Source organism: Pseudomonas sp. 1L-C-7-B-C1, from assembly GCF_057291635.1.
In genome coordinates this window covers 1-230,686 of the sequence record NZ_JBXAWH010000008.1, presented here as the reverse complement: position 1 = coordinate 230,686, position 230,686 = coordinate 1, and the positions used below count along the sequence as shown (strand labels likewise).

Annotated in this window: 212 protein-coding genes and 4 tRNA genes (1 of these 216 cut by a window edge); 87 read left to right on the top strand and 129 right to left on the bottom strand. The window is 58.0% G+C overall.

The features are described from left to right. The 4 genes from AC0Z8Z_RS14640 to AC0Z8Z_RS14625 all read left to right on the top strand — a co-directional run. On the top strand, positions 1-771 hold the end of the coding sequence (locus AC0Z8Z_RS14640; protein ID WP_485619578.1) for a retention module-containing protein. The gene continues 9,558 nt to the left of window position 1, outside the view; 771 of the gene's 10,329 nt are visible here — the last part of the coding sequence; the start codon falls outside the window, past its left edge; its stop codon occupies positions 769-771. Positions 772-854: 83 nt separating this feature from the next. Further along, positions 855-1,193, top strand: a complete 339-nt coding sequence (locus tag AC0Z8Z_RS14635) for a tryptophan synthase subunit beta (protein WP_122536948.1) — start codon at positions 855-857, stop codon at positions 1,191-1,193. Between the two features lie 196 nt (positions 1,194-1,389). Further along, a complete protein-coding gene (locus tag AC0Z8Z_RS14630) occupies positions 1,390-2,505 on the top strand; it encodes a glycosyltransferase family 2 protein (RefSeq protein ID WP_485619577.1) in 1,116 nt (371 codons plus the stop codon). Continuing rightward, positions 2,495-2,896, top strand: coding sequence for a GtrA family protein (locus AC0Z8Z_RS14625; RefSeq protein WP_485619576.1), 402 nt, complete (start codon positions 2,495-2,497; stop codon positions 2,894-2,896). Before AC0Z8Z_RS14630 ends, AC0Z8Z_RS14625 begins: the two co-directional genes overlap by 11 nt. Positions 2,897-2,932: 36 nt before the next feature. Here the strand turns inward: AC0Z8Z_RS14625 and lapD are convergent, their stop codons facing one another. Together lapD and lapG are read right to left on the bottom strand one after the other, a co-directional pair. Further along, the gene (lapD, locus tag AC0Z8Z_RS14620; RefSeq protein ID WP_485619575.1) at positions 2,933-4,879 is read right to left on the bottom strand and encodes a cyclic di-GMP receptor LapD; all 1,947 of its coding nucleotides are present in this window, start codon (positions 4,877-4,879) and stop codon (positions 2,933-2,935) included. A gap of 8 nt (positions 4,880-4,887) precedes the next feature. Continuing rightward, entirely contained in the window at positions 4,888-5,583 is a 696-nt protein-coding gene (lapG, locus tag AC0Z8Z_RS14615; RefSeq protein WP_485619574.1) for a cysteine protease LapG, read from the bottom strand. A 223-nt stretch (positions 5,584-5,806) separates the two neighbouring features. Here lapG and rfbC point away from each other — a divergent pair, with 223 nt between their 5' ends. After that, a complete protein-coding gene (rfbC, locus tag AC0Z8Z_RS14610) occupies positions 5,807-6,352 on the top strand; it encodes a dTDP-4-dehydrorhamnose 3,5-epimerase (RefSeq protein ID WP_485619573.1) in 546 nt (181 codons plus the stop codon). 81 nt (positions 6,353-6,433) lie between these two features. Here the strand turns inward: rfbC and rfbA are convergent, their stop codons facing one another. The 3 genes from rfbA to rfbB are packed head-to-tail and all read right to left on the bottom strand — an operon-like array spanning position 6,434 to position 9,299. After that, complete coding sequence (gene rfbA, locus AC0Z8Z_RS14605; RefSeq protein ID WP_485619572.1) at positions 6,434-7,324, bottom strand: glucose-1-phosphate thymidylyltransferase RfbA; 891 nt, start codon at positions 7,322-7,324, stop codon at positions 6,434-6,436. Next, positions 7,321-8,226: a dTDP-4-dehydrorhamnose reductase gene (rfbD, locus tag AC0Z8Z_RS14600; RefSeq protein WP_485619571.1), complete on the bottom strand. Its 906-nt coding sequence runs from the start codon at positions 8,224-8,226 to the stop codon at positions 7,321-7,323. The genes rfbA and rfbD overlap by 4 nt, the downstream gene beginning before the upstream one ends. Next, entirely contained in the window at positions 8,223-9,299 is a 1,077-nt protein-coding gene (gene rfbB, locus AC0Z8Z_RS14595) for a dTDP-glucose 4,6-dehydratase (RefSeq protein WP_485619570.1), read from the bottom strand. Before rfbB ends, rfbD begins: the two co-directional genes overlap by 4 nt. Positions 9,300-9,591: 292 nt before the next feature. On the opposite strand from rfbB, the gene AC0Z8Z_RS14590 reads away from it, so the two are divergent. Continuing rightward, on the top strand, positions 9,592-10,752 hold the full coding sequence (locus tag AC0Z8Z_RS14590) for a glycosyltransferase family 4 protein (RefSeq protein ID WP_485619569.1): 1,161 nt from the start codon (positions 9,592-9,594) through the stop codon (positions 10,750-10,752). 11 nt (positions 10,753-10,763) lie between these two features. On the opposite strand, the gene AC0Z8Z_RS14585 is transcribed toward AC0Z8Z_RS14590, so the two are convergent. Genes AC0Z8Z_RS14585 through AC0Z8Z_RS14575 form a run of 3 tightly spaced genes read right to left on the bottom strand, consistent with a single transcriptional unit; the run spans position 10,764 to position 15,305 of the window. Then, positions 10,764-12,176, bottom strand: coding sequence for a TolC family outer membrane protein (locus tag AC0Z8Z_RS14585; RefSeq protein WP_485619568.1), 1,413 nt, complete (start codon positions 12,174-12,176; stop codon positions 10,764-10,766). Then, positions 12,173-13,498 carry an HlyD family type I secretion periplasmic adaptor subunit gene (locus AC0Z8Z_RS14580; protein ID WP_485619567.1) on the bottom strand — a complete coding sequence of 442 codons (1,326 nt, stop codon included), beginning with the start codon at positions 13,496-13,498 and terminating at the stop codon, positions 12,173-12,175. The genes AC0Z8Z_RS14585 and AC0Z8Z_RS14580 overlap by 4 nt, the downstream gene beginning before the upstream one ends. 13 nt (positions 13,499-13,511) lie before the next feature. Next, positions 13,512-15,305, bottom strand: a complete 1,794-nt coding sequence (locus AC0Z8Z_RS14575; protein ID WP_485619566.1) for a type I secretion system permease/ATPase — start codon at positions 15,303-15,305, stop codon at positions 13,512-13,514. Positions 15,306-16,261: 956 nt separating this feature from the next. Here AC0Z8Z_RS14575 and AC0Z8Z_RS14570 point away from each other — a divergent pair. From AC0Z8Z_RS14570 to AC0Z8Z_RS14500, 15 genes are all read left to right on the top strand, one after another. Beyond that, the gene (locus AC0Z8Z_RS14570; protein ID WP_485619611.1) at positions 16,262-17,083 is read left to right on the top strand and encodes a hypothetical protein; all 822 of its coding nucleotides are present in this window, start codon (positions 16,262-16,264) and stop codon (positions 17,081-17,083) included. 19 nt (positions 17,084-17,102) lie between these two features. Then, on the top strand, positions 17,103-18,509 hold the full coding sequence (locus AC0Z8Z_RS14565) for a DUF4214 domain-containing protein (protein WP_485619565.1): 1,407 nt from the start codon (positions 17,103-17,105) through the stop codon (positions 18,507-18,509). Positions 18,510-18,659: 150 nt separating this feature from the next. Continuing rightward, the gene (locus AC0Z8Z_RS14560; protein WP_485619564.1) at positions 18,660-21,140 is read left to right on the top strand and encodes a glycosyltransferase; all 2,481 of its coding nucleotides are present in this window, start codon (positions 18,660-18,662) and stop codon (positions 21,138-21,140) included. Next, positions 21,140-23,524 carry a glycosyltransferase family 2 protein gene (locus AC0Z8Z_RS14555; RefSeq protein ID WP_485619563.1) on the top strand — a complete coding sequence of 795 codons (2,385 nt, stop codon included), beginning with the start codon at positions 21,140-21,142 and terminating at the stop codon, positions 23,522-23,524. The genes AC0Z8Z_RS14560 and AC0Z8Z_RS14555 overlap by 1 nt, the downstream gene beginning before the upstream one ends. Before the next feature lie 119 nt (positions 23,525-23,643). Then, positions 23,644-24,882 (top strand): hypothetical protein, encoded by a 1,239-nt coding sequence (locus AC0Z8Z_RS14550; protein WP_485619562.1) that lies wholly within the window; start codon positions 23,644-23,646, stop codon positions 24,880-24,882. A 74-nt stretch (positions 24,883-24,956) separates the two neighbouring features. Continuing rightward, positions 24,957-26,285, top strand: coding sequence for a hypothetical protein (locus tag AC0Z8Z_RS14545; protein ID WP_485619561.1), 1,329 nt, complete (start codon positions 24,957-24,959; stop codon positions 26,283-26,285). A gap of 11 nt (positions 26,286-26,296) precedes the next feature. After that, positions 26,297-28,162 carry a rhamnan synthesis F family protein gene (locus AC0Z8Z_RS14540; RefSeq protein WP_485619560.1) on the top strand — a complete coding sequence of 622 codons (1,866 nt, stop codon included), beginning with the start codon at positions 26,297-26,299 and terminating at the stop codon, positions 28,160-28,162. Positions 28,163-28,174: 12 nt separating this feature from the next. Then, positions 28,175-29,185 carry a glycosyltransferase family 2 protein gene (locus AC0Z8Z_RS14535; RefSeq protein WP_485619559.1) on the top strand — a complete coding sequence of 337 codons (1,011 nt, stop codon included), beginning with the start codon at positions 28,175-28,177 and terminating at the stop codon, positions 29,183-29,185. Between the two features lie 50 nt (positions 29,186-29,235). Beyond that, entirely contained in the window at positions 29,236-30,402 is a 1,167-nt protein-coding gene (locus tag AC0Z8Z_RS14530) for a nucleotide sugar dehydrogenase (protein WP_485619558.1), read from the top strand. 455 nt (positions 30,403-30,857) lie between these two features. Next, entirely contained in the window at positions 30,858-32,300 is a 1,443-nt protein-coding gene (locus AC0Z8Z_RS14525) for a mannose-1-phosphate guanylyltransferase/mannose-6-phosphate isomerase (RefSeq protein ID WP_485619557.1), read from the top strand. A 309-nt stretch (positions 32,301-32,609) separates the two neighbouring features. Next, a complete protein-coding gene (locus tag AC0Z8Z_RS14520) occupies positions 32,610-33,404 on the top strand; it encodes an ABC transporter permease (protein ID WP_192174580.1) in 795 nt (264 codons plus the stop codon). Continuing rightward, positions 33,401-34,618 carry an ABC transporter ATP-binding protein gene (locus tag AC0Z8Z_RS14515; RefSeq protein ID WP_485619556.1) on the top strand — a complete coding sequence of 406 codons (1,218 nt, stop codon included), beginning with the start codon at positions 33,401-33,403 and terminating at the stop codon, positions 34,616-34,618. Before AC0Z8Z_RS14520 ends, AC0Z8Z_RS14515 begins: the two co-directional genes overlap by 4 nt. A gap of 162 nt (positions 34,619-34,780) precedes the next feature. Further along, on the top strand, positions 34,781-36,223 hold the full coding sequence (locus AC0Z8Z_RS14510; RefSeq protein WP_485619555.1) for a class I SAM-dependent methyltransferase: 1,443 nt from the start codon (positions 34,781-34,783) through the stop codon (positions 36,221-36,223). Further along, positions 36,223-39,966 (top strand): glycosyltransferase, encoded by a 3,744-nt coding sequence (locus AC0Z8Z_RS14505; RefSeq protein ID WP_485619554.1) that lies wholly within the window; start codon positions 36,223-36,225, stop codon positions 39,964-39,966. Before AC0Z8Z_RS14510 ends, AC0Z8Z_RS14505 begins: the two co-directional genes overlap by 1 nt. 83 nt (positions 39,967-40,049) lie before the next feature. After that, a complete protein-coding gene (locus AC0Z8Z_RS14500) occupies positions 40,050-41,621 on the top strand; it encodes a DUF6311 domain-containing protein (RefSeq protein ID WP_485619553.1) in 1,572 nt (523 codons plus the stop codon). Positions 41,622-41,671: 50 nt separating this feature from the next. On the opposite strand, the gene AC0Z8Z_RS14495 is transcribed toward AC0Z8Z_RS14500, so the two are convergent. Continuing rightward, positions 41,672-42,508 (bottom strand): class I SAM-dependent methyltransferase, encoded by an 837-nt coding sequence (locus AC0Z8Z_RS14495; RefSeq protein ID WP_485619552.1) that lies wholly within the window; start codon positions 42,506-42,508, stop codon positions 41,672-41,674. A gap of 348 nt (positions 42,509-42,856) precedes the next feature. Between AC0Z8Z_RS14495 and gmd the strand changes: the two genes are divergently transcribed. The 3 genes from gmd to AC0Z8Z_RS14480 all read left to right on the top strand — a co-directional run bounded on the left by gmd (position 42,857) and on the right by AC0Z8Z_RS14480 (position 46,041). Further along, the gene (gene gmd / locus AC0Z8Z_RS14490; RefSeq protein ID WP_485619551.1) at positions 42,857-43,888 is read left to right on the top strand and encodes a GDP-mannose 4,6-dehydratase; all 1,032 of its coding nucleotides are present in this window, start codon (positions 42,857-42,859) and stop codon (positions 43,886-43,888) included. After that, positions 43,888-44,784: a GDP-mannose 4,6-dehydratase gene (locus tag AC0Z8Z_RS14485; protein WP_485619550.1), complete on the top strand. Its 897-nt coding sequence runs from the start codon at positions 43,888-43,890 to the stop codon at positions 44,782-44,784. Before gmd ends, AC0Z8Z_RS14485 begins: the two co-directional genes overlap by 1 nt. 135 nt (positions 44,785-44,919) lie before the next feature. Beyond that, positions 44,920-46,041, top strand: coding sequence for a glycosyltransferase family 4 protein (locus AC0Z8Z_RS14480; protein WP_485619549.1), 1,122 nt, complete (start codon positions 44,920-44,922; stop codon positions 46,039-46,041). Positions 46,042-46,357: 316 nt separating this feature from the next. On the opposite strand, the gene rhlE1 is transcribed toward AC0Z8Z_RS14480, so the two are convergent. From rhlE1 to AC0Z8Z_RS14455, 5 genes are all read right to left on the bottom strand, one after another. Next, on the bottom strand, positions 46,358-47,695 hold the full coding sequence (gene rhlE1 / locus AC0Z8Z_RS14475; RefSeq protein ID WP_485619548.1) for an RNA helicase RhlE1: 1,338 nt from the start codon (positions 47,693-47,695) through the stop codon (positions 46,358-46,360). A 60-nt stretch (positions 47,696-47,755) separates the two neighbouring features. Further along, positions 47,756-48,655, bottom strand: coding sequence for a drug/metabolite exporter YedA (gene yedA / locus AC0Z8Z_RS14470; RefSeq protein ID WP_485619547.1), 900 nt, complete (start codon positions 48,653-48,655; stop codon positions 47,756-47,758). Between the two features lie 732 nt (positions 48,656-49,387). Then, positions 49,388-50,014: a 3'-5' exonuclease gene (locus AC0Z8Z_RS14465; protein ID WP_172609799.1), complete on the bottom strand. Its 627-nt coding sequence runs from the start codon at positions 50,012-50,014 to the stop codon at positions 49,388-49,390. Between the two features lie 74 nt (positions 50,015-50,088). After that, on the bottom strand, positions 50,089-50,568 hold the full coding sequence (locus AC0Z8Z_RS14460; protein WP_108121635.1) for an NYN domain-containing protein: 480 nt from the start codon (positions 50,566-50,568) through the stop codon (positions 50,089-50,091). A 273-nt stretch (positions 50,569-50,841) separates the two neighbouring features. Continuing rightward, on the bottom strand, positions 50,842-51,651 hold the full coding sequence (locus AC0Z8Z_RS14455; protein ID WP_485619546.1) for a DUF2076 domain-containing protein: 810 nt from the start codon (positions 51,649-51,651) through the stop codon (positions 50,842-50,844). Positions 51,652-51,840: 189 nt separating this feature from the next. Between AC0Z8Z_RS14455 and AC0Z8Z_RS14450 the strand changes: the two genes are divergently transcribed. The 3 genes from AC0Z8Z_RS14450 to AC0Z8Z_RS14440 all read left to right on the top strand — a co-directional run bounded on the left by AC0Z8Z_RS14450 (position 51,841) and on the right by AC0Z8Z_RS14440 (position 55,289). Then, the gene (locus AC0Z8Z_RS14450) at positions 51,841-52,494 is read left to right on the top strand and encodes a YciC family protein (RefSeq protein ID WP_485619545.1); all 654 of its coding nucleotides are present in this window, start codon (positions 51,841-51,843) and stop codon (positions 52,492-52,494) included. A gap of 4 nt (positions 52,495-52,498) precedes the next feature. Further along, positions 52,499-53,593: an endonuclease/exonuclease/phosphatase family protein gene (locus AC0Z8Z_RS14445; RefSeq protein WP_485619544.1), complete on the top strand. Its 1,095-nt coding sequence runs from the start codon at positions 52,499-52,501 to the stop codon at positions 53,591-53,593. An 85-nt stretch (positions 53,594-53,678) separates the two neighbouring features. After that, entirely contained in the window at positions 53,679-55,289 is a 1,611-nt protein-coding gene (locus AC0Z8Z_RS14440) for a diguanylate cyclase domain-containing protein (RefSeq protein ID WP_485619543.1), read from the top strand. A gap of 82 nt (positions 55,290-55,371) precedes the next feature. Here AC0Z8Z_RS14440 and AC0Z8Z_RS14435 read toward each other — a convergent pair whose 3' ends face one another. Beyond that, positions 55,372-56,361, bottom strand: coding sequence for a hypothetical protein (locus AC0Z8Z_RS14435; RefSeq protein ID WP_485619542.1), 990 nt, complete (start codon positions 56,359-56,361; stop codon positions 55,372-55,374). 578 nt (positions 56,362-56,939) lie between these two features. Then, positions 56,940-59,471: an ATP-dependent helicase HrpB gene (gene hrpB, locus AC0Z8Z_RS14430; RefSeq protein WP_485619541.1), complete on the bottom strand. Its 2,532-nt coding sequence runs from the start codon at positions 59,469-59,471 to the stop codon at positions 56,940-56,942. 144 nt (positions 59,472-59,615) lie between these two features. On the opposite strand from hrpB, the gene AC0Z8Z_RS14425 reads away from it, so the two are divergent. Together AC0Z8Z_RS14425 and AC0Z8Z_RS14420 are read left to right on the top strand one after the other, a co-directional pair. Next, positions 59,616-60,041: a polyribonucleotide nucleotidyltransferase gene (locus tag AC0Z8Z_RS14425; protein WP_122536914.1), complete on the top strand. Its 426-nt coding sequence runs from the start codon at positions 59,616-59,618 to the stop codon at positions 60,039-60,041. Between the two features lie 25 nt (positions 60,042-60,066). After that, the gene (locus AC0Z8Z_RS14420) at positions 60,067-60,972 is read left to right on the top strand and encodes a cation diffusion facilitator family transporter (RefSeq protein WP_485619540.1); all 906 of its coding nucleotides are present in this window, start codon (positions 60,067-60,069) and stop codon (positions 60,970-60,972) included. 552 nt (positions 60,973-61,524) lie between these two features. Here AC0Z8Z_RS14420 and AC0Z8Z_RS14415 read toward each other — a convergent pair. After that, the gene (locus AC0Z8Z_RS14415; protein ID WP_122624016.1) at positions 61,525-62,208 is read right to left on the bottom strand and encodes a DUF6515 family protein; all 684 of its coding nucleotides are present in this window, start codon (positions 62,206-62,208) and stop codon (positions 61,525-61,527) included. Between the two features lie 63 nt (positions 62,209-62,271). Between AC0Z8Z_RS14415 and AC0Z8Z_RS14410 the strand changes: the two genes are divergently transcribed. The 3 genes from AC0Z8Z_RS14410 (at position 62,272) to AC0Z8Z_RS14400 (ending at position 63,840) form a co-directional block, all read left to right on the top strand. Further along, complete coding sequence (locus AC0Z8Z_RS14410; RefSeq protein ID WP_485619610.1) at positions 62,272-62,721, top strand: hypothetical protein; 450 nt, start codon at positions 62,272-62,274, stop codon at positions 62,719-62,721. 409 nt (positions 62,722-63,130) lie between these two features. After that, a complete protein-coding gene (locus AC0Z8Z_RS14405) occupies positions 63,131-63,610 on the top strand; it encodes an Lrp/AsnC family transcriptional regulator (protein WP_074893299.1) in 480 nt (159 codons plus the stop codon). A 23-nt stretch (positions 63,611-63,633) separates the two neighbouring features. After that, positions 63,634-63,840, top strand: coding sequence for a DUF2788 domain-containing protein (locus AC0Z8Z_RS14400; RefSeq protein WP_485619539.1), 207 nt, complete (start codon positions 63,634-63,636; stop codon positions 63,838-63,840). 1 nt (position 63,841) lies between these two features. Here the strand turns inward: AC0Z8Z_RS14400 and AC0Z8Z_RS14395 are convergent, their stop codons facing one another. From AC0Z8Z_RS14395 to AC0Z8Z_RS14380, 4 genes are all read right to left on the bottom strand, one after another. Further along, the gene (locus AC0Z8Z_RS14395) at positions 63,842-64,474 is read right to left on the bottom strand and encodes an rRNA large subunit pseudouridine synthase E (RefSeq protein WP_485619538.1); all 633 of its coding nucleotides are present in this window, start codon (positions 64,472-64,474) and stop codon (positions 63,842-63,844) included. Positions 64,475-64,557: 83 nt separating this feature from the next. Continuing rightward, positions 64,558-66,021 (bottom strand): AMP nucleosidase, encoded by a 1,464-nt coding sequence (amn, locus tag AC0Z8Z_RS14390; protein ID WP_485619537.1) that lies wholly within the window; start codon positions 66,019-66,021, stop codon positions 64,558-64,560. Between the two features lie 93 nt (positions 66,022-66,114). Further along, on the bottom strand, positions 66,115-67,761 hold the full coding sequence (locus AC0Z8Z_RS14385; RefSeq protein WP_485619609.1) for an acyl-CoA dehydrogenase family protein: 1,647 nt from the start codon (positions 67,759-67,761) through the stop codon (positions 66,115-66,117). Between the two features lie 386 nt (positions 67,762-68,147). Next, positions 68,148-70,103 (bottom strand): sensor histidine kinase, encoded by a 1,956-nt coding sequence (locus AC0Z8Z_RS14380; RefSeq protein WP_485619536.1) that lies wholly within the window; start codon positions 70,101-70,103, stop codon positions 68,148-68,150. A 354-nt stretch (positions 70,104-70,457) separates the two neighbouring features. Here AC0Z8Z_RS14380 and AC0Z8Z_RS14375 point away from each other — a divergent pair, with 354 nt between their 5' ends. The 4 genes from AC0Z8Z_RS14375 to AC0Z8Z_RS14360 all read left to right on the top strand — a co-directional run bounded on the left by AC0Z8Z_RS14375 (position 70,458) and on the right by AC0Z8Z_RS14360 (position 74,011). Next, a complete protein-coding gene (locus tag AC0Z8Z_RS14375; protein ID WP_485619535.1) occupies positions 70,458-71,255 on the top strand; it encodes a hydroxymethylpyrimidine/phosphomethylpyrimidine kinase in 798 nt (265 codons plus the stop codon). Positions 71,256-71,278: 23 nt separating this feature from the next. Further along, positions 71,279-71,905, top strand: a complete 627-nt coding sequence (gene thiE / locus AC0Z8Z_RS14370) for a thiamine phosphate synthase (RefSeq protein ID WP_485619534.1) — start codon at positions 71,279-71,281, stop codon at positions 71,903-71,905. Positions 71,906-71,962: 57 nt separating this feature from the next. Continuing rightward, positions 71,963-73,246 (top strand): glutamate-1-semialdehyde 2,1-aminomutase, encoded by a 1,284-nt coding sequence (gene hemL, locus AC0Z8Z_RS14365; protein ID WP_485619533.1) that lies wholly within the window; start codon positions 71,963-71,965, stop codon positions 73,244-73,246. Positions 73,247-73,444: 198 nt separating this feature from the next. Further along, positions 73,445-74,011: a tetratricopeptide repeat protein gene (locus AC0Z8Z_RS14360; protein ID WP_485619532.1), complete on the top strand. Its 567-nt coding sequence runs from the start codon at positions 73,445-73,447 to the stop codon at positions 74,009-74,011. A gap of 6 nt (positions 74,012-74,017) precedes the next feature. Here the strand turns inward: AC0Z8Z_RS14360 and AC0Z8Z_RS14355 are convergent, their stop codons facing one another. Further along, on the bottom strand, positions 74,018-74,344 hold the full coding sequence (locus AC0Z8Z_RS14355) for a DUF1820 family protein (protein ID WP_081569306.1): 327 nt from the start codon (positions 74,342-74,344) through the stop codon (positions 74,018-74,020). Positions 74,345-74,475: 131 nt separating this feature from the next. Here AC0Z8Z_RS14355 and miaB point away from each other — a divergent pair, with 131 nt between their 5' ends. From miaB to lnt, 5 genes are all read left to right on the top strand, one after another. Beyond that, complete coding sequence (gene miaB, locus AC0Z8Z_RS14350) at positions 74,476-75,804, top strand: tRNA (N6-isopentenyl adenosine(37)-C2)-methylthiotransferase MiaB (RefSeq protein ID WP_172609812.1); 1,329 nt, start codon at positions 74,476-74,478, stop codon at positions 75,802-75,804. A gap of 263 nt (positions 75,805-76,067) precedes the next feature. Next, entirely contained in the window at positions 76,068-77,084 is a 1,017-nt protein-coding gene (locus tag AC0Z8Z_RS14345) for a PhoH family protein (RefSeq protein ID WP_485619531.1), read from the top strand. Then, a complete protein-coding gene (ybeY, locus tag AC0Z8Z_RS14340; RefSeq protein WP_485619530.1) occupies positions 77,077-77,592 on the top strand; it encodes an rRNA maturation RNase YbeY in 516 nt (171 codons plus the stop codon). The genes AC0Z8Z_RS14345 and ybeY overlap by 8 nt, the downstream gene beginning before the upstream one ends. Positions 77,593-77,597: 5 nt before the next feature. Then, positions 77,598-78,440: a CorC family transporter gene (locus AC0Z8Z_RS14335; RefSeq protein WP_065988361.1), complete on the top strand. Its 843-nt coding sequence runs from the start codon at positions 77,598-77,600 to the stop codon at positions 78,438-78,440. Positions 78,441-78,466: 26 nt separating this feature from the next. Next, positions 78,467-79,987: an apolipoprotein N-acyltransferase gene (gene lnt, locus AC0Z8Z_RS14330; protein WP_485619529.1), complete on the top strand. Its 1,521-nt coding sequence runs from the start codon at positions 78,467-78,469 to the stop codon at positions 79,985-79,987. 218 nt (positions 79,988-80,205) lie between these two features. Here the strand turns inward: lnt and AC0Z8Z_RS14325 are convergent, their stop codons facing one another. Together AC0Z8Z_RS14325 and AC0Z8Z_RS14320 are read right to left on the bottom strand one after the other, a co-directional pair. Then, the gene (locus tag AC0Z8Z_RS14325; RefSeq protein WP_485619528.1) at positions 80,206-80,967 is read right to left on the bottom strand and encodes a YdcF family protein; all 762 of its coding nucleotides are present in this window, start codon (positions 80,965-80,967) and stop codon (positions 80,206-80,208) included. Between the two features lie 85 nt (positions 80,968-81,052). Further along, positions 81,053-81,424, bottom strand: coding sequence for a hypothetical protein (locus AC0Z8Z_RS14320; protein WP_485619527.1), 372 nt, complete (start codon positions 81,422-81,424; stop codon positions 81,053-81,055). A 300-nt stretch (positions 81,425-81,724) separates the two neighbouring features. Between AC0Z8Z_RS14320 and leuS the strand changes: the two genes are divergently transcribed. From leuS to AC0Z8Z_RS14295, 5 genes are all read left to right on the top strand, one after another. Then, positions 81,725-84,331, top strand: coding sequence for a leucine--tRNA ligase (leuS, locus tag AC0Z8Z_RS14315; protein WP_485619526.1), 2,607 nt, complete (start codon positions 81,725-81,727; stop codon positions 84,329-84,331). 85 nt (positions 84,332-84,416) lie between these two features. Continuing rightward, entirely contained in the window at positions 84,417-85,022 is a 606-nt protein-coding gene (locus AC0Z8Z_RS14310; protein ID WP_122624008.1) for an LPS assembly lipoprotein LptE, read from the top strand. Positions 85,023-85,063: 41 nt separating this feature from the next. Further along, on the top strand, positions 85,064-86,101 hold the full coding sequence (gene holA, locus AC0Z8Z_RS14305; RefSeq protein ID WP_485619525.1) for a DNA polymerase III subunit delta: 1,038 nt from the start codon (positions 85,064-85,066) through the stop codon (positions 86,099-86,101). 95 nt (positions 86,102-86,196) lie between these two features. Then, entirely contained in the window at positions 86,197-86,355 is a 159-nt protein-coding gene (arfA, locus tag AC0Z8Z_RS14300) for an alternative ribosome rescue factor ArfA (protein ID WP_037017982.1), read from the top strand. An 86-nt stretch (positions 86,356-86,441) separates the two neighbouring features. Further along, positions 86,442-87,779 carry a lytic murein transglycosylase gene (locus AC0Z8Z_RS14295; protein ID WP_485619524.1) on the top strand — a complete coding sequence of 446 codons (1,338 nt, stop codon included), beginning with the start codon at positions 86,442-86,444 and terminating at the stop codon, positions 87,777-87,779. Between the two features lie 82 nt (positions 87,780-87,861). On the opposite strand, the gene lipA is transcribed toward AC0Z8Z_RS14295, so the two are convergent. From lipA to AC0Z8Z_RS14235, 12 genes are all read right to left on the bottom strand, one after another. Next, positions 87,862-88,923 (bottom strand): lipoyl synthase, encoded by a 1,062-nt coding sequence (gene lipA / locus AC0Z8Z_RS14290; protein WP_485619523.1) that lies wholly within the window; start codon positions 88,921-88,923, stop codon positions 87,862-87,864. Position 88,924: 1 nt separating this feature from the next. Continuing rightward, positions 88,925-89,572, bottom strand: coding sequence for a lipoyl(octanoyl) transferase LipB (gene lipB, locus AC0Z8Z_RS14285; RefSeq protein ID WP_485619522.1), 648 nt, complete (start codon positions 89,570-89,572; stop codon positions 88,925-88,927). After that, a complete protein-coding gene (locus tag AC0Z8Z_RS14280) occupies positions 89,572-89,847 on the bottom strand; it encodes a DUF493 domain-containing protein (protein WP_122536890.1) in 276 nt (91 codons plus the stop codon). Before AC0Z8Z_RS14280 ends, lipB begins: the two co-directional genes overlap by 1 nt. 98 nt (positions 89,848-89,945) lie before the next feature. Next, on the bottom strand, positions 89,946-91,106 hold the full coding sequence (locus tag AC0Z8Z_RS14275) for a D-alanyl-D-alanine carboxypeptidase family protein (RefSeq protein WP_122536889.1): 1,161 nt from the start codon (positions 91,104-91,106) through the stop codon (positions 89,946-89,948). A gap of 195 nt (positions 91,107-91,301) precedes the next feature. Further along, entirely contained in the window at positions 91,302-92,345 is a 1,044-nt protein-coding gene (locus AC0Z8Z_RS14270; RefSeq protein ID WP_172609821.1) for a septal ring lytic transglycosylase RlpA family protein, read from the bottom strand. Continuing rightward, positions 92,345-93,355 (bottom strand): lytic murein transglycosylase B, encoded by a 1,011-nt coding sequence (mltB, locus tag AC0Z8Z_RS14265; RefSeq protein WP_122536887.1) that lies wholly within the window; start codon positions 93,353-93,355, stop codon positions 92,345-92,347. Before mltB ends, AC0Z8Z_RS14270 begins: the two co-directional genes overlap by 1 nt. Before the next feature lie 17 nt (positions 93,356-93,372). Beyond that, positions 93,373-94,476 (bottom strand): rod shape-determining protein RodA, encoded by a 1,104-nt coding sequence (gene rodA / locus AC0Z8Z_RS14260; protein WP_163022102.1) that lies wholly within the window; start codon positions 94,474-94,476, stop codon positions 93,373-93,375. Between the two features lie 31 nt (positions 94,477-94,507). After that, a complete protein-coding gene (gene mrdA, locus AC0Z8Z_RS14255; protein ID WP_485619521.1) occupies positions 94,508-96,406 on the bottom strand; it encodes a penicillin-binding protein 2 in 1,899 nt (632 codons plus the stop codon). Between the two features lie 31 nt (positions 96,407-96,437). Next, positions 96,438-96,905 (bottom strand): 23S rRNA (pseudouridine(1915)-N(3))-methyltransferase RlmH, encoded by a 468-nt coding sequence (gene rlmH, locus AC0Z8Z_RS14250; protein ID WP_485619520.1) that lies wholly within the window; start codon positions 96,903-96,905, stop codon positions 96,438-96,440. A 9-nt stretch (positions 96,906-96,914) separates the two neighbouring features. Continuing rightward, a complete protein-coding gene (rsfS, locus tag AC0Z8Z_RS14245; protein WP_065988378.1) occupies positions 96,915-97,334 on the bottom strand; it encodes a ribosome silencing factor in 420 nt (139 codons plus the stop codon). A 66-nt stretch (positions 97,335-97,400) separates the two neighbouring features. After that, positions 97,401-98,045 carry a nicotinate-nucleotide adenylyltransferase gene (gene nadD, locus AC0Z8Z_RS14240; RefSeq protein ID WP_172612982.1) on the bottom strand — a complete coding sequence of 215 codons (645 nt, stop codon included), beginning with the start codon at positions 98,043-98,045 and terminating at the stop codon, positions 97,401-97,403. Between the two features lie 82 nt (positions 98,046-98,127). Beyond that, the gene (locus tag AC0Z8Z_RS14235) at positions 98,128-99,402 is read right to left on the bottom strand and encodes a glutamate-5-semialdehyde dehydrogenase (protein ID WP_485619519.1); all 1,275 of its coding nucleotides are present in this window, start codon (positions 99,400-99,402) and stop codon (positions 98,128-98,130) included. A 550-nt stretch (positions 99,403-99,952) separates the two neighbouring features. Here AC0Z8Z_RS14235 and AC0Z8Z_RS14230 point away from each other — a divergent pair. Together AC0Z8Z_RS14230 and AC0Z8Z_RS14225 are read left to right on the top strand one after the other, a co-directional pair. After that, a complete protein-coding gene (locus tag AC0Z8Z_RS14230; protein WP_485619607.1) occupies positions 99,953-100,636 on the top strand; it encodes a DNA-3-methyladenine glycosylase in 684 nt (227 codons plus the stop codon). Positions 100,637-100,640: 4 nt separating this feature from the next. Further along, positions 100,641-101,957 carry a bifunctional DedA family/phosphatase PAP2 family protein gene (locus AC0Z8Z_RS14225; RefSeq protein ID WP_485619518.1) on the top strand — a complete coding sequence of 439 codons (1,317 nt, stop codon included), beginning with the start codon at positions 100,641-100,643 and terminating at the stop codon, positions 101,955-101,957. Positions 101,958-102,021: 64 nt separating this feature from the next. Here AC0Z8Z_RS14225 and AC0Z8Z_RS14220 read toward each other — a convergent pair whose 3' ends face one another. Genes AC0Z8Z_RS14220 through AC0Z8Z_RS14210 form a run of 3 tightly spaced genes read right to left on the bottom strand, consistent with a single transcriptional unit; the run spans position 102,022 to position 103,698 of the window. Further along, positions 102,022-102,612 (bottom strand): LON peptidase substrate-binding domain-containing protein, encoded by a 591-nt coding sequence (locus tag AC0Z8Z_RS14220; RefSeq protein WP_122536881.1) that lies wholly within the window; start codon positions 102,610-102,612, stop codon positions 102,022-102,024. A gap of 10 nt (positions 102,613-102,622) precedes the next feature. After that, positions 102,623-103,333, bottom strand: a complete 711-nt coding sequence (locus AC0Z8Z_RS14215) for an LrgB family protein (RefSeq protein ID WP_485619605.1) — start codon at positions 103,331-103,333, stop codon at positions 102,623-102,625. A gap of 2 nt (positions 103,334-103,335) precedes the next feature. Then, positions 103,336-103,698, bottom strand: a complete 363-nt coding sequence (locus AC0Z8Z_RS14210) for a CidA/LrgA family protein (RefSeq protein ID WP_108121576.1) — start codon at positions 103,696-103,698, stop codon at positions 103,336-103,338. A gap of 287 nt (positions 103,699-103,985) precedes the next feature. Between AC0Z8Z_RS14210 and AC0Z8Z_RS14205 the strand changes: the two genes are divergently transcribed. From AC0Z8Z_RS14205 to AC0Z8Z_RS14195, 3 genes are all read left to right on the top strand, one after another. Then, positions 103,986-104,441, top strand: coding sequence for a MaoC family dehydratase (locus AC0Z8Z_RS14205; RefSeq protein WP_122536879.1), 456 nt, complete (start codon positions 103,986-103,988; stop codon positions 104,439-104,441). A 172-nt stretch (positions 104,442-104,613) separates the two neighbouring features. Further along, a complete protein-coding gene (locus AC0Z8Z_RS14200) occupies positions 104,614-106,308 on the top strand; it encodes a C13 family peptidase (protein ID WP_485619517.1) in 1,695 nt (564 codons plus the stop codon). A gap of 237 nt (positions 106,309-106,545) precedes the next feature. Then, positions 106,546-107,187: an oxidoreductase gene (locus AC0Z8Z_RS14195; RefSeq protein ID WP_485619516.1), complete on the top strand. Its 642-nt coding sequence runs from the start codon at positions 106,546-106,548 to the stop codon at positions 107,185-107,187. A gap of 253 nt (positions 107,188-107,440) precedes the next feature. Here the strand turns inward: AC0Z8Z_RS14195 and AC0Z8Z_RS14190 are convergent, their stop codons facing one another. The 4 genes from AC0Z8Z_RS14190 to AC0Z8Z_RS14175 form a co-directional block, all read right to left on the bottom strand. Further along, positions 107,441-107,728, bottom strand: a complete 288-nt coding sequence (locus AC0Z8Z_RS14190; protein WP_122536988.1) for a YceK/YidQ family lipoprotein — start codon at positions 107,726-107,728, stop codon at positions 107,441-107,443. After that, positions 107,721-108,350 carry a flavin prenyltransferase UbiX gene (gene ubiX / locus AC0Z8Z_RS14185; protein ID WP_065988388.1) on the bottom strand — a complete coding sequence of 210 codons (630 nt, stop codon included), beginning with the start codon at positions 108,348-108,350 and terminating at the stop codon, positions 107,721-107,723. Before ubiX ends, AC0Z8Z_RS14190 begins: the two co-directional genes overlap by 8 nt. Continuing rightward, positions 108,347-109,696: a UDP-N-acetylmuramate:L-alanyl-gamma-D-glutamyl-meso-diaminopimelate ligase gene (mpl, locus tag AC0Z8Z_RS14180; RefSeq protein WP_122536876.1), complete on the bottom strand. Its 1,350-nt coding sequence runs from the start codon at positions 109,694-109,696 to the stop codon at positions 108,347-108,349. The genes ubiX and mpl overlap by 4 nt, the downstream gene beginning before the upstream one ends. Positions 109,697-109,989: 293 nt before the next feature. Continuing rightward, positions 109,990-111,900, bottom strand: a complete 1,911-nt coding sequence (locus tag AC0Z8Z_RS14175; protein WP_485619514.1) for a sigma-54-dependent Fis family transcriptional regulator — start codon at positions 111,898-111,900, stop codon at positions 109,990-109,992. A gap of 312 nt (positions 111,901-112,212) precedes the next feature. On the opposite strand from AC0Z8Z_RS14175, the gene exaC reads away from it, so the two are divergent. The 9 genes from exaC (at position 112,213) to AC0Z8Z_RS14130 (ending at position 119,456) form a co-directional block, all read left to right on the top strand. Beyond that, positions 112,213-113,733 (top strand): acetaldehyde dehydrogenase ExaC, encoded by a 1,521-nt coding sequence (gene exaC, locus AC0Z8Z_RS14170; protein WP_205486628.1) that lies wholly within the window; start codon positions 112,213-112,215, stop codon positions 113,731-113,733. Between the two features lie 253 nt (positions 113,734-113,986). After that, positions 113,987-114,634, top strand: a complete 648-nt coding sequence (locus AC0Z8Z_RS14165; RefSeq protein ID WP_122536874.1) for a DedA family protein — start codon at positions 113,987-113,989, stop codon at positions 114,632-114,634. Positions 114,635-114,638: 4 nt separating this feature from the next. Then, a complete protein-coding gene (locus AC0Z8Z_RS14160; protein WP_485619513.1) occupies positions 114,639-115,457 on the top strand; it encodes a M90 family metallopeptidase in 819 nt (272 codons plus the stop codon). A gap of 106 nt (positions 115,458-115,563) precedes the next feature. Then, positions 115,564-116,091 (top strand): inorganic diphosphatase, encoded by a 528-nt coding sequence (ppa, locus tag AC0Z8Z_RS14155; protein WP_065988394.1) that lies wholly within the window; start codon positions 115,564-115,566, stop codon positions 116,089-116,091. A 441-nt stretch (positions 116,092-116,532) separates the two neighbouring features. Continuing rightward, a complete protein-coding gene (locus tag AC0Z8Z_RS14150; RefSeq protein WP_485619512.1) occupies positions 116,533-117,264 on the top strand; it encodes a S24 family peptidase in 732 nt (243 codons plus the stop codon). After that, positions 117,261-117,503: a hypothetical protein gene (locus tag AC0Z8Z_RS14145; protein WP_205486624.1), complete on the top strand. Its 243-nt coding sequence runs from the start codon at positions 117,261-117,263 to the stop codon at positions 117,501-117,503. The genes AC0Z8Z_RS14150 and AC0Z8Z_RS14145 overlap by 4 nt, the downstream gene beginning before the upstream one ends. Positions 117,504-117,631: 128 nt before the next feature. Then, positions 117,632-118,141 (top strand): TIR domain-containing protein, encoded by a 510-nt coding sequence (locus AC0Z8Z_RS14140; RefSeq protein ID WP_485619511.1) that lies wholly within the window; start codon positions 117,632-117,634, stop codon positions 118,139-118,141. Beyond that, positions 118,141-118,992 (top strand): macro domain-containing protein, encoded by an 852-nt coding sequence (locus AC0Z8Z_RS14135; RefSeq protein WP_485619510.1) that lies wholly within the window; start codon positions 118,141-118,143, stop codon positions 118,990-118,992. Before AC0Z8Z_RS14140 ends, AC0Z8Z_RS14135 begins: the two co-directional genes overlap by 1 nt. Next, the gene (locus AC0Z8Z_RS14130) at positions 118,989-119,456 is read left to right on the top strand and encodes an HIT family protein (RefSeq protein ID WP_485619509.1); all 468 of its coding nucleotides are present in this window, start codon (positions 118,989-118,991) and stop codon (positions 119,454-119,456) included. The genes AC0Z8Z_RS14135 and AC0Z8Z_RS14130 overlap by 4 nt, the downstream gene beginning before the upstream one ends. A gap of 23 nt (positions 119,457-119,479) precedes the next feature. Here the strand turns inward: AC0Z8Z_RS14130 and AC0Z8Z_RS14125 are convergent, their stop codons facing one another. From AC0Z8Z_RS14125 to AC0Z8Z_RS14115, 3 genes are read right to left on the bottom strand one after another with little or no spacing between them, the layout of a single operon-like run. Beyond that, entirely contained in the window at positions 119,480-119,812 is a 333-nt protein-coding gene (locus AC0Z8Z_RS14125) for a hypothetical protein (RefSeq protein WP_485619508.1), read from the bottom strand. Between the two features lie 37 nt (positions 119,813-119,849). After that, a complete protein-coding gene (locus AC0Z8Z_RS14120) occupies positions 119,850-120,695 on the bottom strand; it encodes an RNase A-like domain-containing protein (RefSeq protein ID WP_485619507.1) in 846 nt (281 codons plus the stop codon). Positions 120,696-120,706: 11 nt separating this feature from the next. Further along, the gene (locus AC0Z8Z_RS14115; protein WP_463580783.1) at positions 120,707-121,201 is read right to left on the bottom strand and encodes an Hcp family type VI secretion system effector; all 495 of its coding nucleotides are present in this window, start codon (positions 121,199-121,201) and stop codon (positions 120,707-120,709) included. A gap of 646 nt (positions 121,202-121,847) precedes the next feature. Between AC0Z8Z_RS14115 and fic the strand changes: the two genes are divergently transcribed. After that, positions 121,848-122,969: a protein adenylyltransferase Fic gene (gene fic, locus AC0Z8Z_RS14110; protein ID WP_485619506.1), complete on the top strand. Its 1,122-nt coding sequence runs from the start codon at positions 121,848-121,850 to the stop codon at positions 122,967-122,969. Positions 122,970-123,149: 180 nt separating this feature from the next. Here the strand turns inward: fic and AC0Z8Z_RS14105 are convergent, their stop codons facing one another. From AC0Z8Z_RS14105 to AC0Z8Z_RS14075, 7 genes are all read right to left on the bottom strand, one after another. Next, positions 123,150-124,205 carry an ADP-ribosylglycohydrolase family protein gene (locus tag AC0Z8Z_RS14105; RefSeq protein WP_485619505.1) on the bottom strand — a complete coding sequence of 352 codons (1,056 nt, stop codon included), beginning with the start codon at positions 124,203-124,205 and terminating at the stop codon, positions 123,150-123,152. A gap of 129 nt (positions 124,206-124,334) precedes the next feature. Further along, positions 124,335-124,997 carry a DUF6933 domain-containing protein gene (locus tag AC0Z8Z_RS14100; protein ID WP_485619504.1) on the bottom strand — a complete coding sequence of 221 codons (663 nt, stop codon included), beginning with the start codon at positions 124,995-124,997 and terminating at the stop codon, positions 124,335-124,337. A 193-nt stretch (positions 124,998-125,190) separates the two neighbouring features. Beyond that, a complete protein-coding gene (locus AC0Z8Z_RS14095) occupies positions 125,191-125,487 on the bottom strand; it encodes a LysE family transporter (protein ID WP_485619503.1) in 297 nt (98 codons plus the stop codon). Further along, positions 125,429-126,367 (bottom strand): LysR family transcriptional regulator, encoded by a 939-nt coding sequence (locus AC0Z8Z_RS14090; RefSeq protein ID WP_485619502.1) that lies wholly within the window; start codon positions 126,365-126,367, stop codon positions 125,429-125,431. The genes AC0Z8Z_RS14095 and AC0Z8Z_RS14090 overlap by 59 nt, the downstream gene beginning before the upstream one ends. Positions 126,368-126,425: 58 nt before the next feature. Further along, the gene (locus tag AC0Z8Z_RS14085) at positions 126,426-127,178 is read right to left on the bottom strand and encodes a maleate cis-trans isomerase family protein (protein WP_485619501.1); all 753 of its coding nucleotides are present in this window, start codon (positions 127,176-127,178) and stop codon (positions 126,426-126,428) included. A gap of 341 nt (positions 127,179-127,519) precedes the next feature. After that, complete coding sequence (locus AC0Z8Z_RS14080) at positions 127,520-128,905, bottom strand: MFS transporter (RefSeq protein ID WP_485619500.1); 1,386 nt, start codon at positions 128,903-128,905, stop codon at positions 127,520-127,522. A 133-nt stretch (positions 128,906-129,038) separates the two neighbouring features. Beyond that, a complete protein-coding gene (locus AC0Z8Z_RS14075; protein WP_122536861.1) occupies positions 129,039-129,980 on the bottom strand; it encodes a LysR family transcriptional regulator in 942 nt (313 codons plus the stop codon). 121 nt (positions 129,981-130,101) lie between these two features. Here AC0Z8Z_RS14075 and AC0Z8Z_RS14070 point away from each other — a divergent pair, with 121 nt between their 5' ends. After that, a complete protein-coding gene (locus tag AC0Z8Z_RS14070) occupies positions 130,102-131,277 on the top strand; it encodes a fumarylacetoacetate hydrolase family protein (RefSeq protein ID WP_485619499.1) in 1,176 nt (391 codons plus the stop codon). Positions 131,278-131,325: 48 nt separating this feature from the next. After that, a complete protein-coding gene (locus AC0Z8Z_RS14065) occupies positions 131,326-133,110 on the top strand; it encodes an IlvD/Edd family dehydratase (protein WP_122536859.1) in 1,785 nt (594 codons plus the stop codon). 177 nt (positions 133,111-133,287) lie between these two features. On the opposite strand, the gene AC0Z8Z_RS14060 is transcribed toward AC0Z8Z_RS14065, so the two are convergent. Further along, positions 133,288-134,193 carry a LysR family transcriptional regulator gene (locus AC0Z8Z_RS14060; protein WP_485619498.1) on the bottom strand — a complete coding sequence of 302 codons (906 nt, stop codon included), beginning with the start codon at positions 134,191-134,193 and terminating at the stop codon, positions 133,288-133,290. 116 nt (positions 134,194-134,309) lie between these two features. Between AC0Z8Z_RS14060 and AC0Z8Z_RS14055 the strand changes: the two genes are divergently transcribed. The 6 genes from AC0Z8Z_RS14055 to AC0Z8Z_RS14030 all read left to right on the top strand — a co-directional run bounded on the left by AC0Z8Z_RS14055 (position 134,310) and on the right by AC0Z8Z_RS14030 (position 142,246). After that, positions 134,310-135,317, top strand: a complete 1,008-nt coding sequence (locus tag AC0Z8Z_RS14055; RefSeq protein ID WP_485619497.1) for a zinc-binding alcohol dehydrogenase family protein — start codon at positions 134,310-134,312, stop codon at positions 135,315-135,317. A 56-nt stretch (positions 135,318-135,373) separates the two neighbouring features. Further along, on the top strand, positions 135,374-136,567 hold the full coding sequence (locus AC0Z8Z_RS14050) for an L-dopachrome tautomerase-related protein (RefSeq protein WP_485619603.1): 1,194 nt from the start codon (positions 135,374-135,376) through the stop codon (positions 136,565-136,567). A gap of 552 nt (positions 136,568-137,119) precedes the next feature. Next, entirely contained in the window at positions 137,120-137,362 is a 243-nt protein-coding gene (locus AC0Z8Z_RS14045; protein ID WP_062384761.1) for an exodeoxyribonuclease VII small subunit, read from the top strand. Continuing rightward, entirely contained in the window at positions 137,359-138,246 is an 888-nt protein-coding gene (gene ispA / locus AC0Z8Z_RS14040) for a (2E,6E)-farnesyl diphosphate synthase (protein WP_172609849.1), read from the top strand. Before AC0Z8Z_RS14045 ends, ispA begins: the two co-directional genes overlap by 4 nt. A gap of 159 nt (positions 138,247-138,405) precedes the next feature. Next, entirely contained in the window at positions 138,406-140,295 is a 1,890-nt protein-coding gene (gene dxs, locus AC0Z8Z_RS14035; RefSeq protein WP_485619496.1) for a 1-deoxy-D-xylulose-5-phosphate synthase, read from the top strand. Between the two features lie 67 nt (positions 140,296-140,362). Continuing rightward, positions 140,363-142,246 (top strand): TonB-dependent receptor domain-containing protein, encoded by a 1,884-nt coding sequence (locus AC0Z8Z_RS14030; protein WP_485619495.1) that lies wholly within the window; start codon positions 140,363-140,365, stop codon positions 142,244-142,246. Between the two features lie 17 nt (positions 142,247-142,263). On the opposite strand, the gene AC0Z8Z_RS14025 is transcribed toward AC0Z8Z_RS14030, so the two are convergent. From AC0Z8Z_RS14025 to nrdR, 11 genes are all read right to left on the bottom strand, one after another. After that, entirely contained in the window at positions 142,264-143,064 is an 801-nt protein-coding gene (locus tag AC0Z8Z_RS14025) for a cobalamin-binding protein (protein WP_485619494.1), read from the bottom strand. A gap of 43 nt (positions 143,065-143,107) precedes the next feature. Continuing rightward, positions 143,108-143,725 carry a GTP cyclohydrolase II gene (gene ribA / locus AC0Z8Z_RS14020; protein WP_163022095.1) on the bottom strand — a complete coding sequence of 206 codons (618 nt, stop codon included), beginning with the start codon at positions 143,723-143,725 and terminating at the stop codon, positions 143,108-143,110. Between the two features lie 106 nt (positions 143,726-143,831). Continuing rightward, positions 143,832-144,623 carry a substrate-binding periplasmic protein gene (locus AC0Z8Z_RS14015; RefSeq protein WP_485619493.1) on the bottom strand — a complete coding sequence of 264 codons (792 nt, stop codon included), beginning with the start codon at positions 144,621-144,623 and terminating at the stop codon, positions 143,832-143,834. An 11-nt stretch (positions 144,624-144,634) separates the two neighbouring features. After that, positions 144,635-145,144, bottom strand: a complete 510-nt coding sequence (locus AC0Z8Z_RS14010) for a phosphatidylglycerophosphatase A family protein (RefSeq protein ID WP_122536850.1) — start codon at positions 145,142-145,144, stop codon at positions 144,635-144,637. Next, positions 145,141-146,106 (bottom strand): thiamine-phosphate kinase, encoded by a 966-nt coding sequence (thiL, locus tag AC0Z8Z_RS14005; RefSeq protein WP_485619492.1) that lies wholly within the window; start codon positions 146,104-146,106, stop codon positions 145,141-145,143. Before thiL ends, AC0Z8Z_RS14010 begins: the two co-directional genes overlap by 4 nt. A gap of 37 nt (positions 146,107-146,143) precedes the next feature. Next, a complete protein-coding gene (gene nusB, locus AC0Z8Z_RS14000) occupies positions 146,144-146,644 on the bottom strand; it encodes a transcription antitermination factor NusB (protein WP_172609855.1) in 501 nt (166 codons plus the stop codon). Further along, positions 146,641-147,117, bottom strand: coding sequence for a 6,7-dimethyl-8-ribityllumazine synthase (ribH, locus tag AC0Z8Z_RS13995; RefSeq protein ID WP_485619491.1), 477 nt, complete (start codon positions 147,115-147,117; stop codon positions 146,641-146,643). Before ribH ends, nusB begins: the two co-directional genes overlap by 4 nt. Before the next feature lie 147 nt (positions 147,118-147,264). Beyond that, positions 147,265-148,356, bottom strand: a complete 1,092-nt coding sequence (gene ribBA / locus AC0Z8Z_RS13990) for a bifunctional 3,4-dihydroxy-2-butanone-4-phosphate synthase/GTP cyclohydrolase II (RefSeq protein ID WP_485619490.1) — start codon at positions 148,354-148,356, stop codon at positions 147,265-147,267. 17 nt (positions 148,357-148,373) lie between these two features. Continuing rightward, positions 148,374-149,045 carry a riboflavin synthase gene (locus AC0Z8Z_RS13985; protein ID WP_485619489.1) on the bottom strand — a complete coding sequence of 224 codons (672 nt, stop codon included), beginning with the start codon at positions 149,043-149,045 and terminating at the stop codon, positions 148,374-148,376. A gap of 46 nt (positions 149,046-149,091) precedes the next feature. Further along, positions 149,092-150,231 (bottom strand): bifunctional diaminohydroxyphosphoribosylaminopyrimidine deaminase/5-amino-6-(5-phosphoribosylamino)uracil reductase RibD, encoded by a 1,140-nt coding sequence (gene ribD / locus AC0Z8Z_RS13980; protein WP_485619488.1) that lies wholly within the window; start codon positions 150,229-150,231, stop codon positions 149,092-149,094. 2 nt (positions 150,232-150,233) lie between these two features. Continuing rightward, a complete protein-coding gene (gene nrdR, locus AC0Z8Z_RS13975) occupies positions 150,234-150,698 on the bottom strand; it encodes a transcriptional regulator NrdR (protein ID WP_065988433.1) in 465 nt (154 codons plus the stop codon). 174 nt (positions 150,699-150,872) lie between these two features. Here nrdR and AC0Z8Z_RS13970 point away from each other — a divergent pair, with 174 nt between their 5' ends. The 3 genes from AC0Z8Z_RS13970 (at position 150,873) to trxA (ending at position 152,954) form a co-directional block, all read left to right on the top strand. Beyond that, positions 150,873-151,325: a hypothetical protein gene (locus AC0Z8Z_RS13970; protein ID WP_485619487.1), complete on the top strand. Its 453-nt coding sequence runs from the start codon at positions 150,873-150,875 to the stop codon at positions 151,323-151,325. Next, positions 151,322-151,978 carry a class I SAM-dependent methyltransferase gene (locus tag AC0Z8Z_RS13965; RefSeq protein ID WP_485619486.1) on the top strand — a complete coding sequence of 219 codons (657 nt, stop codon included), beginning with the start codon at positions 151,322-151,324 and terminating at the stop codon, positions 151,976-151,978. Before AC0Z8Z_RS13970 ends, AC0Z8Z_RS13965 begins: the two co-directional genes overlap by 4 nt. Positions 151,979-152,081: 103 nt before the next feature. Further along, positions 152,082-152,954 (top strand): thioredoxin, encoded by an 873-nt coding sequence (gene trxA / locus AC0Z8Z_RS13960; RefSeq protein ID WP_485619485.1) that lies wholly within the window; start codon positions 152,082-152,084, stop codon positions 152,952-152,954. A gap of 89 nt (positions 152,955-153,043) precedes the next feature. Here the strand turns inward: trxA and AC0Z8Z_RS13955 are convergent, their stop codons facing one another. After that, positions 153,044-153,397: a hypothetical protein gene (locus tag AC0Z8Z_RS13955; protein ID WP_485619484.1), complete on the bottom strand. Its 354-nt coding sequence runs from the start codon at positions 153,395-153,397 to the stop codon at positions 153,044-153,046. A 174-nt stretch (positions 153,398-153,571) separates the two neighbouring features. Between AC0Z8Z_RS13955 and AC0Z8Z_RS13950 the strand changes: the two genes are divergently transcribed. The 5 genes from AC0Z8Z_RS13950 (at position 153,572) to AC0Z8Z_RS13930 (ending at position 157,689) form a co-directional block, all read left to right on the top strand. Continuing rightward, positions 153,572-154,150, top strand: coding sequence for a DUF2796 domain-containing protein (locus AC0Z8Z_RS13950; RefSeq protein ID WP_172609863.1), 579 nt, complete (start codon positions 153,572-153,574; stop codon positions 154,148-154,150). 63 nt (positions 154,151-154,213) lie between these two features. Next, positions 154,214-154,924, top strand: coding sequence for an ABC transporter ATP-binding protein (locus AC0Z8Z_RS13945; RefSeq protein WP_485619483.1), 711 nt, complete (start codon positions 154,214-154,216; stop codon positions 154,922-154,924). 1 nt (position 154,925) lies between these two features. Continuing rightward, entirely contained in the window at positions 154,926-156,191 is a 1,266-nt protein-coding gene (locus AC0Z8Z_RS13940) for an ABC transporter permease (protein WP_108121501.1), read from the top strand. Positions 156,192-156,216: 25 nt separating this feature from the next. Next, complete coding sequence (locus AC0Z8Z_RS13935) at positions 156,217-156,726, top strand: DUF3299 domain-containing protein (protein ID WP_485619482.1); 510 nt, start codon at positions 156,217-156,219, stop codon at positions 156,724-156,726. A 276-nt stretch (positions 156,727-157,002) separates the two neighbouring features. Next, positions 157,003-157,689, top strand: a complete 687-nt coding sequence (locus AC0Z8Z_RS13930) for an OmpW/AlkL family protein (RefSeq protein WP_485619481.1) — start codon at positions 157,003-157,005, stop codon at positions 157,687-157,689. A gap of 82 nt (positions 157,690-157,771) precedes the next feature. Here AC0Z8Z_RS13930 and AC0Z8Z_RS13925 read toward each other — a convergent pair whose 3' ends face one another. Continuing rightward, positions 157,772-158,701, bottom strand: coding sequence for an NAD-dependent epimerase/dehydratase family protein (locus AC0Z8Z_RS13925; protein WP_172609866.1), 930 nt, complete (start codon positions 158,699-158,701; stop codon positions 157,772-157,774). Further along, positions 158,694-159,578, bottom strand: a complete 885-nt coding sequence (locus tag AC0Z8Z_RS13920) for a sugar nucleotide-binding protein (RefSeq protein WP_172609867.1) — start codon at positions 159,576-159,578, stop codon at positions 158,694-158,696. The genes AC0Z8Z_RS13925 and AC0Z8Z_RS13920 overlap by 8 nt, the downstream gene beginning before the upstream one ends. Positions 159,579-159,767: 189 nt before the next feature. Between AC0Z8Z_RS13920 and AC0Z8Z_RS13915 the strand changes: the two genes are divergently transcribed. Beyond that, entirely contained in the window at positions 159,768-164,081 is a 4,314-nt protein-coding gene (locus tag AC0Z8Z_RS13915) for a DEAD/DEAH box helicase (protein WP_485619480.1), read from the top strand. 51 nt (positions 164,082-164,132) lie between these two features. Here the strand turns inward: AC0Z8Z_RS13915 and AC0Z8Z_RS13910 are convergent, their stop codons facing one another. Beyond that, the gene (locus AC0Z8Z_RS13910) at positions 164,133-166,286 is read right to left on the bottom strand and encodes a mechanosensitive ion channel family protein (RefSeq protein WP_485619479.1); all 2,154 of its coding nucleotides are present in this window, start codon (positions 166,284-166,286) and stop codon (positions 164,133-164,135) included. A gap of 217 nt (positions 166,287-166,503) precedes the next feature. On the opposite strand from AC0Z8Z_RS13910, the gene AC0Z8Z_RS13905 reads away from it, so the two are divergent. The 3 genes from AC0Z8Z_RS13905 to AC0Z8Z_RS13895 are packed head-to-tail and all read left to right on the top strand — an operon-like array spanning position 166,504 to position 170,023. After that, on the top strand, positions 166,504-168,858 hold the full coding sequence (locus tag AC0Z8Z_RS13905; RefSeq protein ID WP_485619478.1) for an FdhF/YdeP family oxidoreductase: 2,355 nt from the start codon (positions 166,504-166,506) through the stop codon (positions 168,856-168,858). A gap of 57 nt (positions 168,859-168,915) precedes the next feature. Then, complete coding sequence (locus tag AC0Z8Z_RS13900; RefSeq protein ID WP_205487250.1) at positions 168,916-169,494, top strand: TetR/AcrR family transcriptional regulator; 579 nt, start codon at positions 168,916-168,918, stop codon at positions 169,492-169,494. A 49-nt stretch (positions 169,495-169,543) separates the two neighbouring features. Further along, entirely contained in the window at positions 169,544-170,023 is a 480-nt protein-coding gene (locus AC0Z8Z_RS13895; protein WP_172609871.1) for a nuclear transport factor 2 family protein, read from the top strand. A gap of 490 nt (positions 170,024-170,513) precedes the next feature. Here the strand turns inward: AC0Z8Z_RS13895 and AC0Z8Z_RS13890 are convergent, their stop codons facing one another. Beyond that, positions 170,514-170,804, bottom strand: coding sequence for a helix-turn-helix domain-containing protein (locus AC0Z8Z_RS13890; protein WP_485619477.1), 291 nt, complete (start codon positions 170,802-170,804; stop codon positions 170,514-170,516). A gap of 581 nt (positions 170,805-171,385) precedes the next feature. Between AC0Z8Z_RS13890 and AC0Z8Z_RS13885 the strand changes: the two genes are divergently transcribed. From AC0Z8Z_RS13885 to AC0Z8Z_RS13875, 3 genes are all read left to right on the top strand, one after another. Further along, positions 171,386-171,598, top strand: a complete 213-nt coding sequence (locus tag AC0Z8Z_RS13885; protein WP_139272526.1) for a hypothetical protein — start codon at positions 171,386-171,388, stop codon at positions 171,596-171,598. A gap of 691 nt (positions 171,599-172,289) precedes the next feature. Further along, positions 172,290-172,679: a hypothetical protein gene (locus AC0Z8Z_RS13880; protein ID WP_485619476.1), complete on the top strand. Its 390-nt coding sequence runs from the start codon at positions 172,290-172,292 to the stop codon at positions 172,677-172,679. A gap of 319 nt (positions 172,680-172,998) precedes the next feature. Beyond that, positions 172,999-174,126, top strand: coding sequence for a hypothetical protein (locus AC0Z8Z_RS13875; RefSeq protein WP_485619475.1), 1,128 nt, complete (start codon positions 172,999-173,001; stop codon positions 174,124-174,126). 209 nt (positions 174,127-174,335) lie between these two features. On the opposite strand, the gene AC0Z8Z_RS13870 is transcribed toward AC0Z8Z_RS13875, so the two are convergent. The 6 genes from AC0Z8Z_RS13870 to AC0Z8Z_RS13845 form a co-directional block, all read right to left on the bottom strand. Then, positions 174,336-175,181, bottom strand: a complete 846-nt coding sequence (locus tag AC0Z8Z_RS13870; protein WP_485619474.1) for a hypothetical protein — start codon at positions 175,179-175,181, stop codon at positions 174,336-174,338. Between the two features lie 129 nt (positions 175,182-175,310). Then, positions 175,311-176,933 (bottom strand): type I restriction-modification system subunit M, encoded by a 1,623-nt coding sequence (locus tag AC0Z8Z_RS13865; RefSeq protein WP_048359424.1) that lies wholly within the window; start codon positions 176,931-176,933, stop codon positions 175,311-175,313. Continuing rightward, positions 176,930-178,129 (bottom strand): AAA family ATPase, encoded by a 1,200-nt coding sequence (locus tag AC0Z8Z_RS13860; protein ID WP_485619473.1) that lies wholly within the window; start codon positions 178,127-178,129, stop codon positions 176,930-176,932. Before AC0Z8Z_RS13860 ends, AC0Z8Z_RS13865 begins: the two co-directional genes overlap by 4 nt. Then, positions 178,126-179,415 carry a restriction endonuclease subunit S gene (locus tag AC0Z8Z_RS13855; protein WP_485619472.1) on the bottom strand — a complete coding sequence of 430 codons (1,290 nt, stop codon included), beginning with the start codon at positions 179,413-179,415 and terminating at the stop codon, positions 178,126-178,128. Before AC0Z8Z_RS13855 ends, AC0Z8Z_RS13860 begins: the two co-directional genes overlap by 4 nt. Next, a complete protein-coding gene (locus AC0Z8Z_RS13850) occupies positions 179,405-182,413 on the bottom strand; it encodes a type I restriction endonuclease subunit R (protein WP_485619471.1) in 3,009 nt (1,002 codons plus the stop codon). The genes AC0Z8Z_RS13855 and AC0Z8Z_RS13850 overlap by 11 nt, the downstream gene beginning before the upstream one ends. An 830-nt stretch (positions 182,414-183,243) precedes the next feature. Then, positions 183,244-184,406, bottom strand: a protein-coding gene (locus AC0Z8Z_RS13845; RefSeq protein WP_485619470.1) for an IS3 family transposase whose coding sequence is annotated in 2 segments (ribosomal slippage) — positions 183,244-184,154 and positions 184,154-184,406 — 1,164 coding nt in all. Because the reading frame shifts where the segments join, the coding sequence is not laid out codon by codon here. Between the two features lie 431 nt (positions 184,407-184,837). Between AC0Z8Z_RS13845 and AC0Z8Z_RS13840 the strand changes: the two genes are divergently transcribed. Both AC0Z8Z_RS13840 and AC0Z8Z_RS13835 read left to right on the top strand, forming a co-directional pair. Then, the gene (locus tag AC0Z8Z_RS13840) at positions 184,838-185,740 is read left to right on the top strand and encodes a hypothetical protein (protein WP_485619469.1); all 903 of its coding nucleotides are present in this window, start codon (positions 184,838-184,840) and stop codon (positions 185,738-185,740) included. Positions 185,741-185,935: 195 nt separating this feature from the next. Beyond that, positions 185,936-186,556 carry a hypothetical protein gene (locus AC0Z8Z_RS13835; protein ID WP_038858169.1) on the top strand — a complete coding sequence of 207 codons (621 nt, stop codon included), beginning with the start codon at positions 185,936-185,938 and terminating at the stop codon, positions 186,554-186,556. A gap of 202 nt (positions 186,557-186,758) precedes the next feature. Here AC0Z8Z_RS13835 and AC0Z8Z_RS13830 read toward each other — a convergent pair whose 3' ends face one another. The 6 genes from AC0Z8Z_RS13830 to AC0Z8Z_RS13805 all read right to left on the bottom strand — a co-directional run bounded on the left by AC0Z8Z_RS13830 (position 186,759) and on the right by AC0Z8Z_RS13805 (position 194,230). Beyond that, positions 186,759-187,250, bottom strand: a complete 492-nt coding sequence (locus AC0Z8Z_RS13830; protein ID WP_485619468.1) for a protein kinase — start codon at positions 187,248-187,250, stop codon at positions 186,759-186,761. A 2-nt stretch (positions 187,251-187,252) separates the two neighbouring features. Continuing rightward, the gene (locus AC0Z8Z_RS13825; protein ID WP_485619467.1) at positions 187,253-189,235 is read right to left on the bottom strand and encodes an integrase; all 1,983 of its coding nucleotides are present in this window, start codon (positions 189,233-189,235) and stop codon (positions 187,253-187,255) included. Continuing rightward, complete coding sequence (locus AC0Z8Z_RS13820) at positions 189,235-190,854, bottom strand: tyrosine-type recombinase/integrase (protein WP_485619466.1); 1,620 nt, start codon at positions 190,852-190,854, stop codon at positions 189,235-189,237. Before AC0Z8Z_RS13820 ends, AC0Z8Z_RS13825 begins: the two co-directional genes overlap by 1 nt. Then, on the bottom strand, positions 190,847-192,076 hold the full coding sequence (locus AC0Z8Z_RS13815) for a tyrosine-type recombinase/integrase (RefSeq protein ID WP_485619465.1): 1,230 nt from the start codon (positions 192,074-192,076) through the stop codon (positions 190,847-190,849). The genes AC0Z8Z_RS13820 and AC0Z8Z_RS13815 overlap by 8 nt, the downstream gene beginning before the upstream one ends. Before the next feature lie 210 nt (positions 192,077-192,286). After that, complete coding sequence (locus AC0Z8Z_RS13810) at positions 192,287-192,826, bottom strand: single-stranded DNA-binding protein (RefSeq protein ID WP_122536829.1); 540 nt, start codon at positions 192,824-192,826, stop codon at positions 192,287-192,289. A gap of 9 nt (positions 192,827-192,835) precedes the next feature. Beyond that, positions 192,836-194,230, bottom strand: a complete 1,395-nt coding sequence (locus AC0Z8Z_RS13805; protein ID WP_485619464.1) for an MFS transporter — start codon at positions 194,228-194,230, stop codon at positions 192,836-192,838. 189 nt (positions 194,231-194,419) lie between these two features. Between AC0Z8Z_RS13805 and uvrA the strand changes: the two genes are divergently transcribed. Next, positions 194,420-197,254, top strand: coding sequence for an excinuclease ABC subunit UvrA (gene uvrA, locus AC0Z8Z_RS13800; protein ID WP_485619463.1), 2,835 nt, complete (start codon positions 194,420-194,422; stop codon positions 197,252-197,254). A gap of 72 nt (positions 197,255-197,326) precedes the next feature. Here uvrA and bfr read toward each other — a convergent pair whose 3' ends face one another. The 47 genes from bfr to birA all read right to left on the bottom strand — a co-directional run bounded on the left by bfr (position 197,327) and on the right by birA (position 230,451). After that, positions 197,327-197,791, bottom strand: coding sequence for a bacterioferritin (bfr, locus tag AC0Z8Z_RS13795; protein WP_485619462.1), 465 nt, complete (start codon positions 197,789-197,791; stop codon positions 197,327-197,329). A 253-nt stretch (positions 197,792-198,044) separates the two neighbouring features. Then, positions 198,045-198,431: a 50S ribosomal protein L17 gene (rplQ, locus tag AC0Z8Z_RS13790; RefSeq protein ID WP_074891753.1), complete on the bottom strand. Its 387-nt coding sequence runs from the start codon at positions 198,429-198,431 to the stop codon at positions 198,045-198,047. A 42-nt stretch (positions 198,432-198,473) separates the two neighbouring features. Further along, a complete protein-coding gene (locus tag AC0Z8Z_RS13785; RefSeq protein WP_007970428.1) occupies positions 198,474-199,475 on the bottom strand; it encodes a DNA-directed RNA polymerase subunit alpha in 1,002 nt (333 codons plus the stop codon). Between the two features lie 22 nt (positions 199,476-199,497). Further along, a complete protein-coding gene (gene rpsD, locus AC0Z8Z_RS13780) occupies positions 199,498-200,118 on the bottom strand; it encodes a 30S ribosomal protein S4 (protein WP_037017742.1) in 621 nt (206 codons plus the stop codon). Between the two features lie 18 nt (positions 200,119-200,136). Beyond that, on the bottom strand, positions 200,137-200,526 hold the full coding sequence (gene rpsK, locus AC0Z8Z_RS13775) for a 30S ribosomal protein S11 (RefSeq protein WP_002555466.1): 390 nt from the start codon (positions 200,524-200,526) through the stop codon (positions 200,137-200,139). Positions 200,527-200,556: 30 nt separating this feature from the next. Further along, complete coding sequence (gene rpsM / locus AC0Z8Z_RS13770; protein WP_037017739.1) at positions 200,557-200,913, bottom strand: 30S ribosomal protein S13; 357 nt, start codon at positions 200,911-200,913, stop codon at positions 200,557-200,559. Between the two features lie 131 nt (positions 200,914-201,044). After that, positions 201,045-201,161, bottom strand: coding sequence for a 50S ribosomal protein L36 (rpmJ, locus tag AC0Z8Z_RS13765; RefSeq protein ID WP_002555468.1), 117 nt, complete (start codon positions 201,159-201,161; stop codon positions 201,045-201,047). Between the two features lie 28 nt (positions 201,162-201,189). Continuing rightward, positions 201,190-202,521: a preprotein translocase subunit SecY gene (gene secY / locus AC0Z8Z_RS13760; protein WP_065988454.1), complete on the bottom strand. Its 1,332-nt coding sequence runs from the start codon at positions 202,519-202,521 to the stop codon at positions 201,190-201,192. After that, positions 202,522-202,953 carry a 50S ribosomal protein L15 gene (rplO, locus tag AC0Z8Z_RS13755; protein WP_037017733.1) on the bottom strand — a complete coding sequence of 144 codons (432 nt, stop codon included), beginning with the start codon at positions 202,951-202,953 and terminating at the stop codon, positions 202,522-202,524. 3 nt (positions 202,954-202,956) lie between these two features. Next, positions 202,957-203,133 carry a 50S ribosomal protein L30 gene (gene rpmD, locus AC0Z8Z_RS13750; protein WP_028621547.1) on the bottom strand — a complete coding sequence of 59 codons (177 nt, stop codon included), beginning with the start codon at positions 203,131-203,133 and terminating at the stop codon, positions 202,957-202,959. 2 nt (positions 203,134-203,135) lie between these two features. Further along, positions 203,136-203,636 carry a 30S ribosomal protein S5 gene (gene rpsE / locus AC0Z8Z_RS13745; protein WP_037017729.1) on the bottom strand — a complete coding sequence of 167 codons (501 nt, stop codon included), beginning with the start codon at positions 203,634-203,636 and terminating at the stop codon, positions 203,136-203,138. 3 nt (positions 203,637-203,639) lie between these two features. Beyond that, positions 203,640-203,990 carry a 50S ribosomal protein L18 gene (gene rplR / locus AC0Z8Z_RS13740; protein WP_037017727.1) on the bottom strand — a complete coding sequence of 117 codons (351 nt, stop codon included), beginning with the start codon at positions 203,988-203,990 and terminating at the stop codon, positions 203,640-203,642. A 10-nt stretch (positions 203,991-204,000) separates the two neighbouring features. Beyond that, entirely contained in the window at positions 204,001-204,534 is a 534-nt protein-coding gene (gene rplF, locus AC0Z8Z_RS13735) for a 50S ribosomal protein L6 (protein WP_122536825.1), read from the bottom strand. A gap of 12 nt (positions 204,535-204,546) precedes the next feature. Continuing rightward, positions 204,547-204,939, bottom strand: a complete 393-nt coding sequence (gene rpsH, locus AC0Z8Z_RS13730; RefSeq protein ID WP_037017722.1) for a 30S ribosomal protein S8 — start codon at positions 204,937-204,939, stop codon at positions 204,547-204,549. 214 nt (positions 204,940-205,153) lie between these two features. Beyond that, positions 205,154-205,459, bottom strand: coding sequence for a 30S ribosomal protein S14 (gene rpsN / locus AC0Z8Z_RS13725; RefSeq protein WP_003186042.1), 306 nt, complete (start codon positions 205,457-205,459; stop codon positions 205,154-205,156). A 13-nt stretch (positions 205,460-205,472) separates the two neighbouring features. Beyond that, complete coding sequence (rplE, locus tag AC0Z8Z_RS13720; protein WP_172609875.1) at positions 205,473-206,012, bottom strand: 50S ribosomal protein L5; 540 nt, start codon at positions 206,010-206,012, stop codon at positions 205,473-205,475. Between the two features lie 20 nt (positions 206,013-206,032). Further along, positions 206,033-206,347, bottom strand: a complete 315-nt coding sequence (rplX, locus tag AC0Z8Z_RS13715; protein WP_002555478.1) for a 50S ribosomal protein L24 — start codon at positions 206,345-206,347, stop codon at positions 206,033-206,035. 11 nt (positions 206,348-206,358) lie between these two features. Beyond that, positions 206,359-206,727, bottom strand: a complete 369-nt coding sequence (gene rplN / locus AC0Z8Z_RS13710) for a 50S ribosomal protein L14 (RefSeq protein WP_002555479.1) — start codon at positions 206,725-206,727, stop codon at positions 206,359-206,361. A gap of 23 nt (positions 206,728-206,750) precedes the next feature. Continuing rightward, entirely contained in the window at positions 206,751-207,017 is a 267-nt protein-coding gene (gene rpsQ / locus AC0Z8Z_RS13705) for a 30S ribosomal protein S17 (protein ID WP_003194644.1), read from the bottom strand. Positions 207,018-207,019: 2 nt separating this feature from the next. Next, the gene (gene rpmC / locus AC0Z8Z_RS13700; RefSeq protein ID WP_002555481.1) at positions 207,020-207,211 is read right to left on the bottom strand and encodes a 50S ribosomal protein L29; all 192 of its coding nucleotides are present in this window, start codon (positions 207,209-207,211) and stop codon (positions 207,020-207,022) included. Continuing rightward, entirely contained in the window at positions 207,211-207,624 is a 414-nt protein-coding gene (gene rplP / locus AC0Z8Z_RS13695; protein ID WP_003186052.1) for a 50S ribosomal protein L16, read from the bottom strand. The genes rpmC and rplP overlap by 1 nt, the downstream gene beginning before the upstream one ends. A 12-nt stretch (positions 207,625-207,636) precedes the next feature. Then, positions 207,637-208,323 (bottom strand): 30S ribosomal protein S3, encoded by a 687-nt coding sequence (rpsC, locus tag AC0Z8Z_RS13690; protein ID WP_003176422.1) that lies wholly within the window; start codon positions 208,321-208,323, stop codon positions 207,637-207,639. Positions 208,324-208,336: 13 nt separating this feature from the next. Further along, positions 208,337-208,669 carry a 50S ribosomal protein L22 gene (gene rplV, locus AC0Z8Z_RS13685; protein ID WP_003210077.1) on the bottom strand — a complete coding sequence of 111 codons (333 nt, stop codon included), beginning with the start codon at positions 208,667-208,669 and terminating at the stop codon, positions 208,337-208,339. 13 nt (positions 208,670-208,682) lie between these two features. Continuing rightward, positions 208,683-208,958, bottom strand: coding sequence for a 30S ribosomal protein S19 (gene rpsS / locus AC0Z8Z_RS13680; protein ID WP_002555486.1), 276 nt, complete (start codon positions 208,956-208,958; stop codon positions 208,683-208,685). A gap of 16 nt (positions 208,959-208,974) precedes the next feature. Then, positions 208,975-209,799, bottom strand: coding sequence for a 50S ribosomal protein L2 (gene rplB / locus AC0Z8Z_RS13675; protein ID WP_003176423.1), 825 nt, complete (start codon positions 209,797-209,799; stop codon positions 208,975-208,977). A gap of 14 nt (positions 209,800-209,813) precedes the next feature. Further along, positions 209,814-210,113, bottom strand: coding sequence for a 50S ribosomal protein L23 (gene rplW / locus AC0Z8Z_RS13670; RefSeq protein WP_065988457.1), 300 nt, complete (start codon positions 210,111-210,113; stop codon positions 209,814-209,816). Next, on the bottom strand, positions 210,110-210,712 hold the full coding sequence (rplD, locus tag AC0Z8Z_RS13665) for a 50S ribosomal protein L4 (RefSeq protein ID WP_037017717.1): 603 nt from the start codon (positions 210,710-210,712) through the stop codon (positions 210,110-210,112). The genes rplW and rplD overlap by 4 nt, the downstream gene beginning before the upstream one ends. A gap of 12 nt (positions 210,713-210,724) precedes the next feature. Beyond that, entirely contained in the window at positions 210,725-211,360 is a 636-nt protein-coding gene (gene rplC, locus AC0Z8Z_RS13660; RefSeq protein ID WP_065988459.1) for a 50S ribosomal protein L3, read from the bottom strand. A gap of 81 nt (positions 211,361-211,441) precedes the next feature. Continuing rightward, a complete protein-coding gene (rpsJ, locus tag AC0Z8Z_RS13655; RefSeq protein WP_003186070.1) occupies positions 211,442-211,753 on the bottom strand; it encodes a 30S ribosomal protein S10 in 312 nt (103 codons plus the stop codon). Positions 211,754-211,891: 138 nt separating this feature from the next. Beyond that, a complete protein-coding gene (gene tuf, locus AC0Z8Z_RS13650; protein ID WP_024646116.1) occupies positions 211,892-213,085 on the bottom strand; it encodes an elongation factor Tu in 1,194 nt (397 codons plus the stop codon). A gap of 31 nt (positions 213,086-213,116) precedes the next feature. Continuing rightward, complete coding sequence (fusA, locus tag AC0Z8Z_RS13645) at positions 213,117-215,222, bottom strand: elongation factor G (RefSeq protein ID WP_122536824.1); 2,106 nt, start codon at positions 215,220-215,222, stop codon at positions 213,117-213,119. 30 nt (positions 215,223-215,252) lie between these two features. Further along, positions 215,253-215,723: a 30S ribosomal protein S7 gene (gene rpsG, locus AC0Z8Z_RS13640; RefSeq protein ID WP_002555493.1), complete on the bottom strand. Its 471-nt coding sequence runs from the start codon at positions 215,721-215,723 to the stop codon at positions 215,253-215,255. Between the two features lie 116 nt (positions 215,724-215,839). Next, entirely contained in the window at positions 215,840-216,211 is a 372-nt protein-coding gene (gene rpsL, locus AC0Z8Z_RS13635) for a 30S ribosomal protein S12 (protein WP_002555494.1), read from the bottom strand. A 202-nt stretch (positions 216,212-216,413) separates the two neighbouring features. Further along, positions 216,414-220,613 carry a DNA-directed RNA polymerase subunit beta' gene (rpoC, locus tag AC0Z8Z_RS13630; RefSeq protein ID WP_108121483.1) on the bottom strand — a complete coding sequence of 1,400 codons (4,200 nt, stop codon included), beginning with the start codon at positions 220,611-220,613 and terminating at the stop codon, positions 216,414-216,416. Between the two features lie 63 nt (positions 220,614-220,676). Beyond that, complete coding sequence (gene rpoB, locus AC0Z8Z_RS13625) at positions 220,677-224,750, bottom strand: DNA-directed RNA polymerase subunit beta (protein ID WP_074891745.1); 4,074 nt, start codon at positions 224,748-224,750, stop codon at positions 220,677-220,679. A gap of 221 nt (positions 224,751-224,971) precedes the next feature. After that, a complete protein-coding gene (gene rplL, locus AC0Z8Z_RS13620) occupies positions 224,972-225,337 on the bottom strand; it encodes a 50S ribosomal protein L7/L12 (RefSeq protein ID WP_485619461.1) in 366 nt (121 codons plus the stop codon). 78 nt (positions 225,338-225,415) lie between these two features. After that, positions 225,416-225,916, bottom strand: coding sequence for a 50S ribosomal protein L10 (gene rplJ, locus AC0Z8Z_RS13615; protein WP_065988463.1), 501 nt, complete (start codon positions 225,914-225,916; stop codon positions 225,416-225,418). 197 nt (positions 225,917-226,113) lie between these two features. After that, a complete protein-coding gene (gene rplA, locus AC0Z8Z_RS13610) occupies positions 226,114-226,809 on the bottom strand; it encodes a 50S ribosomal protein L1 (protein ID WP_122536823.1) in 696 nt (231 codons plus the stop codon). After that, positions 226,809-227,240 (bottom strand): 50S ribosomal protein L11, encoded by a 432-nt coding sequence (gene rplK, locus AC0Z8Z_RS13605; RefSeq protein ID WP_037017696.1) that lies wholly within the window; start codon positions 227,238-227,240, stop codon positions 226,809-226,811. Before rplK ends, rplA begins: the two co-directional genes overlap by 1 nt. A gap of 119 nt (positions 227,241-227,359) precedes the next feature. Continuing rightward, the gene (gene nusG, locus AC0Z8Z_RS13600) at positions 227,360-227,893 is read right to left on the bottom strand and encodes a transcription termination/antitermination protein NusG (protein ID WP_003317113.1); all 534 of its coding nucleotides are present in this window, start codon (positions 227,891-227,893) and stop codon (positions 227,360-227,362) included. Between the two features lie 9 nt (positions 227,894-227,902). Then, complete coding sequence (gene secE / locus AC0Z8Z_RS13595; protein WP_122536821.1) at positions 227,903-228,271, bottom strand: preprotein translocase subunit SecE; 369 nt, start codon at positions 228,269-228,271, stop codon at positions 227,903-227,905. Between the two features lie 44 nt (positions 228,272-228,315). Then, positions 228,316-228,391 (bottom strand) — tRNA-Trp (locus AC0Z8Z_RS13590). 175 nt (positions 228,392-228,566) lie between these two features. After that, positions 228,567-228,642: transfer RNA gene (locus AC0Z8Z_RS13585), tRNA-Thr, on the bottom strand. Between the two features lie 26 nt (positions 228,643-228,668). Further along, positions 228,669-228,742 (bottom strand) — tRNA-Gly (locus tag AC0Z8Z_RS13580). Between the two features lie 27 nt (positions 228,743-228,769). Next, a tRNA-Tyr gene (locus AC0Z8Z_RS13575) sits at positions 228,770-228,854 on the bottom strand. A 147-nt stretch (positions 228,855-229,001) separates the two neighbouring features. Next, complete coding sequence (locus AC0Z8Z_RS13570; protein ID WP_485619602.1) at positions 229,002-229,433, bottom strand: hypothetical protein; 432 nt, start codon at positions 229,431-229,433, stop codon at positions 229,002-229,004. A gap of 61 nt (positions 229,434-229,494) precedes the next feature. Beyond that, the gene (gene birA, locus AC0Z8Z_RS13565) at positions 229,495-230,451 is read right to left on the bottom strand and encodes a bifunctional biotin--[acetyl-CoA-carboxylase] ligase/biotin operon repressor BirA (protein WP_485619460.1); all 957 of its coding nucleotides are present in this window, start codon (positions 230,449-230,451) and stop codon (positions 229,495-229,497) included. Positions 230,452-230,686 lie beyond the last annotated feature (235 nt).

The window sequence follows — 230,686 nt, the reverse complement described above, 5'->3', positions numbered from 1 at the left end:
AATCACTACGACAGCGACGGCCACGCGCAAACCAACGTTGATGCGGACGATCTGGCACAAGCGGTACTGGGCAGCCAGAAACCGACCGCGCCGGGCAGCGACACCCTCAACGGTGGCGACGGCAATGACATCCTGTTCGGCGACACGATCAGCTACGGCACCAAGGAAGGCATCACCGCCCTGAAGGCGTTCGCTGCCGACACCTTGCACGTCGATGTCTCGAAGATCGATGGCGCAACGCTGCACTCGTTCGTGACCAACCACCTCGGTGCCGTTGCCGACCTCGCCAACACCTCCAACAAGTCGTCGACATTGCTGGACGGCAACGACACCCTGCTGGGCGGCAATGGCAATGACATCCTGTTCGGTCAGGGTGGCAATGACGTGCTCGTCGGCGGCAAAGGCAACGACATCCTCTTCGGCGGTGCCGGTGCGGACACGTTTACCTGGAAAGCCGGCGACACCAACAGCGGTGGCGTTGACGTGATCAAGGACTTCAACAAGGACGCTGGCGACCGCATTGACCTGCGTGACCTGCTGCAAGGTGAAGACACCGACACCCTCAGCAAGTACCTGCAGGTCAGCAACGATGGCCATGACACCATTCTGCAGGTCAGCACCACCGGGCAGTTCGCGTCGAATGTCTCTGCGGCTGCCGCGGCGACCACGGCCGATGTGCACATCAAGGTAGAAGGCGTGACCTGGAGCAATGCCATGGTCAACTCGCTGGTGAGCGGTGCGGATCCGACCATCAAAGTCGATCACCACTGATAGCTGAGTCGCGAGAGCTGTTGTACTGTGCTGGCAGCCGTCCCTGACGGTTGTCAGCGCAGTTACTCCCTGAGGAATGAGCCATGTTTTACGTTCAGCGCGATGCCGATGGAACGCTAGTTCGCGTGGAAGCGACGGCCTTTGCCGAAGCGAGCGAGCAACTGCCGCCCGATGACCATCAGGTGCAAGCCTGGTTTGCCAACGAAGTGGTCGAGAAGAGCCTGATCCAGCTCAAGTCCAGCGACATGGACATGATCCGGGTGCTGGACGACTTGATTCAGGTCCTGACCAGTAAGGGTATCCTCAACATCACCGACCTCCCCCCCGCCGCACAGGCGAAATTGATGGATCGTACCCAGGCCCGGGAAACACTGGGCGGCCTGAGCGACTTGATCAATGATGATGAACAACGGCTGATCTGAAGGCCACCGTACCGTAAATACGTTTCTGCAACAAAGTGCATGCCCGATTTCGACTACACCCTTATCCGCGTCCGCTCTGCGGCCGATCACGGCCAAGGCATGGTAGGCTATGCGCCAAAATTTTAGGGAGGGTCCGAAAGTTTTCAGGGCCCAACGATGTATTGAGAAACATCTACACTAACAGGACGAAATGAGCATGGCAGGTGGCACGGACACAACGACGAATGAGAGCGTAAACGCCGAAATTATTGCTTCAAACTCGCAGTCCAGCGGCGCTGCAACTCAATATTCCCATGTCCAGCAACCACAAGGGTTGTCACTAGCGCCCGAGGATGCCCAATCCTCCCCCGTCAGCAAGCCTCAGAGGAAACTGGTCTCGATCATTATTCCTTTCTACAACGAGGAAGATAATGTTGCGGCGACGCTCGAAGAGATCGGTCGATGCGTCAATCACGAGCTGTACGACTGGGAAGTTATCGCGGTTAACGATGGTAGCAGCGATGCGACGCTTGATGTGCTTGAAGCCAGTCGGCCCTATAACGTCTCACTGGTGATCGTCGATCTGTCGCGCAACTTTGGTAAAGAGGCCGCCCTGTCGGCAGGGCTCGAGAGAGCTCGAGGCGCCGCGGTTATACCGCTGGATGCCGACTTGCAAGACCCGCCCGAGCTGTTGGCCGAGATGCTGGTGCTCTGGGAAAGTGGCTTTGACGTCGTCCTCGCCAAACGCATCGACCGATCCAGTGATGGCGCGCTCAAGCGCATGACCGCCAGGGCTTTCTACAAAGTAATTAATCGTCTGTCCGACGTTGAAATCCCTAACGATGTTGGCGATTTCCGTCTCATGGACCGACGTGTTGTGGACGTTCTGTGCTCTCTTCCTGAAACCCGCAGGTTCATGAAAGGCCTGTTCGCCTGGGCAGGCTTTCGCACCACTACTGTCAATTACACCCGTCCAGAACGCGCACTCGGCACCACTAAGTTTTCAGGTTGGAAGCTCTGGAATCTGGCGCTCGAAGGCATTACATCCTTCTCCATCGCTCCATTGAAGATCTGGACCTACATCGGATTCGGGGTCGCATTACTGTCTTTCATGTACGGCGGCTTCATCGTCATCACCACTCTGATGTTCGGCGCCGACGTACCGGGCTACGCATCGTTGGCCTCAATGATGCTGTTCATGTCAGGGTTACAGATGATGGGCCTGGGAGTTCTGGGCGAGTATGTCGGCAGGACTTATCTGGAGTCCAAGAACCGTCCGCCGTATGTCATTCGCTCGGTCCGAAACCGCAAGGCGCAAAAACATGACGACTAATGGCGACCTGCATAAATTCATCAAATTTGCGATGGTGGGCCTGCTCAACACCGGTATTCATATCGCAGCGGTCTATCTGCTGGTAGAACAGGCAGCGGTCGAACCGCCACTTGCCAATGCGATCGCGTTTTTATGCGCCAACGCATTTTCGTACCTGATGAACTCTATGTGGACCTTCAAGGCGCGCAAGGAATTGAAGGTTTACTTAAAGTTCCTGACGGTGAGCACGGTAGGGTTGGCCATTTCGTGGACGTGCGTGTATTACACGCGCTTCTTCGATATCAACTACATGTACGGTGTCGTCGCGTCCGTATTCGTTGTTGCCATCGCCAGCTATTGGCTAAACAGCCGTTTCGTTTTTGTCGAATCCCAAGCCAACCCATTGAACTAAGCGCTTTATATCCCGGCTACAGCAGGCCGGGATCATTCACTCCCATGGCGCCGGATTACCCACAAGTCGCCCTTGCACGCCCTCGATACCCATTTCAGCAATCACCTGACGTTCGCCCTCGGTTTCTACTCGCTCGGCAATTAGAGGTAGATCGATACTATGCGCGGCACGTTGCACCGCTTCTATGAACAGACGCTTGTGGCTTTCCTCGTCAATGGAGCGAATGTAGCTTCCGTCGATCTTCAGATAAGCCAGGCCCAGATGCGCCAGATTCCCGATCATGCTGAAGCGCCCGCCGAATCGTTGTAGTGCCAGCGAAAAGCCATGTGCGTGAAGCCGTCGGGTAAGCTGCTCCAGCACTGATTGTTCAGGTAACTGCTCTTCGCCGATTTCAAAGGTCAGGCGGGGGCCGAGCTTTGCATGCTGTCGCAACAAGTCGAAGATGTCTTCAAGCGCTCGCGCATCGGCCAGCGTAGCGGCGGAAAGGTTCAAGGCCAGGGACCGGTCATGCTGGCGTAGATCCGACAGCACGTTGCGCAACACCCACAAGTCCAGGCGACTGGACCAACCAAATCGCTCGATCCACGGTAGGAAGCGTCCAGCCGGAATTGCCTGGCCCTGCTCATCGACCAATCGGGAAAGTACTTTGTAATGCATCACCCGAGTGATATCGCTCGTCCTGACGACTGGCTGGAAAAAAAGCTTAAAGCCACCCTCAGTGAGCGCCTGATCAAGCACGCGATGCCACGTGTGCTGGTCATCACCGGCACTAACGACTGCACCGTTCTCGGCATAACTCCAGGTTTGCTCACCCTGGGTTTCAGCCAGCGACAAAGCCTGATCCGCAAGGCCTAGCAAGGTGAGCGTCGCCTCCCCCGGTATGTAAGCTGCCAAGCCCATATGTGCCACAGGAGAAATGTCAGAAACCCCTCTTGCGCCAAGGTCTTTGAGAGCTTTCTCAAGATCCTCAACCAGCTCCAGCGTTTCCGCTCGCCCCATCCCCGGCGCAAGCACTGCAAACTCGCCGCCCCGAGAACGACTGATCAGGTGGCGGATCTTGGGGTACTTCTCACAGTGGCTAACGAGTAGCTGCGCCACCGCGACAAGTAATGCATCAGTGCGCTTGCCACCAAGGCGCAGGTTGAGCCCGGCAAGATCCTGAACCCGTAACAGCAGCAGGTGCCCTGCAAGCTCCTCTTCCGGATTGCTCACGTGCATTTTGAGCTGCATGTCGAAATAACGGCGGTTTGACAGCCCGGTCAGGCTGTCCTGATACGACTCGATACGCAGCTTCTCACTGCGCTCGGTGCTTTCCTGAAACAGCGCCTTGAGCTTCTCGACCATCTGGTTCATCGCCTGCACCACCCGGCGCAGCTCCGGCGTGCGCGGCAGTTCGGGCAGAACGAGAAACTCGCGACGACCAATCGCCTGGGACTGCGCCACCATGTAATCCAGCGGCTTGAGCTGCCGGCGCAACAACATCGCGCCCAGAATCGCACTGACCACGCCGCACACCAACAACCACCCCAGGCTGCCCAGCGCGCTCTGCCACAACTTGGCCAGCGCGAACATCGGGTGGCTCACCACCTCAACCCGCGCCGTCTGCTGCCAGCCACGGCTGACAATCGCCTCGCCGCCTGCGGGCTCAAGCCCGATGGCGTTGATGAACCACTGCGGCACACCCTGATTGTCCGGCGTCGCACTGCGCTCGACGATCGCGTCGCCACTCGCCAGGTCCACCACCCGGATGCTCGCGTAGTAACCGCTGTCGAAGATCGACGCCACCATCAGCTCGACCATCGCCGGGTCGTCGATATTGGACGTCAGCGACAGCGCTAGCGAGGTCGCGGCGTCTTGGGCGTGGGAGCGCAACTGATTGACGTACTGCGCCCGCGAGCTTTCCAGGCTGACGACAAAACTCCCCGCAAAGGCAACCACCATGAACAGACAGATCGCGATCAACAGCTGTTTGAACAGAGACATCAGTACTCCTAATTCTCGGGCTCGGTGGGGAAGCCTTCTGCAGTCATTTTTTTCAGCACGTCCTGCCACCGGGACAGACGTTTGGTGTCGCTCACTTTCTTGTTGCCCTGCGCGCCAGGCAGCCACAGTCCTTCAGCGTTGAAGGCATACACCGGCAACAGGTCCGTTCGTTGGCTGGCAGGTTTGATGTCGTCGATCAGGCTGTCGAGCACCAGCGGCATGGCGTTCGGGCTCGAATAATAGGTCAGCACCATGTGTGCGCGGTTCAGGCGCAGCGCCTTGACGTAGGTGATCAGCAGCTTCTCGCTGGGCACACCCAAGCGGCGCAGGCTGAAATACTTGGCGATCGCATAATCCTCACAATCCCCCGCGCCCTTGATCAGCGACTCGACCGGGGTCGCCCAGTAATCGACCTCGTGCCACAGGTCGATGTCCTCGGCGTAGCGCATCTGCTTGTTGAAGAACAGATTCACGACCTTCAGCTTGTCGAGCTCGCTGACCTGCTTCTCGGTCGCCAGCAGGTTCTGCCAGGCATCGATGCGCTGCTTGCCGGCGCCCAAGGGCCCATACAACGCTTCGGCACGACGGCTGATCAGCGAAAAATCCCAATCCGCGTTCAGATAGCCGACACACGCCGTGCACGTCAGTGCAAGCGCCAGAAGCAACCATAATCCAGGGCGCTTTTGAGCCGAGCGTGCTGCCAATTTGTCTAGTCCATCGGGCAATGGATAACGGAAAGCGATGGTGAGGGGTTGGGGCAGGAAACGCAATGGCGCGGTGAGATCATGACGACCTCAGGACCGGTCTGTATCAAGCTAACCAGCCAGGCTGATTACCCACAACATCCTGGCCGATGACGACCGCACTCAGTGCGGTTAAAGTGTGCCGCATGTTCTATTCGCCGTTCTTATGAGAGATAAAGAAAACATGCACGCGACCCCACTCGCCATCTCCGATGTGATGGTTTTTGAGCCCAAGGTGTTTGGCGACGAACGTGGATTTTTCTTCGAGAGTTTCAATCATAAAGTTTTCGAAGAGGTACTCGGACGCCAAGTGAGTTTTGTTCAGGACAACCATTCGCGCTCGGTCAAGGGCGTGCTTCGCGGGCTGCACTATCAAGTCAAGCAGCCTCAGGGCAAGCTGGTGCGTGTGATCAGTGGAGAGGTGTTCGACGTCGCGGTCGACTTGCGCAGGCGTTCTCCTACCTTTGGCCGGTGGGTGGGCATTCACCTGAGCGCAGAGAACAAGAAGCAGCTATGGGTTCCGGAAGGGTTCGCCCATGGGTTTGTGGTGCTGTCCGAAGTGGCGGAGTTCGTTTACAAAACCACCGACTACTGGGCGCCTGAGCATGAGCGCAGCCTCGCCTGGAACGATCCGACAATAGCAATCGACTGGCCGCTGGACCATGCACCGAGTCTCTCGGGCAAAGATCAGCAAGCGGTCAGTCTCACTGGCGCAGACGTATTCGAATAAAGGTAGCGCGAACGCGCCGTCAGCTCTATCGGTACGCGTGGGCTACCCCTTGGCCGCCCACACGTAGATATTGCCGATACGTTAGCGCGGCTGACCGTCCAGCAGCCCGCGCAGGTACTGGCCGTAGCCTGTTTTCTTCAACTTCTCGGCCTGTGCCGCCAGAACTTCGGCGGAAATCCAGCCGTTGGCATAACCGATCTCTTCCAGACACGCCACCTTCCAGCCTTGGCGCTGTTCGATGGTGTGAACGAAGTGGCTGGCCTCGAGGAGCGACTCATGAGTACCGGTGTCGAGCCAGGCAAAGCCGCGCCCGAGCATCTGCACTGTCAGGCTTTTCTGCTCAAGATAAGCGCGGTTTACGTCAGTGATTTCCAGCTCGCCACGTTCGGACGGCTTGATGTTTTTGGCGATCCCGACGACCTGATTATCGTAGAAGTACAAGCCAGTCACTGCGTAGCTGGACTTCGGTTCGGCGGGTTTTTCTTCGATGCTCAGTGCGCGGCCGTCCTTGTCGAACTCAACCACACCAAAACGCTCCGGATCGTTGACGTGATAACCGAACACGGTGGCGCCTTCCGTCTGCTCGCACGCAGCGCGCAGATTGTCCGAGAAGTGTTGGCCGTAGAAGATGTTGTCGCCCAGGATCAGGCAGCATGGGTCTTTGCCGATGAACTCTTCGCCAATGATAAAGGCTTGGGCGAGGCCATCCGGGCTAGGCTGTTCGGCGTAGGTCAGTTCAATGCCGTATTGACTGCCATCGCCGAGCAACTTGCGGAAGCTGGGCAAGTCTTCTGGCGTGGAGATGATCAGTATCTCGCGCATCCCGGCCAGCATCAGAACCGACAGCGGGTAGAAAATCATCGGTTTGTCATAGATCGGCAGCATCTGCTTGGAAACGCCCAGGGTCAGCGGGTGCAGACGTGTGCCCGAACCGCCGGCCAGAATGATTCCTTTACGATTGGTCGTGTTCATTTATTGAGAGCTTCCATAAGCATGCGGGTTACGCCACTTTGCCAATCCGGCAAGTGTAGAGAAAAGGTATCGCGAAGCTTGTCCGTCGCAAGACGGGAATTCAACGGACGGCTGGCGGGTGTCGGGTAGTCGGTGGTCGGAATCGGATTGATCGTCTCCACCGCCAGCACTTCACCGTTGGCGCGCGCGAAATCGATAACGTAACTCGCGTAGGCGTGCCAAGACGTTTCACCTGTTGGCGCCAGGTGGTAGATGCCGCACAGCTCCGGATTCATCAGGGTTTTCTGCAAGGCCGCAACGGCCACGTCCGCCAACAGATCAGCGCCTGTCGGCACGCCGATCTGATCGGCAATCACCTTCAGGGAAGCGCGATCCTTGGCCAGTCGCAGCATGGTTTTGGCAAAGTTGTTGCCCCGTGCCGCATACACCCAGCTGGTGCGGAATATCAGGTGCTTGCAGCGCGAAGCGACAATCAACTGCTCGCCTTCCAGCTTGGTGGCGCCGTAGTAATTGACCGGCGCGACGGCGTCGGTCTCTTTCCACGGCTTCATGCCACTGCCGTCGAACACGTAGTCGGTCGAGTAATGCACCAGCAGCGCGTCGAGACGCTTGGCTTCTTCGGCCATCACCTGGCTCGCCAATGCGTTGATGGGGTGTGCCAGTTCGCGCTCGCTTTCGGCTTTGTCCACTGCAGTGTAAGCAGCAGCATTGACGATGACCTGCGGCGACACGCTACGGATGGCTTCGCGCAGACCGGCGAGGTCCGACAAGTCGCCCACCAGCGTGCCGTAGGGAGTGGCGGCCGGATGGCGATCAAGTGCAATCACTTCACCCAACACACTCAAGGCGCGTTGCAGCTCCCAGCCGACCTGGCCGTTTTTACCGAGCAGGAGGATTTTCATTCTTTGTCTTCGCGCTCTGCGTAGTTCTTGTCGATCCACTGCTGGTAGCTGCCGCTTTTAACGTGCGAAACCCACTCAGGGTTATCGAGGTACCACTGCACGGTCTTACGGATCCCGGATTCGAAGGTTTCTTCGGGAACCCAGCCTAGCTCACGCTGAATTTTGCTGGCGTCGATCGCATAGCGCAGATCGTGGCCCGGACGGTCTTGAACATAAGTCAGCAGCTCAACGTGAGGACGGAACGCTGAATCAGGACGCAATTCGTCGAGCAATGCACAAACGGTGCGCACGACTTCGATGTTCTGTTTCTCGTTGTGACCGCCGATATTGTAGGTCTCGCCCACTTCGCCTTCGGTAACGACTTTGTAGAGCGCACGGGCGTGATCTTCGACGAACAGCCAGTCGCGGATCTGGTCGCCTTTGCCGTAGATCGGCAGCGGCTTGCCTTCCAGCGCGTTGAGAATGACCAACGGGATCAGTTTCTCGGGGAAGTGGAACGGCCCGTAGTTGTTCGAGCAGTTCGTCACCAGCGTCGGCAGGCCATAGGTGCGCGCCCAAGCACGGACGAGGTGGTCAGAGCTCGCCTTGCTCGCTGAGTAGGGCGAGCTTGGCTGATACGGGGTGGTTTCGGTGAAGAGATCTTCCGGCCCATGGAGATCGCCGTACACTTCGTCGGTTGAAATGTGGTGAAAACGGAAAACGGATTTCCGGCTCTCGTCCAGCGCTGACCAATAACCGCGTGCGGCTTCAAGCAACACGTAAGTGCCGATGATGTTGGTCTGAATGAACTCGGACGGCCCGCTGATGGAGCGGTCAACATGGGACTCGGCCGCCAAGTGCATCACGGCATCCGGCTGATGCTCGCGGAATACGCGATCCAGGTCTTCGCGGTTGCAGATGTCGACGTGCTCGAAGGCATAACGCTCGTTTTTGTCGACCGTCTGCAGCGACTCGAGGTTACCCGCGTAAGTCAGCTTGTCGACGTTGACGACCGAATCGGTGGTGTTGGCAATGATGTGCCGTACGACTGCTGAGCCGATGAAGCCTGCGCCGCCAGTAACTAGGATCTTCACGCGAATTATCTACCTTGATCGATCCGCAACGCCCTCGTGGCGCGGCGTGAGGTTGTGGCATAGACACTCCCGCGTTAGTCGGGATGAATCCTGAATCCGAGCGATATCGCTCCTTGCCAAGCGACGGAGAATACAAGCTCTTATGCATCATTTACAGGTCGGGCCTGTCACGCGGTGCCGTTCAACCGTGGGTGCCAGACGATCTGGCATTTGAGAAATGCTTAGCGAGCGTACGCGTGGTAGTCTCGCGAACTTATTTTTTGTGACCCGCCGAGTTGGTTTGGAAACGCGTATGGATATTGGTTTGAGCTGCACCGTCTGGGCACTGTGTGAACGTGCCGGTCATCTCGATGGGATCGGCGTGTACACCCGCTCTTTGTGGCAGGCGATGGAAGCGCTCAAACAAAGCGAAGAGTCAGGCATCGCCATCAAGCCTTATGCGTTCGGCCGCAATCTGCCGGAACTGGCGTGCGGCGTACCCAAGATGCTCTCGGCTGATTTCCGCATTCAAGTGCTGGCGAGCGGCTTGCTCGGCCTGCCGCTGCCCAACTCTTCCGCCATCGCTCGCGATGTCGACATCGTCCACGCCTCCGATCACCAGATCCCGCGCATCAGCGGCGTGCCCGTGATTGCCACAGTCATGGACGCTATTCCGCTGATTCATCCGGAATGGATCAGGCAGAACCTCAAAACCCTCAAGGGTTGGCTGTTCGCGCGAAGCGTTCACAGCGCCGAACACCTGATCACCATCTCCGAACACAGCAAGCAGGATCTGGTCACGCACATGGGGATTGCCCCCGAGAAAATCAGCGTGACGCCCCTTGGCGTGGACCCGGTCTACTTCGAGCGCATTCCCCTCGAAACCCGAGACGCTGTGCTGGACAAGCATCAGATCAAACCCGGTTTCTTCCTGTTCATCGGCACGCTGCAGCCGCGCAAGAATCTGCCGAAAGTGCTGGAGGCGTTCAACGCGCTGCCGGAGACAGTGCGCAAAGAGCATCCGCTGATTGTGGTGGGACGTGACGGCTGGGCCAACGAGGATCTGATTCCGCAGCTGAAGGCGCTGGAAGCAAAGGGCGAAGGACGCTGGCTCAGCTACCTGCCGCAATCCGACGTGTTCGCACTGCTCCAGAGCGCCGGCGCATTGGTGTTCGCGTCTTTATACGAAGGGTTTGGCTTGCCGGTGATCGAAGCATTCGCGGCCCAGTGTCCGGTTATTGCGTCGAACACTACGTCCCTGCCGGAAGTCACCGGCAATGCCGCCTGGGCGGTCGACCCGCTGGATGCTGCAAGCATTTCGGCGGCCATGCTCGACGTATTGAGCAACGATGCGCTCAGAACCGAGCGAGTTGAAATAGGGCTGGAGCGCGCCCGTCAGTTTACTTGGGAAGAATGCGCGCGGCAGACCCTGGCGGTGTACCGCAAAGTGTTGGCGGCACACCCCAAGGCGTAAGTCGCTGCAGGTTACTTAGGGGTTGCTTTGGTGTTACTGGGGGCTGAATTATTCAAGTCCTTTAGCGCTTCCGAATCATCGCCGCCCAGCCAAACGTTCACGCTGGCAACGCTCTCTTGCGACAGCTTGCCGGCCCAGCGATTCAGGATGAACAGATTGGTGATGAAGTCGTACTGCGATTTCAGTAGATCGCTGCGCGCCTTGAATTCGTTCTGCACTGAGGTCAGGACGTCGACGGCGTTTACGATCCCATAGCTAAAGGCTTTTTGCGCCGCGATGCTCGATTGCTTGGCCGAAGACAACGCGTTCTGCCCCGCGCGAATCTTGTCCACGGCAGATTGAGCAGTGAGATAGGCGTTAGTGGTTTCCTTCACCACTTGCCGGCGAACCCCTTCAAGATCCTGCTCGGCCGCGTATTGCTCGTCATAAAGCCCACTCACCCGCGCTGAGGTCGAGCCGCCGCTGTAGATCGGTACTTTCAGGCCGATGGTTGCGACGTAGCTGTCACTGCGCGGGGTCAGGGTGTTGTCGTAGCCGACGTCACTTTGCGAAGCCCCGAGGTTGAAACTGAGCGAGGGATAGTGCCCACCCTTGCCCTCACGCACTGCGGCATCGGCCGCCGCTAGATTGCTTTCATAGGCTTTGAGTCGCGGGTTGCTGTCGAGCGCCTGGGCAATCCAGGCGTCGAGCGGCAGCGTCGGTGCTTCCAGCGCGATGTCGTTACGGATCCGGCTCAAGCGATCATTGATCGGGCGACCCACAATCTCCGACAGCCCTTCCCGCGACAAACGCACCTGATTGCGCGCTTCAATCTCCTGGGCCAGCAATGAGTCCACCCGGGCTTTGAGATCCAGCATGTCGGTGATCTTGGCCATCTGCTTGGCATACATGGCGTTGACGCGATCAAGGCTGCCTTGGGTGGCGCGCCGCTCAGCGGAAACCAGCTCCAGCGCATCATCGGCTGCGAGAGCGGCGAAGTATCGCTTGGCCAGATCCACCGTCGCTTCGGCCTGCGAGTCCTCGGACTGCGACGCCTTCTGCAGCGTGACGCTCTTGGCCTTCTGATACCGCTCCCACGCTTCCTTGTTGTAAATAAATTGACTGAGGTTCAGCCCATAGCTTTTGTTGTCGTAGATTTCTCGCGATTGTTCGTCCTTGCGCAGAATCCGGTTGATGTTGCTGCTCGCCGAGACCTGCGGCAGCAATCCACCGAAAGCTTCACGCTCCTGCTGCTTGGCCGACCGGGCGTGTGCGTAGGCAGAAAGGATGCGGGGGTCTTCGAGTCGCGACTCTTTGTAAAGGGTCATCAGGTCGAGCGAATAGGTCAAAGCGCTGACCTGTTGCGGAGCCTCAGGCTGCGCTGCATTAGCGTTTAGTGCGAACAAACCGAGGAACAGACCGGGAAGAAAACGGACCACTGTCATTCCTCGATCATCGACTTGGCGAACATGTTGTTGGCGGGCTTCAAGAGGTACTGCAGCATGGTTCGGCTACCAGCGTTGATCAACACCTCAGCAGGCATGCCCGGTTGCAAACGGCGATCTCCCAAACGTGTCTTTCCCTCTTCCGTAAGCTTCACCCGTACCAAGTAGTAACCCTCTCCGGACTTCTCATCCATCAGGCGGTCAGCAGAGATTCGTGTTACTTCGCCCTGAATTACCGGCGTCGTCGCGCTGTTGAAGGCGCTGAAACGGATATCTGTGAGCTTGCCGACAGTAATGCGGTCAATGTCGTTCGTACCAACATGAGCCTCGACCACCAACTCTGAAGACTCAGGCACGATGTCGAGCAATGGGGTAGCCGCACTGACAACCCCACCGATGGTGTGGACCTTCATGTCGAGTACCATTCCGTCCTCGGGCGCGCGAATAACGATGCGAGACAAACGATCTTTAAGCGCAGTTGCCTTTTCTTGCAGGTCAAAGACCTGGGCCTGCACATCACTCAGGTCCTTGGCGACATCGGAGCTGAATTTCTGGTTGGTCTGAACAATCTGCATCTCGGTTTCGTTGATCTGCAGACGCGTTTTGGTGATCGTCGATTGGTGGTCAGCGACCTCTGACTTAAGCATGTCCAGCTTACGTTCTTGCTCCAGCAGACGCTGGTTATCGACGAAACCCTGGCGCAGCAGATCCTTGAGCTCGGTGATCTCGCGGGTGTAGGACTTCTCAAGATTGACCTTGGTGCCGATCATGTCGTTGAGGCCAATGATTTGTTGCTTCAACTGGCCAATCCGCTCCTTCTGCACCGAGATCTCGCCCAACCGCGCATCGTGCCGCGAACGGAACACCTGCGCTTCGCCATTAATAGCCTCGCGCGCGCGATCGCTCTCGACACCGTCGATGACCAATGCGGGAATAGCAGGCAAATCATCACGCTCGGCGCGCAGGCGGGCTTCTTTGGCGCGCGCCGTGATGAGCTGATTGCGGGTGGATTCGTATTCGGAACTCAGCTGGCCATCATCAAGCACAATCAAAGGATCGCCCTTATGCACGGTATCCCCGTCTCGAGCGAGCAGTTCTTTAACGATGCCGCCTTCCAAATGCTGCACCGTTTTGCGGTAGCTCTGAACGGTGACAATACCGGTCCCGTAGACAGCGTTGCCCAATGGTGCAAAGGCGGCCCACGTGCCGAACAGGCCAAAGGTCACCAGAACAATTGTCATCCCTACCCGCCGGATACCCCGATCGGATGTCGGCATATCGGCAGTATTTTCTTCAAGCACGGTCACGGTGTTGCTGGTCATTCATGAATTCCTTTCAAGCGCTTGGCTGTTCTTCACCTGATGCCGTCGGTGCTGCTGCGGGCGCGGCTGGCGGTGCCGCTGCCACACGCGGGTGAGCCTGACCTTGTGCCTGGGCTTGAGCCTTGGCCTGTTGTTGAGCCAGTTCCGCAATGACTTGGTCACGGGCGCCATACATGGAAAGGGTGCCCGCGTTCAAGACCATGACGCGATCCAGTCGGGACAGGATGTTCGGCCGGTGGGAGATAATGAACACCGTTGCACCGGTTTCCTTGATTTTTTGCAGAGCCACGCCAAGTGCACGTTCGCCGACTTCATCAAGGTTGGAGTTCGGCTCGTCGAGCACAATCAGCCGAGGGCTGCCATACACCGCACGGGCAAGACCGATTCGCTGACGTTGACCACCTGACAGGTTGACCCCCTCGCTGCCAATCACGGTGTCATAACCGCTCGGCAACTGAAGAATCATTTCATGCACGCCCGCGATGCGGGCCGCCAACACCACTTGTTCCGGATCGACCTTAGCGAACCGGGCAATGTTGTCGCTGATGCTACCTTCAAAAAGCTCGATATCCTGAGGCAGATAGCCGAGGTGCGGACCGAGTTCTTGCTTGTCCCAGGAACTGATGTCCGCGCCGTCCAGACGCACCGTGCCGTGCTGCGGCGGCCAGATGCCGAGCAGCGCACGGGCCAGCGTTGATTTCCCCGCTGCGCTTGGGCCGACAATCCCAACGATGCTGCCCGCTGGTGCCACGAAGCTAACGTTGCGTATGACTGGCGCTTTGGCGCCTGGCGGGGCGACAACCAAGTTCTCAACTTGCACATGCCCTTCTGGATTCGGTAAGGACATGCGCTGAGGCTCGGAGTGAAGCTTTTCAAGCGTATCGTTCAGACGTTGATATTGCATGCGCGCAGCGACGAAGCCCTTCCAGCTGCCGATCATCTGATCAATGGGTGACAGCGCACGGCCCAGCAGCAAAGAACCGGCCATCATCAGTCCAGGATTGATCTCGTGGGTGATGACCAGGTACGCACCCGCCGCGAGCATCATAGACTGGGCCCAGTTACGGAAAGTCTTGGAGATAGAACTGATGACACCGCTCTTGTCGCTGGCATCGGATTGCAAGACGAGCACACGACGCTGTCGGACCGCCCAACGTCCCATCAGAGTGTCGAGCATCCCCATGGATTCGATCACCTCAGCGTTGCGCAAGCTCTTGGTGGTATGCAGATTCGCGGTAAGACTCTGCTTGTTGGCTTCGGCCAGTGCGTTGCTGGTATACCGGTGAGTAAGGTACGCCAGTGCTATCAATACCACCGCAGCACCGACAGTCATCCAGCCAAACCAGGGGTGGAACAGGAACATGACCGCTGTGTAGATGGGCAACCAAGGCGCATCGAACAACGCGAAGAGCCCATTTCCAGTCAGGAACTGCCTCAGCGAAGTCAAATCATTCAATGATTGGGCCGAAGCGTCCATCCCGCCACTGGCGAGCGCCCTCTTGAAGCTAGCTCTATAGACATCACGGCTCAGTAGCACGTCCAAGCGGTTGCTGATGCGGACCATGATCCTTGACCTCACCCACTCTAGAGAGCCAAGCGTCGCCATTAGTAAGGTCAGGATAAGGGTCAACATGACCAACGTGGATGTACTGCTGCTGGGCACTACGCGGCCAGAAACCTGAATCATGTAAAAGGTGGGGACCAGCATCAACGTGTTCACGAAGAAGCTGAAGAAACCGACGGAGAGGAAGCTGCCTTTACAAGCCCTGAGGGCAGCTTGCAGATTGTTTTCGTGTGAGCGACTCATGGAATCCATTACTGATGAGATGGGGCTGCGAAAGCGGCTGAGTGTACCATCGGCATCGCGCCCGGACAGCATTAAAGGGCCATCAAAAATGCGCCCGCCGGGCAGATTTCATGAAACTTTTGTTAGAAAGGGAACTACCTGCCTAGCCCGGGCGTTACAGATTCCTCCATGGATTCGCAACTTGCCGGAAGCGCCTAATTGCCCTTCTTATAATTTCGAGATATTTCCTTATACAACTTCTGAACTCCGCACGAGTGGTCAGCAACGGCTTTAATATGCGTAGTTATTGCCTCATTAATGTCGCTTGCTGCCCTCATAACACCATGCCACTCAGCCCTCATTTGGAGGATCTGGCAAATGATAAAAACATGGGAACCGAGTCAGCCGGCCAGCGATGCCGTAGCAGCGTAGGCGCGGCGGGCGCGCAGAATCGCATCAGAAACCCCCATCAGGCACGCGCTCATTCGAGATATTCTTCTAGCTCTTTTTCCATGGCGCAAGCGCTCTAGGACGGGCTATAACGGCCCACGCCGACAGTAGCATCGGCCGTTTCATCTATTTCTTTAGCACCAAACGACGATCGGTCATGATATGGAAATATCGCCTCATCGCTGCCGGCTACCGTCGTCGAAACGACTGCTCAGCCTTCCCACCTTTGAGCTGACCAACGGTCCCCACAAATCAGTGAATCCATATCACTATGCCTGCAGGGATGTTCTTACCTCATCTGAGGAAATTTCCTACCAATGAATTGACATTTTCGTTGGATCCATTAGTCTCAGCTCTCGGCAAATGCCACCAGTACGCCATTAAGTTGCACGGTATCTGGAGTGAGTTGATTGGATTGAGACTCTCAACTGCTGTCAGCTCGGGATAAGAAGGAAACTTATTGAGTGCAGTCGCAAACATTAGATGGCTTGAAAATTACCTCCCGCGTAACTCTGCTTGAGCCCGGGATGTATATCTTTCGCTACGCCTCCCAGCCCATTGCAGAGCGCAGCGTCTGCATTGCCTTGCAGCAAGCGCCGCTCGGCAAGGGCGTCATTGATTTCTTTCCTGCGGAAGGCGTGTCCAAGAACATGCTAACCAAGCTCGGCGACTGCATCATCGGGCGGGTCAAGGGCGCGGTAACAACCGTCTTAATTACCGAATACTATCTGGCCGACGTCGCCGTCGACCCTGTCGATTTGCGCATTGACCGCATCGATACTTCTCCGGCAATTATGCGCAATTTCCTGCCAGCGACTCCGACCCCAGAGGCCGTGGCTTTCTCACGCACGACGGCTGTCCGGGCCGTGCTGAAGCTGACCGGCCATGTAGGAAAAGCTGGCGACATTTCCGTAGTGGATGAATGTCTGGGTGACGCGCGCAGTAGCGAACCACTGGAAGGCTTTTCTGTTCACTGGGATAACAAACCTGCGGGCGTTGATCTGGCTTACACCAGCACTATCGCCGGCGCAGGCCCCAGTCAGAAGGTGCTGACGGGCAGCTTCACAGGGGCCCGCAATAAGAACGCATCACTGACCGCGGTTGGCTTCGGGCTGACCGGCCCTGATCGTTCCCAATATGAATTGACTGGCTACGTCGTGTTTGCGGGCGCTTCGCCCCAGCCTATCGTCGCAGAACAGATGCTTTTTGGACCCAGTGGCAGTGAGCCGCTGGTTGCTTTACAGCTTTCAATTACTCCCGTCACCGAGATCAACGCTCTCCGCCATAAGTCTCTCAGGGAAAAACCTGCGATTACGCAGACAGATAGCAACATCGGCCAATTGGCCTGACACATCAGGAATATGACTCATGGCATTGCAATATGATACTCCGGTAACAGCAGCAGACCTGTCCTCCTCGCTGGCAGCCAACCCGTCGATCTCCGACTCCACCATCGCGGCCATCAGCTCCCTGCTGAACCTCGATACCGCTAGCACCACCGTAGCAGTAGCATCTTTCGATGCAACTACTGGTGTTGTGACTGGTCAAGAAGGTGTGACTCCGGACGTCGTCACCATCTCGGCAGACGTGAACACCCTGGCACGCGCCGCTGCTCCTCAGATCACTGTTGACCTGAAAGCCGTTGCTGACGCTTCCGTATTCATCATCCAAAGCGATGTTGGCGTGACTGCGACCCTGGCTACTACTGCTGGCGCTGACAAAATCATCGTTGGTGGCAACGGCAACGACAACATCACCGTAACTGGCGATGCAAACGTGACTGTTGACGGCGGTGACGGCAACGACGTAATCACCACTGGCGGCGGCAACGACACCGTCATCGGCGGCGCTGGCGTTAACTTCATCACCACTGGTGCAGGTAACGACACCATCATCACTGGCGCTGGCGTTGCCAACACCATCGATGCTGGCACAGGTTTCGACACTGTTGTGATCGGTGGCGCACGTGCTGACTTCACTGTTACTCAGTCGGGCTCGACTCTGATCCTGAACGGTGACGAGCAGACCACCAGCGTTACCCACGCTGAATTCCTGACCTTCACCGACAACCAGACTCTGGCTATCGCTGACAACGCTGACGATGCTGCAGTTCTGCGTCTGTACGAAGGCCTGCTGGGTCGCGACGTCGATGCTGGCGGCGCTGAGTTCTTCACCACAGCCCACGACAACGGCGTTAGCGCCGATTCGCTGGCTGATGTCGTTGTCAACTCTGCCGAGTACAAAGACGTCCTCGTCGATAACTACCTGGACAGCCTGTACAACAACCTGCTGAACACCGGCACTGGCGCTGACCAAGCTGGTCAGGACTTCTGGTCGAACGCTGTTGCCAATGGTCAGAGCCTGGCTCAAGTTACCGCTAGCATCGCTGCATCGGCTGAAGATCAAGGCACTACCATCACTGATACTGCCTTCGTAAACGGTCTGTATGAGTCCGCTCTGGGTCGTACTGCAGACACCACTGGTCTGGACTTCTGGGTTGACGCCCTGGCCAATGGCACCAGCCGTACTGACATCGCTTCCGGGATCATCACTTCGAGCGAAGCCGCTGACCACGCTAACGTCGAGTTCGTGAACTCCCTCTACACCAACGCTTTGGGTCGTGACAACGACGCAAACGATGTAGGCGGCAAAGCGTTCTGGCTGACCGCTCTGGACAACGGTGTGTCGCAATCTCAAGTGGCCATCGACATCGTCGGTTCTGCTGATGCACAAGCTCACATCACCAACGTTGTAGTTGTACCTGGTTCGGTCTAACTCACCGCTCCTTAGTCACCCCGAATACCTTCGGCCGAAAGGCCGGGGGTTTTCAAAAAAAGGGGCTCCCTCGCGGGCGCCCCTCTTTATTTATCTGTGAATCAGCCAATGGCCACTTCTACCCAACTTGACCTTGAGCCAGGCACGCTCATGGAAAAATTCCAGCTCGCTCGTCAAAATGGCGAGTCGGACCGGGCCATTTTTTTTCTGGAAAAAGCGCTCCAAACCCCCGAATACCGATCCGAAGCCTTGATTTGGAAAGGCATCGGCGCCATGCAGCAACACCAGCTGCATCAGGCATTTCTCTACCTCAGCTCAGCGGCCGCCTGGCTACCGAAACGGGCAGACATCCAGGCATTAACCGGGCGTGTCGTATTAGCCCTCGGAAAACCCGTGTTGGCGACGCGATTACTGAACGCCGCCTGGAAAAAAAACCCCACCGACGCCGCATTGCGCTCGATGCTCTGGCAGGCACGCAGTCGGACTGAGTCGCCCGAGAAGCTGCGCAAGCTGATACTCGCCCTCCTCCCTGAAATCAACGACGCGCAAGAGTTGCAACTGATCGCCGGTCTGCTGGCGAAGCAAGCAGGCGCTTCCAGTTTCCTTGGAGTCGCGCAGTACGATGCCGAGCGTTGTGAAGTCTCGGGCTGGGCGATCAATCTCAAGTCGCCAGAAAGTCCTGTCCGTGTGTCCGTCCACGCTCAAGATGAACTTCATGAATGCGTTGCTGAGCATCCCCATCCGCTATTGACTCACTCAGGACTGTGCCTGGATCACGGTGCGTTCCGGCTGCAGATCAAAGACCCGGCAAAGACGCTCCATGTCCGATTCGAGGACGGCACCCCGTTGAGCGGAAGCCCTCTTTCCAACTTGCCGGTGTTTGTTTCCCCGGCGCCCGTTGGCAAAAACGCAGCTCGCCTCGAACCTGTTGACATACTGGTGCCAGTTTATGACGGCCTGGAAGAAACACTCGAGTGCCTGCACAGCGTGCTGCGCAGCCGTGAGTTCAACCGCACAGCCCACCGTGTAGTCGTTCTGAACGATGCAACTCCGAATCCGGTATTGCGTCAGGCGCTCAGGGACCTGGCGGCTACAGGTGACATCGAACACATTGAGCACGCCACCAACCTGGGTTTTATCCGTAATGTGAACCGAGGCATGGCGCTGAGCCCGGAGCGCGATGTTGTGTGGCTTAACGCCGATACCCGTGTGCACGGCAACTGGCTGGATCGTTTACGTGCTGTAGCGTACAGCGCAAAAGACATCGCCTCCGTCACGCCATTCACCAACAACGGCGAACTGATGAGCTTCCCGGTAAGCCGGGTAAGCCACACGATGCCCACTGCCCAGGAGCAGGCCGGACTTGACGAGATGGCCCGAGTCACCGACAGCCCGGCCGTGGAGATCGAAACCGGATGCGGTTTCTGCCTTTACATCAAGCGCGATGCCATCGATGAAGCGGGCTACCTCGATGAAGTCCACCTGATGCGCGGCTACGGTGAGGAAACCGACTGGTGCCTGCGGGCTCGCTCCTTGGGCTGGCGCCATATGGGCGCACCGAATGTCTTCGTCGCCCACCAGGGAGGCATTTCATTCGGTGAAGAGAAGTCGCTTCGCGTTGCGCACAACAACGCCATTCTCAAGCGCCGTTACCCGAATGCTTCCGCGCGCTATCAGGATTTCTGCGTCCGCGATCCGCTCAAATTCCCGCGCCAAGCGCTCCAGCGCGCACGACTTGGGCAACTGGCTGCGTCGATGGTGGATGCCCCTGCCAACGCGCACCCGTTGACCGGGTTACGGCAGTTGCAAATCCACAGGGACGCGTCCTTTAAGACGCCGTTGGGTCTCACTTGGCATTTTGAGGGCAGCCAAACGGTTGTGAAACTGCAGGCGGAATTGCAGCCTTTGCTGCTTAGCCTCGAGTACCGACTGCCCGCCGAGGCTGGCGACTTGATCAACGACTTGCGCAAGCTTCCGCTGGACGAGATCGTGTATCGACAGCTCACTGCCTGCCCGAAAGAACTTTTAGCGCTGGCAGCCACGCTGGAAAAACCGTACCACATCTTGTGCCAGGACGATGAGTTGCTGGATCAAGCAGCCTCTCGTGACTGGTGTGAGTTCGCCGGGCGAGCGACGAGCGTTGTCGTGCCGTGGAAAACGCTGCGAGCCCGGTATGCCGATGCTCTGCCTAACGCCAGCATCACTGTCGACAGCAAAAAACCCAGGAACGCGCGGCCCAACAAAAAAGCCCCGCGGGTGTTGCTGATTGCCGATGAACTGCGCAATGCCGAGGTCGCAGGCCAATGGATTGATCTGGCGCGCAGGCTTACCCGGCTGCGCCTCAACGTTATGTTGATCGCACTCGGCGACGGGCCCTGGCTTAAAGCATTGCTGGCCACTGGCGCAGTTCATGCTTTACCCGAGGTTCAGGGGCTCGATCAGGCTGAGTGCCTCAACCTCGTCGACTGCCAAGGCGCCCTGAGCCTCGATAAGGATCCCGGGGCCGGATGGAAAGCCCCGGAGCTGGCAACAATGCTTGGGCTGCCGCTTTACGCAGTGCCCGGATCGGTTTCCCGTGATGCCGGTGCTTTGTCGATCAATCAACTTCCCCTTTCACTGAGCCGGGCATAATGTCAGAAGAAGTCGTAACCAAGCCTGCCCCCAGCGCGCAGGTCAACCACAGCTCAATGCGTGGCGCTATCACGGGACTCTATGGAGACGTGCTGCAAGGCTGGGCACTTAACATGGCCGACCCGGATGAGCGCTTGGTCATCGAAGTAATGGTTGACGGAGCCTGCGTCGCGCTCACGCGCGCAGATCAATTCGAACCCAATGCAGACCTCGGCGACCAGTTCCATGGCTTTGGCGTACAGCTGCGAAAAAGCTGGCTAGCCGACGCACGACACATCACTGCGCGTATCGCTAACCGGGAAGTCCATCTCAGTGGTGACCTTCTGCTGCCCGCCGCGCCAAGCAAAGAACCCGCCCCCGTCGCCTCGCAAGTGTGGCACAGCGGCGGTTTGCGGTTGAGCGGATGGTCGTGGGACCCTGACGCACCACAGCGGCATGTCCAGATCACCGTTCGTGAGGACGACAGCGTGCTGGAACGAGCGTCTTGTGACACTCACCACCAGGCGCTCGTATATCGCTCTACCAGCGACCACGGATTCACTCTTGATTTGCCATGGGATTTGGCCGACGGCAAACCCCACACGCTGCACATTGAAAACGACATGGGGCATGAGCTCTCTGGAAGTCCTATAAAACTGTGCTGTTGGCCGGAGGGCCTTGAAGGTCTGCTGAAACAGCATGATTCCCATGGCCCCGATGAGCAGACACTCGCGTTGCTAAACAGCGTGGCGAAAGAGCAAACACTGCGCTCGCCGAAAAGCGCAGGTTTCAAGCACTACCCGCAGTGGTTCGAAGTCTTTCAGTACACCCCTCCGCGAAACCCTCAGCCTCAGAAAAAAAAGCCAGGCGTGCTCTTGCTCAGCGAAGGGGATATGACCCTTGAAAGCGTCAGCCTGGCGAGTCTGCGCGCGCACAAAATCACACCCTTTCAAGTCGCCAGAACGTCCGCAGACAATCTGCTGCCCGCCCTGAACGAACTGTTGAAAGCGGGCTGCGATTGCGTTGTCCCACTTAGAGCCGGCGACCGTCTTGCCAGCCAAGCACTTGATCATTTGACCGGTCTGCTCGATGACAACGTCGCCTGGGCATATGCCGACTGTGACCGCGATGGCCCCAACGGAGAGCGGAGCCTGCCATGGCTCAAACCACTGTGGGATGTCGACTTCTTCATTGGTGTGGACATCTTCACGCCCGGGGCGATTTTCAGCACGGACATCATCCAGGCTGCGCTGTCCCTGCTTGCACCCGCAAGTGAACTGCAATCGTTGAATTGGGACTTTTTGATCGCAGGCATCGTGCTCGCCACCGAAAAGCTCGAAGCGACGGTTGTGCATTTGCCGCAAGTCATCTATCACAGGGACCATCGTGCGCCTTCCAGCCCGGAGCAGGCATGGCCATCAATGGATCGTCACCAAGCGATCGCCTGGCTATGCCAATCGCTTGTACCAGGCGCAACTGTGAAAGCGTTGTCCCAGTTTCCCGCACTGCTCCGCGCCCATTGGCCTCTGCCGCTCACCCTGCCCCGGGTCAGCCTCATCGTGCCTACGCGCGACCAGGTGGGGTTGCTTCGGACGTGCATTGAGGGGCTGCTCAACAACACCGATTACCCGTATCTGGAAATCATTGTTGTCGACAACCAGTCCAGCGACCCGGCTGCGCTGGAGTACCTGCGCTACCTGCCAACCCAAGGCGTGAAGGTGCTTCCGCATCCGCATCCGTTCAATTACTCGACAATCAACAACCGCGCAGTCGAGCACGCCTCAGGGGAAATCATTGGCCTGGTCAACAACGACATCGAGATCATCGAATCGGGGTGGCTGAAGGAAATGGTCAGTCAATTGCTGCGCGACAAGGTAGGTGCGGTGGGGGCGAAACTGCTCTGGCCGAACCGCATGGTTCAGCACGGCGGTGTGGTGGTGGGCATCAATGGCCTGGCTGCACACACGGGCAACAACCTAGAGGAAAACGATGCTGGGTACCTCGCGACGAATCAACTTACTCGACGCCAAAGCGCGGTGACGGCGGCTTGCTTGCTGGTTCGCAAATCGGATTTCGAGGAGCTAGGCGGACTGGATGAAAAAGCATTCCCTGTCGCGTTTAACGATGTCGATTTTTGTCTGCGCATTCAGCAGTCAGGCCTGAACCTGATCTGGACAGCGTTTGCAAAACTTATTCATGCTGAATCGGCGAGCCGTGGGAAGGATGCGAGCGCTGAGAGAAGGTCAAGAGCGCGGCGAGAACAGCAAAACTTCATGGAGCGCTGGAGCGTGGAAGGCTATAGCGATCCCTACTATCACCCAGCACTGAGTCATGATTATTTAACTGGGGCTTACGGTGGATTGGCGATGCCTCAGAGGAACAGGGCGAGCCGTAGTGGCCACTGAGGTGCTCCGGTGAGATCGAGGTACCGATATCCACGGAACTCACGCTCATGGCCCCTTTTTGGGTGCTAACGAAAGCGGAGTTTGATGAGTATTAATTTGGAATACATGGTTAAGCGAAGATGGGTGATAAAGCAATGAGGATTACGGCCGGAGAAGAGGTAAAGCGCTCTGCCAAGCTACTGGCTCACCAAGTATTAGGGTCCCAAGAAAAGCTCAGTCTATCTGAGCTGCTGGCTGTAAATAGCCGCCAATACGTTGAGCTCAAGACTGCTCAGCTCGAACTTGCCTGCAGCCGCTTGGAGCTCCAGCGCGTACTCCATGAGCTCCATCGCGCCCAAGAAGCGGCAGAACGTGCGCATTTGGAAAGTACAGATCCGGGGTATAAGGGAGTAACCAACGCTAAAATTGCTAAGCTCCTCGCCAAACTTCCAAATCACTGGGAATTCGACAGCATCTCAGTCACGCCCATAAAGCGGGCGGGTGCAAACGCGACTGAATGGGTCCTAACGAATGTTTATCTCGGGAACATTTGTCATCCCCAGGTCAGCTTCATCATTGTAGTTGACGATAACGAGGCAAGCCTTACCATCCCAAGATCTACAAATAACTGGCTTCGATGGAATGATGAGTTCGGCGAGCTTAAAGAACTTGTTGTTCGACCGGCCCCTGGATCGGCCTACCAGTTAGGCAATATTGGCATCAGCAGGCTTGGGACTACTGATTGGCTGCGACTGAATGAACTAATCAGAAGCCTCATCAAGCTACTAAGCCACCCAGCTGAGTACATTCTCCCAACAGATTTAGATCTGAGCACTGTCAGATCGGCACTATTGAAACTTAAACAAGATCTTGAACGCTGGCCGACGCTATTACGGTATGACGACGTGAAAATGCAGGACCATGTAGATCAGGGCGTGTACAAAGCTTTAGGGATTAAGTTAATAAACCCCAGCATGGGACTAGAAGCTTGGGAATACTTTGAATATAAGATCGCAACGATTGACCTGCAAAGTCACTTTGGTCAAAACCCAAGATTAGAATTTGGAATCACTACTAGAAAAACATTGAAAAGTTGGTTTGCTGAAAGCAACGACGATCGTGGAGCGCGCTTAGAAATTCGCTTTGCGGAGCCAAGCATGATGGATGTTGGAGTATGGAATCGGCTGTTAGAAGCTGACCAAATATTCATAACAGGGATCATCACTACTCTTCAACAACAACTAACACACTTGCAAAAATCGGAAATAACGCACGTATTTTGGCCTAAATGGGAGCAAATCTCGACACAGATGCGCAGGACTTTAACGACCATCTTCCGGGCCATGCACGGTACAGAAGGGCAGAAGTTGAAACCCTAGATTATTAACCGCGATGCATGCTGGCTGGGCTGCTGAACAGACGCCTAAATGCAAAAGCCTGAGACGAGATGATTATGCAACATAATGACGACATATCCGCCTTCGCACGCGCCAATCAGGCCTTGAGGGAGAAAGATTATCAGGCCGCATTGAATATTTATTCAACATTGACACCTAATTCTGCGCAAATGTCAGCCGCGCTCCACTTCAATACTCGTTATGCCAACGACAAGATATCGAAATTAGACACTATTGTCTCAGACAGTCCAGAATCTTCATCTGTCAGGGAATATGGAAAACGCAAGGACACCAAGCAGTGCAGCGCTAATGTACCCTGGATAGACGACAAAAACGCAATATTGCTAAGAAACTTTGGAGCTGCCTTACTTGGGCCTATTTTTGCCCTTTTTTATAGCAATCTAAACAAGCAACTCCTTGCGAATTCTGGAATCAAGGCGCTGCGCTTTCTGGCACGAGAAGGCTACGTACTGAAGAACGTTTATGATCAGCTTTGCGAGCTTGGCCTTATTAAGCAAGTACAATCCACCTACTTCTTATGCTCGCGCACTCTACTTTTCAAGATTAGCCTAAAAGATAAAGCGCTTTGGGAATTGAGCCTCCAACATCACTACAAGGGAAGCTTTAGGGAATTACTCTCACAGCGTTATCATTTTACCGGTGAAGAAATTGGAATAATCTCTAAAGAAGCAGGTTACTCAGATCAGGCGCTTACGACAAGTATCAGTCTACCTGGGGACAAAAGAATTGTGCTCGAACTCTTTGCTAAAGCGGAGAAAACTCTGAAACGAATCTGCGGAGCGAAGGGAAAAGCTTATAGCAAATACCGCAAATCTTTAGAGTATGGCGCGAAGGGGACAGAACATCTTGTAGATATTGGTTACGCCGGTACGATACAAAAACTATTGCATGGCATTACCGGTATACCTGCTGAAGGCCATTATTTCTTCACCACTGAAAAAGCAAAAAATACAAAAAAAATGAAATTTAGGGCCCATATTTTAGAAGGTATAAACTTTGGTGAAGGGCACAACATTTTAGATAGATCCTTATACCTTGAGACAATTCTGACTGCTCCGCACGGTCAAGTTGTAGACATTCTGCAAAACGGGAAAGAACTATGCTTTAACTATGGCACCATTACAAAAACACAGCTAAACTATTTTATTATTGACGAGATAATTTCTGGCGCAACGAGCTATGCGATAGCGGCTATTGGGAATTCTGAGATAATGTCTAGCGATGAAATAAATAAATATTTGAGTGTTTTCCTCAACAACTCCAGCATTTTCCCAAGCATCATATCGGAAGTGCTAGAAATTGATGATCACATAAGTGGATTGGGCGTACTTCAAACTGTCGCCCACTTCAGTTTAAAAGTGTAAGGACAATGGGCATGCCAAGTAACAAGTCACTAATGGTCCAGGCAAAAAACCTCGGATTATTTAATGCTGAATGGTATCAATCTACTTACAGGATTAGGTTCAATACTGAACAAGACGCATTTGATGACTATCTCAGAAAGTCCACTTTTTCGGATGTGCAACCGTCCGAAGCATTCGACGGCGTAAGATATCTTCAACATAACCAAGATGTTTATATATCAGGTATTTCTCCATTAACGCACTACATTCAAAAAGGCGGTGGCCAACCCTCAAGCAATGTACCGCTCACAACAAAATGGCAGCCCAATCAAAGGTTAGTAGCCAGCCAGGAAAAGTTCGATAACAAACAGCGCTATGCAGTTGCGCTACATGTATTTTATGAAGATTTCATAGCTCGATTTTATGATGCGCTTGTAGGATTCCCAACTGAGCTCGACCTATTTATCACAGTTGTGGACCCTCACCTGAAGGCAAAATGCGAACATAACTTCTCACGGAACAAGTTAATTAAAAGTATTAAAGTAAGAACCGTACCGAACCGGGGGAGGAATTTCGGGCCCATGCTGGTGGAGTTCGGATCTGAGCTCATGAAATATGATTTCTTCCTTCATATGCACTCGAAGAAGTCTCTATATTCTGGAAAGGATCAACTTCAGTGGGCGGACTTCCTTATAGAATACCTTGCGAAAGACAAGCAGGTAATCTCGCAAGCACTGAAAATTATGCAACAACAGACCGACTTGGGACTGTTCTATCCGACGTCGTTTTGGAATTTACCGCCATGGGTAAACCACTGGCTCAAAAATAAAGGCCTGGGTAGACATACGTTAAATACCAAATACGAGGCAGACCAAGAAAGAGAGTTTTTTGGGTATCCAGTTGGAGGAATGTTTTGGGCACGGCCTCAAGCCCTTCGAGACTTGCTGGAACGCACATGGACTTATGACGACTTCCCTGCAGAACCAATACCGGCTGACGGCACCGAATTGCACGTACTGGAAAGACTCCTGCCATTTATTGCAAAAAAGAACAATTACCGTCAGTTTTTCTACGACCCTGCATCCGCATCGTTTAGCAACGACGAGACCTTTATCTTCAAGGCCTATCATCAGGGTAACAATGAAATCTTAAAGCAATATATCTCGGTCAAAAAAATCATATCATTCGATGTATTCGACACAATTGTAAAGCGGGATTTTTTTGAGCCTGATCTAGCCAAGTACATCCTTGCAGAAAAAGCGGGCCTCGGCATCACTGGAGAAGACTTTGTCAAGTTGCGCAATAAAACCGAATTGGAACTACGTATAGAACGCAATTTTAGTGGCGATGTTGACATATATGAGATTTATGAGCGCATTGTGCAAACGCTTGATACTGATTACTCTTACAAAACCTTAGCCGATCTAGAATTTTTTGTAGACTTTGAAATGCTAAACGGCAAACAGGTGATGGTCGAGATAGTTAATCAAGCTCACCAAGATGGCAAAATCATACAGTTCATCACGGACACCTACTACAAGCAGCATCACATAGAACTAATCTTGGAGAAGGCAGGGATAAATTGTCCGTATGAGTTGTTTGTATCATCAGAACTTGGCTTGCGCAAAGACAATGGCACGATGTGGTCGATGATTGAGCAACAGCTCAAAGAAAGGGACGAGAAATACCAATATTTACATGTCGGGGATAATGTCTGCTCAGACGCACAAAATCCAAGTGATCTTGGATTGAACACATTCCACATACTCCACCCCATGGATAAATGGGAAGCGCTGAACCTGCCTGACATAAGGGAGAAATTCAACACAGGCAATCTTACTCATGTCCGCAAATGGGGGCCAGTGGTCTCTGAGATCGGATCAAACCCATTTATCTAACTGGTGAAGCCCATGAGAACCAATATTAAACTTATTGCTATTGCTAAAAACGAGGCTCCTTATCTGCCCGAGTGGGTATTCCACCATCTCTACTTTGGCTTTGACGAGATCGAGGTGCTAGTAAACCGGACCACTGACAACAGCGTTCAGCTTTTGAATATCTTGAGTAGCAACTTGGACAACGTGACATGGCGAAGCGTCGACTGGATCGATTTAGCAGATAGTGCAGTGGCTGCTCATATCCAACATATCGCTTATGCAGAGGCTTATGCGAGAAGCAGTGATAGATCCTCACACGTTATGTTCCTAGATGTCGACGAATTCTGGGTTCCGTACAATTTTAAAGACACCATCCATGACTGTCTTAACCGGCTCGGAAATGTGGGATCAGTGTACTTCGAATGGTTGACCGAAGCTGGTCACTGCAAGGCATTTGCGCCACTGCATAATAGTCACTCATACAAACTTTCTAGACTAGGAAAATCTATTGTCGGCACCCACTCAAAGTTCAGATCTTTAGATATACATAAGCCTCGGTATGAGTCCACTGCCGATGAAACCGTACTTGCAGATGGCCGACCATACCAAGGTGCTGAGTCGGAAGGTTTGAATCACCAATTTATCGCAAGAGAGCTATCGAGCATAAAGGATTATTTCGTTATTCATAGAATGTCGCGATCAGAACTTGAATACCTGTCAATCATATTTAGGGGGAATCCTTCCGGCAAATCGTCGTTTAAGCTTAACAGAACAACTGGCTACGAGCGGGTGTCAGATGAAACCATTGTTTTAGACTTCCCGGAGAGCGGCTGGAGCGCATATGAAGAAGCACGGATCGCTTTTTTTGATAATGAAGAATTGCAATGCGCAATAAAAGAAGCGCAAGCGTTTGTCATTGCCAGAGCCGAGTTAGCATTGGACGCACTACCCGGAGCTTTGAAGCTGGACCGTTCAAGCATTCAGCCCCTTCTTGCCGGGCTGGAAGATGAAAAGGTTTTAAATATAATGAACGATTGCGATTAGCCGTCAATTAATAGGTCGATAAGTCGATAAGTCGCTAAAAAGGATTCACTGTGAAGATCACTGTTGTTGGCATTGGTTACGTAGGTCTAGCTAACGCGATTCTTATGGCTCAACATAATGAGGTTTGGGCTTTAGACATTTCTAACGAACGAATAGACGCGATCAATAGCCGGACTTCGCCGATTAAAGATGAGGATATACAAAGATATCTGACAGATGATCACATTGACATTATTGCAACCGCAGATAAAGCACCTGCGTACACTGGTGCAGACTTTATCATTATATGTACGCCTACCAACTACGACCCACTTACAAGCTATTTCGACACAACGGCCGTCGAAAGCGTTCTTCACGATGCCTTAATGCTGAATGGAACCGCGACTGTCGTCATTAAATCTACCGTACCAGTCGGCTTTACCGAACGAATGCGACGAAAACACGGGACCACAAGAATTATTTTTTCACCAGAATTTCTTCGCGAGGGTAAAGCACTTTATGACAACTTGAATCCATCAAGGATAATTGTAGGGGATGAATCACAAACCGGCGCAGCCTTCGCGAATTTGTTGCTACAGGGCTGCCAGGATAAAGCGGTAAAGGTGATCTTGACCGGTTCCTCAGAGGCCGAGGCGATTAAGCTTTTCTCTAACACCTACCTCGCTATGCGAGTTGCTTATTTTAACGAATTGGATACCTATGCTGATATCCGAAACCTTGACTCACGTCAAATAATAGAAGGAGTGGGTGCCGACCCACGAATCGGAGACCACTATCGGAACCCGTCCTTCGGTTACGGGGGCTACTGCCTCCCGAAAGATACAAAACAGCTACTGGCCAACTATTCAAACATTCCGAGCACGCTGATTCAAGCTGTCGTTGATTCAAATAGAATTAGAAAGGATTTTATTGCTGACTCGATACTGAAACTTAACCCTAACGTAGTAGGTATTTATAGACTGACTATGAAAGTCAACTCCGACAACTACCGTATGTCGTCGGTTCAAGGGGTGATGAAGCGGCTTAAAGCCAAAGGTATTGAAATCGTTATCTATGAACCCACCTATAAGGAAGCCACATTCTTCAACTCTAGAGTAGTTACGAACCTGCAGGACTTCAAAGACATGTCGGACTTAATATTGGCAAATCGCATAGCTGATGAAATTCGAGATTCACTGTTTAAGGTGTACACCAGAGATTTGTTTGGGTTGGATTAAACCATTTAGAGCTATGAGCCCGATAGTGAGTTCGTCCCAGGCGGCACTTTCGAATTCTCGCACCAGCCTTGCCTGCAACCACAGCTAGCGATTACGCCAATAGGCTAAGCTTCCTTATAGCAGCCTTTCGTTGCGATCAGCTAGCTTCACCAACATGCTAACGGCGTCTCCTCAACTGGTTGCCAGAGCACTAGGAGCGATTTACGCCAAGCGGCCGCAATCCAGGGGCTTTCGCCACTATCTAAAGAGCGTCAGTTGGATCACTGCCTCTGTCGACTCGTCTCTGTTATTCTCCTCTGTCATTGTGGTCGTCCCAGCCGACCGCCAACAGCACGTCTCAAGCGCGCGTCATCCTTAAGGGCTAGCACGTTTCGCCAGCGTTATCGTGAGAGGCAGAAGCGCTTGCATCTGCGAAACCTAATTTGTTAACAGTTTGTGCGTAAGGATAGTCATACATGGATCTAATCCCCGTAATTTTGTCAGGCGGCGTCGGCAGCCGGTTGTGGCCCGTTTCTCGCGAGGCCCATCCCAAGCCGTTCATGATGCTGCCCGACGGTCAAAACCTCATTCAGAAAACCCTCCTGCGCGCGTCTGCGCTGGAGGGCGTGTCCCAGATCTTGACGGTGACCAACCGTGATCTGCTGTTCAAGACGGAAGATGAATATCGCGCTGTAAACAAAAAAGGCCTTGCTCAAGCCTTTATCCTTGAGCCGTTCGGTCGCAACACGGCTGCAGCGGTGGCAATGGCGGCGCTGCAGATTAAGCAGCTGCATGGCGCTGACGCCCACATGCTGGTCCTGGCTGCCGATCACCTGATTCAGGATGAGAAAGCTTTCGCCGCTGCAGTGGCTAAAGCTGTACAGCTTTCACAAAAGGGTTGGCTGGTCACCTTCGGCATCAAGCCGCAATATCCGGAAACAGGATTCGGCTATATCGAAACGGGCGATTCAGCCGGGCTGGAGGGTGGCTTGAAGGTCGCACGGTTCGTCGAGAAGCCTGACTTGAACACTGCAGAGTCCTATGTGGCCGCCGGTAACTATTTCTGGAACTCGGGCATGTTCTGTTTTCAGGTCGGCGCTGTGCTGGAAGAGTTCGCGGTGCACGCGCCCGACGTGCTCGAGGCTGCCGCTGCGTCGATCGCCAGCTCCCGCCTGACCGAAGGCCCCGCCTATCACTGCCTATCCATCGACCCGGACTCCTTTGCGAAAGTGCCGGACATTTCCATCGACTACGCGTTGATGGAGCGCTCCAACAAGGTGGTCACTGTCCCTTGTGACATCGGCTGGAGTGACATCGGTTCGTGGAACGCCGTGAGTGAGTTGACGGCGCAGGACGAACACGGCAACCGGTTTGAAGGTGAAGTATTGGCCCATGGTTCGCGAAACAATTATGTGAAGAGCGAGGATCGGCTGACTGCGCTGGTGGGTGTCGAGGACTTGCTTATCATCGACACGCCGGATGCCTTGATGATCGCGCACAAGAACCACGCGCAGGACGTCAAGCATATCGTTACCCAACTCAAGAGCTCGGGGCACACCCTCCATCAGCTGCATCAAACGGTCCACCGCCCTTGGGGTACTTACACCACACTTGAGAACGGTGAGCGTTTCAAGATCAAGCGAATTGTGGTCAAGCCCAAGGCCTCGCTGTCGTTGCAGATGCACCATCATCGTAGCGAGCACTGGATTGTCGTCAGCGGGATGGCCGTTGTGGTCAACGATGATCAGGAACTGATGCTCAACACCAACGAGTCGACTTTCATTCGTGCCGGGCACACCCACCGCCTGACCAATCCGGGTGTTATAGACCTGGTGTTGATTGAGGTGCAGAGCGGCGACTATCTGGGCGAAGACGACATAGTGCGCTTCGAGGATGTTTACGGCCGCGCTGACACGTGATGGCTGTTGGCTGAATCTGATGTTGCACTTGTACATGAGGTCGTGCGCTCGTCGGTCTTCATCAACGGCCGTCGCCCGGTTACGTCGACATCATGTACATCAGCGTCTGCACCATGCATATACTGCCGCCCCTGAAACCAACCCCGGAACTGTTTCCATCCGTCATTCCCTCACAACACCCGTCGGCGTGCGCCCGGTACGACAGTTGTTTACTGTCTGGCCCGGGCCTACGAACCCGCACGCCCACTGTTTCCAAAGCGATCCGTTCGCCCCAGTGAAAAACATCAAACGCGTCAACGAGGACCTTGCATGTTCGGCATGTTGAAAGGGCTTTGGGAATACCGAAGCTTCATCGTCACTTCTATCCGCAATGAGTTCATTGCCCGATTTGCCCGCAGCCGGCTCGGCGGACTCTGGATGATCATCCATCCACTGTCTCAAGTCGCGATCTACGCGTTGATCCTTTCCAACGTGCTGGCAGCCCGGCTGCCCGGCATTGACAATAAATATGCGTACGCGCTGTATCTGATGGCCGGGGTGCTGGCGTGGAACCTGTTTTCCGAAATCGTCTCGCGATGCCTGAATCTGTTCATCGAGCAGGGCAACCTGATGAAGAAGATGCGTTTTCCGCGCATCGCGTTGCCGGTCATCGTAGTGGGGTCGTGCCTGCTCAATAATTTGCTGCTCTTCGTCGCGGTGCTGGTGGTATTTGCGGCCCTCGGCCAGATGCCCTCTCTGGATATGTTCTGGCTCATCCCCTTGACCCTGGTGGTTACCGCGCTAGCCGTTGGTCTGGGCTTGGTGCTTGGTGTAGTCAACGTGTTTGTTCGCGACATTGGCCAAGTCGTGCCGATCATATTGCAGGTTTGGTTCTGGTTCACACCAATCGTCTACTCCGCCAACGTGATCCCCGAATACCTACGTTCGTTCATGAACTTCAATCCGATGTTTTCTGTCGTGAATGCTTACCACGACGTCTTGGTTTATCAGGTGTCACCCGACTTGAACGAGATCGGCATCACCGTCGGTGCTTCCATCCTGCTGATGCTTTTGGGGCTATTCATGTTTCGTCGCGCTGCACCAGAAATGGTGGACTCACTATGACCCTGCTTACCGTTGACAACCTGGGCAAGGCCTACCGGACTTATAGCTCTGAATGGAAGCGCATCGCTAACTGGTTCTTTGCAGGTGCGAAGCCCAACCATGAGCACTGGGTGCTGCGTCATATCAGCTTTGCCATCAGACCGGGTGAAGCCATCGGGATCGTCGGACAAAACGGCGCAGGCAAGTCGACGCTGCTGAAGATGATCACCGGCACTCTGCAGCCCACTGAGGGTGCGGTTCACGTGAATGGCCGTATTGCCGCGATTCTTGAGCTGGGAATGGGGTTCAACCCAGAGCTGACGGGTCGTCAGAATGTCTATCACGCCGCAGGTTTGATGGGGTTCAACAACCACGAAATTGACGGTGCGATTAAGGATATTGAGGCATTCGCGGAGATCGGTGAGTACTTCGACGAAAGTGTTCGCACTTACTCCAGCGGCATGCAGATGCGGGTGGCTTTTGCGGTCGCTACGGCTTTCCGCCCTGATATCCTGATCGTCGACGAGGCCTTGTCTGTCGGGGATAGCTATTTCCAGCACAAGAGTTTTGCGCGGATCAAAGACTTCCAGCGCCAGGGCACGACTCTGATCATCGTCTCGCATGATCGAGGCTCGATTCAGGCGTTGTGTGATCGCGCCATTCTTCTGGAAGGCGGTACCGTCATCAAGGACGGTGCGCCGGAAGAGGTGATGGACTACTACAACGCGCTCATCGCCGACAAGGAAAACGCGAGCGTTGAGGTGGTCTCCCTCGAGGATGGTTCCAAGCAAACACGATCCGGTAGCCGTAAAGCGACAATTGAAAGCGTCTCTTTGTATGATCGCGCCGGGGCAGCGGTGGAATACGTAGGTGTCGGGGATGAAGTTACGCTGTGCATCAAAGGTGACGTCCACCACGATTTGCCAGAGCTGGTGGTGGGGTACGTCATCAAGGACCGGTTAGGCCAAAGCATTTTTGGCACTAACACGCACTACCTCGACTGCAAATCGACCAGTGTGGCTGCGGGGAAGAAGTTCACTTACAAATTCACATTCCCGGCAAATCTGGGCATTGGCTCTTACTCCGTAGCGGTCGCGCTGCATGCCTCGGAAACGCACATCGTCGAGAATTTTGAATGGCTCGACCTGGCGCTGGTTTTCAATGTGGTGAACATTGCCCAGGACACGTTCGTAGGTCTGAGCTGGATGCCGCCCAAGGTCGAAATAGAAGCGTGAATCCGGCGACAAGGAACAACCCGGACTGATTACGGGCCCCGCCAGTTGCTGCGTGGAAGCGCAGCACTGCCGGTTGCACCGCGTGACGGAGTTCATTTCATGCGCCCGGCCCGTATCAACAAGCACACAACTGCTGGATAGAACTGGAATCAGGAAGCGCCCGTGAGCGAATTTTACCGATCATTTGAAGACAAGCACCGCGGTTCTAGGCAACTCATCCTTGATCGTCTCAAAGTTTATTCGCCGTTCCTCGAACAGCTAAAAGCCTGCTGGGACCTGCCGGTCACCGATCTAGGTTGCGGCCGAGGTGAATGGCTTGAACTTCTGACGGCGATGCAGATTCGTTGCCACGGCGTCGATCTGGACGAGCAGATGCTGACGGCATGTAAGGAACGAGGGTTTTCCGTCACCCAAAATGATGCCATCGCGTACTTGAGGCAACTTGGCGATGCCAGCCAGATGGCTATCAGCGCCTTTCATCTGGTTGAGCACATCCCATTTGATCAGCTGAATGCTCTGGTCGAAGAAGCCAAACGGGTACTCGTACCGGGGGGGCTGTTAATTCTTGAAACACCGAATCCGGAGAACCTGACTGTCGGCACGTCCAGTTTTTATATGGACCCGACGCATGTCAATCCACTGCCTCCACTGTTGCTCCAATTCATTCCGGACTTCCACGGTTTTGCACGTTCCACGGTCTTACGCTTGCAGGAGCCTGAGCCTATCCAGGAAGTCCCAACGGTCACGCTGATGCATGTCCTCAGAGGCGTAAGCCCCGACTACAGCGTGGTTGCTCAGACTGCCGCCTCGAGTGGGCCTATCCCTGATCTTGATGCGCTGTTCGCCCAAGAATTTGGCGTGACACTTGATGCCGCCGCCTCTGCCTACGAGGCGAGAGTGGCCGGTATCGAGACCGTAAATGCTACTCAGCAGACCACACTCAGCAGCGTTGAGACTTATCTCGCAAGCGTCGAAGCCACTGCAGCGCGATCTGCTGAGAATCTGAACGAAATCGTGGGGGCTTTGAAAGGGGATCTAGAAGCGCTTCAGCGAAGCCACAAGATTCAGCTAAACGCTGTGCACCTGGAACTGCGGACGCTTCGCGAAGAATATTCCAAAGTCAGTCTGGAACTAGCCTCTCAAGAAAGGCTTATTCATAAGGCTGCTGTTGACACAGCAAATCTTCATAAGCATGTCGTGCACTTGGACCATCACTTGGATATCACAAGGGGTCGCTTGCATGCGCTAAGTGTCATTTTGCCGGGATCGGTCGTAAATACCGTTCGGTACGCACTTCTGCAGCGGCAGTTGCTCAAGCGCGACGGCGTCAAGATCCGCTCCAAGTTGATGGCCCGGAAAGTCATCTTCTACGCCATCCGCAAAGCCAGCCCTTACAAGCCGGTGAAGAGCGTTGGTATCGCTGTACTCAAGAAAATCGGCGCCTATGAGTTTCTGCGTAGCCGATACCACAAGAAAGAAATCCCCATATTCCGTTCGACCATTGACCCGACGATCCCCATCGATACGGAAAACTTGTCGCCTCATGCGCGGGCTGTGTTGGCAAAAATCAAATTAGCGGAAAAGACCCGGGACAGGATTGAATAATGCGTATTGTTATTGACTTGCAAGGAGCCCAGACGGAAAGCCGGTTTCGCGGCATCGGTCGTTACAGTCTTTCCTTAGCATTGGCGATTGTGCGTAATCGCGGCGATCACGATATTCATCTGGTCCTGAATGGCATGTTGTCGGACTCGATCGAGTCCATACGGGCAGCTTTCGAAGACTTGTTGCCGCCTGAAAACATTCACATTTGGTACGCCCCTGGTCCCGTCGCCGAGATGGACGCCGCCAACCACGAGCGGCGAAAAGCAGCGGAACTGATTCGAGAAGGCTTCATCGCCAGCTTGAAACCCGACATTATCCATGTGTCGTCGATGATAGAGGGATTCGTGGACGATGCTGTAACCAGCGTTGGCCGATTCGATACCAAAACGCCGGTTAGCGTATCTCACTATGATCTGATTCCACTGCTCAACCCAGCTCAGTACCTGAAATGGAACCGGGACTATAAGCAGCACTATATCGGCAAGGTCGATGAGTTGCAGCGTGCTTCGTTAATTTTGTCCATTTCCAAGTTCTCATGCGCTGAGGGCATTGAATACTTATCCGTTGATGAAGCGAATTCGATCAATATCTCTACTGCCATTGATGACAACTTCCAGAAGTTGACCATTTCGCCTGCAGAAGCGTCGGTGTTCCTCCACAACCTAGGTATCAGCAAGCCCTACGCCTTCTACACCGGCGGCTCGGACGATCGTAAAAACCTGACACGCCTCGTTCAAGCCTTCGCTGGCCTGCCTGACGAAGTGCGCGAAAATTACCAGTTGGTGTTTGCGGGCAAAATCCCACCCCAGCACTCCAATGCGTTAATTGCCGTCGGGGAAAAGCTTGGCCTCAGAACCGAGGACATGATTTTCCTGGGATACGTGGACGACGTGCAGTTGGTCAAATTGTATAACCTCTGCCGGGTTTTCGTGTTTCCGTCCTGGCACGAAGGCTTCGGGCTGCCTCCGCTTGAAGCCATGGCATGCGGCGCAGCGGCAATCGGATCGAGAGCTTCGAGTATCCCCGAGGTCATTGGCTGGGATGAGGCGCTATTCGACCCCTATGACGTCCGGGCCATTACCAACAAGCTTTATCAGGCAATGGAAGATGACGAGTTCAGAGCGACGCTGATTGCTCATGGCCTCGAGCAGCGGAAGCTGTTCTCTTGGGATCACTCGGCAATTACTGCCATTGAAGCGTTCGAGAACTATATCGCCCTTCGCAATCCCGAGAGCAATAACGGCAAATCCATCGTCAAGAAGCGCATGGCATTCGTGTCCCCCCTCCCGCCCGAGCGCACCGGTATCGCCGGCTATTCAGCAGAGCTGCTGCCCGAGCTTCACAAGCTTTATGACATCGAACTGATCGTATTCCAGAATGAAGTGACGGATGAGTGGGCTCTGCAACATTGCTCAATCCGCGATCCGCAGTGGCTGATCGATAACAGTCGATCGGTGGACCGCGTGGTTTATCAGGTAGGCAATTCGATCTTCCACCACCACATGCTCGAACTGATGGCATTGGTGCCGGGCGTGGTCGTTTTGCACGATTTTTTCCTGAGCGGCCTGAAGTCTTATTTGCAGGACGAGAAAATCGAAGTGGGCGCGTGGGATGAAGCGCTTTATTTCTCCCACGGCTATGGCGCTTTGATCGAGAAATACCACACGCTGACGCCTGACGACCTGCGCCTCAAATACCCGGTCAACCTGGAAATATTCCAGCGAGCCCACGGCGTAGTGCTTCACTCGAACTACGCCAAAGGTCTGGTCAAGCAGTGGTACGGCGAAACGCTCGAAGCCAAGTGCGACGTCATTCCTCTGCTAAGGCAACCATCGCCACCGGTAGACGCCGCCAACGCAAGAAGTGTCCTCGGGCTCGCTGCAGAAGATTTCATGGTCTGCAGCTTCGGATTTCTCGACCCGACAAAGATGAATCATTGCCTGCTTGAGGCCTGGGTCGACTCTTCGCTCTCGCAGGATCCTCACTGCAAGCTGGTGTTCGTGGGAGACATTCATCACCTCCCTTACAAAGAGCAACTTCAGCAAATCATGGCGCGGGCCGCATATCCGGAGAATATTACGATCACCGGCTGGGCTGACACTGAGACCTACAATCGTTATCTGGCGGTCTCTGATGTTGCCGTCCAACTGCGCAACAACTCCCGAGGGGAAACATCCGCGGCAGTTCTGGACTGCATGAATTATGGCGCTGCGGTTATCGTCAATGCGAACGGATCGTTCGCTGAACTTGATCCTGAAGCCACGATCATGCTTGCTGATGACTTCCAGACGCCTGCGCTAAAACGCGCTCTTGAGTCGATGTGGACCGACAGGCCAATGCGCCAAAAGCTCGGTGCGACAGGGGCGAAAACCATTCGCACGCGGCATGCACCGGACTATTGCGCCAACTTGTACTTCGAGGCCATCGAGAATCACTACCTCAACAAGCGTTACGGACTGGATGCACTGACGCGTCGGATCATCGACAACTCCACTGATGCTCATATCCAAGACAGTGCCGTGAAGCTGGCGGACTGCCTGTCGCAGAACTTCCCGCCAGAGCGCTCTTTCAGAACGGTTTATCTGGACGTGTCAGCGACTCGTGCGACTGAATTACGAACCGGAATCGAGCGTGTTGCAATCTCGATCATGCTGGCACTTTTAAAGCAGACAGATAGCCAAATTCGATTCGAACCCGTGTACCTGTGCAAAACAAATGAGGTCTGGAGTTACAAGACAGCGACTTCGTTTACATTGGCCAGCATTGGCGCCCTCCCGGATCTGCTGAGCGAAGAAATCGTCACGCCTCGGCAAAGCGATATCGTGTTGACTCTGGATTGGTCTGAGCGCCTGGTGCTCGCTTACGAGAGCGGTTACCTGTCATACCTTATGAATAATGGGGTAAAGCTATACGCAACAATCTTTGATCTGCTTCCTGTATTGCTGCCGGAATACTTTCCGCCGCAGGCAGAACTGCCGTCTCACCGCTGGTTGCAAGTAACGACCAAATTGAACGGGGCGGTGTGTATTTCCCAATCGGTGGCAGCGGAGTACTGCGCGTGGGTTGAAATGCAGGAGATCAAACAAAAGTCGTTCAACGTCAACTGGTTCCACTTGGGTGCCGATCTCATAAACGCACACCTGGATAAGGGAGAGTCGGAGACGGCCGACCTGCCGGCGGTGCCGAAGCTCGGTGACAAGCCCACTTTCCTGATGGTGGGCACTATTGAGCCGAGAAAAGGACATCTGCAAGTTCTTCGGGCATTCACCAAGCTCTGGAACTCAGGTGTAGATGTGAATCTGGTGATCGTGGGTCGTGAGGGGTGGAAAGGCGTCGACCCTGAATCGAGGCGCAACCTGCCTGAGATCATCGATGCCCTCAGCAACCACCCAGAGCAAGGAAATCGTCTGATGTGGATGTCCGATGCCAATGACGCCACATTAGAGGCGACCTATGCGTCGGCGTCTTGCCTGATTTTCGCAAGCGAAGGTGAAGGCTTCGGGCTTCCCATCATCGAAGCCGCACAGAAGAAGTTGCCAATCATTGCGCGTGATCTGCCGGTATTCCGGGAGATCGCTGGTGACAACGCTTACTACTTCAAAGGCGACGAGGAAAGCGTAATGGTTGAAAGCTTGCAACGCTGGCTTGCGCTCTACTCGGATGACGCGCATCCAAAATCCAATGCTATTCAATGGCTCACCTGGGAACAGAGTGCGAGCCAACTGCTTGAGGTTATCTTGTGACCCCTTTTTCAAACGCTGCTGTATCGCCCAGCCAAAGGCCCGCGTGGCTATCGTCCACCGGGACGCTAGGGTTATTGGTAGCAATGGCGATTGCCGCCATTTTTGTCTACCGATACTTTCCTGAAGGCTTTATTGCCGGCACGTCTTCCTATTGGATGAGCGAAACCGAAGACGTCACTCAATACATCGCCGGCTTCAATGCGTACTTCCACTCGCCATTGAGCTTCCCGCTTTTGGCGTTCGACACGTTCAATTACCCGGTGGGAACACGTGCCACCTTCGTCGACATCATCCCGATCTACTCGCTGCTGTTGAAACTGGTGCTACCGTCCGGCATGGCGCCGTTCAATCCTTTCGGCTACTGGGTGGCACTGGCGTTCATCCTGCAATCGGTAGGGGGGTGGTGGATTCTGCGGGAGTTGAATGTAAGATCCTGGAGCACACTTGTATGCTGCACAGTGCTGCTGGTTTGCTTCCCGGCATTGATGGCCCGGCTCGGCCACATTTCCCTGATGTCGCACTGGATTCTGTTGATGTCCACTGCGCTGTACTTCAGAAGCAACCGGCTGCGACAGTTTGCGACATTGGGATGGACACTGATCCTGGTCGTGAGCATCAATGTCCATGCCTACCTGTTTGTCATGGCGCTGATGATTTATCTATGTTCTGCGCTCAGCTCCCTGGACAAACTGACACGCCAGTCCGCGCTTCGCATCATCATCCCGTTTGTGGTGATGATTTTGGTTATGGCGGCGGCGCTGCTGCCTATGCCGGTCGGACAGGTGTCGCCTGAGTGGGGGTTCGGCTACTATTCCATGAACCTGCTGGCTCCAATTACCGGCGGGTCTTATCTCACGATCCCCGATGCAATGATGCCGGGGCAATATGAAGGCTTCAACTACCTTGGCCTGGGCGTCATCGCCAGCTTTGTTTACGCGCTGATTCAACTTCGGCGCGAAGGCTGGGCGACGGTCAGACGCCATCGCTACCTTGCTATCGTGTTGGCACTGTTTGCGTGCTACGCATTATCCGACTCGATCTACTTGGGCACGCGCCAGATTGCGGTACTCAACTACCCCGACTTTATGAAAGTCTTGACCTCTCAGTTCCGGGCGTCTGGCCGGTTTTTCTGGCCGGTTGGCTACATCATCGTCATCTTTTCGTTGCTGACGCTGTACCGAACCCTACCACGCAAGGTCCTGATCCCGGTTATGCTGGCGTTATTGGTGGTGCAGGTTTCTGACCTAAAAATGCAGCGCTCCAATTTCAAGGCAGGTCTCAACCGCCCCTACACGCCGCTGATGACTCAGTCGGCTTGGGACGCTCAGATCGGGAAGGATGTTCGCAACGTCTACTACTATCCGAAGTTTCGCTGCGGAAAGGCAGACACGCTGACGACGCTCATTCCGATGATGAACTACGTGTCGTTGCATAATCTGAAAATGAATACCGGTTACATTGCTCGCCATCAACCGCCGTGTGACGAGAACAGTCTCAAATCTGAGATCGCAGGCGCCGACATCGACCATTCAGTATTCGTGTTCGTGAAAAGTGAATTCGGCGATGCTGCCAATGTGAAGCGTCTATTGTCTGAGGCAGAGTCTGCTCAGTGTGCTGATGTTGACTTTGCAATGGTTTGCCACGTCAAACGCTAAGTCGAGGGGCGGCGTCGAACAACTCGATGCCGCCCTCGCTGCACCGCCACTCACAGCTTGAGGCAGTTGAAGAACTGAATGTAGGCGTCGTCGATATTTTTGGTAATGGCGCCACCTACCAGGAAATCGTCATAGCTGAAGGTCCCCGTCTTGCAGGTGATAGGCATCTCACATATCCCCCACTCCTCTGCGATAACAAAGCCCGTATCCAGCAGCAGCGACCGCAGTTGATCCGGCGTGTATTCGATCTTGTGATCGGGGTGGATGAGGTGGTTTCCTATTGTGGCCGCATGAACGCGGCTAACATGCCCGTTGGGGGTATCCAGGCAAAAACGACCACCCGATTTAAGTACTCGGTATGCCTCTTTGCACATACGCTTCCCCTGCTCAGGCGTCACGTGTTCAATGCTCTGGCCTGACCATACCAAATCGACGCTCTCAGACGGGATGCCTTTCAGATCCGTCATATCCTCATAGCGCAGAAAAACCTTCCCCCCCTCCTCATCCAGCGCCACCTGAAAGTCCTTGTGACGCTCTTCGGTAGGCAAATCGATAAGCACAATCTTCGAATATGCGTGGGGAAAGCCCATGTGATGCAAGGGCGCGTTTGCACCGCCCAGATCAAGAATCGAATCCCCCGCTGGCAGCAGATGCTTCACCATCTTTAGTCGAGCGTTATGGATGAGATACAGATGAATATCCATGACGCCCTTACTCGTCCGCTCAAGGCCGTCTTTAGACAGCAGCAGTACGCTGGCAACATCGATGTCGCTTTTTAGGAATGAATGATCGGAAACGACATGATCGATGTCCGCAATCGACGCATTTTTATTCAGAAGCTTATATATGCCGCCGACCATCTCATGCCGCGTTTGCCAAGCGTTCATCGATTCAACTCCCGGTGTCGTAAGGCATTGGTTTTAGCTCACCTTTAGGGCTTTAGCGAATTGACCGCCCAAATATTCATCTGAAAGATAGGCGCCGCAGATGACGATTCGTAACACTCCTGGCATTTCTCCAGAGTCCCATACGGGAGGAAAGCGCCGCTCCCCGCTCCAACAGGGCGTTTATTCGGGAATTCGGGCAGGATCGCGTTGCGCCCCGCCGGCACTTACATCGTGTTACTGCGTGAGAGGCTTGGTACGGTAGATAACCCCGATGTACCATACGCACCTGCCCACATCATCTACCCAACACGTGCGGTAAAGCACTAAGACGGAGTTCAAAGGATTCGCATGAAAGCAATCGTTACCGGCATCACTGGTCAAGACGGCGCCTACCTGGCTGAACTGCTGCTTGGCAAGGGCTACACCGTCTACGGCACCTATCGTCGTACCAGTTCTGTCAATTTCTGGCGGATCGAAGAACTGGGCATCCAGAACAATCCAAATCTGCACCTAGTCGAGTACGACCTGACCGACCTGTCGGCCAGCATCCGCCTGCTGCAGACCACCGAAGCCACCGAGGTGTACAACCTCGCTGCGCAGAGCTTCGTGGGCGTTTCTTTCGAACAGCCAATCACCACCGCCGAAATCACCGGCCTGGGCGCTGTAAATCTGCTGGAAGCCATCCGTATCGTTAACCCGAAAGTCCGCTTCTACCAGGCGTCGACTTCCGAGATGTTCGGTAAGGTTCAGGCCATTCCTCAGGTTGAAGACACTCCGTTCTACCCGCGCAGCCCTTACGGCGTTGCCAAGCTGTACGCTCACTGGATGACCATCAACTATCGCGAGTCGTACGGCATTTTTGCGACCAGCGGTATTCTGTTCAACCACGAGTCGCCACTGCGCGGCCGTGAGTTCGTAACACGCAAAATCACTGACACCGTTGCCAAGATCAAGCTGGGTCTGCAGGACTCGCTGGTACTGGGCAACATGGACGCCAAGCGCGACTGGGGCTTTGCCAAAGAGTACGTCGAAGGCATGTGGCGCATGCTGCAGGCTGATGAGCCGGACACTTTCGTTCTGGCCACCAACCGCACTGAAACCGTCCGTGACTTCGTCGCCATGGCATTCAAGGCTGTCGACATCACCATCAAGTGGAGTGGCGAAGCGGAAGAAGAAATCGGTACTTGCGCTGCCACTGGCAAGGTTCTGGTTTCGGTCAATCCGAAGTTCTACCGCCCGACCGAAGTTGAGCTGTTGATCGGCAACCCGGCCAAAGCCAAGGAAGTACTGGGCTGGGAGCCTAAGACCAACCTGGAAGAGCTGTGCCGCATGATGGTCGAAGCTGACCTGCGCCGTAACGAAAAAGGGTTCTCGTTCTGATGAGTATCGCCGGCAAGCGAGCGCTGATAACGGGTATTCATGGATTTACGGGGCGCTATATGGCCGCCGAGCTCACAGCCCAGGGCTGCGAGGTCGTTGGCCTGGGCAGCAATCCGTCCGATGAAGCCAATTATTATCAGGCGGATCTCACCGACCTGGTGGGTCTGAGCAAGCTGCTGGCGGACCTTCAGCCGGACATCGTTGTTCATCTCGCGGCATTGGCCTTTGTCGGGCATGGCGCGGCGGAGGCGTTTTACCAGGTCAATCTGATTGGTACGCGCAACCTGCTCGAAGCCATCGCCCACTGCGGCAAGGCGCCTGAAAGCGTTTTGATCGCCAGCAGTGCCAATGTGTATGGCAATGCGTCGGAAGGGTTGCTTGACGAAAGCACCACGCCGGCGCCGGCCAACGATTACGCCGTGAGCAAGCTGGCCATGGAATACATGGCCAGTTTGTGGTTCGGGCGGTTGCCGATCATCATCGCGCGGCCGTTCAATTACACCGGCGTTGGGCAGGCGGATAACTTCCTGCTGCCGAAGATCGTCAAACACTTCCGCGAGAAGGCCGGGAAGATCGAGCTGGGCAACCTGGATGTCTGGCGCGATTTCAGCGACGTCCGTGCGCTGGTGTCCGCTTACCGCGGGCTGCTGGAGGCCAAGCCGTTCGGCCAGTACGTGAACGTCAGCTCGGGCAAGACTCACTCGCTGCGTGAAGTGCTCGACATGTGTCGCGCCATCACCGGCCACGACCTTACCGTCGAAGTGAATCCTGCTTTCGTGCGGGCCAACGAGGTCAAGACCTTGTGCGGCGACAACAGCAAGCTGAAGTCGCTGGTCCCAGGCTGGCAGACGCCAGAGCTGAGCGAAACGCTTGGCTGGATGCTGGCAGACGCATAACTCCGCAGTACCCAACCCGAAGCGCCGTGAGGTGCTTCGGGTTTTCCTTTATTCTCCGCTCCACACATCCCCGCCTTGCCCGCAACGCACCTATCGCGAGAACAGCGGACGTTATCGTTTCGTCAGAGAATCCTGATGACCAAAGTTTTGCACTTCTTCAAAACCTACTTCCCGGAAAGCAAGGGCGGTGGCGTCGAGCAAGTTATCTTCCAACTGGCACAGGGTTGCCAGAGCCACGGGATCGAATCCCAGGTGCTGTCGCTGAGCACACAAGGCGCGGCGCGTAACGAGACGGTCGGCAATCACATCGCACACCGCTCAAAACAGGATCTGTATGTCGCGTCGACGGGGTTCTCGTTGTCGGGCATCAGGGATTTCAAAGAGCTCGCGCATGAAGCCGACATCGTGCATTACCACTTCCCGTGGCCGTACATGGACATCGCGCACTTCGCCGCGCAAATCAAAAAGCCGACGGTGGTGAGTTACCACTCGGACATCATCAAGCAGAAGACGCTGCTCAAGCTGTATGCGCCGCTGATGAATCGTTTTCTGAGGAGTGTCGACCGGATTGTCGTGTCTTCGCCGAACTATGCCGCCAGCAGCGACGTGCTGACTCGCTTCAAGGATAAGGTCGAGATCATTCCCTTTGGGCTTGATCGCGCCACCTACCCTGCCCCGTCTCAGGTAAAACTCGAGCACTGGAAGCACCAACTGGGCGAGCGCTTTTTTCTGTTCGTCGGTGCGCTGCGCTACTACAAGGGCCTGGATTTCCTGCTGGAAGCGGCGCACAAAAATGGCTTGCCGGTTGTGATCATGGGCGGCGGGCATCAGGAGCTGGAACTCAAAGCAAAGGCCAAGGCGCTCGGGCTCAGCAATGTCGTGTTTGTGGGCAGCCTGCCGGATGAAGACAAGAACGCGCTGCTGATGCTGTGTGAGGCGTTTGTGTTCCCGTCCCACCAGCGTTCGGAATCGTTCGGCATCTCGCTGCTGGAAGCAGCGATGTATGGCAAGCCGATGATCTCGTGCGAGATGGGGACTGGCACAACCTTCATCAACATTGCGGACGAAACGGGTCTGGTGGTCCCGCCACGGGATCCGGAAGCGTTGGCGGTTGCGATGAATACACTGTGGGATGACAGAGAGCGGGCACAGCAGATGGGGTTGAAGGCGGTGCAGCGATTTGAGTCGATGTTTACGTCGGAGAAGATGGTGCAGGGGTATGCGGATCTTTATCAGGATGTGCTGCGCGGGCGTTAGGCGCCCCAGTGGGACTGGCATTCGCATGCACGTGTAGGACTGGCTTTAGCCGGGAAGGCGTCAGTTGCCACATCGCAAAATTGATGGCGCTCACACCGGCCTCTTCCCGGCTGAAGCCGGTCCTACTGACACAGCGCGGTCACCTAGTGGGACCGGCTTTAGCCGGGAAGGCGTCAGTTGTTACACCGCAGAATTGATGGCGCTCACATTGGCCTCTTCCCGGCTAAAGCCGGTCCCACGAAGAGCACGCATTCATTCAGTGGGACTGGAGGTCCGGGCACTGGTGAGATCGCCCGGACTCGCGCCGCATTGTCTCTTACGGCTTACGCTTGCGCGGCCCGGTGTTGAACACCGGCACTTTGCGCACTGGCTTGATGGACGGCACTTCTGCCGCCGCTTCGCCGCTATCGACCCATTTGCCCAGATTGCGTTTGCCGCCTCCGCCACCGCTTTTCGGTTTCTTTGGCTTTTTCGGTTTCTTCAGAATCTGCCCGGTTGAGTCGGTAGCCGGCACGCGGTGTTCCGGGATGAAATCCGGTTCTTCGCGGCGTTGCAGGGTCTGGCGGGTAAGCATTTCGATGGCGCTGAGCAGGTCGACTTCGTCGGCGCACACCAGGGAGATCGCTTCACCGGTCTGGCCCGCGCGGCCGGTGCGGCCGATGCGGTGGATGTAGTCTTCGGCAACGATCGGCAGGTCGAGGTTGACCACGGTCGGCAGGTCGTCGATGTCCAGACCGCGAGCCGCCACATCGGTGGCAACCAGGATCTGCACGTCGCCGCTCTTGAAGCGATCCAGCGCGCGCTGGCGAGTGGCCTGGGGCTTGTCGCCATGGATGCCGTCTGCGTTGAGGCTCAGGCCTTGCAGGCGCTCGACCAGCTGGTCGACACCGACGCGGGTTTTCGCGAACACCAGCACCTGACCCCAGCGATGCTTCTTGAGCAGATGAATGAACAGCTCGCTCTTGCGCTTCTTGTCGACGGTGACGATCCACTGCTTCACCGACGAGGCCGCGACGTTACGCGGGCTGACTTCGATGGTCAGCGGGTTATCGAGCATCTGCCCGGCCAGCGCGCGAATCGCATCGGAGAAGGTCGCGGAGAACAGGAGCGTCTGGCGGCGCTTCGGCAGCGCGGCGTAGATGTCGCGCAGCTCTTCGGAGAAGCCAAGGTCGAGCATGCGATCGGCTTCGTCGAGGATGAGGGTCTGCAGTTGCGAGAATTTCACCGCGTTCTGGCGATACAGGTCGAGCAGCCGACCGGGAGTGGCGACCAGCACATCAACGCCTCGGCGCAGTTTCATCATTTGCGGGTTGATGCTGACGCCGCCGTAGGCCGCGTAAGTGGTCAGCGGCAGGTGCTCGGCGTATTGCGCGATGGCTTCGTGAACCTGTTCAGCCAGTTCGCGGGTCGGTACCAGCACCAGCGCACGCACGGAATTGGCAGCGACCTTCGGGCCTTCCATGGTCAGGCGTTGCAGCAATGGCAGCGCGAAACCTGCGGTCTTGCCGGTGCCGGTCTGGGCGGCGGCCATGAGGTCGCGACCTTCGAGCACGGGCGGAATCGCCTGGGCCTGAACGGGGGTGGGAGTCTGGTAGCCCAGTGTTTCGAGGGCACGCAGCAGGGGTTCGATCAGGCCGAGGGAGGCGAATGTCATTTCAGTACCGTTGGAAAAAGGTCAGCGCACAAGAGTCTGTAGAAGACGATGGCGCGCAGTTTACCCTTTCTGCACCGGTTTCTGCTTGCGCCACTGCGGCAGGCCGATGAGCACGACGGCGCTGATGATCACCGCCATCGCCGCACCTTCCGCCCAGCCGATGTGTTCGCCGGCGAACAACACGCCCAGCAACACCGCCACCGCCGGGTTGACGTAGCAATAGCTGGTCGCGGCGGCGGGCCGCACGTTCTTCAGCAGGTACATGTAGGAGCTGAACGCGACGATGGAGCCGAACACCACCAGATAGGCCATGACCAGCCAGCCGGACAGGCCGGGAGACTGGGTCATGCGCTCGCCGCTCACGAAACTGCCAAGCAACAGCACGGCGCCGGCTACCAGCATTTCGCAGGCGCTGGCCATCGGTCCGGCGGGCAATGGCAGGTAGCGGCTCCACACCGAACCGAACGCCCAGGTCGCCGCGGCGAAGATCACCAGCGCGGCGCCCATGGGGCTGGCCTGCAGGTTCGAGCCAAGGTTGAGCAAGGAAATGCCGACGAGGCCGAGCAGGATGCCGGCCCATTCCAGACCGGTATTGCGATGGCCCCAGAACAGGCCGAACAACAAAGTGAACAGCGGCACTGAGGCCACCGCCAGTGCCGCGACGCCGGAGGCAACGCCTGCATGTTCCGCCAGGGTCACGCCGCCGTTGCCGCAGGCGAGCAGCAGAAAGCCGATCATCCCTGCGGATTTCCACTGCTTCCAGGTCGGCATCGGCGCGCCACGAAAGCGCATGAAGGCAAACAGGATGGAGCCGGCGATGGTGAAACGCACCCCGGCCATCATCAGTGGAGGCCAGGTTTCGATACCGATGCGGATGGCGAGATAGGTTGAGCCCCAGATCACATAAAGCGCGAAAAAGGCCCCGATGAGCAGCAGGGGAAAACGGCGGGCGGCAGGCATGAAAGGCTCTAGTACAGTCGTTTATTGTGGGACTGATTCTAGAAATGTCCGAGCGGTTGACGTCAGTTACAAATGAGGTTTATTCGACCCGTACACTTTCTCGGGGGCTGAAGCGGGGGTTGAGTGCGGCTGGCTGAAGCCAGTCCTGATGAACGCGTACACCCGTGGGACTGGCTTTAGCCGGGAAGGCGTCGGTTGTCACGCTGCAAATTTGATGTCGAGCACGCTGGCCTCTTCCCGGCTGAAGCCGGTCCCACTAAGGGCACGCGTTCATCCAGTAAGACTGGCTTTAGCCGGGAAGACGTTGGTTGCCGCGCTGCAAATTTGATGTCGAGCACGCTGGCCTCTTCCCGGCTGAAGCCGGTCCCACTAACAGCACGCGTTCATCCAGTGGGACTGGCTTTAGCCGGGAAGACGTCGGTTGTCACGCTGCAAAAGTGATGTCGAACGCGCTGGCCTCTTCCCGGCTGAAGCCGGTCCCACTAAGGGCACGCGTTCATCCAGTGGGACTGGCTTTAGCCGGGAAGACGCTGGTTGCCGCGCTGCAAACGTGATGTTGAACACGCTGGCCTCTTCCCGGCTGAAGCCGGTCCCACTAACAGCACGTGTTCATCCAGTGGGACTGGCTTTAGCCGGGAAGACATTGGTTGCCGCGCTGCAAATTTGATGTCGAACATGCTGGCCTCTTCCCGGCTGAAGCCGGTCCCACTAACAGCACGCGTTCATCCACCCTTATTGACCTGCGGCGAGCCCCCGGTGCTTGCTGATCGCATCCGCAATTTTCTTCGCCGGGACTTTTTGCAGGCTGCACAGCAACTGGTGGGAAACGCCGGCGAGACCGTGGGTGTCGCGCAGTTGATGGCCCAGGTGCAGCGTAAGGTTGGCGGCCATTTCGGCATCGGCCATGGCCCGGTGAGCCTTGCCGGTGTGGGGCAAGCCGGCCCAACTGGTGAGGGTGCCGAGTTTGTGGTTTGGCGCGTGTGGCAGCAGACGTCGTGCCAGCAGCATCGAACAGGCGAAGCTTTGCACGCGATTGCGCTTGATGCGCGACAGCTCGAAGTCCCAGAACTTCTGGTCGAACGAGGCGTTATGCGCCACCAGGGGTGTCAGGCCGACGAACTCGGCGACTTCGTTCATGACCCGTTCAGCCGGCGGCGCGGTGCGCAGCATGCTGTTGCTGATGCCGGTCAGGGACTCGATGAAAGACGGGATGCGCACGCCGGCGTTCATCAGGCTTTGATAGCGCTCGACGATAACGCCCTGCTCCACGATCACCACAGCGATTTCCGTGGCGCGGCAGTAGCTGCTGGGGGAAATGCCAGTGGTTTCGAAGTCGATGACGGCGATACGTTCTTGCATGGAGTGGCCTTCAGAAATAGCGGGGTGGAGCGTTTTGTTTGGTGTGTTGCGGCGCTTGATAAGCGCGTATTGCATCAGGTCTTGAGCAGCAACCCGCCCTCGATCGGCACATAACGACTGGCCGCGCGGATCAACGAATTGGCGGTCAACCCGGGCACGCCGTAGGCAATCGCTTCGACGCCGTGCTTGCTGATGATGCGCTCCAGCAGCAGGTCAAAATCGCCATCGCCGGATGCCAGCACGACTTCGTCGACATTCGGCGCGACGTCCATGATGTCGATGGTGATGCCCACGTCCCAGTCGCCTTTGGCCGAGCCGTCGCTGCGCTGGATGTAGGGCTTGAGTTTGACGGTGAAACCGAGGTTGCGCAGGATCTGCTGGAATTGCTGCTGCTTGCTGTCGCCGCGGTCAATGGCATACGCATAGGCCTCGACGATCTGCCCGCGCTGGCTGATGTCAGCCCACAGGGCGGCGTAATTGAAGTGGCAACCGTGAGCCTGACGCACTGTGTAATACAGATTCTGTACGTCGGCGAAGACCGCGATTCTTCTCACCCAAATTCCTCGATGCGCTGACAAGCGACAAGGGCCCGAAGACCGGACCGGTGCTCAGTATGCCAGTTTGGGGAAGGGATTGAAGGATTGGGTGCGGAGGGCCGCTAGTTAGCAACGCTGCAGATGCGCGGGCCACGCTGGCATTAACTGTGGGAGCGAGCTCGCGAAGAGGCCGGGACACACGCTGGATATTTAGCGTTTGGTCCGCCGTCTTCGTGAGCAAGGTGGAGCGCCACCCCGATCACTCCCACCGGGAGGCGTTAGCTGCGGGTCTCAGACGAACGAATCGTCGTCATCAAACAAGCCACCACCGGTGTCGCTGCCGTAGTCGGTATCGGCGAAGCCGTTGGAATCACTGCCCCAGGCGTCGTTGCCGGTACTGTCATTACCCGTCACGCGCTGCTGGTCGTCACCCCAACTACCGCTGCCGCCCTGATCATGCTCGGCAGCAGGCTGGGCTGGCTGTTCCTGGATGATCTCGACGATTTCCTGCGGTTGGCTGTTGTGGTGGAAAAGGCTGCTGATGCCTTCCGCCAGCATCACACCACCTGCCACGCCCGCTGCGGTTTTCAGCGCGCCGCCGAGGAAACCACTGCCGACCGGTGCAGCCGGTGCCTGTTGCGGCTGGGCATAATTTTGCTGTGGTTGAGCATAGTTTTGCTGCGGTGCGCTCGCCGGACCACTTTCACGCCAGCCGCCCGAGGAAGGCTGCGGACTGGAAGGACGGGAGAACGACGAAGCCGGCTGCTGAGCCTGTGGCTCGCGGGAACCGCCGCCAAAGATGCTCGACAGAAAGCCACCGCCATTGCCCGACTGCGCGGGTGCGCCGGATTTGGCCCGTTCCAGTTCAGCCCGCAGTTGTTGAATTTGCTCGTCGCGCTGACGGCTCTGGGCCTCAAGCTGCTTGATCGCGACTTCCTGCACCAAAATCGACTGCGCCATGTAATAAGGCGCGGCAGGCTGGCGAGTCAGGTGCTCCTTGATCAGCGCTTCGGCCTGCGCATCACGGGGGGCCGATTCGGTTTCTGCTTGTTTGAGCTTGCCAAACAAGCCGTCGATCAGGGTTTGTTCTTCGCTGTTCATGGCGACCTCGTTAGATTGCCGTAGGAATTCTGTTCTGGGCCATTGCCCGGACACATCCAGTAATGGGGCTGTTCAAGGGCGTTTCAATAGGATGTACAAAAAGTTAAGAAGGACGGTCTGCCGCCGCCGGTTGGCCCGTTTTACTGCTCTACGTTACAGTGTCGGCCTGCTTATCCTTGTGATCCGTTCATGAATCCGCTGACCATTCTGCAAGACTCGTTTTATTTCTTCCGACGTAACTTCGGCAGCATTCTTACGCTGTGCCTGCCACTGGTGGTGCTGGAGGCCCTGGCTAAACAGCTCATCGGTTTCGGGCAGAGCACCGGGGCCGCGCCACTGTTGATCGGGTTGCTTTTCTACCCGCTGTACACCGGCGCGCTCATTCTTTTTATGGACGCCAAAACCCGTGGCGAAGAACCGGTCAAATCCAACCTGTGGGCCGTTGCGTTGCGCCTGTGGCCCACCTTCGCGGTGCTGACGGCGCTTAGCACGCTGCTGATCATGGCCGGCATGTCGCTGTTCATCCTGCCCGGCGTGTGGGTGATGATCAAACTGGTGCTGTCCGAATACCTGCTGGTGTTGCGCGGAATGGGGCCGCTGGAAGCGATGCGCGAAAGCTTCAGAATGACTCAGGGCCACGTCATTCGGATTTTCGCCTGCGTGCTGTGCGTTTACATCCCGCTGTCGCTGCTTGAAGCGCTGAGTTATTACGTGCTGCCGGACCAGCAAAGCCCGATGCTGTCGATTGCGGTGAACAGTGTTTCCAGCTTCCTGCAGTTGTTTATCAGCGTGGTGATGTTCCGGTTGTTCATGCTCATCGACCCACCCGCCCGGTCGGTCTGAAAAAATGGCACGCCCGACGCGGTATCTGCTTTACCTCGCGGTGGGTGCCGGGCTGTTCGCGGTATTGCTCTATGACATGACCTGGCACCCTGCCCGACACGAGAAGGCGGCGGTGTCTTGCAACGCGAAGGACGGAAAGCCACCGGTATTGGCGCCCGGTCAGACGCTGAAAGTGATGACCTGGAACATTCAACACCTGGCCGGCAAGCGCTATGTCTTCTGGTACGACCTGCCCGACGACAGCGGCCCGGACGAGCGGCCGACGCCGGAAGACCTGGCCTTCAACCTTGATGAAGTGGCGCGGGTCATTCGCGACGAGCAACCGGACATCGTGTTGCTGCAGGAAGTCGACGAGGGTGCGAAGAACACCGACTACGGCAACCAACTCGCCCTGCTCCAGGCCCGTGTCGCCGACCTCTACCCCTGCAGCAGCGAAGCGTTTTACTGGAAGTCCGACTTCGTGCCGGATCGTCACATCTTCGGCAGTGTCGGCCGCAAGCTGGCGACACTGAGCCGCTATCAACTGGACAGCGCCGAACGCCTGCAACTGCCCTCGCCTTCCGGGCTCTTCATTAGCCGTCTGTTTCAACCTCGGCCTGCAATGCTCGTCAGCTACCTGCCGTTGAGCGATGGCCGACGTCTGGCGGTGACCAATACACAGCTAATCGATGCCCAATCAGGCGGCGACGTGCAACAGCGCCAAGTCGCGGCGGTTCTTGAGTTGCAGCAAGCCTTCGAACAGAACGGCACGCTGTGGATAAGTGGCGGGGATTTCAATCTGCTACCGCAGGGGCAATATCAGCGGCTGCCCGCCGAACAGCGCGCGCCGTATTCGGCAGAGAGCGAGCTGCGTGGCTTGTGGGAAAGCTTCCCGATGATCCCGAGCAATGAAGACGTGACCGGTGAGGATCGTCGGAAGTGGTACACCCGCTTCCCCAACGACCCCCGCATCAGCGGCCCGGACCGGACGCAGGATTTTCTGTTCTACAGCCCGAAGCTGCAGCGGATCGAAGCGAGGGTGAGGCAGGCGGACACGTTATTGATTTCTGATCACATGCCGGTCATTGCGCGACTGCAAGTGACCATGCCGGGCGAGTAAATGCTTAAGAAACCCTAGTGATCGCCGATAGCTTTTTCAAGAATGCCAGGGACCGAAGGCGTTTGACTCCCACTGGCGAACTATCATGCAGCTGCTCCCCTTTCAAAGCCTGCGGGCGAAGTTCGCAGTGGTTGTCGCGCTCGCCGTGCTGGTCATCACTTGCATCTTCGGCAGTGTGATTGGCGCGTCCGCCATATCCAGACACAAAGAGCAGACCGGACATCAGCTGGCGGAATATGCGGCCTCGATGATCGATCGACTTGATCGTGACATGCACAGCCGCGCCAAGGAGCTCAGCGTGCTGAGTGATCTGGAGGCACTGCGCAACCCCGCAAACGTCGCCGAAGCGCGAAGCCTGCTTAATCACCTCAACGCTCAGTTCCCGAGTTATTCATGGATCGGCCTCACCGACACCCAGGGCACGGTGGTCGCGTCCACGGGCCGTTTGCTTGAGGGTCTCAGCATCGCGCACAGGCCCGTATTCATGGAGGGGCAGGACAAAACCTTTGTTGGTGACGTGCATGAAGCCGTCATGCTCGCCAAGCTCTTGCCCAACCCATCGGGCGAGACGATGAAGTTTGTCGATATCAGCATGCCGGTAAAGGACAAGGCTGGAAACTTCATCGGCGTGTTGGCCAGCCACCTCTCATGGCAGTGGGCGGCAGAAATTGGGCGGACCATGTTCGAGCCGCTGAAGAAGAGCCTTCCGGGGCTGGAGTTTCTGGTCGTGAGCAAAGACGGCATCGTCTTGCTCGGTCCCAAGCAGCTCATCGGCAAGCCCAGTGAGGCCGGCATCGACCATAAAAGCGAGGCCCGCTGGACGGTGCGCGAGTGGCAGGACGGCAGAACATATGTGGTGGGCGCTGCCGAAAGCGCCGGTATCGATGGTTACCCCGGGCTGGGCTGGACCGTTGTGACGCGTCAGCCGGCAGAGGTTGCATTTGCCGAGGCAAACGGGCTGCGGGCGGAAATCTTGCTGTGGGGCAGCTTGTTGTCCATCGCCTTCGCGGTGTTGGGATGGTTCGTGGCCGGCGTTATCACCCGTCCCCTCAACCAGATCACCGATGCCGCAATGCGCCTGTCCGAAGGCGATGACGTCGCCATTCCGCTCATAAAAGGCAGCCTTGAGGTTGAAAAGCTGAGCATGGTCATTCGACATCTGGTCGAGAGCCTGACTCAAAAGAAGGGTCAGTTGGCGCTTATCAAGGGCGTCGCCTACCGCGACACGGTCACAGGTCTGCCCAACCGTGCTGCGTTGGAAAACTACGTCAAGAGTGTGCAAGACGAACCCGGGCCGCCGCCTGCTTTCGGCGTGCTATGCCTGGACCTCGATGGGTTCAAACCGGTGAATGATCGTTTCGGCCATGCGGTGGGGGACGCCCTGCTCCATTCAGTCGGCCTGCGCCTTTCGAGTACCGTGCGCGATGGCGACATTGCAGTGCGCCACGGCGGTGACGAGTTTGTGCTGCTTCTGCGATTGAAGACCGGCGAATCATTGGCCAGCGTGCAAGGCGCTGCTCAGCGCATCATCAAAAAGATCGCCGAGCCGGTCATACTGGCCGGCAAGGAAATCAGGATTGGCTGCAGCATTGGCGGCGCAGTGTGGACCGAGGGTGACTTTGCGGACGCGCTGGGCATGGCTGACAAAGCCCTCTATCGCGCCAAACGCGCGGGCAAATCCCAGGCGCAGTTTTGACCTCGCCGCGAGCCTGACCTTCCTGACTGCTCCCCCTGTGCGGAAGAATCCCCCCGCCGGTCCATCGGCGGGGTAAGGCATCTTAATGCTGGTAGATCGTGGCCGAGTTGCCGCTGCCGCCCGTCTGGCTGACGTTGGCGACCATGTTGTTGCCGGTCTGAGTGACAGCGACCAGGTTAGTGGTGCCAGACAAAGCGCCGCCCAGGCCGGTCTGGCTGACCACGGCGCGGTTGTTGTTGCCCGTCTGTAGCAGGGTTTCTTCGTTAAAGGTGCCGGTCTGGGTGCTGGACGAATAGTTGTTGTTACCGCGCTGCTGGAAATCACCTTTCATACCGCTGCCGGTCTGATACAGGCTGGCGGTGTTGAAGTTACCGCTCTGCAACATACTGGCGGAGCTCAACTGATTGCTGGTCTGCTGAATGGAGCCGCTGTTGCTGTTGCCGTCCTGCTGCAGAATGGCCGACACCCGATTCGAGTTGTACTGCTGCGAAATAGTACCGGTGTTGCCGTTGCCCGACTGTGTAACAGAACCGGTCACCGTATTGTTGTTGTTTTGTTGGGTAAGATTACCAACGTTGTAGCTGCCGGACTGAGTAATGCCGCCCCCGATGATAGTACTGTTATGTGCCTGATAAAGACTCGCTGTGTTATTACTCCCTCCGCCTTGAGTAATGCTGGCGCTTGTGCGGTTATTGCCATCCTGGGCGATAGTGGCGGTACTGTAGCTGCCGGACTGGTCTAGCTCAGCGACTTGAGGCAGCGAACTACCGCCGCCCTTTTGCGTCACGGTTGCCGTGTTATTGTTTCCGGCCTGCTTGGCCGAAGTAAAGTTGGAGAAACCATCCTGCTTGATGCTCAGAGTGCTGTAGGTCGCACTCTGGCGTGCGCCTGTGCTGTTCCGGGTTCCCGTCTGATCAATGTTGACCGTTGACTGGGTCGCGCCTTGCTGCTCGGCATGCAAACTGTTACTTGTGCCGTCCTGGGTGGTATTGACGGTGCTGGAGTCCGCCACGGCGGCCCCCGAAAGTGCAGCGAGGACTGCGAGGGACAGAAGTGCTTTACGTGCGTGCATGAAAAATCACCTTTATTTCAGCTTTATGATGGTTTGCGCGTTGTGACCCGAGGCAGGGTCGCCAAAGAACGGAGAGCGTTGATCATCAAGAATGGCCCGAAACATCTGTGCTGCGGCATCAGCTTCAATATCAGGGGAGAACGTGCAGTGCGTATGCCGTTGCAGCAAACGAATGATCGGAAGGCCCTGAGGCCAGGGCCTCGGATGCTGGCTGTCATAAGCTCCCAACAGAATGGAGCTCCCGCTAGTTATATACGAGTTATCGCGCTTTGCCAGTCAATACGGTAAATATAAGTTTTCTTTTTATTGGCGCCAATGGTCAATATTAATTGGCGCGACCACCTGACAAAAAAGTTATTTGATCAGTGATCGGAAACATGACGCCATTTTCCTGCCTGACGCCATTACCCCACATTCAAAAAGTTAATAACGAGTTGTCGAAAGACTTTGCATCGACGCCAGGCATATAACAATCCTTGATTGGTCCGATTGACCCGCTAAAGAACTTGAGTCTTGTACCCCGTTCATCCTTGAGACCAAATAAGCTAAAAATGTGTGCGCCGCCTCGACCCCAGAAATCACTTCCTTGGCTTCACCCGCGCAGTCGGTTCGGCGATCAAAGGATCGTCCGGCCAATAGTGCTTCGGATACCGGCCCTTCAAATCCTTCTTCACCTCGGCATAGGTGCTGCGCCAGAAGTTGGCGAGGTCCTGGGTGACTTGCACCGGGCGGCGTGCGGGGGACAGTAGGTGCAGTTTGACGATCTGCCGGCCGTTGGCGATGCGCGGGGTGTCAGCCAGGCCGAAAAGCTCCTGCAAACGCACCGCGAGAATGGGCGGGGACTCACTGTAATCCAGGCGCACTGATGAACCCGATGGCACGGTCAGGTGGTGCGGCGCCAGTTCTTCCAGCCGCTGGGGCAATGGCCAGGGCAGCAGGTTGTGCAGGATCGATGACAGGTCAAGATTGCCGAAGTGGCTCAGTCGCGTGACCTTGCCCAGGTACGGCAGGAGCCAGTGGTCCAGCGTCTCCAGCAGCGCATCGTTGCTCACATCCGGCCACTCGCTTTCGCTCTGCGTTTGGAGATCCATCTGACGCAACAGACCGACACGCGCCTGCCACTGGCGCAGCTCCGGCGTCCACGGCAGTAACTCCAGCCCTTTGCGCCGCACCAGCGCCAGCAGCGCCTGCCCCCGCGCCGAATCGTCCAGTCCGGTGAGCGGCTCGCGGCTGATGATGAGCTCCCCGGCCTTGCGCTGACGTTCGGCGCGGAACACGCCCTCACGCTCGTCCCAGTCCAGTTGATCGAACGCGGTCACCTGTTCGGCGAGCACCGAGTCGAACAGGTCGGGATCGAACTCGGCGGCCAGATAGATCCGCTCTTCGCGCTGGCCCTGACGGCTGCCCAGATCAGCCACCACCAGCCACGGCTGCTTCATCAACGCATCTGGCTCGGCGAACAGAGCAGCGCGACCGTTGGCGAGTCGGTACTCCGCGCCGCCAGCACGGCGTTGCTGCGCGACGCGGTCGGGATAGGCCAGCGCCAGCAGCGCGCCAAGCCAGCGCGGGTGATCGGGATCGACGACCGGTTTCCGCGCCGCGCCCTTCAAATAACCACGATATTGCCGCGACAATTGCCGCGCTCGCTGCACGCCGCCCTGCGAGCCTTTCGCTGCGCGTTCTGACCCAGCCAGCAACGTGAGTCGGCTATGGAGGTCGGCACCGGCGCCGCGCAGAATGTCCCGCTCACCGAGCAACGCGGCAACGTCGCAGGCCAGCGGACCCAGACCCAGTTCATGACCGCGCAACAGCAAGTGAGCGATGCGTGGATGCGCAGGCACCTCCGCCATCGACTGGCCGTGGGGCGTGAGTTTCCAGTCTTCACCCGGCTTGCGCGTGAGAGCGCCCAGCCGCGCCAGCAGGTCCTGGGCCTGGGAATAAGCAGCAGCGGGCGGCAGGTCCAGCCAGGTCAGTTGGGTTGGCTCGACACCCCAACGCGCCAATTGCAGCGCCAGGCCGGCCAGGTCAGCCTGAAGGATTTCCGCAGCGCCGTACGCCGCCAACTGATCGTGCTGCGCCTCGGACCACAATCGATAACACACGCCCGGCTCAAGCCGCCCTGCCCGACCCGCCCGTTGAGTGGCGCTGGCCCGGGAGATGCGTTGCGTGTCGAGGCGCGTCATGCCGCTGCCGGGATCGAAACGCGGCACCCGCGCCAGCCCTGCGTCGATGACCACCCGCACACCATCGATGGTCAGGCTGGTCTCGGCGATATTGGTGGCCAGCACCACTTTGCGTTTGCCCTTGGGCGCAGGTTCGATCGCCGCGCGCTGGGCGTTCAGGTCGAGCTCGCCATGCAGCGGGCACAGCAGCACGTCGCTGCGATCGCCAATGGCATCGGCCAACTGTTGATTGACCCGACGGATCTCCGCCTGCCCCGGCAGAAAAACCAGCACGCTGCCGGACTCGTTACCCAGCGCGTCGAGCACGGTCTGCACCACCCGCGGCTCGATGAACTCCCCCGGCTGAAACGGCCGCCCCCACTGCATCGACACCGGGAACATGCGCCCTTCGCTGCTGATGACCGGCGCATCATTAAGTAAGCTCGACAGCCGCGTACCTTCAAGCGTCGCCGACATCAGCAGAATCTTCAGCGGCTGCTCGTCACGAAACAGCGCGCGGCCGTTGAGGCTAAGGGCCAGCGCGAGATCAGCGTCGAGGCTCCTTTCATGAAATTCGTCGAAAATCAGCAGCCCAACACCTTCCAGCGAAGGGTCTTCCTGCAGGCGCCGGGTGAGAATGCCTTCGGTGACCACTTCGATGCGGGTATTAGGGCCGACCTTGCTGTCCAGCCGAATCCGATAACCCACCGTTTCGCCAACGCCCTCCCCCAACTCGCTCGCCAATCTTTCAGCAGCAGCACGAGCCGCCAGGCGCCGGGGCTCAAGCATCAGGATCGTCTGCCCCGCGAGCCACGACTCCCCCAACAGCGCCAGCGGCACGCGGGTGGTCTTGCCCGCGCCCGGCGGTGCTTCGAGCACGGCCTCGTCCCGGTCGGCAAGGGCCTGGCACAAGGCGGGGAGAACGGCATCGATGGGCAGAGAATTCATGAGAGCTCCGGAAACAAGGCGACGATTATACGGCGAGCTGCTGCGGCTTTGTTCACCCTGCCAACGAACTGTCTTCCCCCACGGATACTCTTATTGATTAGGCATTTGCCTTGTATAGTTGCGACTTCTTATGAGGAGATCCCCATGCGCATTCCATCCCGTTTGATTGGCGGTGTTCTGGTTGCCACGCTGCTGACGCAACTGACCGCGTGCGGCAGTATTTTCTACCCGGATCGTCGCGGCCAGATTCAGGGCAGCGGCAGGATGGACCCGGCCATTGTGATACTCGACGCCATCGGCCTGTTGTTCTACATCATCCCCGGTGTGATCGCCTTCGGTGTCGACTTCGCCACGGGCGCGATCTACCTGCCAAGCGGCAATCAGGCGCAGATCGATCCGCAGAAACTTGAACCGGCGGTGCGCGCTGACGGCACGGTCGACAACCTCAAGCTGCAAGCCATCATTCAAACCGAGCTCGGCCGCACATTGCCGCTGGATGATCCCCGCCTGATCCAGCACAAAGGCAGCGTGCAGCAGCTCGCTGCTCTGGGCCTCGTCCCGTCCGCTTGAGATTTTGTGATTTAAAGGAAGCGCCATGAGCACCAGCCCCGAACACGCCCGCTTATTGCGCCTGGCAACCCGCGCATCGCTTGCGGTGGCGAGCACTCTGATCGTTGCCAAGGCGGTTGCGTGGTGGCTCAGTGGGTCGGTGAGTCTGTTGGCCGGGCTGACGGACTCGTTGCTCGATGGCGCCGCCTCATTTCTCAATTTGCTGGCCGTGCATTACGCGCTGCGTCCCGCGGACGATGATCATCGCTACGGCCATGGCAAGGCTGAAGCGCTGTCGGGCATGGCCCAGGCGTTGTTCATTGCCGTGAGCGCGTTCCTGATCGGTTTTCAGGCGGTCGACCGCATCCAGTACCCGCAACCCCTCGGCGATCCGGGTTTGGGTCTGTTGGTGATGGTGTTGTCGATTGGCCTGACGATCGCCTTGCTGATGTTGCAGCACCGCGTGGTGAAGGCAACCGGTTCGGCGGCGATTCGTGCGGACTCCCTGCACTACCGTTCAGACCTGCTGCTCAATTTCAGCATCATGCTGGCGCTGGGGCTCGCCTATTTCGGTTACTCGCAGCTGGACGCCTATTTTGGTCTGGCGATCGCCTTCTACATTTTGTGGAGCGCGATTTCCATTGCCCGGGAGACGGTGTCGGTGCTGATGGACGCTGAATTGCCAGTGGATGTCAGCGCCAGAATGCTCGAACTGGCCGAGGGCGTGCCCGGCGTACTGGGCGCCCACGACCTGCGCACGCGGATCTCGGGGAATCACTGGTTTGTGCAGCTGCACCTGGAGCTGCCGGGCACGCTGACGCTGTCAGTGGCGCACGACTTGTGCGAGCGGGTGGAAGCGGCAATTCAGGACGAATTCCCCAAGGCTGAAGTGCTGGTGCACGCGGATCCTCAGGAAGTGGTGGGTCGTGAGGATGGACCGGTTTTTAATTGAAGGCGTCAGATGTCGCGCCGCAAATCTGATGGCGCTCAATCCGGCGTCTTCCCGGCTAAAGCCGGTCCTACTGACACACCGCGTGCTCTTAGTGGGATCGGCTTTAGCCGGGAAAGCGCTAGGCGTCACGCCGCGAACCTGATAGTGGTCAATCCAGCGTCTTCCCGGCTGAAGCCGGTCCTACTAACCGCGTGCATCTAGTGGGACTGGCTTTAGCCGGGAAGGCGTCAGGCGTCACGCGGCAAATCTGATGGCGCTCAATCTGGCCCCTTCCCGGCTGAAGCCGGTCCTACCGACACACCGCGTGCTCTTAGTGGGACCGGCTTTAGCCGGGAAAGCGTCAGGCGTCACGCTGCGAATTTGATGGTGCTCAATCTGGCCTTTTCCCGGCTGAAGCCGGTCCTACTGACCGCGTGCATCTAGTGGGACTGGCTTTAGCCGGGAAAGCGTCAGGCGTCACGCTGCAAATCTGATGGTGTTCAATCTGGCCGCTTCCCGGCTGAAGCCGGTTCCACTAAAGCAACATGCGTCTGCCGCTACACACTCCCGCCCCTACTGCTGAACGCTATACCCGCGCCCCGCATAACAACTGGCCATTGCCTGACGGTACACGCCCAGCACTTCCGGTGCTGGTTGATACGCTGCGCCCGCGGGGTCGAAATTGCTTTGCTGGACGGCGTAGCGGTAGCAGTCGTAGCGGTCCTGTTCGACTTCCTGTTGCGGCTTGCCTTCAGGCGGATACGCGACAACGTCATAGGGATTCGCGGCCTGCTGAACCGGCTGCGGTTGTTGAGGTGAATACACCGGCTCGACGTTCTGCGGAGGCTCGGCGACTACGTACTCCTGGGTGTTCTGCTCATAGGTGTAATAAGTGCCGGCGGCGACGAAGAACAGCGCGCTGCCCAGCCAGACCTGTTGCGCGTAGTCAGGCAGGTAGCGGACACGAACACCTCGTGGGGGCTGGACGACCACATAACGTGGGCCCTGTGGGCGATACCAGTAACCGCCTGAGTAGAAGTAATCGCCGCCGCGATAAGGCACCCGCGAATAGCCGCCCGGCATGCGATCAATCTCGTAACCCGGGCGATAGCGCGGGCCCGAACCCCAGCCGTCACCATGACCACCGGGGCGGCCGGCCTGCCAGTTGCCGTTATCGGGACGACGGTCGCCGTCGCGCCAGCGGTTGTCTCTGGGCTGGTCGCGATAAAAGCCCTGACGTGGCTCTTGCGTCTGCACGACCGTGTCCGGCCGACCTTGAATGGGCAGGCCACCCTGACGATCCTGCAACTGACGCTGTTGTTGCTGCTGCTCTTGCTGACGGCGTTGCTGGTCCTGCATTTGCTGGCGCTGTTGCTGCTGTTGGCGCTGATCGTCGCGCAGGTTGCGCTCGCGCTCCTGCTGCTGGCGCTGCTGATTGGCGCGCTCTTGCTGATTCTGCTGAATCTGCCGATTTTGCTGCAGCTGTTCCTGCTGGCGCTGCTGCTGTTGTTGCTGCGCCTGCTGCTGGCGTTGTTGCTGCTGCTGACGCTGCTGATCGTCGGCAAACCCGCGCTGGTTCTCTTGCTGCTGGCGCTGCATCTCGAAGCCGCGCTGTTGCTGTTGGCGCTGCTGCTGCTGCTGCTGCTGCTGATTATTGTCGTCGGCCAACACCTGAGCACTGATGCTCAAGGCCAAGAGACTGACACCTGCCAAACGCCAGATGCGCATGTTCATGCTTTCCTCACTACGGCGCGGATACCTATGGGATAGGACTGCGGGTCGGATGCGCCGTTCGCCGCACTCTATCAGCGTGGCGGATGAAACTGTAGAAGCGTGCACTCCGGCCCATACGGAAATTCAGGCACAAAAAAAGAGGGCTCAACGGCCCTCTCTGGAATGCTTCGTCCTGGCTCGACGCTTTTGACGTCGGCTCACCTCGCATCGTCTTCTGGACAGTGCGTAGCCCGGTGGCCTGGTCAACCCTGTCGGGATGGAGGCCGCGGCTGGCCTGATTCGGCGGGCCGCGCTGGACGCTGTGTCCGGGCAGTGATTCTGGTTAAAAGAATAGGCTTTGCCAGACGGCACAGGATTGCGAATGTTGCTGACGAAAACATGACTTGCGCAATAATTCACTTCAGATGAATAATCCTGCGCAATCGATTCCATTAAGGCGCCTGACATGAGCAAGCTCGACAGATATGACTTGAGTATTTTGGCCGAATTGCAGAAGGACGCGCGCATCTCCAATCAGGAGCTGGCCGAGCGCATTGGCCTGTCGCCGTCACCCTGCTCTCGCCGCGTGAAGCAGCTGGAAGACGACGGGTATATCGTAGGTCAGGTCGCGCTGCTGGACCGCAAGAAGCTGGGCCTTAGCCTGACGGCCTACGTGCTGATCGGCATGGATCGCCACACACCCGACCGCTTCGAGAATTTCGAGCAGCACATTCGCAACTTGCCGCAGGTGCTGGAGTGCAGCCTGGTGACCGGTATCGACGCCGACTACCAGTTGAAGGTTGTCGTCCCGGACATGGATCACTATCAGAAATTTCTGCTGGGCCATCTGACTCGCATCGACGGCGTGACCAGCGTGCGCTCCAGCTTCGTGCTCAATCAGGTACTGGCGAGCACCGAATTGCCGCTGGTGCATTTGCGCGGCTGAACTGCATCCGACAGGAGTAGCCCATGGATCCCGCACTGTTTGAAGAATGGATGATGACCCTGTTGATCACCGCGCTGGTCGGGTTCATGGGTTTCATCGTCTGGGATCTGGCGAAGAAATCCAAAGCCGGGCGCTTCGGCACCATCCTGTTGTGCAGCGTTCTGGGCCTGGGGATTCTGGCGTTCGTGATCAAAAGCGTGGTGATCGCCTACCTGGAGCAGCCGCTCTAAATCAAAGCTTCGCCGGCACTTCCCGCCACTGCCCTTGATCGAGCCCGTCAAGGCTCCAGTCGCCTATCCGCACGCGCACCAATCGCAACGTCGGCAGCCCCACCGCCGCAGTCATCCGGCGCACCTGGCGGTTGCGGCCTTCCTTGATGACCAGCTCCAGCCAGCTCGTCGGCACGCTTTTACGAAACCGAACCGGCGGGTTGCGCGGCCATAGCTCCGGCTCGTCCAGTTGCCGCGCTTGTGCCGGCAAGGTCGGACCGTCGTTAAGCTCCACACCATTGCGCAACTGCGTCAACTGCTCTTCAGTGGGCTCGCCCTCTACTTGCACCCAGTAGGTTTTCGCCAGCTTGTGCCTGGGGTCGGCGATGCGCGCTTGCAGTTGGCCGTCGTTGGTCAGCAAGAGCAAACCTTCGCTGTCGCGGTCCAGACGACCGGCCGGGTAGATGCCGGGGACGTCGATGAAGTCCTTAAGCGTCGCCCGGCCTTCGCCATCACTGAACTGGGTCAGCACATCAAAAGGCTTGTTGAACAGAATCAGCCGAGGCTCGGCGGGCGGCGCTTTGGCGACACGCCGGGGCGCGCTCGTACGATCAGGCGAAGGACGGCGGGAATCGGGACGTTGATTGCGGGGCATGGGAAACCGGTGAAAAAATGACAGACACAGAAAGAGCCACTTTAGTGGCCCTTTCGTTGAACGCCTAGCGCCTTAACGGAGCCTTATCGGAACGGCGGCTCGTCGAAGCTGCGCAGTTTGCGCGAATGCAGCGAGTTGAGCTGCGTGCGCATCAGGTCCAGCGCGGCGATGCCGATCTTCAGATGCTGGGTGACGGCACGCTCATAAAACGCGTTGGCCGAGCCCGGCAGCTTGATTTCACTGTGCAGCGGTTTGTCCGACACGCAGAGCAAGGTCCCGTAAGGCACCCGCAGGCGATAACCCTGGGCGGCGATGGTGCCGCTTTCCATGTCCACCGCAACAGCGCGGGACAGGTTGATCAGCGGCCGTTCCTGGGCCCAGCGCAGTTCCCAGTTGCGGTCGTCGTAGGTCAGGACCGTGCCGGTGCGCAGACGCTTCTTCAGATCGTCTCCGCGCTCGCCGGTAACCTGAGCCGCCGACTCCTGCAGCGCCAGTTGCACCTCGGCCAGCGCCGGGATCGGAATGTTCGGCGGCAGCACGCGATCAAGAATACCGTCGCGACGCATGTAGGCGTGGGCGAGCACGTAGTCACCGATGGTCTGCGACTGACGCAGGCCGCCGCAGTGGCCGATCATCAACCAGCAATGGGGACGCAATACCGCGAGGTGGTCGGTGATGTTCTTGGCGTTGGACGGGCCGACGCCGATGTTGACCAATGTCACGCCGTGACCGTCTTCGGCGATCAGGTGATAGGCCGGCATCTGGTAGCGGTGCCAGACCACACCGGAGACGATGGCCTGGGCTTCGCCGTAATCCATGCTCTTGTCGACGACGACGTTGCCGGGCAGGACCATCTTCACAAAGCGCGGGTCATCGCGCAGTTTTTCCAGGCCATGCACGATGAACTGATCGACGTAGCGGTGGTAGTTGGTCAGCAGGATCCACGGCTGAACATGGCGCCAGTCGCTGCCGGTGTAATGCACCAGACGGCGCAGCGAGAAATCCACACGCGCGGCGTCGAACAGCGCGAGCGGCAGCGGATCAGTGTTGGCCCAGTCGTACAGGCCATCGGCGATACCATCGGTGGCGGCGGACAGATCCGTGCTCGGGAAGACGCGGGCCAGGGTCGCGGCGGTCACGCCGGTCCCGGCCAGTTCATCGCCCTGCTCGACCACGTAGGGGTACGGAATGTTTTGCTCGCTGACGCCCACTTCGACCGTCACGGTGAAGTCGTTCATCAACGGCACGAGCTGTTCGAGCAAATATTTGCGGAATGCCGCCGGGTGGGTAACGGTGACGCTGTAGGTGCCCGGCAGCTGAACCTTGGCGTACGCACGCGTGGTCAGCGGCACTTCGCCCTGGCAGTGGTAGGTCAGGCGCAGTTCGGGGTAGCGGAACGTCAGACGCTCGGCGGCATCCGGTTCGACGCGGTCTTTCAGGTAGCGCTTGAGCGCCTGGCTCAAGGCGGTGGTTGCCCGTGCGTGCAGCTCAGCGAGCCGGTCAACGGCGTGTTCGGCAGTTTCTACGACAATGAAAGCTTCGGTCACGATGCATATCCTTCTGATCTTGCAAGCGCGTATCTTGCCTGCAACAGATGACGAAGGCACGAGTTGCCTGCGGCCGACGCAGCAATGAACGCGTCAGACCTGCGGCGATGACCGCGCGACCAGCGCCTGAACATCCACCCCGCGCGGCAAGGCGCCGTAGACACGCCCCGGCCGTTCCAAACGTCCAGCGATAAACCCGTCGCTGACCACGGCATTGCCCGCTTCCAGCAGCAGTTTTGCCTGCAGCGCGACGGCGATGTCTTCTGTGAGTTGCCGGGCGCGGTACTGAATGTCGCCGGTGTCCTGAAACGCCTCTTTCAAGCCGTGAATATGCGCGGCCAGACGCTTGTCGCCATGACCGTCGCCAAGCTCGTCGAACAGCGCGTCCAGCACGCCGGGCTCCTTGGACAACGCGCGCAGGACGTCCAGGCATTGCACATTGCCGGAACCTTCCCACGTCGAATTGACCGGCGCCTCACGGTAGAGGCGCGGCAGGATGGTGTCCTCCACATACCCTGCGCCGCCCATGCATTCCGCCGCTTCGTTGATCATTGCCGGCGCACGCTTGCAGATCCAGTATTTGCCCACCGCCGTCACCAGCCGTGCGAAACGGGCTTCGTGGCCGTCATCCAGACGCTCCAGCGAGCGCCCCATGCGCAGGCTCAAGGCGAGGGCCGCTTCGCTTTCCAGCGCCAGATCGGCGAGCACGTTCTGCATGAGCGGCTGTTCGCTTAGCAAGCGACCGCTGACGCTGCGGTGGGCGCAATGGTGCGCGGCCTGGGTCAGGGCCTGACGCATCAGCGCGCTGGAACCGGTCATGCAATCGAAGCGCGTCATGGCGACCATTTCGATGATGGTCGGCACGCCGCGCCCCTCCTCGCCCACCATCCACGCCAGGGCGCCGCGGAATTCCACTTCGCTGGAGGCGTTGGACCAATTGCCCAGTTTGTTCTTCAGCCGCTGTATGTAGAACGCGTTGCGGGTGTCGTCCGGGCGATGGCGCGGCAGCAGGAAACAGGTGAGGCCCTTGTCGGTCTGCGCCAGGGTGAGGAAGGCGTCGCACATGGGCGCCGAACAAAACCATTTGTGCCCGACCAGTTCATAGGCCTGACCGGGCCCGGGCTGGCCCACCGGATAGGCCCGCGTGGTGTTGGCGCGCACGTCGGTGCCGCCCTGTTTCTCGGTCATGGCCATGCCGATGGTGGCGCCGGCCTTGTGCGCGATGCCGACGTTGCGCGGGTCGTAGTGGGTGGCGAGAATCTTCGGCAGCCAGGTGTCGGCCAGATCCGGTTGCAGGCGCAGGGCTGGCACGCTGGCGAAGGTCATGGTCAGCGGACAACCGCTGCCCGCTTCGGCCTGGGTGTGCAAATAGCTCATCGCCGCGCGGGCAACATGGGCGCCTTCGCGGGGGTCGGTCCACGGCAGCGACGGGATGCCGTGTTCGACCGCTGTCTGCATCAGCTGGTGATACGCCGGATGAAATTCCACCAGATCGATCCGATGGCCATAGCGATCATGGCTGGCAAACACCGGCTTGTTCTGGTTGGCGAGGAAGCCCGCTTCCATCAGCGGGCCGCCGGCCAATGCGCCATAGGCGTCGATTCGGTCCTGGGCCCAGCCGGCACCGAAGCGCCGCGACCACTCTTGCAGCGGCAGGTCGATGCGGTACAGGTTGGTGCCGTCCAGGGACGGCGGCTGATTGGTGACCTCGTGGGTCTCGGCGAACTGATGCAGGTTGATGCGCTGGTCCATGAGGCGACTCCGGTCCGGGCAGCACGCGGCGGTCGTGCAGTTGACCTAGTGAATCACGCACCCCGCCCCGGCGACAGCGCCATAGAAGACGAAATCACGGCGGTTTTGCCTTGTCGATGTGTGGGCTCAGAGTTGATGCACATCAAATGTGGGAGGTTCGCAGTCGTCAAACACAATGGTTTTTTGCGCCGAACATTGTCCCGTGTGGGAGTGACCGGGGTGGCGCCCCACCTTGCTCACGAAGGCGGCATCTCAGCCGCTGAAGATTTAGCGGATGTTCCGTCCTCTTCGTGAGCAAGCTCACTCCCACAGTTCGTTTGTCAGCAGAGACATCTGGGGTGTCCTCATGTTTGAATTTGATAAAGACGAGCGCCCTACACCGTTTGCGCGGCGATCTGCACGTCCAGGCTCAAGCGGAACTGGCTGCCATTTCCCGGCTCGGACTGATGGCTCAGGCGCCCGCCCTGCAATTCAATCAATTGTCGGCAAATCGCCAGGCCGATGCCCAGCCCGCCGTATTCCCGCGTCGTCGAGCCGTCCACCTGGAAGAAATTGGCGTACAGCGTTTCTTCATCAAGACGGCTGAAGCCGATGCCGGTGTCGATGACGTCGATCACCAGCCGCACGTGTTCAGCGTCTGCGCGCTGGCCATTGACGCGGACTCTAATGGACCCGGTCTTGGTGAACTTGATCGCGTTGTCCAGCAGGCACTCCAGGCACTGGCGCAACTTCACGCCGTCACCTTCAAGGCTGTCCGGCAGCGTCTCGTCCAGTTCAACACTCAGCGCCAGCGCCTTGTTGCGGGCCAGCGGTTCGAAGCCGCTGCGAAGCTGAAACAGCACATGACGCAGGCTGAACGGCTCGTTGCGCACGGTGATCCGCCCGGCTTGCAGTTCGGTCAGGGTGAGGATGCCGTTGACGATGCCCATCATGTTTTGTGCGGAGTCGGCGGCGGTCTGGCGATACAGCTCGATCTCGCTCTGCGCCGCGTCCATCTGCATCAATTCCAGCGAACCGATCACACCGTTCATGGGCGTGCGCAGTTCATGGGTCAGCGTGGCGAGAAACTCGTCTTTCAATCGGTTACTCACCGCCAGTTGCTGGTTGAGGGTCTCAAGCCCCTGCCGCGATTCCGCCATGATCTGCGCCTCGCGCTCGCGCATGGCGTTGATGCGGTCGGCCAATGCCAGCGAGAGCAACGCCACCTCGATCACCGAACCAATCTGGCTGGCGTACATGGTCCAGAAGTTGTTGGGCAGGTGCCCGAGCAGCATGGTCGCGTTGACCACCCCACCAATCAGGAACGCCGACCAGCCAATAATGAAATACCGCGCGACCCGTCGTCCCTTGAACCACGCCGCCACCCCGATCAGCAGCACGACCGGCGTGAACAGGAGCACCAGCCCGGTTACCAGGCGCAGCGCGACACCGTAATCCGTGCTCAATGCGAGCGCCATGATCACCGCAGCGCAAACCATCATCACGAGCAACGGCACGTCCAGCCAGCGACCCAGGCTGGGCGTCTGCAGGAATCTTCGGGTGAACTGGCTGGCAAACAGGATCGCGGCGGCGATCAGGAACGTCGTCGAGGTATTAGCCCACCACGGATTGTTCGGCCAGAAATACTCGATCGCCGCGCCGTTAACCGACACCTGATACAGGCCGAAGAAGCTGATGTAGAGGATGTAATGCAAATACGCGGTGTCACGCACGCTGAGGTAGATGAACAGGTTGTAGACCAGCATCACTGCCAGCACGCCGTAAATCATGCCGAGGATGTACAGGCGCGACGGCTGCTCTTCTATATAAGCGTGACTGGCCCACAGATTGAGCGGCGCCTGCACCGAGCCGTGACTGGCGACGCGCAGGTAAACGGTCTTGGTTTCGTGGGCGTTCAGGTTGAGATCGAACACGTAGTTGTTCTGCTTAATCTGCCGACTGGCAAACGGCAGCATGTCGCCGGTCTGCCACGCCAGACTGGGGCGCGCATCGCCGTCGCCGAGGTACAGATCAACGTGGTCCATGGGCGGATAGGCGAGTTCCAGTAACCAGTCGGCGGATGCCATTGGGTTGGCGGGACGATAGGTCAGCCGCACCTTGAGCCAGAAGGCGGAGCGCGAGTAACCGGCGTTGAGCGACGGACCGACAAGGGGGCGGAAACGCGCGGCGCCCTCGGGAGATGAGACTTGCTGGATGGTGGCATCGCCGGTGAGGTCTTCGAACACTTGGGTGTCGCGCCCCAATGCCAGGCTGCGGGTGTTCTCATCGAAATCGACGGCGCTGGCGAACATCGGCAACAGGCAGAGGAGGGTGATCAGCACCAGACGCATGGGACACCCCCTCGTCGCTGATGAAGGGCGTGAGCCGCCGTGGAATCGTGGGTCGGCTTCACAATTCTGCGAGCGACCGTAGTATCGGTCGAGGGGGTCAGCGGGCAACGCACTTGCATTTACTCTTTTGGCGGAACAGATCAAGCGCCACAGGATAGCGACTGATAGCTCGATGACACCATCTAAATCTCCGGTCCCACTGGATGTCTTCGATCTCACCGTAGGAGCCCGGCGGGTAGTGCTGCAAAATGAATGGCGCACACACCCGCCCCTTCCCGGCTGAAGCCGGTCCTACTAAAGCACGGCGCGCACTCAGTGGGACCGACAAAAACTTTAGTGGTAAGCTCGCGCACCATGAATATCTATAGCTCCCGCCCTGTTGTCCTCTGTCTCTCCGGCCACGACCCCAGTGGCGGCGCCGGCTTGCAGGCAGATATCGAAGCCTTGCTTGCCCAGGGTTGCCACGCCGCTCCCGCCGTTACTGCCCTGACCGTTCAGGACACCGTTAATGTCACTGACTTTCGGGTGCTGGATCGCGAGTGGGTGCTGGCGCAAGCCAATGCCGTGCTCAACGATTCCACCGTCGCGGCGGTGAAGCTGGGGATGTTGGGCTCGCTGGAGATGGTCGACACCATCGTCGAACTGCTGGCCGCTCATCCGCATCTGCCGATGGTCTGCGATCCGGTGTTGCGGGCCGGTGGCGGCGGTCGACTGGGCAAGGACGAGGTGGGTTTCGCGATGCGCGAGCGTCTGCTGCCACTCGCCACAATCGCCACGCCGAACCTGCCGGAAGCGCGCATCCTCGCCGAGCTCCCCGAAGGCACTGCCGACGAATGTGCCGAGAAGCTGCTGCCGTTCTGTGAGCACTTGTTGATCACCGGCGGTCATGGCGATGAGCACGAAGTTCACAACCGTCTGTACATCCGCGGCGGGCAGTCACGCACCTTTACCTGCCAGCGCCTGCCGGGCAGTTATCACGGCTCCGGCTGCACACTGGCCAGCGCACTGGCGGGCAGACTGGCCCAAGGTCAGGACCTGATCGGTGCTGTGCAAATGGCGCTGGACTACACTTGGCGCACGCTGCGCGATGCCGAACAGCTGGGCCGGGGACAATTCGTTCCGCGCCGCCTGCCGCTGGATTTCTGCTCGTAACGCCACGAAAAAGAGGCACCTTCATGAGATTACGTGGCTTGTATGCCGTGACCGACAGCCAGCTGTTGGCCGGCAAATTCCTGTCTTACGTCGAAGCCGCCCTCGATGGCGGCGTGACCCTGCTGCAATACCGCGACAAATCCGGTGACGAGACCCGCCGCCTGCGTGAGGCCTCGGCGCTGCTCAAGCTGTGCGAGCGCTACAAGACCCGCCTGATCATCAACGACGACGCCGAAGTGGCCGCGCGCCTGGGCGTTGGCGTGCACCTTGGGCAATCCGACGGCTCGCTGCCGGACGCCCGTGCCCTGCTCGGTCACAAAGCCATTGTCGGGGCGACCTGCCACGCGCAACTGGAGCTGGCCGACAAGGCCAAGGCCGACGGCGCCACCTATGTCGCCTTCGGACGCTTCTTCAATTCCCAGACCAAACCCGGCGCGCCCACCTGCAGCCTCGACCTGCTCAGCCAGGCGCGCAAGCGCATCAATCTGCCCATCGCGGTGATTGGTGGCATTACCCTGGATAACGCCGCGCCGCTGGTGGCCCACGGCGCCGATCTGTTGGCCGTCGTGCACGGGCTGTTCGGCGCTGAAACCACTCAGGAAGTCACCCGCCGCGCACGGGCTTTCAACGATTTGTTCAAGCCCGCCTGATTTTTGATCAGGCCGGTTACGCACTCATTCATTCCCGATTCAAACAGAGACCTCATCATGTCCCGTTCTGAAACCCTCTTCGCCAACGCCCAGAAACACATCCCCGGCGGCGTCAACTCGCCGGTCCGCGCTTTCAAAAGCGTCGGTGGCACGCCGTTGTTCTTCAAACACGCGGCGGGCGCTTACGTCACCGACGAAGACGACAAGCGTTATGTCGATTACGTCGGCTCGTGGGGTCCGATGATTCTGGGTCACAGCCATCCGGACGTGCTGGATGCCGTGCGCAAGCAGTTGGAGCACGGCCTGTCGTACGGCGCGCCGACTGCGATGGAAACCGAGATGGCCGATCTGGTCTGCTCGATCGTGCCGTCGATGGAAATGGTGCGCATGGTCAGCTCCGGCACCGAAGCGACCATGAGCGCGATCCGCCTGGCCCGAGGGTTTACCGGCCGGGACAGCATTATCAAATTCGAAGGCTGCTACCACGGCCACTCCGACAGCCTGCTGGTGAAAGCCGGCTCGGGCGCGCTGACCCTGGGCGTGCCGAGTTCGCCCGGCGTCCCGGCGGCGTTCGCCAAGCACACGCTGACCCTGCCGTTCAACGACATCGAAGCGGTCAAGACGATGCTGGCTGACGTCGGCCAGGAAGTGGCGTGCATCATCGTCGAGCCAGTGGCCGGCAACATGAACTGCGTGCCGCCTGCGCCGGGTTTCCTGCAAGGTCTGCGCGAGGCCTGCGACGAGCACGGCGTGGTGCTGATATTTGATGAAGTGATGACCGGTTTCCGGGTCGCCCTCGGCGGGGCGCAGGCCTATTACGGCGTGACGCCGGACCTGAGCACTTTCGGCAAGATCATCGGTGGCGGCATGCCGGTCGGCTGTTTCGGCGGCAAACGCGAAATCATGTCGCACATCGCGCCCCTGGGCCCGGTGTATCAGGCCGGCACGCTGTCGGGTAATCCGCTGGCGATGGCGGCGGGCCTGACAACGCTGCGCCTGATCAGCCGTCCGGGTTTCCACGACGAACTGAGCGCCTTCACCACGCGCCTGCTGGAAGGCCTGCAACAGCGCGCTGATGCCGCCGGCATCCCGTTCGTGACCACACAGGCGGGCGGCATGTTCGGCCTGTACTTCAGCGACGCCAAAGAAATCGTCACCTTCCAGGACGTAATGACCAGCGACGCCAATCGCTTCAAGCAGTTCTTCCACTTGATGCTGGAAGGCGGCGTGTACCTGGCGCCGAGCGCGTTCGAAGCGGGCTTCACCTCAATCGCTCACGGCGACGCGGAGTTGCAGCAGACGCTGGACGCGGCCGAAAAGGCTTTCGCTCAACTGAAATGACGGGCTTAGCGGGCGGAACGGAGTCCGCCCGCCTACCTGCAGCCTGCTCAACCTCCCTGAATTCAGGGCAATCAAGCCCGCGCAGCAGAAAATCAGTAAAGACTTTGTAAGGTTGCCCCCGCTTATTTCATAATGCGCAGCCAGCACGTTTCGCTGGACGGGCATGCCCGCACCTTTTTCAGAGGTAAGTCGACTTCCATGAATCGCACCGGCCGCGCCCTTGCATTGGGCTGCCTGTTGCTTCTTCATCCCCTGCTGGCAAATGCAGGTGGCAACTCGTTGTTGATCCCGGCGGTGGGTCGTTGCACCCTCAATACCCAGCCAGACAACCTGCCAGCAGCGTTGTCCGCTTGTCAGCAGGCGGCTCAGGATGGGGATGCGCAGGCGCAATACGAGTTAGGGGAGTTCTACTACGAGGGCAAAGGTGCACCGCGCGATCTGCCCCAGGCGCTCAACTATTTCGAAAAAGCTTCGTTGCAAGGACATGCTCAGGCGCAGTACCAACTGGGTTTGATGTTCTTTCGTGGCGAAGGGGTGCAGGCCAATAACATTCAGGCGTACATCGTGCTGAAGATGGCGGCGGTCAACGGTTCGGAAGATGCGCTGGATCAGGCGGATGAAGTGTCCGCGCAGATGAAGCGCGAAGATCTGCAAGTGGCCACCCAAGTGCTCGGGCAGATCTTCCGCAAATACCTGCTGGAGCTGCAGACCGCTGAAGGACGCACACCGTTTGCGCCCTTCCCTGACGACAGCGCCAAGCCTTAACCGGGATTACTTGTCCGGCATCGGCATCGGAAACGGCATGACGTTGCCGGTCTGACGCGCTTCGGAAATCTTCGCGGTGCCCATCCGCTCCACTTCATCGATCCGCACGATCGAGTGCATCGGCACAAAGCTGCGCACAACGCCATCGAACTGCGCTTTGAGTTTCTCTTCGCTAGGGTCGACCACAACGGTGGTGCGCTCGCCGAAGACGAATTCTTCCACTTCCAGAAAACCCCACAGATCGCTCTGATAGATCTGTTTGGCGTACATCTCGAACACCTGTCCCTGGTTGAGAAAAATCACCTTGTAGATTGGAGCTTCGCGTTTGGTCATAACAGGCAGGCAGTGATCAGCGTTTTGAAAAGGGCGCGAACTATAGCATGCCGCTGGTTAGACGACGCTAGGAAGCCGGGGCCCGCATCCCTATAATGCGCGGTTCTTTGAATCACCTGATGAACCCCCGCATGGCCAAGAAGCTTTACATCGAAACCCACGGTTGCCAGATGAACGAGTACGACAGCTCGCGCATGGTCGATCTGCTGGGCGAACATCAAGCACTGGAAGTCACCGCACGGGCGGAAGACGCTGACGTCATCCTGCTCAACACCTGCTCGATTCGCGAGCGGGCGCAGGACCGGGTGTACTCCCAGCTTGGCCGCTGGCGCGAATTGAAGCTGGCAAATCCGGAAATGGTCATCGCCGTCGGTGGCTGCGTGGCAAGTCAGGAAGGCGCGGCCATCCGCGACCGCGCGCCTTACGTCGACGTAGTGTTCGGCCCGCAGACCCTGCACCGTCTGCCGGAAATGATCGACGCCGCGCGCATCACGCGCCTGCCTCAGGTCGACGTCTCGTTCCCGGAAATCGAAAAATTCGACCACTTGCCCGAGCCCCGTGTCGATGGCCCGAGCGCTTATGTGTCGGTGATGGAAGGCTGCAGCAAGTACTGCACGTTCTGCGTGGTGCCTTACACCCGTGGCGAAGAAGTCAGCCGACCGTTCGACGACGTCATCAACGAGGTGCTTCACCTGGCCGAGAACGGCGTGCGTGAAGTGACCCTGCTGGGCCAGAACGTCAACGGCTACCGTGGCACGACCCACGACGGACGCCTCGCTGATCTGGCCGAACTGATCCGCGTGGTTGCCGCCATCGACGGCATCGACCGCATTCGCTACACCACCTCGCACCCGCTGGAATTCTCCGACAGCCTGATACAGGCCCACGCGGAAGTCCCGGAGCTGGTGAAGCATCTGCACTTGCCCGTGCAATCAGGTTCCGACCGGATTCTCGCGGCGATGAAGCGCAATCACACCGTACTCGAGTACAAGTCACGCCTGCGCAAGCTGCGCGCAGCGGTGCCGGACATCTGCATCAGCTCCGACTTCATCGTGGGCTTCCCGGGCGAAACCGAGAAAGATCACCTGCAAACCATGAAGTTGGTGGAAGACGTCGGCATGGATTTCTCCTACTCCTTCGTTTACAGCGCGCGCCCCGGCACACCCGCGGCCGATCTGGCCGACGACACTTCAGAAGAGGTGAAGAAAGAGCGTCTCAAGCAGCTCCAGGACCTGATCAACCGTCAGGGCCTGGACATCAGCCGCAAGATGGCCGGCACAGTGCAGCGCATTCTGGTCACCGATTACTCGAAGAAGGACCCCGGCGAACTGCAGGGCCGTACCGAGAACAACCGGATCGTGAATTTCCGCTGCGACAACCCCCGGCTGATCGGCCAGTTCACCGACGTCTACATCGACAGCGCCCAACCTCACTCACTGCGCGGGTCGTTGTTGCAATAAGCCAAAGCGCCCCAATGTAGTCGCCACGCATGAGTGTTTGTGCGCAGGCACGGGCACCGAATCAGGTGCCGGACAGCAGCCATACGTCGGCTGCACCGGCGCGCAATTCAGTTCGCAAGGCCGGCAGGCTGTCTGTTAGAGGGCACCCTGCCGGGTGTCTGCACACCTCATTTATCCATTCGTGAGTGAACCCTTCCGGACACTGCCTGCAGGGGTTATCCTTCACGTCACTTCACATTGCCGTCGGGCGGCCCAAAACCACTTTGAACGCACCTATCGAACCACATCGCTTCAGCCTCGAACCTATCGAGGCTCACCGCTTCGCCAATCTGTGCGGGCAATTCGACGAGCACCTGCGCTTGATCGAACAGCGCCTGAACATCGAGATCCGCAATCGCGGAGCCCAGTTCGAGATGATCGGCGAGCGCAAACAAACCACCTCGGCAGAAAACCTGCTGCGCCGGCTGTATCGGGAAACGAAAGCGACCGAACTGTCCCCGGACATGGTTCATCTGTTCCTGCAGGAGTCCGGCGTTGAAGAACTGGACAACCACCCTGCTGCGGAAGTCGGCGTCGCTCTGCGTACCAAGAAAGGCATGATTCGCCCGCGTGGCTTGAATCAGCAGCGGTACGTGAAGGAAATCCTCGCCAACGACATCAACTTCGGCATTGGCCCGGCCGGTACCGGCAAGACCTATCTGGCGGTGGCGGCTGCGGTGGATGCGCTTGAGCGCGAAACCATCCGCCGCATCCTGCTGGTGCGTCCTGCCGTAGAAGCGGGCGAAAAGCTCGGCTTCCTGCCCGGCGACCTGTCCCAGAAAATCGACCCGTACCTGCGCCCGCTGTATGACGCGCTGTACGAAATGCTCGGCTTCGAATACGTCGCCAAGCTGATCGAGAAGCAGGTGATCGAAGTCGCGCCGCTGGCTTATATGCGCGGTCGCACCCTTAATAACAGCTTCATCATTCTCGACGAGAGTCAGAACACCACCGTCGAGCAGATGAAAATGTTCCTGACCCGTATCGGTTTCGGCTCCACGGCCGTGATCACCGGTGACGTCACCCAGATCGATCTGCCCAAGGGCACGAAATCCGGGCTGAACCACGTCATCGACGTGCTCAAGGACGTGCCGGGCATCAGCTTCACCCACTTCAAGCCCAAGGACGTCGTGCGCCATCCGCTGGTGCAGCGCATCGTCGAAGCGTACGAGCGCTACGAAGAACGCAACGACACTCCGGCCGCCCCCCAGGGTTCACGGGACACTCGCCGCGATGCTTGAGCTGGATCTGCAACTCGCGAGTCAGGCCAGCGCCCCGAGCGAAGCCCAATTCCGCCTCTGGTGTGAAATGGGCCTGCGCCAGCGTTCGGCCGACTCGGAACTGACCGTTCGCCTTGTCGACGAAGCCGAAGGCCGGGAGCTGAACAACACGTGGCGGCACAAGGATTACGCCACCAACGTGCTGTCGTTTCCTGCCGACGTCCCCGACGAGATGCTGGACATTCCGCTGTTGGGCGATCTGGTCATCTGCGTGCCTGTCGTCACCCGTGAAGCCGCTGAACAAGGCAAGTCACCGGACGCCCATTGGGCGCATCTGGTCATTCACGGCTGTCTGCATCTGTTGGGCTACGATCACATCGATGATGACGAAGCCGAAGAGATGGAAGCGCTGGAACGGGAGTTGCTTGCAGAGCTTGGCTATCCGGATCCTTACGCCGACGACGAAACCGTCAACACCCCGCATTCCGACACACCCCATTTAGAAACATCAGCCAAGGACCACGAGTAAGGGCTATGAGCGAAGACCGATCGAGCAACGGGCAAAAGTCATGGTTGGGCAAACTGACCCAGGCATTTGCCCATGAGCCGAAAAACCGTCAGGAGCTGCTGGAGCTGCTGCGCGAAGCCCATCAGAACAAGCTGCTGGACAGTGAAGCGCTGGCCATCGTCGAAGGTGCCATCCAGGTCGCGGACCTGCAGGTCCGCGACATCATGGTGCCGCGTTCGCAGATGATCAGCATCAAAGCCAGCCAGACCCCACGCGAGTTTCTGCCAGCCGTGATCGACTCGGCGCATTCGCGCTACCCGGTCATCGGCGAAAGCCACGATGACGTGCTGGGTGTATTGCTCGCCAAGGACCTGCTGCCGCTGATTCTCAAGGAAGACGGTGGCAGCGGCGACGTGAAAAGCCTGCTGCGCCCGGCGACCTTCGTCCCTGAGTCCAAGCGCCTGAACGTGCTGTTGCGGGAATTCCGCGCCAACCACAATCACATGGCCATCGTCATCGACGAATACGGCGGCGTGGCGGGTCTGGTGACCATCGAAGACGTGCTTGAGCAAATCGTCGGCGACATCGAAGACGAGCACGACGTTGAGGAAGACAGCTACATCAAGCCGCTGCCCAGTGGCGACTTCCTGGTCAAGGCGCTGACCCCGATCGAGAGCTTCAACGAGTTCTTCGACAGCGGGTTCTCCGATGACGAATTCGACACCGTGGGCGGTCTGGTGATGAATGCATTCGGGCATCTGCCCAAGCGTAATGAAATCACCGAAATCGGCGCGTACCGTTTCCGCATCCTGAATGCCGACAGCCGTCGTATTCACTTGCTGCGCCTGAGCCCGATCAACCGCACGTAACGCCCTACCCGCTTTAAGGAATGTAAATGCGCTGGATCACCCGCCCCGGCTGGCCCGGTAACCTGCTGGCCATGGTGGCCGGCGCGTTGATTACCCTGGCCCTGGCACCGTTCGATATCTGGCCACTGGCGATTGTTGCGCTGGTGGTTTTCTACCTCGGCCTGCGAGACCTCACACCGCGTCAGGCCCTCTGGCGCGGCTGGTCCTACGGGTTTGGCCTGTTCGGCGGCGGCACCAGCTGGATTTACGTCAGCATCCACACCTACGGCGAGGCGCCGGTCTGGCTTGCCGTGTTCCTGATGGTGCTTTTCTGTGCGTCGGTGGCGTTCTTCTTCGCCCTGCCAGCCTGGATCTGGGCCCGCTGGATCCGCCGCAACGAAGCCCCGCTCGCCGATTCACTGGCCTTCGCGGCGCTGTGGTTCGGCCAGGAAATGTTTCGCGGCTGGTTCCTCACCGGTTTCCCCTGGCTCTATTCCGGCTACAGCCAATTGGACGGGCCCCTCAAAGGCCTCGCGCCAGTGGGCGGCATGTGGCTGATCTCCTTCGTGCTCGCGTTGAGCGCCGCTTTGCTGTGCAACTTGCCCCGCTTGCGGACGCGCGCGCCGAAGCTGGCGGCTGGCATCGTGTTGCTGCTGGCACCCTGGATTGCCGGGCTGGCGCTGAAAAATCACGCCTGGACCGAGCCTTCCGGTCAGCCACTGACCGTCGCGGCCATGCAGGGCAACGTCGAGCAGAGCATGAAGTGGGACCCGGCGGCGCTGAACGCGCAACTCGCCCTGTACCGCGACATGACGTTCACCTCGAAAAAAGCTGACCTGATCATCTGGCCGGAAACAGCGGTGCCTGTTCTCAAGGAGTCGGTGGAAGGTTACCTGTCGGTGATGGGCAAGTTTGCGGCCGACCGGGATTCGGCGCTGATCACCGGCGTACCGCTGCGTGAGAAAGGCACCCATGGGGAATACCGTTACTACAACGCCATTACCGTCACCGGCGAAGGCGATGGCACATACCTGAAACAGAAGCTGGTGCCGTTTGGCGAGTACGTGCCGCTGCAGGACCTGTTACGCGGGCTGATCGGTTTTTTCAATCTGCCAATGTCCGACTTTGCCCGCGGGCCGTCCGGGCAAGCGCTGTTGCAGGCGAAGGGTTATGAAATCGCGCCGTTCATTTGTTATGAAGTGGTGTATCCGGAGTTCGCCGCAGGGCTGGCGGCGCAAAGCGATCTGCTGCTGACGGTGAGCAACGATACCTGGTTCGGCACCTCCATCGGTCCGCTGCAGCATTTGCAAATGGCGCAGATGCGCGCACTGGAAGCCGGCCGCTGGATGATCCGCGCCACCAACAACGGCGTCAGCGCGCTGATCGACCCGTTTGGCGAAATCACCACCACCGTGCCGCAATTCGAACGCGCGGTGATGTACGGCGAAGTGACCCCGATGCAAAACCTCACACCGTACCTGCACTGGCGCTCATGGCCGTTGATCGTGCTGTCGCTGGTGCTGATCGGCTGGGCATTCTTTGCCGGCAGGATGGCGAAGGCGGTGTGAGCCCCTTGCCGGCTCTCTGCGGTAGAGGTCCCGGCGTCCTAACACAGTGCCGTCGTGCAGCGAACGCAACCTTGTGGGAGTGAGCTTGCTCACGAAGACGGCACATCAGCCGCCGGAGATCTAGCGGCTGCCCCGGCCTCTTCGCGAGCAAGCTCGCTCCCACATGGACAGTGCCTACCGCACCACCTTGGGTCCTCCACGACGCCAAGGCAATTCTGTCACCGGTAAAACAACCGATACCCCACCATCCCCGCCGCTTCATTGATCAACTGCCCGTTCTGCCACACTGCCCTCGCCTCCGGCGTCCAGCCACCGAACGGGCGGGCGTTGTCCACGCTGAGGAATCCCACAGGCGCCGGGACCACGGTGAATCCGGCCTTCTCAAAACTCCAGACCGAACGCGGCATGTGCCACGCCTGGGTCACCACGACCACACGCTTGATGCCTTGGGGCAATAACATCGCGGCGGTCATGTTGGCGTTTTCCCATGTCGTGCGGCTTTCCCCTTCCAGCCAACGGACATTCACCCCAAAGTCGTCGCGCAGGGAGTCGGCCATGATCGCCGCCTCGCTTGGCGGCTCGCCGTAATGCAGCCCGCCCGTTGTGAGGATCGGCAGGCCCGACGCCTTCGACAAGCGCGCGGCGTACCTCATGCGCTCCAGCGCAACGCCCGTCGGGATGTCAGTGCCCCAGCTCGGGTCGTTGCGCTCACGGCCTGACCCTAGAATCACGATCGCATCTGCACGTTGAGCCAGCGTTGCCCACTCGCTCTGCGGCAGCGGCGGAATGCGCTCGATACCCTTCGCCGACCACTCCACCACAATGGGCAGACTCATTGCGGTCATGCCGCCAACGCCGATGACGAACAGCACCCGCGCCAACACTGGCCGGCGATTTCTCAACCACCAGGCAAGCACCAATATCAGCAGGAACAGGCCCGGAGGCAGCAGCAGGTTTTTGATGAAGTAACGAAAGGGCATCGGGCATCTCCAAAGATGCCCGAAGCCTAGAAGCAATGACGCTAAGCAGCAATGCTCGATTGGCCGGGGTCAGCCCCCGCAGAAGTTAACGCTTGAAATGTTTGGTGGAACTGTAGCGACTCAACTTTGCCGACACTTTGGCTCGGCGCTGATCCTTGAGCCAGATGACATTGGCGTGAGGATGGGGCGCTCGCATCGGCTCGGAAGGCTCCCGTGAGGTGCTGGAACGTGCCCTCGTGACGATCGGAAAATCTTCTTTGAAAACGACTTCGGTTCTGCCCAGATAAGCCTCGATCAACTGAAACTCGGCGTGACTCAAGCCACGCAACTCAAGCTCGGCGGGGGATTCGTTCCGAAGCCGCACCGCTGTTTTTGCCGTGTCCAGAGCCAGGCCCAGACGATCGATCAAACGGTCATACACATCAGGTTGCTCTACTTCATGCTGCAGCTCTGCCATCCGTTCACCTCACTGAAGATAAACACTTACCCCCGTCAGTGAGCTTAGCGCCACTGCAAAAACCGGCGCGATGCCGCGACCAACGGCGAATGCCGCAGATGCCGAGTCTTGAGCACGCAATCAGGGTTTCCCTCGGCTTGGTAGCCTCATGTATGCTACGGCGCTTCCTGTAAATCCACTTCCGCCCAACCGGGCAGGGATGCATCGCAATGCGGACGGCCTCGTCTGGCATGCGAAGGCTTCCTGATCCGGCCACGCCGAGAAGCGGTCAAGGGTCACTCATTTCAGCCAAAAGTAGCCATGCACGAACTCTACCAGCCCCGCGAAATCGAAGTCGCCGCCCAGACCTTCTGGGACGAGCAAAAGTCTTTTGAAGTCAGTGAACAGCCAGGCAAGGACACCTTTTACTGCCTGTCGATGTTCCCTTACCCCAGCGGCAAGCTACACATGGGTCACGTGCGCAACTACACCATCGGCGACGTGATCGCCCGCTATCAGCGCATGCAGGGCAAAAACGTGCTGCAGCCGATGGGCTGGGACGCATTCGGCATGCCGGCGGAAAACGCCGCGATGAAGAACAACGTCGCCCCTGCCAAGTGGACCTACGAAAACATCGCCTACATGAAGAACCAGCTCAAGAGCCTGGGTCTGGCGATCGACTGGTCCCGCGAAATCACCACCTGCAAACCCGATTACTACCGCTGGGAACAATGGCTGTTCACTCGCCTGTTCGAAAAAGGCGTGATCTACCGCAAGAACGGTACCGTGAACTGGGACCCGGTCGACCAGACCGTCCTGGCCAACGAGCAAGTCATCGACGGGCGCGGCTGGCGTTCGGGCGCGGTGATCGAAAAACGCGAAATCCCGATGTACTACTTCAAGATCACCGCCTACGCGGATGAGCTGCTGGAGAGCCTCGACGAGTTGCCGGGCTGGCCTGAACAGGTCAAGACCATGCAGCGCAACTGGATCGGCAAATCCCGTGGCATGGAAGTGCAGTTTCCGTACGACCAGGCGTCCATCGGCGAAGCCGGCACCCTGAAAGTCTTCACCACCCGTCCCGACACCCTGATGGGCGCGACGTACGTGGCCGTTGCCGCCGAGCACCCGCTGGCGACCCTGGCTGCGCAGAACAATCCCGAGCTGCAAGCGTTCATCAACGAATGCAAAAGCGGCAGCGTCGCCGAAGCCGACGTCGCCACCCAGGAAAAGAAAGGCCTGCCGACCTCGCTGTTCGTCGAACACCCGCTGACCGGCGAGAAACTGCCGGTGTGGGTCGCCAACTACGTGCTGATGCATTACGGCGACGGCGCGGTCATGGCTGTTCCTGCCCATGACGAACGTGATTTCGAATTCGCGACCAAGTACAGCCTGCCGATAAAAGCTGTTGTGCGCACCAGCGCGGGCGATGAAACCCCTGCGCCGTGGCAGGACGCATACGGCGAGCACGGTCAGTTGATCAACTCCGGTGAGTTCGACGGCCTGGATTTCGCCGGCGCATTCGACGCCATGGAAGCCGCGCTGCTCAAGAAAGAGCTCGGCAAGTCCCGCACCCAGTTCCGCCTGCGCGACTGGGGCATCAGCCGCCAGCGCTACTGGGGCTGCCCGATCCCGATCATTCACTGCGACACGTGCGGCGACGTGCCTGTCCCGGAAGATCAACTGCCGGTCAAGCTGCCTGAAGACGTAGTACCGGATGGCGCGGGCTCACCGCTGGCGCGCATGCCCGAGTTTTACGAATGCAGTTGCCCGACCTGCGGCGCACCGGCCAAGCGCGAAACCGACACCATGGACACCTTCGTCGAGTCCTCGTGGTATTTCGCCCGCTACGCTTCGCCTCATTACGAAGGCGGTATGGTCGATCCCAAGGCCGCGAATCACTGGCTGCCGGTTGATCAGTACATCGGCGGTATCGAACACGCGATCCTGCACCTGCTGTACGCGCGCTTCTTCCACAAGCTGATGCGCGACGAAGGCCTGGTCAGCTCCAACGAGCCGTTCAAGAACCTGTTGACCCAGGGCATGGTCGTGGCCGAGACGTTCTACCGTCTGGAAGCCAACGGCAGCAAAACCTGGTTCAACCCGGCAGACGTCGAGTTCGAACGCGACAGCAAAGCCAAAATCATCGGTGCCAAACTGATTGCCGACGGCCAGCCGGTTGAAATCGGCGGCATCGAAAAGATGGCCAAATCGAAGAACAACGGCGTCGACCCTCAGTCGATGATCGACCAGTACGGGGCAGACACCTGCCGCCTGTTCATGATGTTCGCCTCGCCGCCCGACATGAGCCTGGAATGGTCTGACTCTGGCGTGGAAGGCTCGCACCGCTTCCTCAAGCGCGTCTGGCGTCTGGCTCAGGCCCACGTGACGGCGGGCGCTGCAGGCGCACTCGACAAAACCGCTCTGAACGACGACCAGAAGGCCATCCGCCGCTCGATTCACCTGGCCATCAAGCAAGCCGGTCAGGACGTTGGGCAGCATCACAAATTCAACACCGCCATCGCTCAGGTGATGACGCTGATGAACGTCCTGGAAAAGGCGCCGCAGGTTTCGACTCAGGACCGCGCGCTGTTGCAGGAAGGTCTGGAGACCGTCGCGCTGTTGCTGGCGCCAATCACCCCGCACATCAGCCACGAGCTATGGGCTGCGCTGGGCCACTCCGACCCGATCATCGACGCCGGCTGGCCTGTGGTCGATGACTCGGCACTGGTGCAGGACACGTTGCAATTGGTGATTCAGGTCAATGGCAAGCTGCGTGGCCACATCGAGATGCCGGCCAGCGCCACCCGCGAAGAAGTCGAGGCTGCCGCACGGATCAACGAAAACGTCCTGCGCTTCATCGACGGCCTGACGATCCGCAAAGTGATCGTGGTGCCGGGCAAACTGGTTAACATCGTCGCCAGCTGACGCAATCGGGCGCCTGCCTGCAGGCGCCGCATCAATTTCAAGAACTCGGGATGCCGGGCTCTAACGGATTCAAGGGAGCAACAAGATGATCAAACGCAATCTGCTGGTAATGGGACTCGCGGTTCTGCTGAGCGCCTGCGGTTTCCAGCTGCGCGGCACCGGCACCAACGCCCTGTCGATCAAGGAACTGGACGTGAGCGCGCGCGATGCTTACGGCGACGTCGTCACCCAGCTGCGTCAGACCCTGACCAGCAGCGGCGTGCACGTCTACACCGGCGCGCAGTACAAGCTGTTCATTGCCCGTGAAGACGAGACCCAGCGCACAGCCAGCTACGCAGGTTCCGGCCGCTCCGCCGAATACGAGCTGACCAACGTGCTGAAGTACGAAATTCACGGCAGCAAAGACGTCCTGCTGCTTGATGACTCCGTGCAGTCGCAGAAAGTCTTCGTCCATGACGGCAACAACCTGATCGGCTCTGACCAGGAAGCCGCGCAGATCCGTAAGGAAATGCAAAGCGACCTCGTGCAAAAAGTGCTGGCCCGTCTGCAGCAACTGACACCTCAGCGCCTTGACGAGCTGCAAGCCAAAGCTGACGCCGCTGCCCGCGCCCAGGCTGATGCCGAAGCCGCTGCTCAGCGCATTCGCGACGAGACGCCACAACAGTCGCCAATCGAAATCCCGTCCAAGTGACGGCATCGGGGCCGGTTCGCCGGCCCCGATCTTTCTGACCCATGAAACTCGCCCCCGGCCAGCTTTCCAAACACCTGCAAGGCACCCTTGCGCCCGTCTACATCGTCAGCGGCGATGACCCGCTGCAATGTCAGGAGGCGTGCGACGCCATCCGTGCGGCTGCGCGTCAGCAAGGCTATGACGAGCGTCAGGTGTTCAGCGCCGATTCGAGCTTCGACTGGGGCACCCTGCTCCAGGCGGGCGCAAGCATGTCGCTGTTCGCCGAGCGCAGGCTGCTGGAGTTGCGCCTGCCGTCCGGCAAACCCGGCGACAAAGGTGCTGCCGCATTGCTGGAGTACTGCGGCCGTCCTGCCGAGGACACGCTGCTGCTGATCAGCCTGCCCAAGCTCGACGGCTCGGCGCAGAAAACCAAATGGGGCAAGGCCCTGGTTGAAGGGCCACAAACCCAGTTCGTGCAGATCTGGCCGGTGGACGCCAGCCAGTTGCCGCAATGGATTCGTCAGCGCCTGTCACAGGCCGGCCTCGCAGCAACGCCGGACGCCATCGAACTGATCGCCGCGCGGGTGGAGGGCAATCTGCTGGCGGCTGCGCAGGAGATTGAAAAGCTCAAGCTCATGGCCGACGAAGGCCAGATTACGGTCGAGACCGTGCAGGCTGCGGTGGCCGATAGCGCGCGCTTCGATGTCTTCGGGCTGACCGACGCGATCCTCAATGGCGAAGCGGCGCATGCGCTGCGAATGCTCGAAGGCCTGCGCGGCGAAGGTGTCGAACCTCCGGTGATTCTCTGGGCGCTTTCCCGCGAGCTTCGTGTGCTGGCCAATCTGGCGTTGCAGTTCAGTCAGGGCATCCCGCTGGACAAAGCCTTCAGCCAGGCGCGGCCGCCCATCTGGGACAAGCGCAAGCCGTTGATGAGCAAGGCCCTGCAACGCCACTCCGCGCGACGCTGGGGTCAGCTGTTGATGGACGCCCAACACATCGACGCGCAAATCAAAGGCCAGGCGCAAGGCTCGGTCTGGAGCAGCCTGAGTCGACTGACGCTGCTGATGGCAGGGCAACGGTTGGCATTGCCGGCGGAATAATCGGTAACGGTTCGATAGCTCAGGTTAATTGGACAGCGGCGCCGAACTCGCAGAATATCCCCGCTGCTCCATCCCACCACTTGAGCGAGAACGCCATGAGCAAAGCCAAAAAGCGGCCGAACAAGGCCAAATCCATCATCGCCCAGCCACTGTTCCGCAGCCGTCAGGAACAACCCGGCAAAGGCAAAGGCAGCTACCGCCGCGAAGCCTTCCAGTCTAAAAGCTGGGAGGCTTCTTCCGTTATGGCGGCTTGAAAACTTCAGGTTACTGACTGACGCCCCACCAACAGGGCCGGCATGTTAAGGTCTGTACCTTCCGGTTTAGCCCTGTGGACCCCAGAATGCCCCCAAGCTTTCCCCGTCGCTGGCACCTTCGCCAGTTGATCGCCGCCTCCAGCCTCTTTGCGCTGGTTGCCTGTGCCGAGCAGCCTACCGCTGCCGTTGCCACCCCGCTCCAGGCCGCACCCGCGGTGCAAGTTGTCAAAAGTCTGCCCGCGCCCTCCGGCGCTGTTGCGCAGCCTGACGACGGCAACTTTGAAATCCAGCCTGCAATGACTTTCAGTGAGTGGCAGAGCCAGTTCCGTACTCTGGCGCTGAACGCCGGTGTGCGCCCCGAGGTGTTCGATAACGCCTTTGCTGGCATCACGCCCGACATGAGCGTGGTCAAGGCCGATCGCAGTCAGCCGGAATTCAGTCGCCCGGTGTGGGAATACCTCGACGGCGCCATGTCTGCCGTGCGCGTGCGCAAGGGTCAGGCCCTGCTCAACCAATACGCCGACGCGCTGAGCGCCATCGAGCAGCGTTATGGCGTTGATCGGCAGGCACTGGTCGCCGTGTGGGGCATGGAGAGCAGCTTCGGCCAGTTCCAGGGCACCCAGTCGGTGATTCGCTCGCTGGCCACGCTGGCCTACGAGGGACGCCGACCACAGTTCGCCCAGGACCAGTTGATTGCCGCCCTGCAGATCATTCAGCACGGCGATATTGATGCGCCGAGCATGCTCGGCTCGTGGGCAGGCGCCATGGGCCAGACGCAGTTCATTCCGACGACCTACAACACCCACGCGGTGGACTTCGACGGCGACGGTCGCCGTGATATCTGGAACTCCCCCAGCGATGCGCTCGCTTCCACTGCCCATTACCTGCAAAGCTCCGGCTGGCAGAAAGGCCAGCCGTGGGGCTTCGAAGTGCAATTGGCTCAAGGTTTCGATTACGCACTGGCCGACGCTTCAACCCGTAAATCCATCAGTGAATGGCAACAGCTGGGGCTGAAGCTGCCGAACGGTTCTGCGCTGCCGGCCAACGTGCTGCAACAGCAAGCCGCCTTGCTGCTGCCCGCAGGCTACAAAGGTCCGGCCTTTCTGGTGATGGATAACTTCCGAGCCATCCTCAAGTACAACAACTCGTCGTCCTATGCGCTGGCGATCGGTTTGCTGTCCGAGCGCTTCAATGGTGGCGGTTATGTGCAGGGCAGCTGGCCGCGCGGCGATCGTCCGTTGAGCCGCTCCGAGCGCATTGAACTGCAGACGCTGCTCTCTGCCCGCCAGTACGACGCGGGCGCCCCGGACGGGATCATCGGCGCCAACACGCGTAAAGCGATTCGCAGTGCACAACAATCCTTTGGCTGGCCTGCAGACGGGTATCCGACCCAGGAATTGCTGCAGCAGTTGCGCCAGCCGTAACTGCGCAGAATCAAACGCAACACAAAAAAACGGGCCGGATATTTCTATCCGGCCCGTTTTTTTTGCATTTACGACGCTGTGATCAGCCTGCTGTGAGCAGCGACTTGACCAGCTTGGCTTGTTCGTCCGCGTGGTACGAGGAGCGGACCAGCGGGCCGGAGGCGACGTTCTTGAAGCCCATTTTGTAGCCTTCTTCGGCGAACCAGTCGAAGACGTCCGGGTGCACGAAGCGCTGCACCGGCAAATGGTTGCGCGACGGTTGCAGGTACTGGCCCAGGGTCAGCATGTCGATGTTGTGCTCGCGCATGCGCTGCATGACTTCGATGACTTCTTCGTCAGTCTCGCCCAGCCCCAGCATCAGCCCGGATTTGGTCGGCACGTGGGGGACCATTTCCTTGAAGCGCTTGAGCAAGGTCAGCGACCACTGGTAATCCGAACCCGGGCGCGCAGCCTTGTACAGGCGCGGCACGGTTTCCAGGTTGTGGTTGAAGACGTCTGGCGGCGTCGCGGCGGTGATTTCCAGCGCGATGTCCATGCGGCCACGGTAATCCGGGACCAGGGTCTCCAGCTGCACGTTCGGCGACAGCAGGCGGATCTCACGGATGCAGTCGGCGAAGTGCTGAGCACCGCCGTCGCGCAGGTCGTCACGGTCAACGGAGGTGATCACGACGTATTTGAGTTTCAGGTCAGCGATGGCGACGGCCAGGTTCGTCGGCTCATCGGTGTCCAGCGCTTTCGGACGTCCATGGCCGACGTCGCAGAATGGGCAGCGACGGGTGCAGATGTCACCCATGATCATGAAGGTCGCGGTGCCGCCAGAGAAGCACTCGCCCAGGTTCGGGCAAGATGCCTCTTCGCACACGCTGTGCAGCTTGTGCTTGCGCAGCAGCGCTTTGATACGGTCGACTTCCGGCGAGACCGGGATGCGCACGCGAATCCAGTCAGGCTTCTTCGGCAGATCGACCGTCGGGATGATCTTCACCGGGATGCGCGCGACTTTTTCCGCGCCGCGCAGCTTCACGCCCGCCTCCACTTTCTGACGGGCCACACGCTCAGGCGTGGCCACGCTCACTGTCGGGATCAGGGTCTGTACGGCATTCTCTGTATTCACGACAGTGTCAGCTGCCTCATACGCGGTAGTCATATCAATCCATTCCGCCCGTTAGGGTCGTCTGCTCAGCGTAGTCGAGGTGGTTGACGAGCTGCGCACGCAGCCGGGCACTAACCTCGGCAAATTCAATCGGACCTGCCTGTTCGCGCAGCTGGGTCATCGCCAGCCCCGCATACCCGCAGGGATTAATCCGTTTAAAAGGGTCCAGATCCATATCGACGTTCAACGCAAGGCCGTGAAACGAACAGCCATTGCGGATGCGCAGCCCCAGTGAGGCGATCTTGGCGCCATCGACGTACACACCCGGCGCGTCAGCCTTGGCAGCTGCGTCTACGCCGTAACTGGCCAGCAGGTCGATCAAGCTACGCTCAATCCGCGTGACCAGCTCGCGAACGCCAAAGCCCAGACGTCGCACGTCCAGCAGCAAGTAAGCAACCAGTTGGCCGGGGCCATGATAAGTCACTTGGCCGCCGCGATCGACCTGCACCACCGGGATATCCCCCGGCAGCAACAAATGCTCGGGCTTGCCGGACTGGCCCTGGGTGAACACTGGCGGATGCTGCACGAGCCAGACCTCATCGGCGGTTTCGCGGTCGCGACCATCGGTAAAGCGTTTCATGGCCCGCCAGGTGGGCTCGTAGTCGGTCAGCCCGAGTTCACGAAAGCCCAGAACCGCGCCCATCACAGCACCATGTGCACGAAGCCGGTGGCCCGCAATTCGCTGTTGATGTCGTAAAGCTGGTCTTGCCCGGTGGCAATGATATGCAGCTGAACGGTGGTGTACTTGCCGTTGCTGCTCTGGCGCTCGGCCAGGGTTTTCATGTCAACGGTCGCGTGTTTCTCAAGAATCTCAATGACTCTGTCTTTGAAGCCCACGCCCGTGTCGCCGATGATCTTGATCGGATAGTCGGCGCAGGGAAATTCGATTTTTGGCGCTTTTACTTCGGAATCTGTCATGGCAGTAACGGCCTCGTAAGCCGGAAAACGGACAGGCCCCCGGCGCGGTCAGCGACGGGGGCGTACGGAGCAACGGTCAGCTTTTGATCAATCGTTGATCAGTTGAACAGACCGTAGAAGAACAAGCGGATGCTATCCCACAGGCGGCGGAAGATGCCACCCTCCTCGACGGCGTCGAGGGCGATCAGGTTGGCGCTGTGCACGACCTTGTCGTCCAGCTTGACCTCAACCTTGCCGATAACGTCGCCTTTAGCGATCGGAGCAACCAGCTGTGGATTCATGGTCATGCTGGCGGCCAGCTTCTTCAGCTCGCCTTTTGGCATGGTCATGGTCAGGTCTTCTGCCAGACCGGCTTTGACTTGACGCTCGGTGCCTTTCCAGACCGGCGCTTGAGCCAGCTCGGTGCCTTTCTGATAGAAGGTCTGGGTTTCGAAGAAGCGGAAACCGTAGGTCAGCAGCTTCTGGGTCTCGGCAGCACGTGCTTGCTCGCTGTTGGTGCCGAACACCACAGCAATCAGACGCATGCCATCACGAACGGCCGAGGACACCATGCAGTAGCCGGCTTCTTCAGTGTGACCGGTTTTCAGACCATCGACGGTCTTGTCACGCCACAGCAGCAGGTTGCGGTTTGGCTGCTTGATGCCGTTCCAGAAGAACTCTTTCTGCGAGTAGATCGCGTAGTGAGCCGGGTCTTCGTGAATGATCGCACGGGCCAGCAGGGCCATGTCATGGGCGGTGGCGTAGTGATCAGGATTCGGCAGGCCGGTCGGGTTCATGAAGTGGCTGTTGACCATGCCCAGGTCGGCAGCGGTCTTGTTCATCAGGTCGGCGAAGGCGTCTTCGCTGCCGGCGATGTGCTCGGAAAGCGCAACGCTGGCGTCGTTACCCGACTGAATGATGATGCCGTGCAGCAGGTCGCTGACGGTGACCTGGCTGCCCACCTTGATGAACATCCGCGAGCCGCCGGTGCGCCAGGCGTTTTCGCTGACGGTCACAGGGTCGTTTTCGCCGATCTGGCCGCGACGGATTTCCAGCGTGGCGATGTAGGCGGTCATCAGCTTGGTCAGACTGGCCGGTGGCAGGCGCTGGTCGCCATTGTTTTCGACCAGAACGTTGCCGCTATTGGCGTCCATCAGCACATAAGCCTTGGCAGCCAGTTGCGGTGGCGATGGCGTCATCTGTTCTGCCGCAAACACGGCAGGCGCGGTGAATAGCGGGATAAGCAGGCAAAGGCGTTTTGCAAAGCTGGTGATGTTCATCCGTCTCTCGAAAATGCTAATGGGCAAACATGCCCTTGCGGGCAAAGCGGGTGCCGGGCTACCCCGGCAAACGGGCTCACATTCTACAGAACATGCCGTGAAAAGCTGCTGACAACGACAAACCCGGTCGGCACGTCGTCGGTCAGGCGGCGAAACTCGCCTCCGTTGCCGGGGCGGGCATCGCTGATAAAGGCACTACTGGTCCGACGTCACGACGCTTGGCGAGCCGAGATTGGCCGACCTTACGCTGTTTTGCAGTTGCTGGGCTTCACCCGGCGTGTCGACCGGTCCCATCCGCACGCGATAAAGCGTCTGTTGATTGCGTGCGATCGAACTCACGAACACCGGCGCTCGGACCATCCCGCTCAATTTCGATCTCAGGAGTTCCGCAGCGTCCGGGTTGGCGAAGGCTCCCACTTGGAGAAACAGCCCAGATGCTTGTCCTGAAGCGTTTTTTTTTGCGTCGATCGGTACGGGCGTGACCGGAGCGGCGTGCTGCTGCGGGGGCGGTGTCCATTGTTCGATCGTACCCGCTGACGCGGTAATCACCGGCGCCGCTGGCTGCCGAGGCGGTGGATTGCTGCTCGCCACTTGCGGCTGATCCAGCATCAGCGGCGCCGGTTTGCCGCGCTGAGCCCAGTATTGAGAAGGATCGATACCCTCGACTTTTACACGCGCCGTGCCGGTTTCGGCATAACCGAGTTTCTTCGCCGCCGCGTAGGACAAGTCGATGATGCGGTCGGAATAGAACGGGCCGCGATCGTTGACCCGCAGGATCACCGTGCGGTTGTTGTCCAGATTGGTCACGCGAACGTAGCTGGGCAGCGGCAGCGTCTTGTGCGCAGCGCTCATGCCGTACAGGTCATAGACCTCGCCGTTGGCGGTGTTCTGGCCGTGGAATTTGGTGCCATACCAGGACGCCGTTCCCGTCTGGGAATAGGTCTTGGAATCGCTGAGCGGGAAATAGGTCTTGCCCAGCACGGTGTACGGGTTGGCTTTGTACGGGCCGGTGTGCAGGGTCGGAATGGCGTCGGGGATACGCGAAACGTCAACGTCCCACCAGGGCGCGCCGTCTTTATGCGCCCTATTGATGTCCAGCCCCGGCTGCGCGCGGATCACGTTGCCCTGCTGCCGCTGCGTCGAGGTCGTCGGGCGGCTGGTGGAGCAACTGACGATCAGCAAAGTCAGCGCCGTGAAGGCCATCAGTTTCAATGGTTGTTGCATCGGCAGTGACCGCATTACTTGACGTCCCGGGCTTGAACAAGCATTTCAGACAGCTGATGCACGGCCATGGCGTACATCACGCTGCGGTTGTATCGCGTGATTGCGTAAAAATTCTTCAAACCCATCCAGTATTCAGGGCCTTTGTCCCCATCGAGGCGAAACGCCGTGACCGGCATGTCGTCGCGCAGCGCATCATGACTCGCCCAGCCCAGCGCTCGCAACTCCCCAACGTTTTTCACCGGATCAATGCCAGGGCTCAAGCCCTCGTCAACACGGTCACCACGCACGTCCGCGCGGCTCACAACCGGCTGGCCGGCCACCCAGCCGTGACGCTGGAAATAGCTGGCCACGCTGCCGATCGCATCATCCGGGTCGTTCCAGATGTTGATGTGGCCGTCGCCATCGAAATCCACGGCGTAGGCGCGAAAGCTGCTCGGCATGAACTGGGGCAGCCCCATGGCCCCGGCGTATGAGCCTTTGAGCGTCAGCGGGTCGACCTGCTGATCGCGGGACAGCAGCAAGAACTCACGCAGCTCCTTGCGGAAGAAATCAGCCCGCGGAGGATAGTCGAACGCCAGCGTCGATAACGCGTCCATCACCCGGTAATTACCGGTATTGCGGCCGAAAAACGTCTCTACCCCGATAATCGAAACGATCACCTGGGCCGGCACACCGTACTCTTGCTCGGCGCGCGCCAGGGCGGCCTCGTGCTGACGCCAGAAGTCGACGCCCCGGGCAACGCGCGCGTCGGTGAGGAACATCGGTCGATAATCCTTCCACGGTTTGACGCGCTCGGCGGGCCTTGAAATGGCATCAAGAATCGCCTGCTTGCGCTGCACATCGCGGAACACATCGATCAGTTGCTCGCCCGCAAAACCATAATCGCGGGTCATTTCGCTGACGAACTGGGCGACTTGAGGAGAGCCGTCATAGTCACCGGCAAGTGATTCCTGCACTGAGCCGAAGATGCCCATCAGACCGACCAGCGGCGCATATCGAGCAGCCCAGCCACGCACTACTTGCATTGAGTTCTTCACCTTAATCAAACCTGAGCGATCCATTTGCGATGCGTGTGGATCGACATCAAAACACCAAACGCTGACAGCAGCGTCACCAGCGAAGTTCCGCCGTAGCTAATGAAGGGCAACGGCACGCCTACGACCGGCAGCAGACCGCTGACCATACCGATATTGACGAAAACGTAAACAAAAAAGGTCATGGTCAGGCTGCCCGCGAGCAGCTTGCCGTAGAGCGTCTGCGCCTGGGCGGTGATCACCAGCCCGCGGCCGATCAGCAACAGGTAGATCAGCAGCAGCGCGCAAATCCCCACCAGCCCGAATTCTTCGCCGAGCACCGCAATGATGAAGTCGGTGTGGCTTTCAGGCAGGAAGTCCAGGTGCGACTGCGTGCCCATCAGCCAGCCTTTGCCGAACACGCCGCCCGAACCGATCGCCGCCTTGGACTGAATGATGTTCCAGCCGGTGCCAAGCGGATCGCTCTCCGGGTCGAGGAAGGTCAGGATTCGCTGCTTCTGGTAGTCGTGCATGAAGAAGAACCACATGCCGACCGCCACCGGGACCGCTGCCGCCACCACGCTGATGATCCAGCGCCAGCGCAGGCCGGCCATGAACAGTACGAAGGTGCCGGACGCCAGAATCAGCAGCGAGGTGCCGAGGTCCGGCTGACGCACGATCAGAATGAACGGCAGACCAATCAGCCCGAGGCTCACCGCCACATGCTTGAGGTGCGGCGGCAGCGTGCGCTTGGACAGGTACCAGGCGATGGTCGCCGGCATGATGATCTTCATGAATTCCGAGGGCTGAAAGCGGATGACCCCGGGAATGTTGATCCAGCGCGTGGCGCCCATGGCGTTGTGGCCCATGACGTCCACCGCCACCAGCAGCAAAACGCCGATCACGTAGGCGGCGGGCACCCAGCGGGCCATGAATCGGGGTTCAAGCTGGGCGATGACGAACATCGACACCAGGCCGATGCCGAAGGAGGTGGCTTGTTTGATCAGCAGGTCCCAGCTCTTGCCGCTGGCTGAATACAGCACGAACAGACTGCCCGCTGCCAGCGTCAGCAGCAGGATCAGCAGTGGGCCGTCGACGTGAATTTTCTGCAGGAACGTGGCGCGACGGCGCATCACATCTTCGCTGGACAGGATGCGGTCGAAATTACTCTTCACGGGCCGCGGTCTCCGGAGGCTGTGCATTGCTGGCGTATTCGGGTTTCAGATGGCCCTGGGGATCGAGCAGCCAGGCGTCCATGACCTGCCGCACCACCGGCGCGGCAACACCCGACCCGGACTCGCCGTTTTCGATCATCACCGCGACGACGATCTTCGGGCTGTCGGCCGGCGCGAAGCCGACGAACAAGGCGTGGTCGCGGTGGCGCTCCTGGACTTTCGAGCGGTCGTATTTCTCGCCCTGCCGAATGGCGACCACCTGGGCTGTACCGCTCTTGCCGGCGATGCGGTACTGCGCACCAATTGCGGCCTTGCGCGCGGTGCCGCGGGCGCCGTGCATGACTTGCTGCATGCCGTGGTTGACCTTGGCCCAGTCAGAGGGGTCGCGCAGGACAATGTCCGGCATCGGGTTTTCATCCACCGGCTTCTGGCCTTCGACGGTCTTGGCCAGGTGCGGACGGTTCCATTTGCCTTTGTTCGCCACCAGGGCGGTGGCCTGGGCCAACTGCAGCGGGGTGGCCTGCATGTAGCCCTGACCGATCCCCAGAATCAGTGTTTCGCCCGGGAACCACGCCTGCCGCCGGGTGACGCGCTTCCAGTCACGGGACGGCATCAGACCGGGGGATTCTTCGAACATGTCCAGCGAGACCTTCTGGCCGATGCCGAACTTGTTCAAGTACGCCGACAGCCGATCGATCCCGACCTTGTGGGCCAGATCGTAAAAGTAGGTGTCGTTGGAGCGCATGATGGCGGTGTCCAGATCCACCCAGCCGTCGCCGGTGCGGTTCCAGTTACGGTACTTGTGATCGTAGTTCGGCAGCATGTAATAGCCGGGGTCGAACACCCGAGTACTCGCCGTAATCACGCCAGTGTCGAGACCGGCAATCGCCACGGCGGGCTTGATGGTCGAACCCGGTGGATACAAGCCCCGCAGGATGCGGTTGAACAGCGGGCGGTCCACCGAATCGCGCAGCTCGGAGTAGGCCTTGAAGCTGATGCCGGTGACGAACAGGTTCGGATCGAAGCTCGGCTGGCTGACCATCGCCAGCACCTCGCCGGTGCTTGGGTCCAGCGCCACCACCGCACCGCGACGCCCGGCCAGCGCGGCTTCGGCGGCTTCCTGCAGCTGGATGTCGAGGCTCAGGACGATGTCCTTGCCGGGCACCGGATCGGTCCGTTTGAGCACGCGCAGTACACGGCCGCGGGCGTTGGTTTCGACTTCTTCGTAACCAACCTGACCGTGCAGCTCGGGCTCGTAGAAACGCTCGATCCCGGTTTTGCCCATGTGATGGGTGCCGCTGTAATTCACCGGATCGAGGCTTTTCAGCTCTTTCTCGTTGATCCGGCCCATGTAACCCACCGAGTGCGCGAAGTGCTCACCCTGGGGATAGTGGCGAACCAACTGCGCCACCACTTCAACGCCCGGCAGGCGGAACTGGTTAACGGCGATGCGGGCAATTTGCTCTTCGGTCAGCTCGAACAGGATGGGCACCGGCTCGAACGGCCGACGGCCCTGCTTCATGCGCTTTTCGAAGATAATCCGGTCGTCAGGCGTCAACTCGAGCACCTGGACAATGGTGTCCAGCACTTGCGTCCATTCGCCGGAACGTTCGCGGGTCATGCTCAGGCTGAAGCTTGGCCGGTTGTCAGCGATGACCACGCCGTTGCGGTCGTAAATCAATCCGCGACTCGGCGGGATCGGCTGCACGTGAACGCGATTGTTCTCGGACAGCGTCGAGTGGTACTCGTACTGGATGACCTGCAGGAAATACAGCCGCGCGATCAGCACGCAGATCAGTACAACCACCGCGACTGCACCGACCACGACTCGGCTGCGCACCAGGCGTGCGTCCTTTTCGTGGTCTTTCAGGCGAATCGGCTGAGACATTTAGGGCAGGTTCACAGTGAAGGCAGCGGCGCTACTTGTGATAAGGGTGACCGGACAGCACGGTCCAGGCACGATAAATCTGCTCACCGATGAGGATGCGCACCAACGGGTGCGGCAACGTCAGCGGCGACAACGACCAACGCTGCTCGGCCCGGGCACAGACTTCCGGCGCCAGCCCTTCCGGACCGCCGACCATCAGGTTGACCGTGCGCGAATCCAGACGCCAGCGATCAAGCTCGCCCGCCAGTTGCTCGGTGCTCCATGGCTTGCCATGCACTTCAAGCGTGACGATCCGCTCCCCCGGCTGCACTTTCGCCAGCATGGCCTCGCCTTCCTGACGGATGAGGCGTGCCACGTCGGCGTTCTTGCCACGGGTTTTGAGCGGAATTTCCACCAGCTCCAGCGCCAGTTCGGATGGCAGACGCTTGGCATATTCATGCCAACCCTCTTCCACCCACTTGGGCATGCGGGAACCAACGGCGATCAGACGCAGACGCACGACGAAGCCTTAGGCCTGGTCTTTGTTCAGCTTGTCAAAATGCTCGTGAGCGTTTTCCGGGCTGTGGTGTGCAGCGCTGGCCGAACGGCTCTGCTCGGCACCGGCCCACAGACGCTCGAGGTCGTAAAACTGGCGAGCGGAGGCGGTCATCATGTGGACGATGGCGATGTCCAGGTCGAGCAGCACCCAGTCGCTGTCGCCCTTGCCTTCTTCGCCCAGCGGCTTGAGGCCCTGTTTTTTGACTTCTTCGCGGACCTTGTCGAGCATCGCGTTGATCTGGCGATTGGAAGTACCGGTCGCGATGACCATGTAGTCGGTGATGCTTTGTTTGTCACGAACGTCCAGCACCTGAATATCCTGGGCTTTGACGTCTTCCAGGGCAGCCCTGATGACTTCGATGATTGGGTTTACAGCGCGTTTGTCAGTCATAAAAAACTCTTTCAACTCGTATGTTTGGGCGTTTCTTCGCGCACTTGGCTGCGTAGCAACACACCTTCAGTTCGACGCACGGTACAGCCCGTGCGTATCGATATAGGCCAGTACCGCGTCTGGCACCAGAAAACGTACCGACTTACCGCTGGCCAGCAGTTGACGGATCTGGGTGGCAGACACCGAAAGCGGCGTCTGCCAGACGAACGTAATCTTTCCGCCGGGCCCTTTGAGGGCCTTCGGATCACTGACGGCACGTCCCGCGAGCAGATTGCGCATCGCATCCGGGGACTCGCTGTCGGCGTCCGGGCGTTGCAGCACCACGATATGGCAGTGCTCCAGCAACTCTTCCCACCGATGCCAGGAAGGCAGCCCGCAAAAGGCGTCCCAACCCAGCAATAAAAATAGCTGGTCATCGGCGGCCAGTTCCGCGCGCATCGATTCCAGCGTGTCGATCGTATACGACGGCTTGTCGCGCAACAGCTCGCGATCATCCACCGTCAATGGCGGCACGCCGGCGACCGCGCACTGGACCATCGCCAGACGGTCCTGCGCCGAAACGCTCGGCGTGTCGCGATGAGGCGGTCGGGCGCTGGGCGTCAGACGCAACTCATCGAGTTTCAGCTGCTCGGCGACTTCCAGTGCGCCACGCAAATGGCCAATGTGCACCGGGTCGAACGTGCCGCCGAGTATGCCAATGCGCCTGGCCACCCGCGCAGTGCTCAACGGAACTGCGACTGGATCGGCCACTGCCTGCGCGCCGCTGCCTGAAGGCTGACCGATGTCGGCCAAGTCAGACCGGCCCCTGCCCGCGTAACTGTGTGCCATCGCCGACGACGATGTATTTCTCGCAGGTCAGGCCTTCAAGCCCCACGGGACCACGCGCGTGAATCTTGTCGGTGGAAATGCCGATTTCCGCACCCAGGCCGTATTCGAAACCGTCGGCAAAGCTGGTGGGCGCGTTGACCATCACCGAACTCGAGTCGACTTCAGCCATGAAGCGGCGAGTCTGGGCTTGCGAGTCGGAGATGATGGCGTCGCTGTGATGCGAGCCGTAGTGATTGATGTGTTCGATGGCCTGATCCAGACCGGTCACGATGCGGATCGAGAGGATCGGCGCAAGGTACTCGGTGTGCCAGTCTTCTTCGGTGGCCGGCAAGACGTCGATCAATTCGCGGGTGCGCTCGCAACCGCGCAGTTCGACGCCTTTCTCGCGAAACTGGGCCGCCATGGGCAGCAGGAAGTCTGCTGCGATGGTTTGATCGACCAGCAGGGTTTCCATCGCGCCACAGATGCCATACCGGTAGGTCTTGGCGTTGAAGCTGATGCGTTGGGCCGCGGCCAGGTCAGCGTGGGCGCTGACGTAGACGTGGCAGATGCCGTCCAGGTGTTTGATGACCGGGACTTTGGCGTCACGGCTGACGCGTTCGATCAGGCCTTTGCCGCCACGGGGAACGATGACGTCCACGTACTCGGGCATGGTGATCAGCGCACCCACGGCGGCGCGGTCAATGGTTTCGACGACTTGTACGACGGCGGCAGGCAAGCCGGCTTCGTCGAGGCCGCGCTGGATGCAGGCGGCGATGGCGCGGTTCGAATTGATGGCTTCGGAGCCGCCACGGAGGATGGTGGCGTTACCGGATTTGAGGCAGAGGCTGGCGGCGTCGATGGTCACGTTGGGGCGTGATTCGTAGATGATGCCGACGACGCCGAGGGGCACGCGCATTTTGCCGACCTGGATGCCGGACGGCTGGAAGTTCATGTCGCGCAGGGTGCCGATGGGGTCTGGCAGGCTGGCGACCTGTCGCAGGCCGGCGATCATGCTGTCGATGCGGGCCGGGGTCAGGGTGAGGCGTTCGAGCAAAGCGGGTTCGAGTCCATTGGCGCGGCCGGCAGCGAGGTCTTGTTCGTTGGCAACGGTCAGCTCGGCACGGGATGCGTCCAGCGCGGCAGCGGTGGCTGCGAGGGCGCGGTTCTTCTGTGCGGTGCTGGCACGGCCGATCACGCGGGAGGCTTCGCGGGCGGCGCGACCCAGGCGGGTCATGTAGTCAAGAACGGACTCAGTCATGGTCTCGGGGGTCTTGGCAAATGGGAAAGCGGCGGATTATAGCTGTCGGCCGTGCTGAACGACAGCGGCGACGGGCGGATGGTCGGAATAAGGAGGTTTTGTTGTTCTCAAGGCGGAGCGGCGGTACTGCAATCGGGGGGTATATCCATTATCTCCAGCGGCACGAATTATGGTTCCGCCCTTACGGCGGGTCACTTTTGGCAAGAGCGCCCCAAAAGTAACCAAAAACGCTTTGCTCCTGGTTTGGCCCTTCCTTCGTCAGGGTTCCTTCACTCCGGTCTCGCTCCGTGGGCCCGCGCCGAACGGACATCCATGTCCTGACGGCGCTCTCGCCGCATCCATGCGGCTCGGCCCACTCCGCGAAACCTGCGTTCAGCCTGCACCCAAGTCGCGATTGGCGGCGTCTGGAAATTTTGCGTACGAAGATCAAGATCAAAAGCGCGTTTAGGCAGATCAAGAGCTTCCCGGCTTCGCGCCCACCCTCAGCCATTCAGCTCCAATTAAGGCCGATGTTGATATGATCGCGGTCCATTCTCTGACTGCCTTTTTTATGCCTGACCAATCACCACGCGCTCTGCCGGACAGTTTTTTTAATCGCGATGCACAAACACTCGCCCGGGATTTGCTCGGCAAGGTGATCCGTCACAAGGTCGGCGATTTGTGGTTGGCGGCGCGGATTATTGAGACGGAGGCGTATTACGTGGCTGAAAAGGGCAGTCATTCGTCCCTCGGCTATACGGAAAAACGTAAGGCTTTGTTTCTGGAAGGCGGGCACATTTATATGTATTACGCCCGCGGCGGTGATTCGCTGAACTTCAGTGCGGAGGGCCCGGGCAACGCCGTGTTGATCAAATCGGCCTATCCGTGGGTCGATGCGGTGTCCGATGAGAACGCCCTCGCACGCATGCTGCTCAACAATCCCGACGCCAGCGGAAACGTGCGCACGCCCGAGCGGCTGTGCGCCGGGCAGACGTTGCTGTGCAAAGCGCTGGGCCTGAAAGTGCCGATGTGGGATGCCAAGCGTTTTGATGAAGAACAGCTTTTTGTCGAGGACGTGGGTCAGCGGCCTCCGCGGATTATTCAAACGACGCGTCTCGGCATTCCCGCCGGACGCGACGAGCACCTGATGTATCGGTTCGTTGACGCCGCCTATGCCCGTTTCTGCACACGGAACCCGGTCAGACGCGGGCAAGTCGAAGGACGCGACTATATTTTCATCGAGCAAGGAAACTGAACCCATGGGCGCGTGGCTCGATAGCATCACCTCTTGGCTAAGCGCCAATCCCTCCTGGCTCGGTGCGGCGATCTTCATCGTCGCATTCATTGAATGCCTGGCCATCGCCGGCATCGTCGTCCCCGGCACCGTTGTGCTGTTCGCGATCGCTGCCCTGGCCGGCAGCGGCATACTCCCGCTGAGTGAGGCGCTGCTGCTGGGGTTCCTCGGCGGGATACTGGGCGACCTGGTCTCGTACTTTCTGGGTCGACGGTTTCATCAGAGGATTCGTCAACTGCCGGGCCTGCGTAATCACCCGGAATGGATCGGCGGCGCCGAGACCTATTTCCAGCGCTACGGCATCGCCAGCCTGTTGGTCGGCCGATTTATCGGACCGCTGCGCCCGATGCTGCCGATGGTGGCCGGGATGTGCGACATGCCGTTCGTGCGCTTTGCCGGCGTCAGCCTGATCGCCGCCGCCGGTTGGTCCGTGGCCTACATTCTGCCGGGTTGGGCGACCGGTGCTGCCATCCGTCTGCCGCTGCCGGAAAACTTCTGGCCCCAGGCTGCCGTAGTGGGCGGCGGGCTGGCGATCCTGCTGGGCATCAGCGTGCAGAGCAGCCTGCGGCAAAAGTCTTACGCGACCAAAGTTATCGCCCTGACGTGCTTCGTGCTGCTGGCAAGTGTGTTTCTGGGTTGGCCGTATCTGGCCGATTTCGATCAGGGCATCATGACCGTGGTCCAGGCCAGCCGAAGCGCTGCAGCGGAAAACTTCGTGGTCATGGTGACGGGCCTGGGGGATTTTCGGACTCAGTTCTGCGCGGCCGCCCTGCTGACCATCCTGCTGGTGGCCACGCGGCAATGGCGCCATGCGATCTTCGTGGTCGGGACAGCCCTTGGCGCTGCATTGATCAACCAGAGCATGAAATACACCTTCGCCCGCGCAAGGCCTGAGGTGCTGGCCGAGCCGCTGGCGACCTATAGCATGCCGAGCGGACACGCATCGGCCTCGTTTGCGCTGTTCATGACCCTGGCGGTGCTCGCGGGTCGGGGTCAACCAGTACGGCTGCGGCTGACGTGGCTGCTGCTGGGCGGGATTCCGGCGCTGGCGATCGCCATGTCACGGGTCTATCTGGGCGTGCATTGGCCAACGGATGTCACGGCGGGGATGCTGTTGGCGTTTTTCACCTGTGCGGCGAGCCTTGCTTTCGTGCAGAACAAAAAGCCGCTGGAGGCCCTGCCGATCAAGGTGTGGTGGCTGGTGCTGCCGGCGATGGTGGCGCTGTTCGGCGGGTTCGGGCTGCACTCGTTCCCGCACGGTTTGATCCGCTATCAGTACTGAAACAGCTTAGGCGCGACCCGACGGGTTAACGATCCGGGCCGCGCCAACGCGAGCAAAAACGCAGTCAGGCCTGCATGTCGCCCTGCATCTCGTCGAGCAGGTCCTGAATCGCGTCGAGCCGTTGTTCAGCGTCTTCGATCTCCAGCAACTCGATCTTGTCTTCCTCAGTGAAAGGCAACAGGTAGGCCAGTTGATTGGCCAGCGAATGCTGACCGCTGGCGGTGAGCCCCATGTTCAGCGCGGCCACCATCGGGTGCTCGGCCAACGCGGCGAGTAACGCGACCAGGTCGTCGTCCTCCTCCTGCAGCGGCTGTTCCTGAGGATCGTCGAGCCACTCGACATCGCCGACCAGCAGGTTATCGCGCTGGGTGCTGAAGTCCTTCACCCGAAAACGTCGGGCACCCACCACGCGAATGCCGAGCAGGCCGTTGTCCTGCTTCTGGAAATCGGTGACCCGCGCTTCGCAGCCGATCATCGAAAAACCGTCCGGCACGTCGCCCGTCTCACTGCCTTCAGTGATGCAGACCACGCCAAAACCTTCGCCCTGCTTCATGCAGCGGCCAATCATGTCCAGGTAGCGCGCCTCGAAAATCTGCAGATCAAGCACGCAGCCCGGGAACAGCACGGCGTTCAGTGGAAACAGCGGCAACGACATAAACCCATCCTCAAGCAACCAGAGACACCGCCAACGGCAGGAACAAGGCCGTGGCGACACCCATCAAACTCATCGCCAGCGCCGCGAAGGCGCCGCATTCCTCACTTTCCTGCAGGGCCGCCGACGTACCCACCGCGTGGGCCGTCAGCCCCAGGGCCATGCCCCTGGCTTCCGGGCTATTAACCCCCGCCAGAGTCAGCAGACCGGGGCCGAATATGCCGCCGATCACCCCGGTTATCAACACAAACACTGCGGCCAGCGCCGCCACACCACCAATCTGCTCGGCCACCAGCATGGCGATCGGCGACGTCACGGACTTGGGCGCCATGGTCATCAGGATCATGTGATCGGCGCCGAGCACCCAACCCAGCCCGACGCACAGCCCGGTCGCCAGCACGCCACCCACCACCAGCGTAGTCAATACCGGCCAGAACAGCTGTCGGATACGCCGCAGATTCAGATAAAGCGGCACGGCCAGCGCGACCGTCGCCGGACCCAACAGAATGCTGAGGATCTCGGTGCTTTTGCGGTAATCCACGTAGGACAGCCCGCAGCCCACCAGCACGCCAATGACCACGAGCATCGAGATGAGCACCGGTTGCAAAAACACCCAGCGGGTTTTCTCGTAGCCGGCCAGCACCAGTTGATAGGCGCCCAATGTAATGGCGATGCCGAACAAGGGATGATGAATCACTGACAGCCAGGCGCCATGCCAGTCCAGACTCATGATGGCTCCCGGCGACTGGCCTGACGGTCGATGAGTTTCTGCATCAGCCAGCCGGCGAAGGTCAGCGAGACCATCAGGGAAATCACTAGCGAGCCGACGATCGCCCAGAAGTCCTCGGCGATCTGGTCGGCGTACACCATCACACCCACGGCGGGCGGCACCAGCAGCAGCGGCAGGTATCGCAGCAAACTACTGGCGGCCAGGCTGATGGGTTCACTGACTTCACCGCGGGTCATCAGGTAAATCATCAGCAGCACCAGCCCGATGATCGGGCCGGGCAGGATCGAGAGAAACAGGTGGTTGAGCGCGGTTCCGATCAGTTGGAACAGCACAAGCCAGGTCAGGCCTCTTAGCAACATAGAAAACTCCAGCAGATTCGCGGCGACATTATAGGCACGCCACCCGCGCTGCCTATGGGGTGGTATTCGCCAGTTGAGGGCACGTTGACCCGCGCAGTGGGGCGTGCTGATCTTCAATGCCAAGCAATAACAGCGCCGACGCCACCTCGTCGACTGCGGTTCAAACTGTAGGAGTGAGCTTGCTCGCGATCTGACGCGAAGCGGCAGCAAACCTGCGAGCGCGTTGTGTCAGGGGGCCTGCCCGTAAAGATCCAGCGCAAAAACAATCACCCACAAGGAGAGTAGCCATGCCCCACGTACCCGTTGCAGCACTCAAAAGCTATGAAGGCAAGGACCTGGGATGTTCCGACTGGCTGACCATCGATCAGGCGCGCATCAATCTGTTTGCCGAAGCGACCGGCGACTTTCAATTCATCCACGTCGATCCGGTCAAAGCAGCCCAAACCCCGTTCGGATCGACCATCGCCCATGGCTTTCTGTCGCTGTCGCTGATCCCCAAGCTGATGGAGTCCTTGATGGTCGTGCCCGAAGGCATGCAGATGGCGATCAACTATGGCCTGGACAGCGTGCGATTCATTCAGCCGGTAAAAGTGGATTCGCGCGTTCGTCTAAAAGTCACGCTGGCGCAGGTCACCGAAAAGAAGCCCGGCCAATGGCTGCTCAAAGCCACGGCAACGCTTGAAATCGAAGGCCAGGACAAGCCCGCGTTCGTGGCTGAACCGCTTTCGCTGTGCTTCGTATAACCCCCGCCGCCTCTTCATAAAGCTTCCGCAAACCGTCCCGAAACATGAAACAGTCGTAACAGACTGTTTCATGAGCGTTCCTCGCTGCGGCATACTCGCTGCGGCTGTGTGAGCGACTCGATACACGTACGCGATCAGATCACGCCGAAACATCTTTTTTTCGGGATTTACCATGCGCGCGTTTGCTCCTTTGGCCCTGACCTTCCTTCTTACCGCTTGCGGCGACGGCGAATCGCTGTTGCCCCCGGACGCTCGCCTGCCCGACGGCGGACGCTATCGCGGCGACGTGATCAACGGCGTGTTGCAGGGCAAAGGCCGGATCGATTACCCCAATGGCAGCTGGTACGCCGGGGAATTCAAGAGCGGGCAGTGGAACGGCCAGGGCGAGTGGCACGCCAGCAACGGTGACGTGTACCGCGGCGGTTTTCAGGACGGACTTTTCCACGGCCAAGGCTCGCTGACGACCAGCGCTGGCAGCTACGTCGGCGGCTACAAGCTGGGGCGACGCGACGGCGAAGGCACGCTGAAAGAGCACGGCATGAGTTATCGCGGCGAGTTCAAGGCCGACCTCTATGACGGCGCCGGTCATCTGGAACTGGACGACGGCAGCGAGTATCAGGGCCAGTTCGCCCATGGCAAACCCAACGGCGAGGGCCAGCGCAACGATTCGGCGGGCAACCAGTTCAGCGGCAAGTTTGTCGACGGCCAGCTTGAAGGCACGGGCAATTTCAACAGCGCCGATGGCGATCAGTACGTCGGCGGCTTCCATAACAACCAGCTCAATGGTCGCGGTCGCTACGAAAACGCCGATGGCGACGTCTGGTCAGGGCAGTTCAAGGACGGCGCGTTTACGGGTAAGGGCGAGTTGATCGGCACCGACGGCACGCGCTATCAGGGCGATTTCAAAAACTGGCGCTTCTCGGGCGCAGGCAGCCTTAAGCTGCCGGACGGCAGCATGTACATCGGGCAGTTCGAGAACGACAACTACCAAGGCAGCGGCGTGCTGACCACCGCGGACGGCGAAGTCCAGAGCGGCACGTGGTCCAACGGCCAGCGGGTGCGCGACGCCGCCGGCAAGCTGCTGCCCGACCCGCTGGAAATCGGCTTGCTCGCCCAGGGCGCCCTCGTCGAGAAAGCCCTCGCCGCCGTGCCCGCCTCCACGCCGGCCATCGAGCTTTACAGCCTCGTCGTCGGTGGTGATGGCAAGCAGAGCGTCTTTCTGCGCGAGGCCGATTACGTCAACAAACTGCTCGCGACGCGCTTCGGTGCGTTTGGCCAGATCACGCTGGTCAACCACCGCGACCACATGGGCGATCGCCCGCTGGCCACCCGCGAGACCATCAGCCGCGCCGTGCAGACGCTGGCCAAGCGCAGTGGCCCGGAAGATTTGATCTTCATTTACCTGACCAGCCACGGCACCCATGAACACGAGCTGGTGCTGGATCAGCCGCGTCTGGAGCTGTCCGACCTGCCCGCCAATGAAATGGCCGGCGTGCTGGCTCCGCTGAAGAATCGCGACAAGGTGGTGGTGATTTCCGCCTGCTATTCGGGCGGTTTCATTCCGGCGATCAAGGACGAGCGGACAATGGTGATAACCGCCTCACGTGAAGATCGAGTGTCGTTCGGCTGCTCTGAGGAAGCTGATTTCACTTATTTCGGCGAGGCGCTGTTCGGCAAGGCACTGGTGGAAACCGACGATCTGGTGCAAGCGTTCAATGAGGCAAAAGACATCGTCGCCCAGCGTGAGACGGACGAAAGCTTCGAAGCCTCCGAGCCGCAGATGTGGGCGCCGAAAGGCGTGGTCATCCATTGGCGGCAGTTGCGTAAAAGTCAGGCGGAGCGCGCGCTGAATACCGTTCGACGCTGAGTGCCGCAAACGACGCGGAACCTGTAAGAGCCGGCTTGCTGGCGAAAGCATTCGTTCAGACGCTGCGAGGCTGAATGCCTGATCGGGTTCGCCAGCAAGCCGGCTCCTACGGATTGAGGGAGCCCTAAACACCGAGGTGCATGAACATTTCATGTGTTTTTGTGAAACCCTCCCGCTTCGCCCGCAGTCTGTTCCGGTACAGCGCCTATGCTTGTGGCGTATCAAGGGAGAAAGATCATGTACTTGACGCCTCAGCACATTTTGCTTGCCGGAGCTACCGGATTGACTGGCGAGCACTTGCTCGACCGCCTGCTTAACGAACCCACTGTCACCCGCGTTCTCGCCCCCAGCCGTCGTCCTCTGGCTGAACATCCACGCCTGGAAAACCCCGTCGGCGATCTTCAAAGCCTGCTGCCCGCACTTGAAGGCCCCATCGACATCGCCTTCTGCTGCCTGGGCACCACCATTAAACAGGCTGGCTCGCAGGAGGCTTTCCGGGCGGTCGATCTGGACATGGTCGTGGCGTTCGGCAAACACGCCCGCGAGTTGGGGGCGCGTCACCTGCTGGTGATCAGCGCCGTGAATGCCGACCCGGAGTCGAGCATCTTTTACAGCCGCGTCAAAGGCGAGATGGAAGAAGCGCTGAAGCTTCAGGGCTGGCCGCAACTGACCATCGCCCAGCCGTCATTGTTGATTGGCGAGCGGCAGGATCAACGGTTCGTGGAGCAACTGGCCGCGCCGATTGCCAAGCTGATTCCCGGCAAATACGGCGGTATCGAAGCCTGCAACCTCGCCCGCGCGCTGTGGCGTCTGGCGTTGGAAGAGCAGGACGGCGTGCGGGTTGTGGAATCGGATGATTTGCGGCGGTTGGGGAAATGACTGAGCACTGCTCAAGCTGACAGCGAAAACTGTGTAGGAGTGAGCTTGCTCACGAAGAGGCCGAGACACCCGCTACATCTTTAGTGCCTGAAATGCCGTCCTCGCTCCCACATGGAGTGCGTCCAGCCCCCGACAACGCACCACTTTGTAGGAGTGAGCTTGCTCGCGAATGCGTTCTGACAGTCACCCCTTACAGGGCCAGTCATATCGAAATCGCGAGCAAGCTCACTCCTACAGAGATCGCCGATCGGAATTACATCCCGCCCGTAGCCTGAAACCCCACACCCAGCGCGGTCAAAATCGACAGCGGCAGTAGCAGCGTGTCTAGCAGCGCGCTGCCGGGCAGGTCGAGCATCGGGTATTTCGGCGCCTCGGTGCCGAAGCGATCCTTCTCGCAGCAGCCGCCTTCGATGGCGTACAGATCCAGTCGCGTGCCGGCGTAAACCACTGGCGCGCCGGGCTGGTTGGCGTCGAGGGTGCGCACGGTCGAGCAGCCCGTCGTCAGCAACAGGCCGAGGGCAATGACGACGAGCTTATTCATCAGCGCCAAAATGATGCTCGCCCCAACGCGGCAGCATGTCCTGCGGGATGTTGAGCAGGTTGAGGATCCGCGCCACGACGAAATCCACCAGATCGTCGATCGTCTGCGGCTGGTGATAAAAACCAGGCGACGCCGGCAGAATCACCGCGCCCATGTTCGACAGCTTGAGCATGTTCTCCAGATGGATGCTGGAAAACGGTGCCTCGCGGGGTACCAGAATCAGCTGCCGACGCTCCTTCAACGTCACGTCTGCGGCGCGCTCGATCAGGTTGTTGCAGGCGCCCGTAGCGATTGCCGACAGCGTCCCGGTCGAACACGGCACTACAACCATCGCACTCGGCGAGCCTGAACCTGACGCCACTGGCGACATCCAGTCTTCCTTGCCGTACACCCGAATCTGGCCCGCGGTCGCGCCGGTGTATTCGTTGAGAAACGCCTGCATCATCTGCGGTTTGGGCGGCAGGTTGACGTCGGTTTCGGTGGCCATGACCAGCTGCGCGGCTTTGGAAATGAGGAAATGGACTTCGCGGTCTTCGCGCACCAGGCAGTCCAGCAGGCGCAGGCCATATTGCGCGCCGGACGCGCCGGTCATCGCCAGCGTGATGCGTTCCGGGCCGCTCATTGCAGCGCCTCCGCGAGTTTACCGTGCAGGCCGCCGAAGCCGCCGTTGCTCATGATCACCACGTGGGTGCCGGGCTCAGCCTGATTTTTCACAAGCTCGATGATGCCGTCGAGGCTGTCGCACACCAAAGAGGGAATGGTGCACTCCGCAGCGGTCGCCGCCAGATCCCAACCCAGGTTGGCCGGTGCATACCAGACCACCTGATCGGCCTGCACCACGCTTTCCGGCAGACCGTCGCGGTGGGCACCGAGCTTCATGGAGTTGGAGCGGGGCTCGACGATGGCAATGATTGGCGCATCGCCGACCTTCTTGCGCAGACCGTCCAGCGTGGTGGCGATGGCGGTCGGGTGGTGGGCGAAGTCATCGTAAATGGTGATGCCGCGCACTTCGGCGACCTTTTCCATGCGCCGCTTTACGCTCTTGAACGCACTCAGCGCTTCGACGCCTTGCTGCGGCACCACGCCAACGTGGCGGGCGGCGGCGAGGGTCGCCAAGGCATTGGCAACGTTGTGCTGGCCGGTCATGCCCCAGTCAACGACGCCTTGGACCGCACCTTCAAACAGCACTTCGAACCTCGAGCCGTCTTCGCTGAGCAGGTTCGCCTGCCATTGACCGCCCTCGCCCGTGGTTTGCACCGGGGTCCAGCAGCCCATTTGAATTACGCGCTCAAGTGCGGGCTCGGTGGTCGGGTGAATGACCAGCCCTTCGCTCGGGATGGTGCGCACGAGGTGGTGGAACTGACGTTCGATGGCCGGGAGATCAGGGAAGATGTCGGCGTGATCGAATTCCAGGTTATTGAGGATGGCGGTGCGCGGACCGTAGTGGACGAACTTGGAGCGCTTGTCGAAGAAGGCGCTGTCGTATTCATCCGCCTCGACGACGAAGAACGGCGTATCGCCCAGCCGCGCCGAGACATCGAAGTTCTGCGGCACGCCACCGATCAGGAAGCCCGGGGCCATACCGGCGTGTTCCAGCACCCAGGCGAGCATGCTGCTGGTGGTGGTTTTGCCGTGAGTGCCCGCGACGGCCAGCACCCAGCGACCGCGAAGAACGTGATCGGCCAGCCATTGCGGCCCGGAAACATAGGGCAGGCCCTTGTTCAGGACATATTCGACCGCGGGATTGCCGCGCGACATGGCGTTGCCGACCACCACCAGATCCGGCGCCGGTTCGAGGTGCGAAGGGTCGTAACCCTGCATCAACTGAATGCCCTGCGCTTCGAGCTGCGTGCTCATCGGCGGGTAGACGTTGGCATCGGAGCCGGTGACTTTATGGCCCAGATCCTTGGCGAGCACCGCCAGCGAACCCATGAACGTGCCGCAGATACCCAGAATATGAATGTGCATGACCGACCTCTTAGAACATGGGCCGCAGGTTAGCGTAGAAGGCAGTGGATGCGCACGGGGGAATTACCGAGAGCGAGTGAACGCCATGGTAGGACCGGCTTTAGCCGGGAAGATGTCACACTGCAGAATTGATGGTGCCCACGCCGGCCCCTTCCCGGCTAAAGCCGGTCCTACTGACCGCGATTCCACTGACTCACCGCGATGCCCTAGTGGGACCGGCTTTAGCCGGGAAGGGGCCAGATGTCACGCCGCAGGATTGCGAGCATTCACACCGGCTTCATCCACCCAGGACCTCAGCGGTTAATCCCATGCTTACGCAGCTTTCTGTACAGCGTATTCCGGCTCACCCCCAGCTCCCGGGCGGCGTGGGTCATGTGCCAGCGTTGGGTTTCCAGAGTAGCGATGAGCGCTGCACGTTCAGCGTCTTCCAACGGCGAATGGGCCTCATCGGGCTTGATCTGCGCACTGCCCTGCCGAATTGCCACCGGCAGATCATCAAAACCAATCCGCCCCTCATCACACAGCGCCGCCAGGGTACGCAGCACGTTTCGCATCTGCCGCACGTTGCCGGGCCAGTTAAAGTCCAGCAGCGCCTGCCTGGCCTTCGCTTCAATGACAATCGAAAGCCCATCCGTCTCCTGCTCCAGCAGAAACGCCAGCAACTGAGCCTTATCACTCCGATCTCTCAACGGCGGCAAGGCGATTTCCAGGCCGTTAAGCCGGTAAAACAGATCCTCGCGAAAGCTGCCGTCCTCCACCCGCTCCAGCAGGTTCCGGTGGGTCGCGCTGATCAGTCGGACATCCACCGCTTGTGGCTCTCCGCCAATCGGCACTACCAGCCGATCTTCCAGCACGCGCAATAACCGTGTCTGCAAGGCCACTGGCATGTCGCCGATCTCATCCAGAAACAACGTGCCGCCATCGGCCTGTTGCAACTTGCCGCGCATGCCTTCCTTGCGCGCGCCGGTAAAGCTGCCGCCGCGGTAGCCGAACAGCTCGCTCTCGATCAGGCTTTCCGGAATGGCCGCGCAGTTCAGCGCCACGAACGGCTTGGCGGAGCGCTGACTCGACTGATGCACCGCCTTGGCGAACGCCTCCTTGCCAGAGCCAGTTTCGCCGTTGATCAGCAACGGCACGTCGCGCTCGAATACCTTCAGCGCGCGACGGAAATCAGTTTGCAGCGACGCGTCGCCCAGGCAGATGTCGTTCGAAGGGAGCGGTACAGCCAACTTGCTGACCACCGGAGTAACAAGCCCCTTCAGCTCGGCACGGGATTGCCCACGCAGCACGGCGAAGAATCCACGCCCGTCACGGGTGCGCAGCGGCCAACTGGCAGCGGCGTCCGGCGAAGCGCGGCTCAGCAGTTCATCCAGCGAGCAGTCAAACAACGATTCCACGCCCTGCCCCACCAGATCGCCACGGCTCAGGCCCAGCAGATTCAGCGCGCTCTGGTTCAGCGCACTGACGCGGCCCGCGCCGTCGAAGGCCAGCAGCCCTTCACTGAACAAACCGACCGCGCCGGCCTGAAGATGAAAACGCAGCAGCCAATGATCGTCGAAATGACGCAGGAAATAGCTGCTTTCGATCATCTTCGCCGACAGATTCACCAGCGCCATGGTGTGAAACTGGCTCTGCCGGGACACGTCGTGACGGGCCGATGAGACGTCCAGCACCGCAAGCAGATCGCCATGGGGATCGAACACCGGGCTCGCCGAGCAGGTCAGCCCGGTGTGGCGGCCGCGAAAATGCTCGTCGCGATGGATCGTCACCGACTGACGCTCGACCAGGCAGGTGCCGATGCCATTGGTGCCCTCCCGCGCCTCGCTCCAGTCGGCGCCCAGCCAGAGGCCCGCACGCTCGAAAATCCGCCGGTCCCCGGGCTCGGTCACGCAGTTCAGGATGATTCCGCGGGCATCGGTCAGCAGCACCGCACTGCCGCCCGCAAGCTGACGGTGCAGGCTGTTCATCTCATCGCCAGCGATGGTCAGGACCTGCTGCAACTGCTCGCGACTCTCCAGCACCCGCGCATGTTCAATCACGGTAGGCGCCATGGCCTGCGCGGGATCGAGGTGATAATCCTCCAGGCACCGCAACCACGAACGGGCAATGGAAGGGTCGGCGCCGGGGCCGTATTGAAGGGGCGTTTTGCCTTGGGTAACGGTCAGCACTTGTTCGGCGTGGCGCGTCAGATGATTGCTGTGCATTTTTATTCTTCATCCTGAGCCGGGGCTCTGGGGAGGATTTGCGACTCAGCATCCTCCTCGCCCGGATTCATTGCAATGCTGCGAAAGGCGGGGTCCGCCAAGCTGTCACGCAAAGGGTACAAAGTGTCACCTTTGCCGCCCCGCCGTCGATACACCACTCGGGCATCACCACATGATTCATCGACAAAACCCCGATAAACCGGGGACCGGACGGCAGTGGCCCGCGCTTTGCTCTACGCTCTAGCCATGCGACCTAGTCATGCGCCGCAACGCGTTATCCCCAGACAATCACAAGACCAGGAGATATTCACCATGCGTTACGCCCACCCCGGTACTGAAGGCTCAATCGTTACCTTCAAGACCCAGTACGGCAATTACATCGGTGGCGAATTCGTGCCGCCGGTCAAAGGCCAGTACTTCGAAAACACCTCGCCGATCACCGGCAAGCTGATCGCAGAATTCCCGCGTTCGACCGCCGAAGACATCGACAAAGCCCTCGATGCCGCCCATGCCGCCGCCGATGCATGGGGCAAAACCTCGGTGCAGGAACGCTCGCTGACCCTGCTGAAAATCGCCGACCGCATCGAACAGAACCTGGAATTGCTGGCCGTCACCGAGACCTGGGACAACGGCAAAGCCGTGCGCGAAACCCTCAATGCGGACATCCCCCTGGCGGTCGACCATTTCCGCTATTTCGCCGGCGTGCTGCGTGCCCAAGAAGGCTCCGCTGCGGAGATCGACGGCAACACCGTGGCGTATCACATTCACGAGCCGCTGGGCGTGGTCGGGCAAATCATCCCGTGGAACTTCCCGCTGCTGATGGCCGCCTGGAAACTCGCGCCCGCCCTCGCCGCCGGTAACTGCATCGTCCTCAAGCCGGCCGAGCAAACGCCGCTGGGTATCACTGTGCTGATGGAGCTGATCGGCGATCTGCTGCCAAAAGGCGTGCTCAACGTGGTGCAGGGTTATGGCCGCGAAGCCGGTGAAGCGCTGGCCAGCAGCAAGCGTATTGCCAAGATCGCTTTCACCGGTTCAACGCCGGTGGGTTCGCACATCATGAAACTGGCGGCTGACAGCATCATCCCGTCCACCGTGGAGCTGGGCGGCAAGTCGCCGAACATTTTCTTCGAAGACATCATGCAGGCCGAGCCTGAGTTCATCGATAAAGCCGCTGAAGGCGTGGTGCTGGCGTTCTTCAACCAAGGCGAAGTCTGCACGTGCCCGTCGCGCTGCCTGGTTCAGGAATCGATCTACCCGCAGTTCATGGAAGTGGTGATGAAGAAGGTCCTGAAGATCCAGCGCGGCGACCCGCTGGACACCGACACCATGGTCGGTGCGCAGGCGTCGCAGCAGCAGTTCGACAAGATTCTTTCGTACCTCGAAATTGCCCAGGGCGAAGGCGCCGAACTGCTGACCGGCGGCAAGGTCGAGAAGCTCGAAGGCTCGCTGGCGACCGGTTATTACATCCAGCCGACGCTGCTGAAAGGCAACAACAAGATGCGCGTCTTCCAGGAAGAAATCTTCGGCCCGGTGGTCAGCGTGACCACCTTCAAGGACGAAGCGGAAGCCCTGGCCATCGCCAACGACACCGAGTTCGGCCTGGGTGCCGGCGTCTGGACCCGCGACATCAATCGCGCGTACCGCGTGGGCCGGGCGATCAAGGCCGGTCGCGTATGGACCAACTGCTACCACCTGTACCCCGCCCATGCGGCGTTCGGCGGTTACAAGAAATCCGGCGTCGGTCGCGAAACCCACAAGGTCGCGCTCGAGCACTATCAGCAGACCAAGAACCTGCTGGTGAGCTACGACATCAATCCGCTGGGCTTCTTTTGATTTAGCGTAATCGGGCGACAAGCAACGGCCTCTTCGGAGGCCGTTTTTGTGGGTAGCGATGGGCGTTCAATGGGGCACGCCGCCGTCCGGACGCCGCAATGGTGAGCTAAAGACGCTACCCCTGTGGGAGTCAGCTTGCTCACGAAGACGGCATGTCGAGCGCCACATGGCGTTGCTTGCCTCTATAATGCCGCGCACATTTCCCCTCTTCGCCCCGCACGACCCGGATCGGGTCTCAAAACCAGGTGACTACATGGATTTCAATCCGCTTGATCTGATTCTTCACCTCGACGTTTACCTCGACCTGCTTGTGACCCAATACGGCACCTGGGTTTACGCGATTCTGTTCCTGGTGATCTTTTGCGAAACCGGCCTGGTGGTCATGCCTTTCCTGCCAGGCGATTCGCTGCTGTTCATCGCGGGTGCCGTAGCGGCTGGCGGCGGTATGGACCCGGTGTTGCTGGCGTGCCTGTTGATGGCAGCGGCGGTACTCGGCGACAGCACCAACTACATCATCGGCCGCACCGCCGGCGACAAGCTGTTCAGCAACCCGAATTCGAAAATCTTCCGTCGCGATTACCTGACCAAAACCCAGGAATTCTACGGTCGCCACGGCGGCAAGACCGTCACCCTCGCACGCTTCCTGCCAATCATCCGCACCTTCGCCCCGTTCGTGGCCGGTCTTGGCCGCATGCCTTACCTGCGCTTTCTCGGCTTCAGCGTGTTGGGCTCGGTGCTGTGGGTCGGCGGGTTGGTCACGCTGGGCTTCTTCTTCGGCAACATCCCGTTCATCAAGAAGAACCTGACGCTATTGGTGCTGGCGATCATCCTGATCTCGCTGCTGCCGATGATCATCGGCCTGATTCGCAGCCGCACAGGTCGCTCCGCCGAGGCGCGCTGAATCCATGTGGTCGTTCCGGGAATGGCGCAAACGGCGCACGCTGGCGCGCCATCCGGTCGATCCGCAGGTGTGGGAACGCGTGCGCCAGCGCCTGCCGATCCTCGACGGGCTGAGCGCTGATGAGGATCGTTACCTGCTCGAGAGCTGCGTGCTGTTCCTGCAGGCCAAACACCTGACCGCACTGGAAGGTGTCGAGCTGGATGATGAATCGCGTCTGTTTCTTGCCGCTCAGGCCCAACTGCCGTTGCTCGCCCTGGGCGATCTCAACTGGTATCAGGGTTTTCACGAAATCATCCTCTACGGCGATGACTTCATCAGCCCCCAACGCCACCGCGACGCCAGCGGCATCGAGCACGAATGGGACGGCGAGCACAGCGGTGAGGCGTGGTCCCAGGGCCCGGTGATTCTGGCCTGGCCGGGTGTGCTGACCAGCGGCGGATGGGAAGCCTACAACCTGGTGATCCACGAGCTGGCGCACAAGCTGGACATGCTCAACGGCGAGGCGAACGGTCTGCCGCCGCTGCACCCCGACATGCGCGTGAGCGACTGGGCCAGCGCCATGCAGAGTGCCTACGACGACCTCAACCGCCAACTCGACGCCGACCCGGACGCCGAGACCGCCATCGACCCCTACGCGGCGGAAAACCCCGCCGAGTTCTTCGCAGTCATCAGCGAATACTTCTTCAGCGCGCCGGATTTGCTCGTCGAGGCCTATCCCGCCGTCTACGGGCAACTGAAAGCGTTCTATCGGCAGGATCCGTTGGCGCGGCTGACGGCACTTCAGCGCGACAACCCGGTCTATCAGGCTCAACACGACGCCTGAAGCCCGCCGTCACGCATGGCAACGCTTCAGGAATGTGCCTATAATCCGGCCACTTTTTGGCGTTGCATGCCAGATTCTGAATGGTCAACCAAGGGGGCAAAGCCCAATGAGCTACAGCAAGATTCCGGCCGGTAAAGACCTGCCGAATGACATCTACGTCGCAATCGAGATCCCGGCCAACCACGCGCCGATCAAGTACGAAATCGACAAAGAAAGCGACTGCCTTTTCGTTGACCGTTTCATGGCCACCCCGATGTTCTACCCGGCCAACTACGGTTTCATCCCCAACACCCTGGCTGACGACGGCGACCCCCTCGACGTGCTGGTGGTGACGCCTTATCCGGTCACCCCGGGTTCCGTGATCCGCGCCCGTCCGGTCGGCGTGCTGAACATGACCGACGACGGCGGCGGCGATGCCAAAGTTATCGCAGTTCCACACGACAAGCTGTCCCAGCTGTACGTGGACGTTAAGGAATACACCGATCTGCCACCGCTGCTGATCCAGCAGATCGAGCACTTCTTCGCGAACTACAAAGACCTCGAAAAAGGCAAATGGGTGAAGATCGAAGGCTGGGCTGGCGCTGACGCCGCTCGCGAAGCGATCACCAAATCGGTCGCGGCCTACAAGGGCTGATCCGATTGTGTCCCGCCGAAGCGCTCGCCGCTTCGACGGGGCCACGTTTTACCTGCATGTCCCCGCCTTCTGCTTTCTGAATACCCCTCCCCCCGTACATCCCCCCTTTTTTTCGCCCTCTGTCATTACACACATGTTTAAAACTCACACTGCACACACAACGTGTTTAATCGCGTCGTATGATTTTCTTCTTTGAACAACACCGCCCGATTCAAACTTCCCTGGCGCCCCCTTTAGTCAGGCCTCCGTGCCGTTAATTGCTCACGTGCATGAGTGACATCGGTTTCAACCATTGTTGATGCATAAGAAAACAGTGAGCGAATCGGCCTACAAAAACAGCCGAAGGTTGTAATCCTTACATTCACGTTCAAGCATGACGGCGTGCTCATTTGAACACTTCGTTCATTTAAACGCGCTTCAACCCGCCGTAAACTTCGGCCCATGAATACATCAGGTGATCGACTGCGCGGCCTTCTGCGAGAGTGCCATCTCTCGGCAACGGACTTTGCCGCCAACCGAAAAGTTACGCCGCAACACGTGAACAACTGGTTCAAGCGCGGCATCCCCATGGCCCGTATTGAAGAAGTCGCTGAACTGCTGAGCGTCAACGCGCGTTGGCTGCGCAGCGGCGAGGGCCCGAAGCACCCTGGACAAGACCGCTTGACTGCCCAGCCGCCAGACGCTCAACCGCGGGCCGAGCGAAGCGTGCGCGAAGAACTGGAAATGCCGGTCTACACCGAATTGCAGACGCAAAGCTCAGGTCGGACGGCGGTGGGTGAAATCCATAACCACAAAGTGCGCCTGTCCCGGCGCGTGCTCGAAACCATGGACGTCGAGCTGCACAACGCGATCTGCGTGGCGATGGTCGGCAACAGCATGGCGGACAAAATCCAGGACGGTTCGCTGATCGGCATTGATCGCGGGCGCGTGCAGATCATCGATGGTGAAATGTACGCACTGGAGCACGACGGCATGCTGCGGGTGAAATACCTGTATCGCCTGCCGGGCGGCGGCTTGCGCTTGCGCAGCCACAATTGCGCCGAGTACCCGGACGAGATTTTCAGCGCCGAACAGGTGCAGGCCCAGCACATTCATATTCTGGGGTGGATCTTCTGGTGGTCGACGCTCAACAACCGCCGCCATCCGGCAACGATACGGCGAGGCGCGGAATGAGCGTGTTTCAGAACTGGGCAGACGCAAACAACATGGGTATCCTGCACGCCTTCGTTTCAGCACCCGTCGGCCACACGCGGATGGGTGATCGACCTGGCACCGTCTCCCTGACCTGCCCGGTCTACCTGACAAGCGCCTCCTCGCAGCGCGCACTTTTGCGGACGGGTGCGGTTAGCCAAAAACTAACCAAACCCGTCACCGAGAAGCCGGCCACAAGCCGGCTTTTTAACTTCCCATGAATACCTCGCACCGCTAACCCACGCGGCGCCTCCGCGCGCGCGTCAATCGGCAATCGGCAATCAGTGGACTGAGCGCCTTAACCGATGAAGCAAACAACCCTCTTCGTTTTCACTACAGGAAGTTCATCATGAGTTACCGCAACAAAACCTACATCGCGTTCGCCAGTGAAGACATCAAGCATTATTGGCTGATGAAAGCCTGGAAGCAGAACGAGAAAATCGACTTCGACTTCTTCAATGCCCATGACCTGTTCGAGGCGAGGGACAGCAGTTCGCCAGAAACTATCAAACGCCGCCTGCGCGAACGCCTCAACAACACCAAGCAAGTTATCTTTCTGGGCAGCGAAGATGGCCGTCGCAAGGGCGGCGACGGGGATTCGTTTCTTGCTTATGAAATCGAGGTGATTCTCGAACTGGATCTTCCCATCGTCATCGCGAATCTCTGCCAGAGCAGAAACATCGTCATGGATAACATTCCCCAGCCGCTCATCGATCGAAAACACTTCAACGTTTCGGTGTCTTTCCAGCCCAAAATCATTCAGTACACGCTGGACAACTACGTTGCGGGTTACGCGAAGAGCGACCTGCAAGGTCCCCATCGATATGTCGGCAGAATCTACGACGGGCTGGGCATCTGATGACCATCCTTCAGGACATGCAGACATGGCGCTTCTGGCGCCACTTTCTGGTGGCGTTGTTCGCCTGTGTGGGCGGGCTGTCGACGATCATGCAGACCTTCAACGTCATTTACCCCGGCAGCCATGCGCTGGAAGGTGTCGGCATCCTGATAGCAATCATCGTGGTGTCAGTTTCCGCCTCGCTGTTCAAGGCATGGCCGCGCCCGATTGCCGAGGAATACAACGCGCCGAAAACACGGATCACCATCGTGCCCGGTGATCTTCTCAAGGAAGACGGCCATCTGGTGATCGGCACCAACGACACCTTCGACACGGAAACGCCGAACATCATTGCCACCTCCAGCCTGCAGGGCCAGGCGTTGCAGGTCCTTTACGGCGGCGACCTGAGAGAACTTGATCGTCATCTGGACGACGCGCTGGTCAACACCCCCTGCGTCGGTACGCTCAACAAGCCGGGCAAACAAGTGCAATACGGTGTCGGCACCATCGCCACGCTCAAGCACGCGCACCGGCTGATCTTCTTCCTGGCCTACTGCGAAATGGACGCCCAGAACGTCGCGCGCTCCACGCCGGACAAGGTTTGGAAGGGCTTGCTTGCGCTCTGGGCCGAAGTGTCCCGGCGCGGCAACGGCGGCACCATCTCGATCCCGGTCATCGGCGGCGGGCAGGCGCGACTGTCCAGCGTGCTGCCCGCCCAGGACGCCATCCGCTTCACGCTGCTCTCGTTCATGTTCGCCTCCCGCAACTCGAAGGTCTGCGACGAACTGCGCATCGTCGTCCGCCCCGACGACTACCGAAAACTTGATCGGCTGGAACTGCAGTCTTTCCTTTCGTCATTGAGGTCATCATGACCCCGGAAACCAGCCTCGACCTCCCGGACAATCCCGATTGCGCGTTCTGCGCATACCTCAAGGGCGAAAGGCCCTACACCATCCTCTCCTGCACCCCGCAAACCGCGACCTTCGTGACCCGCGAACAACGGGGTCACCCGCACTTGCTGGTGCTGCCGCTGAGGCACGTGCCTTCGTTGCTGGAAATGACCGACGAGGAGGTTGCGGCGGTGGCGGTTGAAGTGCGCAATGCGGCGAGGCTGATTGAAAAGGCGTACGCGAAAACGGGGATTGCGGTTTGGCAGAACAACGGCGTGCCGGCGGGACAGGCGATCGGGCACGTGCACTTTCATGTGGCGGGGACGTTGCCGGGTGGGGGGACGGAGTTTGGGGAAGTGAAGGAGATATCGGTGATGGAGACGGATGAGATTGCGCGGCGGTTGCTGGAGGGAGGTAGATGCGATTGGAGCGCCAATCGCTCATAAGACCATTGCGTGATGCCTGCCAATCAAAATCCGAAGAGCTTTTTCCTTCGGATTTTAATTTCGCTGTCGAGCAATGCGGATACGGTGGTCAGGAATACATACAGGTCGCCTTCGAAGTAATCTTCGGCGAAGGAGGTGTCTTGACCAAAAGGCGGATCGACGTACTGCAAACCTTCGGTCGTCATATTCCTTCGGATGTAGGTCTTTATTTCTCGTTTAAAGAGGATTGCATGCAGCAGATCCAGAAACCCATAGCCGATGCATTCCTTGACTATCTGGGGAAGCGTGAGGGGTTCAAATCCTTTTTTTTCTTCTTCATCCAGAAACTCGCCAACTGCATCGCCGACATAAAACATGAATCCATGTAAATATGCGTATCGCATTTTTAACGCCCTATAAAATCGGATGAGCAGTGATAATGTAATATGGCATGTGATTATACTCAACAAACTGAATGGTCACGTTAACCTTAGACATGCGCACTATTTCACCAGGTGCTCCTCGCGCAACCCCCCAACCAACATCTCTTCCAACATCCATCTTAAAATCACGACTGGTATTATTTCTCAATAAAAACTTGGCTTTTGAGAACGTCAATATTTTTAGCCTATTATTTTGAAGCACCTTGCTGACTGCCCACTCCGCCGTATCTATATCATAAAACGTCGAGGAAACATTAACTTTTTTTGACGCAAAGCGCTTTGTTAAGTAGTCAACATCTTTACCTACATGCTTGCGTAGCGCGTGTCCCCCTCCCAAGTTACCAGGTACATTAGGCAGCTTTTCGCTTGTGACAATTGATATTCGGCCTGCCCGTACAGACGATACTCTGAACGCGTTGTACAGCGAAGCGGTTGAAAGCGGAACAGCAAACTCAGTTGCCAGACCGATCACTTGGCCAGCCTCTCTAGAAGAGCCGAGCGCTTCAGCCGCAGATGACCCTGCCTTGAAAGCAAAAGAGTCAGTCTCTTTGCCGGTTAGAAGCTGAGTCGCTCCTGCCGAAAGCTGGTCGGAAGCATGCACGCCCATCGCGACACATCCGATTTTGGTAATCATCGTTGGCTCTGGGACTGCGCACAGTACGCCTGAACCTGCCAGCTCTACGATACCGCCAACAAGGCGCAGACTCCCGAAGATACGGTTCGACATTATCTCCGCAGGTGTAAGCGACTCTTGCGTCAAGATCGCAGCCATCTGAGCAAAGCTCAGCGCCACGCGAAACTCTCCATCGTCTGCCATGTTGCGTTTCCTTACGCGAATGGTTTGTTGGCAGTTCTGTCCCAACCTCCGGACACAATCCCTGCACTACCGCCATCAGCGCGACGCTGCTGGGAATATTCGAACTTGATACGGCCATAATTTAGGCTAATGATTTCCACAGGAAAACCACCCTGATCGGCACCCTGTCCGCTGACAGTCGCGATCAACACTTCCTCAAGCACGATATCCATGTATTTGAACTTCTCACCACCAGAACGATGTATGCGAATCGTCACCGTCTTGATGTGCGAGCCTCTGCAGCACAGCTCGAAGAGCTTGGGTGTTGCCCGATCTATATATTTGCTGATCTGGAAATCGCCCAGTGCGACACCGCCCGCGGAGGCCCCTCCATTGGAACTCGCTGACTGGCTGATCGACTGGAATGCGTCGTAATGATAAGAAAGCAGCTCGATCCAACCCTTATGGTCAGCATCCAACGACTCACCTTCTACTCCATCCACCTGCATAAATGCGTCAAACGACATTTTTAGCTCCCTGCTCACTTCCAAATGAAAAACAATGCTACCCGATGAATCTCATTGATTGCACCCCGCTTCTGCACAAAAGGCGTGATACAGACAACAATTTATCAAATTTATCATCGCATCTGAAAACACCAATACAGATGTTTCCCAAGTCCCAATACAGTTCAATTTTTCGACCTCGGCTGAAGGCCAGCCTCAATGAATGAAGAGCTGACGGGGCACGCAACTACTAAGGATTTCTTAGTAGTTCGCCGTGAAGGAGCAAGGTATTCGCGTGCACCGGCTGAAGATGGGTAGTCATACCCATCGAGCTCAATCTCCTGCGCTCGAGACCGATCAAGAACTCGATACTATTAAATGAAGAAAAACATCTTTCCACTGCTGCCTGATTTTTCCATACGAGCGTTCACGCGCTAAAACTTGAACAGGAGCCTATATTTCTTAAGCTCAAACCACCGCAAACCCACAAATCAATTCCAGGGGCTTTCGCACATGTCGCCATCGGCGACACGAGAACAGAACATGTCGCCAAAACCAAAATATAGCGACACGTTATCCCCACATGTTTACACTGACGCCATGAAAAGCGCGCTCACCAGAGCGCCGTTGCCTTTAGATGGATACCCGAAGGATCAGGATCGCATCCATGACCGCATCCCCCCTCCCTTGGCAGGCCGACAAGCCCTTTAACCAGCTTCCGCCCTTGCCACCGGCAGCCGAGCTTGAAACACGTGCAGTGCTCAAGCGCTGTATCGAGGCCCGCGCGGCATTGGCCGAGTTGAAGCAGGCGGCCGAGCTAATCCCAAACCAGACGGTGCTGATCAACACCCTCCCGTTGCTGGAAGCCAAAGACAGTTCGGAAATCGAAAGTATCGTCACCACTACGGACCTGCTCTTTCAGCATGCCCAGGATGGCGATAACCACGCCGACCCGGCCACCAAGGAAGCCCTGCGCTACCGCAAGGCCTTGCATCATGGCTATCAGTCCTTGGCCGAGCGGCCACTCTCCACCGGCACGGCAGTCGAAATCTGCCGCACGCTCAAGGGCGTAGACATGGACATCCGTCGAGTGCCCGGTACCCAGCTCGCCAACGACCGCACCGGAGATGTCATCTACACCCCACCGGAGGGTGAAGACCGTTTGCGCGATCTGCTCGCCAACTGGGAGCGCTTTCTGCACAACGAAACGGACTTAGACCCGCTGGTACGCATGGCTGTGGCTCATTACCAGTTCGAGGCCATCCACCCGTTCACCGATGGCAATGGCCGCACCGGGCGCGTGCTCAACACCCTGTATCTCATCCACGAAGGTCTGCTGAATCTGCCAATTCTCTACCTCAGCCGCTACATCATCGCCCACCGAGCCGACTACTACCGCCTTCTGCTGAATGTCACCCGCGAACAGGCCTGGGAGCCCTGGCTGCTGTATATGCTCAGTGCGGTGGAAGAAACGGCTCGCTGGACCACTGCCAAAATCGCCGCCATACGCAGCCTGTCCGAACACACCACTCAGTTTGTGCGCGATCAACTGCCGAAAAACTATTCCCGTGAGCTGGTGGACGTGATTTTCGAGCAGCCCTACTGCCGCATCAGCAACGTCGTAGACAAACAGATTGCCCAGCGTCAAGCCGCCTCCCGTTATCTCAAAGAGCTGGTCGCCATCGGCGTTCTGCAAGAGGCGCAGGTTGGCAAGGAAAAGCTCTTTATTCATCCCAAGCTGATGCAGCTACTGATTCGCGACAGCAACGACTTCAAGCCCTACGCCTGACCCTTTTCGACACCAAGCTGGGCAGCGAGATTGATGCCCACGTGGCCGGCCAAATCGCAAAGCAGCGCTCATGACGCGCTAGAAGCCGCCCGCGTAAAGTCGCCGACACACTCGCGAGTTGAGGCCCGAGTATCACGGCACCTAAGTCGGTAAAAGGTGATACAAAAAAACTTTCCAGGGCTAGCCACCCGGATACCGCTCCCAAATCTCATCATCAAACTCCCCGCCATACCCAGAGAAATCCCTAGGCACGCGCTCGATATCCTCCGCCACCGCCTCAATCACTCCCCGCAGCTCAAGCGGCGCAAGCCAACGATCCGGGATCGCCTGAACCCCGTGTTTAATACCCAGCAAATGCCCGGCCATCAGCCCGGTGCTATCACTGTCCCCGCTGTGATTCACGGCATTGATCACGCCGTCTTCGAACGATGTGGCAGTCAGTGCGCACCAGATACCAATCGCCAAGGCTTCTTCCGCGATCCATCCGCCGCCCAGCTCGTCGATCCGCTCGGGGGTTGGGCGGTGGCCTTCGTAGCTAAAGAAGAGCACACGCTCCACAATCGCCCGTGTTTCCTCCATGCCGGGTTTGTCCCCGTGCTCGGCCAGGCTTTTGGCGACGGCGTCTTCGAGGCTGTCTTCGCGGTCGACGATGCGCTGGAGAATGTCGGCGAAAAGTCCGGCGGCCATGTAGCCCGTTGGGTGACCGTGGGTCAGACGGCCGGAGTCAGCGGCGTTGTCGAAAGCGCTAGGGAAGAAAGCGCACGGCGCGACGCGCATGACGGCGCCGCAGCCTTTGCTGTCGTTTTGGGCGAAAGCGCCAAATTCGGTGCTGGCCTTCAATGCGCTTAGACAGGTGAGGCCGGGCGCGCGACGGGACCACAACTCGCGCTCCTTCACCAGCCAGCCATCCAGGCTGACGCCTGTGATGGCAGGCGAGTAGTCCTGGGTTATCAGCCAGCGCAGCAACGCATGGTGAATGACGCCGGGTATGTGGCAAATACCGCGGGAGATGCCGCGCACATGAGCGCGCAGCAGGCCTTCAGCGGTGAATAGCATCATTTGCGTGTCGTCGGTGATGGCGCCCACGCGGCCGTAAGCCGGAGCGAAATCGACGATTCCACGCGCACCGAATGTCGCGTGGATGGCGTTCCATTTGAGAAATTCGACCGGCGCACCCAGTGCATCGCCCACCGCGCCGCCGAGCAGGCAGCCTTTGATCCGTTCAAGTCTGTTCATCTGTGCTTCCTTACACTGGCTGCATCATGGTCCGAAGCTGTTTCTGATGTTTGTTTGGTTGCGCGAAATGCGCAGTCTCCGCGCAGCGCCTGATTTTCGAGGCATCAATTCTCAGACTCAGATTCCCGCTCACGTCGACGCATACCACCTCTTATACGCCTCCGCCATCTCCACTTCCGTCATCACCACCCCCAACCTTGGATAGACCTGCTTCAGTTCAAGCTCAGCCGGCATGAAGTAATCCCCGCCTCTGATTGACCGGAACATCCCGTTTGCCACGCCATCGAAGGCGATGAGAGACGCCTCCTCAATTGGCAGCCCTGGGCCGACGTATTCGCGTCGAGCCGCCATGTCGAGCACTGAATTGATATGGGCTTGAACACTCCGATCGCTACGCTTGAAGAAATGCACGGGCTGGAAGCTTTCTTCCCACACATCAACATGACGCTGGAGCTCAGCCTGAGGCGGAATTTCCCCGAGAACGTTTCCGGCCAGTACGAGCACCTCGACAAGATACCGAGCGGTGAACTGCGCCAGAAAACCCTGCACGTCGTTGCGTTTCAGGCCGACGAACATCATCGCGTAGCGCGTGTCGACTTTCATGGCGAGCAGGACATGAGTCCTGCCGAATTTGGTGACGTGCAGTTGCCAGCGATCCACTCGATCGTGGGCTGCGCTGTCCGCTTCCAGCGATTGGGCAGCGGCGGAGGGCTGCACAGCGCTGATGATTTTGCCCTTCACTTTTTTCGAGAAAAAATCGCAGGCGTCTTGGGTGCAATCAAAGATCAGCATGGGTATGGGTGGTCCATTCGGCGATGGTTGAGGATACCGACGCCGACCTCGAGGCGCCAACACGCGGAAAAGACGAATCGGCTGTCGGTAGGTTTTTGGTGTCCGGACGGGCCACTTCCCGGCTGAAGCCGGTCCTACTGACAGCGTGCATTCAGTGGGACTGGCATTAGCCGGGAAAGCCGAAAGCGCATCTTCATCGAATCGTCTGCCTAACCCCAAGCATCACAATCACCGCCCCACACACCCGATCAATCGCCTTCTTCTTGCTGGCATACGCACCGGCAATTCGGGGCCGTGATAACGCGGTCGCGATCAGTGCGTACCAGGCAGAGGACACGAGGCCGACCATCGCCAGCATTGCCGCGAAGGTTTCAACCTCGACATTACTAGGCGCGGCAGCGGAAAAGATCGCGGCGTAAAACGCGACTGACTTAGGGTTGGCAATGTTGGTCGCGACGCCCTGTTTGAATGCGCTTCGGAGGCTGCGCATCTGCCGCCAACACATGCCGCAAAAACAACGCCCCCGCCACCGACAACCCGTCCCTCGACCTAACGCAGACGTTCAGTTCGCGACTGGCCCATTCCTCCTCCAGCTGAACCACTTTCGCACCGTCCATTCGGTAAATCCCTGCGCTGCCCTCCGGCATGATGCCGATGCCGACGCCTGCCTGAACCATCAGGCTCAGGGCGTCATAGCTGGCGACTTCCATGCGGATTCTCAGGGAGCGGCCGAGGTCGTTGGCGGCTTTGATCAGCTGGAAATTCAGGTGGGTGCCGCTGCGCAGGGCGACGTATTCGTGGTCGAGGGTGTCGCTGAAGCGCACTGACTCACGGCCTGCCAGCGGGTGGTCGTTGGGCACGATCAACACCAAGCGGTCGGTGCGGAACGGGAAAACCTCGATGTCGGCCCCATGAGGCAGGCGCGTGAATATGCCGATCTCGGCGCGATTTTCGGCGACGGCTTTGGTGATCGCAAGGCTTTGCTGTTCTTCGAGGATGATGTTGATCAGCGGGTAAAGCGCCATGAACGACTTGATCAAGCCGGGCATGAATTGGGTGATGGCAGATATGTTCGCCAGCACGTGCACCGAGCCGCGCGTGCCGTTGGAGTAGTCGCGCATCTGCAGAACGATGTCGTTGAGGTTGTTCAGCGCGCTGCGGGCCATGAACAGCAGCGACAGGCCGGCATCGGTCGGGGTGATGCCTTTGTTGGTGCGGTTGAGCAGCCGGGAATCGAGCAGCTCTTCCAGTTCGCTGAGCCGCTTGCTGACGGCCGCCGCCGCGATGTGTTCGCGCTTGGCGGCAGCAGCAATGGTGCCTTCTTCAACAACGCTGACGAAGAGGCGCAGCGAGACGGGGTCGAGTTTCATGTGGGGTACCGGGCGTGCTGGCCTGAGTGGCCGCCATAGTACCCCGTCAGCCATCGCCTCAGAACGCGCCCGACAACAGATGGCCGGCGTTTGGAACCTGCGCTTTGAGCCCGAGGGTTTTGAGCATCTGGTAGACAGTCGCCACGGAGGCGGACAGCACCGGCTTATCGAGACGATCCTGTACGACCTGGATGGCGGGCAACGAGGGCATCTGCACGCAGCACGACAGCACCACGCCGTCGGCTTGGCCGATGTTGAGCCGGTCGGCGTGGGCAACCAGATCCATCGAGTCGAGACGCCCGACTTGCAGGTTGTCGGAGACTTCCAGGCTGATGGCATCCACCACCTCGATGCCGGCCGCTTCGATGTAGTCGATGACCTGTTGGGTGAGTGGCTTCATGTAGGGCGTGATGATGGACACTTTCTTGTAGTCGAGCATGAGGAGGCTGTCGATCAGCGCCCCGGCCGAGCTGAGCACGGGTGCGTCGGACGCATTGCTGGCAACGGTTTTACTCAGACGATCCTGCGACACTTTGTGGTAACCGGCGCCCTGGCACATGATTGCCACCAGGCAGGCGTACGCCATGACATCGACCCGGGCATCGCTCAATTCCAGCGCGCAACGGTCGCTGTCGACGTCCATCTTTTTCAGCTCTTCGGGGCTGACTTTCATCATGCGCATGCGGGAGGAATGGAAGGTGAAGCGCTCGTCTGGGAACAGGGAGTACCGCGACGTCAGCATCGCCGGAATCTCGGTTTCCATGGTGGTGTTGGAGCTGGGGACGATCTGGCCAATCCGGAAATTTCTCACAGGGTCTTCTCCATTTCGCCGACGGCGAGGTCATGTGCGACCGATGCTAGGAGTGACCGAGAGCGGCGTATATCAGGCAATGACGAGCCTGCCATCGCGGCTGGCGATGGCAGGCAACAAAGATATGGATGACCGGGGCGCGGTATTAGTGCTGGCACCCGTTCATGTGGGAGCGAGCTTGCTCGCGAAGAGGCAGGAACATCCGCTGAATATTCGGCGGCTGGAATACCGTCTTCGCGAGCAAGCTCGACTCCCACAGGTACCGCGTTTACTGCGCGAAACCTTGGCGTCTGGACCAGAGGAATATCCCACAGGGAAAAGCGCCGTTCGCTTTACCTCGTCTACGCGTGAGAAAGCACCTCGCCTCGCGCAGGCGATTCGGCCTTGTGATTGCCCAACATCGCCCGTGGGATGGACAGAATCAGTCCGGCGCTGATGAACAAACAGGCGCCCAGCACGTAGGTGCCGTTGTTGATGTTGCCGGTGAGGTTCTCGGCCACGGCGGTGATCATCGAACCGGTGAAGCCTGACAGGTTGCCGATGGCGTTGATCATGCCGATCCCCGCTGCGGCCGCGACGCCAGACAGCACGGTGCCCGGCAGGGTCCAGTAGATCGGCATCAGGCTCAGCACGCCGGAGGCGGACACGCTGAGGAAGATGATCGACAGCACCACGTTACTGGCGAAGTAGGCGCTGAGGATCAGGCCGATGCCGCCGATGATCGCCGGAATCGCTGCGTGCCAGCGGCGCTCGCCGGTCTTGTTGGAGTGCCGCGCGTTGAGGGTCATGGCGATCACGGCGATGCCGTAGGGGATGGCCGTCAGCAGACCGATGTCCATCGGGTTGGAGACGCCGGCGCTTTTGATGATCGATGGCATCCAGAACGCGAGCCCGTAGAACCCGGTGTTGAAGGTCAGCAGGATCAGCACCAGCAGCCACACGCGTCCGTTGAAAAACACCTCGCGCAGACTCGTCGCCTTGCCTTTGCTGTCGGTCTCCAGATTGGCCTTGAGCATGGCCTTTTCCTGGGGCGACAGCCATTTGGCCGCGTCGATGTTATTGGCCATGAACGCCAGCACCACAAAGGCCATGACCACCGAAGGCAGCCCTTCGATGATCAGCAGCCACTGCCAGCCGGCCATGCCGTTGACGCCCTGCATTCGGGTCATCAACCAGCCGGAAATCACGCCGCCCAGCGTCAGACTGATGGGCATCGCCATGAGGAAACCTGCCATCACCCGGCTTTGCCGACGGGTAGGAAACCAGTAGTTGAGGTAAAGGATGACGCCGGGAAAGAAGCCTGCCTCACAGATGCCGAGCAAGAAGCGCAGCACGTAGAACATGGTTTCCGACTCGATATGGAAAAACTTCGCCAGCGGCACGGTAAACGCGACGGCCATGGAGACGATGGCCCAGGTGAGCATGATCCGGGCGATCCAGAACCGCGCGCCGAAGCGATGCAGCAGTAGGTTGCTGGGTACTTCAAAGATGAAATAGCCCCAGAAGAACATGCTCGCGCCGAGGGCATAGACGGTATTGCTGAATTGCAGATCGTTGAGCATGTCCAGCTTGGCGAAGCCGATATTCACGCGGTCGAGATAGGCCGCCATGTAACACAGGAGCAGGACGGGAAGGATGCGCAGAATAACTTTGCGGTAGGTGCGGTCTTCAAAGCTGGCGTGCCCGGGACCCGAGGACTCGGGCAGGCGCTGGGAAACGGTTTCCATGGTGGGACCTCCAGGCACTCGGACGCGCCTGTATTGTTGTTATGGAGGGTCGAAACACGGACCGATGTTACTGACAAGGGTATTGATTAGGATAATGACTTGTTTCCATTGATTGATAACGCCGGGTTATCGCTCATTGATGCGCCAGCCGTGCATTCGCCAGCAGGATTTCGGCGAATTCCGACGCCGCCCCCAGCAACGGCTCGCCGCGGCGAGTAAGAATTCCGTAGTCCTGAGGGGCCAGTTTCAGTGGCGTGTTCAGCACTTTCAGCAGGCCCGAATCCAGGTGCGGCTGCGCCATGGACGCGGGCAACATCGCGATCATCGGCCCTGCCTGCAGGACTTGCAGGAAGGTCTGCATCGAGATGGTGTCGATGGTGTTCTTCGGGGTGGGGATGCCGGCCTTGGCGAAGGCCTGCTCCATCCGTGCGCGAATCGGAGTGCCCAGTGGATACAGAATCCATGGCCAGTTTCCAAGTGCTTGCAGCGGCGTCTGCGCCAGTTCGGTCAGCGGATGGCGACTGTTGACCACCATGCAGAATGGCTCCGGCGCCAAGGCCTGAAAGTCGTAAACCTGCTGCTGGTTTTCGTTGGTGTAGCGCGCCACCGCGAGATCAAGCTTCTTGTCGTCGAGCATTTCCATCAAGTGATCGCTGGTCTGCTCCACCACTTCGATCGACAGCAGCGGCCAGCGAGCTTTCAATTGCACGATGGCTTCCGGCAGCACCACCGCAGTTGCCGCGAAAATCGCTCCTACTTTGAGAAAACCATGCCCGCCTTCCCGCAGGCTGCTGATCTGATCAACGAACTTGCTCGCATCGTTCAGGGCGATCTGCGCATAGCGCACCACGTGCTCACCGAGGGCGGTCGGCGGCATGTTGCGCGGCAGACGCTCAAACACATCGAAGCCCAAGAGGCGCTCGATCTCGCGCAGCATTTTGCTCACCGCCGGCTGGCTGAGGTTCATGTGTTGCGCCGCGGCATGCATGTTGCGAGTCCGCGCAAGGGTTTCGATAAGCACCAAATGCTTGAACTTGAGCCAGTTACAGACTGTTGAGAAGGAAATATCCGACATGAGCGCGGCCTCAAGGAGCGATAACCCAGTGTTATCGATTATTAAGCAGATGTCATTGGAGTTTATCGCCGGTGCTGATTAGGGTCGCTGATAAACCATAAAAAGCGTTGAGGACTTCACCATGCCGATTCAGCTCACTCCCGAAAACACCCTCCCCGCCGACGGCCTGAATGGCACGTTGATCGGCCGCGCCTGGGTGCCCGGTAAAGTCGGCGGCCCGTCGCCCGTGGTGTTGCGCAGTGATGGGGTGTTCGATCTTTCGTCGAGCTTTGCCACGTTGAGCAACTTGCTGGAGCTGGAATCGCCGGTAGCTGCGGTACGCGAAGCCCAGGGCACGCGCGTCGCCAGCCTCGAAGAATTGCTGGCGAATTCGACCGCGACGCCTGATCCCAACAAACCGTACCTGCTGGCGCCAGCGGACTTGCAAGTGATCAAGGCCGCAGGGGTGACCTTCGCCGCAAGCATGATCGAGCGGGTGATCGAGGAGCAGGCGGCGGGCGACCCGGCCAAGGCGGAGAGCGTACGCGCCATCGTGCAGAACGCGATCGGCGACAACCTGCGCAACATCAAACCGGGCTCCGAACAAGCCAGCACACTCAAGGCGCTGCTGATCGAGCAAGGCATGTGGTCGCAATACCTTGAGGTCGGCATCGGGCCGGACGCCGAGATTTTCACCAAAGCGCCGGTGCTGGCAGCGGTGGGCAGTGGCAGCCAGGTGGGCATTCATCCGAAATCAGAGTGGAACAACCCCGAGCCGGAAGTGGTGCTGGCAGTGAACAGCCGCGGGCAGATCCACGGCGCGACACTGGGCAACGACGTCAACCTGCGGGACTTCGAAGGGCGCAGCGCGCTGCTTTTGAGCAAGGCCAAGGACAACAACGCCTCGTGCTCGATCGGCCCGTTCATTCGACTGTTCGACGAAACCTTTTCCCTGGAAGACGTGCGCAACTGCGTGGTCGATCTGCAGGTGAAAGGCAACGACGGTTATGTCATGAAAGGCTCAAGCTCCATGTCGCAGATCAGCCGCGATCCGGCCGACATCGCTGGCCAGGCGCTCAATGCCAACCACCAATACCCGGATGGTTTCCTGCTGTTTCTCGGCACCCTCTTCGCCCCGACCGCCGACCGCGACCATGCCGGCGGAGGTTTTACCCACAAGTTGGGCGATCAGGTCAGTATCAGCAGCAGCCTGTTCGGCGGCCTGCACAATGAGGTGACCCACAGCAGCGACGCGGCGCCGTGGACGTTCGGCGTCGGCGCGCTGCTGCGCAACCTCGCCGTACGCGGTTTGTTGTAACGCTGAACACCTTACGCAGCACACCTAATTCCAAGAGAGACCCGAACCATGTCCGACACGCCGAAACGCCCCCTTCGCAGCCAGCAATGGTTCGATGATCCGGAACACGCTGACATGACGGCGCTGTACGTCGAGCGCTACATGAACTACGGCCTGACCCGCGAGGAGCTGCAATCCGGCCGACCGATTATCGGTATCGCTCAGACCGGCTCTGATCTGGCGCCCTGCAATCGCCATCACCTGGAGCTCGCCCAGCGGGTCAAGGCCGGCATTCGCGATGCGGGCGGGATTCCGATGGAATTTCCGGTGCATCCGATGGCTGAGCAGACGCGCCGCCCGACCGCTGCCCTGGACCGCAATCTGGCGTACCTCGGGCTGGTGGAAATTCTTCACGGCTACCCGCTGGACGGCGTTGTCCTGACCACCGGCTGCGACAAAACCACGCCAGCTTGCCTGATGGCGGCGGCGACCACCGACCTGCCAGCCATCGTGTTGTCCGGCGGGCCGATGCTCGACGGTCGTCACAAGGGCGAGTTGATTGGTTCCGGCACGGTGCTGTGGCACGCGCGGAATTTGATGGCGGCCGGCGAGATTAATTACGAAGGCTTCATGGAAATGACCACGGCGGCGTCACCGTCGGTGGGCCACTGCAACACCATGGGCACCGCGCTTTCGATGAACGCGCTGGCGGAGGCACTGGGCATGTCGCTGCCCGGCTGCGCGAGCATTCCGGCGGCGTACCGCGAGCGCGGGCAGATGGCCTACATGACCGGTAAGCGCATCTGCGATCTGGTCCGCCAAGACGTGCGTCCTTCGCAGATCATGACCCGCGAAGCCTTTGAAAACGCGATCGCGGTGGCCTCGGCCCTGGGTGCTTCGAGCAACTGCCCGCCGCACCTGATCGCCATCGCCCGGCACATGGGCGTCGAGTTGAGCCTCGACGACTGGCAGCGCATCGGCGAAGACGTGCCGTTGCTGGTCAACTGCATGCCCGCCGGGAAGTACCTGGGCGAAGGCTTCCACCGCGCAGGCGGCGTGCCAGCGGTGATGCACGAGTTGCAGAAGGCCGGCAAGCTGCACGAAGACTGCGGCACGGTCTCCGGCAAGACCATCGGTGACATCGTGCGTAACGCCGTCGCCCACGACGCCGACGTGATCCGTCCGTATGAAGACCCGCTCAAGCACCGCGCCGGTTTCATCGTGTTGAGCGGCAATTTTTTCGACAGCGCGATCATGAAGATGTCGGTGGTCGGCGAGGCGTTCCGCAAGACCTATCTGTCCGAGCCGGGCGCGGAGAACAGCTTCGAGGCGCGGGCCATTGTGTTTGAGGGCCCCGAGGATTATCACGCGCGGATCAACGACCCTTCGCTGGAAATCGACGAGCGCTGCATTCTGGTGATCCGTGGCGCTGGCACAGTCGGCTATCCCGGCAGTGCCGAGGTGGTGAACATGGCGCCGCCGTCTGCGCTGATCAAACAGGGCATCGACTCGTTGCCGTGCCTGGGCGATGGCCGGCAGAGCGGCACGTCGGCCAGCCCCTCGATCCTGAACATGTCGCCGGAAGCGGCGGTGGGCGGTGGCCTTGCGTTGCTGAAAACCAATGACCGGCTGCGCGTGGATCTGAACAACCGCAGCGTCAACGTGCTGGTCAGCGACGAGGAAATGGCTGCACGCCGCGCGCTGTTCGAGCCGAAGATGCCCGCCTCGCAAACCCCGTGGCAGGAGCTGTATCGGCAGTTGGTGGGGCAACTCTCCACCGGCGGATGCCTGGAACCGGCGACCTTGCATTTGCGGGTGATTGCACGGAGTGGCGAGCCGCGGCATTCCCATTGACACCGCAGATTGTGTCGCCCGGCATATGACTTGTGGGAGTGAGCTTGCTCGCGAAGAGGCCAGTACATCCGCCAAATCTTCAGCGGTTGGAATGCCGTATTCGTGAGCAAGCTCACTCCCACAATGATTGCGTTTGATCGTTCCCACGCTCTGCGTGGGAACGATCACAACTCATCCTCACAACAACGCCGGCAACCCCTTCTCCATTCCGGCGAAGCGGTTTTTCAACAGTGAATGCAACTGCTGCACCGCCGGGGAAAACTGTTTGCGGTGCGGGCAGATCAGGTTGAGTGGAGTCGGCTCGCCCGGGTAATCCGGCAGCAACACTTCCAGCCGCCCGGCGTGCACGTCCTCGCAGACATCCAGCCACGACTTGTACGCCACACCCTGCCCCGCCACCGCCCAACGCCTCACCAGATCCGCGTCATCGGTAAGCAACGGGCCTGACACCGAAAACACCCGACCACCGAGCCGCCACTTGTCGTACACCCGCCCCGCCAGGGTGAACAGCAAACACTCGTGCCGCAGCAAGTCGTCCGAGACCATGGGCCGGCCCTTGCGCGCCAGATACTCCGGCGACGCCACCAACACCCGGCGATTCCACGGCGCCAAGGCCAACGCGATGTAGTTGGCGTCTTCGATCACGCCGTAGCGAATGGCAACGTCCACCGGATCGCGAAACAGATCGGCCACTTGATCGGAGATGAACAGACGCAGATTCAGCGCCGGGTGCTGACTGCGGAAATCCGTCAGCCAGGGCAGCAGCATGTTTCGCCCCAGATCCGAAGGCGCGGCCACTTGCAACGTGCCCTGCAGCTCGGCACTTTCCCGCCGCAGCTTTTCCCGGCCATCCCGTAAGGCATCGAGCACCGTCTGGGCGGTCGGCAGGTACTGCTCGCCTTCGGCGGTGAGGCGCAGGCTGCGCGTGGAACGGGCAAACAGCCGGATATCCAGCTCCCGTTCGAGGCGCTTGATGGCTGCCGCCACTTGCCCCGGCAACAGATCCACCTCCCGCGCGGCATTGGAGAAGCTGCCCAGCGCAGCGGTGCGGACGAAGAGGGTCAGGTCGTCGATACGGATCATCTTCACTCCAGCCGTGAAAGTGTTGCCGGATTCTGCTGGTTTTTCAGCATGACGAACAAGAACAAGATGGGTCCAACGTTTAAGCCACCTTCTGTTCATTGATTAGAGAGATCGCCATGAAAGCCATCGCCTTCACCCAGCACGGTCTGCCCATCGAAGACCCCAATTCGCTGCTCGACATGGACCTGCCCAAGCCGACGCCCGGCCCTCGCGATTTGCTGGTCGAAGTCAAAGCGATTTCGGTCAACCCGGTCGACACCAAAATCCGCGCCGGCTCTGCCGCCACCGAACCCAAAGTGGTCGGCTGGGACGCCGTCGGGGTTGTGCGTGAAACGGGCAGCGACGTCACCCTGTTCAAAGCCGGGGACGAAGTGTTCTACGCCGGCTCCATCGCCCGTCCTGGCAGCTACAGCGAATTCCACCTCGTCGACGAGCGCATCGTCGGGCACAAACCCAAGAGCCTCGACAACGCCCACGCCGCCGCGCTGCCGCTGACCTCGATCACCGCGTGGGAGTTGCTGTTTGACCGTCTGGGCGTTGAAGAAGGCGGCGGCGAAGGTGACAGCCTGTTGATCATCGGTGCCGGTGGCGGCGTCGGGTCGATTCTGGTGCAACTGGCCCGCCAACTGACCAAACTGACCGTGATCGGGACAGCGTCGCGTCCGGAAACCCGCGAATGGGTCGAAAGCCTGGGCGCCCACCACGTCATCGATCACAGCCAGCCGCTGGTCGAGCAACTGAACCGGATCGGCGTCGGCCAGGTGAGTCATGTCGCCAGCCTGACCCACACCGATTCGTACTTCACGCAGCTGATCGAAGCCCTGAAGCCACAAGGCCAGCTGGCGCTGATCGATGACCCGAAATCCCTCGACGTGGTGCCGATGAAACGCAAGGCGCTGTCGCTGCACTGGGAACTGATGTTCACCCGCTCGCTCTACGAAACCCCGGACATGATTGCCCAGCATGAACTGCTCAATCGCGTCGCCGACCTGATCGACCAGGGTGTGCTGAAGACCACCCTTGGTGAGCATTTCGGCGCGATCAATGCCGAGAACCTGCGTCGCGCCCACGCCGTCATCGAAAGCGGCAAGGCCAAGGGCAAGATCGTCCTCGAAGGTTTCTGAACCTGTTTTCATTATTTGAATGGCCTGCTGCGGCAGGCCGGGAGCCGTTTGTGTCCATGAAGCAGAACGTGATGTTGTCGGCGCTGGCCCTGTCAGTCGCTTTGATCAGCCAGACCGGCATCGCCGCCACGACCGCAACCCCCGCCACCGCCCTGCCCGCCAATGCGCCGGCGGAGAAGACCATCGGTCAGCTTGAGCAGGTGTTCGCCTTCCACGACGCCATGCCCACCGGCGTGACCGTGACGGAAACCGGGCGCATCTTCGTCAACTTCCCGCACTGGGGCGACGACGTGCCGTTCACCGTGGGCGAAATCCGCGACGGCAAGGTTGTCGCCTATCCCGATGCAGCCATTAACAAAGAAGACCCCAAAGACCCGGCCATAGGGCTGATCAGCGTGCAGAGCGTGGTCGCCGACGGTCAGGGCCGCGTCTGGCTGCTGGACACCGCTGCGCCGAATTTCGCCGCACCAAAAGCCGGCGGCGCCAAGCTGGTGGCGGTTGATCTGGCCAGTAACAAAGTGGTCAAGACGCTGGTCTTCCCGACCAACGTCATCCTGCCGAGCACCTACGTCAACGACATGCGCTTTGATTTTCGCAGCGGCAAGGAAGGCACGGTCTATGTCACGGATTCGTCGGTCTCCGGGCCCGGCGCGATCATCGTCATGGACATCGCCAGCGGCAAGGCGACCCGTCGCTTGAACGGCGCGAAATCGACTTCGGTCGACCCTGATTTCAAACCAGTGGTCGAAGGCCAGGCCGCGCTGGTCAGCAAAGGCCCGGACGGCAAGCCGAAAACCATGGGTGTTGCGTCTGATGGCATCGCTCTCTCCGCTGACGGCAAGACGCTGTACTTCAGCGCACTTTCCAGCCGCCACCTGTTTGCCGTACCCACCGAGATGCTGCGCGATGCCAGCGTGAGCGAGGCGCAACTGAACGCTGCGGTTAAAGACCTCGGCGAAAAAGGTGCCTCGGACGGTCTGGAATCAGACGCCAACGGCGCGGTCTACGCCGGCGACTACGAGCACAACGGCATCCGCAAACGCCTGGCCGACGGCAGCTGGCAGACCATCGTTCACGACCCTCGCGTGCTGTGGCCGGACACCCTGTCGGTTGGGCCGGATGGCTACCTGTATTTCATCGCCAACCAGTTGCAGCGCCAGGCCGGTTTCCACGACGGCAAGGATCTGCGCGAAAAGCCCTACAGCCTGCTGCGGGTGAAGATCGACGCCGCGCCTGCGCCGACTCGTTGATCGTGCAGGCATAGTCAGTCGCGCGAACGCGCAGCAGGAGTGAGCTTGCTCGCGAGGACGGTATTACAGCCGCTGAAGATTTAGCGAATGTTCGGCCCTCTTCGCGAGCAAGCTCGACTCCCACATGTCCATCATCTGCAGCCGACATCCGCGAGGCAGATGCAACTCCTGTAGGAGTGAGCTTGCTCGCGAAGACGGTATTACAGCCGCTGAAGATTTAGCGGATGTTCGGCCCCTTTCGCGAGCAAGCTCGACTCCCACATGTCCATCATCTGCAGCCAACATCCGCGAGGCAGATGCAACTCCTGTAGGAGTGAGCTTGCTCGCGAAGACGATATTACGGCCGCTGAAGATTTAGCGAATGTTCGGCCCCCTTCGCGAGCAAGCTTGACTCCCACATGTCCATCATCTGCAGCCAACAACCGCGAGGCAGATGCAATTCCTGTGGGAGTGATGCACGGCAAGCCGTCACCTGTGCCCCCCTTCTCATTTGCCCCGATGCTTGCGCTCTGCTAGTGTCGCGCCGGTTTAACGTCTACCGGGATAGCCGCCATGGCCCGCAAGAAAGCTGCACTGGATTTCGAACAGTCCCTCACGGATTTGCAAACGCTCGTCGAGCGTCTGGAGAACGGTGAGCTGTCGCTGGAAGACTCACTGACCGCCTTCGAACAAGGCATCCGCCTGACCCGCGAGTGCCAGAGCGCGCTGGCCCAGGCCGAGCAGAAAGTGCAGGTCTTGCTGGAGCGCGACGGCGAGCTCGCCGAAGAGCCGTTCGACGCGGAACAGCCGGAATGATCGCGGCGTATCAGGCACTCAGCCAGGCTCGCGTCAACGCGGCGCTGGAGACTCTGTTCGATGCGCCCGCCCCTGAATTGACCCGCCTTTACGCCGCCATGCGCTACAGCGTCACCAATGGCGGCAAGCGCGTGCGCCCGCTGCTGGTTTACGCCGCCTGCGAAGCCTTGGGCGGCAACGCCGAGCACGCCAACGGCGCCGCCTGCGCGGTGGAGCTGATCCACGCGTATTCGCTGGTGCACGACGACCTGCCAGCCATGGACGACGACGATTTGCGTCGCGGCCTGCCCACCACCCACAAAGCCTTTGACGAAGCCTGCGCGATCCTCGCTGGCGACGGCCTGCAGACGCTGGCGTTCAGCGTGCTGAGCGACAACGCACTGACCCCGCAAAACGCCGATACCCGGCTGAAAATGGTCGCCACCCTCGCCCGTGCATCCGGCCCTGCCGGCATGGTCGGCGGGCAGGCTATTGATCTCGGCTCGGTCGGACTCAAGCTCGACCAGAAGGCGCTTGAATTCATGCACCGGCACAAGACCGGCGCACTGATCGAAGCCAGCGTCAGGCTCGGCGCCCTGGCCAGCGGCAACGCAACCCAGGTCCAGCTTGATTCGCTGCAGATCTACGCCCGCGCCATCGGCCTGGCGTTTCAGGTGCAGGACGACATTCTCGATGTCGAGAGCGATACCGCCACGCTGGGGAAACGTCAGGGCGCTGACATCGCTCGTGACAAGCCGACCTACCCCGCGCTGCTCGGCCTGGAAGAAGCCAAACATTACGCACTTGAGTTGCGCGACCAGGCCCTCGTGGCGCTGCGACCGTTCGACGCGGCCGCCGAACCCTTGCGGGCCCTGGCACGTTATATCGTCGAACGCCGCAACTAAGCGCAGGTCATAGCATTTATCGGGTGCAGGCAGCCCTTGCTGCCGCTGCCCGATTTCGCCGGTAAACGTTACCCCTGAACATCGCATTGCTGCACATCGTGCGCAGCCGGCGATGCATCAGGTAAACTGCCGCCTCTTTTACTTATAACGATTCGCCTGATGCCCACGACGTTCAAAGAGATTCCCCGCGAGCGCCCGTCCACGCCCCTGCTCGACAAGGCAGTGACGCCGGACGGCCTGCGCCGCTTAGGTGAAGCAGAGCTTGAAGCCCTGGCGGACGAACTGCGCCTGGAGTTGCTCTACACCGTTGGCCAGACCGGCGGCCACTTCGGCGCCGGCCTCGGCGTCATCGAACTGACCGTGGCCTTGCACTACGTCTTCGATACCCCCGACGACCGGCTGGTCTGGGACGTCGGTCATCAGGCGTACCCGCACAAGATCCTCACGGGTCGTCGCGAGCAGATGTCGACCTTGCGTCAGAAAGGCGGTGTTGCGGCATTTCCGCGTCGCAGCGAGAGCGAATACGACACCTTCGGCGTCGGTCACTCCAGCACTTCCATCAGCGCCGCGCTGGGCATGGCGATCGCCTCCCGGCTGCAAGGCAGTGAGCGCAAGTCCATCGCCGTAATCGGCGACGGCGCACTGACCGCCGGCATGGCATTCGAGGCACTGAACCACGCGCCCGAAGTGAACGCCGACATGCTGGTGATCCTCAACGACAACGACATGTCGATCTCGCGCAACGTTGGCGGGCTGTCGAACTACCTGGCGAAAATTCTTTCAAGCCGCACTTACACGAGCATGCGTGAAGGCAGCAAGAAAGTGCTGTCGCGTCTGCCCGGCGCGTGGGAAATCGCTCGTCGTACCGAGGAATACGCCAAAGGCATGCTGGTGCCCGGCACGCTGTTCGAAGAGCTCGGCTGGAACTACATCGGCCCGATCGATGGCCACGACCTGCCTATCCTGATCGCCACCCTGCGCAACATGCGTGACCTCAAGGGTCCGCAGTTCCTGCACGTGGTCACCAAGAAAGGCAAAGGCTTCGCCCCGGCCGAGGTTGATCCGATCGGCTATCACGCGATCACCAAACTCGATCCGCTGAACGCGCCTGTCGTGCCTAAAAAAGCCGGCGGGCCGAAGTACTCCGGCGTATTCGGCCAGTGGCTGTGCGACATGGCTGAAGCGGACGAGCGTCTGGTCGGCATCACGCCCGCCATGAAAGAAGGCTCGGATCTGGTGGCGTTCAGCGAACGTTACCCGGAGCGCTATTTCGACGTCGCCATTGCCGAGCAGCACGCTGTGACGCTGGCGGCGGGCATGGCCTGCGAAGGCGCCAAGCCAGTCGTGGCGATCTATTCGACGTTCCTGCAACGCGGTTACGATCAGCTGATTCATGACGTGGCCGTGCAGAATCTGGACGTGCTGTTCGCCATCGACCGCGCCGGTCTGGTGGGCGAAGACGGCCCGACCCATGCCGGCAGTTTCGATCTGTCGTACCTGCGCTGCGTCCCCGGCATGCTGATCATGACGCCGAGCGATGAAAACGAGTTGCGCAAGATGCTGACCACCGGTCACCTGTTCAAAGGCCCCGCCGCCGTGCGTTACCCACGCGGCAACGGCCCCAATGCCGTGATCGAGAGCAGTCTCGAACCGCTGGAAATCGGCAAGGGCGTGGTTCGTCGTCAAGGCAGCAACCTCGCGATGCTGGTGTTCGGTGTTCAGTTGACCGAAGCGCTGATCGTGGCGGAAAAGCTCGACGCGACCGTGGTCGACATGCGCTTCGTCAAACCGCTGGATGAGGCACTGGTGCGCGAAATGGCCAGCAGCCACGACTTGCTCGTGACGATCGAAGAAAACGCCATCATGGGCGGTGCCGGCGCCGCGGTCAGCGAGTTCCTGGCGCGGGAGAACATTCTCAAGTCAGTGCTGCACCTGGGCCTGCCGGATGTGTACGTCGAGCACGCAAAACCGGCGCAGATGCTGGCAGAGTGCGGGCTGGATGCCGCCGGGATCGAAGCATCAATCAACCAGCGCCTGCTGAAGATGTAACCACTTGCAGGCGTGACCGAGGTGGCAGTCCACCCCGGTCACGCCTGCAAGTTATGCGATCAATCAAATGACCCTTTCCCGCGTCGCCCTTGCCTTCTCCCTCATCCCCGCCACGCAGGTCTTTGCCGATCAGCCTGATCGCGAAAGCGCCTTAAAGCTGGGTAACGTGCTGATCAGCGCCAATCGCCAGGTTGAGCAACGTTACGCCAGTAGCGCGGCGAACACCGTGTTCACCCGCGCCGACATCGAGCGGCTGCAACCGAGTAGCGTCACCGACCTGCTGAGTCGCGTGCCTGGCGTGCAAGTCGCTCCCAGCGGCGGTCGCGGGAGTCTGCCGGGAATTTTCATTCGCGGGACCAAGGCCGCGCAGAGTCTGGTGTTGGTCGATGGCCAGCGTATTGCCAATGCGACGTCGGCGGACAGTAACCTGCAATACCTCGACGTCGAGCAGATCGAGCGCGTGGAAGTGCTGCGCGGGTCACGTTCGGTCATCTACGGCGCTGACGCCATTGGCGGCGTGATCCAGATCTTCACCCGACGGGGCGCCGAGCAAGGCCTTCAGGCACGCCTGCATAAGGGTTTCGGCAATCGAGGTACGCAGCAGCAGAGCCTCGGCCTGTCGGGCGGCGATCAGCAGACGCATTTCAACCTCAGCACCAGCCTGGATCAAACGGCAGGCATAGACCGCACCGGCCCGTCCTTCGCCAGCGATGACGACCACGACGCCTACCGCAATAAATCCCTGAGCCTGAACCTCAGCCACTGGCTCAGCGACGACGTGGAAGTCGGCTTCAACGCGCTGGATAACCGGGGCAAGACCGAGTTCGACAACCCGTTCGGTCTGTTCGACCCGGTCACGTTCGATACCGTGGGGCAGCAGCAGTACAGCAAGTTTGACCTGAGCAGCCTCGGCACCTACGTCGATGCCCGCATCAACCAGACCTGGAAAACCCGCCTGGAGCTCGGCCATAGCGAAAACCGCGAGAAGACGCTGGATAAGTTGAGCGACGATCACTACGTGTTCAACACCTACCGCAACTCGGTCAATTGGCAGAACGATCTGACCCTGGACGAGCGCAACAGCCTGATGCTGGGCGGCGACTGGTACGAAGACCGCGTCAACAGCAGCACGGCGTTCGACGAGGACAGCCGCTGGAACCGCGCGGCGTTCATTCAGCATCGTTTCAAAGGTGAGCACTTTTCGACCGAGCTGGGCCTGCGCCACGATCAGAATGAGCAGTTCGGCAGTCAGAACACCTGGAGCGGCACGCTCACCGTGCCGCTCAATGACGCCAACGATGTGCTGCTGTCCTACAGCGAGGGCTTCCGAGCGCCGACATTCAATGACCTGTATTACCCGGACTTCAGCAACCCGAATCTCAAACCAGAGCATTCGAAAACCTACGAACTGCAATGGCGCAGTCGCCTGAGCGACACGGCTCGCCTTGAGGCCTCGCTCTATCGCACGGACCTGCAGGACGCGATTGCCCTCGACAGCGACTTTCGCCCTGAAAATATCGGCTCGGCACGGATCAATGGTTTTGAAGCATCCCTTGAGCAGCAGTTGTTTGGCTGGACCGGCAAGCTAGGCGCGTCGGTCATCGACCCACGTGACCGAGACACCGGCCATATGCTCAACCGTCGCGCTCGCCGCACTTTGAATCTCGATCTTGATCGGCAGTTTGATCGCCTCGGCGTCGGCGCCAGTTGGCAGGCCGTCAGTGACAGCTACAACGACGAGGCCAACACCCAGCATATCGGCGGCTACTCGCTGTTCGGTTTGCGCAGCAGCTGGAAAGCCAGCGACGAAGTGAAGCTGGAGTTCAAGCTGGATAACGCTCTGGACAAACGCTACAGCCGCACGCTGTACAGCTTCGATGGCAGCAATTACGGCTATCGCGAAGAGGGTCGGACGTGGATGTTTGGCGTGACCTGGACGCCGGAGCTGTAGATTTGCAGCCGCCTGATCTAGCGATCTGGCGCCACCACGCGGCACAACTTTGCCACCGCGCCCACCATCTGCCCGCTGGCTCGTTCCAAGCCGTTATCGGGCACGGCAAACAGGCGACCTGCTTTCACGGCCTTCAACTGCGACCAGGTTTTCCATGCCGGCAACAACGCAGCGTCGCTGGCCAGAATAACGTCCGGGTCACGCTGCAGCACTGACTCGAGACTCACCTGCGGCGCCGGCAGGGTCAGGTCATCGAAGACGTTACGCGCGCCGCAGACGGTCAGTGCATCACTGATGATCTGCCCGCCGCCTACGGTGTAAAGCGGCTGATCCCACACCTGGTAGAACACCTTCAGCGGCACATCACGCCGATAGCGTTCACGCAATGCGGCCAATCGCTGACGGAAATCGTTCGCGGCCTGTTGTCCACGGTCAGCGCGGCCAAGGCGCTCGCCCATCTGTTCGATCTGATCAGCCAGCTCGTTAAGCGTGTGGGGCTCGGCGGTGTAGGTGGGAATGTTCAGGCGCTTGAGTTGATCGCGCTGGGCCGCGCTGACGCTGCCGGGCCACAGCAGCAGAAGATCAGGCTGCAAACTGAGCAAACCCTCGATGTCGAGCTGGCCGTATCGACGCACCGAAGGCAGGCCCACTACTTTTTGCGGGCGCGGGCCGCCGTCCAGCACGCCGACCAACAGATCGGCGGCATCCAGTTCGATAACGATTTCGGTAAGAGAGGGTGCGAGGCTGACCACCCGCTGGGCAGCGCTGGCCTGAAAGGCGATCAGCAACAGCAGGCAGCCAATCAGTGGGCGCATCAAGCGTCTCCAGGCCGCATCGGGCGATAGCAGAGACTGCCGAGTGTCACGCCGGATCGACTTCGCTCTGATGCTCGTTGCCCATCATGTGACCCAGCTTGCCGGCCTTGGTCGCCAGATAGAGCTTGTTGTGCGGATTGTGGCCGGTGTGCAGCGGCACGCGCTCGGCGACGGTGATGCCCATGTCGGTGAGCGCTTTGACCTTGCGCGGATTATTCGTCATCAAACGCAGAGACTTGATGCCCAGATGCTCCAGCATCGGCAGGCAAATGGCGTAATCACGCTGGTCCGCGGCAAAGCCAAGCCGCTCATTGGCTTCAACGGTGTCGGCACCGCCGTCCTGCAATTCATAGGCGCGAATCTTGTTCATCAGCCCGATGCCGCGGCCTTCCTGGCGCAGGTACAACAGCACGCCACGGCCTTCAGCGGCGATGGCGCGCAACGCCGCTTCAAGTTGGGAACCGCAATCACAACGCTGACTGAACAGCGCATCACCGGTCAGGCATTCGGAATGCACACGACCGAGCACCGGGGCGCCATCCGACACATCACCGAGGGTCAGTACGACGTGCTCGCGACCGTTTTCCTGCTCGAGAAAGCCGTTCATCTTGAAAGTGGCAAAGGGGGTAGGCAGCTTGGAAGCCGCGACAAATACGACGGGCACCGGGTGCTCCTGATCAGTATGAGGGCTGGAAATTCGCAACATTGTAACAGCAGGTTCCGAGAGACGCTTAGGCTGAATTGTTGGCCAATCAGATCAACACGTTTGATCAGTGACTGACGCCAGCGCGAGGCTGAGCATCCTCTGCATCGAACGGATACGGATGCTTCCAGCGCGCAAAGATTGGCCGAAGCCTGCCGCTGGGCACCAGTTTGCTCATGCGCGCATCAAATAGATCGCGCAGCGCGCGCCCTCGTGGGTTGTCCGCGAAGCTGAGATACAAAGGAATGGAGGTGAGATAGGTCAGCCGATAACGCTGAGGATCGTCGCTTTGGGCAAGCACGAAGTCCATTTCCGGTTTGGCGTCGATATACAGATCCGCACGCCCGTATTCGAGCATCGACAGAATGTGATCGCGCCTCGCGACCTCGTTGAAGTGCGTCACGTTGGGCAGGTAGTGCTGATACTCGTAGCCACGGACCCAGGCCAGACGATATCTGCCCAACGTCTGCAGCGAAGGCAGCGGCTTGGACGCCAGACCCAGCGTGTAGATTTCGTCAGTGTCGTAGTGCCACTTGGAATAGAGCGTGCCCTCGACCTCATCCTGATAGGCGGCGATCCAGGCATCGGCCTCCCCGCGCTGCACCAGCCCCACCGCGCGGGTATAGGGCTCGATGCGCTGCTCCACCTTGACGCCGGCCGGTTCGAAGATCTCACGCATCAGATCCCAACCCAGACCGGTGCCATCGGTTTCGGTGTAGCCAATCCAGTGCTCGCTCACCAGCAGGATGTCGGAGGGCTTGTCGGGCATCAGTGCGGGGGTTGCCGCATCGGCGGTCGCCCAGACGCTTGTCATCAGCAACCAAACAGCGAGCAGCCATCCCACACCTGAACGCCTCATGAGCGCAGCCCCTACATCACGGCCCACAGCCAGACCAGTCCCTGCATCGCCAGCCACGCGAAGACACCGGCCAGGACATCATCAAGCATGATGCCGACGCCGCCGTGTACGTGCTTGTCGATCCAGTGAATAGGCCAGGGCTTGAGAATGTCGAAAAAGCGGAACACCAGAAAACCGACCAGCAGCCAAGGCCAACCTTCGGGCACCAGCCACAAGGTAATCCACATCCCGACCATTTCGTCCCAGACGATGCCTTCATGGTCGTGGACGCGCAGGTCGTCCGCCACTTTGCCGCACAGCCAGAAGCCGAACAGGATGGTCAGGCCGAGTACCAGCCAGTAGCCCCAGTCGGGCAGCATTTGCCACAACGGGATAAAGGGCACAGCAACCATTGAGCCCCAGGTGCCGGGCGCTTTGGGCAGTGTGCCGGAGCCGAAACCGAAGGCTAGGAAATGCCACGGATTGGTCCATACCGACGGAGGAACGTTTTCCGCCGGGACCTGATTAGGATGATCTGTCACCGTGTCTCCTGAAAGTGTTGATAGCCCCGAGTCGACGGGGTGACGTCCTGCCCAAGTGCGTCAATCAGCGCCACACCGTGACCTTCGACGACTCGGCCCAGAACGAAAACAGGCAAGCCGGCGGCCTGCAACTCAGCCAGCCATGATGGCGGCAGCGTGAAGGCCAGTCTGTAGTCATCGCCCCCACTGAGCGCGGCATTCAACGCCGCATCAGGCCCGAAAAATCTCAGCAGCGCGTCAGACATCGGCACTTGGTCGCGCTCAACAAGCAAGCGTACGCCCGATGCCGTGGCGATGTGTCCGCAATCGGCGAGCAGGCCGTCGGAGATGTCCAGCGCCGCGCTGGCCTTGCCGCGCAACGCGATACCCAACTCGAACTGCGGCTGTGGCGACCAGTAGCGCGTCAGCAAGGCCTGAGTGGTAGACGCCTCGGTGCTGCGCTGGTTCAACACCAACGGCAGCGCCCCGGCCGCGTCGCCCAGGGGACCACCTACGCACAGCAAATCGCCAGGCCGTGCGCCGCTGCGGGTCAAGGCCTTTCCGGTCGGGACGGTACCGAAGACAGTAAGGGTCAGGCTCAGAGGCCCGCGTGTCGTGTCGCCGCCAACCAAGCGCAGGCCACAGCCCTGGGCCATGGTGTTCAAACCGCGGGCGAAAGCTTCCAGCCACTCGGCGGAAACCTGCGGCAGGGTCAGGGCAAGGGTAAATGCGAAGGGGCTGGCGCCCATGGCGGCCAAGTCGCTGGCCGACACGCCGAGAGCGCGCTGGCCGAGCAAGAAAGGATCGCAGACGTCGGGGAAATGCACCCCGGCGACCAGCGTGTCAGTGGAGACGGCGAGTTGTTCGCCAGCGGCCACCGACAACAAGGCGCAGTCGTCGCCGATCCCCAAGGCAACGCCTTCGCCGGGCTGCGCGCAGGGCGCAGCGGCAAAGTAATTGCGGATCAGCTCGAACTCGCCCATGGCGGAGACGCTCAGGTTCTGGAGAAACCCAGAAGCCTCAGCGCTTGTACGCCTTCACTTCGACTTCGCGCAGACGCGGAGCCAGCTTGTCGAGCACGCCGTTGACGAACTTGTGGCCATCGGTCGAACCGTAGACTTTCGCCAGCTCGATGCCTTCGTTGATGACCACGCGGTACGGCACGTCGATGCGCTCCAGCAGTTCCCAGGTCGACAGGCGCAATACCGCCAGCTCAACCGGGTCCAGCTCTTCAATGGTCAGGTCCAGACAAGGGGCCAGCGCTGCGTCGATCTTGTCCTGATTGGCCGGGACACCGTGGAGGATGTCGTGGAAATAGCTCGCATCAACGGAAGTGAAATCGTTGTCGACGCGAAACTGTGCTTCGATCTCGTTCAGCGACTGGCCAGCCATATGGCGCTGGTACAGGGCCTGCATGGCCATCTGGCGAGCCGCACGGCGCTTCTCGCTTTTCGATGGTTTGCCAGCATCGGCCGCACGTGGATCACGCGGGTTGAACTGATCGCTTTCGTCGTTAATCACTTGGCCTCCAACTGCGCCAACAGGCTGACCATCTCGATGGCGGACAGGGCAGCTTCAGCGCCTTTGTTGCCGGCCTTGGTGCCGGAGCGCTCGATCGCCTGCTCGATGGAATCGACTGTCAGGACGCCAAATGCGACGGGCACGCCGAACTCCATGGACACCTGGGATAGGCCCTTGGTGCATTCGCCAGCGACGTATTCGAAGTGCGGGGTGCCGCCACGGATGACGGCGCCGAGCGCGATGATGGCGGCGAATTCGCTGCGTTGAGCGACCTTCTGCACAACCAGCGGGATTTCGAACGCGCCCGGTGCGCGGATGATGGTGATGTCGCTTTCGCTCACGCCATGGCGAACCAGGGCATCAACGGCGCCGCTGACGAGGCTTTCGACGACGAAGCTGTTGAAGCGGCCAACCACCAGGGCATAGCGACCTAGGGGGGCGATGAAGGTACCTTCGATGGTCTTCAGGGTCATTCGGCTGAGTCTCGTGTTCTCGTATTAAAGAGCATGAAAGCGCGCATCGGGCGCGCGCTTTCAGGGATTTTAGGCCACGAATCGGGCGACTGCAGGGACAAAACCACCAACGGCTGAGCGCTGTCGGGACCTGTCACCTGCCGGTCTTTATTCGGAGGGCACGTATTCTACAACTTCCAGATCGAAACCGGATATCGCATTGAACTTCATTGGCGAACTCATCAGGCGCATTTTGCGCACGCCGAGGTCACGAAGGATCTGCGAACCGGCACCGACGGTGCTGTAAGTGGTTGGGGTCTTGATCGGTGTGCCGCCGGCGGTTTCACGCACATGGGCCAGAACCGTGTCGCCATCGAGCGGGTGACCGAGCAGCAACACAACGCCGCTGCCAGCCGCTGCCACCGTGGCCATGGCCGCGCGCAGGCTCCAGCGGCCGGGCTGTTTGACCATCAACAGATCGCGCAGCGGGTCCATGTTGTGCACGCGAACCAGCGTGGCTTCTTCCGCGCAGATCTTGCCCAGCGTCAGCGCCAGGTGCACGTCGCCCTCGACGGAATCGCGATAGGTCACCAGATTGAAATGGCCCAGTTCGCTGTCGAGGGGCTGCTCGGCAATCCGCTGAACGGTACGTTCGTGGATCATCCGGTAATGGATCAGGTCGGCGATGGTGCCGATCTTGATGTTGTGCTCGGCCGCGAAAGCTTCCAGCTCAGTGCGGCGGGACATGGTGCCGTCGTCGTTCATGACTTCGCAGATCACGCCGGTCGGTTCGAAACCGGCCATGCGCGCCAGATCGCACGCCGCTTCCGTATGGCCTGCGCGGGACAGTGTGCCACCGGCCTGGGCCATCAACGGGAAGATGTGGCCCGGGCTGACGATGTCTTCGGCTTTCGCGTCCTTGGCTGCAGCCGCCTGAACGGTACGCGCGCGGTCGGCGGCGGAAATCCCGGTGGTCACGCCTTCGGCGGCTTCGATGGAAACGGTGAACTTGGTGCCGAAGCCCGAGCCATTGCGCGGCGCCATCAACGGCAGTTTCAGGGTTTCGCAGCGCTCGCGGGTCATCGGCATGCAGATCAGGCCGCGGGCGTAACGCGCCATGAAGTTGATGTGCTCGGCCTTGACGCACTCGGAGGCCATGATCAGATCGCCTTCGTTCTCGCGGTCTTCGTCATCCATGAGGATGACCATCTTGCCTTGGCGAATGTCTTCAACCAGTTCTTCGATGCTGTTGAGCGCCACGCGGCACCCCCTTCGATTCAGGATTTGAGGTAGCCGTTGGCGGCCAGAAAGCTTTCAGTGATGGTGCCGCCCTGGGCCGGCGTCGGATCGGCCGCTTTGTCACCGAGCAGTAAACGCTCGAGGTAACGCGCCAGCAGGTCGACTTCCAGGTTGATCTTACGGCCCGGGCGGTAGTCGCCCATGATGGTTTCGGCCAGCGTGTGCGGCACGATGGTCAGCTCGAACTCGGCGCCGTTGACCGCATTCACGGTCAGGCTGGTGCCGTCGACGGTGATCGAGCCCTTGTGAGAGATGTACTTGGCCAGCTCGCGGGGGGCGCGCAGGCGGAACTGGATCGCTCGGGCGTTTTCTTCGCGGGACAAGACTTCGCCGACGCCGTCGACGTGGCCGCTGACCAGATGGCCGCCCAGGCGGGTGGTCGGGGTCAGGGCTTTTTCCAGGTTGACCCGGCTGCCGGTTTTCAGATCGACGAACGCAGTGACGTTCAGGGTTTCGCGGCTGACGTCAGCCCAGAAGCCGTCGCCTGGCAGTTCAACGGCGGTCAGGCAGACGCCGTTGACCGCGATGCTGTCGCCCAGTTTGACGTCGGAAAGGTCGAGCTTGCCGGTCTCTACGTAAACGCGGACGTCGCCGCCTTTCGGAGTGATGGCGCGGATGCTGCCGATGGATTCGATGATGCCGGTAAACATGGGTGCTCCTGGAAAACAGGGCCAGCGCTGAACGCGAAAGCCGGAATTATACGCCGGGGTGCGACGCCGGTATCGCAATGACTCGCCAGTCATTGCCGACCGCGCGCATTTCAACGATCTTGAGTTCGAGCGCTTCGCTCATCTGCGCCAGCGGCAGGTCCAGCAACGGCCGCGCCGACGAACCCATGAATTTGCCCGCCACGAAGATCTGGAATTCATCCACCAGGCCCAACCGGGTAAACGCGCCGGCCAGTTTGGGACCGGCTTCGACCAGCACGTCATTGACGCCCCGGGCCGCCAGTTCAACCAGCAACTTGCGCAGGTCGACATGCCCGCCACTACTTGGCAGCGCCAGCATGTCGTGGCCTTCGTCGTGGTAACGCTCGCGGGCCGAGGCTGCCGCACAGGTCACCACCAGCGCATTGCCCGCTTTAAAGAACGGCGCATCAAGGGGCACCCGCAAACGCCCGTCGACCAACACGCGCAACGGCGGTCGGGTCGCGGCCAGGGCGGTGAGTTCGGCGTTCAGGCCCAATTCGTCAGGCCGCACGGTGAGCCGCGCGTTGTCGGCCAACACGGTATCGGCGCCGGTCAGCACCACGCTCGACTGCGCACGCAGGCGCTGCACAGCGGAACGCGCTTCGGGGCCGGTGATCCACTGGCTTTCACCGCTGGCCATGGCCGTGCGTCCGTCGAGGCTCATCGCCAGCTTGACCCGCACGTACGGCAGGCCGTGTTCCATACGCTTGAGAAACCCTTTGTTCAGCGCCCGCGCTTCGCTTTCGAGCACGCTGCTCTGCACCGCGATCCCAGCGTTCATCAGGCGCAACAGGCCACGGCCGGCGACGTCGGGATTGGGGTCTTGCATCGCGGCGACCACACGCGCGACACCGGCGTTGACCAGCGCGTCGGCGCACGGCGGCGTGCGGCCATGATGACTGCAGGGCTCGAGGGTGACGTAAGCGGTCGCGTCCTTGGCCTTGTCGCCCGCCTGGCGCAGGGCATGCACCTCGGCGTGGGGTTCACCGGCGCGCACGTGCCAGCCTTCGCCGACGATGGCGCCATCACGCACGATCACGCAGCCGACACGCGGGTTGGGGTGCGTCGAGTAGACGCCCTTGCGCGCCAGTTCCAGCGCCCGCGCCATATAGGCTGCGTCGAGCACGCTTTGCTCTGTGGAGGTCATGCTCACTCTTTAACCGGCTCGCGGGCCAGCCGGTCGATTTCTTCGCGGAATTCGTTGAGGTCCTGAAACCGCCGATAAACAGAAGCAAAGCGGATGTAAGCCACTTCGTCGAGTTTTTGCAGTTCGCCCATCACCAGCTCACCGACGATCAGCGATTTGACTTCGCGCTCGCCCGTCGCGCGCAGCTTGCTTTTGATATGGGCCAGGGCCGCTTCCAGCCGCTCGACGCTGACCGGGCGCTTTTCCAGCGCACGCTGCATGCCGGCACGCAGCTTCTCTTCGTCGAAGGGCTGACGACTGCCGTCCTGCTTGATCAGCCGGGGCAGAACCAGTTCAGCGGTTTCGAATGTCGTGAAGCGTTCTTCGCAGGCGACACATTCGCGGCGGCGGCGAACCTGATCGCCTTCAGCAACAAGGCGCGAGTCAATGACTTTGGTGTCGTTGGCACCGCAAAAGGGACAGTGCATGGTGGCAGGCAACAAAAAAAGGGAGGGCCATGGTAGCGCATCTCGCTGGCAAGACAAGTCCGGGGCTTTAAGGTATATAGACGCGCATCTAGTGCGGTGAAACCCGCTGCACTCAGCGATACTGCGCCATCCCGCGCCTATCTCGCCCGCCTTCTGCTTTTTCTGGAGCTGTTCATGACGCTACGTACGCTTGCTGTAATCAGCCTTGTGGGCTTGCTCGCTGCCTGCAGCACGGCCGAGGCGCCGAAACCTGCCGCGCCCGCCAAGCCTGCCCCTAACGCCATCACGCTGCCGGAAGGGCCAGGTCCGTTGCAGCCGTTTCAGCGCGAATTGAGCGGCCAGCTACTGGGTGTGCCGGCCGGCGCAGAAGTCGAGCTGGCGCTGCTGGTGATCGACGATCGCAACCGCCCGCAGAAGCTGCTGACCAGCACCAAACTGATGGGCAACAACCAGTCGCTGCCGTTCCAGTTGCGCTTCAATCCGGAAGCTTTCCCGGTCGGAGCGCGTGTCGAATTGCGCGGTCGCGCCAGCAAGTCGGGTCAGTTGATTCTGCATCTGCCGTCCGTGCTGATCACCCAACCCACCACTCAGGCGCTGGGTCAGCTGCAATTCGCTACCGCGCCGTGACCGCCCCGCTCCACCTCCAAGCCGCATTGAGCGAGCTGCTGGGCGATGCTCAACTGGTCGCCGAAGCGCTGCCGGGGACGGACCTGAAGTTGTGGCTGATCGACGCGAACAACATGGATCGCGCGTTCAGCCCCGAGGAAACCCGGCGCATTCTTGAAGACCCGCCTTACTGGAGTTTCTGCTGGGCCAGTGGCCTGGCGCTGGCGCGCTTTCTCGCCGAGCAGCCGCACTGGGTCGCGGGCAAGCGGGTGCTGGATTTTGGTGCAGGCTCGGGTGTCGCAGGCATCGCGGCGATGAAAGCCGGCGCTTTTGAAGTAGTTGCCTGCGATCTCGATCCGCTGGCGATCGAGGCCTGCCGGGCCAACGCCGAGTTGAATGGCGTGACACTTGAATATTCGGGCGACTTCTTTGCCGAGGAAGATCGTTTCGACCTCATCCTGGTGGCGGACGTGCTGTACGACCGCGCCAACCTGCCGCTGCTGGATCAGTTTCTCAGTCGTGGAAAACAAGTGTTGGTGGCTGATTCCCGAGTGCGGGACTTTCAGCACCCCTTGTATGAGCGGCTGGGAATTCTGGAGGCGCTGACGCTGCCGGATCTGGCCGAGCCGTGGGAGTTTCGCAGGGTGATTCTTTATCATGCGACCCGGTCATGACTTGCTTCGCGCCTGCAATTTAGCGACAGGCATCAACCCCGCTTCCGACAATCCCCCCAGCCCTTTATAGTTCGCGCCATCAAGCCTTTTTTCGAGACCCGCGATGAGCCAGGACAAGCCGTATATCTTCGATGCGACCACCGCCACTTTCGATCAGATGGTCATCGAGAATTCCTTTCACAAACCCGTGCTGGTGGATTTCTGGGCCGAGTGGTGTGCGCCGTGCAAGGTGCTGATGCCGCTGCTGCAGCAGATTGCCGAGAGTTATCAGGGCGAATTGCTGCTGGCGAAGGTCGACTGCGACGCTGAACAGGACATCGTGGCGCGCTTCGGCATTCGCAGCCTGCCCACCGTGGTGCTGTTCAAGGACGGCCAGCCGGTCGATGGGTTCTCCGGCGCTCAGCCTGAATCGCAAATCCGCGCGCTGCTTGAACCCCATGTGCAGATGCCGCCGCCAGCCGCCGCCGACCCGCTGAAAACCGCGCAGGCGATGTTCGCCGAGAGCCATTTTGCCGAAGCCGAAGCGGTCCTGCAGACCATCCTCGCCGAGGACAACACCAACGCCGCCGCGCTGATTCTGTATGCGCGCTGCCTGGCTGAACGCGGCGAGCTGACAGAAGCGCGCACGGTGCTGGATGCGGTTGAAGGGGATGAGCACAAGGCCGCGCTGGCCGGGGCAAAGGCGCAATTGACGTTTTTGGCTGAAGCCGCCGCCTTGCCTGACGTCGCTGACTTGAAGTCGCGCCTGGCGCAGAACCCGCAGGACGATGAAGCTGCGCACCAGTTGGCGATCCAGCAATTGTCCCGCCAGCAATACGAAGCCGCGCTGGAAGGACTGCTCAAGTTGTTCATCCGCAACCGCGGCTACAACGAAGGCCAGCCGCACAAGACGCTGTTGCAGGTGTTTGACCTGCTGGGGAATGATCATCCGCTGGTGACGACGTATCGCCGTCGGTTGTTTGCAGCGCTTTACTAGCCTTCCCGGCTGAAGCCGGTCCTTTGATAGACCGAGCCCGTCCCAAGGAATGTACGCGGTCCCACACGGGTCCAAAACGCCCGTGTGTATCACTCAACCCAGTGATACACCGGCGTGTCGCCCTGGCTTTCCACTTTCACATTAGCGCTGTGGCGCATCCGCACCATCAGGCGTTTGCCCGCAGCGGTGCTGCCCGACAGACCTTCCAGCTGACCGAGCAGATCCGGCCCGGTCAGGTGACCTGCCTTGCGCAGCAGTGCTTGAGCGATATCCCAGACAGCATCGTTGCGACTGGCCGCCGGCTTGACGGGGGTATCAGCGGGCGCAGACGTTTCCTGCACCTGCGCGCCCAGCTGAATGCCCAGCCGAGCCCAGTCGGCGTCGTCCATTTCCACAGTCAGATCCACCGGGAGATCGCCGACAGTTCCACGGATTCGCAGCATGGGGTGTGTCCTTTGATAAGGCGGACCGGCATGGTCCCACAGGAATTGGCGACCTGCACGCGATCCCTGACAGGCCACGCTCCTACAAAGCTGATTGAAAAAGTTAAGAAACGGCGCAACACATTGTTATAAGATCACATAACAACTTTCAGACTTGCCCTCGGAGCTTCCCCCATGCGTCGTTTGCTGCTCGCCCTGCCCTTCGCCTTGATGCCCCTCGCCGCTGCTCAAGCGGCCGATGAACATGACCACGATCATGAGCACGGCAGTCTCGGCGCGCATGTGCACGGTGTCGCGCGGCTGGATATGGCGCTGGACGGTCGCACGCTGGAACTGGAACTCGACACCCCGGCCATGAACATCGTCGGCTTCGAGCACCCGGCAACCACTGCCGCTGACAAGATGACCCTGGCCCTGGCGAAGGAAACGCTGCTCAAGCCCCACGCGCTGTTCAGTCTCCCGGAAGGGGCCGGGTGCACCGCCACCAAACAGCGTGTGGAAAGCACGCTGTTCGGCGACAAGGATGACGACGATCACGACCACGCCGATGGCGACGCCGCTGAACACGAGCACAGCGAAATTCACGGCCACTATCAATTCACCTGCAGCGCGCCGAATGTGCTCAACAAGCTTGATCTGACCCAACTGTTCAAAAGCTTCCCGGCCACCCAGACCATTCAGGTGCAACTGGTGACACCGAAACGCCAAATGGGCGCTGAAGTGCGTCCGAGCAATCCGGTGGTCAAGTTTTAACCAGCCCCGTTTCTACAACGGCCGGGCTTCCCGGTCGATCACTTTTCAGACGCACGTGTGGTCATGACTCAAGCGCTCATTGAACTGTCCGAACTCGGCTTCAGCTGGCCGGGGCACCCGCAGCTGCTGGACATTCCGGCGTTTCGCCTCGATGCCGGCGAAACCCTGTTTCTCAAAGGCCCCAGCGGCAGCGGTAAAACCACGCTGCTGGGCCTGCTGGGCGGTGTGCAGCGCCCGAGTCGGGGCAGCGTTCGCCTGCTCGGTCAGGAGCTGACGCAGCTCTCGGCCGGGGCGCGGGACCGCTTTCGTGTCGATCACACGGGCTACATCTTTCAGCAGTTCAACCTGCTGCCGTTTTTGTCGGTGCGCGAGAACGTCGAGCTGCCGTGCCGCTTTTCCACACTACGCACGCAGCGGGCAACGCAACGCCACGGCAGCGTCAACAAAGCGGCTGAAAGCCTGCTCGCTCACCTGGGCTTGAAAGACCCCGAAATGCTCAGCCGCCGCGCTGATTCGCTGTCCATCGGTCAGCAGCAACGGGTTGCTGCCGCTCGCGCCCTGATCGGCCAGCCGGAACTGGTGATCGCTGACGAACCGACGTCGGCGCTGGATGCCGACGCCCGGGAAGCCTTCATCCAGTTGCTATTCGCTGAATGCCGGGAGGCCGGCGCCAGCCTGTTGTTCGTCAGCCACGATCAGAGCCTGGCGCCGCTGTTCGATCGCAACCTGTCGCTGGCCGAACTCAATCGCGCCGCCGTCGCTGCAGAGGTTTGAGATGTATCTTCTTCGTCTGGCGCTGGCCAGCCTCGCCAACCGCCGCTTCACTGCCTTCCTCACCGCGTTCGCCATCGCACTCTCCGTGTGCCTGCTGCTGGCGGTCGAACGGGTGCGCACCGAAGCGCGCGCGAGTTTCGCCAGCACCATCAGCGGGACGGACCTGATCGTCGGCGCGCGCTCGGGGTCGGTCAACCTGCTGCTCTACTCGGTGTTCCGGATCGGCAACGCCACCAACAACATTCGCTGGGACAGCTTCGAACACTTCGCCAACAGCAAACAGGTGAAGTGGGCGATCCCGATTTCCCTCGGCGACAGCCACCGCGGCTATCGCGTGATGGGCACCAACGAATCGTATTTCGAGCATTACCAGTACGGTCGTCAGCAACACCTGGAGCTGGCCGACGGCCGACCGTTCGCCACCGACCCGTTCGAAGTGGTGCTCGGCGCGGAAGTGGCCGACGCGCTGCATTACAAGCTCGGTGACAAGCTGGTGCTGGCCCATGGCGTGGCGACGGTGAGTCTGGTCAAGCATGACGACAAGCCGTTCACCGTCGTTGGCATTCTCAAACGCACCGGCACGCCGGTGGACCGCACGTTGCACATTAGCCTCGGCGGTATGGAAGCGATTCACATCGACTGGCACAACGGCGTGCCCGCCCAAGGCGCCGGGCGTATCAGCGCCGACCAGGCACGCAACATGGACCTCACGCCCACCGCCATCACCGCCTTCATGCTGGGGCTGAACAGCAAGATCGCGACCTTCGCCGTGCAGCGCGACATCAACGAGTTCCGGGGCGAGCCGATGCTGGCGATCCTCCCCGGGGTGGCGCTGCAGGAGCTGTGGAGCCTCATGGGCACGGCTGAAAAAGCGCTGTTCGTGATTTCGCTGTTTGTCGTACTGACCGGGCTGATCGGCATGTTGACGGCTATTCTCACCAGCCTCAACGAGCGGCGTCGGGAGATGGCGATCCTGCGCTCGGTGGGCGCACGGCCTTGGCACATCGCCAGTCTGCTGGTGCTGGAAGCCTTCGCCCTGGCGCTAGGAGGTTCGGTTTGCGGGCTGGCGCTGCTTTACATCGGCATCGCCTCCGCGCAGGGTTACGTGCAGGCCAATTACGGTTTGTACCTGCCGCTCTCCCTGCCAAGCACGTACGAATGGACCCTACTGGCAGGTATTCTCGGCGCTGCCGTATTGATGGGCACCGTGCCCGCATGGCGAGCCTATCGTCAGTCGCTGGCAGACGGGTTGTCGATTCGTTTATGAGGTCGTTGTGATGCGGATGGGTTGGATGCTGTTGATGATGCTCGTCGCGACGCCGTTGTGGGCGCAGGACCTACGCGTGCTGACGTGGCAGGAGATGATCCCGCCCGACGCGCCGCCGGTGAAGCTGATCACCACGCCGATGCACAATCTGTCGAGCATGGCGGATACGCTGTCAGTCGAGTCCGCGCCCGCCGCTCATCAATTGGCGCCCCACGCGCCGGTGGTCAAGTCGCTGGACGGCCAGCAAGTGCGGCTGCCGGGTTACATCGTGCCGTTGGAAGTCAGCGAGGAAGGCCGGGTGACCGAGTTTCTGCTGGTGCCCTACTTCGGCGCCTGCATCCACGTGCCACCGCCGCCGCCGAATCAAATCGTCCACGTGACCAGCGAATTGGGCGTCAAGGTGGATGAGCTGTACCAACCCTACTGGATCGAAGGCCCGATGCAGGTTAAACCGTCGACCAGCGAGTTGGCCGATGCCGGTTACCAGATGGAAGCAGACAAGATTCTGGTGTACGAAATGCCGGATGAGCAGTAAGGGTCGTTAGCAGAAGGCGCATTGCGGACACGCGCAGTCCTCGTGGGAGCGAGCTTGCTCGCGAAGGGGGCAAGACAACCGCTGCACTTCTAGCGCCTGGACCGCCGTCTTCGTGAGCAAGCTCACTCCCACAAAGGCTGTGTTTACGCCGACTCGGGCGTCGACCCTACTATCATGAGCCGCCTTAATTAACGTTTTCATTGAGCCAGGTCAAAAACCGCGAACTAGACGCTTCGTAAGATAGGGCATAACTTTTTACGCCCTTACGGAGCCCCCATGCACAAGTCCCTGCTCAGCGTGCCCCTGCTCGCGCTTGCACTCGGTGTCCCCCTCGCTGCTCACGCCCACCAGGCCGGTGATTTTATTATTCGCGCCGGTGCCGCCACCACGGCGCCCAACGAAGAAAGCGGAAACCTGAAGCTGGACGGCACCAAAGTCCCGGGCACCAAAGCGACGCTGGACAGCGACACTCAACTGGGCCTGACCTTCGCCTACATGCTCACCGATCACGTGGGCCTTGAACTGCTGGCGGCAACGCCCTTCCAGCACACAGTCGCCGTCAAAGGCCTGGGGCCGGGTCTGGATGGCAAGCTGGCGGACGTGAAACAGCTGCCGCCTACCCTGTCGCTGCAGTACTACCCGATGGACGCGACGTCGAAATTCCAGCCCTATGCCGGTGTCGGCGTGAACTACACCTGGTTCTACGACGAAAACCTGAGCAGCGAACGCAAGGGCCAGGGCATGAACAACCTGCACATCAAGAACTCCTGGGGCTGGGCCGGACAGATCGGCGCGGACTACATGCTGACGGACAAGATTATGGTCAACGCTGCCGTCTGGTACGTGGACATCGACACCCAAGCCACGCTGGACGGCCCGTCTGCACTGGGTGTCGGCCGGACCAAAGTGAACGTGGACGTCGATCCGTGGGTGTATATGGTCGGCGTGGGCTACAAGTTCTAAGCGCTTGAAGTTCGAAGCGCTTGCGCCCGAACGAGCAAGCACAAAAAAGGCACCTCCTCGGTGCCTTTTTGCTGCGCGGGATTCAGCGCCCCAGCAGTCGCGCCAGCCCGACCTTCAGCGGCGTCGGCTCAGGCACTTCAAAGCGCTCAAGCAAACGCTGATTGCTCGCCCGGGAATGCTTGATGTCCCCTGATCGCGCCGGCAGGTAACTCACCGGCGGCAGATCGCCGACCACCTCGGCAAGGGCTCCCAGCAATTCATTCAGCGAGGTAGTGGCGTTCAGGCCGACATTGACCGCGCCCTCTGCCACCGTCGGCATCTCGATCCCCTGCACGACCAGGTCAACCAGGTCCTCGACGTAGAAGAAGTCGCGGGTCTGCTCGCCGTCACCGAAGACGGCAATCGGCAGGCCGTTTACCGCACGCTCCGCGAAGATGCTGATCACGCCGGAGTACGGCGATGAAGGATCCTGGCGCGGGCCGAAGATGTTGAAGAAGCGGAATACGACAGGCTCGAAGCCGTGCTGACGGCGATAGAAATCGAAGTAATGCTCACCGGCCAGTTTGTCTGACGCGTAGGGGGTCAGCGGTGCTTTGGGGGTGTCTTCGGTGATGGCCTCACCTTCGCCGTTGTTGCCGTACACCGCAGCGCTTGAAGCAAACACCACGCGTTTGATGCCGGCCTGGCGCATTGCTTCGCAGACATTCAGCGTGCCGATGAAATTGCTCTGGTGCGTTTTCACCGGATCATCCACCGAGGCCTGCACCGACGCGACGGCAGCCAGATGCGCAACGGCCTGACAACCCACCGCCGCCCGGGCCACCAGCGCGGCATCGGCGACATCACCTTCGATCAACTCCACGCGCGGATTGTCCAGCGGCAGATTACTGCGCTTGCCAGTGGACAGGTCGTCGAGGATGCGCACGGCGTAGCCTTTGGCGAGCAGCGCGTCGGTCAGGTGCGAACCGATGAAACCGGCGCCGCCGGTGATGAGGACAGGAGCATCAGACATGGCGGTAATAGCGGTCCAGTAGGTTGGGCAAGCCAGCACGCCAGGCGCGTGGCTTGATACCGAAAGTGTGGAGGATTTTCTTGCAGGCGAGCACGGCGTTCTGCGGCTCTTCGGCGGCATCCGGACGCGCGGCGTGGGCTTGCGCAGTCGGCGTTTCGATCGCCAGCGGGCGCAGCAGACGGGCTTCGGTCAACACGGCCTGACCAAACGCCAGTGGCGTGGTCGCTTCGTGGCCGGCGTAGTGGTAAGTGCCCCACAGCGGCGCGGCGCAATCGAGCTGCTTGAGCACCGAAATGATCACTCTCGCGGCATCGTCGACCGGGGTCGGATTGCCCCGACGGTCGTCCGCCAGCAGCAATTCACCGGGTGATTCGGCGCGGCTGAGAAAGCGCCCGAGTACGCCTTCGGCGCTGTCGTCGAGCAACCAGCCGAAACGCAGCAGCACATGCTGCGGGCAGGTGGCGCGCACGCTTTGCTCGATGCGCCATAAAGCCTGGCCACGGGAACCCAGCGGAACGGGCTCGTCTTTCTCGCTGTAAGCCGTCGCCCGCGAACCGTCGAACACGCGGTAGCTGGACGGCTGAACGAGGACGATGTTGTGGTGCTGGCACAGTTCGGCGAGACGCTCGACGGAGCGTTCCTGATTATCCAGCCTGTCAGCGCTTACCCGCTCCGCCTGAAACCAGTCGAAGTAATAAGCGAGATTGATCAAGGCATCCGGGCGGGTGTCATCGAGCAGTTGCGTCAGGCTTGCCGCATCCCATCCGTCTTGCGGTGGACGCGGCGCGAGGAATCCAATGTTCTCCTCGGCACCCAGACGAATCAACGCCTGCCCGAGGGCATTCCCGCCGCCCAGTAGCATAAGGCGCATTCGCATAGAGTCAGCAGGCTCAGTCTTCAGGTCGATTAAAAATAGGTGAAAAACGTCCGCAAACATAACACGTCGACGGGCAAGTCCCAACAGCCTCGGGCGCGCCGGACTGCGTGAAGCTGCTGAAGCGCCGCCGATCACTCGGCCCGGTATCTACCTCTTGCATCTGCCTGCCTGCGCCCGCATTAATTAGCGATGAACCTTCTCCAGACACCCGACCCGGTGCTCGACGCCTTTCATCCGGCGGTCAGCGCGTGGTTTCGCTCCACGTTCCCGGCCATTACTGCGGCCCAGGCCCAGGCGTGGCCGCTGATCAAACGCCGCGAGTCCACGTTGATCGCCGCGCCCACCGGCTCCGGTAAAACCCTGACCGCCTTTCTGGCGGTCATCGATGATCTGGTGCATCAAGGGCTGGAGAGAGGCGGCGAGCTGCCCAACGAGACGTTTGTCGTTTACGTTTCGCCCCTGAAAGCGCTATCCAACGACATCCAGATCAATCTGCAAAACCCGCTGGCGGGCATCACCGATCAATTGATTCAGCAAGGTCTGCCCGGGCTGCGAATCACCACCGCTGTGCGCACCGGCGACACGCCGCAGAAAGAACGCACGGCGATGCGTAAAACTGCGCCGAACATTTTGGTGACGACGCCGGAATCGCTGTACGTGCTGCTGGGCTCGGATTCCGGGCGGCGCATGTTGTCGAGCACGCAGACGGTCATCGTCGACGAAATTCACGCCATTGCCGCCGGCAAGCGTGGCAGTCATCTCGCCCTGACGCTGGAGCGTTTACAGGCGCTGTGCGCAAAACCGCTGCTGCGCATCGGGCTGTCGGCGACGCAGAAACCCATCGAGCGAGTCTCGCGTTTTCTGGTCGGCAGCGATCCGGTCAGCCGACCGTGCGCCATCGTCGACATCGGCCATGCGCGACCTCGGGATCTGGCCATCGAAGTGCCGCCGGTGGCCCTGAGCGCCGTGATGTCCAGTGACGTCTGGCAACTGGTCTACGACCGGCTCGCCGTGCTGGCGCGAGAGCATCGCACCACACTGATTTTCGTCAACACCCGGCGGCTGGCCGAGCGCATGGCGCGGCATCTGAGCGAGCGGCTGGGCAAAGAGGCGGTCGCCGCGCATCACGGGAGCATGGCCAAGGAACAGCGGCTCGACGCCGAGCAGCGCCTGAAACGCGGTGAGCTCCAAGTCCTGATCGCCACCGCTTCGCTGGAGTTGGGGATTGATATCGGCGACGTCGATCTGGTCTGCCAGATCAGCTCGCCCCGCTCCATCGCGTCCTTTTTGCAGCGCGTCGGCCGTTCCGGTCACCACGTAGGCGGCACGCCCAAGGGACGGCTGTTTGCTGTGTCTCGGGATGATCTGATCGAGTGCGCGGCGCTGCTGGATTGCGTGCGGCGCGGCGAGCTCGACACGCTGGTCATTCCCAAGGCGCCGCTGGATGTGCTGGCGCAGCAGATCATCGCCGAGGTCAGTTGTCAGGAGTGGCAGGAGCAGGACCTGCTCGCGCTGTTCCGCAAGGCTTCGCCCTACGCCGAAGTCGACGAAACTCATTATCAGGCGCTGCTGAGCATGCTCGCCGAGGGTTACAGCGGGCGTCAGGGCGTGCGCGCGGCGTACCTGCATCGCGACGCGGTGACTCGCACGTTGCGTGGTCGGCGCGGCAGCAAACTCACGGCAGTCACCAGCGGCGGCACGATTCCGGACAATGCCGATTACAGCGTGGTCCTCGAACCTCAGGCGCTGAGCATCGGCACCGTCAACGAAGACTTCGCCGTGGAAAGCGTGGCAGGGGACATCTTCCAGCTGGGCAATACCTCTTACCGGATTCTGCGGGTCGAGTCCGGGCGCGTGCGGGTCGAGGACGCCCACGGCATGCCGCCGAACATTCCGTTCTGGATGGGCGAGGCCCCGGGGCGCAGCGACGAGTTGTCTTTTGCCGTCGCACGCCTGCAGGCCGACATCGACCAGCAGCTCAGCGCCCACCCCGGCAATCTTCAGGCCTGCACGGACTGGCTGATGAAAAGCCTGGGGCTGGATCTGGCCAGCGCCGAACAGATCATTGAATACCTCGCCCGCGCGCACTCGGCCCTGGGCGCGCTGCCGTCACAGGACACGCTGGTCATCGAGCGCTTTTTCGATCAGTCCGGCGGCACGCAACTGGTGATTCATTCCCCGTTCGGCAGCCGGGTCAATCGCGCGTGGGGATTGGCGCTGCGCAAGCGCTTCTGCCGCACCTTCAATTTCGAATTACAGGCCGCCGCCAGCGAGGACGCCATCGTGCTGTCGCTGTCCACGACGCATAGTTTTGCGCTTGATGAAGTCTGGCGTTATCTCAACGCCGCCACTGCCGAACATTTACTGATTCAAGCAGTGCTGGATGCGCCGTTGTTCGGCGTGCGCTGGCGCTGGAACGCCGGTGTCGCATTGGCCCTGCCGCGTTACACCGGCGGGCGAAAAGTGGCGCCTCAGTTGCAACGGATCAAGAGCGACGACTTGATTGCCACGGTGTTTCCGGACCAGATCGCCTGCCTGGAAAATCTGGTGGGCGAGCGGGAAGTGCCGGAGCATCCGCTGATCGAGCAGACCCTGGACGATTGCCTGCACGAAGCCATGGACGCCGAGAGCTGGCTGAAACTGCTGCGGCGCATGGAGAACGGCGAAGTGCGTCTGGTCAGTCGCGATCTGCCCGCGCCCTCGCCGCTGGCGGCGGAAATCCTCAACGCCAAGCCGTATGCGTTTCTCGACAACGCGCCGCTGGAAGAACGTCGCACCCAGGCGGTGCTCAATCGGCGCTGGAGCGACCCGGAATCCACCGACGATCTCGGCGCGCTGGATGTCGAGGCGATCAAAGCGGTCGCTGATGAAGCCTGGCCGCAGCCGCAAAACGTGGATGAGATGCACGAGGCGCTCATGAGCCTGGGCTGCATCACCGGCGTGGAGGCCCGCGAGCACGGCGACTGGATGAAATGGCTGGAAAGCCTGGCCCGCTCGGGTCGTGGCACGCGCTTGCAGGTCACCCCGGAACAGGCGTTGTGGATTCCGCTGGAGCGGCTGACCTGTTTGCAGGCGCTCTACCCCGCTGCGGAAATGCACCCGCCGTTGGCGGCACTGGCCGGGTTCGACGAAGCGTGGAACGAGGACGAAGCGCGGGTTGAAATCGTGCGTGCGCGGCTGAGCGGTTTCGGCCCGCTCACCGTCCCGGCCATTGCCGAGCCGTTGGCGCTGACACAGAACGAGGTCGCTCAGGCGCTGGCGCAGCTGGAGAACGAAGGTTACGTGTTGCGCGGCCAGTTCAACCCTGACGCCCGCGAGGAACAATGGTGCGAGCGGCATCTGCTGTCGCGCATCCACCGTTACACGGTCAAGCGCCTGCGCCGGGAAATCGAGCCTGTGTCGCTGCAAGACTTCACTCGATTCCTGTTCGACTGGCAGCATCTGTCTGCCACGACCCAAAGCCAGGGCAAAGCCGCGCTGCCGGAAGTCGTCGCGCAACTGGAGGGTTTTTCGTCAGCCGCAGGCGCGTGGGACAGTGATCTGCTTCCGGCGCGCTTGAAAGACTATTCATCGATCTGGCTGGATGACCTGTGTCGGTCCGGCAAGGTGGTGTGGATGCGCCTGACCAGCCGCAACAAGGTTGGCAGCGCTGCGTTGCGCAGTACGCCGATTGTGCTGCTGCCCCGACCTCAGGTTCGCCTGTGGACCGGGCTGACCGAGCAGCCGGCGCCGACCGAATTATCCCTGCGCGCGCAGAAGGTTCATGAGGTGTTGTCGAGCCAGGGTGCAATGTTTTTCGACGAGTTGACCGGCGAGGCGCACTTGCTGCGGGCCGAGCTGGAAACGGCGCTGCAGGAGCTGGTGGGCGCCGGGCTGGTCAATGCCGACAGTTTCGCCGGGCTGCGGGCGCTGATTACGCCGGCGAGCAAGCGCACCAGCCACACCAGCCGACGCAATCGCGGTGCGTTCATTGGCGGCATGGACGACGCCGGACGCTGGGCATTGTTGCGTCGCGCGCCGGCGAAGGAAGAAGGCGCGTCGCAAAGGATCGACAGCGACACGCTGGAGCATGTCGCCATGACCCTGCTGCGTCGATACGGCGTGGTGTTCTGGCGCCTGCTGGAGCGCGAGGCGGATTGGCTGCCAACCTGGCGCGAGTTGCTGCGCACCTTCCATCGGCTTGAGGCGCGCGGAGAGATCCGCGGCGGGCGCTTCGTGGCAGGCCTGGCGGGTGAACAGTTCGCGTTACCCGAAGCCATCCCGTTGCTGCGCGAAGTCCGCAAACGTCCGCTGGACGGCAGCTTGATTGCCGTCAGCGGGGTCGACCCGCTCAATCTCGCCGGGACGCTGCTGCCCGGCACGAAAGTCCCGGCGATTGTGGGCAATAAGCTGGTTTACCGCGACGGCATCCCCATCGCCGCCATTATCGCCGGCAAGCCGCAGTACTGGGGCGAGATGGATGAGGCGCTGATGCTGCAGGTGCGCGATCGGTTGTTCAGATAGGCGCAGCCGAGTGGGGCGTGTTACGACGCTCGACTCGGCTGTGGCCCGATCTCAGGCAGGGCGTTCTGACCCGTCCTTGTTCACCACCGAGGTCTTGCCGGGCAGCGCTTGTTGCTCAGCGCCCTCTTCCCCTTCAGGTGCCTGACGATTGTGCGGGCTCATCACCAGTTGTGGATAAGTTTGGGCGAATCGCACCTCCGCCGACTTATCCACAAGTCGCTTGAGTCGATCGTTGAACGCCCGACTGACCGCATACTGCCCGCCCGATGAAGTCCGGAACTGCGCCGTGATCACGATGCCGTTCATGTCCATGCGGTCCAGCCCGAACACTTCCAGCGGCCCCTGCAGTTTGCTCGCCAGCAGTAGATCATCGCTGATCGACTGGCCCGCTTCACGAATCAGCGAGGTCGCCGCGTCTACGTCTGTGTCGTAGGTGAACTGGAACGAGAAGAACGCGTAGGCGAATTGCCGGGACTGGTTGGTGACGGCCTTGATCTGCCCGAACGGCACCGAATGCACGAAGCCCTTACCGTCGCGCAGACGCAGGGTGCGGATGGTCAGGCTCTCGACCGTACCGGCGTGGCCTGAATCCAGCACCACCCAGTCGCCGATGGAGATGGTGTCCTCGATGATGATGAACAGCCCGGTAATGACGTCCTGCACCAACTGCTGCGAACCGAAACCGATCGCCAGACCGACCACCCCGGCACCGGCCAGCAGCGGCGCGACGTTGATGCCCAGATTGGCCATGGTCGTGATGGTGCAGATCACCACCAGGATGATCTTCATCGCGTTGCGCAGCAGCGGCAGAATGGTCTTTACCCGCGTGCTCGGCTGACGCCCGGAACGTCCGTTGGCCGGAGGCTTCAGGGCTTCCTGAATGGCCGTGTCCATCACCACCCAAAGCAGCCAGGTCACCAGCAGAATCAGACCGATGCTGCTCAGCGAATCGCTGATCACTTTGCCCAGCGCATTGCGTTGGGCGAATTCGAGCAGCGAAAACCCCCAGATCCGCCCCAGCAGTTCGATGAAGCCGATCGCCAGCGCAATACGCATGACTGCGTGCAACAGGCTCAGCAAACGCTCCTTGTAAACACTATTGGTCCGCACCTCGGTGGGCTTGAACATGTGCTGAAACAAGGTGCTGAGAAACACCGCACCAATCAACAACACCGTCGTCAGCAACGCGCAACGCAAGGCTTCCTGGCTGCCTTCGCCGGCGCCGATGAGATTCACGGCCGAGACCAGAATCATCAGCAGGATCGGCAAATGCCACAGGCTGGAGAAGATCTTCAGCGTCTGTTGCACCGCGGGCCGCGCCAGCCGGGCGCCCAGAGAACGGTTGCGGATCAGATGCGCGATCGGCCGGCGCATGCGGATGACAACCATGCCGAAGATGACTGACGCCATCAGCCCGGTGAACGCGGCGATGCTGGTGGTCACGTTGCCGCCGAACAGCCGGGCAATCTGCGGACTGGTCAGCGCGTCGCTCAACGCCGCGAGAAAGCCGATGATGAACAACGGGTGCGGCGCGTAGTGACGAATGATGCGCACCGCTGGCCGTTTGTGGCCCGAATTGAACAGCACGATCAGCGACAACAGCACGGATGTGGAGAAAATCCCGCTGCTGGTCGAATACGCCAGACACAGCGCCAGCGCGCGCCCCACCGAGGTCGGCAGGAAGTGACTGACGTACAGCGTCAGCGGCAGACAGATGAGCGCGGGCACCATGTATGGCAGCACGTAGCCAAGCACCCCGACCACGCGTTCGCGCCGGACCAAAAGCCGATGCCGTGATAACCGGGTGACGAGGAGCACTCCTATGCGGTTGAGCAGCAGGAACGCACCCGCCCATACCAGGGACAGCATCACGAAATCGCCGGCGATCCGCCACGCTGAGCGCGATTGCGGTTTATTGACCAACGCGTCGATCTCGTCGGCGGCGCGGTCGGCGCGCAGACGCCATGAATCGAGCAGGTGGCCATCCACGTCGAGTTTGTCCTGCACGCTGTCGATGCTGGTACTGATGGCGCCCAGTAAGCCGCCTTTGACCAGAATCTCCGCTTTGGCGGGATCCTCCGGCGCCGGGTCGGCGGGTTCGGAAGCGGTAGCAGTCGTCGCGGCGGGGGCGTCGACGGCTTGAACATTGGCGCTGCAGACGCTCAACAACAGGCAAAGCAACAGAAAGGGTTTGAAATTCGGCAAAACGCGAGTCACTCCTTCGGTCAGGGAACCGTGGAAAAATCGGCCCTCAGGAACTGATCGGATTTCACCCGGCAAGTTCGCTCCGACACGCAATCGTCATGTTGGCCGTTGGCGGTCCACCCGCCGGCAAATGTAACGAACCTTTGCCGAGCTGCTTCGTCGTAGCCTTAACGAGGGCGACTGTCTCCAGTGCCCCGCTCCGCCGAGGACCCCCTTCATGACGCTCATTCACCCAAAAGCCCACTTCCGCCCATACACCTCGGCCGCCGGCGGTTGGGGCTCGGCTAAGTCGGTGATGGAGATCCTCTGGCGCGAGCAGGCGCCGATTCGTGCTGGCCTGCCGCTGATCAAGCAAAACAAGCCGGGCGGGTTTGCCTGTGTCAGCTGCGCATGGGCCAAGCCCGGCAAACCCCACAGCCTCGAGTTCTGTGAAAACGGCGCGAAGGCCACGGCCTGGGAGCTGACGTCGCGGAAAACCGACCCGGCCTTTTTCGCCCTTCACACGCTCACCGAACTGCGCCAGTGGCCTGATTACGACCTTGAGCAACAGGGCCGACTCACGCACCCCATGCGGTACGACGCCGCGAGCGATCGTTATCAGGAAACTACGTGGGAAGAAGCCTACCGTGACATTGGCGCGCAGCTGAAAAGCATGACGCCGGAGAGCGTGGTCTTTTATGCGTCGGGCCGGGCCTCCCTGGAAACGTCGTTCATGTACCAGCTCATCGCCCGTGCCTACGGCAACAACAATTTGCCCGACAGCTCTAACATGTGCCACGAGAGTACGTCGGTGGGTTTGCAGGAAAGCATCGGCGTACCGGTAGGCACCGTGACGCTGGATGACTTCGAGCACACCGATTGCATCCTGTTTTTCGGCCAGAACGTGGGCAGCAACAGCCCGAGGATGCTGCACCAACTGCGTGAAGCTCGGCAGCGTGACGTGCCGATCATCACGTTCAACCCGATTCGCGAGCGCGGCCTCGAGCGGTTCGTCAATCCGCAGTCCCCTGTGGAAATGCTCGGACCGAAGTCGACGGTCATCAGTACGCAATATCACCAGTTGGCGATCGGTGGCGACACGGCGGTTGTACTGGGGATCGCCAAATCGCTGTTCGAGATGGACGAGGCGGCGCTGGCTCAGGGGCAGCCCGGGATCATCGATCAGGCGTTCATCGCGCAGCACACTGAAGGGTTCGCCGAGTTCTGCAACTGCGTGCTCGAAACACCGTGGGAAACGATTGAGCGTCAGGCAGGCCTCAGCCGCAGCGCGCTGGAGGCAGTAGCGACGGTGTACGCCAGACATGAGCGAGTGATGTTGGTTTACGGCATGGGCATCACCCAACACCGGCGCGGCGTGACCAACGTGCAGATGCTGGTGAACCTGCTCCTGCTACGCGGCAACATCGGCAAGCGCGGTGCCGGGATCTGCCCGGTGCGCGGTCACTCCAACGTGCAGGGGCAGCGCACGGTCGGCATTACCGAAGACCCGAAAAAAATTCCTGTGGATAAGGTTGAGGCACTGTATGGCTTCTCGGTCCCGTCGAAAAAAGGCCTGAACACCGTCGAGACCTGCGAAGGACTTCTGGACGGGAGCGTGCGCGGATTCATCGGGCTCGGCGGAAATTTTCTGCGCGCAGTCCCCGACACGTCGCGCATGGAGCCGGCCTGGAATACATTGGACCTGAACGTTCAGATCGCCACGAAGCTGAACCGCACGCATCTGGTTCCGGGGAAAAACGCGTGGATACTGCCCTGCCTCGGGCGCATCGAAAAGGATGTGCAAGACGGCGTCGAGCAGGTTTATACCACCGAAGACAGCACCGGCTGCGTGCGAGCCTGGCAGGGTAATAGCGAACCGGCCAGCGCCCACGCCCGTGCCGAGGTCGCCATTCTCGCTGGCATCGCCGAGGCGACATTACCCGGCGCTACCCGAATCGATTGGAGCGCCTGGCGCCGCGATTACGCGCTGATTCGCCAAGGCATCGCTCAGGTCTATTCGGAAATTTTTCACGACATGGAAACCCGCATGTGGGAACCCGGCGGCTTCCACCGCCCCCTTGCGGCGGCGAAGCGCGAATGGAAAACCGAGAGCGGCCGCGCGATGTTCATCACGCCCGAGCTGCTGGAAGAAAACGATGATGTGTACCCGAACCACACTCGTCGCGACGTGCTGCAGTTGATGACGCTGCGCAGCAATGACCAATTCAACACCACGATCTATGGCTACGAAGATCGCTTCCGGGGCGTCAGCGGCACCCGTGCGGTCATTTTCATGAACCGCAACGATGTCCTCCGACTGGGCTTCACACCGGGAGACTGGGTAAACGTGACTACAGCCATCGAGCCACAGGTCTCGCGTTCGGTAGGACCTCTGCAGATCATCGCCTACGACATCCCCGAAAACTGCTGCGCGGCGTATTACCCTGAATGCAATCCACTGGTTCCGCTGTGGCACCACGCTGAACGCAGCAAGGTGCCTGCAGCCAAATCGATTCCGGTTACGCTGGCCAAGGCTTCACCCAGCGCAGAGGATTTGAAACGCGCGCTGCCGGAGTCCGACCAAGTGCGTTGAGCCTGTTTTTGAATGAGCGGCTTGACGTGGGAGAACGTACGTTCTACCTTCTGCGTCATGAATACATCAGCGACCAACACCCGCGAGAAAATCCTCGCGACTGCCGAACAGCTTATTTACCAGAACGGCATCCAGGCCACCGGCATGGACCTTTTGGTGAAGACATCGGGCGTCGCGAGGAAAAGCATCTATCGCTATTTCGCTACCAAAGACGAGGTCGCGGCCGCTGCGCTCAACGCCCGTGACGTGCGCTGGATGGACTGGTTTCAGAGTGAATCAAACAAGGCCGACACCCCTGAAGCGCGCATCCTGAATATGTTTGACGTGCTCAAAGGCTGGTTCGAGTCCGAAGGCTTTCGCGGCTGCGCATTTATCAACACGGCAGGCGAAGTCGGCGACTCAGAGGACCCTATCCGTCTGATCGCCAAGCTGCACAAACAGAAGCTGCTGGACTACACGCTGGGGCTCTGCGAGCAGCTTGGGATTGCAGATCCGCAGGCCTTGGCCAACCAGTTACTCATCCTCATGGAAGGCGCAATCACCGTTGCCCGCGTCATGGGCGACTACAGCGCTGCAGAAAGCGCCAAGGCGGTTGCGCAGTTGATACTTGAAGAGCGCTTGCGTTCCAGTTCCTAGCCACACACGTCCCACTCACCGCCGAATCATCACCGCCTGGAGGTCCATCATGTCGTCCAATGCCCAGACTCGCCCGCCACTTCCCCCTTTTACCCGCGAATCCGCCATCGAGAAGGTTCGCCTGGCTGAGGATGGCTGGAACAGCCGGGACGCTGAAAAGGTGTCGCTGGCCTACACACTCGACACCCAATGGCGCAATCGCGCTGATTTCGCCGGGAACCGTGAAGAGGCTAAGCAGTTTCTGATCCGCAAGTGGAATAAAGAGCTCGACTACCGCTTGATCAAGGAGCTCTGGGCATTCACCGACAACCGCATTGCGGTCCGTTACGCCTACGAATGGCACGATGACTCAGGGAACTGGTTCCGCTCGTATGGCAATGAAAACTGGGAATTCAATGAAGACGGCCTAATGGCGAGACGCTTCGCTTGCATCAATGACATGCCCATCAAAGAAGCGGATCGCAAGTTTCACTGGCCGCTGGGCCGCCGACCTGATGACCATCCCGGGTTGTCGGATCTGGGTCTGTAGTCCCCGAACGATACTCAAAACAAAGCCCCCGACAGCTGAGCTGTACGGGGGCTTTTGTTTGCAGCGTTATCGCGATTGGGTCATGCGCAGCTTAGAAGGGTAGTTCACATAAGATTGGGAGTGCAGGAACAATAGCCTCTGAATACACCATATTATACTAGTTATTGCGCACTGAGTACAACCAAACGAGCTGAAAAACGTAAAGAACCGGTGCATTGGGTACATCTTTTTTCAGTAAAATCACCGTGATTCAAAACGACGTAAAGGCTACCTTTACAAACTGATCTTGTCCCACTGCTGCATTCGTGGCGTTAGCTCGAAGGCGTGGAGCTCAGCTTGGACCTTCAGCCACATTGTAGTGGTCAGATGATCCAGAAAACTGCGCTAAGTTTTTCCTAGGCGAACGCCGGCGCTAAGCCCTCATTTTTTAGCGATCAGCGAATCCCGAAATACAAAAAAGAGAGAGGCTCACGCGACAGGGAGAGCCGAGCTATTTAGATCCCAGGGCTGACGAGCCAACCTCCGCCCGTATGCGTGCCAACAAAGAGTCGAGGCCGCCGTCATCGCCCTTGATCTGATAAGCAGCCGCTAGGACGCTTAAAGGATGGACCTCCATGACCGATGCCAGCCCTTCGAGCTTTTCCAAAGTGGGGCATTTGAGACCGCGCTCAAGGGTGCTCAGATATGTCCGACTGCTGATGCTTGAAAAGTCCTCCTGGGTCAGCCTCTTGGAAGTTCTCAGCAGCTTAAGTGCCTGACCAAACGCTTGCTTTAGCTCCATTTCGCGCACCACGCAAAATGGATGATCAGGCCCCATAGACCACTATAGGACTACAATCTATAGTGGTCTTTTTTGAGGTCAACGCTATGTATATGACACGACAGGAAGCGTACGTCGATCTTTCTGCATTAGGTGCGGAAGGCCTGCACTGGCGCTACGTGGAGCACTCGATGCATGCGCCATGGTTTTACATCACTCTAACCCGTCATAGCTATGGATACACATCTCGGACGATGCTACAAACAATGGATCCAGCTGTTCTGGCCACGGTGATCTGTAGCGCCTCAAACGAACTTTCTGTAACCGATGTGATGATAGTCACCCCGCCCTACGTGAATGGAACTCCGTCATGGCAGATGGAAAAACTTTGGGAGTTTTCGCAATGCCACAGTGAAGAACATGGAAGCCTAGACTCGTACCTAGTTACAGGGAAACGCTATTACACACCCGAGTTAGCGTCAGACATTGAGTACCTTAAGCTGGAAAAATGCATATACTACAACGCGCTCGGCATTTGAAAGTTGTATAAGCAAAACAACCGCCCATCGCTAATTTATATGATTTCGCACGGAGGGGCCTACATGCTTACCAAAATATCGCTGAATGTCCCGCTGGGCGTTCTAACCATGCGAGAAACACTATCAAGACTGGTCAAACTCGAATCATCGAGCCTGACCGAAGAAAGCCGTCGCGCGGGCTCATTTCTTACAGTGAGCGAAGTACAATCCTTGCGTGAAGAAATGACAAGGGATGGCGCCCTCATGAAAGAATGGTTAGCCGCCCGTGATCGGTAAACGGGTTAAAAACACTATTGGCTGAGCTATAGCAGTTGCCCGCAACGAGATTGGCCTGACCGATGCATGGCGTCACCTATACCCTTCACGTACACGCAAAGATCAAAATATGGACCATCCCTGGTTCATGCTTGAGCGCTATCGAGCAAGGATGACCTACCGATGGCAGATCCTTAGGCTGCAGTCGACGCTGCTGACCAAACCACTATATTTCTTTAGACGCAGAGATAGGCCTTTGAGCGGCCAAGCCCAAGACGCAGTGGGCAGGTCATTTCTACGAAGAAATGTCCGCCATCCTCTGCATTCCATGCTGGACGAGCCCGCGGCGTGTCCTTGACCGGCATAAGCCGTCCATAAGCGGATGCTCGGACCAATATCAACCGCGTTGGTAGCACCAGTGTCACGCAGGTATTGCAGCCGACGCGAAATTTGTCCAGTTGCAAACGCGACAATGACCCAGTAGCAATCGGCAAAATCCAGCACTGGGACTGATTCACAAAGCAGCAGGCTAGGCTAGTGTCGGCTACTGGCTCAGTACTGCGCCAGCAACAACACGCAAGGTGACCACTGCTTAGCGATCCCACCCGCCAGCCGCGTCGCTCAGCACAAAGTCCTTGAGCCCAAACCGCTGCCCTGGCGCGCGCCCCAAAAGTGGCTACAGTTTATCCTTTGCAAAAATGAGTGAAAGGACATGGAAGAAAAGTACATACTCCAGCGTTTCCAAGCCGAGGTAATGAACTTGGGGACAGAGGCAACACTGCCTTGTAATTTAACTGACTACTGGCTCTCCGAAATCCAAAAGCACCTGGAGAAGCTTTTTGAAAGCATGGCAGCAGCGGCGGAATCAAAAACTGAACAAACCATGGCTCTACCGCTAGCAGCTGTAATACATATTCTATTTGCTAAAGGAAGCACCGAAAAACTTGAAGTTTCGCTGGACGAAATGTTCAATTATTTTGAATACTACCGCGCAGAGTTAACCCTTGAAGAAATTCGGCGAAAATCTGACTTTAAACCCGAACCAGCTTCAATTCAAACAATCTTCACCAATCGAGACGTATCCATTACCGAGATTCCTTGAAACCGCAACTTACGCAACTGCCACATGACAACGTGTTATCGCTGATCCGGAATTGGACCTAATACCGACGTACCTCTGCCCACTCAACAATCAGCTAAAAGTCAGCGCTGATAACGCATTCCGGAGGAGAGGCTTGGGTCAGCGAAATGCGGTAGCCGGGTCAATTCGACATCAGCGTCAACAAACCTGTACCTTGTGTGGAAAAGGCAACGATGCGTACCCTCAAAGCCGTTCATGCACGAGACTTTATTCTGCAACTTTTTTCAGTTAACTAAATCTCACTCTCAAATCAGCTCCATGTAAAAACCCAGGGAATGACATGAATACTCATAACGAAATGGCGGCGAAATTTCATAACAAGCTTCAAAGCATTTTAGCTCGCAAGGCTAGGCATCAGTGTATGTTTCCCGGCTGCGAACTTCAAGCCATCCATGCGCATGCGATGTCTAAAGAAAATGTGCTTCGTGATATAGCCGAAGACGGCTCGCTAATCTCCCCAGAGCCGCTTCGCGACGATGACGAAATTTATCGCGAGATAAAATTTACCAAAGTTGGAATAACAAAAGCGACCACATTTAAGGGGTTCTGCTTAAAGCATGACGGGCAGTTTTCTTCGCTGGACAAGTATGGGTTACGCACCAACGGCGATGTATTTCTTCAACTGTACCGGTCGTTTGCTGGCATTGTGTTTGAAGACCAAGCCAATAGGGCAAGCGCGCAGCATGCTGGAGATAACGAAAACTTTAACTACGAGCACGAACTGTCTAAAACCATTAGTGCGACTCGGGCCCTCGCCTTGGCTTATGATTTAATTGAGGGCTACACCAGTGTCGATGAAGCACTACCAGTAGACGAGCACCTAACACTGACTCCATTCTCTGCAGAGGCCGGTATGGACGCCAGAGTGGTGATCAGGCGGATAGCGTTCCCTTGTCCAGTCGCGTTGCGCACCCGATTCCAGCTATCTGCGAGCACGCATGATTTCGATACGTTTGTATTCGTAGTGCCCTCAAAGCAAAACCCAATGGTTATCATCGTGTGCGACCCTAGGGATGTTAACCGGTGGCACAGGAAGGTATGGACACCTATCGATACATTGAACCTCATCGAGTCAAGCATGATGTTTGATGGGCAGTGGTGGCTGGCGCCATCCGTCGTGAATAAATGGTCTCCCGAAAAATTCAAACTAATAGAAAGTGATTACTGGCATTTCTTGGATCGCAATTATTTGGACAACTACGATGTATCTCTGCTGGATGATGTCCGCGAGAAAATTTGCTCCGGATTGCCCAGTGCCCAGCGGGACGCAGAACTTTCCAAAATTACCAATTTACCCACTAGAGAACCGGCCGAATTCCGAAGACTGAGATTCACCCTCAAGGCCGAACGTGATAAACAATTAGTCAGTCAGAAATTCCCATGGGACGAAATCGGAAAAGAAAAATAAACACCATCTGCGTTTACACCACATCGCGCCTTCAAGTTAGGCGCTAAACACAGCACAGTAGCCGCCCTCAGTCCAGGGCACCTAACCCGCTGGAATGCCGGGTTAAAGCATCCAGGGGAAGGTCTAGATGTTGTGCTGGGCCGATTACTGCCTCAGTGTAGGGCTTGGTCTGGGCGGTGCTAGTTTTCCCCTTAGCTGCGGCAGCCAACTTACTTCCCTTGGAACTGACCAAATGCCAGAAAGCGCTCACGGGCTTCTGGCGATGACTCCTGTATGTGCCATAGCGAAGTCTGCGAAGCGAGATATGCCGGAGTTTCCTCTTCCCATAGCACAGCGAGGGCGGTGGTCGAGATGATGAATCCGTCGCACTTGCCGTCCCTGACAGCGTCTTGGAATACGTCCCGGTGACGTTCGACGAAGTCCAAATTGAACTTGGTCAGAACTCCGCGCACATAGGATTTGTTGGGAACGCTTATAACCTTCTCCACTGGGACCAAATCATCAAGATTGATGGCTATGATCCCGCCATTATTGAATGGTGCAAGCTGTTTGGCAGCATGGCTAACGCGCTTCTCAACGCCGTTCTCTGACCAAATCTTCTTGCATGCAATCGGATAGTTACCCATTCCGAAGTCAACCAGGATATCTGGTTCTGCGGCCGTGACAGAAAGGCCGTTGTTCTTCAGGTCAGACAGCAGTACTAGCTCCCAAAGAGCGTCCTTCCCTTGGGATGTGTTGCGATCATCAGGCTGCATGACACTCCCGGCCATACGCTTGAGCGCTTCTTGAATACCTGGCTCATCTGGCAGATTGATGACTGCATCTACTAGCCGGTTCACGAATGCCGTGTCCCATACCACTCGATCATCAGGCTTAACTTGCCCAGCCCATGCCAAACTCAGCTTGTCGGCTTGGCTCAGCAACTGTGACAGTGCGCTTCCTGCCCGCAGCTTGACCTTACGCTGCTCCAGTACGGCCCGAGCCAACTTGGTCTTCGCTGCAATCTCTTCGTACGTATTTGTCCATGCCTTGCTCACGACGTTGATAGACTTCACTTCTCAGCTCCTGCTTGATGGCCGGTTGTTTAATTATCCTGACGGCATGGCCATCGCAGACAATCGGTATTCCCCGCAGCTCTTCGATGCAGCCCGTGGGGCTGCTGCTTTTCCTATGCTCCGGCGCGATTACACCAACAGCGGCAGGCCCAGCTCTTTCAGAAATGCATTGTGTTTGTCCCGCGTCTTTTGAATAGTCTCTTCGAGTGCGATCAGCTCGTGATTGACAGCCTCCAAATCAATCTCTTCCTCTGCGATCGCGGTGCTGATGTAGCGGGAGATATTCAGGTTATAGCCGTTCCTCTCGATCTCTTCCATCTCCACCCTACGCGCATAACGAGGTTCTGGCTCACGGGTCTGGTAGGTTTTAATGATTTTGGTAATGTGCTCATCCGTTAGCTGGTTTTGGCGCTTACCTTTGAAGAAATGTTCTGCTGCGTTGATAAACAACACGTCGTCCGGTTGCTTGCACTTTTTCAGCACGAGAATGCACACCGGGATCCCCGTGGAATAAAACAAGTTGGAGGGTAGCCCGATCACGGTATCTATATGGCCGTCTTTTAGCAGCTTGCTGCGAATACGCTCCTCAGCGCCGCCACGGAACAGCACGCCATGGGGGAGGATGATCGCCATCACACCCTCATCTTTCAGAAAATGAAAGCCGTGCAACAGAAAAGCAAAGTCGGCAGCCGATTTAGGAGCCAGACCGTGGTTTTTGAAGCGCACGTCATCGGCCACAGCTTCTGTTGGGTCCCAGCGATAGCTGAAAGGCGGATTGGCAACAATAGCGTCGAATGCGGGTTTTTTAGCAGGGTTAAGCTCGCGCAGGATATCCCAATCGTTGTTTAAGGTGTCGCCGTGGTAAATCTCGAACTCGGTGTCCTTTACCCCGTGCAGGAGCATGTTCATACGGGCAAGGTTATAGGTGGTGATGTTCTTCTCCTGACCGTAAATCTTGCCAATACCATGAGGCCCCATGCGCTTACGCACGTTCAGTAGCAAGGAGCCGGAGCCGCAGGCGAAGTCCAGCACGCTTTCCAGCCGCTTCTTCGTGCCTGTTTTCGGGTCCTGGCTATCAAGTGTGACGATGGCTGAAAGGATGTCGGAAATCTGTTGCGGGGTGTAAAACTCGCCCGCCTTCTTGCCGGAACCGGCGGCAAATTGGCCGATTAGGTATTCATAGGCATCTCCGAGCGCGTCGATGTCCGTGGAAAAGTCGTTCAGACCCTCAGCGATCTTCTGGATGATGGTGCAGAGCTTGGCGTTGCGGTCGACATAGGTTCTGCCCAGCTTGTCTGAGCCGAGGTTGATCTCAGAGAAGAGGCCCTGAAAGGTGCTCTCAAACGATTCGGTTTCGATGTATTTGAAGCCTGACTGCAAGGTGCTGAGCAGTTCATCGCTCTGAGTACGGGCCATGTTAGCGATGCTGTTCCAGAGGTGTGCAGGCTCGATGACGTAATGCACCTTGCGGCGCATCTGCTTCTCGAAAGCCGGGATGTCCGCTGTGTTCTCCTCATACCAGACCTGCAGAGGAGTCGCTGCTCCCGTTTTTAGCAATACGTCGCTAGGCAACTCGGGGTAGTCGCTTCCAAGTTCCTTTTTAGCTGCTATCTCATAGTTGTCGGAGAGGTAGCGCAGGAAGAGGAAGGAAAGCATGTAGTCGCGAAAGTCGTCCGCGTTCATGGCCCCGCGAAGTTGATCGGCAATGGCCCAAAGGGTTTGGCCAAGTTGTTTTCGATTGGTGTCATTCATGTGGTAGCTTCGGTTGTAGGCGCTGGAATTGGTGCGGCAGCTGTTGCGGCTGACGTCGCGGCCAATAGGTCAGGCAAGGCGAATTTAAAAGTGCTGATGAAGTCTCTGAGAATGCGGCGAAACAAATCCTTGTTGTCATCGCCCATTTCGGTCGGCTCATGGATGGCATATATGCCGTGGCTCAGTAGGTTGAGTGCGCGGTTGTAGAGCGCTGTGTCTTCCTCATTCGCGAGAGCTTTCAGGCAGAAGGAAATGTCCGCGTGCCCAAAGAATGCAGCTGTTTTTTCCATAATGCTGCGGAGCGCATTGAAGTGAAATGTGTAGAGCTTGCCGGAATCTGCATTGGCTGCCGCCTGTAGTTCGGCGAGGGCCGCGACGTGATGGAAAAATGGCGTGTCCTCGGTGGACCGGAGGGTAAAGACACCTTCAGCACTTGGACGATGCAGAAAGTAACGTCTGTGAGACACTTTCTGCTGCCCCTCCTTAGTCCTACCGATCTCATTGCACATTACGTTGAAAAAGAGGGCGTGGTGGGAAGAGAAAACCACCTTTATGGGCATGGGAACTCCATTCTGACCTGTCCGAGTGGCGGCACGGCGCAGGAGTTTGGCGAGGTCGCAGGCAACGGCGATGGCGTTATTGTCGTCGAGAGAAGAAATGGGGTCGTCGATGTAGAGGTATTTGTTCGACTCATAGGAGACGTGTCCATCGAGCATCCGTTCGCAGATAGCCATGAAAAGGCACCAAATGAAGATGTTCTGCTCGCCTCGGGAAATTTTGATGTTTTCCGCTTCGCCTTTGCGAAAAGTTACCTTCCATGTTCCATATTCGATGTCGAAGCTAAAGTCTGCATAGCGACTGAGGTACCCCTCAATGGTCTCGTCGAGCGCCAGATCTTTGAGGCCGTTGAAGAAAGTGGAGTTAGAATTGAGTAGAAGGTAGCGGGCTGTATCACCAGCAAGATCATTCTCCCAAGTGAACAGATCCTCTGTGTAGGCGTTGAAGTAGAGAGTGTCTGCTGTACCGTTGTTCTTGCGCTTGCCCGCGTCCTTGAACTCCATCGATAGCCGCGTCTTACCGGTGCGGTTGTATGCATAGAGAAGGACGAGTCCTATTGACTTCGTCGGGTTGTTTAAGTCGTCTCGCAGCCGAGTGACCAAGGTGCGCAAACTTTGGTAAGTCCGAATACCGTTCATGCCTCCATCTCCGCTGGTACCGGGAAAAGCTGCTGCATCAACCCTTTTTTGTGGGTTTTGAGGGCTTCAAGCTTTTGGGTTTGCGCAGCAATGAGATCGTCGAGTTTTGTAAGGCAATCGGCGATAAATTTTTGTTCGTGTATATCCTTCGGATAGCAAAAACTGAGATTTACAAATACTTTCGACTTTATACCCTTAGCCGTTGACCCGGTGCTATGAAAATCAATATCTTCTTGCATGCTTGGACTAAGCAAGGAATGGAAGAGAAACTCAGGAAGACATTTTTCAGGATTAGACCGAAGAGTGAGAAGTCGCTGCCCCAAGGCAAACTTTCCGGCACATGGAAACAACGCTACATTACCCAGCGGCGCTTCGGTAGTAAAAAGAACATCTCCCGCCAATGGAATGCCTCGCGTCATCCATTCTTCATATTTTTTCTCTTCTATGTATTCGTCATTTGTCATGTCGAGCCACCCAAACCTCACGTTTTTCGCGGTAATTAGCGGGACACCTGACTTAGATTTTGGCGGGGCTTTACCCCTGTAATCGATAACTTTTATAAGGCAGCTAGATAACTTTTCGCGCTTCCACTCTCTGGCATTTTGGAACTCGGGGAAGCGGAGTCGGGGTTGGCTTTCGCCTTCACGGGGGAAAAGTAGTTGCATCAAGCCTTTTTTATGGGCCTTGAGTGCTTCTAATTTTCTAGCCTGCCCGGCGGTGAGCTGTTCTAGCGAAGACAGACACTCGGCAATCTTCTTTTGTTCGGGAGGCGACGGAATCAATGTTTCCCATTCGCAAAGGCGACTGAAATACAATCTGGTTCTAGTTCCACCTGCTTTTTGGGAAAAAGCGAATTGCTTAAAATCAAACCCCTCATTTAGTTTGGCTAGCAAAAAGTATGAATTCAGATTTTTCGCTCTGAATACAGGATACTCTTTGCTTACTGCGATTTCGCCACCTGTCTCATTTATATTAAATTTAAAGAGGCCGTCATCGCTCATATGTCGATAAACAAAACCATTAGGTGGAACTACACCATATTCGTTATTATTGTGCAGAGTCCGACCGTCGAAGTATTTGTCTTGTCGCTTTAGGCCGTCTCTTGTAGAGCTATAAATAGGCAATTTGGTATCGGATGGCACTCTTCCAGAGCAGTCCGTCAAATAGGTCGCCAAGGTTTTTCTTTCCCATTCTCCCGCCTCCCGAAACTCCGGAAACCGCAGCTTAGGTATAAGCGCGGGTTTGCCCACTGCCTTCGTGGCAGTGGTTTTCGTCTTACTGCTCATACGCGCTTAGTCCTGAAATTTCGCGGCCCTGGGCGCGTTTTGTAAGAAGGGGGTGCAAGTCATCCATAAGGGCGAGTTCGGCTTGGGTGCGGGCTTTCCAACCGAGGTCGAGCGGGGCCATGAGGTCGCTGAGCTGTTCGCCATCGAAAATCATGCGCTGGAGGATGCCATCTACGAAGCTTTCTAAGGCTGCTGGGGCCAGACGGTGCTTGCTTGCGATATCGGCGAGTTCTGCGGCGTCTTTATGCTGTTTGAAGAGGATGTAGCTATTGCGGATAGCAGTTTCGCTCAAGCCTTCTCCGACTTTGAGGGTGGCGATATAGGCGGCAATATCGTCGCGCTCATTCATAAACTTGGCGTCGGCTTGGATCAAACCAATGAGCTGATCGCGACTCATCCGCTGTTTGCTGGGCTCTTGCTGCGAGAAACGCGACATCAAACCCACAATATAGTCGTAGTCAATAACGGCTGAGGCAAAGAGTACGAACTCGAAATCGAGCTGATCCACTGAGTCGGTTTTACCGTCTGGTTCTTTAACGTTCTTATCTTGTTGAGCCTTGAGGCGTTGGGCCGTTTCCAGATAAGCGCCGCGAAAGCCAAGCAGGCTTTCCTTGGGCAGGATGTGCTCAATGACAGCAGCGTTGTCTTCCGTGAGGTCGGTGTATTGGTCGAGCTGTGTTTTAAGACGCTGCACTTCCTTGAAGTGACCGATAAAGGCGGCGCGGGCATCGTCGCCTTTCAGATTATGCACCGCCTCTGGGGCGCACGCCACGCCTTGAGATTGCATAAAGTCATCTAGCTTTTGCACGGCAGCCTGTAGTTTTTCAATAACTGCGGGGGCTTTGTCCACCAGCCAGATTTCGCGGGGTTGTTTGCCGGACCGCTCGCCGGAGAACCGGGTAATAGCGATATCCACCGCTTCTTGCTGCTGACGAAAATCAAGAATGTTACCGTAGGGCTTAGTGCTGTTAAGTACGCGGTTAGTGCGCGAAAACGCCTGGATCAACCCGTGGTATTTGAGGTTTTTATCCACGTACAGGGTGTTGAGGTATTTGGAGTCGAAGCCTGTAAGTAGCATGTCGACCACAATTGTGATGTCAATTTTTTGCGTATGCGGATAATCGGCATTGGGCCACTGCTGGTCTTTGATGCGCTTTTGCACGTCTTGGTAGTAGAGGTCGAACTCGCTGATGCTGTAGTTGCCGCCGTAGCGAGTGTTGTAGTCCATAAGGATAGCTTTAAGCGCTGCTTTTTTACCTTCTGGATCTTCTTCGTTGTCCTGCTTTTCTTGCTGAAGATCTTCCTGAATTTGTTTTACGTCCGCATTGCCTTCTGCAGGCGGTGAGAATACGCAGGCAATATTCAGCGGCTGGTAGTCAGGGTCCGCCAGTTGCTTGGCATGTTGCAACTTGGCAAACAGGCTGTGGTACTCGATAGCATCGTTAATGCTGCCCGTCGCCAAAATGGCATTGAAACGACGCTGCGCAGTGGCAATGTCATGCTTGGCGAGGATGGCTTCGATCACCGCTCGCTTGGCTAGACCTTCCCCAGGCTTGGGTATTTTTTTGCCTTCTGGTTTGAAATAATCGATGTGGAAACGCAGCACGTTGGCATCTTCAATCGCGTGGGTAATGGTGTAAGCGTGCAACTGTTTCTGAAATAGCTCATCTGTTGTTTGATAAGAAGCTTGCTGGTTTTCCACTTTTACGCGTGAGGCGTTTTCTTCAAAGATGGGCGTGCCGGTAAAGCCAAAGAGCTGGGCTTTGGGGAAGAATTCTTTGATGGCTTTGTGATTCTCGCCAAACTGGGAGCGGTGGCATTCATCAAAGATGAACACAATGCGTTTGTCGCGCAGTGAGGCCAACTGCTCTTTATAGGTGAGCTGGTCGTTCCGTTTGCGCTGCTTGTTACGCTTGCTGTTTTCATCCAAGGCGAGGCCGAGCTTCTGGATGGTGGTGACAATCACTTTGTCGGCGTAGTCCTCGGACAGCAGCCTATGTACCAATGCAGCAGTATTAGTGTTTTCTTCAACACAGCCTTCCTGGAACTTGTTGAATTCCTCACGGGTCTGGCGGTCGAGGTCTTTACGGTCAACCACAAAGAGGCATTTTTCTATGTCAGTGTTGTCCTTGAGCAAGGTGGAGGCCTTGAAGGACGTGAGTGTTTTGCCGCTGCCAGTGGTGTGCCAGATATAGCCGTTGCCGCAGTTTTGCTCAATGCAGTCGACAATGGCTTTCACCGCATAGACCTGATAAGGGCGCATCATCATGAGCTTTTGCTCACTGGCTATTAGCACCATGTAGCGGCTGAGTGTTTGGCCAAGCGTGCATTTGACGAGGAAGGTCTCGGCGAAGCCGTCGAGGCAGGTAATCTTCTTGTTCGCCTCATCAGCAAACTGATAGATCGGCAGGAAGCGCTCATCGGCGTTGAACGAGAAATGACGGGCGTTATTGTTGGCGAAGTAGTAAGTGTTATCGCGGTTGCTGACTATGAATAACTGCAGGAAAACCAGAAGCGTCTTGGCGTAGCCGTTGCCGGGGTCATTTTTGTATTCAACGATCTGCTCCATGGCGCGGCGCGGATTTACGCCCAGCGTTTTCAGTTCTACTTGAACACACGGCACACCGTTGATGAGGATGAGCACATCGAAACGGTGGTGGCTGTTATCGGTATTGATACGCAGTTGATTGACCACCTCGAAGGTGTTTTTGCACCAATCTTTAATATTGACCAGAGTGTAGTTCAACGGGGTGCCGTCTTCACGGGTGAAGGCGTTACGCTCGCGCAGGGTGCGGGCTGCCGCAAACACATCAGGGGTGACGATCTCGTCGAGCAGGCGGGCGAATTCGCCATCAGTGAGGCGAACACGGTTGAGATCCTCGAATTTCTCGCGAAAATTGCGCTCCAGTGAGGCACGATCTGTGATATCTGGACGATAGCTGTATTTGAGCTCAATTAGCTTGTCGATGAAGCCTTGTTCGATTCTTTGCTCACTCATTGATGGTGCTCTGCGATCTTCTGTATGGCCCGTAGTAAAACATGACTATTGTGAATCGCCACGTGTTAGCTGGAAAGGGCCTGCGTTCGTAGTTCGTAGGATTGGTTCAGCCGCGCCCCCGGGTTTCTTTTGCGCTTGTCGTGATCGCTGCAGATCGGTATCGGTGCGCTCAAGACACTCTCCGGCGAACGTTTAGCCCAAGCCCCGCTCCATCCAAACTCGCGCTACGCTGCGATGGAGAATCCCGTAGCGCTCGGCCAAAGCTGTGTGGCTTGGTCGTAACCGCCGATCAGTCCTACTAAGGGGATATCGCCGCCAAGGCAATGATTAGGCAGGTCTCGGTCGCGGACGGCGACCGTCCACATCTGGGCGGTGGATGCCGCCTTGCAGTTAGTGGTCTCCAAATTGCCCTGACGATGAGAAGCGTGGAGCGTATCTATCATGCCCTCTGTGAGCTTCTTGGCTGCCATGCAATCGGCGTGACGGGCGTAGTAGTCTGCCGATTCATGGATAAGTTTTGCGGGGGCGGGTGACGCTTGTAGCAAATGCGATCTGGTCGCCGCGCAACGCTACCTCAACTATTGCGCAGAGTGCAGTCGGCCGCTGGCCCACTAGGAGAGGGAAAACGCGGTTTGCAACGTCGCAAGGCGTTTTTTCTTCGTCATTTGCATCGCCCGATAGGCCGAATGGACTGGCCTGTAGCAATGCACGTGGGTCGACAAGCGGGATGCAATTACGCATTTGCTCGCAACGAAAGTGGCCTGATCGATGCCCGGCGTCACCTATACCTTCCCGTAGACGCAAGGTCAGAATATGGTCCATTGTAGTGGTCAACTGATCCCGGACACTGCGTTAAGTTTTTCCTCGGCAACGGCAGGCGCCAGGCCTTCGTTGAACTGATGCGGTCGCCGCCAGTTGTACCGTTCCATCAGGAAACGACCGATATCTTGTTTAGCCAACGCGGCGCTCATGTAGCCCACCGTCGGTATCCATTCAGTTTTCAGGCTGCGAAATAGCCGCTCCATCGGGGCATTATCATGGCAGTTGCCGCGCCGACTCATGCTTTGTATGAAACGGTATCGCCATAGTCTCTGGCGGAAACTCCGGCTGCCGTATTGACTGCCTTGATCGCTGTGAAACAGCACATTTTGAGGCCGGCCACGCTGCTCATAGGCCATATCCAATGCCTTGATCACCAGGTCAGCGTCGGGTTTGGCTGAGAACGCCCAGCCTACAACCCGGCGCGCGTAGAGATCGATTACGGCCGCTAGATAGTGCCACCGACCTTCGGCCCAAACGTACGTGATGTCACCGCACCAAACCTTGTCGGGGGACGCCACGCTGAACCCTCGATCAAGCACGTTCGGGATATCAGGCCGCTCCACGGTCGCCTTTTTATAGGCATGGGAGCCCGGCTGTTTGCTGATCAAGTTCATCTCGCGCATCAACTTGCGTACCTTGAATCGCCCGATCTGCATGCCGTCCTCTTTCATCATTAGCATGATGCTTCGGCTGCCCGCAGCGCTTCGACTTTGCGTAAACAGCTCGTTCACGCGGCTGCGCAAAACCACCCTTTCGGCATCCGGATACCGACGTTTCCGGCAGTACGCGTAGTAGCAAGACCGGGTTACTTCAAATACCGAGCACAATAGATCAACAGGCTCTTGAGCCCGCAGTTGATCGATTAACGCGAACGCTCGTGTTCCTCGGCCATCAAGAGCGCGGTGGCCTTTTTTAAGATGGATTTTTCCCGTTCCAGCCGATTGATACGAGCTTCGAGTTCCTGGATTTTTTGCTGCTCAGGCGTCAGGGCTTTGCTGGTCGGAGTAACACCGCCACGTTCTTGCTGGAGCTGGTTCACCCAACGACGCAGGGCCGACTCAACAAGCCCAAGCGAACGGGCTGCTTCGGTATGGGTGTAGCCTTGGTCGAGCACCAGGCACGCCGCCTCGCGCTTGAACTCAGGGGTAAAGGTACGACGTTGCTTGGTCATCAGACACCTCTCTGTGGCGAGCATTCTCGCCTAAATGGGTGTCCGGAATCATTAGACCACTACACATCCCTGGTTCATTGTTGAGCGCTATCGAGCAAGGGTGACCTACCCATGACCGATCCATAGGCAGGAGTAAAGTAAGCGTCCAGTTAGGTCACCTTGACGTCCGAGCTGGGAGTTATCGGTGCGGAAGCAAGCTTGAGCTTCGGCCATGTCCCTAACCCGGCCCTTCATCAGGATGGCCGGGTTTAGACCATCCTCCCCTGCGGTCTGAATCCAGACCGTCCCTTCTCCCCTTCAATCGACTCAGTTGCCAAGGTTAAACAGGCTTCTTAGCCAAGCCTGCAGCACAGCATTACAGGCTGTAGTCTTACCTTATCGCTGAGGTAGACTCCGGGGGATTAAGTACCCACTACCGCGAGATCACAGTCATGGCTACAGACGTAATTTCCACGGGAGGCAGCGAGAGCGCAAGAGCTCCGTTAGAGGTCTATGGACGCGCGGCCAACGGGCAGTTTCTCCCACGGCTAGCATTGGCAAATAACCTACTCAAAAGCTTGAACGTCGAAATCACGAGCATCCAGGTCAATGTCGCAAGACCGCCTGATCTGACTCCAGTGTTTGATGCCTTAAGGGCGTTGCCACAGCTGCTGCAGGACAAGGCTCTTCAGAAGACCTACAAGGCTGTGCTTAACCACTACGAGAATTACCTCCAGCACGGAGACGAGCTCTATCTCAAGGATGTGCTCTTGCGTTGCACCACTGAGGTGCCAGAATTCGAATCGGCATTGGAAGAGATGCTGAAAGCGCTGGTGCCAGACCCGTATGATTATCTCTATGCTCAAAAAAAACTGGAGCCGGTCAAAAGCCTCTGCAACTCGTATCTAGGCATGCTCGCGTACAACTTCCATGCTGTGACGATCCACCACCCAGACACGGCAACTGGCGAGACAGTAATTCAGGGATTCATCGAACGTGCGATTGATAAGCTCAGAGAGAAGCTGGGCGAGATCCTCCGGCCTAACAACTCCTATGAGGGCTCACTGTATCTTGAGGCATTCCACGAGGTAGCTAGCGACCGATTCGAGCGATACAGGGCTTACGATGGTAGGGGCGTGGCTAGCCATGACATTCGAAAATTCGTAGCTGTTGCCAATACCAATAACGAGTATTCCCGGACGGTTTCATTGGAAAAGCCGCAAGTAGATGCGAGTTTCCGCAAGACTGCCGATGCGCTCATCGAGCTCATCGATAGATTCTATACGCTGCTCCGCGCGAAGAAAAACTATCGCCCGCAAACAAACGGCGAGCCAGGTCTACCTATCGAAACCTGACGCTACTCATAGAGCCGGAGTCGGACTAGGTGACTTCGCCGGACGCTTACGGATTAAATGCGTAAGCGTCCAGTCAAGTCATCTACCGATCCAGCTATCCGCACGAGGATTACTGCTTGCCGCCCATGCCGTAAGGTTCTCTACCAAAAACACCACAGCCTTCCAGTGGTGGCAATACAGCAAGGAGAGCGAACAATGAACACCTTCAAATCATCAATCCAAAACGTAGCTGCGGCCATCGGCCTCATCGCAGCAGTGACAGTTGGGGGATGCGTGATGATCCCTTACGACACGCCGGAATCAAAAGCCCAAATCCAGCGCGATCTGAAAATTGCACCATCGGATATTCAAGCAGTGTCGGAAACGAACTGGTGCTTGTTCCCATATGGAAGCGAAGGCAGCTGCAGAGCCACTCAAGGCCTGGGAGTGTTGACCAGCAAAGGCCTGATCCTCAGCCTCTACAACAACCACACCTACACTGAAACCGCACGCATCCTCCCAGAACAAGTGCAGTGCGTGAAGACAGTTGGTGGTCGCACTGGAGTCGAACCGTTCGTTGTATTCACCAAAGACCGAGCGATCATGCTCGCCGTCATTACACCAGGTGGACAAATGAATGTGCCTGTGAAAGTCAGTTTCTTTGATTATCTCACGAAGCCAGGGCAGCACGTCTTCACTGGAACGGATGGCGGATATGTGCGCAAGTCGGGTCGACAGCAAACCGTAGGCGGAATGGTGTCAGGCACTGCCATCCCGTGGCATACAACACTCGACGTAACCGAGGTTTTTAACCCTTGCCCGCAGGTTACAGATTAACGAGGAGTGGTGCGTTCCCTGTAAGCGGGTGGCGATTGCGGAAGATAACTGGCGCAAGCAAAACATCCAGTAATGGGCAGGCTGCAAGATTGATTGGCATAAGGTGCAGCGCTACCGCCGCACCGTAGGCAGGCAAGCTGACAGCCAACATAGCTTTCTGCCCTCTGAGCCGCCCTGTAGACCGCTACAAGAAAGCTTGAATTCATATTTTAGAATCCATAGTTCCCAGAGGCGGGATTGGTGTATCTAGCGGCTTCAGGATGCTGTCGACAGCCCGAAGATTAGGTAGCCTGTCCTTGGGATTATTTGGGCTGTCGATTAAACTCATCTGAGCGCCGAACCTTGCCCTAACGTTGTAGGCAATCTGTTGCCATCTCAGCAACCATTTAGCCTCGCGGTCTTTGTAGGCTCGCAACTCTCTTTCAAGTTGCTCTACTCTAATCGCAAGCTCCTCGGCATTTCTCGCGGCATTTTTCTGCTTTGCAGCTAAACCGCCAGCCAGTGACGCTTTTGCGGCGTCAAATGCCACCTTGATTTCAAGGCGAGCATTAAGAGCTTGGCGCGTGAATCCAAACTGGTCTTCTAGAGTTTTCCAGCGCAGGCCTGAGCCCAGTTCACCCAACGCCCAACGATCCAGCTCCTTGACGATAGCCTTCACGTCGCCTGGATCCATTCTCTTGCCAAATTTACTCATGGCTACGCTCCCAGTACTTTCGCCTTGATCGCATCAGCATCCATCTCGAAATCACTTAGCATGGAGGTGAGGGTCTCGATCTTCTTCTGAGAATGAGCCATCCACTGGTGGCTCTCACCTTGCCTGTTGGACTGAGATTTTGTCATAGCATTCTCGTACTGAACGACTTCGATCTCAAAGGCACGGACGATGCCAGCCTTCTTATCATCATTGTCCTTCTCCCAAGAAAAATCCGAGCATTTGGCATGGCATTCTAGGTGATTTGGGCAAGGCGATTGAGAGAGGTTGCGTGTGCACATCCCGGTCCCAAGCTCGTGAACACCTGTGATTTTTGCTTTCAGATATGCTTCTTTATGCTCAACCGGAAGCTTCATGTAGTTGTCTGCTACAACCCCACCAATCTTTCCTTCACGGATTTTTTCTTGATAAATCAACGCTCGTTTTTCACGAGAGGTATGCTGATAAGCCTTTGTATCATTTGCATACTTTCGACCAAACCATTTGGTTTGAACAAAATCACTCATCCCGCCATCATTTAACAGCGTATTAATGGTGTGCCTAAAGTCATGACTTGAAAAATTAGGCTTCATGCTGTCATCACAATATTTAGCAGCAAGCGGTTCAAGATGATCGCGAAGAAACGTCGCGAACATTGAGTGCGTAACGGTGGTGACAACACATACGGAGACCGCTCCAGAGGACATACCTTGGTAACGGATAAAAAATAGATTCTCTTGATAGTAGGTCTTATTCGTCGTAGCTATGCGCACAGGATCATTTAATCGAGGATCAAAGGTGCTGCGGCAGTAGGCAATCAGACCCTGCTTGGTGGTGAACCGAGATGGGTTAGCCGGTCGCCGTCCTTGAGACGTCAACTTATCCGGATCTGGAAAGGTATGACCGTTCGTTGTGAGCCAGCCGGTCGGGCGCAACACGTTGAAGCTGAACCCCAGCTCCTCAAGATCGGCAATGTAAAATCTGTGATCCTCAGCATAGGGCTCAATCCAGCGCAAATCAGGACCACCCTTAGCTCGCATCACCTCCGCAGTGGAGCGCGCGGCCTGGGTGATATCTGTCAGCTCAGAGACTACGTCCTCAACGATGCTAACAGCATCTGTTGGCAGCCATACCTTATCAATAGGATGAGCGTTATCGCCTTTACTCGTCTTCATCAGGAAATAACCCAGGTATCTTCTACCCTCAGCATCGACTCCTACCACCTGCACCGGCAATGTCGCTATCTCACTGAAACGCCTCCCAATGCACGCAAGCATTACGAGCATCAGAACATACATCCGATATTTATGGCCCGTTGGCACATTCTGGTAAAGCATTCCAATGAGCTCAAAAACCTCCAGATCGATGATCCGGTCACCACTGGTCTGCTCCAAGTTCTGAGGTGCATCCAGTCGCGTCTGAGACACCCCACCGGCATTCGCTGGGCGCTTTAGCCCTGAGTATTTGTACTCGAACCTGATATTACAAAGCTGGTTCGCATCACAGTGCGCGGCGAACTCGTTAATTGCTTTGTGCAGATTATAAGCCGTCGACTCTTGGTAATGCTCTGATATGAGCCGACACGCTTCATCCAAATCTTCAGGCATCATCCTAGAAAGGAGACGATTGTTCCCCCCCACACAATGGCTTATATAACTTATAGCGGTTACAAATGACTGATGATTGCTGATCTTCTGATTTGAACGATGCGCCCTAAGGCAGAACAACGACTTGGCAGCGGACTCCCAGTCCCCTTCCAACGGATGCGCCCCTATCTTAGGAGCATGCCGAAAATAGATGCTAGGCGATCCAGATCGTTTAGCCGAGAGCAACGTCATTGGCCCAGCTGTAAAAATCCAACTAGGCTCTCCCCAGACAATATCTTCAAATCCCTGCATACCAAGCATTTGGGCTTTATTAACCAACAGCGCAAGATTCGTAGCACGATCTTGCTCAAGTCTACTTAAAAATGCAGCGACCTTAGCCATCAACGCGCCCCTTTCTTAACTTCTTTACACTTCTCAACAACTTGCGCTACGGCATGAATAATTTCGTCCATCTGACCTGCTATCCGTTTATCTGCAAACTTAAATTTTTCCTCGCGCTGATTCATAAGATATTCCAGTACGGAAGCATGATCCGCGTCAAGATAAGCCTGGAATTTTGGACACTTATAACAGGAGTATGGGGGGTGCAACGCACAGAGCGAGTGTTTTCCGCAGACACCTAAATCGATGTTTGGTGCATCCTCAATATAGACAAATGGAATATGTTTTCCTGTGTCGTCATCGTTCACTGCTTTCTGGCCAGGCATAATGAATTCGCCTTTGAAGAAGCGAAGCATCTGTGCGTACGGGCCGATAAGCGTTTTGTCTAGTAGTTCTACGATATCACCAGCGAGGTCGAAGTAAACTTGAACGTGTTGAAGGTCAGTATGATCGAGAATCTGCGCGAGCTGGCGTTGGGTAGCTCCATCCTTTACCAGATTTGTTGCTAAAGTGTAGCGAAGGCGCCTAGGACTAAGGTGCAACAGTGCATTAGTAAGAGGGGATACAATCTTCTGCCTCAATACAAAGTCTTGAAGCAGGAGTGCAAAATAGCCTGAGTCATAGTTGAAATATGCTTCACGATACCCAGAGGCCATAGCCGCTGTATTACCGGACTTATTGAAAAATAGCGGTATATCGAATTCCCCAGCCTCACCCCCTACCCGACTCAATGCGTGAACACGGCGATTGGCGGCAATAAGATACTGAATGTAAGGAACAAACTCATTAGGGAGGTGTACTTCTACAAAGTCATCCCTAGGATTGAGCAACCGTTTTTTGATCCTTGGATATCTTATTACCCAGCATGGTTCGTCCAGTCCAGGGGCTACATTTATAAGATCGCTCTCACGCAACCACGATAGATTTGCAGGATTTCTGCCATGAGCAATGAACAGAGCCAGCGCAGCACGTTGCTCCTGCTCGGCAAGACTACTACACGTGGCCGTATGGAGCGCATTATAGAGTGGTTGCAGCTCATAGGTGCGATGCAGAGGGCCAGCATCCACGTCCTCATTTTTAACCGCTTCGCCTTTTGGACCGCCTGGTATTTTGAGGACTTCCAAGACGCTTCCGTATTCGGCACTGAACCCCACCTCCGTGAGGTATTGACAGCACCACAGATAAAATGATTTAGTTCGAGGAACTTGATAAAGCTTATGCTCCTGCCTCGTAGCAGAAATCATTTTTTCGTAACAATTTATCAGCTCCTGCTCAAAATCTGGGATATCTGCCCGGTTAAACTCTGGGTACCGCAACAGGAGAAATCGATGGCAGTCCACCCAAACACTATAGGCATAACTCGCCGAAATAGTTTTAATTACGTGGGCGCAGTAACGCATCAGTGCATAGCGGAATTTCAGATTATGTATGCGCTTGAAATTCAGGATCGCAGATCTGCCACTTGTATTCGGCATATGCCATCGCAAACCACTCGTATCGACTACATGCCCCTCTCTGCTAATAACGGATTTAGGTATTGGTTCCAGCTGGCTTACCAAATCTATCCGTGCAGCCTGAGCAACTCCTTCTACTTCCTGACTTCTAAATACTTCATTCATGATTTGTGTACTCTAAAAAGCTTTGCATCAGCACATCATGATATTTAGACTGAACAGCAACAGCCTGCCGAATAATCTCACCTGAAATATAAACTTCCTGAGAACGCGTACTACTATCCCCTCGAAGATAGGCCAAAATTTGTTTACGCTCATCTTCAGGGACACCACGCTGAGCCATATCACGCTCAGTTCGGCTTGAATATGTATGCCGAAGCGATTTCGGTGTCAGATTTGACGGCAGCCGGTCTCTGAATTTTTGACGAATGATCTGGAAGTAATTAGATATACTGTTACCATGCAAAGGATCACCCTCATCAGAAATGATCAGGTAGTCATGATTCTTCCCGTAGCGCTCCATTACGCTTTCGCGATGAATTTCAATATACTCTTCAATCAAATTGATGAAGGTCGGCACCTGCATCTCTATATCGCGGCCATTCCGCTTAACCCTCGGCTGCGGGCTTCTCGTGTCGTTCGGATCTGCTGCTCGCCTGAATACCCTCAGCGCCGTGACGCTGCCGAACTCTACGTCACCGACTCTCAGGGTAAGAACCTCTGCTGGCCGTAGACCGAAAGTTAGCATAGTCATTACGATGATAAAGTTTCTAAACCTTACGTGTTCATTCAGGCCATACGCATCCGGATTCCTAAAGTCCACACACCAAACTAGCGCGACTACTTCGTGATCACGAAGCCCTTTGGTAACAGACTTATTTTGGGGCGGATTACTAATCTCTTGATCGCTTAGAATTTTATCAACGTGCTCTTTATGCGCTTGAATTCGAAGAAACACAGGATCGCCCGATGCCAATTTTGCCATTTTGAATCGGAAGCACCAACTGATGAACTGACGCACAGTGATGAGGCGCAACTTGAACGTCAGAGGCGACACCGCAACCTTGATCCCCTGAACGATAGCCGCTACACCCGCTTGGCCCAGATCAACCTTTGCCGTTAAACGCAATCTCTCACATAAGCTACCGGCCAGCTCTGCCTCGGTAAATATGCTGTCACCATCAATACGAGCAAGGAAATCAATGTTGAGTGATTCGAGCCACGCATAAAAAATCGCCAGCTCTCTAAGGTTTCTTGTGAGGGTGTTGGGACTGAGATCACGCCTCTGGAGGATCCACTCATTTGCGAGTGGAATCGGCAAGCCATCATCGTCAACGAGAATGGGTAGGTTCTGCCCGGAGGGGTGTCGTACCATTTTTACGTCCATACACCACCCATTCCTTTACGAGATCTTATGTAGACTTTTAACTTTACACCTAGTCTTTGTGTAGTCAATTTTCAGGACCTTTACGACGGGCAAAAAAAAGCCCTCATAGCTTTACGGCTCAGAGGGCTATTTTTCCTGAAAAGGTTTTGACAAGCGGGGCTTTTAGACAGCCTTGACTCAATTTACCTTTACACTTTCATCTTATGTAGGTTAGAACGGAATATCGTCATCGAAGCTGTCGAAATCAGGCGCTGGCTGCGGCGCTTGTTGAGGCGCAGGACGTGATTCACGCTGTGGCTGAGGAGCGGACTGCTGCGGGCGGGCCTGCTGCTGCGGACGCGGCGCGGAGTTCTGGTTGTTCTGATAACCGCCACCACCCTGGCCCTGAGGAGCGCCATCGCCTTGAGGACGGCCACCGAGCAACTGCATGGTGCCTTGCATGTCGACGACGATTTCAGTCGTGTAACGCTTGATGCCGTCTTTCTCCCACTCGCGGGTCTGCAGCTTGCCTTCGATATAGACCTGCGAACCCTTGCGCAGGTACTCGCCGGCGATCTCGGCGACCTTGCCGAACATCGAAACACGGTGCCATTCGGTCTTCTCGACCTTCTGACCGGTTTGCTTGTCGGTCCACTGTTCGCTCGTTGCCAGACTCAGGTTGGTCACGGCATTACCGTTAGGCATGTAGCGGACTTCGGGATCCTGGCCGCATGTGCCGACCAATATGACTTTGTTAACCCCACGGGCCATAACGTTCTCCTAGGCTTCACACGTTTCCGACGCTGGATTGACCACTTCGTCGAAAGACGCCCGATCCAACAGTTCTTTGTCAAATTTGATATAGATGGCAGCCTCGTCGGCAACCACTACTGCATCTGTTACTCCACGTACGGCCAACACGCGATCGGCAAGGCCTGTGTCGCGTTGAGCCTCGGGCGACAACGGCAAGCGAAGGCTGGTTACGTAGGGAGGTTCGCGCATGGTAACAGCAAACGCGAGCCAGATGGCGGCCAGCCCGGCGCCTCCCAGGAACACCACATTCAGTCCGCCGTGCTGGAAAAGCCATCCTCCCAAGATGCCCCCGGCAGCAGAACCCAGGAACTGACTGGTGGAATAAATCCCCATCGCCGTGCCCTTCCCACCCGCCGGTGACACTTTGCTGATCAGCGACGGCAACGACGCTTCGAGCAAATTGAATGCGGTAAAGAAGACCACCGTGCCGATGACCAGCGCTCGCAGCGTGTCGCCGAACTCCCAGAAGAATAGCTCAGTGAGCATCAGCACCAGCACGGCGCCGAGCAAAACACGCTTCATCTGACGTTTCTTTTCGCCGTAGATGATGAAAGGGATCATCGCGAAGAAAGAAATCAGCAGCGCAGTCAGATAGACCCACCAGTGCTGCTCTTTGGGCAGGCCGGCTTTTTCGACCAGCGCCAATGGCAACGCCACGAAACTGGACATCAGCATGGCGTGCAACGCGAAGATACCCAGATCCAGACGCAACAGGTCAGGATGACGAAGCGTCGCCCCCAGCGCCTGTCGCGCCAGACCGGATTCGCGGTGCTGCAGGGTTACCGTGGACTTGGGCACGACGAAGGCAACGATCGCCACGCCGACAAGCGCCATCGCGCCCGTCGCCAGAAACAGACCTGACAATCCGAATGCACTGGTCAGAATGGGGCCGACCACCATCGCAACGGCGAAGGACACGCCAATCGTCATGCCAATCATGGCCATGGCTTTGGTGCGGTGCTGCTCGCGGGTCAGATCGGAAAGCAACGCCATGACCGCAGCGGAAATAGCACCCGCGCCTTGCAAAACCCGACCGGCGATTACGCCCCAGATGGAGGTGGACTCGGCCGCCAGCACGCTGCCGAGCGCAAACACGATCAGGCCCAGATAAATGACGGGGCGACGGCCAATGCGATCCGAGATGATGCCAAACGGAATCTGCAACACCGCTTGTGTCAGGCCGTACGCGCCGATGGCCAGACCGATGAGTGCCGGGCTTGCGCCGGCCAGGTCCATTCCGTAAGTGGCAAGTACGGGCAGCACCATGAACATGCCAAGCATACGGAAGGCGAACACCAGCGCCAGACCGCCCGCGGCGCGGGTTTCGCTGCCGCTCATGCGCTCGCTGTGAGAATCGTGCATGAAGGAACCTCGTATGAACCGGCGGCGATTCTACCAGTCCCATCGTTGAGAGCACATACGACGGTTTGCCGCGCATCGCAGGAAGTTTCTTTTTTCCGGGTGAGGCAGCGCCAACTTCAATAGTGTGTATCCATCCAGTATTTGCCCGTATACTTCCACGTTTTACACGCCCGCCGTGCGAGGCCAGCTTTGGACAAGATCTTGATTCGTGGGGCTCGAACCCACAACCTGAAGAACATCGACCTGACCCTTCCACGCGACAAGCTGATCGTCATCACCGGATTGTCCGGCTCAGGAAAATCGTCCCTCGCGTTCGATACGCTCTATGCCGAGGGCCAGCGTCGCTACGTCGAATCGCTGTCCGCCTACGCGCGCCAGTTCCTGTCGATGATGGAGAAGCCGGACGTCGATACGATCGAAGGTCTGTCGCCCGCCATTTCCATCGAGCAAAAGTCCACGTCCCACAACCCACGCTCGACCGTCGGCACCATCACCGAGATCTACGACTACCTGCGTTTGCTATATGCGCGGGTGGGTCAGCCGCGTTGCCCGGATCACGACATTCCTCTGGAGGCGCAAACCGTCAGTCAGATGGTCGACCTGGTCCTGGCCCAGCCGGAAGGCGCCAAACTGATGCTGCTTGCCCCCGTGGTACGGGAGCGCAAAGGCGAGCACCTGGCAGTCTTCGAAGAGCTTCGCGCCCAAGGTTTCGTGCGCGCTCGGGTGAATGGCCGGCTGTGCGAGCTGGACGAACTGCCAAAACTTGATAAACAGAAGAAGCACTCGATCGATGTCGTGGTTGACCGCTTCAAGGTGCGCTCGGACCTGCAACAGCGTTTGGCCGAATCCTTTGAGACAGCGCTGAAGCTGGCTGACGGCATCGCGCTGGTGGCGCCGATGGACGACGAGCCCGGCGAAGAGATCATTTTTTCCGCACGCTTCGCCTGCCCGATCTGTGGCCATGCGATCAGCGAGCTGGAACCAAAGCTGTTCTCGTTCAACAACCCTGCAGGCGCATGTCCGACCTGCGACGGGCTGGGCGTGAAGCAATTCTTCGACACCAAACGCCTGGTCAATGGCGAACTCACGCTGGCAGAAGGCGCGATTCGTGGCTGGGACAGGCGAAACGTCTATTACTTCCAGATGCTCGGCTCGCTGGCAAAACATTACCGCTTCAGCCTTGAGGTGCCGTTCAAGGAACTGCCTGCGGATTTGCAGAAGGTGCTGCTCGGCGGCAGCGGTAAGGACAGCGTTGATTTCCGTTACCTTAACGACCGCGGCGACATCGTTAAACGTGCGCACCCGTTTGAAGGCATCGTTCCCAACCTCGAGCGGCGCTATCGCGAAACCGAATCGACCACGGTTCGCGAGGAGTTGGCGAAGTTTCTCAGCACGCAGCCTTGCCCCGAGTGCCGTGGCACGCGGTTGCGCCGAGAGGCACGTCACGTATGGGTTGGTGAGAAGACACTTCCAGCCGTTACCAACATGCCAATTGGCGACGCTACCCACTACTTTGGTGAGTTGAAGCTGACGGGCCGCCGCGGTGAGATTGCCGACAAGATTCTCAAGGAAATTCGCGAGCGCCTGCAGTTCCTCGTCAACGTCGGGTTGGACTATCTGACACTGGACCGCAGCGCCGACACGCTCTCCGGTGGCGAGGCGCAGCGAATTCGTCTGGCCAGCCAAATCGGCGCAGGCCTCGTCGGCGTGATGTATATCCTCGATGAGCCTTCAATCGGCCTGCATCAGCGCGATAACGATCGGCTGCTGGACACCTTGCGGCACCTGCGAGACATCGGTAACACGGTGATCGTGGTTGAGCACGACGAAGACGCAATTCGACTGGCTGACTATGTGGTCGACATCGGTCCGGGTGCAGGCGTGCATGGCGGCAATATTGTCGCGGAAGGCACGCCACAGGAAGTGATGGATCATCCGGACTCTCTGACGGGTAAATACCTGTCGGGCCGGGTGAAGATCGCCGTGCCTCCCAAGCGAACGCCTCGTAATAAAAAGCTGTCGCTCAAACTCAAAGGCGCGCGGGGCAACAACCTGCGCAATGTCGATCTCGAAATACCGATTGGCTTGCTGACCTGCGTGACAGGCGTGTCGGGCTCGGGCAAGTCGACGCTGATCAACAACACCCTGTTCCCGCTCAGTGCCACTGCACTCAATGGAGCAACAACGCTCGAGGCGTCGGCGCACGACAGCATTGACGGCCTGCAGCACCTGGACAAAGTCGTTGATATTGACCAGAGCCCTATTGGACGTACGCCGCGATCCAACCCTGCGACGTACACCGGGCTGTTTACGCCAATCCGTGAGCTGTTCGCGGGCGTGCCTGAATCAAGATCCCGGGGTTACGGACCCGGCCGATTCTCCTTCAACGTCAAGGGTGGTCGCTGCGAAGCGTGCCAAGGTGACGGCCTGATCAAGGTCGAGATGCATTTTCTGCCTGACATTTACGTCCCTTGCGATGTGTGCAAGAGCAAGCGATACAACCGTGAAACCCTTGAGGTGAAGTACAAGGGCAAGAACGTTCACGAGGTCCTGGAGATGACGATCGAGGAAGCGAGGGCGTTTTTCGACGCCGTGCCTGCCCTCGCTCGGAAATTGCAAACGCTGATGGATGTGGGTCTGTCCTATATCAAGCTGGGCCAGTCAGCGACTACGCTTTCGGGTGGTGAAGCGCAGCGGGTGAAGCTGTCGCGCGAGCTGTCAAAGCGTGACACCGGCAAAACCTTGTACATCCTCGACGAGCCCACCACCGGCCTGCACTTCGCGGATATTCAGCAACTGCTGGACGTCTTGCATCGACTTCGCGACCACGGCAACACGGTTGTTGTTATCGAGCACAACCTGGATGTGATCAAGACAGCCGATTGGCTGGTCGACCTGGGCCCCGAAGGCGGTTCGAAAGGCGGACAGATCATCGCAACCGGTACGCCAGAGCAGGTGGCGGGCATGAAACAGTCCTACACCGGCCACTACCTGAAGCCACTTCTGGAGCGCGATCGCGCTTGATTGCATCGTCCTAATAAAAAGCCCCGGTCGCGATATGCGGCAGGGGCTTTTTTGTATCAGCGGTTTCAGTTCTCAGAACTGCGACTGGAGATAATTCTCGAGGCCGATGAATTTGATCAGGCCCAGCTGTTTTTCAAGCCAATAGGTGTGATCTTCTTCCGTGTCGGCGAGTTGAATGCGGAGGATGTCACGGCTTACGTAATCCCTGTGCTGCTCACAGAGCGCGATGCCTTTGCACAGCGCGGCTCGCACCTTGTATTCCAGACGAAGGTCGCTGGCGAGCATCTCGGGGACCGTGGTGCCCACATCCAAGTCGTCAGGACGCATGCGTGGGGTGCCTTCGAGCATCAGAATCCGGCGCATCAACGCGTCAGCGTGTTGAGCCTCTTCTTCCATCTCGTGGTTGATACGTTCGTACAGCTTGCTGAAACCCCAATCTTCGTACATCCGCGAGTGGACAAAATACTGGTCGCGCGCAGCGAGTTCGCCGGTCAGCAGCGTGTTGAGGTAATCAATTACATCCGGGTGGCCTTGCATCGCCGTCCATCTCTTGGTGAAAGGCGTTAGTTTGAACCAACCAGCCTGGTTGGTCACCCTACGGCATAGCAAATAAACATAGAAATCCGGCGAAATTCGGACATTTGGTACCGAAAAGACGGGTAAATGAGGAGGGTTCCGTTTATCACTTAGAATCACCGCTGATTGAGCGAATTCCGGCCATCCAAGATGGCTTTGTTGCAGACAACAAAAAACCGGGCACTGGGCCCGGTTTTTTGTAGTGACTGATGTCTTATTCAGCGGCTTCTACAGAGCCACCGACAGGACGATCAACCAGTTCGACGTACGCCATTGGCGCGTTGTCGCCAGCGCGGAAGCCACACTTGAGGATGCGCAGGTAGCCACCCTCACGAGTTGCGTAACGCTTGCCCAGATCGTTGAACAGTTTGCCGACCATTTCTTTCGAACGGGTACGGTCAAATGCCAGACGACGGTTAGCAACGCTGTCAATCTTGGCCAAGGTGATCAGCGGCTCAGCAACGCGACGCAGTTCTTTGGCTTTCGGCAGGGTAGTTTTGATCAGCTCGTGCTCGAACAGCGACACCGCCATGTTTTGGAACATAGCCTTACGGTGAGAGCTGGTACGGCTCAGGTGACGTCCACTTTTACGATGACGCATGGTTCATTCCTTACCAAACACTACGTTCGGTGATTACGACGATCAGGCAGTCGCCTTGTCGTCCTTCTTAAGACTTGCAGGCGGCCAGTTGTCGAGGCGCATGCCGAGGGAGAGACCACGAGAAGCCAGAACGTCCTTGATCTCGGTCAAGGATTTCTTGCCCAGGTTCGGAGTCTTCAACAGTTCTACTTCGGTGCGCTGAATCAGGTCGCCGATGTAGTAAATGTTCTCCGCCTTAAGGCAGTTGGCCGAACGTACGGTCAGTTCCAAATCGTCAACCGGACGAAGCAGGATCGGATCGATCTCGTCTTCCTGTTCGACTACAACGGGTTCGCTGTCACCTTTAAGGTCGACGAACGCAGCCAACTGCTGTTGCAGGATGGTTGCTGCACGACGGATAGCCTCTTCAGGATCCAGAGTACCGTTGGTTTCCAGATCGATAACCAGCTTGTCCAGGTTGGTACGTTGCTCGACACGGGCGTTTTCCACCACGTATGCAATGCGACGAACCGGGCTGAACGAAGAATCGAGCTGCAAGCGACCAATGCTGCGGCTTTCGTCTTCATCGCTCTGACGCGAGTCTGCTGGTTCATAACCGCGACCACGAGCTACAACGAGCTTCATGTTCAGGGCGCCGTTAGACGCCAGGTTAGCGATTACGTGATCGGGGTTAACGATCTCGACATCATGATCCAGCTGAATATCGGCAGCGGTAACCACCCCCGAACCCTTCTTCGACAAGGTCAGCGTAACTTCGTCTCGACCGTGCAGCTTGATAGCCAGACCTTTAAGGTTCAACAGGATTTCAATGACATCTTCCTGTACGCCTTCGATGGCGCTGTACTCATGGAGTACACCGTCAATCTCGGCCTCGACTACTGCACAGCCGGGCATGGAGGACAACAGGATGCGGCGCAGCGCGTTGCCCAGGGTATGGCCGAAACCACGCTCGAGAGGCTCGAGAGTGATTTTGGCGCGGGTCGGACTGACAACCTGCACATCAATGTGGCGGGGTGTCAGGAACTCATTTACCGAAATCTGCATGGATGCACCTATTTTCTAGCCCTTACTTGGAGTAGAGCTCGACAATCAGGCTTTCGTTGATGTCGGCGGACAGATCACTGCGGGCTGGGACGCTTTTGAAGACGCCAGATTTTTTCTCAGTGTCTACTTCTACCCATTCTACGCGGCCACGTTGGGCACACAGATCGAGAGCCTGGACAATACGCAGTTGGTTCTTCGCTTTTTCGCGAATTGCCACTACGTCACCAGCACGGACCTGGTAGGACGGAACGTTCACGGTTTTGCCGTTTACGCTTACCGACTTGTGCGATACCAGCTGACGCGATTCGGCACGAGTCGAACCGAAGCCCATGCGGTATACAACGTTGTCCAGACGGCATTCGAGCAGTTGCAGCAGGTTCTCACCAGTTGCGCCTTTCTTGCCGGCAGCTTCTTTGTAGTAACCGCTGAACTGACGCTCGAGAACGCCATAAATACGACGGACTTTCTGCTTTTCACGCAGTTGGGTGCCGTAGTCGGACTGGCGACCGCGGCGCTGGCCGTGGATACCAGGTGCTGCTTCGATGTTGCACTTCGATTCGATCGCGCGCACGCCGCTCTTCAGAAAGAGATCGGTGCCTTCACGACGAGCGAGTTTGCATTTTGGACCAATGTAACGAGCCATTCTTTACAATCTCCTGGATTACACGCGGCGCTTCTTCGGCGGACGGCACCCGTTATGCGGGATTGGCGTCACGTCGGTGATGCTGGCGATCTTGTAGCCGCAGCCGTTCAAAGCACGGACAGCAGATTCACGACCTGGACCTGGACCTTTGACGTTGACGTCGAGGTTTTTCAGGCCGTATTCCAGCGCAGCTTGACCAGCACGTTCAGCAGCTACTTGAGCAGCAAACGGCGTGGACTTGCGAGAACCGCGGAAACCCGAACCACCGGAGGTTGCCCAGGAAAGAGCGTTACCTTGACGGTCGGTGATGGTCACGATTGTGTTGTTAAAAGATGCATGGATGTGGGCGATGCCATCAACCACTGTCTTTTTAACTTTTTTACGAGGACGAGCAGCAGGTTTTGCCATGATTTAATTCCTGTCGATTCGCTGGGGCGATTACTTGCGGATCGGCTTACGCGGACCTTTACGGGTACGCGCGTTAGTCTTGGTACGCTGACCGCGCACTGGAAGACCACGACGATGACGCAGACCGCGATAGCAACCGAGGTCCATCAAGCGCTTGATTTTCATGTTGATTTCGCGACGCAGATCACCTTCAGTGGTGAACTTCGCGACTTCGCCACGCAGCTGTTCAATCTGCTCGTCGCTCAGATCTTTGATCTTTACCGCCGGGTTGACCCCGGTAGTAGCACAGATTTTGTGTGCAGTTGTGCGACCAACACCATAGATGTAGGTCAGCGAGATAACAGTATGCTTGTTATCTGGAATGTTAACGCCTGCAATACGGGCCATTCAGTGGGACTCCAATTGACAGCTACCTACGCCCCGGAAGCCAAGAAATAGGGCGCGAGATAATATCGCTGTAATAACAAATAATCAACCCAGCAGCGCACTAGCTGCTGGGCTTTTAGCACAGATCACATTTAGCCTTGGCGCTGCTTGTGACGTGGTTCCGCGCTGCAAATTACTCGAACAACACCTTCGCGGCGAATAATCTTGCAGTTGCGGCACAGCTTTTTCACCGATGCACGAACTTTCATCACCAACTCCTCGAACCTTATGGGTGCTTCAGCGCAGCATGCCGCTGCCGTAGCCCTTCAGGTTGGCTTTCTTCATCAGGGATTCATACTGGTGCGAAACGAGGTGCGATTGCACTTGGGACATGAAGTCCATCACAACCACGACCACGATCAGCAACGAGGTCCCGCCAAGGTAAAACGGCACGTTTGCAGCGACCACGAGAAACTGTGGAAGCAGGCATACGGCCATCATGTAGAGAGCACCGAACATGGTCAGACGAGTCAGAACGCCATCAATATAGCGTGCAGACTGCTCACCAGGACGAATGCCCGGAATAAAGGCACCGGACTTCTTCAGGTTTTCCGCTACGTCTTTCGGATTGAACATCAACGCCGTATAGAAGAAGCAGAAGAAAATAATCCCTGCACTAAACAGCAGAATATTCAACGGCTGACCAGGTGCGATCGACTGCGAGATGTCCTGCAACCAGCCCATACCCTCAGACTGACCGAACCAGGCACCCAGCGAAGCCGGAAACAGCAAGATGCTGCTCGCGAAGATGGCAGGAATTACGCCCGCCATGTTCACTTTCAAGGGCAAGTGGCTCGTCTGCGCTGCGAAGACCTTGCGGCCCTGCTGACGCTTGGCGTAGTGAACAGCAATACGACGCTGACCACGCTCGATGAATACCACGAAACCGATGATCGCTACTGCCAGCAAACCGATGGCGACCAAAGCGAAGATATTGATATCACCTTGACGCGCAGACTCGAAAGACTGCCCGATCGCCCTCGGAAGACCGGCGACGATACCCGAAAAAATCAACATCGAGATACCGTTGCCAACACCGCGCTCAGTTATCTGCTCGCCCAGCCACATCATGAACAGTGCACCAGCAACAAACGTGGTAACTGCAACGAAGTGGAAGCCGATATCTGCTGAGAACGCAACGCCCTGACCGGCCAAACCAATGGACATGCCAATGGCTTGAACCAAGGCCAGGACGACGGTGCCATAGCGGGTGTACTGGCTGATCTTACGACGACCAGCCTCACCTTCCTTCTTCAACTGCTCCAGCTGTGGGCTGACTGCGGTCATGAGCTGCATGATGATCGATGCCGAGATATACGGCATGATCCCCAGTGCAAAGATGCTCATGCGCTCCAGCGCACCGCCGGAAAACATGTTGAACAAGCTAAGAATGGTCCCCTCATTCTGTCGAAACAGGTCCGCCAGTCGGTCAGGGTTGATACCCGGAACTGGGATATGCGCACCGATCCGATAGACGATAATCGCCAGGAACAGGAAACGCAGACGAGCCCAGAGTTCGGACAACCCGCCGCTTTTGCCTAGCGCTGAGAGAGCACCTTGCTTAGCCATTTATTCCTCGAACTTGCCGCCAGCTGCTTCGATAGCCGCACGCGCACCTTTGGTGGCTGCGATACCTTTGAGGGTGACTGCGCGAGTAACCTCACCGGACAGCATGATTTTCACACGCTGCACGTTTTGGTTGATCACGTTGGCATCCTTCAGGGACTGCACAGTGACGACGCCTTCTACTTTAGCCAGCTCGGAGGTGCGAACTTCAGCACGATCCATAGCTTTCAAAGAGACGAAGCCGAACTTAGGCAGACGACGATGCAACGGCTGTTGGCCGCCTTCGAAGCCCGGAGCAATGGTGCCACCGGAGCGGGAGGTCTGACCTTTGTGGCCACGGCCACCGGTCTTACCCAAACCGCTACCGATACCACGGCCCGGACGATGCTTTTCGCGACGGGAACCCGGCGCTGGACTCAGATCATTGAGTTTCATCGATTAACCCTCGACGCGCAGCATGTAGTAAGCCTTGTTGATCATCCCACGGTTTTCCGGGGTATCAACGACTTCTACAGTGTGACCGATGCGACGCAGACCCAAACCCTTAACGCACAATTTGTGGTTAGGGATGCGGCCGGTCATGCTTTTGATCAGCGTTACTTTAACGGTAGCCATGATCAGAAGATCTCCTGGACGTTCAGGCCGCGTTTAGCAGCGATGGACTCAGGGGACTGCATGGTTTTCAAACCCTTGAACGTTGCGTGAACAACGTTGACCGGGTTAGTCGAACCGTAGCACTTGGCCAGAACGTTGTGGACGCCAGCAACTTCGAGGACGGCGCGCATTGCACCGCCAGCGATGATGCCAGTACCTTCCGACGCAGGCTGCATGTAAACCTTCGAAGCCCCATGAGCGGACTTGATGGCGTACTGCAGCGTAGTGCCGTTCAGATCAACCTGGATCATGTTGCGGCGAGCAGCTTCCATTGCCTTCTGGATCGCGGCAGGCACTTCACGTGACTTGCCACGGCCGAAGCCAACGCGCCCTTTACCATCACCAACCACGGTCAACGCGGTGAAGGTGAAGATACGGCCGCCTTTAACGGTTTTTGCTACGCGATTAACTTGAACCAGCTTCTCGATGTAGCCTTCGTCGCGTTTTTGGTCGTTATTTGACATAACTTAGAACTCCAGCCCGCCTTCACGAGCAGCATCAGCCAGCGCCTTAACGCGACCGTGGTACTTGAAGCCAGAACGATCAAAAGCCACTTGCGATACACCGGCGGCTTTCGCACGCTCAGCGATCAGCTGGCCAACTTTAGTGGCCGCGTCGATGTTGCCAGTGGCGCCATCACGCAGTTCTTTGTCCAAAGTCGAGGCGTTTGCCAAGACTTTGCTGCCGTCGGCCGAGATGACCTGGGCATAAATGTGCTGCGAAGAGCGGTACACGCAGAGACGCACGACTTCGAGTTCGTGCATTTTCAGGCGTGCTTTGCGAGCGCGACGCAGTCGGGTAACTTTTTTGACGGTCATTTGCTATGCCCTACTTCTTCTTGGCTTCTTTACGACGGACGACTTCGTCCGCGTAACGCACGCCTTTGCCTTTATACGGCTCTGGACGGCGGAAGTCGCGGATCTCAGCGGCCACTTGACCAACCAACTGCTTGTCGATACCGCGGATCACGATATCGGTTTGGTTGGGAGTCTCAGCGGTGATGCCTTCCGGCAATTCGTAGTCCACTGGGTGCGAGAAGCCAAGGGCCAGGTTCAGCACCGTGCCTTTTGCTTGCGCTTTGTAACCAACACCGACCAGCTGGAGCTTGCGCTCGAAGCCTTGGCTTACGCCTTGGACCATGTTGTTTACCAACGCACGAGTGGTACCAGCCATTGCGCGAGTTTGTTGATCGCCATTGCGAGCAGCGAAACGCAGCTCACCAGCCTCTTCAACAATTTCAACGGCCGAATGAATGTTCAGGTCTAGAGTGCCCTTGGCACCCTTCACCGAAAGCTGCTGGCCGACGAGTTTAACTTCGACGCCTGCTGGCAACTTAACGGGGTTCTTAGCTACGCGTGACATGCTTATCCCCCCTTAGAACACAGTGCAAAGCACTTCGCCGCCGACACCGGCAGCGCGCGCAGCACGATCCGTCATCACACCTTTGTTGGTGGAGACGATAGACACACCGAGGCCGCCACGAACTTTTGGCAACTCATCGACGGACTTGTACTGACGCAGGCCTGGACGGCTAACGCGCTTCACTTCTTCGATGACCGGACGGCCTTCGAAGTACTTCAGCTCGATGGATAGCAACGGCTTGGTTTCGCTGCTGATCTGATAACCCGCAATGTAACCTTCGTCCTTCAGGACTTTGGCTACAGCCACCTTCAACGTGGAGGATGGCATGCTTACGACGGGCTTTTCAGCCATCTGGGCATTACGGATACGAGTTAGCATGTCCGCTAACGGGTCCTGCATACTCATGGGCTAGACGCTCCTGATACAAAAAAAATGAGCCTTACGGCTGCAACCTATCGCCTCAAAATTTCGGGCACGTGCAAGCACGGGCTCTGGCGAGCCGGCAATTCTAGGCGCACCCCAGAAATGAATCAAGCCCCAAAAGGGGCTTGATTCAAATTCAGGCTCTGCGCCCATGGATTCAAGGTGAACCCAACGGACGCAGTGCGTGAATAACAGCTTACCAGCTGGCTTTAACCAGACCTGGTACGTCGCCACGCATTGCTGCTTGACGCAGCATGTTACGGCCGAGGCCGAACTTGCGGTACACGCCGTGCGGACGACCTGTCAGGCGGCAACGGTTACGCATGCGCGAGGCACTTGCGTCACGTGGTTGCTTCTGCAGGGCGACCGTAGCTTCCCAGCGTGCTTCTGGACTTGCGTTCAGATCCACGATGATCGCTTTCAGCGCAGCACGCTTGGTAGCGTACTTGGCAACGGTGAGCTGACGCTTCAGCTCACGGTTTTTCATGCTCTTCTTGGCCATGGTCCTACTCCAATCAGTTGCGGAACGGGAACTTGAAAGCACGCAGCAATGCGCGACCTTCTTCGTCCGTACGAGCAGTGGTGGTCAGGGTAATGTCCAGACCGCGCAGGGCATCGATCTTGTCGTAATCGATTTCCGGGAAAATGATCTGCTCTTTAACGCCCATGCTGTAGTTACCACGACCATCGAAGGACTTGGCATTCAGGCCGCGGAAGTCGCGAACCCGAGGCAGGGAGATCGACAGCAGACGATCCAGGAATTCATACATACGCTCACGGCGAAGAGTCACTTTGACACCGATCGGCCAACCTTCACGGACTTTAAAGCCTGCGATAGATTTGCGAGCGTACGTCACAACGACTTTTTGGCCGGTGATTTTTTCCAGGTCTGCAACAGCGTGCTCGATGACTTTCTTGTCACCGATCGCCTCGCCCAGACCCATGTTCAGGGTGATCTTGGTAACGCGTGGAACTTCCATCACGTTCGCAAGCTTAAGTTCTTCCTTAAGCTTCGGTGCGATTTCTTTCCAGTAAATCTCTTTTAGTCGTGCCATGGTCTTCTACCTAGCAGTGTTCAAGCATCAACCGCTTTTTGGGTCGACTTGAAGACACGAATTTTCTTGCCGTCTTCAACTTTGAAACCAACGCGATCAGCTTTGTTGGTTGCGCCGTTGAAAATGGCGACGTTAGAAGCGTGCAGTGGCGCTTCTTTCTCGACGATACCGCCCTGTACGCCCGACATCGGGTTTGGCTTGGTATGACGCTTCACCAGGTTGATCCCACCAACGACCAGACGGTCGTCAGCGAGAACCTTGAGCACCTTACCGCGCTTACCTTTGTCTTTGCCGGCGATCACGATGATCTCGTCGTCACGACGAATCTTTTGCATGTCGGATCTCCTTACAGCACTTCTGGGGCGAGCGAGACGATCTTCATGAACTTCTCAGTACGAAGTTCACGGGTCACTGGCCCAAAGATACGGGTGCCGATCGGCTCTTGCTTGTTGTTCAACAGAACAGCAGCGTTGCCGTCAAAGCGGATGATGGAGCCGTCAGCGCGACGAACACCGTGGCGAGTGCGGACTACTACTGCAGTCATCACTTGGCCTTTTTTCACCTTACCGCGCGGAATTGCTTCCTTGACGGTCACTTTGATGATGTCACCGATACCAGCGTAACGACGATGAGAGCCACCAAGCACCTTGATGCACATAACGCGGCGTGCGCCGCTGTTATCGGCCACATCGAGCATGGATTGAGTCTGAATCATATAATTTCTCCGACCCCTAGCCCTTAGACTTCCACAGCGCGTTCGAGAACATCAACCAGCGCCCAAGATTTGGTCTTGGCCATCGGACGAGTTTCACGAATAGTGACTTTGTCGCCGATGTGGCACTGATTGGTTTCGTCGTGCGCGTGCAGCTTAGTCGAACGCTTAACGTATTTACCGTAGATTGGGTGCTTGACGCGACGCTCGATCAGTACGGTGATGGTCTTGTCCATCTTGTCGCTGACGACACGGCCAGTCAGCGTACGGACGGTTTTTTCGGCTTCAGCCATGATTACTTACCTGCCTGCTGGTTGAGCACAGTCTTCACGCGAGCGATGTCACGCTTAACTTGCGAGAGCAGGTGAGACTGCCCCAACTGGCCAGTTGCTTTCTGCATGCGCAGATTGAACTGGTCGCGCAGCAAGCCGAGCAGTTGCTCGTTCAGTTGCTGTGCTGATTTTTCACGAAGTTCATTCGCTTTCATCACATCACCGTCCGCTTAACAAAGGAGGTGGCGAGCGGCAGCTTTGCAGCAGCCAGGGCGAAAGCCTCACGCGCCAACTCTTCGGAAACACCCTCGATTTCATACAGGACTTTGCCTGGCTGAATCTGGGCAACCCAGTACTCCACGTTACCCTTACCTTTACCCATCCGAACTTCGAGAGGCTTTTTGGTGACAGGCTTGTCCGGGAATACACGGATCCAGATCTTGCCGCCACGTTTAACGTGACGGGTCAGTGCACGACGCGCTGACTCGATCTGACGAGCGGTGAGACGACCACGAGCAACAGACTTCAGCGCGAACTCGCCGAAGCTGACTTTGCTACCGCGCAATGCCAGACCACGGTTGTGGCCGGTCATCTGCTTGCGGAACTTCGTACGCTTAGGTTGCAACATTTGGCGTACCCCTTACTTAGCAGCTTTTTTACGAGGCGCTGGTGCTTGCGGTTTCAGCTCTTCTTGGCGACCACCAATTACTTCGCCTTTGAAGATCCAAACCTTTACACCGATCACACCGTAAGTGGTGTGAGCTTCGTAGTTGGCATAGTCGATGTCGGCACGCAGGGTGTGCAAAGGCACACGACCTTCGCGATACCATTCAGTACGTGCAATTTCAGCACCGCCGAGACGACCGCTCACTTGGATTTTGATGCCTTTGGCACCAATGCGCATGGCGTTCTGCACTGCGCGCTTCATAGCGCGACGGAACATTACGCGACGCTCCAGCTGCTGAGCTACGCTCTGCGCAACCAGCATACCGTCGAGCTCCGGCTTACGGATCTCTTCGATATTGATGTGCACAGGCACACCCATTTGCTTGGTCAGGTCCTGACGCAGCTTCTCAACATCTTCACCTTTCTTCCCGATAACGATACCTGGACGAGCGGTGTGGATGGTGATGCGTGCAGTCTGCGCCGGACGATGGATATCGATACGGCTTACGGACGCGCTTTTTAGTTTGTCTTGGAGATACTCTCGCACCTTCAGATCAGCGAACAAATAGTCCGCATAAGTCCGACCGTCTGCGTACCAGACGGAGGTGTGCTCCTTGACGATTCCCAGGCGAATGCCAATGGGATGTACTTTCTGACCCATCTCTTCGACTCCGTTACTTGTCAGCAACCTTGACAGTGATATGGCAAGACCGCTTGACGATGCGATCAGCACGGCCTTTGGCACGTGGCATGATGCGCTTCAGCGAACGCCCTTCGTTGACGAAAACGGTGGAGACCTTGAGGTCATCAACGTCTGCGCCTTCGTTATGCTCGGCGTTGGCTACGGCCGACTCCAGCACTTTCTTGATGATCTCGGCGGCTTTCTTACTGCTGAAAGCCAACAGGTTGAGCGCTTCGCCCACCTTCTTCCCGCGGATCTGGTCGGCGACCAAGCGGGCTTTCTGGGCGGAGATTCGAGCGCCCGACAACTTAGCGGCTACTTCCATCGTTCCTTACCCCTTAACGCTTGGCTTTCTTGTCTGCCACGTGCCCACGATAAGTGCGGGTACCGGCAAACTCGCCTAGTTTGTGGCCGACCATGTCTTCGTTCACGAGAACAGGAACATGCTGACGACCGTTATGCACAGCAATGGTCAAACCGACCATTTGTGGCAGGATCATAGAACGGCGCGACCAGGTCTTAACTGGTTTGCGATCGTTCTTTTCCGCCGCCACTTCGATCTTCTTCAGTAGGTGAAGATCAATAAAAGGACCTTTTTTCAGAGAACGTGGCACTGTCGTATCCCTCTATTTACTTGCGACGACGGACGATCATTTTGTCGGTACGCTTATTACCACGAGTCTTCGCGCCCTTAGTCGGGAAGCCCCACGGCGATACCGGATGACGACCACCAGAGGTACGACCTTCACCACCACCATGTGGGTGGTCAACCGGGTTCATGGCAACACCACGAACGGTTGGGCGAACGCCACGCCAGCGTTTGGCACCAGCTTTACCCAGCGAACGCAGGCTGTGCTCGGAGTTCGAGACCTCACCCAGAGTCGCACGGCATTCAGCCAGAACTTTACGCATCTCACCGGAGCGAAGACGCAGAGTCACGTAGACACCTTCACGAGCGATCAGCTGTGCAGACGCACCAGCAGAACGAGCGATCTGAGCACCTTTACCCGGCTTCAGTTCGATGCCGTGAACGGTGGAACCCACTGGGATGTTACGCAGCTGCAGAGCGTTACCTGGCTTGATTGGAGCCAAAGCGCCCGCGATCAGCTGGTCGCCAGCACTCACGCCTTTAGGCGCGATGATGTAACGACGCTCGCCGTCTGCGTACAGCAGCAGTGCGATGTGAGCAGTACGGTTTGGATCGTATTCAATGCGCTCGACGGTGGCAGAGATGCCATCCTTGTCGTTACGACGGAAATCGACCAGACGATAATGCTGCTTATGACCACCACCGATGTGACGAGTAGTGATGCGGCCATTGTTGTTACGACCACCAGTCTTCGATTTTTTCTCGAGCAGCGGTGCGTGAGGAGCGCCTTTATGCAGCTCCTGGTTGACCACCTTGACCACAAAACGGCGGCCAGGGGAAGTCGGTTTGCATTTAACGATTGCCATGATGCACCCCTTCCTTACTCAGCACTGCTGCTGAAATCGAGATCTTGGCCTGGCTGAAGGGAGATAACCGCCTTCTTCCAGTCATTACGCTTGCCCAGACCGCGAGCAGTGCGCTTGGTCTTCCCCATGACATTCAGGGTAGTGACACGCTCTACTTTCACGCTGAACAGGCTTTCGACGGCCTTCTTGATTTCCAGCTTGGTTGCATCAGTAGCAACCTTGAAAACGAACTGACCTTTTTTGTCTGCCAGAACCGTAGCCTTCTCGGAAACGTGCGGGCCAAGCAGAACTTTAAATACGCGTTCCTGGTTCATCCCAGCAGCTCCTCGAATTTCTTCACGGCCGACACAGTGATCAACACCTTGTCGTATGCGATCAGACTAACTGGATCGGAACCTTGAACATCACGCACGTCAACGTGCGGCAGGTTACGAGCAGCCAGGTACAGGTTCTGATCAACAGCGTCCGACACGATCAAAACGTCGGTCAGGCTCATGTCGTTCAGTTTGCCCAGCAGATCTTTGGTTTTCGGCGATTCAACAGCGAAATCCTGAACCACGACCAGACGATCAGTACGAACCAGTTCAGCAAGGATGGAGCGCAGTGCAGCGCGGTACATCTTCTTGTTGAGCTTCTGAGAGTGATCCTGAGGGCGTGCTGCGAAAGTGGTACCGCCGCCGCGCCAGATCGGGCTACGGATAGTACCGGCACGAGCACGACCAGTACCCTTTTGACGCCAAGGGCGTTTACCGCCACCGGATACGTCAGAACGGGTCTTTTGCTGCTTGCTGCCCTGACGACCGCCAGCCATGTAGGCCACGACTGCCTGGTGAACCAGCGTCTCGTTGAATTCGCCGCCAAATGTCAGTTCGGAAACTTCGATCGCTTGAGCGTCATTTACATTTAATTGCATGTCAGCTTCCCCTTAACCGCGAGCCTTGGCTGCTGGACGTACAACCACATTGCCGCCAGTAGCGCCAGGAACAGCACCCTTGACCAACAACAGATTGCGTTCAGCGTCCACGCGCACTACTTCCAGGGACTGCACGGTCACGCGCTCAGCGCCCATATGACCGGACATTTTTTTGCCCTTGAATACACGACCAGGAGTCTGGCACTGGCCGATAGAGCCCGGGACGCGGTGGGACACGGAGTTACCGTGAGTATTATCTTGACCACGGAAATTGTGGCGCTTGATAGTACCTTGGAAGCCTTTACCCTTGGACTGACCGGTTACATCTACCATCTGGCCAGCAGCAAAGATTTCTGCATTGATCAGGTCGCCAGCCTTGTATTCGCCTTCTTCAAGACGGAATTCCAAGACGGTACGACCAGCGGCAACGTTCGCTTTAGCGAAGTGACCTGCCTGAGCAGCAGTCACACGGGAAGCACGACGCACGCCGACAGTGACTTGCACTGCACGATAGCCATCGACTTCTTCGGTTTTGAACTGGGTGACGCGATTCGGCTCGATCTCAATGACCGTGACCGGAATGGAGACACCTTCTTCGGTGAAAATACGGGTCATACCGCATTTACGACCGACTACACCAATAGTCATGTTGTAAACCTCATGAGTGTACGGGGCTTTCACCCGCTATGGCCGCCCATTTCAGAGCGTTACACGACTAAGACCCGAGTCTTAGCCGAGGCTGATCTGTACTTCCACACCTGCCGCAAGATCAAGCTTCATCAGCGCGTCAACGGTTTTATCCGTTGGCTGGACGATGTCCAGAACACGCTTATGAGTACGGATCTCATACTGGTCGCGCGCGTCTTTGTTGACGTGCGGAGAAACCAGAACAGTGAACCGCTCTTTACGGGTAGGGAGTGGAATCGGACCACGCACTTGAGCACCAGTACGTTTCGCGGTTTCCACGATTTCCTGGGTGGATTGGTCGATCAGGCGATGGTCAAAAGCCTTCAACCTGATACGGATTTGCTGATTTTGCATTGGATTTCAGACTCCAGGCTACTTCCCACCGAGCGCAATACGCCCGTTTAAAGGAGGCGCAATTCTATAGACGAGCTAACAGAGTGTCAACCCAATAAAAAAGCCCCCGCAAGCGGGGGCTCTTTTGAAGATCATCGCTTACGCGATGATTTTGGCTACGACGCCAGCGCCGACGGTACGACCGCCTTCACGGATAGCGAAACGCAGACCGTCTTCCATTGCGATTGGCTTGATCAGGGTAACGGAAACTTTAACGTTATCACCTGGCATAACCATCTCAACGCCTTCCGGCAGTTCGCAGCTACCAGTTACGTCGGTAGTACGGAAATAGAACTGCGGACGGTAGCCTTTGAAGAACGGAGTGTGACGACCGCCTTCTTCTTTGCTCAGAACGTAGATTTCAGCTTCGAACTGAGTGTGCGGCTTGACGGTACCTGGCTTGACCAGAACCTGGCCACGCTCAACGTCGTCGCGCTTGGTGCCGCGCAACAGAACGCCACAGTTCTCGCCAGCGCGACCTTCGTCGAGCAGCTTACGGAACATTTCAACACCGGTGCAGGTGGTGACGGTGGTGTCACGCAGACCAACGATTTCCAGTGGATCTTGAACCTTGACGATACCGCGCTCAACACGACCAGTCACAACAGTACCGCGACCGGAGATCGAGAATACGTCTTCGATTGGCATCAGGAACGGCTTGTCGACAGCACGCTCTGGCTGAGGAATGTAGCTGTCCAGAGTTTCAACCAACTTCTTGACGGCAGTGGTGCCCATCTCGTTGTCGTCTTTGCCTTCCAACGCCATACGGGCAGAGCCGATGATGATTGGAGTGTCGTCGCCCGGGAAGTCGTAAGTGCTCAGCAGATCGCGCACTTCCATCTCAACCAGTTCCAGCAGCTCAGCGTCGTCTACCAGGTCAGCCTTGTTCAGGAAGACCACGATGTACGGAACGCCTACCTGACGGGACAGCAGGATGTGCTCACGAGTTTGTGGCATCGGACCATCAGCAGCCGAACAAACCAGGATAGCGCCGTCCATCTGCGCAGCACCAGTGATCATGTTCTTCACGTAGTCGGCGTGACCTGGGCAGTCAACGTGTGCGTAGTGACGCACAGACGAGTTGTACTCAACGTGAGCAGTGTTGATGGTGATACCGCGAGCCTTCTCTTCTGGTGCGCTGTCGATCTTGTCGAAGTCAACACGAGCCGAACCGAAAACTTCGGAGCAAACGCGAGTCAGAGCAGCGGTCAGCGTGGTTTTACCGTGGTCAACGTGACCGATGGTGCCAACGTTGACGTGCGGAAGGGAACGATCAAATTTTTCTTTAGCCACGACAAATAACTCCTAGCCTAAAGGCGCTGAATCAGCCTTGTTTTTTGGTTACAGTTTCGACGATGTGCGACGGAGCTGTATTGTATTTTTTGAATTCCATAGAGTAGCTTGCGCGACCCTGAGACATGGAGCGAACGTCGGTCGCATAACCGAACATCTCACCCAACGGAACCTCGGCACGAATTACTTTACCGGAGACCGTATCTTCCATACCCAGAATCATGCCGCGACGACGGTTAAGGTCGCCCATGACATCACCCATATAGTCTTCAGGCGTAACAACCTCTACAGCCATGATCGGCTCAAGCAACTCACCGCCGCCCTTTTGGGCCAGTTGCTTGGTCGCCATGGATGCAGCCACCTTAAACGCCATCTCGTTCGAGTCGACGTCGTGGTAAGAACCATCAAACACGGTAGCCTTCAGGCCGATCAGCGGATAGCCGGCAACAACGCCGTTCTTCATCTGCTCTTCAATGCCCTTCTGGATAGCCGGGATGTATTCCTTAGGAACCACACCACCCACTACTTCGTTCACGAATTGCAGACCTTCCTGACCTTCGTCAGCAGGTGCAAAACGGATCCAGCAGTGGCCGAACTGACCACGACCGCCGGACTGGCGAACGAACTTGCCTTCGATTTCACAGTTCTTCGTGATGCGCTCACGATACGAAACCTGAGGCTTACCGATGTTGGCTTCGACGTTGAACTCACGGCGCATCCGGTCAACTAGGATGTCCAGGTGCAGCTCGCCCATGCCAGAGATGATCGTTTGACCAGTCTCTTCATCAGTTTTGACGCGGAAAGACGGGTCTTCCTGAGCAAGCTTGCCCAGTGCGATACCCATTTTTTCCTGGTCATCCTTGGTTTTAGGCTCAACGGCAACCGAGATAACCGGCTCCGGGAAGTCCATACGAACCAGGATGATTGGCTTGTCAGCGTTGCACAAGGTTTCACCGGTGGTGACGTCCTTCATGCCGATCAGGGCCGCGATGTCGCCAGCGCGCACTTCCTTGATCTCTTCGCGAGCGTTTGCGTGCATTTGCACCATACGACCCACGCGCTCTTTCTTGCCCTTGACCGAGTTGATCACGCCGTCGCCGGATGCCAACACGCCCGAGTAAACACGGACGAACGTCAAGGTACCCACGAATGGGTCAGTAGCGATCTTGAACGCCAGAGCCGAGAACGGCTCGTTGTCGTCCGCATGACGCTCCATTTCTTCTTCCTCGTTATCAGGATTGGAACCCTTGATAGCAGGAATGTCGACTGGAGCCGGCAGGTAGTCGATCACAGCGTCGAGAACCAGGGGAACACCCTTGTTCTTGAAGGAAGAACCGCATACAGCAAGGACGATCTCACCAGCAATAGTGCGCTGACGCAGAGCAGCCTTGATTTCCTCGTTGGTGAGCTCTTCACCCTCAAGGTACTTGTTCATCAGTTCTTCGTTGGCTTCGGCAGCAGCCTCGACCATGTTGCTGCGCCATTCGTTAGCCAGTTCCTGCAATTCAGCAGGGATAGGCTTGCGAACTGGGACCATGCCCTTGTCAGCATCGTTCCAGTAGACCGCTTCCATGGACATCAGATCGATCTGACCCTGGAAGTTGTCTTCAGCACCGATAGCCAACTGAATCGGCACCGGGGTGTGACCCAGACGCTGCTTGATCTGAGCAATTACGCGCAGAAAGTTTGCGCCGGCACGGTCCATTTTGTTCACGTAAACGATACGTGGAACACCGTACTTGTTGGCCTGACGCCATACGGTTTCGGACTGAGGTTCCACGCCCGAGGTACCACAGAAAACCACGACCGCACCGTCGAGTACACGCAGGGAACGTTCAACTTCAATGGTGAAGTCTACGTGGCCCGGAGTGTCAATCACGTTGAAGCGATACTGGTCTTTGTGCTGCTTCTCGGAACCCTGCCAAAAGGCAGTAATAGCAGCAGAAGTAATGGTAATACCACGCTCCTGCTCCTGAACCATCCAGTCGGTGGTCGCGGCGCCATCATGCACCTCGCCCATCTTGTGGCTTTTACCGGTGTAAAAAAGGACGCGCTCGGTGGTGGTGGTTTTACCAGCATCCACGTGAGCAACGATACCAATGTTACGGTAACGGTTGATCGGTGTAGTACGAGCCATAAAGCCCTCGCAAAATTAGTGACGCTGAAATTAGAAGCGGTAGTGCGAGAAAGCTTTGTTGGCTTCAGCCATACGGTGCACGTCTTCACGCTTCTTGACCGCAGCACCTTTACCTTCGGCGGCGTCCAACAGTTCGCCAGCCAAACGCAGAGCCATAGACTTCTCACCGCGCTTGCGCGCGAAGTCTACCAGCCAACGCATTGCCAGAGCATTACGACGGGACGGGCGAACTTCGACCGGAACCTGGTAAGTAGCACCGCCTACACGGCGCGACTTCACTTCGACCAGCGGAGCGATGGCGTCGAGAGCTTTCTCGAAGATTTCCAGGGGATCGGAGTTCTTGCGTTCTTTAACCTTTTCCAGCGCGCCATAAACGATACGCTCGGCAACGGCTTTCTTGCCGCTTTCCATAACGTGGTTCATGAACTTGGCCAGAATCTGGCTGCCGTATTTTGGATCGTCAAGCACTTCGCGCTTGGCTGCTACGCGTCTTCTTGGCATGGATAAGCCCTCAAACGGTCTTCAGGTTCGCTCGGAATCAGCACCTACTGGCGCCTCCGACCTTACTCTTATCGACTCAGAAAATAAGATGATTCAGTTTTTACAAAAAGCCGCTACTACTTAGGCTTCTTGGTACCGTACTTCGAACGACCCTGGTTACGACCTTTGACACCGGAGGTATCCAGCGAACCGCGAACGGTGTGGTAACGAACACCTGGCAAGTCTTTTACACGGCCGCCGCGAATCAGTACGACGCTGTGCTCTTGCAGGTTGTGGCCTTCACCGCCGATGTATGAGGAAACCTCGAAACCGTTGGTCAGACGCACACGGCAGACTTTACGCAATGCCGAGTTAGGTTTTTTCGGCGTAGTTGTGTACACGCGAGTGCACACACCACGACGCTGCGGGCAGTTCTGCAGCGCAGGCACGTCGGATTTCTCGACGATACGCTTACGCGGCTGACGTACCAGCTGGTTGATAGTTGCCATCTACTAGCTCCACTGTTGTCTTGCGACGCTATTGTCTTACAAGAAAAGCAAAATGGCAGGACATACGTCCCGCCAGATTTAGGGGTACAAGAGTCTAAAGAGGATCCTGCCCCCAGTCAAGGCAAAGCCCCGATGTCCACAGCCACCGCCAACCCATCGAAACCGGGTGTGACCAATGACCATGAAAACCGGGGCCCTACTCTCAATTACTGCTTGAGTTCAACGCTTCGGTCAGCGCGGCTTCAACTTCGCTCGCACTTACACGCATCGGCTTGTCAGCCTCACGACGACGCTTGCGCTCGCTGTGATATGCCAGACCGGTACCTGCTGGGATCAGACGACCCACGACCACGTTTTCTTTCAGGCCGCGCAGATAATCGCGCTTGCCGGTAACCGCCGCCTCGGTCAGTACGCGAGTGGTCTCCTGGAAGGAGGCCGCCGAGATGAACGATTCGGTGGACAGCGAGGCCTTGGTGATACCAAGCAACACACGAGTAAATTTCGAAACAAATTTCTCGTCGGCCGCTAGGCGCTCGTTTTCAACCAGTACGTGCGTCAACTCCATCTGGTCACCCTTGATGAAGCTCGAGTCGCCCGACTCAGCAATCTCGACTTTACGCAGCATCTGACGAAGGATTGTCTCGATGTGCTTGTCGTTGATCTTCACGCCTTGCAGACGGTAAACGTCTTGAATCTCGTTAACGATGTATTTCGCCAGAGCGCTGACACCCAGCAGACGCAGGATATCGTGCGGATCGCTAGGACCGTCGGAGATAACCTCACCACGGCTGACCTGCTCACCTTCGAAGACGTTGAGGTGACGCCATTTTGGAATCAGCTCTTCGTACGGATCGGTACCATCGTTTGGCGTGATAACCAGACGGCGCTTGCCTTTGGTCTCTTTACCGAACGCGATCGTACCGCTGACCTCAGCCAGGATCGATGCTTCCTTAGGGCGACGCGCTTCGAACAAGTCGGCAACACGCGGCAGACCACCGGTGATGTCACGGGTCTTGGACGTCTCTTGCGGGATACGGGCGATAACGTCACCGACACCCACTTGCACACCATCCGCAACACCGACGAGGGCGTTAGCGGGCAGGAAGTATTGAGCAGGTACGTCAGTACCTGGCAGCAACAGATCCTTGCCATCCACACCAACCATCTTGACCGCAGGACGAATATCCTTGCCTGCTGCAGGACGATCCTTGGCATCCAGTACTTCGATGTTGGTCAGACCGGTCAATTCATCGGTCTGGCGCTTGATCGTAATACCTTCCTCCATGCCCACGTAGGTCACGGTACCTTTCATCTCGGTGACGATTGGGTGAGTGTGCGGATCCCACTTGGCCACGATGGACCCTGCGTCGACCTTGTCACCTTCCTTCACCAGAATCACGGCACCATACGGCAGTTTGTAACGCTCGCGCTCACGCCCGAATTCGTCGGCAATTGCCAGCTCACCGGAACGCGAAACCGCGACCAGGTGGCCATCAAGACGCTCAACGTGCTTCAGGTTGTGCAGACGAACGATACCGCCGTTCTTCACCTGAACACTGTCCGCAGCAGAAGTACGGCTTGCCGCACCACCGATGTGGAATGTACGCATGGTCAGCTGGGTACCCGGCTCACCGATCGACTGTGCAGCGATAACACCGACAGCTTCACCGATGTTCACCTGGTGACCGCGTGCCAGATCTCGGCCATAACACTTGGCGCAGATACCGAAACGAGTTTCGCAGCTGATTGGGGAGCGCACGATGACTTCGTCGATGCTGTTCAGCTCGATGAATTCAACCCACTTCTCGTCAACCAGCGTGCCGCCTGGAACGATAACGTCTTCAGTGCCAGGCTTGAATACGTCACGGGCGATCACTCGACCCAATACGCGCTCGCCCAACGGCTCGACAACATCACCGCCTTCAATGTGCGGTGTCATGACCAGACCGTGCTCGGTACCGCAGTCAACCTCGGTAACGACCAGATCTTGTGCAACGTCTACCAGACGACGAGTCAGGTAACCGGAGTTCGCGGTTTTCAACGCGGTATCCGCAAGCCCCTTACGAGCACCGTGAGTCGAGATGAAGTACTGAAGTACGCTCAGACCTTCACGGAAGTTCGCAGTGATCGGCGTCTCGATGATCGAGCCATCCGGCTTGGCCATCAGACCACGCATACCTGCCAGCTGACGAATCTGTGCAGCGGAACCCCGCGCACCCGAGTCGGCCATCATGTACATCGAGTTGAAGGATTCCTGGTCAACAGTCTCACCATGACGGTCGACAACCTTCTCTTTCGAGAGGTTCGACATCATCGCTTTCGAGACTTCGTCGTTGGCCTTGGACCAGAGGTCGATCACCTTGTTGTACTTCTCGCCCTGGGTAACCAGGCCTGAGGCGTACTGACTTTCGATCTCTTTCACTTCATCGGTCGCTGCGTCGATGATGCGAGCTTTTTCATCAGGGATAACGAAGTCGTTAACGCCGATGGAAACACCCGAGATCGTCGAGTAAGCAAAACCGGTGTACATCAACTGGTCAGCGAAGATAACGGTCTCTTTCAGGCCAACCACGCGATAGCACTGGTTGATCAGCTTGGAGATCGCCTTCTTCTTCATCGGCTGGTTGACGACGTCGTATGACAGGCCGGCCGGAACCACCTGAAACAGCAACGCACGACCAACGGTTGTGTCGACGATACGAGTGTTCTTGACACTGCCACCGTCACGATCATTGACCGTTTCGTTGATGCGCACTTTTACTTTCGCATGCAGTGCGGCTTCGCCAGCACGGAACACACGGTCAACTTCCTGCAGATCCGCAAATACACGACCTTCGCCTTTGGCGTTGATCGCTTCACGGGTCATGTAGTACAGACCCAATACAACGTCCTGCGAAGGAACGATGATTGGTTCACCGTTAGCCGGGGACAGAATGTTGTTTGTCGACATCATCAGCGCACGGGCTTCGAGCTGAGCTTCCAGCGTCAGCGGCACGTGAACGGCCATCTGGTCACCGTCGAAGTCGGCGTTGTATGCCGCACAGACCAGCGGGTGCAGCTGGATCGCTTTACCTTCGATGAGAACCGGCTCAAACGCCTGAATGCCCAGACGGTGAAGCGTCGGCGCACGGTTCAGAAGCACTGGGTGTTCACGAATCACTTCGGCGAGAACGTCCCAGACTTCTGGCAGCTCGCGCTCAACCATTTTCTTGGCAGCTTTGATGGTGGTTGCGAGACCACGCATTTCGAGCTTGCCGAAAATGAACGGCTTGAACAGCTCCAGTGCCATCTTCTTCGGCAGACCGCACTGGTGCAGACGCAGGGTCGGACCTACGGTAATTACCGAACGGCCAGAGTAGTCAACACGCTTACCGAGCAAGTTCTGACGGAAACGGCCCTGCTTACCCTTGATCATGTCAGCCAGGGACTTCAGAGGACGCTTGTTCGAACCCGTGATGGCACGACCGCGACGACCGTTATCGAGCAGCGCATCGACAGCTTCCTGCAGCATGCGCTTTTCGTTACGCACGATGATGTCAGGAGCAGACAGATCAAGGAGGCGCTTCAAACGGTTGTTACGGTTGATCACCCGACGATAGAGATCGTTGAGGTCAGAGGTCGCAAAACGACCACCGTCCAGTGGAACCAGTGGACGCAGGTCTGGCGGCAGAACCGGCAGAACGGTCAACACCATCCACTCTGGAAGGTTGCCGGAACCCTGGAAGGCTTCCATCAGCTTCAGGCGCTTGGACAGCTTCTTGATTTTGGTTTCGGAGTTGGTTTGCGGAATCTCTTCGCGCAGACGGCCAATCTCGTGTTCCAGATCAATAGCGTGCAGCAGCTCACGGACAGCCTCGGCACCCATACGGGCGTCGAAGTCATCACCGAACTCTTCGAGGGCTTCGAAGTACTGCTCGTCGTTCAGCAGTTGCCCTTTTTCGAGCGTGGTCATGCCCGGATCGATAACGACATAGCTCTCGAAGTAGAGAACGCGTTCGATATCACGCAGGGTCATGTCCATCAGCAAGCCGATACGGGACGGCAGCGACTTCAGGAACCAGATGTGAGCGACCGGCGATGCCAGTTCGATGTGAGCCATGCGCTCACGACGGACTTTGGCCAGTGCGACTTCAACGCCACACTTCTCGCAGATGACGCCACGATGCTTCAAGCGCTTGTACTTACCGCACAGGCACTCGTAATCCTTGACCGGGCCAAAGATTTTGGCGCAGAACAGGCCGTCACGCTCGGGTTTGAACGTACGGTAGTTGATGGTTTCCGGTTTTTTAACTTCACCGAACGACCACGAACGGATCATCTCAGGCGATGCCAATCCGATACGGATGGCGTCGAACTCTTCGACTTGACCCTGGTTTTTCAGCAAATTCAGTAGGTCTTTCAAGGCCTTTCCTCCTGGCGGAGCAGAGGGCAGTCATACCGACCCACCCTCGATTCGCGTCACGTGTTATTCGGTTTCCAGATCGATATCGATACCGAGCGAACGGATTTCTTTGATCAACACGTTGAAGGACTCGGGCATGCCCGGCTCCATACGGTGATCGCCGTCCACGATGTTCTTGTACATCTTGGTACGGCCGTTCACGTCGTCCGACTTCACTGTGAGCATTTCTTGCAGAGTGTACGCCGCGCCATATGCTTCCAGCGCCCAGACTTCCATCTCCCCGAAACGCTGACCACCGAACTGAGCCTTACCACCCAGCGGCTGCTGGGTAACCAGGCTGTACGAACCAGTGGAACGCGCGTGCATCTTGTCGTCCACCAAGTGGTTCAGCTTCAGCATGTACATGTAGCCAACGGTGACCGGACGCTCAAACTTGTTACCGGTACGGCCGTCGAACAGCTGCATCTGGCCACTGTCCGGCATGTCCGCCAGGCGGAGCATTGCCTTGATTTCGGATTCCTTGGCCCCGTCGAATACCGGGGTAGCCATCGGAACGCCGCCACGCAGGTTCTTCGCCAGATCCAGAATTTCCTGATCAGACAGGTCATCAAGATTTTCCTGACGGCCGCCGATCTCGTTGTAGATCTCGTTCAGGAACTTGCGCAGCTCAACAACCTTACGCTGCTCTTCGAGCATGCGGTTGATCTTCTCGCCCAATCCTTTAGCCGCAAGGCCCAGGTGAGTCTCGAGGATCTGACCGACGTTCATACGCGAAGGTACACCCAACGGGTTGAGGACGATATCCACCGGCGTGCCATTAGCATCGTGCGGCATGTCTTCAACCGGCATGATCACGGAGACCACACCTTTGTTACCGTGACGACCGGCCATCTTGTCGCCCGGCTGAATGCGACGGCGGATCGCAAGGTAGACCTTGACGATCTTCAGCACGCCTGGAGCAAGGTCATCGCCCTGCTGCAGCTTGCGCTTCTTGTCTTCGAACTTGTCGTCCAGCAGACGGCGGCGATCAACGATGTACGCCTGAGCTTTCTCGAGCTGCTCGTTCAGCGCATCTTCGACCATGCGCAGCTTGAACCACTGACCGTGTTCCAGACCGTCCAGAACTTCGTTGGTGATTTCCTGCCCTTTTTTCAGGCCGGCACCACCTTCAGCGGTACGACCTACCAGCGCAGAACGCAGACGCTCGAAGGTTGCGCCTTCAACAATGCGGAACTCTTCGTTCAGATCCTTGCGGATCTCGTCGAGCTGGCTCTTCTCGATGGACAGCGCACGAGCATCACGCTCAACGCCGTCACGAGTGAAGACCTGAACATCAATGACGGTGCCTTTGGTACCAGTAGGTACGCGCAAGGAGGTGTCTTTAACGTCGCTGGCTTTCTCACCGAAGATTGCGCGCAGCAGCTTCTCTTCCGGAGTCAGCTGGGTCTCGCCCTTAGGAGTGACCTTACCTACCAGAATGTCGCCAGCGCCTACTTCCGCGCCAACATAAACGATACCGGCTTCGTCCAGCTTGTTCAGTGCCGCTTCACCCACGTTAGGGATGTCAGCAGTGATCTCTTCAGGCCCGAGCTTGGTATCACGCGCCACACAGGTCAGTTCCTGAATGTGGATCGTGGTGAAGCGGTCTTCCTGAACAACACGCTCGGACAGGCAGATGGAGTCTTCGAAGTTGAAGCCGTTCCACGCCATGAACGCGATGCGCATGTTCTGGCCCAGCGCCAGCTCACCCATATCGGTGGACGGGCCGTCAGCCATGATGTCACTGCGCTGAACGCGATCACCCTTACTCACCAGCGGACGCTGGTTGATGCAGGTGTTCTGGTTCGAACGTGTGTACTTGGTGAGGTTGTAGATGTCGACACCGGCTTCGCCTGTCTCGACTTCGTCATCTGCAACACGAACCACGATACGGCTGGCATCTACTGAGTCGATCACACCGCCACGACGGGCTACGACGCAAACGCCGGAGTCACGCGCAACGTTGCGCTCCATGCCGGTACCTACCAGCGGCTTGTCAGCGCGCAGCGTTGGTACAGCCTGACGCTGCATGTTCGAACCCATCAACGCACGGTTGGCGTCGTCGTGCTCAAGGAACGGGATCAGCGATGCTGCAACCGATACAACCTGCTTCGGCGAAACATCCATCAGGGTGACGTCTTCCGGCGCCTTGACAGTGAACTCGTTCAGGTGACGAACAGCAACCAGCTCGTCGATCAGGATCTTCTTGTCGTTCATTGCCGCAGATGCCTGGGCAATGACGTGATCCGCTTCCTCAATGGCTGAGAGGAAAACGATTTCGTCAGTTACCAGAGCGTCCTTAACCACACGGTACGGGCTCTCGAGGAAGCCGTACTGGTTGGTGCGCGCGTATGCCGCCAAGGAGTTGATCAGACCAATGTTCGGACCTTCCGGCGTTTCAATCGGGCATACACGACCGTAGTGAGTCGGGTGTACGTCACGAACTTCAAAGCCGGCACGCTCACGCGTCAGCCCACCAGGGCCGAGTGCAGAGACACGACGCTTGTGAGTGATCTCGGACAGCGGGTTGTTCTGGTCCATAAACTGGGAAAGCTGGCTGGAACCGAAGAACTCTTTCACCGCCGCCGCAACAGGCTTGGCGTTGATCAGGTCCTGAGGCATCAGGCCTTCGCTTTCTGCCATCGACAGACGCTCTTTAACCGCACGCTCAACACGCACCAGACCTACACGGAACTGGTTCTCGGCCATCTCGCCTACGCAACGAACGCGACGGTTACCGAGGTGATCGATGTCATCGACGATGCCTTTACCATTACGGATGTCGACCAGGGTCTTCAGCACTGCAACGATGTCGTCTTTGTGCAGGACGCCCGAACCTTCGATCTCGGTACGACCGATACGACGGTTGAACTTCATTCGACCTACAGCCGACAGATCGTAGCGCTCTGGGCTGAAGAACAGGTTGTTGAACAAGGTCTCGGCGGCATCCTTGGTAGGTGGCTCGCCAGGACGCATCATCCGATAGATTTCGACCAGGGCTTCAAGCTGGTTGCCGGTCGAGTCGATCTTCAGGGTGTCGGAGATGAAAGGACCGCAGTCGATGTCGTTCGTGTACAGCGTCTCGATGCGAACAACCTGAGCCTTGGCAATTTTTGCCAGGATCTCGGTATTCAGCTCGGTATTGCACTCGGCAATGATCTCACCCGTCGCTGGGTGCACGATCGCCTTGGCGCTGGTGCGGCCAATAACGTAGTCGAGCGGAACCTCAAGGGTCTTGATGTTGGCTTTTTCGAGCTGGTTGATATGACGGGCCGTAATACGACGGCCTTGCTCAACAATCACCTTGCCCTTGTCGTCCAGAATATCCAGAACGGCAATTTCGCCACGCAGGCGCTGAGGCACCAACTCCAGATTCAGGTTCTCGCCCTGAACGTGGAATACGTTGGTGGTGTAGAAGGCATCCAGCACTTCTTCCGTGGTGTAACCCAGCGCACGGAGCAGAACCGATGCAGGGAGTTTGCGGCGACGGTCGATACGTACGAAGACACAATCCTTCGGATCGAATTCGAAATCCAGCCACGAACCACGGTAAGGAATGATGCGAGCCGAGTACAACAGCTTGCCAGAACTGTGCGTCTTGCCGCGGTCGTGGTCAAAGAACACGCCCGGCGAACGGTGCAGCTGGGAAACGATCACTCGTTCGGTACCGTTGATAACGAAGGTACCGTTCTCAGTCATCAGGGGGATTTCACCCATGTAGACTTCTTGCTCTTTGATGTCCTTGATCGCTTTATTCGACGATTCTTTGTCGAAAATGATCAGGCGTACTTTTACTCGTAAAGGTACGGCGTACGTCACACCGCGGAGCACGCATTCCTTGACATCAAAAGCCGGTTCGCCCAGACGATAACCCACATACTCCAAAGCAGCATTGCCGGAGTAGCTGATGATCGGGAAAACAGATTTGAAGGCCGCATGCAGGCCCACGTCGCGGAACTGATCTTTAGTCGCTCCCGCTTGCAAGAATTCACGATACGAATCCAGCTGGATGGCCAGGAGGTAAGGCACATCCATGACGTCCGGCAACTTGCTAAAGTCCTTGCGGATACGTTTTTTCTCAGTATATGAGTAAGCCATCAGCGTTCCCCAGCTTGGTCACCTGCTTGTTTGGCTCCTCCCGACGGGAGCAGCCAGAAAAATCTTGCGAACCCCATGGTTCGCGCCACCGTTCAAGGTGGGTAGATCACGTAATCAGCGCTAACCGAATCAGCTGCCAACAACGGAAAAAGGCCGGTGGCAGAAGCCACCAGCCATCAGCCTTTCGCTTAACGCTTGGGCTGGAAACGCAAAGTCGATGCTTACTTCAGCTCGACTTTAGCGCCTGCTTCTTCCAGGGTAGCCTTGGCTTTGTCAGCAGCGTCTTTAGCTATTGCTTCCAGGACCATTGCCGGAGCGCCGTCAACGACTGCCTTGGCTTCTTTCAGGCCCAGACCGGTCAGTTCACGAACTGCTTTAATGACGTTAACTTTCTTCTCGCCAGCTTCCAGCAGCATGACGTTGAATTCGGTTTGCTCTTCAACAACGGCAGCAGCAGCAGCTGGGCCAGCGGAAGCAGCGGCAGCGCTAACACCGAATTTTTCTTCGAATGCTTTGATCAGCTCTACAACCTGCAGAACGGACATTTCAGCTACGGCGTTGAGGATATCGTCTTGAGAGATAGACATGACTCTAATTCCTGAATTGGGGGACGGCCTACGCGACCATCGAAATAAACAAAAATACGCGAGAGGAAGTGCCTGCCCTTAGGCTGCAGCGGCTTCTTTCTGTTCGCGGATGGCCGCCAGAGTACGAGCGAGCTTGCTGGTAGCGCCTTGAATCACGCTCATCAGCTGCGAAATCGCTTCGTTGCGGGTCGGCAATGTTGCCAGTACGTCGATCTGATTAGGTGCGAGGAACTTGCCCTCGAACGCAGCTGCCTTGATCTCGAACTTATCCTGACCTTTAGCGAACTCTTTGAACAAACGGGCAGCAGCGCCTGGGTGTTCATTGGAGAACGCGATCAAGGTCGGGCCAGTGAACACGTCGTTGAGGACACTGTACTCAGTGTCAGCAACGGCGCGCTTGAGCAGGGTGTTACGTACGACACGCACGTATACGCCAGCTTCACGAGCCTCTTTACGGAGTCCGGTCATCGCGCCTACTGTCACACCGCGGGCATCAGCCACAACAGCAGACAGAGCGTTTTTGGCAGCCTCGTTGACTTCAGCGACGATGGCCTTCTTGTCTTCGAGTTTAATTGCCACGGGTTTAACTCCTGCTTGTTACCGTTTCATCTGACCTGAGTCGGATGTAGTTTTGGTGTCTGATTCGGTAAAGAACCGGGAGCACCATCTGCGTAGGCTTGAGGTTTAAGGCTTTCGCCGCCTACGGTCTTGGATAGCCCCCGCCAGGCAGGGACCCCAATTTTCGCAATGGTACGGTTACCCGCGCCATGCCAGTCTTACGCGTCCAACGAACCCTGGTCGATGACCAAGCCTGGGCCCATAGTGGTGCTCAGTGTTACGCGCTTAACGTAGATACCTTTCGAGGAAGCAGGCTTGATACGCTTCAGATCGGCGATCAGCGCTTCAACGTTCTCACGTAGCTTGTCTGCATCAAAGCCGACCTTGCCAACGGAGGTGTGGATAATGCCGTTTTTGTCGGTGCGATAACGAACCTGACCAGCCTTGGCGTTTTTCACGGCAGTGGCTACGTCTGGAGTAACGGTACCGACTTTAGGGTTAGGCATCAGGCCGCGCGGGCCGAGAATCTGACCCAACTGACCAACAACACGCATTGCATCCGGGGATGCAATAACGACGTCATAGTTCAGATCGCCGCCCTTCATTTCAGCAGCCAAGTCGTCCATACCAACGCGATCGGCGCCGGCAGCCAGAGCAGCTTCAGCAGCTGGACCCTGAGTAAATACTGCGACACGAACGGTCTTGCCAGTGCCGTGTGGCAGCACGGTAGCGCTACGTACGACTTGGTCGGATTTACGAGGATCAACACCGAGGTTCACAGCGACGTCTACGGACTCGCTGAACTTCACAGTCGACAACTCAGCCAGCAGAGCAGCAGCTTCGTTGAAGTTATAAGATTTGCCAGCTTCGACTTTCGAAGCGATGGCTTTTTGGCGCTTAGTCAGCTTAGCCATTACACACCCTCCACGTTAAGGCCCATGCTACGAGCAGAACCGGCGATGGTGCGCACGGCGGCGTCCATATCAGCAGCGGTCAAGTCGGCATTTTTTGCCTTGGCGATTTCTTCCAGCTGGGCACGGGTTACAGTGCCAACTTTTACGGTGTTCGGACGAGCCGAGCCGCTGGTCAAGCCAGCTGCTTTTTTCAGCAGTACCGAAGCCGGGGTGCTTTTGGTTTCAAAGGTGAAGCTGCGGTCACTGTAAACAGTGATGATCACAGGAGTCGGCAGACCTGGCTCAATACCCTGAGTACGGGCGTTGAACGCTTTGCAGAATTCCATGATATTCACGCCGTGCTGACCCAGTGCAGGACCAACAGGCGGGCTTGGGTTAGCCTGAGCGGCTTTCACTTGAAGCTTGATGTAAGCGGTAATCTTCTTGGCCATGAGGCACTCCAATTACGGGTTCTAGCGCCTCGGAAGGCTCCCCGGTTACTTGCGCGTTTATCCCGGTGACGAAAAAACCCCACAGCCCAAGGCTGCGGGGTATGGGATTCTGAGCTCAGTTACGCCTTTTCGACCTGACTGAACTCCAGCTCCACCGGAGTGGAGCGTCCGAAAATGAGCACCGCCACTTGGATCCGGCTCTTCTCGTAATTGACTTCTTCGACAGTACCGTTGAAATCAGCAAACGGACCATCTGTAACACGGACGACTTCGCCCGGCTCGAACAGAGTCTTTGGCTTCGGCTTGTCGCTGCCATCGGCAACGCGACGCAGAATTGCCTCAGCTTCTTTATCGGTAATAGGGGCCGGCTTATCTGCCGTACCACCGATAAAACCCATTACACGAGGAGTGTCCTTGACCAAGTGCCAGGTACCCTCGTTCATGTCCATCTGGACAAGCACATAGCCAGGGAAGAATTTGCGTTCGCTTTTGCGTTTCTGGCCGTTACGCATTTCCACTACTTCTTCAGTAGGGACCAGAATTTCGCCGAAGCCATCTTCCATGCCTGCAAGCTTTACACGCTCAACCAGTGAGCGCATGACATGCTTCTCGTAACCCGAGTAGGCATGCACTACGTACCAACGCTTAGCCACGGGACACCCTTAGCCGACAATCAAGGAAACAAGCCAGCCGAGCAGGGAATCTAAACCCCACAACAGCAGCGCCATGACGAGAACCACTGCAACCACGATCAAAGTGGTCTGGGTAGTCTCTTGACGCGTAGGCCACACGACTTTACGAATCTCAGCGCGAGCTTCTTTGGCCAAAACAAAGAAAGCCTTGCCCCTCCCCGTCTGTAGAGCCACATAGGCTGCCACGGCGGCGATCACAAGCAGGGCAAGAACGCGATACAGGATTGGTTGCGCGGAGTAGTATTGATTTCCAACGACACCCACGACCACCAGAAGCACTACGACAAGCCACTTCACGAGATCAAAACGGGAGTCTTGGGCTTCAGCCTTTGGATTCATCTACTAAAATCCTGTGAAAAGAAAGCCAGATACTTTGGAGAATCTGGCAGGTCAGGAGGGAATCGAACCCCCAACCTACGGTTTTGGAGACCGTCGCTCTGCCAATTGAGCTACTGACCTAAAAGCAAAATCAGGCCGACCATTATGCGGACCTGACAGGAAGATTTCAACAGCAACTCGACAACTGCTATCGTGCAGGCCGACTCACTGCAGCCCTACCTCACCAAGAGCTTGAAAACCATGGCATTCGTAGCGCCTAAAACAAAGGCAGATACTCACATATCTGCCTTAGTAATGGAGCTCTTGAGCGGATTTGAACCGCTGACCTCACCCTTACCAAGGGTGTGCTCTACCAACTGAGCTACAAGAGCAAAACACATTGCACAACCAGAAAACCTGGAGCGGGTAGCGGGAATCGAACCCGCATCATCAGCTTGGAAGGCTGAGGTTCTACCACTAAACTATACCCGCTGAGCTTTGCTGCTTACGCTCAAAATATGGTGGAGGGGGAAGGATTCGAACCTTCGAAGTCGTAGACGTCAGATTTACAGTCTGATCCCTTTGGCCGCTCGGGAACCCCTCCTAAGCGAGGCAGCATTCTATATCATGCCACCCTTCTGTCAATCTTTTTCTCAATAAAAACTTGAGGTTACGAGTATTGACCGTCGCCACATCAGTACCGATCAGTTGATCTGCACTGCGAAGCGGGCGCCATTCTATTCAAACTAATCTACGGTTGCAATGCCTCACATGACATTATTTCATTTTTTAGCGTGGGGAAATCCCGGCGGAGTTCGGCGAATAGCACATCGCTGACCAGCCGCCTACTCGCAGGCGCAATTTTCAGCCAATACCCGCCGCCTTGATGATCCAGGCGCCTAACGAGGCGAGTGTCAATATCCAATGCAACCAGGCGCTGCTCGAGAAGCGTAATTTCAGCCTGCCTGGCGGTACCGCCCAGGTAGAGGCATTGCTCTTGGTCTGCAGCGATGCGCGCGTTAGCACCATCCAATCCCGACTCGCTAAGCAGCCGAATATCCTGGCCATATGCTCTATGAGTCAGCAGCGGCTCGACCTCTTTGGGGCGCAGCGGCGCATCCTGCTGATGCCAGACAAAATAAAGACCGTTCAACATGAGCAACAACAAAAATGCCCAAGGCATACCCACCTCATAATCGATATGCATTCGGATGCATGCCTACCTATTAACTCCGATTTCCACTCTAATTCCCCTGAAGCCTCAGACTCACCTCCCCCCCGCTGAAGTGCTCCTCACGACCACCTACCTTCAGCCTTAGCGTCCCGTCATCACCAACCCCCAGGACAACACCCTGAGTGATCGTCGCGCCCGCAGTCAGAGCGACCACAAGCCCTTGCCACAAGTGCTTCTCCTCCCAATCTCTCCGGTAGGCCGCGAAGCCCTTTTCCTGATGACCAGCGAGATATGCGCTGAGATTCCGACTTAGCGCGCAAGCAACCTTGTTCCGGTCCTGGACGAGCCCCAGCTCCAGAGCCAATGAAGTCCAAGGCTGATCTACGTTAATGGATTCACGCATATTGACGTTGATGCCAACACCAATTACCACATGACACACATTGGCAGGATCGCCGGTTAGCTCAAGTAGCACTCCAGCAAGTTTCTTACCGCCGACCAGAATGTCATTGGGCCATTTCAGCCCCGCAGTATCGATACCGAGCTCTCTCAGCGTATCTACCACAGCAAGTCCTACTAGAAGACTCAGACCATCCAGGCGACGCGTCCCGCCATCCATACGCAAGGCGAGGCTGTAATAGAGATTTTCAGCGAAAGGACTTACCCAATGACGGCCACGCCTGCCACGGCCAGCTGTCTGCTGCTCTGCGAGAACTAAGCAAGGAAGTTCAGCGCCTGAATTGGCCACTCGCATGGCTTCAGCATTAGTTGAGTCGATCGTTTCGTGAATCCTGCACGCCCAACCCAACCCCATATGCTCACGACGCAGAGCCTCATCATCCAAAAATGACAGCGGCGAGGCCAACCGGTAGCCACGACCGCGCACCTTATAAATTTCTATCCCGAGGTCAGCCTGGACCTGCTGCAACTTCTTCCAGACAGCACTCCGGCTGACGCCCAGCGCAAGCCCCAGATCCTCACCGGAGTGAAATGCCCCGTCTTCAAGTAGCTTTAGCAATGTATGCATGAGTGGGAGCGCCTGGCAGTAAGACGCGCATGATAGCCATACAGGCGACTCACGCAAGCGTAAGTTTCAAGTCCAGGCCGCCGGCAACGCAGCTAGAGGACTGATTAATTGTGAGAGGTGATTGATAGTTTTCCGCGCACAAAACAAAACCCCATCTGCTTTCGCAGATGGGGTTTCGGAATTTAATCTTGACGATGACCTACTCTCACATGGGGAAACCCCACACTACCATCGG

Bases quoted from the DNA above. Each gene is read 5' to 3' on its own strand.
- rhlE1 (WP_485619548.1), bottom strand. From the start codon at position 47,695: ATGACATTCGCCTCCCTCGGCCTGATCGAACCCCTGCTGCGTGCCCTC.
- AC0Z8Z_RS14220 (WP_122536881.1), bottom strand. From the start codon at position 102,612: ATGTCGTTGCCGCTGTTTCCACTGAACGCCGTGCTGTTCCCGGGCTGC.
- AC0Z8Z_RS14270 (WP_172609821.1), bottom strand. From the start codon at position 92,345: ATGCGGTCACTGCCGATGCAACAACCATTGAAACTGATGGCCTTCACG.
- mrdA (WP_485619521.1), bottom strand. From the start codon at position 96,406: ATGTCTCAGCCGATTCGCCTGAAAGACCACGAAAAGGACGCACGCCTG.
- AC0Z8Z_RS14275 (WP_122536889.1), bottom strand. From the start codon at position 91,106: ATGAACATCACCAGCTTTGCAAAACGCCTTTGCCTGCTTATCCCGCTA.
- gmd (WP_485619551.1), top strand. From the start codon at position 42,857: ATGAAAGCAATCGTTACCGGCATCACTGGTCAAGACGGCGCCTACCTG.
- AC0Z8Z_RS14205 (WP_122536879.1), top strand. From the start codon at position 103,986: ATGCCCCACGTACCCGTTGCAGCACTCAAAAGCTATGAAGGCAAGGAC.
- rplA (WP_122536823.1), bottom strand. From the start codon at position 226,809: ATGGCTAAGCTGACTAAGCGCCAAAAAGCCATCGCTTCGAAAGTCGAA.
- AC0Z8Z_RS14015 (WP_485619493.1), bottom strand. From the start codon at position 144,623: ATGAGGCGTTCAGGTGTGGGATGGCTGCTCGCTGTTTGGTTGCTGATG.
- AC0Z8Z_RS13905 (WP_485619478.1), top strand. From the start codon at position 166,504: ATGACGCTCATTCACCCAAAAGCCCACTTCCGCCCATACACCTCGGCC.
- AC0Z8Z_RS14055 (WP_485619497.1), top strand. From the start codon at position 134,310: ATGAAAGCCATCGCCTTCACCCAGCACGGTCTGCCCATCGAAGACCCC.
- AC0Z8Z_RS14090 (WP_485619502.1), bottom strand. From the start codon at position 126,367: ATGAAACTCGACCCCGTCTCGCTGCGCCTCTTCGTCAGCGTTGTTGAA.
- rplE (WP_172609875.1), bottom strand. From the start codon at position 206,012: ATGGCACGACTAAAAGAGATTTACTGGAAAGAAATCGCACCGAAGCTT.
- AC0Z8Z_RS14505 (WP_485619554.1), top strand. From the start codon at position 36,223: ATGCGTATTGTTATTGACTTGCAAGGAGCCCAGACGGAAAGCCGGTTT.
- AC0Z8Z_RS13890 (WP_485619477.1), bottom strand. From the start codon at position 170,804: ATGGAGCTAAAGCAAGCGTTTGGTCAGGCACTTAAGCTGCTGAGAACT.
- AC0Z8Z_RS14375 (WP_485619535.1), top strand. From the start codon at position 70,458: ATGAATATCTATAGCTCCCGCCCTGTTGTCCTCTGTCTCTCCGGCCAC.
- rpsJ (WP_003186070.1), bottom strand. From the start codon at position 211,753: ATGCAAAATCAGCAAATCCGTATCAGGTTGAAGGCTTTTGACCATCGC.
- arfA (WP_037017982.1), top strand. From the start codon at position 86,197: ATGAGCAAAGCCAAAAAGCGGCCGAACAAGGCCAAATCCATCATCGCC.
- AC0Z8Z_RS14630 (WP_485619577.1), top strand. From the start codon at position 1,390: ATGGCAGGTGGCACGGACACAACGACGAATGAGAGCGTAAACGCCGAA.
- rplK (WP_037017696.1), bottom strand. From the start codon at position 227,240: ATGGCCAAGAAGATTACCGCTTACATCAAGCTTCAAGTGAAAGCCGCT.
- AC0Z8Z_RS14115 (WP_463580783.1), bottom strand. From the start codon at position 121,201: ATGTCGTTTGACGCATTTATGCAGGTGGATGGAGTAGAAGGTGAGTCG.
- AC0Z8Z_RS14355 (WP_081569306.1), bottom strand. From the start codon at position 74,344: ATGACCAAACGCGAAGCTCCAATCTACAAGGTGATTTTTCTCAACCAG.
- AC0Z8Z_RS14235 (WP_485619519.1), bottom strand. From the start codon at position 99,402: ATGACTGAGTCCGTTCTTGACTACATGACCCGCCTGGGTCGCGCCGCC.
- lapD (WP_485619575.1), bottom strand. From the start codon at position 4,879: ATGTCTCTGTTCAAACAGCTGTTGATCGCGATCTGTCTGTTCATGGTG.
- ybeY (WP_485619530.1), top strand. From the start codon at position 77,077: ATGCTTGAGCTGGATCTGCAACTCGCGAGTCAGGCCAGCGCCCCGAGC.
- rplP (WP_003186052.1), bottom strand. From the start codon at position 207,624: ATGTTGCAACCTAAGCGTACGAAGTTCCGCAAGCAGATGACCGGCCAC.
- rplO (WP_037017733.1), bottom strand. From the start codon at position 202,953: ATGAAACTCAATGATCTGAGTCCAGCGCCGGGTTCCCGTCGCGAAAAG.
- exaC (WP_205486628.1), top strand. From the start codon at position 112,213: ATGCGTTACGCCCACCCCGGTACTGAAGGCTCAATCGTTACCTTCAAG.
- AC0Z8Z_RS14380 (WP_485619536.1), bottom strand. From the start codon at position 70,103: ATGCGTCTGGTGCTGATCACCCTCCTCTGCCTGTTGCCGATGTTCGCC.
- AC0Z8Z_RS14125 (WP_485619508.1), bottom strand. From the start codon at position 119,812: ATGTTTTATGTCGGCGATGCAGTTGGCGAGTTTCTGGATGAAGAAGAA.
- rpsE (WP_037017729.1), bottom strand. From the start codon at position 203,636: ATGTCAAATAACGACCAAAAACGCGACGAAGGCTACATCGAGAAGCTG.
- AC0Z8Z_RS14395 (WP_485619538.1), bottom strand. From the start codon at position 64,474: ATGCCCCGCAATCAACGTCCCGATTCCCGCCGTCCTTCGCCTGATCGT.
- AC0Z8Z_RS14405 (WP_074893299.1), top strand. From the start codon at position 63,131: ATGAGCAAGCTCGACAGATATGACTTGAGTATTTTGGCCGAATTGCAG.
- AC0Z8Z_RS14100 (WP_485619504.1), bottom strand. From the start codon at position 124,997: ATGCTGATCTTTGATTGCACCCAAGACGCCTGCGATTTTTTCTCGAAA.
- rodA (WP_163022102.1), bottom strand. From the start codon at position 94,476: ATGCGCCGTCGCGCCACGTTCCTGCAGAAAATTCACGTCGACGGCCCA.
- bfr (WP_485619462.1), bottom strand. From the start codon at position 197,791: ATGCAAGGCCACCCGGATGTAATTGATTACCTCAACACGCTGCTGACC.
- AC0Z8Z_RS14045 (WP_062384761.1), top strand. From the start codon at position 137,120: ATGGCCCGCAAGAAAGCTGCACTGGATTTCGAACAGTCCCTCACGGAT.
- AC0Z8Z_RS14210 (WP_108121576.1), bottom strand. From the start codon at position 103,698: ATGTTGCTAAGAGGCCTGACCTGGCTTGTGCTGTTCCAACTGATCGGA.
- mltB (WP_122536887.1), bottom strand. From the start codon at position 93,355: ATGCAAGTAGTGCGTGGCTGGGCTGCTCGATATGCGCCGCTGGTCGGT.
- rpsM (WP_037017739.1), bottom strand. From the start codon at position 200,913: ATGGCCCGTATTGCAGGCGTTAACATTCCAGATAACAAGCATACTGTT.
- AC0Z8Z_RS14145 (WP_205486624.1), top strand. From the start codon at position 117,261: ATGAGCGTGTTTCAGAACTGGGCAGACGCAAACAACATGGGTATCCTG.
- rpsC (WP_003176422.1), bottom strand. From the start codon at position 208,323: ATGGGTCAGAAAGTACATCCCATTGGCATTCGCCTGGGAATCGTCAAG.
- hrpB (WP_485619541.1), bottom strand. From the start codon at position 59,471: ATGAATTCTCTGCCCATCGATGCCGTTCTCCCCGCCTTGTGCCAGGCC.
- rplN (WP_002555479.1), bottom strand. From the start codon at position 206,727: ATGATTCAGACTCAATCCATGCTCGATGTGGCCGATAACAGCGGCGCA.
- rpsD (WP_037017742.1), bottom strand. From the start codon at position 200,118: ATGGCTCGTTACATTGGTCCAAAATGCAAACTCGCTCGTCGTGAAGGC.
- AC0Z8Z_RS13860 (WP_485619473.1), bottom strand. From the start codon at position 178,129: ATGAACGGTATTCGGACTTACCAAAGTTTGCGCACCTTGGTCACTCGG.
- AC0Z8Z_RS14560 (WP_485619564.1), top strand. From the start codon at position 18,660: ATGGAAAAATTCCAGCTCGCTCGTCAAAATGGCGAGTCGGACCGGGCC.
- AC0Z8Z_RS14130 (WP_485619509.1), top strand. From the start codon at position 118,989: ATGACCCCGGAAACCAGCCTCGACCTCCCGGACAATCCCGATTGCGCG.
- secE (WP_122536821.1), bottom strand. From the start codon at position 228,271: ATGAATCCAAAGGCTGAAGCCCAAGACTCCCGTTTTGATCTCGTGAAG.
- AC0Z8Z_RS14485 (WP_485619550.1), top strand. From the start codon at position 43,888: ATGAGTATCGCCGGCAAGCGAGCGCTGATAACGGGTATTCATGGATTT.
- AC0Z8Z_RS14065 (WP_122536859.1), top strand. From the start codon at position 131,326: ATGTCCGACACGCCGAAACGCCCCCTTCGCAGCCAGCAATGGTTCGAT.
- AC0Z8Z_RS14500 (WP_485619553.1), top strand. From the start codon at position 40,050: ATGGCGATTGCCGCCATTTTTGTCTACCGATACTTTCCTGAAGGCTTT.
- mpl (WP_122536876.1), bottom strand. From the start codon at position 109,696: ATGCACATTCATATTCTGGGTATCTGCGGCACGTTCATGGGTTCGCTG.
- AC0Z8Z_RS14625 (WP_485619576.1), top strand. From the start codon at position 2,495: ATGACGACTAATGGCGACCTGCATAAATTCATCAAATTTGCGATGGTG.
- AC0Z8Z_RS14565 (WP_485619565.1), top strand. From the start codon at position 17,103: ATGGCATTGCAATATGATACTCCGGTAACAGCAGCAGACCTGTCCTCC.
- AC0Z8Z_RS13930 (WP_485619481.1), top strand. From the start codon at position 157,003: ATGCACAAGTCCCTGCTCAGCGTGCCCCTGCTCGCGCTTGCACTCGGT.
- rplR (WP_037017727.1), bottom strand. From the start codon at position 203,990: ATGACCGTCAAAAAAGTTACCCGACTGCGTCGCGCTCGCAAAGCACGC.
- rplQ (WP_074891753.1), bottom strand. From the start codon at position 198,431: ATGCGTCATCGTAAAAGTGGACGTCACCTGAGCCGTACCAGCTCTCAC.
- fusA (WP_122536824.1), bottom strand. From the start codon at position 215,222: ATGGCTCGTACTACACCGATCAACCGTTACCGTAACATTGGTATCGTT.
- AC0Z8Z_RS14400 (WP_485619539.1), top strand. From the start codon at position 63,634: ATGGATCCCGCACTGTTTGAAGAATGGATGATGACCCTGTTGATCACC.
- AC0Z8Z_RS14520 (WP_192174580.1), top strand. From the start codon at position 32,610: ATGTTCGGCATGTTGAAAGGGCTTTGGGAATACCGAAGCTTCATCGTC.
- AC0Z8Z_RS14495 (WP_485619552.1), bottom strand. From the start codon at position 42,508: ATGAACGCTTGGCAAACGCGGCATGAGATGGTCGGCGGCATATATAAG.
- AC0Z8Z_RS13805 (WP_485619464.1), bottom strand. From the start codon at position 194,230: ATGCACGATTCTCACAGCGAGCGCATGAGCGGCAGCGAAACCCGCGCC.
- rfbA (WP_485619572.1), bottom strand. From the start codon at position 7,324: ATGAACACGACCAATCGTAAAGGAATCATTCTGGCCGGCGGTTCGGGC.
- AC0Z8Z_RS13825 (WP_485619467.1), bottom strand. From the start codon at position 189,235: ATGGCTAAGGTCGCTGCATTTTTAAGTAGACTTGAGCAAGATCGTGCT.
- rpmD (WP_028621547.1), bottom strand. From the start codon at position 203,133: ATGGCTACCGTTAAAGTAACGCTGATCAAAAGCATGACCGGCCGCATC.
- yedA (WP_485619547.1), bottom strand. From the start codon at position 48,655: ATGCCTGCCGCCCGCCGTTTTCCCCTGCTGCTCATCGGGGCCTTTTTC.
- AC0Z8Z_RS14435 (WP_485619542.1), bottom strand. From the start codon at position 56,361: ATGCACGCACGTAAAGCACTTCTGTCCCTCGCAGTCCTCGCTGCACTT.
- AC0Z8Z_RS14515 (WP_485619556.1), top strand. From the start codon at position 33,401: ATGACCCTGCTTACCGTTGACAACCTGGGCAAGGCCTACCGGACTTAT.
- rfbC (WP_485619573.1), top strand. From the start codon at position 5,807: ATGCACGCGACCCCACTCGCCATCTCCGATGTGATGGTTTTTGAGCCC.
- AC0Z8Z_RS13970 (WP_485619487.1), top strand. From the start codon at position 150,873: ATGACGCTACGTACGCTTGCTGTAATCAGCCTTGTGGGCTTGCTCGCT.
- AC0Z8Z_RS13835 (WP_038858169.1), top strand. From the start codon at position 185,936: ATGAACACCTTCAAATCATCAATCCAAAACGTAGCTGCGGCCATCGGC.
- AC0Z8Z_RS14455 (WP_485619546.1), bottom strand. From the start codon at position 51,651: ATGAACAGCGAAGAACAAACCCTGATCGACGGCTTGTTTGGCAAGCTC.
- AC0Z8Z_RS13885 (WP_139272526.1), top strand. From the start codon at position 171,386: ATGCTTACCAAAATATCGCTGAATGTCCCGCTGGGCGTTCTAACCATG.
- secY (WP_065988454.1), bottom strand. From the start codon at position 202,521: ATGGCTAAGCAAGGTGCTCTCTCAGCGCTAGGCAAAAGCGGCGGGTTG.
- AC0Z8Z_RS13985 (WP_485619489.1), bottom strand. From the start codon at position 149,045: ATGTTTACCGGCATCATCGAATCCATCGGCAGCATCCGCGCCATCACT.
- ispA (WP_172609849.1), top strand. From the start codon at position 137,359: ATGATCGCGGCGTATCAGGCACTCAGCCAGGCTCGCGTCAACGCGGCG.
- rpsL (WP_002555494.1), bottom strand. From the start codon at position 216,211: ATGGCAACTATCAACCAGCTGGTACGTCAGCCGCGTAAGCGTATCGTC.
- AC0Z8Z_RS14450 (WP_485619545.1), top strand. From the start codon at position 51,841: ATGAATCCGCTGACCATTCTGCAAGACTCGTTTTATTTCTTCCGACGT.
- AC0Z8Z_RS14105 (WP_485619505.1), bottom strand. From the start codon at position 124,205: ATGAACAGACTTGAACGGATCAAAGGCTGCCTGCTCGGCGGCGCGGTG.
- AC0Z8Z_RS13840 (WP_485619469.1), top strand. From the start codon at position 184,838: ATGGCTACAGACGTAATTTCCACGGGAGGCAGCGAGAGCGCAAGAGCT.
- AC0Z8Z_RS13935 (WP_485619482.1), top strand. From the start codon at position 156,217: ATGCTGTTGATGATGCTCGTCGCGACGCCGTTGTGGGCGCAGGACCTA.
- AC0Z8Z_RS14050 (WP_485619603.1), top strand. From the start codon at position 135,374: ATGAAGCAGAACGTGATGTTGTCGGCGCTGGCCCTGTCAGTCGCTTTG.
- AC0Z8Z_RS14525 (WP_485619557.1), top strand. From the start codon at position 30,858: ATGGATCTAATCCCCGTAATTTTGTCAGGCGGCGTCGGCAGCCGGTTG.
- AC0Z8Z_RS14075 (WP_122536861.1), bottom strand. From the start codon at position 129,980: ATGTCGGATATTTCCTTCTCAACAGTCTGTAACTGGCTCAAGTTCAAG.
- AC0Z8Z_RS14195 (WP_485619516.1), top strand. From the start codon at position 106,546: ATGTACTTGACGCCTCAGCACATTTTGCTTGCCGGAGCTACCGGATTG.
- AC0Z8Z_RS14135 (WP_485619510.1), top strand. From the start codon at position 118,141: ATGACCATCCTTCAGGACATGCAGACATGGCGCTTCTGGCGCCACTTT.
- AC0Z8Z_RS14175 (WP_485619514.1), bottom strand. From the start codon at position 111,900: ATGCACAGCAATCATCTGACGCGCCACGCCGAACAAGTGCTGACCGTT.
- rpmJ (WP_002555468.1), bottom strand. From the start codon at position 201,161: ATGAAAGTTCGTGCATCGGTGAAAAAGCTGTGCCGCAACTGCAAGATT.
- AC0Z8Z_RS14480 (WP_485619549.1), top strand. From the start codon at position 44,920: ATGACCAAAGTTTTGCACTTCTTCAAAACCTACTTCCCGGAAAGCAAG.
- rplC (WP_065988459.1), bottom strand. From the start codon at position 211,360: ATGACTATTGGTGTAGTCGGTCGTAAATGCGGTATGACCCGTATTTTC.
- AC0Z8Z_RS13820 (WP_485619466.1), bottom strand. From the start codon at position 190,854: ATGAATGAAGTATTTAGAAGTCAGGAAGTAGAAGGAGTTGCTCAGGCT.
- AC0Z8Z_RS14095 (WP_485619503.1), bottom strand. From the start codon at position 125,487: ATGCGCAGCCTCCGAAGCGCATTCAAACAGGGCGTCGCGACCAACATT.
- AC0Z8Z_RS14310 (WP_122624008.1), top strand. From the start codon at position 84,417: ATGATCAAACGCAATCTGCTGGTAATGGGACTCGCGGTTCTGCTGAGC.
- rplV (WP_003210077.1), bottom strand. From the start codon at position 208,669: ATGGAAGTAGCCGCTAAGTTGTCGGGCGCTCGAATCTCCGCCCAGAAA.
- AC0Z8Z_RS14555 (WP_485619563.1), top strand. From the start codon at position 21,140: ATGTCAGAAGAAGTCGTAACCAAGCCTGCCCCCAGCGCGCAGGTCAAC.
- AC0Z8Z_RS14570 (WP_485619611.1), top strand. From the start codon at position 16,262: ATGTATATCTTTCGCTACGCCTCCCAGCCCATTGCAGAGCGCAGCGTC.
- AC0Z8Z_RS14545 (WP_485619561.1), top strand. From the start codon at position 24,957: ATGCAACATAATGACGACATATCCGCCTTCGCACGCGCCAATCAGGCC.
- AC0Z8Z_RS13875 (WP_485619475.1), top strand. From the start codon at position 172,999: ATGAATACTCATAACGAAATGGCGGCGAAATTTCATAACAAGCTTCAA.
- AC0Z8Z_RS14190 (WP_122536988.1), bottom strand. From the start codon at position 107,728: ATGAATAAGCTCGTCGTCATTGCCCTCGGCCTGTTGCTGACGACGGGC.
- AC0Z8Z_RS13915 (WP_485619480.1), top strand. From the start codon at position 159,768: ATGAACCTTCTCCAGACACCCGACCCGGTGCTCGACGCCTTTCATCCG.
- AC0Z8Z_RS14060 (WP_485619498.1), bottom strand. From the start codon at position 134,193: ATGATCCGTATCGACGACCTGACCCTCTTCGTCCGCACCGCTGCGCTG.
- AC0Z8Z_RS13945 (WP_485619483.1), top strand. From the start codon at position 154,214: ATGACTCAAGCGCTCATTGAACTGTCCGAACTCGGCTTCAGCTGGCCG.
- AC0Z8Z_RS14140 (WP_485619511.1), top strand. From the start codon at position 117,632: ATGAGTTACCGCAACAAAACCTACATCGCGTTCGCCAGTGAAGACATC.
- AC0Z8Z_RS14635 (WP_122536948.1), top strand. From the start codon at position 855: ATGTTTTACGTTCAGCGCGATGCCGATGGAACGCTAGTTCGCGTGGAA.
- AC0Z8Z_RS14575 (WP_485619566.1), bottom strand. From the start codon at position 15,305: ATGAGTCGCTCACACGAAAACAATCTGCAAGCTGCCCTCAGGGCTTGT.
- AC0Z8Z_RS14150 (WP_485619512.1), top strand. From the start codon at position 116,533: ATGAATACATCAGGTGATCGACTGCGCGGCCTTCTGCGAGAGTGCCAT.
- AC0Z8Z_RS13880 (WP_485619476.1), top strand. From the start codon at position 172,290: ATGGAAGAAAAGTACATACTCCAGCGTTTCCAAGCCGAGGTAATGAAC.
- AC0Z8Z_RS14440 (WP_485619543.1), top strand. From the start codon at position 53,679: ATGCAGCTGCTCCCCTTTCAAAGCCTGCGGGCGAAGTTCGCAGTGGTT.
- AC0Z8Z_RS14585 (WP_485619568.1), bottom strand. From the start codon at position 12,176: ATGACAGTGGTCCGTTTTCTTCCCGGTCTGTTCCTCGGTTTGTTCGCA.
- AC0Z8Z_RS14295 (WP_485619524.1), top strand. From the start codon at position 86,442: ATGCCCCCAAGCTTTCCCCGTCGCTGGCACCTTCGCCAGTTGATCGCC.
- AC0Z8Z_RS13810 (WP_122536829.1), bottom strand. From the start codon at position 192,826: ATGGCCCGTGGGGTTAACAAAGTCATATTGGTCGGCACATGCGGCCAG.
- nrdR (WP_065988433.1), bottom strand. From the start codon at position 150,698: ATGCACTGTCCCTTTTGCGGTGCCAACGACACCAAAGTCATTGACTCG.
- AC0Z8Z_RS14165 (WP_122536874.1), top strand. From the start codon at position 113,987: ATGGATTTCAATCCGCTTGATCTGATTCTTCACCTCGACGTTTACCTC.
- AC0Z8Z_RS13940 (WP_108121501.1), top strand. From the start codon at position 154,926: ATGTATCTTCTTCGTCTGGCGCTGGCCAGCCTCGCCAACCGCCGCTTC.
- rfbD (WP_485619571.1), bottom strand. From the start codon at position 8,226: ATGAAAATCCTCCTGCTCGGTAAAAACGGCCAGGTCGGCTGGGAGCTG.
- trxA (WP_485619485.1), top strand. From the start codon at position 152,082: ATGAGCCAGGACAAGCCGTATATCTTCGATGCGACCACCGCCACTTTC.
- ribD (WP_485619488.1), bottom strand. From the start codon at position 150,231: ATGACCTCCACAGAGCAAAGCGTGCTCGACGCAGCCTATATGGCGCGG.
- hemL (WP_485619533.1), top strand. From the start codon at position 71,963: ATGTCCCGTTCTGAAACCCTCTTCGCCAACGCCCAGAAACACATCCCC.
- lipA (WP_485619523.1), bottom strand. From the start codon at position 88,923: ATGACTACCGCGTATGAGGCAGCTGACACTGTCGTGAATACAGAGAAT.
- AC0Z8Z_RS14160 (WP_485619513.1), top strand. From the start codon at position 114,639: ATGTGGTCGTTCCGGGAATGGCGCAAACGGCGCACGCTGGCGCGCCAT.
- lipB (WP_485619522.1), bottom strand. From the start codon at position 89,572: ATGGGCGCGGTTCTGGGCTTTCGTGAACTCGGGCTGACCGACTACGAG.
- AC0Z8Z_RS13900 (WP_205487250.1), top strand. From the start codon at position 168,916: ATGAATACATCAGCGACCAACACCCGCGAGAAAATCCTCGCGACTGCC.
- AC0Z8Z_RS14280 (WP_122536890.1), bottom strand. From the start codon at position 89,847: ATGACAGATTCCGAAGTAAAAGCGCCAAAAATCGAATTTCCCTGCGCC.
- AC0Z8Z_RS14230 (WP_485619607.1), top strand. From the start codon at position 99,953: ATGCCTGACCAATCACCACGCGCTCTGCCGGACAGTTTTTTTAATCGC.
- ppa (WP_065988394.1), top strand. From the start codon at position 115,564: ATGAGCTACAGCAAGATTCCGGCCGGTAAAGACCTGCCGAATGACATC.
- AC0Z8Z_RS14325 (WP_485619528.1), bottom strand. From the start codon at position 80,967: ATGCCCTTTCGTTACTTCATCAAAAACCTGCTGCTGCCTCCGGGCCTG.
- AC0Z8Z_RS14590 (WP_485619569.1), top strand. From the start codon at position 9,592: ATGGATATTGGTTTGAGCTGCACCGTCTGGGCACTGTGTGAACGTGCC.
- AC0Z8Z_RS14320 (WP_485619527.1), bottom strand. From the start codon at position 81,424: ATGGCAGAGCTGCAGCATGAAGTAGAGCAACCTGATGTGTATGACCGT.
- fic (WP_485619506.1), top strand. From the start codon at position 121,848: ATGACCGCATCCCCCCTCCCTTGGCAGGCCGACAAGCCCTTTAACCAG.
- miaB (WP_172609812.1), top strand. From the start codon at position 74,476: ATGGCCAAGAAGCTTTACATCGAAACCCACGGTTGCCAGATGAACGAG.
- AC0Z8Z_RS13815 (WP_485619465.1), bottom strand. From the start codon at position 192,076: ATGGACGTAAAAATGGTACGACACCCCTCCGGGCAGAACCTACCCATT.
- AC0Z8Z_RS14070 (WP_485619499.1), top strand. From the start codon at position 130,102: ATGCCGATTCAGCTCACTCCCGAAAACACCCTCCCCGCCGACGGCCTG.
- rpsK (WP_002555466.1), bottom strand. From the start codon at position 200,526: ATGGCAAAACCTGCTGCTCGTCCTCGTAAAAAAGTTAAAAAGACAGTG.
- AC0Z8Z_RS13895 (WP_172609871.1), top strand. From the start codon at position 169,544: ATGTCGTCCAATGCCCAGACTCGCCCGCCACTTCCCCCTTTTACCCGC.
- AC0Z8Z_RS13855 (WP_485619472.1), bottom strand. From the start codon at position 179,415: ATGAGCAGTAAGACGAAAACCACTGCCACGAAGGCAGTGGGCAAACCC.
- rsfS (WP_065988378.1), bottom strand. From the start codon at position 97,334: ATGACTGACAAACGCGCTGTAAACCCAATCATCGAAGTCATCAGGGCT.
- AC0Z8Z_RS14535 (WP_485619559.1), top strand. From the start codon at position 28,175: ATGAGAACCAATATTAAACTTATTGCTATTGCTAAAAACGAGGCTCCT.
- AC0Z8Z_RS14080 (WP_485619500.1), bottom strand. From the start codon at position 128,905: ATGGAAACCGTTTCCCAGCGCCTGCCCGAGTCCTCGGGTCCCGGGCAC.
- rpmC (WP_002555481.1), bottom strand. From the start codon at position 207,211: ATGAAAGCGAATGAACTTCGTGAAAAATCAGCACAGCAACTGAACGAG.
- AC0Z8Z_RS13920 (WP_172609867.1), bottom strand. From the start codon at position 159,578: ATGCGAATGCGCCTTATGCTACTGGGCGGCGGGAATGCCCTCGGGCAG.
- dxs (WP_485619496.1), top strand. From the start codon at position 138,406: ATGCCCACGACGTTCAAAGAGATTCCCCGCGAGCGCCCGTCCACGCCC.
- thiL (WP_485619492.1), bottom strand. From the start codon at position 146,106: ATGGGCGAGTTCGAGCTGATCCGCAATTACTTTGCCGCTGCGCCCTGC.
- rpsG (WP_002555493.1), bottom strand. From the start codon at position 215,723: ATGCCAAGAAGACGCGTAGCAGCCAAGCGCGAAGTGCTTGACGATCCA.
- lnt (WP_485619529.1), top strand. From the start codon at position 78,467: ATGCGCTGGATCACCCGCCCCGGCTGGCCCGGTAACCTGCTGGCCATG.
- AC0Z8Z_RS14580 (WP_485619567.1), bottom strand. From the start codon at position 13,498: ATGACCAGCAACACCGTGACCGTGCTTGAAGAAAATACTGCCGATATG.
- birA (WP_485619460.1), bottom strand. From the start codon at position 230,451: ATGCATACATTGCTAAAGCTACTTGAAGACGGGGCATTTCACTCCGGT.
- AC0Z8Z_RS14445 (WP_485619544.1), top strand. From the start codon at position 52,499: ATGGCACGCCCGACGCGGTATCTGCTTTACCTCGCGGTGGGTGCCGGG.
- rpsQ (WP_003194644.1), bottom strand. From the start codon at position 207,017: ATGGCTGAAGCCGAAAAAACCGTCCGTACGCTGACTGGCCGTGTCGTC.
- rplW (WP_065988457.1), bottom strand. From the start codon at position 210,113: ATGAACCAGGAACGCGTATTTAAAGTTCTGCTTGGCCCGCACGTTTCC.
- rplD (WP_037017717.1), bottom strand. From the start codon at position 210,712: ATGCAATTAAATGTAAATGACGCTCAAGCGATCGAAGTTTCCGAACTG.
- AC0Z8Z_RS14225 (WP_485619518.1), top strand. From the start codon at position 100,641: ATGGGCGCGTGGCTCGATAGCATCACCTCTTGGCTAAGCGCCAATCCC.
- AC0Z8Z_RS14550 (WP_485619562.1), top strand. From the start codon at position 23,644: ATGGGTGATAAAGCAATGAGGATTACGGCCGGAGAAGAGGTAAAGCGC.
- AC0Z8Z_RS13865 (WP_048359424.1), bottom strand. From the start codon at position 176,933: ATGAATGACACCAATCGAAAACAACTTGGCCAAACCCTTTGGGCCATT.
- AC0Z8Z_RS14540 (WP_485619560.1), top strand. From the start codon at position 26,297: ATGCCAAGTAACAAGTCACTAATGGTCCAGGCAAAAAACCTCGGATTA.
- rplX (WP_002555478.1), bottom strand. From the start codon at position 206,347: ATGCAAAAGATTCGTCGTGACGACGAGATCATCGTGATCGCCGGCAAA.
- ribH (WP_485619491.1), bottom strand. From the start codon at position 147,117: ATGACCCTGAAGACCATCGAAGGTACCTTCATCGCCCCCCTAGGTCGC.
- AC0Z8Z_RS14465 (WP_172609799.1), bottom strand. From the start codon at position 50,014: ATGCAAGAACGTATCGCCGTCATCGACTTCGAAACCACTGGCATTTCC.
- holA (WP_485619525.1), top strand. From the start codon at position 85,064: ATGAAACTCGCCCCCGGCCAGCTTTCCAAACACCTGCAAGGCACCCTT.
- AC0Z8Z_RS14425 (WP_122536914.1), top strand. From the start codon at position 59,616: ATGCGCATTCCATCCCGTTTGATTGGCGGTGTTCTGGTTGCCACGCTG.
- AC0Z8Z_RS13785 (WP_007970428.1), bottom strand. From the start codon at position 199,475: ATGCAGATTTCGGTAAATGAGTTCCTGACACCCCGCCACATTGATGTG.
- AC0Z8Z_RS14120 (WP_485619507.1), bottom strand. From the start codon at position 120,695: ATGGCAGACGATGGAGAGTTTCGCGTGGCGCTGAGCTTTGCTCAGATG.
- AC0Z8Z_RS13830 (WP_485619468.1), bottom strand. From the start codon at position 187,250: ATGAGTAAATTTGGCAAGAGAATGGATCCAGGCGACGTGAAGGCTATC.
- rplF (WP_122536825.1), bottom strand. From the start codon at position 204,534: ATGTCACGCGTAGCTAAGAACCCCGTTAAGTTGCCAGCAGGCGTCGAA.
- AC0Z8Z_RS14030 (WP_485619495.1), top strand. From the start codon at position 140,363: ATGACCCTTTCCCGCGTCGCCCTTGCCTTCTCCCTCATCCCCGCCACG.
- AC0Z8Z_RS13570 (WP_485619602.1), bottom strand. From the start codon at position 229,433: ATGCCTTGGGCATTTTTGTTGTTGCTCATGTTGAACGGTCTTTATTTT.
- AC0Z8Z_RS14420 (WP_485619540.1), top strand. From the start codon at position 60,067: ATGAGCACCAGCCCCGAACACGCCCGCTTATTGCGCCTGGCAACCCGC.
- AC0Z8Z_RS14335 (WP_065988361.1), top strand. From the start codon at position 77,598: ATGAGCGAAGACCGATCGAGCAACGGGCAAAAGTCATGGTTGGGCAAA.
- AC0Z8Z_RS13925 (WP_172609866.1), bottom strand. From the start codon at position 158,701: ATGTCTGATGCTCCTGTCCTCATCACCGGCGGCGCCGGTTTCATCGGT.
- AC0Z8Z_RS14360 (WP_485619532.1), top strand. From the start codon at position 73,445: ATGAATCGCACCGGCCGCGCCCTTGCATTGGGCTGCCTGTTGCTTCTT.
- AC0Z8Z_RS13955 (WP_485619484.1), bottom strand. From the start codon at position 153,397: ATGCTGCGAATCCGTGGAACTGTCGGCGATCTCCCGGTGGATCTGACT.
- rplL (WP_485619461.1), bottom strand. From the start codon at position 225,337: ATGTCTATCTCTCAAGACGATATCCTCAACGCCGTAGCTGAAATGTCC.
- thiE (WP_485619534.1), top strand. From the start codon at position 71,279: ATGAGATTACGTGGCTTGTATGCCGTGACCGACAGCCAGCTGTTGGCC.
- rpsH (WP_037017722.1), bottom strand. From the start codon at position 204,939: ATGAGTATGCAGGACCCGTTAGCGGACATGCTAACTCGTATCCGTAAT.
- ubiX (WP_065988388.1), bottom strand. From the start codon at position 108,350: ATGAGCGGCCCGGAACGCATCACGCTGGCGATGACCGGCGCGTCCGGC.
- AC0Z8Z_RS13950 (WP_172609863.1), top strand. From the start codon at position 153,572: ATGCGTCGTTTGCTGCTCGCCCTGCCCTTCGCCTTGATGCCCCTCGCC.
- leuS (WP_485619526.1), top strand. From the start codon at position 81,725: ATGCACGAACTCTACCAGCCCCGCGAAATCGAAGTCGCCGCCCAGACC.
- AC0Z8Z_RS14200 (WP_485619517.1), top strand. From the start codon at position 104,614: ATGCGCGCGTTTGCTCCTTTGGCCCTGACCTTCCTTCTTACCGCTTGC.
- rplB (WP_003176423.1), bottom strand. From the start codon at position 209,799: ATGGCAATCGTTAAATGCAAACCGACTTCCCCTGGCCGCCGTTTTGTG.
- AC0Z8Z_RS13850 (WP_485619471.1), bottom strand. From the start codon at position 182,413: ATGAGTGAGCAAAGAATCGAACAAGGCTTCATCGACAAGCTAATTGAG.
- rpsN (WP_003186042.1), bottom strand. From the start codon at position 205,459: ATGGCCAAGAAGAGCATGAAAAACCGTGAGCTGAAGCGTCAGCTCACC.
- rpoB (WP_074891745.1), bottom strand. From the start codon at position 224,750: ATGGCTTACTCATATACTGAGAAAAAACGTATCCGCAAGGACTTTAGC.